The organism is Rubripirellula amarantea, from assembly GCF_007859865.1.
Classification (GTDB): Bacteria; Planctomycetota; Planctomycetia; order Pirellulales; family Pirellulaceae; genus Rubripirellula; species Rubripirellula amarantea.
Genome location: NZ_SJPI01000002.1, coordinates 1,554,807 through 1,785,492, shown reverse-complemented (window position 1 = coordinate 1,785,492; position 230,686 = coordinate 1,554,807). Strand labels below are relative to the sequence as shown.

The 230,686-nt window shown below is 54.0% G+C and carries 175 protein-coding genes and 1 tRNA gene (2 of these 176 only partly in view); 106 read left to right on the top strand and 70 right to left on the bottom strand.

Features of this window, described 5'->3' with window-relative positions:
• From Pla22_RS20110 to Pla22_RS25760, 3 genes are all read left to right on the top strand, one after another.
• Positions 1 to 547 carry the 3' portion of a hypothetical protein gene (locus Pla22_RS20110; RefSeq protein WP_146516498.1) on the top strand. The gene continues 38 nt to the left of window position 1, outside the view, so only the last 547 of its 585 coding nucleotides appear in the window; the start codon falls outside the window, past its left edge; it ends in the stop codon at positions 545 to 547.
• Between the two features lie 2,426 nt (positions 548 to 2,973).
• Complete coding sequence (locus Pla22_RS20100) at positions 2,974 to 4,158, top strand: hypothetical protein (RefSeq protein WP_146516497.1); 1,185 nt, start codon at positions 2,974 to 2,976, stop codon at positions 4,156 to 4,158.
• Between the two features lie 450 nt (positions 4,159 to 4,608).
• Positions 4,609 to 4,803 carry a hypothetical protein gene (locus Pla22_RS25760; protein ID WP_242632185.1) on the top strand — a complete coding sequence of 65 codons (195 nt, stop codon included), beginning with the start codon at positions 4,609 to 4,611 and terminating at the stop codon, positions 4,801 to 4,803.
• Between the two features lie 1,636 nt (positions 4,804 to 6,439).
• Here Pla22_RS25760 and Pla22_RS20090 read toward each other — a convergent pair.
• Positions 6,440 to 6,646: a hypothetical protein gene (locus Pla22_RS20090; RefSeq protein ID WP_146516496.1), complete on the bottom strand. Its 207-nt coding sequence runs from the start codon at positions 6,644 to 6,646 to the stop codon at positions 6,440 to 6,442.
• A gap of 270 nt (positions 6,647 to 6,916) precedes the next feature.
• Here Pla22_RS20090 and Pla22_RS20085 point away from each other — a divergent pair, with 270 nt between their 5' ends.
• The 13 genes from Pla22_RS20085 to Pla22_RS25385 all read left to right on the top strand — a co-directional run bounded on the left by Pla22_RS20085 (position 6,917) and on the right by Pla22_RS25385 (position 23,080).
• Positions 6,917 to 7,159: a hypothetical protein gene (locus Pla22_RS20085; RefSeq protein ID WP_146516495.1), complete on the top strand. Its 243-nt coding sequence runs from the start codon at positions 6,917 to 6,919 to the stop codon at positions 7,157 to 7,159.
• A gap of 215 nt (positions 7,160 to 7,374) precedes the next feature.
• On the top strand, positions 7,375 to 8,277 hold the full coding sequence (locus Pla22_RS20080) for an anti-sigma factor family protein (RefSeq protein WP_146516494.1): 903 nt from the start codon (positions 7,375 to 7,377) through the stop codon (positions 8,275 to 8,277).
• Between the two features lie 9 nt (positions 8,278 to 8,286).
• Complete coding sequence (locus Pla22_RS20075) at positions 8,287 to 10,614, top strand: efflux RND transporter periplasmic adaptor subunit (RefSeq protein WP_146516493.1); 2,328 nt, start codon at positions 8,287 to 8,289, stop codon at positions 10,612 to 10,614.
• Positions 10,615 to 10,629: 15 nt separating this feature from the next.
• Positions 10,630 to 14,607: an efflux RND transporter permease subunit gene (locus Pla22_RS20070; protein WP_146516492.1), complete on the top strand. Its 3,978-nt coding sequence runs from the start codon at positions 10,630 to 10,632 to the stop codon at positions 14,605 to 14,607.
• A gap of 9 nt (positions 14,608 to 14,616) precedes the next feature.
• A complete protein-coding gene (locus tag Pla22_RS20065) occupies positions 14,617 to 15,204 on the top strand; it encodes a class I SAM-dependent methyltransferase (protein ID WP_207310423.1) in 588 nt (195 codons plus the stop codon).
• Positions 15,205 to 15,303: 99 nt separating this feature from the next.
• A complete protein-coding gene (locus tag Pla22_RS20060) occupies positions 15,304 to 15,756 on the top strand; it encodes a hypothetical protein (protein ID WP_146516491.1) in 453 nt (150 codons plus the stop codon).
• Between the two features lie 165 nt (positions 15,757 to 15,921).
• The gene (locus Pla22_RS20055; RefSeq protein ID WP_242632184.1) at positions 15,922 to 17,115 is read left to right on the top strand and encodes an efflux RND transporter periplasmic adaptor subunit; all 1,194 of its coding nucleotides are present in this window, start codon (positions 15,922 to 15,924) and stop codon (positions 17,113 to 17,115) included.
• A gap of 6 nt (positions 17,116 to 17,121) precedes the next feature.
• The gene (locus Pla22_RS25755; RefSeq protein ID WP_242632183.1) at positions 17,122 to 17,346 is read left to right on the top strand and encodes a hypothetical protein; all 225 of its coding nucleotides are present in this window, start codon (positions 17,122 to 17,124) and stop codon (positions 17,344 to 17,346) included.
• A gap of 12 nt (positions 17,347 to 17,358) precedes the next feature.
• Positions 17,359 to 20,829: an efflux RND transporter permease subunit gene (locus tag Pla22_RS20050; protein ID WP_146516490.1), complete on the top strand. Its 3,471-nt coding sequence runs from the start codon at positions 17,359 to 17,361 to the stop codon at positions 20,827 to 20,829.
• A gap of 97 nt (positions 20,830 to 20,926) precedes the next feature.
• Complete coding sequence (locus tag Pla22_RS20045; RefSeq protein ID WP_146516489.1) at positions 20,927 to 21,442, top strand: hypothetical protein; 516 nt, start codon at positions 20,927 to 20,929, stop codon at positions 21,440 to 21,442.
• Positions 21,443 to 21,541: 99 nt separating this feature from the next.
• Positions 21,542 to 21,868 carry a DUF3147 family protein gene (locus Pla22_RS20040; RefSeq protein ID WP_146516488.1) on the top strand — a complete coding sequence of 109 codons (327 nt, stop codon included), beginning with the start codon at positions 21,542 to 21,544 and terminating at the stop codon, positions 21,866 to 21,868.
• Between the two features lie 219 nt (positions 21,869 to 22,087).
• Positions 22,088 to 22,753, top strand: coding sequence for a sterol desaturase family protein (locus tag Pla22_RS20035; RefSeq protein WP_242632182.1), 666 nt, complete (start codon positions 22,088 to 22,090; stop codon positions 22,751 to 22,753).
• Between the two features lie 144 nt (positions 22,754 to 22,897).
• A complete protein-coding gene (locus Pla22_RS25385; RefSeq protein ID WP_165440660.1) occupies positions 22,898 to 23,080 on the top strand; it encodes a hypothetical protein in 183 nt (60 codons plus the stop codon).
• Between the two features lie 63 nt (positions 23,081 to 23,143).
• Here the strand turns inward: Pla22_RS25385 and Pla22_RS20030 are convergent, their stop codons facing one another.
• The 3 genes from Pla22_RS20030 to Pla22_RS20020 all read right to left on the bottom strand — a co-directional run bounded on the left by Pla22_RS20030 (position 23,144) and on the right by Pla22_RS20020 (position 29,669).
• Complete coding sequence (locus Pla22_RS20030; RefSeq protein ID WP_146516486.1) at positions 23,144 to 26,551, bottom strand: caspase family protein; 3,408 nt, start codon at positions 26,549 to 26,551, stop codon at positions 23,144 to 23,146.
• A 60-nt stretch (positions 26,552 to 26,611) separates the two neighbouring features.
• Positions 26,612 to 28,810 (bottom strand): caspase family protein, encoded by a 2,199-nt coding sequence (locus Pla22_RS20025; RefSeq protein WP_146516485.1) that lies wholly within the window; start codon positions 28,808 to 28,810, stop codon positions 26,612 to 26,614.
• A gap of 142 nt (positions 28,811 to 28,952) precedes the next feature.
• On the bottom strand, positions 28,953 to 29,669 hold the full coding sequence (locus Pla22_RS20020; RefSeq protein WP_146516484.1) for a hypothetical protein: 717 nt from the start codon (positions 29,667 to 29,669) through the stop codon (positions 28,953 to 28,955).
• Positions 29,670 to 29,963: 294 nt separating this feature from the next.
• On the opposite strand from Pla22_RS20020, the gene Pla22_RS20015 reads away from it, so the two are divergent.
• Both Pla22_RS20015 and Pla22_RS20010 read left to right on the top strand, forming a co-directional pair.
• Entirely contained in the window at positions 29,964 to 30,596 is a 633-nt protein-coding gene (locus Pla22_RS20015) for an RNA polymerase sigma factor (RefSeq protein WP_146516483.1), read from the top strand.
• Positions 30,593 to 32,440, top strand: a complete 1,848-nt coding sequence (locus Pla22_RS20010; RefSeq protein ID WP_146516482.1) for a serine/threonine protein kinase — start codon at positions 30,593 to 30,595, stop codon at positions 32,438 to 32,440. The genes Pla22_RS20015 and Pla22_RS20010 overlap by 4 nt, the downstream gene beginning before the upstream one ends.
• A 115-nt stretch (positions 32,441 to 32,555) precedes the next feature.
• Here Pla22_RS20010 and Pla22_RS25570 read toward each other — a convergent pair whose 3' ends face one another.
• Positions 32,556 to 32,696 (bottom strand): hypothetical protein, encoded by a 141-nt coding sequence (locus Pla22_RS25570; RefSeq protein WP_207310422.1) that lies wholly within the window; start codon positions 32,694 to 32,696, stop codon positions 32,556 to 32,558.
• Here Pla22_RS25570 and Pla22_RS25565 point away from each other — a divergent pair.
• The 4 genes from Pla22_RS25565 to Pla22_RS19990 all read left to right on the top strand — a co-directional run bounded on the left by Pla22_RS25565 (position 32,695) and on the right by Pla22_RS19990 (position 34,330).
• The gene (locus Pla22_RS25565; RefSeq protein ID WP_207310421.1) at positions 32,695 to 32,916 is read left to right on the top strand and encodes a hypothetical protein; all 222 of its coding nucleotides are present in this window, start codon (positions 32,695 to 32,697) and stop codon (positions 32,914 to 32,916) included. The genes Pla22_RS25570 and Pla22_RS25565 overlap by 2 nt on opposite strands.
• A 167-nt stretch (positions 32,917 to 33,083) precedes the next feature.
• Positions 33,084 to 33,449: a hypothetical protein gene (locus Pla22_RS20000; protein WP_146516480.1), complete on the top strand. Its 366-nt coding sequence runs from the start codon at positions 33,084 to 33,086 to the stop codon at positions 33,447 to 33,449.
• Complete coding sequence (locus Pla22_RS19995; protein WP_146516479.1) at positions 33,446 to 33,838, top strand: hypothetical protein; 393 nt, start codon at positions 33,446 to 33,448, stop codon at positions 33,836 to 33,838. Before Pla22_RS20000 ends, Pla22_RS19995 begins: the two co-directional genes overlap by 4 nt.
• A 6-nt stretch (positions 33,839 to 33,844) precedes the next feature.
• A complete protein-coding gene (locus Pla22_RS19990; RefSeq protein ID WP_146516478.1) occupies positions 33,845 to 34,330 on the top strand; it encodes a hypothetical protein in 486 nt (161 codons plus the stop codon).
• 21 nt (positions 34,331 to 34,351) lie between these two features.
• On the opposite strand, the gene Pla22_RS19985 is transcribed toward Pla22_RS19990, so the two are convergent.
• Complete coding sequence (locus Pla22_RS19985; protein ID WP_146516477.1) at positions 34,352 to 35,071, bottom strand: hypothetical protein; 720 nt, start codon at positions 35,069 to 35,071, stop codon at positions 34,352 to 34,354.
• Between the two features lie 119 nt (positions 35,072 to 35,190).
• Complete coding sequence (locus Pla22_RS19980; RefSeq protein WP_146516476.1) at positions 35,191 to 35,556, bottom strand: hypothetical protein; 366 nt, start codon at positions 35,554 to 35,556, stop codon at positions 35,191 to 35,193.
• 297 nt (positions 35,557 to 35,853) lie between these two features.
• On the opposite strand from Pla22_RS19980, the gene Pla22_RS19975 reads away from it, so the two are divergent.
• The 14 genes from Pla22_RS19975 (at position 35,854) to Pla22_RS19910 (ending at position 54,037) form a co-directional block, all read left to right on the top strand.
• Positions 35,854 to 36,405: a hypothetical protein gene (locus tag Pla22_RS19975; protein ID WP_146516475.1), complete on the top strand. Its 552-nt coding sequence runs from the start codon at positions 35,854 to 35,856 to the stop codon at positions 36,403 to 36,405.
• Positions 36,406 to 36,652: 247 nt separating this feature from the next.
• Positions 36,653 to 38,284: a TolC family protein gene (locus Pla22_RS19970; RefSeq protein ID WP_146516474.1), complete on the top strand. Its 1,632-nt coding sequence runs from the start codon at positions 36,653 to 36,655 to the stop codon at positions 38,282 to 38,284.
• A gap of 254 nt (positions 38,285 to 38,538) precedes the next feature.
• Positions 38,539 to 39,081, top strand: a complete 543-nt coding sequence (locus tag Pla22_RS19965) for a hypothetical protein (protein ID WP_146516473.1) — start codon at positions 38,539 to 38,541, stop codon at positions 39,079 to 39,081.
• Positions 39,082 to 39,340: 259 nt separating this feature from the next.
• Positions 39,341 to 40,816 carry an efflux RND transporter periplasmic adaptor subunit gene (locus Pla22_RS19960; RefSeq protein ID WP_242632181.1) on the top strand — a complete coding sequence of 492 codons (1,476 nt, stop codon included), beginning with the start codon at positions 39,341 to 39,343 and terminating at the stop codon, positions 40,814 to 40,816.
• A gap of 11 nt (positions 40,817 to 40,827) precedes the next feature.
• Positions 40,828 to 44,079: an efflux RND transporter permease subunit gene (locus tag Pla22_RS19955; protein ID WP_146516472.1), complete on the top strand. Its 3,252-nt coding sequence runs from the start codon at positions 40,828 to 40,830 to the stop codon at positions 44,077 to 44,079.
• Between the two features lie 41 nt (positions 44,080 to 44,120).
• The gene (locus tag Pla22_RS19950; RefSeq protein ID WP_146516471.1) at positions 44,121 to 44,780 is read left to right on the top strand and encodes a hypothetical protein; all 660 of its coding nucleotides are present in this window, start codon (positions 44,121 to 44,123) and stop codon (positions 44,778 to 44,780) included.
• A gap of 105 nt (positions 44,781 to 44,885) precedes the next feature.
• Positions 44,886 to 45,416 carry a hypothetical protein gene (locus tag Pla22_RS19945; protein WP_146516470.1) on the top strand — a complete coding sequence of 177 codons (531 nt, stop codon included), beginning with the start codon at positions 44,886 to 44,888 and terminating at the stop codon, positions 45,414 to 45,416.
• A 110-nt stretch (positions 45,417 to 45,526) separates the two neighbouring features.
• Positions 45,527 to 46,309 (top strand): hypothetical protein, encoded by a 783-nt coding sequence (locus Pla22_RS19940; protein WP_146516469.1) that lies wholly within the window; start codon positions 45,527 to 45,529, stop codon positions 46,307 to 46,309.
• Positions 46,310 to 46,432: 123 nt separating this feature from the next.
• The gene (locus tag Pla22_RS19935; RefSeq protein WP_146516468.1) at positions 46,433 to 47,662 is read left to right on the top strand and encodes an ABC transporter permease; all 1,230 of its coding nucleotides are present in this window, start codon (positions 46,433 to 46,435) and stop codon (positions 47,660 to 47,662) included.
• A 68-nt stretch (positions 47,663 to 47,730) separates the two neighbouring features.
• On the top strand, positions 47,731 to 48,414 hold the full coding sequence (locus tag Pla22_RS19930; protein WP_146516467.1) for an ABC transporter ATP-binding protein: 684 nt from the start codon (positions 47,731 to 47,733) through the stop codon (positions 48,412 to 48,414).
• A 213-nt stretch (positions 48,415 to 48,627) separates the two neighbouring features.
• Positions 48,628 to 49,389, top strand: coding sequence for a methyltransferase family protein (locus Pla22_RS19925; protein ID WP_146516466.1), 762 nt, complete (start codon positions 48,628 to 48,630; stop codon positions 49,387 to 49,389).
• Positions 49,390 to 49,454: 65 nt separating this feature from the next.
• Positions 49,455 to 50,951, top strand: coding sequence for a trypsin-like peptidase domain-containing protein (locus Pla22_RS19920; RefSeq protein WP_242632180.1), 1,497 nt, complete (start codon positions 49,455 to 49,457; stop codon positions 50,949 to 50,951).
• Positions 50,932 to 53,406: a heavy metal translocating P-type ATPase gene (locus Pla22_RS19915; RefSeq protein ID WP_146516465.1), complete on the top strand. Its 2,475-nt coding sequence runs from the start codon at positions 50,932 to 50,934 to the stop codon at positions 53,404 to 53,406. Before Pla22_RS19920 ends, Pla22_RS19915 begins: the two co-directional genes overlap by 20 nt.
• Before the next feature lie 76 nt (positions 53,407 to 53,482).
• Positions 53,483 to 54,037, top strand: coding sequence for an RNA polymerase sigma factor (locus Pla22_RS19910; RefSeq protein WP_146516464.1), 555 nt, complete (start codon positions 53,483 to 53,485; stop codon positions 54,035 to 54,037).
• Between the two features lie 23 nt (positions 54,038 to 54,060).
• On the opposite strand, the gene Pla22_RS19905 is transcribed toward Pla22_RS19910, so the two are convergent.
• Positions 54,061 to 55,773, bottom strand: a complete 1,713-nt coding sequence (locus Pla22_RS19905; RefSeq protein WP_146516463.1) for a TolC family protein — start codon at positions 55,771 to 55,773, stop codon at positions 54,061 to 54,063.
• Between the two features lie 133 nt (positions 55,774 to 55,906).
• Between Pla22_RS19905 and Pla22_RS25560 the strand changes: the two genes are divergently transcribed.
• The 7 genes from Pla22_RS25560 to Pla22_RS19870 all read left to right on the top strand — a co-directional run bounded on the left by Pla22_RS25560 (position 55,907) and on the right by Pla22_RS19870 (position 70,364).
• Positions 55,907 to 56,461 (top strand): hypothetical protein, encoded by a 555-nt coding sequence (locus Pla22_RS25560; RefSeq protein ID WP_242632179.1) that lies wholly within the window; start codon positions 55,907 to 55,909, stop codon positions 56,459 to 56,461.
• 278 nt (positions 56,462 to 56,739) lie between these two features.
• Entirely contained in the window at positions 56,740 to 58,863 is a 2,124-nt protein-coding gene (locus Pla22_RS19890; RefSeq protein ID WP_146516462.1) for an efflux RND transporter periplasmic adaptor subunit, read from the top strand.
• An 11-nt stretch (positions 58,864 to 58,874) separates the two neighbouring features.
• Positions 58,875 to 62,390, top strand: coding sequence for an efflux RND transporter permease subunit (locus Pla22_RS19885; RefSeq protein WP_146516461.1), 3,516 nt, complete (start codon positions 58,875 to 58,877; stop codon positions 62,388 to 62,390).
• Positions 62,391 to 62,503: 113 nt separating this feature from the next.
• Entirely contained in the window at positions 62,504 to 63,892 is a 1,389-nt protein-coding gene (locus Pla22_RS25750; RefSeq protein WP_242632178.1) for a hypothetical protein, read from the top strand.
• A gap of 255 nt (positions 63,893 to 64,147) precedes the next feature.
• Entirely contained in the window at positions 64,148 to 64,312 is a 165-nt protein-coding gene (locus Pla22_RS25380) for a hypothetical protein (protein ID WP_165440762.1), read from the top strand.
• Between the two features lie 18 nt (positions 64,313 to 64,330).
• Positions 64,331 to 64,987 carry a GNAT family N-acetyltransferase gene (locus tag Pla22_RS19875; RefSeq protein WP_146516460.1) on the top strand — a complete coding sequence of 219 codons (657 nt, stop codon included), beginning with the start codon at positions 64,331 to 64,333 and terminating at the stop codon, positions 64,985 to 64,987.
• Between the two features lie 175 nt (positions 64,988 to 65,162).
• Positions 65,163 to 70,364: an ATP-binding protein gene (locus tag Pla22_RS19870; RefSeq protein WP_146516459.1), complete on the top strand. Its 5,202-nt coding sequence runs from the start codon at positions 65,163 to 65,165 to the stop codon at positions 70,362 to 70,364.
• Positions 70,365 to 70,642: 278 nt separating this feature from the next.
• On the opposite strand, the gene Pla22_RS19865 is transcribed toward Pla22_RS19870, so the two are convergent.
• The 9 genes from Pla22_RS19865 to Pla22_RS25555 form a co-directional block, all read right to left on the bottom strand.
• Positions 70,643 to 72,091, bottom strand: coding sequence for a PP2C family protein-serine/threonine phosphatase (locus Pla22_RS19865; RefSeq protein ID WP_146516458.1), 1,449 nt, complete (start codon positions 72,089 to 72,091; stop codon positions 70,643 to 70,645).
• A 79-nt stretch (positions 72,092 to 72,170) separates the two neighbouring features.
• Positions 72,171 to 72,581, bottom strand: coding sequence for a hypothetical protein (locus Pla22_RS25375; protein WP_165440761.1), 411 nt, complete (start codon positions 72,579 to 72,581; stop codon positions 72,171 to 72,173).
• 116 nt (positions 72,582 to 72,697) lie between these two features.
• Entirely contained in the window at positions 72,698 to 73,078 is a 381-nt protein-coding gene (locus tag Pla22_RS19855; protein WP_242632177.1) for a hypothetical protein, read from the bottom strand.
• Positions 73,079 to 73,186: 108 nt separating this feature from the next.
• Positions 73,187 to 74,155, bottom strand: coding sequence for a potassium channel family protein (locus Pla22_RS19850; protein ID WP_146516639.1), 969 nt, complete (start codon positions 74,153 to 74,155; stop codon positions 73,187 to 73,189).
• 75 nt (positions 74,156 to 74,230) lie between these two features.
• Complete coding sequence (locus tag Pla22_RS19845) at positions 74,231 to 74,509, bottom strand: metal-sensitive transcriptional regulator (RefSeq protein WP_145283216.1); 279 nt, start codon at positions 74,507 to 74,509, stop codon at positions 74,231 to 74,233.
• A gap of 77 nt (positions 74,510 to 74,586) precedes the next feature.
• Positions 74,587 to 76,101 carry a multicopper oxidase domain-containing protein gene (locus tag Pla22_RS19840; protein ID WP_146516457.1) on the bottom strand — a complete coding sequence of 505 codons (1,515 nt, stop codon included), beginning with the start codon at positions 76,099 to 76,101 and terminating at the stop codon, positions 74,587 to 74,589.
• A gap of 54 nt (positions 76,102 to 76,155) precedes the next feature.
• Complete coding sequence (locus Pla22_RS19835; protein WP_242632175.1) at positions 76,156 to 77,679, bottom strand: TolC family protein; 1,524 nt, start codon at positions 77,677 to 77,679, stop codon at positions 76,156 to 76,158.
• A 169-nt stretch (positions 77,680 to 77,848) separates the two neighbouring features.
• Positions 77,849 to 80,296 (bottom strand): heavy metal translocating P-type ATPase, encoded by a 2,448-nt coding sequence (locus tag Pla22_RS19830; protein WP_146516456.1) that lies wholly within the window; start codon positions 80,294 to 80,296, stop codon positions 77,849 to 77,851.
• A gap of 207 nt (positions 80,297 to 80,503) precedes the next feature.
• On the bottom strand, positions 80,504 to 80,719 hold the full coding sequence (locus Pla22_RS25555; protein WP_207310420.1) for a hypothetical protein: 216 nt from the start codon (positions 80,717 to 80,719) through the stop codon (positions 80,504 to 80,506).
• A 428-nt stretch (positions 80,720 to 81,147) separates the two neighbouring features.
• On the opposite strand from Pla22_RS25555, the gene Pla22_RS25890 reads away from it, so the two are divergent.
• The 5 genes from Pla22_RS25890 (at position 81,148) to Pla22_RS19805 (ending at position 85,851) form a co-directional block, all read left to right on the top strand.
• Positions 81,148 to 81,273 carry a hypothetical protein gene (locus tag Pla22_RS25890; RefSeq protein ID WP_261343153.1) on the top strand — a complete coding sequence of 42 codons (126 nt, stop codon included), beginning with the start codon at positions 81,148 to 81,150 and terminating at the stop codon, positions 81,271 to 81,273.
• A gap of 988 nt (positions 81,274 to 82,261) precedes the next feature.
• Positions 82,262 to 82,735 (top strand): hypothetical protein, encoded by a 474-nt coding sequence (locus Pla22_RS19820; protein WP_146516454.1) that lies wholly within the window; start codon positions 82,262 to 82,264, stop codon positions 82,733 to 82,735.
• A 645-nt stretch (positions 82,736 to 83,380) separates the two neighbouring features.
• Positions 83,381 to 84,052 (top strand): hypothetical protein, encoded by a 672-nt coding sequence (locus Pla22_RS19815; RefSeq protein ID WP_146516453.1) that lies wholly within the window; start codon positions 83,381 to 83,383, stop codon positions 84,050 to 84,052.
• A 59-nt stretch (positions 84,053 to 84,111) separates the two neighbouring features.
• Positions 84,112 to 84,999: a hypothetical protein gene (locus tag Pla22_RS19810; RefSeq protein WP_146516452.1), complete on the top strand. Its 888-nt coding sequence runs from the start codon at positions 84,112 to 84,114 to the stop codon at positions 84,997 to 84,999.
• A 36-nt stretch (positions 85,000 to 85,035) separates the two neighbouring features.
• Positions 85,036 to 85,851 carry a hypothetical protein gene (locus tag Pla22_RS19805; RefSeq protein ID WP_146516451.1) on the top strand — a complete coding sequence of 272 codons (816 nt, stop codon included), beginning with the start codon at positions 85,036 to 85,038 and terminating at the stop codon, positions 85,849 to 85,851.
• 257 nt (positions 85,852 to 86,108) lie between these two features.
• On the opposite strand, the gene Pla22_RS19800 is transcribed toward Pla22_RS19805, so the two are convergent.
• Complete coding sequence (locus Pla22_RS19800) at positions 86,109 to 87,803, bottom strand: serine/threonine-protein kinase (protein WP_146516450.1); 1,695 nt, start codon at positions 87,801 to 87,803, stop codon at positions 86,109 to 86,111.
• Positions 87,800 to 88,549: an RNA polymerase sigma factor gene (locus Pla22_RS19795; protein WP_146516449.1), complete on the bottom strand. Its 750-nt coding sequence runs from the start codon at positions 88,547 to 88,549 to the stop codon at positions 87,800 to 87,802. The genes Pla22_RS19800 and Pla22_RS19795 overlap by 4 nt, the downstream gene beginning before the upstream one ends.
• 224 nt (positions 88,550 to 88,773) lie before the next feature.
• Between Pla22_RS19795 and Pla22_RS19790 the strand changes: the two genes are divergently transcribed.
• Positions 88,774 to 90,222 carry a trypsin-like serine protease gene (locus Pla22_RS19790; protein WP_146516448.1) on the top strand — a complete coding sequence of 483 codons (1,449 nt, stop codon included), beginning with the start codon at positions 88,774 to 88,776 and terminating at the stop codon, positions 90,220 to 90,222.
• A gap of 180 nt (positions 90,223 to 90,402) precedes the next feature.
• On the opposite strand, the gene Pla22_RS19785 is transcribed toward Pla22_RS19790, so the two are convergent.
• Positions 90,403 to 90,714, bottom strand: a complete 312-nt coding sequence (locus tag Pla22_RS19785; protein WP_207310419.1) for a VOC family protein — start codon at positions 90,712 to 90,714, stop codon at positions 90,403 to 90,405.
• A 48-nt stretch (positions 90,715 to 90,762) separates the two neighbouring features.
• Positions 90,763 to 91,173 (bottom strand): hypothetical protein, encoded by a 411-nt coding sequence (locus tag Pla22_RS25370; protein ID WP_165440760.1) that lies wholly within the window; start codon positions 91,171 to 91,173, stop codon positions 90,763 to 90,765.
• A 194-nt stretch (positions 91,174 to 91,367) separates the two neighbouring features.
• Between Pla22_RS25370 and Pla22_RS19775 the strand changes: the two genes are divergently transcribed.
• The 9 genes from Pla22_RS19775 (at position 91,368) to Pla22_RS26005 (ending at position 98,305) form a co-directional block, all read left to right on the top strand.
• Complete coding sequence (locus Pla22_RS19775) at positions 91,368 to 91,676, top strand: hypothetical protein (protein WP_146516446.1); 309 nt, start codon at positions 91,368 to 91,370, stop codon at positions 91,674 to 91,676.
• Between the two features lie 648 nt (positions 91,677 to 92,324).
• Positions 92,325 to 92,693 (top strand): hypothetical protein, encoded by a 369-nt coding sequence (locus Pla22_RS19770; protein WP_146516445.1) that lies wholly within the window; start codon positions 92,325 to 92,327, stop codon positions 92,691 to 92,693.
• The gene (locus Pla22_RS19765) at positions 92,690 to 92,884 is read left to right on the top strand and encodes a DUF2997 domain-containing protein (protein WP_146516444.1); all 195 of its coding nucleotides are present in this window, start codon (positions 92,690 to 92,692) and stop codon (positions 92,882 to 92,884) included. The genes Pla22_RS19770 and Pla22_RS19765 overlap by 4 nt, the downstream gene beginning before the upstream one ends.
• Before the next feature lie 58 nt (positions 92,885 to 92,942).
• Positions 92,943 to 94,427 carry an AAA family ATPase gene (locus Pla22_RS19760; protein WP_146516443.1) on the top strand — a complete coding sequence of 495 codons (1,485 nt, stop codon included), beginning with the start codon at positions 92,943 to 92,945 and terminating at the stop codon, positions 94,425 to 94,427.
• A 79-nt stretch (positions 94,428 to 94,506) separates the two neighbouring features.
• Positions 94,507 to 94,683: a hypothetical protein gene (locus Pla22_RS25365; protein ID WP_165440759.1), complete on the top strand. Its 177-nt coding sequence runs from the start codon at positions 94,507 to 94,509 to the stop codon at positions 94,681 to 94,683.
• A gap of 182 nt (positions 94,684 to 94,865) precedes the next feature.
• A complete protein-coding gene (locus tag Pla22_RS19755) occupies positions 94,866 to 95,849 on the top strand; it encodes a hypothetical protein (protein WP_242632174.1) in 984 nt (327 codons plus the stop codon).
• A 5-nt stretch (positions 95,850 to 95,854) separates the two neighbouring features.
• Entirely contained in the window at positions 95,855 to 96,100 is a 246-nt protein-coding gene (locus Pla22_RS19750; protein ID WP_146516637.1) for a hypothetical protein, read from the top strand.
• Between the two features lie 77 nt (positions 96,101 to 96,177).
• Positions 96,178 to 96,618 carry a hypothetical protein gene (locus Pla22_RS19745; RefSeq protein WP_146516442.1) on the top strand — a complete coding sequence of 147 codons (441 nt, stop codon included), beginning with the start codon at positions 96,178 to 96,180 and terminating at the stop codon, positions 96,616 to 96,618.
• A gap of 394 nt (positions 96,619 to 97,012) precedes the next feature.
• On the top strand, positions 97,013 to 98,305 hold the full coding sequence (locus tag Pla22_RS26005; RefSeq protein ID WP_146516635.1) for a tyrosine-type recombinase/integrase: 1,293 nt from the start codon (positions 97,013 to 97,015) through the stop codon (positions 98,303 to 98,305).
• On the opposite strand, the gene Pla22_RS19735 is transcribed toward Pla22_RS26005, so the two are convergent.
• Positions 98,268 to 98,340 (bottom strand) — tRNA-Glu (locus Pla22_RS19735). The two genes, Pla22_RS26005 and Pla22_RS19735, sit on opposite strands and share 38 nt — an antisense overlap.
• Positions 98,341 to 98,689: 349 nt before the next feature.
• On the bottom strand, positions 98,690 to 98,884 hold the full coding sequence (gene csrA, locus Pla22_RS19730; RefSeq protein WP_146516441.1) for a carbon storage regulator CsrA: 195 nt from the start codon (positions 98,882 to 98,884) through the stop codon (positions 98,690 to 98,692).
• 485 nt (positions 98,885 to 99,369) lie between these two features.
• On the opposite strand from csrA, the gene Pla22_RS19725 reads away from it, so the two are divergent.
• From Pla22_RS19725 to polA, 3 genes are all read left to right on the top strand, one after another.
• Positions 99,370 to 99,840 carry a DUF2203 domain-containing protein gene (locus Pla22_RS19725; protein WP_146516440.1) on the top strand — a complete coding sequence of 157 codons (471 nt, stop codon included), beginning with the start codon at positions 99,370 to 99,372 and terminating at the stop codon, positions 99,838 to 99,840.
• 37 nt (positions 99,841 to 99,877) lie between these two features.
• Complete coding sequence (locus Pla22_RS19720) at positions 99,878 to 100,876, top strand: leucine-rich repeat domain-containing protein (RefSeq protein ID WP_146516439.1); 999 nt, start codon at positions 99,878 to 99,880, stop codon at positions 100,874 to 100,876.
• A 104-nt stretch (positions 100,877 to 100,980) separates the two neighbouring features.
• Complete coding sequence (polA, locus tag Pla22_RS19715) at positions 100,981 to 103,800, top strand: DNA polymerase I (RefSeq protein WP_146516438.1); 2,820 nt, start codon at positions 100,981 to 100,983, stop codon at positions 103,798 to 103,800.
• Positions 103,801 to 103,904: 104 nt separating this feature from the next.
• Here the strand turns inward: polA and cmk are convergent, their stop codons facing one another.
• The 4 genes from cmk to Pla22_RS19695 all read right to left on the bottom strand — a co-directional run bounded on the left by cmk (position 103,905) and on the right by Pla22_RS19695 (position 109,915).
• Entirely contained in the window at positions 103,905 to 104,633 is a 729-nt protein-coding gene (gene cmk, locus Pla22_RS19710) for a (d)CMP kinase (RefSeq protein WP_390620286.1), read from the bottom strand.
• Complete coding sequence (locus tag Pla22_RS19705; RefSeq protein ID WP_146516437.1) at positions 104,614 to 107,319, bottom strand: transglutaminase TgpA family protein; 2,706 nt, start codon at positions 107,317 to 107,319, stop codon at positions 104,614 to 104,616. The genes cmk and Pla22_RS19705 overlap by 20 nt, the downstream gene beginning before the upstream one ends.
• Entirely contained in the window at positions 107,316 to 108,605 is a 1,290-nt protein-coding gene (locus Pla22_RS19700) for a DUF58 domain-containing protein (protein ID WP_146516436.1), read from the bottom strand. Before Pla22_RS19700 ends, Pla22_RS19705 begins: the two co-directional genes overlap by 4 nt.
• A 200-nt stretch (positions 108,606 to 108,805) precedes the next feature.
• Entirely contained in the window at positions 108,806 to 109,915 is a 1,110-nt protein-coding gene (locus Pla22_RS19695; RefSeq protein WP_146516435.1) for an HD domain-containing protein, read from the bottom strand.
• 335 nt (positions 109,916 to 110,250) lie between these two features.
• On the opposite strand from Pla22_RS19695, the gene Pla22_RS19690 reads away from it, so the two are divergent.
• From Pla22_RS19690 to Pla22_RS19680, 3 genes are all read left to right on the top strand, one after another.
• Entirely contained in the window at positions 110,251 to 113,985 is a 3,735-nt protein-coding gene (locus tag Pla22_RS19690; RefSeq protein WP_207310418.1) for a DUF4347 domain-containing protein, read from the top strand.
• A gap of 40 nt (positions 113,986 to 114,025) precedes the next feature.
• Positions 114,026 to 114,853, top strand: coding sequence for a heme-dependent oxidative N-demethylase family protein (locus Pla22_RS19685; protein WP_146516434.1), 828 nt, complete (start codon positions 114,026 to 114,028; stop codon positions 114,851 to 114,853).
• Positions 114,854 to 115,030: 177 nt separating this feature from the next.
• On the top strand, positions 115,031 to 116,377 hold the full coding sequence (locus tag Pla22_RS19680) for an EF-hand domain-containing protein (protein WP_146516433.1): 1,347 nt from the start codon (positions 115,031 to 115,033) through the stop codon (positions 116,375 to 116,377).
• A 3-nt stretch (positions 116,378 to 116,380) separates the two neighbouring features.
• On the opposite strand, the gene Pla22_RS19675 is transcribed toward Pla22_RS19680, so the two are convergent.
• The 6 genes from Pla22_RS19675 to Pla22_RS19650 form a co-directional block, all read right to left on the bottom strand.
• Entirely contained in the window at positions 116,381 to 117,463 is a 1,083-nt protein-coding gene (locus Pla22_RS19675) for a mannose-1-phosphate guanylyltransferase (RefSeq protein WP_146516432.1), read from the bottom strand.
• Between the two features lie 109 nt (positions 117,464 to 117,572).
• Positions 117,573 to 119,051: an RNA polymerase factor sigma-54 gene (gene rpoN / locus Pla22_RS19670; protein WP_456239040.1), complete on the bottom strand. Its 1,479-nt coding sequence runs from the start codon at positions 119,049 to 119,051 to the stop codon at positions 117,573 to 117,575.
• A 151-nt stretch (positions 119,052 to 119,202) separates the two neighbouring features.
• Positions 119,203 to 119,802 carry a recombination mediator RecR gene (recR, locus tag Pla22_RS19665; protein WP_146516430.1) on the bottom strand — a complete coding sequence of 200 codons (600 nt, stop codon included), beginning with the start codon at positions 119,800 to 119,802 and terminating at the stop codon, positions 119,203 to 119,205.
• An 87-nt stretch (positions 119,803 to 119,889) separates the two neighbouring features.
• A complete protein-coding gene (locus tag Pla22_RS19660; RefSeq protein ID WP_146516429.1) occupies positions 119,890 to 120,246 on the bottom strand; it encodes a YbaB/EbfC family nucleoid-associated protein in 357 nt (118 codons plus the stop codon).
• A 70-nt stretch (positions 120,247 to 120,316) separates the two neighbouring features.
• Complete coding sequence (locus Pla22_RS19655) at positions 120,317 to 121,015, bottom strand: class I SAM-dependent methyltransferase (protein WP_242632172.1); 699 nt, start codon at positions 121,013 to 121,015, stop codon at positions 120,317 to 120,319.
• Positions 121,016 to 121,384: 369 nt separating this feature from the next.
• A complete protein-coding gene (locus Pla22_RS19650; RefSeq protein ID WP_146516427.1) occupies positions 121,385 to 122,371 on the bottom strand; it encodes a CDP-alcohol phosphatidyltransferase family protein in 987 nt (328 codons plus the stop codon).
• Positions 122,372 to 122,690: 319 nt separating this feature from the next.
• On the opposite strand from Pla22_RS19650, the gene nadB reads away from it, so the two are divergent.
• Positions 122,691 to 124,364: an L-aspartate oxidase gene (gene nadB / locus Pla22_RS19645; protein WP_146516426.1), complete on the top strand. Its 1,674-nt coding sequence runs from the start codon at positions 122,691 to 122,693 to the stop codon at positions 124,362 to 124,364.
• Positions 124,365 to 124,508: 144 nt separating this feature from the next.
• Here nadB and Pla22_RS19640 read toward each other — a convergent pair whose 3' ends face one another.
• On the bottom strand, positions 124,509 to 125,294 hold the full coding sequence (locus Pla22_RS19640) for a 7-carboxy-7-deazaguanine synthase QueE (protein ID WP_146516425.1): 786 nt from the start codon (positions 125,292 to 125,294) through the stop codon (positions 124,509 to 124,511).
• Between the two features lie 36 nt (positions 125,295 to 125,330).
• Here Pla22_RS19640 and queF point away from each other — a divergent pair, with 36 nt between their 5' ends.
• The 3 genes from queF (at position 125,331) to Pla22_RS19625 (ending at position 127,095) form a co-directional block, all read left to right on the top strand.
• Entirely contained in the window at positions 125,331 to 125,693 is a 363-nt protein-coding gene (queF, locus tag Pla22_RS19635) for a preQ(1) synthase (RefSeq protein WP_146516424.1), read from the top strand.
• 185 nt (positions 125,694 to 125,878) lie between these two features.
• Complete coding sequence (locus Pla22_RS19630) at positions 125,879 to 126,877, top strand: TIM barrel protein (RefSeq protein ID WP_146516423.1); 999 nt, start codon at positions 125,879 to 125,881, stop codon at positions 126,875 to 126,877.
• Between the two features lie 5 nt (positions 126,878 to 126,882).
• A complete protein-coding gene (locus Pla22_RS19625) occupies positions 126,883 to 127,095 on the top strand; it encodes a SlyX family protein (RefSeq protein ID WP_146516632.1) in 213 nt (70 codons plus the stop codon).
• A gap of 63 nt (positions 127,096 to 127,158) precedes the next feature.
• On the opposite strand, the gene Pla22_RS19620 is transcribed toward Pla22_RS19625, so the two are convergent.
• Positions 127,159 to 128,178: an NAD-dependent epimerase/dehydratase family protein gene (locus Pla22_RS19620; RefSeq protein ID WP_146516422.1), complete on the bottom strand. Its 1,020-nt coding sequence runs from the start codon at positions 128,176 to 128,178 to the stop codon at positions 127,159 to 127,161.
• Positions 128,179 to 128,585: 407 nt separating this feature from the next.
• Here Pla22_RS19620 and Pla22_RS19615 point away from each other — a divergent pair, with 407 nt between their 5' ends.
• Together Pla22_RS19615 and Pla22_RS19610 are read left to right on the top strand one after the other, a co-directional pair.
• Positions 128,586 to 130,319 carry an exopolysaccharide biosynthesis polyprenyl glycosylphosphotransferase gene (locus tag Pla22_RS19615; protein ID WP_146516421.1) on the top strand — a complete coding sequence of 578 codons (1,734 nt, stop codon included), beginning with the start codon at positions 128,586 to 128,588 and terminating at the stop codon, positions 130,317 to 130,319.
• 102 nt (positions 130,320 to 130,421) lie between these two features.
• Positions 130,422 to 131,030: a hypothetical protein gene (locus Pla22_RS19610; protein ID WP_146516420.1), complete on the top strand. Its 609-nt coding sequence runs from the start codon at positions 130,422 to 130,424 to the stop codon at positions 131,028 to 131,030.
• 85 nt (positions 131,031 to 131,115) lie between these two features.
• Here the strand turns inward: Pla22_RS19610 and serS are convergent, their stop codons facing one another.
• Positions 131,116 to 132,423 (bottom strand): serine--tRNA ligase, encoded by a 1,308-nt coding sequence (serS, locus tag Pla22_RS19605; RefSeq protein ID WP_146516419.1) that lies wholly within the window; start codon positions 132,421 to 132,423, stop codon positions 131,116 to 131,118.
• A 117-nt stretch (positions 132,424 to 132,540) separates the two neighbouring features.
• Complete coding sequence (locus Pla22_RS19600) at positions 132,541 to 133,962, bottom strand: dipeptidase (protein WP_146516418.1); 1,422 nt, start codon at positions 133,960 to 133,962, stop codon at positions 132,541 to 132,543.
• A 241-nt stretch (positions 133,963 to 134,203) separates the two neighbouring features.
• Between Pla22_RS19600 and Pla22_RS19595 the strand changes: the two genes are divergently transcribed.
• Positions 134,204 to 134,566 carry an ATP-dependent Clp protease adaptor ClpS gene (locus Pla22_RS19595; RefSeq protein WP_146516417.1) on the top strand — a complete coding sequence of 121 codons (363 nt, stop codon included), beginning with the start codon at positions 134,204 to 134,206 and terminating at the stop codon, positions 134,564 to 134,566.
• A gap of 302 nt (positions 134,567 to 134,868) precedes the next feature.
• Here the strand turns inward: Pla22_RS19595 and Pla22_RS19590 are convergent, their stop codons facing one another.
• Positions 134,869 to 135,468, bottom strand: a complete 600-nt coding sequence (locus Pla22_RS19590; protein ID WP_146516416.1) for a sigma-70 family RNA polymerase sigma factor — start codon at positions 135,466 to 135,468, stop codon at positions 134,869 to 134,871.
• A gap of 505 nt (positions 135,469 to 135,973) precedes the next feature.
• Between Pla22_RS19590 and Pla22_RS19585 the strand changes: the two genes are divergently transcribed.
• Positions 135,974 to 138,295, top strand: coding sequence for a sensor domain-containing diguanylate cyclase/phosphohydrolase (locus tag Pla22_RS19585; RefSeq protein ID WP_146516415.1), 2,322 nt, complete (start codon positions 135,974 to 135,976; stop codon positions 138,293 to 138,295).
• A gap of 18 nt (positions 138,296 to 138,313) precedes the next feature.
• Here Pla22_RS19585 and Pla22_RS19580 read toward each other — a convergent pair whose 3' ends face one another.
• Positions 138,314 to 140,704 carry a M1 family metallopeptidase gene (locus Pla22_RS19580; protein WP_165440758.1) on the bottom strand — a complete coding sequence of 797 codons (2,391 nt, stop codon included), beginning with the start codon at positions 140,702 to 140,704 and terminating at the stop codon, positions 138,314 to 138,316.
• A 172-nt stretch (positions 140,705 to 140,876) separates the two neighbouring features.
• Here Pla22_RS19580 and Pla22_RS19575 point away from each other — a divergent pair, with 172 nt between their 5' ends.
• From Pla22_RS19575 to Pla22_RS19560, 4 genes are all read left to right on the top strand, one after another.
• Positions 140,877 to 141,275: a GntR family transcriptional regulator gene (locus Pla22_RS19575; protein WP_146516414.1), complete on the top strand. Its 399-nt coding sequence runs from the start codon at positions 140,877 to 140,879 to the stop codon at positions 141,273 to 141,275.
• Positions 141,272 to 142,225, top strand: a complete 954-nt coding sequence (locus Pla22_RS19570) for an ABC transporter ATP-binding protein (protein WP_242632170.1) — start codon at positions 141,272 to 141,274, stop codon at positions 142,223 to 142,225. Before Pla22_RS19575 ends, Pla22_RS19570 begins: the two co-directional genes overlap by 4 nt.
• A complete protein-coding gene (locus Pla22_RS19565) occupies positions 142,222 to 144,693 on the top strand; it encodes an ABC transporter permease (RefSeq protein WP_146516413.1) in 2,472 nt (823 codons plus the stop codon). The genes Pla22_RS19570 and Pla22_RS19565 overlap by 4 nt, the downstream gene beginning before the upstream one ends.
• 131 nt (positions 144,694 to 144,824) lie before the next feature.
• Positions 144,825 to 146,141: an outer membrane protein assembly factor BamB family protein gene (locus Pla22_RS19560; protein ID WP_165440757.1), complete on the top strand. Its 1,317-nt coding sequence runs from the start codon at positions 144,825 to 144,827 to the stop codon at positions 146,139 to 146,141.
• 102 nt (positions 146,142 to 146,243) lie between these two features.
• On the opposite strand, the gene Pla22_RS19555 is transcribed toward Pla22_RS19560, so the two are convergent.
• On the bottom strand, positions 146,244 to 147,092 hold the full coding sequence (locus tag Pla22_RS19555; protein WP_207310440.1) for a DUF4159 domain-containing protein: 849 nt from the start codon (positions 147,090 to 147,092) through the stop codon (positions 146,244 to 146,246).
• Positions 147,092 to 149,629, bottom strand: coding sequence for a tetratricopeptide repeat protein (locus tag Pla22_RS19550; RefSeq protein WP_242632169.1), 2,538 nt, complete (start codon positions 149,627 to 149,629; stop codon positions 147,092 to 147,094). Before Pla22_RS19550 ends, Pla22_RS19555 begins: the two co-directional genes overlap by 1 nt.
• 128 nt (positions 149,630 to 149,757) lie before the next feature.
• Here Pla22_RS19550 and Pla22_RS19545 point away from each other — a divergent pair, with 128 nt between their 5' ends.
• Positions 149,758 to 150,303: a dual specificity protein phosphatase family protein gene (locus Pla22_RS19545; protein WP_146516410.1), complete on the top strand. Its 546-nt coding sequence runs from the start codon at positions 149,758 to 149,760 to the stop codon at positions 150,301 to 150,303.
• On the opposite strand, the gene Pla22_RS19540 is transcribed toward Pla22_RS19545, so the two are convergent.
• The 4 genes from Pla22_RS19540 to Pla22_RS19525 form a co-directional block, all read right to left on the bottom strand.
• On the bottom strand, positions 150,285 to 151,025 hold the full coding sequence (locus Pla22_RS19540) for a hypothetical protein (RefSeq protein ID WP_242632168.1): 741 nt from the start codon (positions 151,023 to 151,025) through the stop codon (positions 150,285 to 150,287). The two genes, Pla22_RS19545 and Pla22_RS19540, sit on opposite strands and share 19 nt — an antisense overlap.
• Complete coding sequence (locus Pla22_RS19535; protein WP_146516409.1) at positions 151,022 to 151,411, bottom strand: DUF2244 domain-containing protein; 390 nt, start codon at positions 151,409 to 151,411, stop codon at positions 151,022 to 151,024. The genes Pla22_RS19540 and Pla22_RS19535 overlap by 4 nt, the downstream gene beginning before the upstream one ends.
• Positions 151,412 to 151,475: 64 nt before the next feature.
• Complete coding sequence (locus tag Pla22_RS19530; protein ID WP_207310417.1) at positions 151,476 to 152,618, bottom strand: M28 family peptidase; 1,143 nt, start codon at positions 152,616 to 152,618, stop codon at positions 151,476 to 151,478.
• Between the two features lie 21 nt (positions 152,619 to 152,639).
• On the bottom strand, positions 152,640 to 155,504 hold the full coding sequence (locus tag Pla22_RS19525; RefSeq protein ID WP_146516407.1) for a serine/threonine-protein kinase: 2,865 nt from the start codon (positions 155,502 to 155,504) through the stop codon (positions 152,640 to 152,642).
• A 218-nt stretch (positions 155,505 to 155,722) separates the two neighbouring features.
• Here Pla22_RS19525 and Pla22_RS19520 point away from each other — a divergent pair, with 218 nt between their 5' ends.
• From Pla22_RS19520 to Pla22_RS19500, 5 genes are all read left to right on the top strand, one after another.
• The gene (locus tag Pla22_RS19520) at positions 155,723 to 158,008 is read left to right on the top strand and encodes an NfeD family protein (RefSeq protein ID WP_146516406.1); all 2,286 of its coding nucleotides are present in this window, start codon (positions 155,723 to 155,725) and stop codon (positions 158,006 to 158,008) included.
• Positions 158,008 to 158,607 (top strand): NfeD family protein, encoded by a 600-nt coding sequence (locus tag Pla22_RS19515; protein ID WP_146516405.1) that lies wholly within the window; start codon positions 158,008 to 158,010, stop codon positions 158,605 to 158,607. The genes Pla22_RS19520 and Pla22_RS19515 overlap by 1 nt, the downstream gene beginning before the upstream one ends.
• Positions 158,608 to 158,741: 134 nt before the next feature.
• Complete coding sequence (locus Pla22_RS19510; RefSeq protein ID WP_146516404.1) at positions 158,742 to 159,221, top strand: hypothetical protein; 480 nt, start codon at positions 158,742 to 158,744, stop codon at positions 159,219 to 159,221.
• Between the two features lie 314 nt (positions 159,222 to 159,535).
• The gene (locus Pla22_RS19505) at positions 159,536 to 162,001 is read left to right on the top strand and encodes a DUF1588 domain-containing protein (RefSeq protein WP_165440756.1); all 2,466 of its coding nucleotides are present in this window, start codon (positions 159,536 to 159,538) and stop codon (positions 161,999 to 162,001) included.
• Between the two features lie 56 nt (positions 162,002 to 162,057).
• Complete coding sequence (locus tag Pla22_RS19500; RefSeq protein ID WP_146516402.1) at positions 162,058 to 163,392, top strand: DUF1552 domain-containing protein; 1,335 nt, start codon at positions 162,058 to 162,060, stop codon at positions 163,390 to 163,392.
• A gap of 83 nt (positions 163,393 to 163,475) precedes the next feature.
• On the opposite strand, the gene Pla22_RS19495 is transcribed toward Pla22_RS19500, so the two are convergent.
• Positions 163,476 to 163,949 carry an FxsA family protein gene (locus Pla22_RS19495; RefSeq protein WP_146516401.1) on the bottom strand — a complete coding sequence of 158 codons (474 nt, stop codon included), beginning with the start codon at positions 163,947 to 163,949 and terminating at the stop codon, positions 163,476 to 163,478.
• Positions 163,950 to 164,138: 189 nt separating this feature from the next.
• Between Pla22_RS19495 and Pla22_RS19490 the strand changes: the two genes are divergently transcribed.
• The gene (locus Pla22_RS19490) at positions 164,139 to 164,927 is read left to right on the top strand and encodes a ThuA domain-containing protein (protein WP_146516400.1); all 789 of its coding nucleotides are present in this window, start codon (positions 164,139 to 164,141) and stop codon (positions 164,925 to 164,927) included.
• A gap of 6 nt (positions 164,928 to 164,933) precedes the next feature.
• The gene (locus Pla22_RS19485; protein ID WP_165440755.1) at positions 164,934 to 165,821 is read left to right on the top strand and encodes an alpha/beta fold hydrolase; all 888 of its coding nucleotides are present in this window, start codon (positions 164,934 to 164,936) and stop codon (positions 165,819 to 165,821) included.
• Here Pla22_RS19485 and Pla22_RS19480 read toward each other — a convergent pair.
• Both Pla22_RS19480 and Pla22_RS19475 read right to left on the bottom strand, forming a co-directional pair.
• On the bottom strand, positions 165,783 to 166,829 hold the full coding sequence (locus tag Pla22_RS19480) for a DUF6807 family protein (RefSeq protein WP_146516398.1): 1,047 nt from the start codon (positions 166,827 to 166,829) through the stop codon (positions 165,783 to 165,785). The genes Pla22_RS19485 and Pla22_RS19480 overlap by 39 nt on opposite strands.
• Positions 166,804 to 168,189 (bottom strand): asparagine synthase-related protein, encoded by a 1,386-nt coding sequence (locus tag Pla22_RS19475; protein ID WP_146516397.1) that lies wholly within the window; start codon positions 168,187 to 168,189, stop codon positions 166,804 to 166,806. Before Pla22_RS19475 ends, Pla22_RS19480 begins: the two co-directional genes overlap by 26 nt.
• A 735-nt stretch (positions 168,190 to 168,924) precedes the next feature.
• Between Pla22_RS19475 and Pla22_RS19470 the strand changes: the two genes are divergently transcribed.
• On the top strand, positions 168,925 to 170,373 hold the full coding sequence (locus tag Pla22_RS19470) for an RNA polymerase sigma factor RpoD/SigA (protein WP_146516396.1): 1,449 nt from the start codon (positions 168,925 to 168,927) through the stop codon (positions 170,371 to 170,373).
• A 12-nt stretch (positions 170,374 to 170,385) separates the two neighbouring features.
• Here Pla22_RS19470 and Pla22_RS19465 read toward each other — a convergent pair whose 3' ends face one another.
• The 6 genes from Pla22_RS19465 to Pla22_RS19440 form a co-directional block, all read right to left on the bottom strand.
• A complete protein-coding gene (locus tag Pla22_RS19465) occupies positions 170,386 to 172,050 on the bottom strand; it encodes a CehA/McbA family metallohydrolase domain-containing protein (RefSeq protein ID WP_146516395.1) in 1,665 nt (554 codons plus the stop codon).
• Positions 172,051 to 172,060: 10 nt separating this feature from the next.
• Positions 172,061 to 172,846 carry an SDR family NAD(P)-dependent oxidoreductase gene (locus tag Pla22_RS19460; protein WP_146516394.1) on the bottom strand — a complete coding sequence of 262 codons (786 nt, stop codon included), beginning with the start codon at positions 172,844 to 172,846 and terminating at the stop codon, positions 172,061 to 172,063.
• Positions 172,847 to 172,895: 49 nt separating this feature from the next.
• Complete coding sequence (pheS, locus tag Pla22_RS19455; protein ID WP_146516393.1) at positions 172,896 to 173,942, bottom strand: phenylalanine--tRNA ligase subunit alpha; 1,047 nt, start codon at positions 173,940 to 173,942, stop codon at positions 172,896 to 172,898.
• A gap of 6 nt (positions 173,943 to 173,948) precedes the next feature.
• A complete protein-coding gene (rplT, locus tag Pla22_RS19450; RefSeq protein WP_146516392.1) occupies positions 173,949 to 174,314 on the bottom strand; it encodes a 50S ribosomal protein L20 in 366 nt (121 codons plus the stop codon).
• Between the two features lie 196 nt (positions 174,315 to 174,510).
• Positions 174,511 to 174,732 (bottom strand): large ribosomal subunit protein bL35, encoded by a 222-nt coding sequence (locus Pla22_RS19445; RefSeq protein WP_146516391.1) that lies wholly within the window; start codon positions 174,730 to 174,732, stop codon positions 174,511 to 174,513.
• Positions 174,733 to 174,998: 266 nt separating this feature from the next.
• The gene (locus Pla22_RS19440; protein ID WP_146516390.1) at positions 174,999 to 177,425 is read right to left on the bottom strand and encodes an ATP-dependent helicase; all 2,427 of its coding nucleotides are present in this window, start codon (positions 177,423 to 177,425) and stop codon (positions 174,999 to 175,001) included.
• A gap of 381 nt (positions 177,426 to 177,806) precedes the next feature.
• On the opposite strand from Pla22_RS19440, the gene Pla22_RS19435 reads away from it, so the two are divergent.
• From Pla22_RS19435 to Pla22_RS19425, 3 genes are all read left to right on the top strand, one after another.
• Positions 177,807 to 178,169 carry a DUF2237 family protein gene (locus Pla22_RS19435; protein WP_146516389.1) on the top strand — a complete coding sequence of 121 codons (363 nt, stop codon included), beginning with the start codon at positions 177,807 to 177,809 and terminating at the stop codon, positions 178,167 to 178,169.
• 290 nt (positions 178,170 to 178,459) lie between these two features.
• Positions 178,460 to 179,338: a YfgM family protein gene (locus tag Pla22_RS19430; protein ID WP_146516388.1), complete on the top strand. Its 879-nt coding sequence runs from the start codon at positions 178,460 to 178,462 to the stop codon at positions 179,336 to 179,338.
• Positions 179,331 to 180,365: an RluA family pseudouridine synthase gene (locus Pla22_RS19425; RefSeq protein ID WP_242632167.1), complete on the top strand. Its 1,035-nt coding sequence runs from the start codon at positions 179,331 to 179,333 to the stop codon at positions 180,363 to 180,365. The genes Pla22_RS19430 and Pla22_RS19425 overlap by 8 nt, the downstream gene beginning before the upstream one ends.
• On the opposite strand, the gene Pla22_RS19420 is transcribed toward Pla22_RS19425, so the two are convergent.
• From Pla22_RS19420 to Pla22_RS19410, 3 genes are all read right to left on the bottom strand, one after another.
• The gene (locus tag Pla22_RS19420; RefSeq protein WP_146516387.1) at positions 180,334 to 182,949 is read right to left on the bottom strand and encodes a hypothetical protein; all 2,616 of its coding nucleotides are present in this window, start codon (positions 182,947 to 182,949) and stop codon (positions 180,334 to 180,336) included. The two genes, Pla22_RS19425 and Pla22_RS19420, sit on opposite strands and share 32 nt — an antisense overlap.
• Positions 182,950 to 182,986: 37 nt before the next feature.
• Positions 182,987 to 183,424: a PEGA domain-containing protein gene (locus tag Pla22_RS19415; protein ID WP_242632166.1), complete on the bottom strand. Its 438-nt coding sequence runs from the start codon at positions 183,422 to 183,424 to the stop codon at positions 182,987 to 182,989.
• Between the two features lie 266 nt (positions 183,425 to 183,690).
• Positions 183,691 to 185,304, bottom strand: coding sequence for a transglutaminase-like domain-containing protein (locus Pla22_RS19410; protein WP_165440754.1), 1,614 nt, complete (start codon positions 185,302 to 185,304; stop codon positions 183,691 to 183,693).
• A 360-nt stretch (positions 185,305 to 185,664) separates the two neighbouring features.
• Here Pla22_RS19410 and Pla22_RS19405 point away from each other — a divergent pair, with 360 nt between their 5' ends.
• Positions 185,665 to 187,779 carry a right-handed parallel beta-helix repeat-containing protein gene (locus Pla22_RS19405; protein WP_146516385.1) on the top strand — a complete coding sequence of 705 codons (2,115 nt, stop codon included), beginning with the start codon at positions 185,665 to 185,667 and terminating at the stop codon, positions 187,777 to 187,779.
• Between the two features lie 379 nt (positions 187,780 to 188,158).
• Positions 188,159 to 190,318 (top strand): TonB-dependent receptor, encoded by a 2,160-nt coding sequence (locus tag Pla22_RS19400; RefSeq protein ID WP_242632165.1) that lies wholly within the window; start codon positions 188,159 to 188,161, stop codon positions 190,316 to 190,318.
• Positions 190,319 to 190,385: 67 nt separating this feature from the next.
• Here the strand turns inward: Pla22_RS19400 and Pla22_RS19395 are convergent, their stop codons facing one another.
• Both Pla22_RS19395 and Pla22_RS19390 read right to left on the bottom strand, forming a co-directional pair.
• On the bottom strand, positions 190,386 to 191,354 hold the full coding sequence (locus Pla22_RS19395) for a GGDEF domain-containing protein (RefSeq protein WP_146516383.1): 969 nt from the start codon (positions 191,352 to 191,354) through the stop codon (positions 190,386 to 190,388).
• 137 nt (positions 191,355 to 191,491) lie between these two features.
• Positions 191,492 to 194,557 carry a serine/threonine-protein kinase gene (locus Pla22_RS19390; RefSeq protein WP_165440753.1) on the bottom strand — a complete coding sequence of 1,022 codons (3,066 nt, stop codon included), beginning with the start codon at positions 194,555 to 194,557 and terminating at the stop codon, positions 191,492 to 191,494.
• Positions 194,558 to 195,180: 623 nt separating this feature from the next.
• On the opposite strand from Pla22_RS19390, the gene Pla22_RS19385 reads away from it, so the two are divergent.
• The 3 genes from Pla22_RS19385 to Pla22_RS19375 all read left to right on the top strand — a co-directional run bounded on the left by Pla22_RS19385 (position 195,181) and on the right by Pla22_RS19375 (position 199,279).
• The gene (locus tag Pla22_RS19385; RefSeq protein WP_146516381.1) at positions 195,181 to 197,799 is read left to right on the top strand and encodes an alpha/beta hydrolase-fold protein; all 2,619 of its coding nucleotides are present in this window, start codon (positions 195,181 to 195,183) and stop codon (positions 197,797 to 197,799) included.
• A gap of 494 nt (positions 197,800 to 198,293) precedes the next feature.
• Positions 198,294 to 198,689 carry a hypothetical protein gene (locus Pla22_RS19380; protein WP_146516380.1) on the top strand — a complete coding sequence of 132 codons (396 nt, stop codon included), beginning with the start codon at positions 198,294 to 198,296 and terminating at the stop codon, positions 198,687 to 198,689.
• Positions 198,690 to 198,814: 125 nt separating this feature from the next.
• Complete coding sequence (locus Pla22_RS19375) at positions 198,815 to 199,279, top strand: hypothetical protein (RefSeq protein WP_146516379.1); 465 nt, start codon at positions 198,815 to 198,817, stop codon at positions 199,277 to 199,279.
• A 389-nt stretch (positions 199,280 to 199,668) separates the two neighbouring features.
• Here the strand turns inward: Pla22_RS19375 and Pla22_RS19370 are convergent, their stop codons facing one another.
• On the bottom strand, positions 199,669 to 200,364 hold the full coding sequence (locus tag Pla22_RS19370; RefSeq protein ID WP_165440752.1) for a PEP-CTERM sorting domain-containing protein: 696 nt from the start codon (positions 200,362 to 200,364) through the stop codon (positions 199,669 to 199,671).
• Positions 200,365 to 200,983: 619 nt separating this feature from the next.
• Between Pla22_RS19370 and Pla22_RS19365 the strand changes: the two genes are divergently transcribed.
• A complete protein-coding gene (locus tag Pla22_RS19365; RefSeq protein ID WP_146516377.1) occupies positions 200,984 to 201,628 on the top strand; it encodes an SGNH/GDSL hydrolase family protein in 645 nt (214 codons plus the stop codon).
• Here the strand turns inward: Pla22_RS19365 and Pla22_RS19360 are convergent.
• The 4 genes from Pla22_RS19360 to Pla22_RS19345 all read right to left on the bottom strand — a co-directional run bounded on the left by Pla22_RS19360 (position 201,603) and on the right by Pla22_RS19345 (position 207,733).
• Positions 201,603 to 204,605: an exo-alpha-sialidase gene (locus tag Pla22_RS19360; protein ID WP_146516376.1), complete on the bottom strand. Its 3,003-nt coding sequence runs from the start codon at positions 204,603 to 204,605 to the stop codon at positions 201,603 to 201,605. The two genes, Pla22_RS19365 and Pla22_RS19360, sit on opposite strands and share 26 nt — an antisense overlap.
• A gap of 45 nt (positions 204,606 to 204,650) precedes the next feature.
• Complete coding sequence (locus tag Pla22_RS19355) at positions 204,651 to 204,980, bottom strand: hypothetical protein (RefSeq protein ID WP_146516375.1); 330 nt, start codon at positions 204,978 to 204,980, stop codon at positions 204,651 to 204,653.
• 286 nt (positions 204,981 to 205,266) lie between these two features.
• The gene (locus tag Pla22_RS19350; protein WP_146516374.1) at positions 205,267 to 207,069 is read right to left on the bottom strand and encodes a sulfatase-like hydrolase/transferase; all 1,803 of its coding nucleotides are present in this window, start codon (positions 207,067 to 207,069) and stop codon (positions 205,267 to 205,269) included.
• Positions 207,047 to 207,733 carry a DUF2461 domain-containing protein gene (locus tag Pla22_RS19345; protein WP_146516373.1) on the bottom strand — a complete coding sequence of 229 codons (687 nt, stop codon included), beginning with the start codon at positions 207,731 to 207,733 and terminating at the stop codon, positions 207,047 to 207,049. The genes Pla22_RS19350 and Pla22_RS19345 overlap by 23 nt, the downstream gene beginning before the upstream one ends.
• Positions 207,734 to 207,896: 163 nt before the next feature.
• Here Pla22_RS19345 and Pla22_RS19340 point away from each other — a divergent pair, with 163 nt between their 5' ends.
• The 5 genes from Pla22_RS19340 to Pla22_RS19320 all read left to right on the top strand — a co-directional run bounded on the left by Pla22_RS19340 (position 207,897) and on the right by Pla22_RS19320 (position 214,442).
• A complete protein-coding gene (locus Pla22_RS19340) occupies positions 207,897 to 208,853 on the top strand; it encodes a hydroxypyruvate isomerase family protein (RefSeq protein WP_146516372.1) in 957 nt (318 codons plus the stop codon).
• Positions 208,850 to 210,853 (top strand): NAD(+) synthase, encoded by a 2,004-nt coding sequence (locus Pla22_RS19335; RefSeq protein ID WP_146516371.1) that lies wholly within the window; start codon positions 208,850 to 208,852, stop codon positions 210,851 to 210,853. Before Pla22_RS19340 ends, Pla22_RS19335 begins: the two co-directional genes overlap by 4 nt.
• A 249-nt stretch (positions 210,854 to 211,102) precedes the next feature.
• Positions 211,103 to 211,882, top strand: coding sequence for an ABC transporter ATP-binding protein (locus tag Pla22_RS19330; RefSeq protein ID WP_207310416.1), 780 nt, complete (start codon positions 211,103 to 211,105; stop codon positions 211,880 to 211,882).
• Positions 211,883 to 211,945: 63 nt separating this feature from the next.
• Positions 211,946 to 213,271: an ABC transporter permease gene (locus Pla22_RS19325; RefSeq protein ID WP_146516370.1), complete on the top strand. Its 1,326-nt coding sequence runs from the start codon at positions 211,946 to 211,948 to the stop codon at positions 213,269 to 213,271.
• Between the two features lie 190 nt (positions 213,272 to 213,461).
• A complete protein-coding gene (locus tag Pla22_RS19320) occupies positions 213,462 to 214,442 on the top strand; it encodes a CPBP family intramembrane glutamic endopeptidase (protein ID WP_165440751.1) in 981 nt (326 codons plus the stop codon).
• An 81-nt stretch (positions 214,443 to 214,523) separates the two neighbouring features.
• Here the strand turns inward: Pla22_RS19320 and Pla22_RS19315 are convergent, their stop codons facing one another.
• Positions 214,524 to 216,731 (bottom strand): protein kinase domain-containing protein, encoded by a 2,208-nt coding sequence (locus tag Pla22_RS19315; RefSeq protein WP_146516368.1) that lies wholly within the window; start codon positions 216,729 to 216,731, stop codon positions 214,524 to 214,526.
• 385 nt (positions 216,732 to 217,116) lie between these two features.
• Positions 217,117 to 217,956, bottom strand: coding sequence for a DUF547 domain-containing protein (locus Pla22_RS19310; RefSeq protein WP_146516367.1), 840 nt, complete (start codon positions 217,954 to 217,956; stop codon positions 217,117 to 217,119).
• Positions 217,957 to 218,205: 249 nt separating this feature from the next.
• Between Pla22_RS19310 and Pla22_RS19305 the strand changes: the two genes are divergently transcribed.
• The 5 genes from Pla22_RS19305 to Pla22_RS19285 all read left to right on the top strand — a co-directional run bounded on the left by Pla22_RS19305 (position 218,206) and on the right by Pla22_RS19285 (position 223,167).
• Complete coding sequence (locus Pla22_RS19305; protein ID WP_146516366.1) at positions 218,206 to 219,024, top strand: TVP38/TMEM64 family protein; 819 nt, start codon at positions 218,206 to 218,208, stop codon at positions 219,022 to 219,024.
• Between the two features lie 70 nt (positions 219,025 to 219,094).
• Positions 219,095 to 220,654, top strand: a complete 1,560-nt coding sequence (locus Pla22_RS19300; RefSeq protein WP_146516365.1) for a mercuric reductase — start codon at positions 219,095 to 219,097, stop codon at positions 220,652 to 220,654.
• A gap of 179 nt (positions 220,655 to 220,833) precedes the next feature.
• Entirely contained in the window at positions 220,834 to 221,067 is a 234-nt protein-coding gene (locus tag Pla22_RS19295; protein ID WP_242632164.1) for a hypothetical protein, read from the top strand.
• 79 nt (positions 221,068 to 221,146) lie between these two features.
• Positions 221,147 to 221,884 (top strand): TIGR00266 family protein, encoded by a 738-nt coding sequence (locus Pla22_RS19290; RefSeq protein ID WP_146516363.1) that lies wholly within the window; start codon positions 221,147 to 221,149, stop codon positions 221,882 to 221,884.
• The gene (locus tag Pla22_RS19285; RefSeq protein WP_146516362.1) at positions 221,884 to 223,167 is read left to right on the top strand and encodes a M48 family metallopeptidase; all 1,284 of its coding nucleotides are present in this window, start codon (positions 221,884 to 221,886) and stop codon (positions 223,165 to 223,167) included. The genes Pla22_RS19290 and Pla22_RS19285 overlap by 1 nt, the downstream gene beginning before the upstream one ends.
• Positions 223,168 to 224,174: 1,007 nt before the next feature.
• Here Pla22_RS19285 and Pla22_RS19275 read toward each other — a convergent pair.
• Both Pla22_RS19275 and Pla22_RS19270 read right to left on the bottom strand, forming a co-directional pair.
• Positions 224,175 to 225,350 (bottom strand): hypothetical protein, encoded by a 1,176-nt coding sequence (locus Pla22_RS19275; RefSeq protein WP_146516361.1) that lies wholly within the window; start codon positions 225,348 to 225,350, stop codon positions 224,175 to 224,177.
• A gap of 258 nt (positions 225,351 to 225,608) precedes the next feature.
• Positions 225,609 to 227,150, bottom strand: coding sequence for a sialate O-acetylesterase (locus Pla22_RS19270; protein WP_242632163.1), 1,542 nt, complete (start codon positions 227,148 to 227,150; stop codon positions 225,609 to 225,611).
• A gap of 200 nt (positions 227,151 to 227,350) precedes the next feature.
• Here Pla22_RS19270 and Pla22_RS19265 point away from each other — a divergent pair, with 200 nt between their 5' ends.
• Positions 227,351 to 228,325, top strand: coding sequence for a PEP-CTERM sorting domain-containing protein (locus tag Pla22_RS19265; protein ID WP_146516359.1), 975 nt, complete (start codon positions 227,351 to 227,353; stop codon positions 228,323 to 228,325).
• A gap of 29 nt (positions 228,326 to 228,354) precedes the next feature.
• On the opposite strand, the gene Pla22_RS19260 is transcribed toward Pla22_RS19265, so the two are convergent.
• A complete protein-coding gene (locus Pla22_RS19260; protein WP_146516358.1) occupies positions 228,355 to 229,311 on the bottom strand; it encodes an acetyltransferase in 957 nt (318 codons plus the stop codon).
• 165 nt (positions 229,312 to 229,476) lie between these two features.
• On the bottom strand, positions 229,477 to 230,229 hold the full coding sequence (locus tag Pla22_RS19255; RefSeq protein ID WP_146516357.1) for a helix-turn-helix domain-containing protein: 753 nt from the start codon (positions 230,227 to 230,229) through the stop codon (positions 229,477 to 229,479).
• 141 nt (positions 230,230 to 230,370) lie between these two features.
• Here Pla22_RS19255 and Pla22_RS19250 point away from each other — a divergent pair, with 141 nt between their 5' ends.
• Positions 230,371 to 230,686: the 5' end (the start) of a DUF1501 domain-containing protein gene (locus Pla22_RS19250; protein ID WP_146516356.1), read on the top strand. Its footprint extends 1,061 nt past the window's final position; the window shows 316 of its 1,377 coding nt (coding positions 1–316); it begins with the start codon at positions 230,371 to 230,373; its stop codon lies off the right edge, out of view.

Here is a 230,686-nt window from a genome sequence, read left to right as displayed (position 1 = left end):
GCGAGCGGCGTTCTTAGATTGCCACGATTTGGGAATGAAAGAAATTAAACAGCTCGATACGCTGCTAAAGGCGGCGGTGGACTTTGGCTACGATAAGTGTTCGCAGCAGTCGACAGTGGGCCGGGTTAGCGATCGCGGAAGTGAACCGGATTTGTCACGCCAGATCAGTAAAATGGTTCCTAGGAAGTTTAGGAAGTCCTGCGAGATGACTGAGGCATTTCGTATCGTCCTTCGCTGTTATGGAGGTATACGACGCGCAAAGTTTCTGCAAGCAGATGTCAAACCATTGCTGAGTAACGAACATGTTAACTTTGCCTCTGCTAGTCAGTCTGTGCTGGCGAAACTTGAGCGTCGCGGCGAAGTGCTACGAGTAGATCGTGGCTACTATTTACCCACCGGAGAACTCAATGAGGTGAGCGGCTTCGCCCCGCAGCGAATCTCCATGAGTTCGGAGACTCGCAAAAGCCTTAAAATCGCTGTGGAAAATTGTGGAAGAATTCCGCGTGCCGAGGTTGAATCGTTTTTGAAATCACTACCACTGAAGTAACCTTTTATCTAATCAGGTCGCCAAGCAGCTAGGGAAAGACTTACCGCAGACAACGGTAATAGCTTTATAAATGGGCTGGCTTTCCATAAGGTCCCGACCATACGCCGTTCTGAACGATTACAGATGCGAACGGATATTCCGATGGAAACTTCCGATCGCGAAACGAAATTTTGGTAGTGACCTGATTTCTGCGGGGATAGTTCAGCGAGTTCGCGCCGGTACCGTATGGGGCATTCGCATTGAGCAACCACCGCGTATGTATTGCACGCGGCCAATTCTCCTAGGCCAACTCTGCGTCATTCCTGCCAGGCATGGCGATTTAGGCTTCAACCTTCTGTCTCTACACTCCGAGCATCGCCTAGGTGCCCTTAAACAGGATTGACGTTCTGCGGCTCCAGATCCGGTCAATCTCGTATTGGCTAATTACCAAGTGCGAAATTGGCGACTCATGACTGCGCTTTCGCGTGTGCTGGAGTGTCTTCGCATCTACTGTGGTGCTCTGGTAACTGATGCGAGTCGCCATTCACGACCGTATATCCGTGAGAACGATCGTCGCGAGTTTTTGCGAAAGGAAGTTCCGGAAAAGTTCCATAGCCAGTTAGGGATGACGGACACGTACCGCTGCGTGCTTAAGCGTATTAGGCAGTACACGAAAGCGTGCGTGATTAGAGTCAGACTTGGGGAGTCAAAAATGAGCAGTCGAGATGAATTTGGCAAGTGTATGAGGAGGTTGATTCGCAGGGGAATCCATAGGGAAGTTTGAAAGACGGGTGTTCAGAATTGGAAGCAGATCCGAAGTTTCTAGGCGTGTGTTTGGAGCGTGGAGTTATCGGATGAGATGAATCTTGTCCGGTCAAGCTCATGGCCGGGGCGGCGTATCGAGCATGCCGGGTTTTAAAACCCGGCACGCATTGGGTGGTCGCGAAACTTAGCGAGGTATTCACGACGGCGTATGCATCGCTTTGCCATCGTTGAAGTCAGGTTGCTCGTTGCCGTGGAAGCGTTTTTGGAGGTAGGCGTCAATCGATGAATTGCCCTGCAGCCATTGTCGCCGAAATCCTTGTAAATGCTTCGGACCCTCGCCCAACGCAACGATGCCTTGCTCGAAGCAATTCTATTCACGCTCACTCTGGCAGTTCGTGGACCAAATAGTCGGTCGAATACCGAGACGTTCGCACAATGGAAAGACTAAGTGGCTGTCCCAATGCTTCGAATTGGACAAGTGCTCGCCTAGTGACGGCCCTTCCAAGCGGTGGGCAGTCGTTTCAGTACTGGTCGATACCTCACTGCAATACACCGGCGGGGCGATTGGTTTTCCCCGTTCGCTTTGAGGTGGAGGCGTCGCCATCGACGAAAGGGTTATTGGTGGATCGTTTGATCGTTTCGCTGGCCAATGCCGGTTGCGTGCGTTGCCCACGGTCCCGAAATAGGATTGTTCGCTCGGCAATCATCTGCCGATGGGAAAGGAAGCGTGATTCTTACTGTCCCAACGCTTCTTGAACCAATGAAGACCGGAGGTGCGGTGTCATGAATTCTCCAGCGCACTGCAAATAGAATTGCCAAGGCTCACGGTTGTCCTCAAGTCACGAGGAGCCGAAGTTCCGTTGATTACGTAGGACAGCAGGGAGTGGAGGAGATGGGGAGCAAAGTGGTTCTCCCAACTTTCCAACTCCCAATCCCGCATACGCGGGGGCGGTGTCGCGTCTGATTCAAACAAGTGATGACGTCACTACGCCGTCCCTGCCTTTTTCGTTCTTGGCCTACGACAAGGACGTCGTCATGGAGTCTCAATCGAAATTCTCCGCCACCGCTACGTTCGAATTGCCAGACGACCTGTGCTGACATGCTGACCAGCCACTGCCTATCCACAGGCGGCGATCATGTCGAGCAAACCCACGAGAGCAAGTATGATCAGGTAAGCGTTGAAGATGTGTTGAAAGAAGCTCCTAGGAGTGGGATTGAGTAAGGGGATTGGATAGAGGGAATAGTTGTGGAAGAAGGTTGTTGTGTAGTGAGCATTGGGTATTGGATTTATGGGTAGGGAGGGAGTGTTTTTGGATTAGTGGGGAAAGTGGAAGTGTTGGTTTTTACGGTGTTTTGAGAGGTGAAAGTTTTTAGAGGGGTTTTTTGCATGGTTGAGGAGCATTTGGCCGCGGAAAACGCTGGGTTTATGGTTGGTTTGGTGAAGTGTTAGTGTGGTTATCTATCGGACGTACAACAACATACGTTCAACTAGTTTTTTGGAGGTTGGGATCGAGAGTTGGTTCCCGGCATGCGTTAATTGTGCTGCCGGGTTTTAAAACCCGGCACGAGAAGTGACGCTCAGAAGAGGTTGGAACCTCAAGTCGTTGGAATCGCAATCGCGTTTTGGATAGAACCCGAACTGAAGTTCGTTAGGAGATTCAGGTTCAACAAGCGGAGCGATAATGCTCGAGAGCAAATACGAGTACGAGTACGAGGAAGATTACGCAGAGGAGTATGGGGTAGAGGGCGATTCGTTGACGGAGTGTTTGGAGCTTGCGGTCACCAAAGCGGGTTGCGACCTTCAAAAGCAATGGGACAAACATTGTCGGCGGTGTAGGCAGAACTCCGAGTTGGCGGAGTTGATGATGAAAGATCGTGACCTTGGTAGGAAGTTCAAAGGTCTTCCCGATCAGTTGTTCCGTTGTCAGATGCTCTTCGCCGGGGACAGCGAACTTGATTCGAAGATGATACCAGTGTGGCGTTGTCGCAATCGAAAGCTGTGCCGCCACTGTGCGGAGACAACTACCAGCTTACGATCGCATCAGGTCATGGAAGCGAGTGCGAAGTTCCAAATGGAGTTGGATACCAAGTTGCTGTTGTTTCATAAGATGCTGATCACTCCGCCCGAGCGACTTTTCAATTGTCGTGGTGGAGTCCGGACAGCATTCGAGTTGTTAAGAGGAACGTGGGCGGAGTTGGCGAGGCGTGCTGCGACATACCCGTGGCACCCTACCCAGCGGAGTAAGGCACTGGGACCAATTGTCTACGGGATACATGTTGTCCCGCACTACAGCACAGGACAGGTTTCGTCAGACCTGATTCATATGCACATGGGTGTGGTGACAACGAGTCGATTGGGAGCCGATGAACTGGATCGGAGGTTGAAAGATTGTTACGCCTCGGTCGCGAGACGACTGAAAGTTGAAGTGAATCCAGATCGAGATGTTGACAACAAGTACAAGGCCAAACTTCCACGGTTGTCGGAGCGGAAGAAGATCAGTTCGAACGATGAGTTTGCTAAGCAGTGTTTGCTTAGAAAAGAGTTCCGGCCGCTTGAGAAGGGATCGCCTCAAAACGTCCAAGCGATCCGATATGCCAATTACATGGCACGACCAATGAAGAGAGGTTGTACGCCGGAAACATTGTGGGACTCAGTTCGACTCTGCCATGAGAACGGAATAAAGCTCGAGCATTTGTATGGGGTTCGTTCCAAGAAGCAGATCACGATGCCTGAACTGTACTGTGCTATTAACCCCGTAAAGATGGGTAAGAAGTTGCTTGTGCGGATCGACAAGACGAGCTTTTCTGCCGTGGTTTTTTATCCTGAAGCTCCATCAATGAAAAAGGGCAAGCCGGTGTTGTATTGAGAACGTCATTCCGCAATTTGAAGACGTCGCGATCTCTTAGCGATGTCTGTAGCTCCAGGAAGTCTCATTGCCTGCTCCGCCGGACTTGATTCTCATGCACTTGGGTGTGGTGATGATAAATCGGCTGGGAGTTGACGAGCTGGGTCGAAGTCGAAGCAAAGCTGCGAGTCGAATGCCAGTCGATTCAGTGGGGAAGTGCACCCTGCTCTGGATATCGTAACAAACTATCTGACCAAGCTTCCGCGACTGTCGGAGTGGAAGAAGGTCAGCGTGGTTGATGAGTTTACTAAGCAGTGTTTCTGCCAGCTGGATATTCTCTCGAAGCCTACGGTAGTTTCCGAAACCTGATCCAAGCGAACCCGCGTTTGATACGGATCATCTCCCTGGTCGTCTGCATCAACTTGCTGCTGATTCACATGGATCTCCAGAACGGTTCCAATCTCGTTTGCCGTGATCACAGGCATCCCGGTCGCATTTGCCAGCGGCACGATCACCGTCGTGACGATGGGCGTGGATCTCAACGCAGCGGTGTGGGTAGGCTTCACTGCGTTGTGCGGCCTGGCCGTCGACGACGACGTCGTGATGGCGGCCTGCATTCATCAGTTGCTGAAGAAACGCAAAGTGGGATCGACTGAGTACATCTGAAGGACGGATCATGAAGCCGCCCTCAAACATACCCGTCCTTGCATCGTGACGACGCTCGCGCGGCTTGTCCCATTATTGATTGCAACTGGCCGCTGTGCTGACGTGGGTCGTCTTCAAATTTTGCGTGTTGCTTCGGTGGCTGATGTGAGTCCTCATCCACGGCAAACTTCCAGAGAACGATCTTTGGGCATTAGTGCGAAAAAAGGTTCCGGAAGAGTTCCACGGTCGGTTAGCGATGACGGATACGTAGAGCGTGCGTAATCAGGGAAGCGTCGAAGATGTTGTTGAAAGAGGTTCACGACAACTTCGCAGCGGCAGGCTTTGTAGCGTTCGACAAGCTCCTGGCGAGGGAAGAGGCCGCTTAGGTAGCCCAAGGCTTCTACGCCGCGTCCGTGGGCCCCTGGGGAGGCCAGGGCGAGTGGAAAGGTAAGGCGGAATCTGCATGGATCCGGCAAGTGTGTGGAGAGGTTGAATTGGAGGGAAGTTAGGAGGAAGAGTTTGAGGGGTGTTCTGATGGGGAGGTTGTTGTCTGTCGAGCAACAGCGGGAGGAGATGTTGTGCGTTTGTCGGAAGTAGATGGGAAGTTCGTGGCAATTGTGGAGGATAGTTGGTGGGGAGTTTGGAGACTGTTTTTAGCAAGTGTGTGGAGTGGCGAATTGGAAGTTGGTGGATCGGTTGAGCTAATGGTTGGGATGGTGTGAGGGGCTGCCGAGTTTAAAAACACTGCAAGGAGTGTCCGTCGCCGAAAAGTAGTGAAGCGACTACCGGAACATGGGAGAGGAATGTTAGTAGAAGGAGGAAATCATTGAGGAGAGAGTTGTTGTTGCGGTTGATCATGTAGGGAGGAATGTTGTTGAGCAAGCGGATCGGATAGGTGGAGTTGTTGTGATGAAGCAGCAAAGGAGAGAGTGTTGTTTAAGGAGCATTGGGTATTGGATGGATGAGCGTATAAGAGGTGTTTTCGGTTAAGCGGGGAAAGTGGAAGTGTCGGTATTCACGGTGTTTTGAGAGGTGAAAGTTTCTAGACAGGTTTTTTGCATGGTTGAGGAGCATTTCACCGCGGAAAACGCTGGGTTTATGGTTGGTTTGGTGAAGTGTTAGTTGGTATTAACTATTTGACGTATAACAACATACGTACAACTAGTTTTTTGGAGGTTGAGATCGAGAGTTGGTTCCCGGCACGCGTTCACCTTGCTGCCGGGTTTTAAAACCCGGCACGAGAAGAGACATTCAAAAGGGGTTGGAACCTCAAGTCGTTGGAATCGCAATCGCGTTTTGGATAGAACCCGAACTGGAGTTCGTTGGGAGATTCAAGTTCATCACGCTGTGCGAAAATGCTGGAGAGCAAATACGAGTACGAGTACGAGGATGATTACGCAGAGGAGTTGAGAAGGCGATGTTTGAGGCCGATGTATTTGTAAGAACTGCAATGTCGTAGAGCGACCTGAATCCGTAGAACTAGTCGGTCATGGAATGTACTTGCAAGGTGCTTTTGTTCCGCGTCTACATTTCGATAGGTTTGTTGCTTATTCAATTTCGTATCTCTGAAGAGCAGCTAGTCATGCAAACTGACAAAACCGAATCGAGTAAACGACGAAGGCAACGCCCCAGACGCCAGCGGGGTGATCGCCGTTTGCTAATGGGATCTGCGGAGCGTTTGATCGAGTTCTTGGAACGATGTGTTAGTCGTGGCGTTGGTTCCGGCAATGAATCCCTGCCAACGCTGCGTGAACTTTCCAAGTTGTGTGAATGCGAGGCGTCGACGCTGAGCAGGATACGTTCTGGCGATACAACGAGCACGGATCGACGGTGAATTGTTGATGAATGCACTGAAGATTGGCATCAATGTGTTTGGGAGGGCGGAGGTTCGTTGGAGGCGATTGCAAGTCGATGCGACCGCCTGTGGCGATCTGCTGGATCACCTCCCGGTCAATGAATAAGATCGCATAAACGGTCTTAATCACTGGACAAGTTCAGGCGTGATCTATCTAGACACCGTCCCCTTGGCAGACCTCGCCAAACGCCCACGAAACGCAAGCTGAATTCAGTAGGCTCACCGCCGAGCAACCGTCCAGCCTGTACACAGATCGTTTCGTTGCAGGAGGCATCGACGATGCACGCACGATTGGAGCGAACGGTTCCCTGGAATTCGGCAATGGTACGGCGTTTCGGACTCGAAATCAGTGATGCATTAAAGCGTCAATGCTCCGGAAGTCACGCTGGCGAGCTGGTCCATGCTCCGAATGTGGTTATCGACGAGAGCCATTTTCCGACGTTGCAACCATTTCTTTACGACCGACTTCCGTTGGCCGGCTCACGAAGCGGAGGTGTGCGATGCAGCGGCAAGAGCAGCTAGTCGCGTTTCTATTTATCGCTGTCGTAGCCTGCTATCCTCTTTTTCTTTCCGCTCCCAACTCCAGCTCTCTGATGCCTCTTCTCGATGCATGGGGCGTGGTTTTCTTTAAATGGGCCCAAAAAGAACTGATATTTCGGTTAATAGCCTGAAGATTCAAGCCGTTCGGGCATCCAAAGGCACATCAACAGCAGTGTAGGTCAGAGGATGAGTGCGTAATGTCAACCAATGATTGCAAAACGGTGCGGCCACATCTGTCGGCTTATTACGACGGAGAGCTTTCGGCTGGACAAGCGGCAACCGTGGCACAACACGTCGAGTCATGCGATTCGTGCGCGGCTGAGTTGCGTGTGTTTGAGTCACTTGGATCGGCTTTTGTACAGGCTCCTATCCCCGCCAAACCGGCGGATCTTTGGCAGCGGATTGAGCGTGAGCTTCCGACAGCCCCTGAGCCGGTGACACTGTCGCGACAGTTCAGCGTCTGGGTTCGCGAGTCGCCGTATGGTGCGGGACTGGTGCCGATGGCCGCGTCGATTTTGTTGTTGCTTGGCTTTGGGCTTTGGTACGGCGGTGGTCAGGATGGCATGAAAAACAATGCCGGCGGCATGGCGATGCATTCGCACGATGGTGAAGAAGGCATGTCGGCTGAACACATGGTCGAGTTCGCTGGTGTGATGGATGACTATTTGCAGAAACTGCCCAGCGATCCGGATGGAGCGGAACAGATGCTGCTGGCGAAGTACGACGGTGAGAAGGTCGACGCGGACGGAGCAGTCAAGTTGGTCGGCTATCGACCGATCGTCTCGGGCGGATTGCCGGAAGGCTATTCGTTGGCGTCGACCAGCGTGTTGAAGATGCCTTGCTGTACTTGCGTGAAAGCGGTTTGTAAACGGAGTGACGGATCGACGCTGGTTCTGTTTGAACACGACGACGAAGAAACAGCTTGGTTTGGCGATCGCCGCCAGAGCATGGCGATGTGTGGCGACAAAGATTGTTGCCTCGTTGATCTCGATTCAAGTATCGCGGCCACATGGAAGCAGGGTTCACGAAGCGTCACGGCCGTGGGCGTTCGAGACCAAGACGAAGTGACGAAGCTGGTGACCTGGTTGGACAAATCCTAAAGCAAACTCATGAACGAATTCTTCAAACAACACCGCGGAAAACTCTGGATTGCACAAGCGGTGGCGTTTGTGCTGCTGGGTGTCTTCGTTGCATCTTGGTTTAGCGGCAGTTCGGATGAGCCGAAAGTCTCCACGACTTCTGCTACGGCGAACTCGGAAGCAATGCGAAGCAAGCCTTCGATTTGGACTTGTTCGATGCACCCACAGATACGTCGCGATGGTCCCGGCAAGTGTCCGATCTGCGGAATGGACTTGGTGCCGGTCAGGGAGTCGGCCGACGGAGTTCGCACCGTTTCGATCAGTTCAGAAATCAAAAGTCTGATGAACGTGCAAGTGAGTCCCGTGCGTCGGCAATACGTGACGGCCGAAGTTCGCATGGTCGGCAAAGTTGACTACGACGAAACTCGCCTCGCCCACATCACCGCGTGGGTTCCCGGTCGCTTGGAACGCATGTTCGTTGACTTCACCGGCGTCGAAGTCAAAAAAGGCGATCACATGGTGCAAATCTACAGCGAGTCACTCTACACCGCACAAGAAGAACTGTTGGCGGTTACCAAGCGTGATCGACCGCAGAGTTCTTCTCGTTTCATCGAACCGCTCGATCTTGCCGAGTCCGCACGCGAGAAGCTGCGTTTGCTCGGTTTGACAACGGAGCAGATTCAAACCATCGAACAACGCGGCAAGTCTTCCGAAACGGTCACGATCTATTCGCCCGTCGGCGGTGTCGTGGTTGCGAAGAACAAGCAAGAAGGCGACCGCGTTCAAACGGGCGACCGCATCTACACCGTCGCTGACTTAAAGGTCCTATGGGTTCAGATGGATGCTTACGAATCCGACTTGGCTTGGTTGCGGTACGGGCAGGACGTAGAGTTCACAACAGAAGCTTATCCCGGCGAATTGTTCCGCGGCCGAATCGCGTTCATTGACCCGGTGCTAAACGAAGACACTCGGACGGTGAAGGTGCGAGTCAACGTACCGAACGATGATGGTCGCTTGAAACCGGAAATGTTCGTGCGAGCAATCGTGCAGAGTGACATCGCGGCGGGCGGTCGAGTTCTCAACGCTTCGCTGGCAGGAAAGTGGATCAGCCCGATGCACCCGGAAATCATAAAAGACCAACCGGGTGATTGTGACATTTGCGGCATGCCGTTGGTGCGAGCGGAATCGCTTGGCTACGTCACAGCGGAGCCAACGAGTGCCGCAAAACCATTGATCGTGCCGGTGAAGGCTGTGTTGCTGACGGGAACGCGAGCGATTGCGTACGTCCAGATTCCCGACGCGGACAAGCCGACTTACGAAGGTCGCGAGATTGTGATCGGTCCGCGTGCCGGCGACTTCTACCTAGTGAAGTCGGGGCTCGAAGAAGGCGACTTGGTCGTGACCAATGGCAACTTCAAACTCGATAGTGCGCTCCAGATTTCTGCGAAGCCCTCGATGATGAAACCGCAAGGTGGCGGCGGAGGAGGCCACAACCACGGCGGCATGGAAATGCCAAAAGCAGACCAAGGGGTGACGATGGACGCGAGTCCGATGAACTTGGTGCCAGCGGTACGTGATGCGATGCAGGGTATTGTTGAGCAATACAAAACGATTCAAGAAAAAGTTGAAGCTGCGAACCTCGCAGAGATTCGCGAAGGCTATGACCAACTCGGTAAAGCTGTCGAGGCAGTGCCGGCGTACTTGATCGGCCCACAAATGCGACCGCAGTGGTCCGAGGTCGCGATGCTATTGCGTAACGATGTCACTGAAGGCCGCGAGGTCAATTCAATGCGTGAAGCCGATCGGGTCTTCGCGTTAACTCGGCAGCACATTGATCAGATGAAGGCTCAGTTCCCGTTGCCGATGTCACACGACGAAATGCAGATGCCGGCGATGGCGAACATGGATGCTCCGCCTGAAGTCGCTGAGCAACTCAGTGGTTTTGTCGCTCCCTATTTGCAACTTAGTGAAGCACTCGCGACAGACGATCTGGAAGCCGCGAAGCGAGCGGTTGAGCCGTTGCATCAGCGATTGGCGGGCTTGCTGCCGATCGTCTCCGAAGCCAAAGCGGTCGAAGTGTGGATCAAAGAGAAACGCGACTTGTCTGAGATCGTTGCAAGATTGCAGAAGGCGAACGATCTCGCCGCTTTGCGTAGCGGGTTCGCTTTACTGTCCGAGCAGATGTTGAGTCTCGAGCGAATGTTCGGACTGCCGACCGACGAAACACTTTATGAGCTTCATTGTCCGATGGCCTTTGAGGGTCGCGGTGCGTCGTGGCTTCAATCCGACGACGCGGTTCGCAATCCGTACTACGGCGCGTCGATGCTGAAGTGTGCCGACAAAGTCGAAAAGCTGTAGGCCAAGCAACGCAACATGATTAACAACGATGATTCAATTGAAACTGCTAAACGCTCCATCCTTGGTCGGCTGATTTGGTTCTGCCTAACCAACAAGCTGGTTGTGTTGCTGTTGGTCCTCGCGACGCTGACTTGGGGCGTCATGGTCGCTCCGTTCGATTGGAGCGTTGGCGATCTTCCCCGCGATCCCGTTCCCGTCGATGCGATCCCCGACATCGGCGAGAACCAGCAGATTGTGTTCACGCAGTGGATGGGTCGCAGCCCGCAAGACGTGGAGGATCAGATCGGCTATCCGTTGACGGTCGCGCTGCTGGGCATTCCCGAAGTCAAAACGATTCGCAGCTATTCGATGTTTGGCTTCTCGTCGATCTACATCATCTTTGGCGAAGACGCTGACTTCTATTGGTCGCGAACGCGTGTGCTTGAAAAGCTGAACAGTCTGCCAGCCGGTACGCTGCCTGACAGTGTGCAACCCACGCTGGGACCGGACGCGACGGCGCTTGGACAGATCTATCTCTACACGCTCGAAGGCCGTGACCCCGATGGCAACGCGACGGGTGGTTGGGATTTGCGTGAGTTGCGAACGATCCAGGATTACTACGTTCGCTATTCGTTGACGTCGGCTGAAGGCATCAGCGAAGTGGCGTCGATTGGCGGCTTCGTTCAGGAGTACCAAATCGACGTCGATCCCGACGCGATGCGGGCCGCCGGCGTGACGTTGGCAGGCGTGTTCGAGTCGATTCGCATGACGAATGTGGACGTGGGTGCTCGAACGATCGAGCTAAACAAGGCTGAATACGTGATCCGTGGTCTTGGCTTCATCGAGAATATCGAAGACATCGAAAAGACGGTCGTGAAGGTAACGGACAACGTTCCGATCACGGTCGCCGACGTGGCCAACGTATCGCTCGGGCCGGCACTTCGGCGTGGTGCGTTGGACAAGGCCGGCGCGGAAGCCGTCGGCGGTGTCGCGGTTGTGCGTTACGGATACAACCCGCTGGCGGCAATTAAGAACATCAAACAACGAATCCAAGAGGTATCGCCCGGCCTGCCGACGAAGGTGTTGGTCGACTACCAGAAAACGACCGCTGACGAAGTTGACCTGTACGCGGATCGCAACGGTCTTGAATCCATCACCGGAGCAACGACCAGCAGCGACGCTTGGGTGAAGCATCTTCGCGGCATGTCGCAGGACAAATGGCCCGCGTGGCTCACAACCAGCCAAGTTGCTGTCGTGCCGTTCTACGATCGCACCGGATTGATCTACGAAACGCTTGGAACGCTGAACACGGCACTCGTCGAAGAAATCTTGGTCACCATCATCGTAATCTTGGTGATGGTTGTTCACTTACGTAGTTCGTTTCTGATCAGTGCGCTGCTGCCGCTCGCCGTGCTGATGTGCTTCATCGCGATGAAAACTTTTGGGGTCGATGCCAACATCGTTGCACTGTCGGGTATCGCGATCGCGATCGGCACGATGGTCGACATGGGGATCATCCTCACGGAGAACATTCTCAAATACTTGGATGAGGCTGCGCCAGAAGATGACAAGCTGACGGTGATTTTCAAAGCGGCTCACGAAGTCGCCGGTGCGGTACTGACAGCCGTGACGACGACCGTTGTCAGCTTCCTGCCCGTTTTCACGATGATTGGTGCGGAAGGGAAACTGTTTCGGCCGTTGGCGTTCACCAAGACATTCGCTTTGGCAGCGTCAGTGATTGTCGCGTTGACCATCATTCCGCCGGCGGCTCATATCTTGATGGGCGGCCGAATCGAATCGAAAAGCCTGCGCCGGGGAGCTTGGTTTGCCTTGCTGATCCTGGGCATCGCCGCGTCGATGATGCTGACATGGTGGGTCGGAGCGATCTTGATCGGATTGTCCGCATACAAGTTGTGGGAAGAACGCATCCCCGAACGGTTCCAGCGATATGGACCTTACGGGGCCAGTGCCGTTGCCGCGTTGGTCGTGGGTGTGCTGCTGACGCAGGAGTGGTTGCCACTTGGTCCGCAGAAAGGATTGTTACTGAACCTGCTTTTTGTGGGCGGCTTGATTGGCGGCATTCTCGGATTCTTCACGCTGTTCCAACGGCTTCTGTACGAACCGATCCTACGCTGGTGTTTGAATCACAAGCTCGCGTTCTTGACGCTGCCAACAGCGATCTTGCTTTTCGGTGGATCCGCGTGGCTCGGGTTCGACAAAGTGTTCGGCGTCGTACCCAAGACGCTATCGCTGATTGGCATTTCCGAAACATCCGTCAGAAATTCGCGACCATGGCAAGCGGCAACGAACATCCTGCCGGGACTAGGCAAAGAGTTCATGCCGCCGCTCGATGAAGGCTCGTTCCTCTACATGCCAACAACGATGCCGCACGCTTCGATCGGCGAAGCGATGGATGTGTTGCAGTTGCAGAATCAATTGCTTGTTTCGATCCCCGAGGTCGAATCGGTGGTGGGCAAGATCGGCCGCGCCGACACGCCGCTCGATCCCGCTCCGGTGTCGATGATCGAGACCTACATCACCTACAAGTCCGAATATAAATCGGACGAAGACGGCCATCGGCTGAACTTCCGCTATGACGAGGAAGCCGGCGAGTTTGTCCGTGATGAATCGGGAAAGCTGATTCCCGATTCCAACGGCCGTCCGTTCCGACAATGGCGCGACGAAATCCAATCGCCCGACGACATCTGGCAGGAGATCACGGCGGCGGCCGATATCCCTGGCACCACTTCCGCCCCGAAACTGCAACCGATCGCGGCTCGGATCGTGATGCTGCAAAGCGGGATGCGGGCACCGATGGGGATGAAGGTCAAAGGACCAGACTTGGAAACGATTGAGCGGGTCGCATTGGAATTGGAATCGCTGCTGAAACAGGTACCAACCGTCCAAGCATCCGCAGTGATCGCCGATCGCATCGTTGGAAAGCCGTACTTAGAAATCGACATCGACCGTGATGCGATCAAACGATACGGGCTGCACATTCGCAGCGTTCAGGACGTGATCGAAGTCGCTATCGGCGGCCGACAAATCACGACGACCGTTGAAGGCCGCGAACGATTCCCCGTTCGAGTGCGATACGCTCGCGAGTTGCGAGACGACCTGGAATCGCTCGACCGTATTCTGGTCCCAACGCCGATGGGACCACAGATTCCGCTCGGGCAACTAGCCGACATCCGTTACACCCGCGGACCACAGGTCATCAAGAGTGAGGACACATTCCTGCTGGGTTACGTGCTGTTCGACAAGCTACCCGGAGAGGCCGAAGTTGATGTCGTCGAAGACGCCCAAGCGTTCCTGCAATCCAAGATCGACTCGGGCGAGTTCACGCTCCCCGCCGGCGTAACGTACACGTTCGCGGGCAACTACGAAAACCAAATCCGATCGCAAAAGACATTGTCGATCGTGTTGCCGCTAGCCCTCGGGATCATCTTTCTGATTCTGTACCTGCAATTCAAATCGGCCATCACGACCTCGTTGGTTTTTAGCGGCATCCTGATCGCATGGGCCGGTGGCTTCATCATGCTGTGGTTGTACGGCACCGACTGGTTCCTCGACTTCAGTTTGCTCGGCACCAACATGCGAGAACTGTTTCAGGTCAAGACAATCAACCTCAGCGTCGCGGTCTGGGTCGGGTTCCTTGCTCTGTTCGGCATCGCCAGCGACGACGGCGTGATGATCGCATCGTACTTGGACGAGAGCTTTCGCAAGGACCACATCGAGAACGCCAAGCACGCACGCGAAGCCACGAGCACCGCCGGCATGAGACGCGTTCGTCCGTGCTTGATGACAACGGCAACCACGCTGCTCGCATTGATCCCGATCCTCACCTCCACGGGTCGTGGCAGCGACATCATGGTTCCGATGGCGATCCCCAGCTTTGGCGGCATGACGATCGAGATCATGACCATGCTGGTCGTGCCAGTGCTGTATTGCAGTGCGATGGAATGGAAGCTGCGACTCGGAATCAAAGACGAGCGGTTCGTGAAAGACGCTTAGATAAACACCATGCCATTCATTACTAAAACCAAGTCCGTCGTCTCCGCGATCAAATTCAACTGGCAAGTTCAGTCGCTGCCCGATCGTGTTTACCTTCGCCAAGTGATGTTACCGGCAATGGCGAGAATGAAACCTGCCAACGTATTGTTGGCCGGCACACGACGCTACACTCGCCGATATCACGAAATCTTCGACCGAGAGATGACAGCGGTTTGGACAATTGACTTTGATCCAGCGGCAGCACGCTTCGGCAACGGACAACTGCACCGCACGGAAAATATGTGCCAGGTCGATCAAGTCTTTCGCGGAGTGCGTTTCGACATGATTCACATCAACGGTCTGTTGGGGTTTGGCGTCGACACACCCAAAAGCGTCCGCGAAATGGTCGCCGCATGCCACCGATCGCTACAACCCAGCGGCTATCTGATGCTTGGCTGGGACGCCGATGTGACAGCCGATCCGTTGGAGAATAATGGCATCCGCAAACGGTTTCGACACGCGGGCCTCGGGAGCTTACCGGCGCGACACTCCGTAGTCGGAATGGAGGGGCATGATCATGTTTTCGATTGGTTCTCCGCACTACAGCAGAACACATAGGAGTGTCATGGCATCGCAATGTGCGGAGCGTGTGAACTTGACAGGCGATACCCTGCATCCGTATCATTCGCCACGGGTTCAACCTTCTATGAGAACACTTTGCTAGCTCGCATTCTTTCCCTCCTGCTGATACCGCTGTTTGTGTTGGGGCAATCTCTGCCTCATTCGCACTTGGGCAGCGGCATAGGTACACCGAGCGACCATGCAAATCGGCCTCATGTGCATCTCGGCGGTGGGCATTCTCATCACGACGATGGTGACCATCATCATGACCATGATGAAACAGGAGTCGATGATCTTGCTTGCTCGGCAACTGGTTTTGCTTTGTCGCTTCCCCATCAGCATGATTCGGATGCGGTCTATCTAGCATCTGCGAGCATCGCCGTTGGGCGAAGTGCCGCTGCTCCGAGCACCGATGCTGTTAGCGTTGATGCTTGCCTCTCGATTGAATCCGCTCGTCCCCATGTGCCGATGAGTTCCCCCAGGAACGTTTCTGCGCGGCGTTATGGCGGCTTGCCAATCTACCTTCTGACGGCCTCTCTACGGCTGTAGCGGAAACGCGTCACCGATTCTCGGCGTTCTAGACGCTGTGTTTCTGCATCGGTGATCTTCTCAATGTGAATTTCAATTTGAGGCTCCTCCATTGCTTGCGCCTGCGCGCTTGTTTCGGTGCTGCGCCCAAGTCGTTGCGTGGTTTTCTCTATAGGGAATGTTTAGATGAATCGTTTGGTTTCGATTGCCAAATCGCTGGTGGGTCCAGCGATTGTGGTCGCCGTATTGTTTGCGGGGTGGACGTTCCGCAAGCAGTTGTTTCCGCAGCAGGAAACGACCGCCGCGTCGAAAGAAGATGCGGCGGGAGAGTCCGCCGAAAAGCAAACCATCCTCGAAATCAGCGAACAGGCTCGAAAGAATCTGTCGCTGGTAGCCAAGGCCGCGCGGCCCCAATCGTACTGGCGGACCGTCGTGATTCCTGGAGAAGTCGACGACCGTCCGGGGCTGTCCGATCGTGGCGTCACGTCGCCCGCTGTCGGCGTGGTGACTGCGATTCACGCGTTCCCCGGCGACACGATGCGACCAGGCGAGCCTCTGTTCTCGCTGCGTCTGTTCAGCGAGTACTTGCAAGCCACACAGACTCAGTTGTTTAAGGCTCGGCAGGAAACCGCAATCGTTCAAGCCGAGATCGACCGGTTGTCTGGAGCGGTCAACACAGGTGCGGTTTCGCGTTCCAAGATGATCGAGTTGCAGAGCGAAATTAGTCGCCAAAACACGTTGATCCAAGCCTCTCGCCAGGAGTTGTTGACACGAGGTTTGACGCCTGGGCAAGTGCAACAGATTGAATCCGGGACGTTCGTTTCAACCGTCGAGGTCGTCGCTCCGCCCGTGCGAGATTTCGACGCGTTCGCAAGTCGTCCGGCACCTCAGGCGATTCAGCAGGTCAATTTTGTCAACGAATTGGCACAGGACCAACCGATCGCGTACGAGGTTCAAGAGTTGGCTGTTGAACTTGGGCAACAGGTTCAAGCGGGCCAGTTGCTTGCGAATTTATCGAACCACCAGATGCTGTACGTCGTCGGTCACGCCTTCAAGCGAGAGGCGACGTTTTTGGAACAAGCCGCCCAAGAAAAACGTCCCATCGAAATTGAATTCGCCGAGGATGCAACAGGCAGTTGGCCTGAACTAAAGCAGACGTTTAACGTTCGTCATCTATCGAACTCGATTGACAAGAACAGCCGGACGTTTGACTTCTTTGTTCCGCTGACAAACCAATCGCGATCCTACGGCGACAAAGGCCAGGTATTCCTTGTTTGGCGTTTTCGCCCGGGTCAACGTGCTCGTATCCATGTCCCGGTGGAAAAGTTTGACGACGTGTTCGTGCTGCCCGCCGAGGCGGTCGTGCGAGAGGGACCTTAGGCATACGTGTTCCGGCAAAACGGCGATCTATTCAAGCAGATTCCCGTTCATGTTGTGCACGAGGATCGACGCTCGGTTGTGATCGCCAACGATGGCAATATCACAGCCGGAGCCTACCTAGCGCAAAACTCAGCCGCCTCGCTCAATCGAGTGCTGAAGTCACAGTCGGCCAGCGGACAAGAACCCGGTGTGCATGTTCACGCCGACGGCACCACTCACGCGGCCCACTAAGGAAACACGTTCATGCTCGATGCAATCATCAAATTTTCGCTCCGTTACCGCATGCTGGTCGTCATCGTCAGCCTGTTTGTGCTGGTCTACGGATCGTACTTGGCGACTCAGATGTCGATCGACGTCTTCCCCGACCTCGACCGCCCTCGCGTCGTCATCATTACGGAAGCTCCCGGACTCGCGACCGAAGAAGTCGAGACGCTGGTGACGCAGCCGATCGAGATTGCGCTGATGGGTGCCAATGGCGTCCAGGCGGTTCGCAGTCAATCGACGGCGGGCTTGAACGTGATCTATATCGAGTTCGATTGGTCGACCGAAATTCGCGCTGCTCGCCAAACTGTCCAAGAAAGACTGTCCACGTTGGAGGGAATCTTGCCGGATGGAATTCGCCCGCAAATGACACCGCCGTCTTCGATCATGGGGCAGATCATTGTCGCGGGTATTTACCGGCAAAACGGTCCCAGCGGCGGACGTCTCGCACAGCTCGGCAACATCGACATGATGGCCGAAATGGTCATTGGCGAAAACGAAAAGTTTCAGATCATTGTTTGGACGCCGGTCGATCGGCATGACTTTTCGACTTGGAAGAAAGTTCAGCCACAGGCAATTAAGTGGGATGATGATCCCAATGCCGATCCGCAGACTTCCCAAGTCCCGGTCGGAACTGCCGAGATCAAAATCAATGGCAAGTCACACGACGCATATTTCTATAGCGAAGCCAAACAACAACTTGAACTGCGGACTGTCGCGGACTGGATCATTCGTCCACGATTGTTGAAAGTCACCGGTGTCGCGGAAGTGTTCATGCTCGGCGGAGATCGCAAGCAGTACCAAATCCTGATTGATCCGACCGCTCTTCTCGAATACGACGTCACGGTTCAAGAGGTTGAACAGGCGCTACGAGCCAGCAACATCAACACGAGCGGCGGCTTCGCTGTCACCGGCGAGACCGAGCGACCGATTCGTATTCTTGGTCGCTTGGGGCCAGAATCACGGGTCGTGATCGAAGACTTGAAGAAAGTCCCCGTCGGAAACCATCCCAAACGAGCTGTCTTGTTGGGGCAAGTCGCTCGTGTCACCGAAGGGCCGCAATTCAAGCGTGGTGATGGAAGCGTCGACGGTCGCCCAGGAATCGTGTTCACGACCGTCAAACAACCTCACGTTGATACACGCGACCTGAGTGATGCGGTGGCAGAGGCATTTGTCGAGGTCGAGGCATCATTGCCAGCGGACATCATCGTCAACTCGGAACTGTTTCGGCTGAGAAACTTTATCGACCGAGGCATCTTCAATGTTGCCGAGGCACTCGTCATCGGCGCGGTGCTCGTCATCATCGTGCTGTTTCTGTTCCTGCTGAACTTTCGCACGACGTTCATCACGCTCACCGCGATCCCGCTTTCGCTCGTTCTGACAACGCTTACATTCCGCATGATGGGTTGGATCAGTGGAACAGAGCTGTCCATCAACGTCATGACGCTCGGTGGCATCGCCGTTGCCATGGGCGAACTCGTCGACGACGCGATCGTTGATGTCGAAAACATCTTTCGTCGACTCAAGCTGAACAATCTGTTGCCGGTCAAAGAACAGAAGTCGTCAATCGTTGTTACTTTCGAGGCGAGCAAAGAGATTCGTAGCTCGATTGTGTTTGGAACCGCAGTCGTGATTCTTTCCTTCATGCCGCTGTTCGCACTGTCGGGTGTCGAAGGTCGGTTGTTCACGCCGCTGGGCTTCGCCTACATCGTGTCCATCTTGTCGTCCTTCGTCGTGTCGATGACCGTCACACCGGTACTTTCCTACTATCTTCTGCCAAATTCGCGTGCAACCCAACACGAGGGCGACGGGTTCTTGTTGCATGGACTGAAAGCGATGATGACTCATCTGATCCGTCTCAGCATGGCGTTGCCGCGAACGCTGCTTATTTTGACCTGGCTGGCCGTTGCCTTAGCGGCATGGCAAATGTCGATGCTGGGTCGAAACTTTTTGCCGCCCTTCGATGAAGGCAGCATTCAAGTCAACGTGACCTTGCCACCCGGATCGTCGCTGGATGCTTCCAACAAAGTTTCAGGGGCGATTGATTCCGTCTTTCAGTCGATGCAAAAGACGGAGGAGAATCCGGATGGCGAGATTCTGCACTTCGTTCGCCGAACCGGTCGAGCGGAGATGGACGAGCATGCGTCGCCGGTTAACTTCGGCGAATACATCCTCAGCATGAATCCCGAATCACCGACGGAGCGAGAAGAAATCCTCGCGAGACTCCGGGAGAAAATCAGCGACGAAGCACCCGGAGTGGACATTGAGGTCGAACAGCCTCTGGCCCACTTGATTAGTCATATGATCTCGGGCGTTTACGCTCAGATTGCGATCAAGATTCACGGCGACGACTTGGATGTTCTGCAGCGAGTTGCCGAACAGGTCAAAGGAACAATCCAAGACGTAGAAGGAATCACGCCGCCGGTCGTTGAGCCGATTCAAGAGACAGCCGAACTGCACATTGATCTTCGCGCCGACGACCTAGCGTTGCATGGACTGACTCGCGAATACGTCGCGGACGTTTTGCAAACAGCGTTGCAGGGTGAAGTCGTCTCGCAAGTCCTCGAAGGACAGCGCCGATTCGATTTACTGGTGCGACTGGAGGAGGAGTATCGCACCGATTACGCGAATCTGGATCGGCTACGCATCGACCTGCCTGACCGTGAGGGGCAACCCGATCGGGGCCAGATCGAACTGCGCGAGGTCGCGGATGTGGGCATCGGCACCGGTCCAAACTCGATCAATCGCGAGAACGCACGCCGCCGGATTGTCATTCGCTGCAATACCGAAGGCCGCGACTTGGCCGGTGCGGTGAACGAGATCAAGAGCCGTATTGGCAACCAAGTTGAAATGCCGGCCGGCTATTTCATCGAATATGGAGGGCAGTTCGAGAGCCAACAGCGTGCGACGCAACTGATCATCGTGCTCGCCGGTGTTTCGGTGATCGGCATGTTCATTGTGCTCTTGGTTCTGTTTCCGTCGATTCGGATCGTGCTGCAAATCCTGAACGCGCTCCCAACCGCGTTCATCGGTGGCGTGATGGCACTTGTCATCACGCAGCAAAGTCTCACCGTTGCAAGTCTCGTCGGCTTCATCTCACTTGGCGGCATCGCGGTTCGCAATGGCATTTTGTTGGTCACTCACTACTTCCACCTAATGAAGGAGGAAGGCGAAGAGTTTACGCAGGAGATGGTGATGCGAGGCAGTCTGGAGCGACTCGCACCGGTTTTGATGACGGCGTTGACCGCTGGCATCGGACTGATACCGCTCGTGCTGGGTGGTCAAGAACCGGGCCGTGAAATTCTGTATCCAGTTGCCACTGTCATCCTCGGCGGACTGACGACATCGACCTTCTGTGAATTCCTCATTCACCCTGGGCTCTTCTGGACGTTTTCAGGCAAGGACGCTGCTCGACTTGCAAAGCTCGAAACAGAGGAGGACGAATTGATATGAACTAAACGCAATTGATATGCGATTGTCATTTTGCAGTCGCATCGCCGAACCCCTTAACTACTTAAACATCAAATCCACTCTCACGAAAGTTTACAAAATGAAACTCCTTTCAATCACCAGTATCCTCCTGGTTTGCCTCTTCAGCTTTGTCGGTTGCAAACAGCAAGCTGCTTCGACCACAGTCCCGACGGACGACCATGGGCACGAACATGCCGACGGCGAAGAACACGATGACCACGGCGTTGCTGGCCATGGACATGGTGCCGGACCTCACGACGGTGTCGTCGCCGATTGGGGCGGTGGCAAGTTTCACGTCGAATTCACTGTAGACCACGACAAGCAAGAGGGAACGGTTTACATCTTCGGCGCGGATGAGAAGACACCGACGCCAATTGACGCAACGGAAATTGAAATGAGCATCACCGATCCGGTGATGCAAGTTACACTCAAAGCGGCACCCCAAGAAAATGATCCTGCTGGCAAGGCATCTCGCTTCATTGGCAACCACGAAAAGCTTGGAGTCGTCCAAGAATACGCTGGTACCATCTCGGGCGTTATCGACGGAACTCCCTACTCGGGTGACTTCCAAGAAGAAGCACACGGACATGAGTGATTGTCGCACGATGCTTCACGACCACTGTTTGACGGCATTCGTAGTGACGTCAACGGGTTCGCAAGTTATTCGTTTTCATTTGTCAGTTGGAAGTTTTCAATGCTAATTGTCAAAGCGTTGATCTCGGCAGCCGTGATCGTAGCGGTCGCCGAGATCGCTGGACGAATGCCGAGAGTCGGCGCGTTGCTGTTGACACTACCAATCATCAGCATGCTGGCGTTCATTATGACGTGGAACAAGGAACACGACATGAACTCGATAGCGGCTCTGGCTCGCTCGACGCTCGTGCTTGTTCCACTCGGTCTACCGTTCTTCGCTCCGTTTGCCTTGTCAGCAAAAACAGGACTTTCGTTTTGGCCCAGCTTTGCAATCGGCGTCCTACTGGCGTCGGTAACCATAGGGGCCTGGTTCCGATTCGGCCCATAATCAGTGGCATTGGGATTCGCATATGACGCGGACCAGTGCCAAGAATCCGAGATATTTTAGGGAGTCTCAAGTCTGAAAGATCAATCCGAAATTTTCGTTCGCCTAACCTGCTTTTTCCTTGTGCTGTTTACGATGGCGGCTTGGGAGTGGCTTGCGCCGCGTCGCAAACTGTCACTAAAACGACCTTGGCGGTGGAGTAGCAACATCGGCCTGGTCGTCTTGAATGGACTTCTGGTTCGGCTCTTGGTGCCGATGACGGCCGTTGGTGCTGCAGTTTATGCACAGACACAGGGCTGGGGATTGTTGAACATCGTGGATTGGCCAATGTGGCTTGAGGTTGCGATCGGTATTCTTGTCTTCGACCTCGCGATTTATGGGCAACATGTGTTGTTCCATGCGGTCCCGTGGCTTTGGCGATTGCACATGGTCCATCATGCTGACATGGATTTTGATGTGACCTCAGGACTTCGGTTTCACACCTTTGAGATTTTTCTTTCTACCTTGATCAAGTTGGGAGTCGTCATTGTGCTCGGACCAGCGGCCATCGTGGTCGTTGCCTTTGAAGTGATGCTCAATGCGACGTCGATGTTCAATCACAGCAATGTCTCGATTCCGCTGTGGCTCGATCGTGTTTTGCGTTTCTTGGTTGTCACACCGGACATGCACCGCGTGCATCATTCGATCATCCAACGCGAAACGAACAGCAACTTCGGTTTCAATCTTCCCTGGTGGGACTATCTATTCCGGACCTATGTGGCGCAGCCTAAAGAGGGCCACGAACACATGTCGATTGGAGTCAAGGAACTTCGCGACGAACACCAGACCGAACGCCTACCAGGAATGTTGCAATTGCCGTTTCGGTCAAACAGCAAACGGAAACAGTAGTCCAAATTGTCAGCCAACTTTACCGGATGAACTAAAGAGAGTTATTAGGCTTGGTGGTGGTCCGTCCATTCGGATGGGGCCATCGTTCGTTGGTGCGTTGCTTGATGGTGCTTGGCACTCGTCGCGAATTCCATCTGTTTGAAGATGATCTCCAAACACAAAGGGGGCAACGTCAACTTTCGAGCCTCGTACATCTTTTCGGCGAACGATGTCATCGCAAACATCGGTGTCATCATCTCACGAGTGATCGTCTTGTGGACGGGATCACAGGGCCCGACTTGGTCATCGGCATCATCATCGCAGCAGTTGTCCTCAGGGGCGGCGTGACGATTCTTGGCGAGGCAAAAAGGGCGTGAACGAGAAGGTTGACATCACCTGAAAACCATTCACTCAATCGTCCCGGTGTTCTCTGGTGCCTCGTTCCTCCATATCAGTCTGATCGCCACGCCATTGAGCGGGAATCACAAACGGGAACTCGCCGATGGCCCTTAGTTGGGTGGTGGTTGGCCTACTTGGTTTTCGAGGTTTTCCGTCGCTATCAAAACTCGCGGACGTCTCGGTGACGGTCACGTAGTCATAACCTAGCATTGAAACGGGATCGCGGTGGTGAAGTGAAATGCCACAACGAGTCGGCACGGTTGCGAAGTACGTCTCAAGTTTTCTAGCCACTTCCGATGGCAGACGCATCGTGACGGCCGGATCAAGCCCACAAGCATCGACGAGTTCATCAGGCGTGCAGATGTCGTCCAGAACGATGCAGGAGCCTTTGCTCCTGGGACAATCGCAAACCAAATAGGCTGCATTCTCCATCCGATAGATTGCCAAGACCGGCTGCGGCACGCTCTTGGGTGCCGAGTCCATTGCCATGCTGATATTTGCCTTGCCATAGCGACTACCAGTCGTGGCTTCATACTGAATCTCCAGCAATCGTTTTGCATCGTTAGGAGTTGTTGCAAGCGAAGCCGCGAACGCGATGTCGTAGTATTGACGAAGAAATGACTGTGAACCGAGATGAACCGTACCTTCATCGCTATCGTTGCCGCGGTTGAGGGCCAACCGATTGAGGCTCAGCATAAGCTCGACGTCTTCGCTTTGCCGCATTCGGCTGGTCTCATCACCAAACTCAATTAGGTTTCGAGCCGCGAACATCATCAATTCAAGCTGGTCGCGATGTGCCGAAGGACCTGCCAAGTCGCGAAGCGTGAGAATCGCTAATCGCATCTTCTCGGAGGCGCTATCGTTTTGAGCAGCCTTCGCTTTATCTAATTCACTCGTTATTGTTTGCCATGTTTGAGTTTGGCCTGTCGCCTGGGCAAGCATTTCAACCATCGGAGTTGTCAGCGTTCGCAAGGCGAGTAGCAACCCCGTCGATGTCTTGTCTTCCGCAGTGAGAATCTCATCGGCGTGGTGGCACATTTCCATCGCTAGCTCGCAGTCCTGAACCGGTGAGGGTAACGCGAACGCGAGAGCCTGTTTGTAGAACAATTGAGCTTTCAAGTTCGTGCGGCGAGTTGTTGGAAGTCGATGGACTCGGCTCATCGCTCGTCGATAGTCATCGGCGGCTTCCGCGAGATCGCGGCTTGTGGGATCACCAAGCAGGTTGCAGTCGCCAAGTCGTTCCTGTGAATTGATGAAGCGTCCCAGCAAACTTAGTTCGATCTCAGTTCTGGTTGATGACTCATCCGTGACGCTTCGTAGTTGAAACAGAGCATCTTCGATCATTGCGATCACGCGGCGGTACTGCTGTGCGGCCAATTGAGGTTTCCCGCGATACCGAATGGCCATTGCAAGTCCGTGCAAGTTGTGGAAATACGCTACTTTGGCTCCTAGATCGGATGATTGGCGGAACGCAATCGAACGCTCACCAAGTCCCGCGTCTTGCTCCGCCTTGCGAGCTTCCGGGCTAGCGTTCTCCACGATCAGCGGCAACAACACTGCATTCGATTCACGGAATGAACTCTCTGCTTCCTGGATTTCCCACTGAATCATCTTGGACCACGCATCACTGCGATGAACAAAGGCAGCGAGGTAGCTTTCAGAATCGAAGTCGGTAACGACATCCTTGGCGGTGGAAAGATGATTTCGAGCATCCTCCCAGCGGTTGTCTTGCAGATATGTCGACGACAGGCGACAGAGACAATAGACATGGAACGCATCGGGTGGCGTTTGGTCGAGCGTGCTAATCGCAAGTTTGAATTGTTCAATTGTATCGTTGGGTTCCGTACCTAACCCGGACAAGCAATCACCAAAGTCTGCGTGGCAAAGTGCTTCGAGGGCTTTGTTCAGCTTGCCACTCGTGTTGTCGCCCTGAGTTGGAACTTGATACCGGTTAATCGCCGTTTCATAACTATCGAACGCTTCTGTGCGACCAGTCGAATGCCGCACAACGGCGAGCAGATGCAAGTCCGTCGCTTCCAGAATGTCTTGATTTTCTGGTGCGACCAAGTCTGCCTCGATCGACTCCAGCGTCTTTAAGCGGGCCGCCGGATCGGTTTCTTTTAGGAGCCGGGTAAGATGGTCGGATCGCAACTTGAGCAACCGGACTGCTGGCGATTCCGTTTCTGCCTTCGGATCAGCAACTTCCAATGCACGTTTTTGAAGTCGCTCGACATCCCCGCGCATTCGATCCCGAACTTTTCCTGCGATACGCCGCAGGCTCGATGGACGGATGCTGGCCAACAGATCACTGGAGCGTGATTGGGCCTGGTTTTCCATCAAGATGCGTCCACGAATGCTGGGCATGAACCAGGGCATTTCATCAAACCACCAGTTCCCTTTCACGCCCGGTGACGTAGCCCGCAACATCGCTACGGACAGCAACTGTCCATGCGACTGATCGCCAAACTTTGCATTGTCGAAATCGGGAAAGAATGTGAACTCACCTTGTCCACCCGCGAGGCTTCGGTACGAGGGGCGTTGGCTGCTGTCCAATGCTCGGAACTCTTCGTCAAGCGTTTTCATGAGCCGCCCCGTCCAAATGCGTGGCGGCTGTTTTGCGTTGGACGGAATCTCTTCCAACCCTCGCAGCAGCGCCAGTGCGAAAGGCGAGTTCACACCCGAGCCATCGGATGCTTCCTGGTAACCGCGACAAGATGCAATGACTTGAAAACCAGGTTGTGAAAACAGCGACTTATCTTTGCCGTCGTCGGTGGATGACGGTGCAGCCAATTCGAGCTTCTGACTAAAGATTTCACCTGAATAGCAACTGTCCAGAATCAACAGCTTGTGTAAGGCTTTTGATTTATTGATTTTCGTAATCAAATCATCACGAACGTAGAGCATCCCCGACGTTGTCCGTCCATCGGCGAGTTCAACGTCGTGGGGGTAGACAACAACATTGCCATCGACATTGGTTTGCTTGGCTCCGTGACCGGCGAAGAACACCAGCACACTGTCCTGGTCGCCGACTTGGTTGCCATGCAGCTTTTGCAATTCTCGATTGATCCTTTCCCCCGTTGCTTCGCCTTCGAGCAGCAACACAACATCCTCATGATTGTATCCATACTTATTGATCAGCTTTTCTTTCAAAGCCGCAGCATCACGGCGGGCATTGGCAAGCTTCGGAATTTCACGTCGTTTGGGATTGCTATACGCATCTCCCTCGGCGTAGTCGATCCCGACGATCAGTGCCCATTGCTTCCGATATTTCAGCGTGGGTTTGCTGGGCGTGTCGTCGCCGATCTTTTCACGACTGGTGATAAAATCGCTGTAGTCGCCTTGTGCAACACAAATCTCGGTCGGCAAAAACCACGTCAATAAGCAGGCCAATAGCGTGACCTGGTAGTGTCTTGCGGGCATGTTTGTACCTTTGTCTACAACAACTGTGTTTGGTAATTCGGCTGCCGCTTGCAGAGGGCATTATTCCCTTGGTGCTTCCTGCTGAGTGACACTCCAGGAGCGAACTGCGATCTGGGAACCGTCTTGCCTGATAGCGAGCTTGTTCTCGGTGGACCGGGTTGTCATGGAGAACAACCCCCCGAGTGTAGTCGATGAGGCGGCGTTTTCCTCGCCATCGGACGAGCGAGTTGCTGAGTTTTCGCCAACTCGATGGACGCCGATAGGAAGTTGCGCCAAGTAGGAGAAGTCTGCGGGCTTGCGTTGATCCAATACAGGGACAGTCACGGCGACGTAGGCAGCGTTTCCACGAGTGGGTCGCAGCCGTATTTTCTCAATTTCGAGAACGGTTGGCCGGGACGAGTACGCGGCGGCAGGAATCGAACCCGAATGAATAGGAGCGATCAGTCCATTGCTCTGTACGAGCAAGACTGTGTACCAGAGCGTTTTTGATTTCTTGTTAGACAGCTTAACCGCAATTTCCTGGCCCGCCTGAAGATCGCCACGATTGAGCGGCTTGAGGTTACGCGGAGATTCGTCGGGAGCCAATGGAACGAACTCGACGGCTACGCCACGAGAGCTAAGCATCGGACCGCTATCGCCGTACAACCCGGCGAGTTGAAACAGCCGCTGCATCCGAAACAGTCGCTCGAAGTCGGTGGTTAAATCTCGCTGGATCTTTTCAAGATCGCTGGCAGGATAAATCACCGAGACTTCGTTTCCGCTGGGCGGTGCCGTTGGATCATACTGGACAGCGATACTGTTGAGCAGCAGGATCGACGTGTCCTTGATCTCGATGCCAAAACGCCGCCGCGCTGTTTCAGGCGTTGCGACGCATACACTCCATTTTCGAGCAGAGGAATCTGTGCCCGCGATGATCGAGGACGAATCCAGTTCTTGTTGCGTTGCAATCCAAGTCTTCAACTGATTTGATACGGGTGTTGCGGCATCAGACACCGACAACCATTGCACGGCAACTTTCCAGGGCATGACGGGTTGCTTCGTGATCTCACAAGTTAGCTCATTGAGCGATGTTAAGTTTGACGCTACGTCTTCTGGCGGGGGTTCGATCCAGCGAACGACCGAACGACTTATGCCGACCTCTGTGGCTTCGACCGTTCCGATCAATTCATCATTCGATGTAACATCAAGAATCGTGCCCACTGTGACACCATCCATCACTCCGCCAAGCAGTTCGTACTGATCCTTCTTGCGTGACAATCCTAGCGATTTGTTTCGTTCAATCGTTTCCAAGCCAAACAAGGTCCGATCCAGATCACCCTCTGCGTAGGGATTGGGGCCGCTCATGCCGCGTTCGGCGTAGTAGCGACCGGCCAATGCGTTTTCGAGATCGCGATAGGTAGTTTTGCCAGCGACATTGTTCAGCAAGTATTCCAGGTGATAGCTGAGCAGACCGCGACGATTTTCTGACGAAGCGACGGCACCAACCGGACGAGTCATCTCTGGCGTGGTTTCGTAGTTCTGAGCCGCGAACAGGGCAACCAAACTGCCCTGCGTCGGATCGTCTTTGCCTTGTTCGTTTTCGTTTAGAACAAGATCAACGATGCCAGTATCATGTGAATCATTTCGCGGACTGTTTTGGTTCGCTTGACGAGCTTCTTCACTGAGCAATCCTCGCGGCTCCTCGTCGCCATCGCCACGTGTTAACGAGCCTGAATGGCAACAATCAAACACGATCCAAACATGCGCGCCTTTGCTTTTGAGTTGATCCAGCCAACTGCCGATGGTGTCGTCTCGAATGACTCGTTCATCTGGGCCGTAGTCGGCGGCGATGAAGGCTTCGTCCATACCGTCCGGTTCTTCGCTTAGGCCAAGCGTGCCTTCGACGTTCGGTAGAGCGTCTACCTGAATGCCGTGACCGCTAAGTAGGATGAAAACTTGATCGTCGCGGCCAGACTTTGAGATCAGTTGCTTGAACGCTGACTCGATATTGTCCGCCGTCGGATTGCGGTCGCTTCCTTCGACCCAACCTGCCAACGTATCAACGTCGCGAAAATTGTATTTTGGACTGCCCAGTAATTCCGCGAAACGAGCAACATCGTTGCGTGCTCCCGGCAGTGGCTTGACCCAAGGCGCGTTGGGAAAATCCGAACATGCAATCAGCAATGCTCTTCGATGAGGCTGAGAATCCGAAGCGAGGATGTCTGACGACCACAGGGTAAGAAGCAGTGTGGTGACGACAACTGCCAGCAACTTTTTCATGGTTCTTCAACCTTATGTGCGAGGCGATTCGCAGAATGATAGGCTCCGAAAGCCACGAGCTGATGCCCAGTGGCTTGGACTTGCGAGGATCGTTGCAGCGAACTGGTCGCTGCGAAACAGAAGCCTCGGAACACGACGACTATCAGTGGTGATGCGGATCGTGAGGATCACGCAGCACCCAGTCGTAGTGGTGTCGGTGACCATGAATGTCCTCATGCCAGTAGTGACCGTATTGGCCTCGACCGACGAGGTGGTGAGCGTCGTGCAGATGAACCTCGCCTGATTGGTGCGGACCAATCCGTCCCAAGTAGCGTCCATCGACGTAAATCCTAACCCAATCATGCGAGCGGTTAATGACATGGAGATCACCGTCCAATTCTCGACTGGTCTCTCCGGCCTCGTCGGCCTTCGCTGCTGCCTGTTCGCCAGTTTTTGCCGATTCGCTGCGTTCCATCAGATCAGCAGCTTTTTCGCCCGACGTCATCTTCGCCAACGCCGCAAGCTCTGTCGACGACTTCCGCATCTCGGCCAACAGGATCGCTTCGTCCCACAATTGCTCGCTCGTTAAGGACGCTTTCTTGCCATCGGACAACGATTCGGCGACTGCGAGAATGTTTGCAGCAGATGCGATGCAGATCGGATCGGCTTCTTCTTGGGCGTCTTCGATTGAACGTCCCAAGTGGGAAAGTGCTTGCAACGAAACACCAAGCTCGCGACCGAAGTCGATCGAACTGGGTGGTGTTTGGGTTTCAGCATCCGTTTCGAGCTTGGTTTTCTGAGTTGTAGCGTCGTCGGCGCTGGCGATCGACGCCATCGCGAACAAGACCGCGACCATTGAAAGGGAAAGTAGTTTTTGCATCGTCTGTACCTCATGCCGTGTAGGCAAAGTGGGAGTGGTCAATCCGTCGATAAATGGAACATCCTGGTGTGAAGTTCGACCGTTGGTCTCGGCACCAACATCCGTACCAAGGCAACCCGCCGCCTGGAGATTGTACGACCCCCTCGGCTGGGATACAATCAATCGGTGGGTGGCATGAGAACAACTCTCATAAACTTCACACTCACAACCAATGCAGTTCGATGACCAATGCGGAAAGGAATCCGGGAGTTTTCACGATGGAGTTTTTGTCAAAACGTGGGATAGGCTTCCTAAATGGTCCGGCAACGTGATGACGTTTTGACGTTTGTTGGGAAAACCACGACGAACGCAAGTCTTTCTGACCTGTTGGCCGCGTTGTCGCAGAGCGATTCAGGTGCTTTGAATCGTGTTATGGAGATGTACGGCGAAGAGATACATCGGTTTATTCGCTTCCGAATGCGAGATTCCGTTCTTCGGCGGCTCCACGATTCCATTGATGTAGAGCAGTCCGTCTTTCGACGTTTCTTTCAACGTGCTTCGACCGGCAAGCTCGCCCTCGCAAATGAGGATGAGTTGCGTGGCTATTTGTTTACGCTCGCCAAGAACCGCGTACGGGAGTTGAAACGAAGCCATTCGGCGGCAAAACGCAGTGCCACATTCGTCGAGGAGGACTCGCGTTTTGAACTTGGACAGATCGACGACGATCAACGCGATCCCGCCGACGACATCGCAGAGAACGAATTGATGAATGAAGTGCGATCCATCGTTGGAACTGATGACTGGAAGGCTGTTATGCAACGGCTTGACGGTCGCACGTGGAAGGAGGTAGCTGCGGAACAAGACCTTTTGCCAGACACTCTACGCAAACGTTTGCAAACGGCACTCAATGGAATCAAGAACCGACTGCTTGGCGACGACAAAACATGAATGACGATCAATTTGAGCGACTGCTATGCGAGACAGAGGGGATCGCAGCGACCGAGGTTCAATCGCGAGTCGGCGAGGAAATTGCCAAGCATGGAGACCAACTCAGCGACCGGCAGCGAGTGGACTTGCTGTATCTCGAATACTTGACTCGATCATCGGATGGCGACACGAATGTGCTCGACGATCTGTGTCAACGTTACCCGGAAACCGCCACGAAACTAAAACGGCAGGCCGAAGTTGATACCGAGTTATCGCGGCTCGATGACGACGCTGACTTGGATTCGCCAAGCATCGACCAACCAGCAACGCCGGATAAGATCGGTGAGTACACGGTCGTTGAGAAGATCGGCGAGGGTTCGCAGGCAGAGGTTTATCGTGTAATCCATCCCATGCTTCGTTGCGAGCTGGCCATGAAGGTTGGCAAGTGTCCGACCGAAGCGGCTGACCGCATTCTCGATGAAGGACGGTTGCTGGTCACGGTCAACGATTCAGGGATCGCACGAGTCATCGACGCCGGGTTGTGGCAAGATCGACCGTTCATCGTTTCGGAACTGATTCGCGGCGTCACGCTTAAACAACGAGTGGATAACCGGGCACTCAGCCATCGGGAGTCTGCAGAGATCGTGATGCGACTGGCACGCACTGTCGAAAGCCTTCATTCGGCTGGAATCGTGCATTGCGATATCAAGTCAACCAATGTGCTGGTCGATACGGCGGGCAATCCGAAGTTGGTGGACTTTGGTTTGGCTATCAATCGCAGCGTCGATGCTTGGGATCAAAATGCCGTCAATCGAGGCGATCATTCAGGTGGCACGCTTGTTTACATGGCACCGGAGTTGTTCAGTTCAACAACTGGTACGGGGCGTCATCATTCGCGACAACCAGTATCGGACGTGTTCTCATTGGGCAGTCTGCTTTATTTCGCTCTTGTCGGCGATCATCCCTATGCTTCCGCGTCGTCGCGGGACATTGTCGAACGAGTCGCGACTGGCAAATGGAATCGAGAAGCACTTCATGCCTCCGGTGCGCCAAAGAAGCTGATCGAGCTTTGCGAAGCGGCGATGGTTGTCACGCCAAACGAACGAACTGAATCGGCTGGTCTGTTCGCTACGGAGTTGCAACATTGGCTCCAGCGGCAGGACAGTCAGCCGCTGCGTACAAAAACCATCATTGCTGTCGCAATTGTCTCATTGGGACTCATCGGCTGGATTGCTTGGCGACCGGGCACAACCGGATCGACAGCTCCATTGCCTCTGGTCACTCTGCCCGTAGCAACAGCTTCGGTAGATCAGCTCGGGTCATTGGATGTCAAGATTTGGTCCGAAGACCGCGCGTTTGAATTAGTCCATCGAGTTCCCGTGCGTTCTGGCGAAGGCGTGCAAATCAACGCACCGCTTCGCGGCGGGCGACGCGGCGAGTTGTGGCTTGTTTCAAGCGAAGGGAATGCGGAACGTCTTGCGAGCTTCCCCGTCGAGGACGAATCTCGGTGGGTACACTACCCGGCCGAACTTGACCGAGCCGTTCCTTTGACTGGTCCCGCTGGAACTGAAGCAGTTGTTTGGCTTGAGTTCCCCAACCATCATCAGACTCGCGGGGACGAATCACTGCGCCAACTATCGAAAACTCTGCGGCCAAGCGAGAAATGGCCGTCAATCGACGACGCGATGGTGTTTCGGCTGGTTGATGGCTCGTTGAGTGTCGAGCAAGACGGTCGGTCATTCGGATCGCCCCAGGAGATTGAAGCCCCCTCGGCAATTGTCCAAAAGCACCTTCGGCAGGCATCCGAAGAACTGACCGCACAAGGCGTTAGTGTGGAAATCATTGCTTTTTCGCATGCTGATTAAAACTTTTCGGATTTCTTTCCGCTGACGGATCGCTTTCGACTTGTCCTTGTTGTGCGGCTTACTGAAGCCGGATGAAACGCCTTTCACAACAGATCCAAGGAAAAAAGTCATGTCGTCAATCGCAAAGAAAATCGTCCCTGTCTTCGCCCTCGCGGCCCTGTTCACGTTCGCCCTTGGCGGCGAAGCCCAGGCCCAACACGGCTTCCATCATGGCAGCCATCACGGCGGTGTTCATCACGGTGGAGGCTTTCATCATGGCGGAATTCACAATGGTGGCGGGCACCACGTCTATCCCCAACCGCACGTCCCGAGCTACCCAAGCTATCCAACGCCGGGATTCGGACACCAGTACCACGACACGACACATTTGGATTATCACGCCCCATCGCTACAACGTCACGGAAACCATTTCCACTACCAACCGGGCCACTACGACGTTCACCAAACCGGCCACTGGCACTGAGTTTGTCGTTTAGAGGACGCGTTGCATTTGAAGACCGCCCGCCCAAACAGGCATGGCGGTCTTTTTTCGTCCCTTAAAAGCAGCGGCAACTTCTCGTGGAAAGCCGCTACTACGTGAATGCTTTGCTACAATAACGAATGGACGAAACAATCCTTCTTTATCTGAGTTCTGTTTTCGACGATGCCAAACGAACTGCAACTTCCCTATTACACAATTGGCGCGGCTGACTTGGCTCAGTGGTTGTCGCAGCAGCCGGATTGTTGGTGGAACGTCGATGGCGATCCGGTTCTCACATCGCTGGTTGACTTTCCGTGCCCCTCGGGCGAGATCGCGGAAGCAGTTGGCATGCTGGAACGAACTGCTCGTGTATTTGATCCGCGCGAGGACGCTCATCCAAATGGCGAGCCAATAGACCCAAAGCAACTGGACGAATTGGCGAACACCGAAAACAACTCCCATGCACGCACTTTTCTGTTGCGATGGGAAGGTGGCGAGGTTCAATGGCTGCTGGCCGAAGACCCCGAGGCAGCCGGTGACGCGGCGTGAGCACCGGAACAAGTACGCCTGGGCGTCCCCCGATCGACCTCGACCAGAAGGTTCGGGACTTACTCCAACATACCGAAGCCAATGCGACAGGTGAGGATGCGCCGATTCGCAATTTTGACCGTCGTGCTAACAGCAGTCTTGCTCTGATAAAATACATTGACGATCACGTTGCCAATCAGTCGGTGTATCAGGCTGTCTATGATCGACACATGGCGTTGCTGCACCGCATGGTGTTAGTGAGTTTGATCGAAGCATTTGAAAGGTTCATCAAAGAGCTTGCTGTCGTTTGCGTCGATGCAATTGCGCCGATCACGATTGACAATCGGTTCGACCAATTTACCGCGAGTCCCGGTTTGCTTGCCATTCAATTCGGCGCAGGATCGGTCTGAAAAGCAATGTGCGAATCCGATACTTGGCTCAGCAACCATTCGATTAACGAGCGTTTTCGTCAGCTCCTGAAATCACATTTCGCTGAGCAGCCCTGGGAGAACCTCTTTCCCAACGTCAAGCAGCAGCCCAACGCAGAACAAGAACGAGCGAAAACGCTTGCCATCCTGTGGCAGCTTCGCCACAATATCACACACAACACTGGGTTGTTGACTGACTCGGATGCGAGGCGACTGACCTTGATGGTCAAGGAACAAGTTGATGCAGGTGTGTCGATCAATCCCGACTTACGCGATCTTCGATATGTCAAACGCTTCCTGGTCGAAACAGCAGATCTGACGAACAGACGGGTCGGATTGCGGCTCGCCGCATTGCTGACCGAAAGGCATACCGAAGACTCGCAGTTGTTCACGCCACAGACGATTGCGGACGCAGTGTCCGCAAACTTTCAGATGTCGCTCTCCGTCGGCGGTGCGGCTGGAAACTTTTCATGAAGCTGATCGCCTCATCGTTAGTTATGAACGGGCGATACTTGGTTTACCAGCGCTAAAGGTCAAGCTTGGCGGTGGCGGCTCATTCATCCGAATTGAGCCATTGTTTGTTTCGGGAGTTCTGGGAACCGAACCTCGGATAGGTGGCTCGGACAGTCGGCCTCGGTTGGGAAGAGTGGGTGCGGTCATCGGTTGACGATCAGGTCCATCGAATGTTCCCGGTAAATTGCTCGGCGGCAAACTAGGGTTTTCGTGCTTGTGGCCGTCATGTGAATGATCGCTGTGGGCGTGTTCGCTATGATCGTGCCCCGCGTGATCGTTGGGGTTCATGTGGTCGTTTGGAATTGAACGCTGATTGGGGATGGCGGCGTAGGGTGTCCTTGGCTGATACATCGGTGCAAGCGGTGCAGGGTTTTGGTACTGCAACGGACAAGCGACCGCATTGGGACAGACGGTGTCAAAGTTGCTGTAGCCTTGGTCGAATGATGATCCCGCAATCGGCACGGAGTAAACATCAGGGACTGGTAAATCAACGTAGCGCAGTGAGTGAGGTGCGTGACCGTGTTGATAGTCGTTGTGTTCATGAAAACGATCTGTGCCGTGATGACTGCCGTAGTGGTATACGTGTTCGTGACCATGGTCGAGATGATGGTGGCCATGGTAAGCGTGGAAGTGTTGGGCGAATGTGGGCTGTGCAGAGCAGGCGGCGACGAGACAAGCTACGGCGATGATTGGCTTCGGCATGTTTTCAAATCCGTTGTAATGTTTGCATAGGGAAAAGTCGGGTAGTTTTCAGGGCTGCCAATGCGCAAATGAAAGGCTGGAAGCCGATCCAACTTCCAGCCCTTCGCGTCGCTTAATGTTTAGTGATGGCCGCCAACACCTAGAACGTGAAAGCGTCCGATATCAAGGTGCAAGCCACCTCGCTGGCGATAGGGTTGCGATCGGTAGCTGGGAGCGTACTGCTGCTGGTATCGCGGTTGATATCTCGGTTGGTAAGTCTGGCCGTATCCGTTACCGCCGTAGTTCGATGAATAGCCGTAATTGCCATACGTTTGAACGGGTGCTTGACCGTAGCCACCATGGTGACCGCCACCGTGATGGCCGACGGAGTAGGCGTGGTGTCCGCCGTGACCACCATGAAAGTAGTCGCTAGCGGTGGCACCAGTATTTCCGGCAAAGGCGAACAATCCTGCTGCGAGGGCGGCAATTGCGAAGGCACGATTCATAAGGTTCAGTCCTGACATTCGAGGGGAGGTTCACGGCAAGTACCGCTGGATAGCCTCCTAACGCATTGCATGTGCCAAACTGAAAAACCATTCATTAACTCAGTTTTGCAGTACGTCGAGTTGTCTTATTGATGACTAGGTGACGCGAATGAGATGACAGGCCGAGAATCATGGAAGATCGATTTTCTTTCCCTCCCCCTCGCCTGGTTTGTTAGACTGACGCTTGTTGGGCGATGCGAATGATCCGACGGATCGTGATTGTCCCACACGAAATCCCGCTAGTATGGAGTTGGTTTGATGAGACGTTTCCTCCCAGTCGCCGTTGCCGTCTTGGCCCTAATGACCACCGCTCAGGCCCAATGGGTCGTACCGCACACGACCACGCATCTACACAATGTGCCGCACACGACCACACACATCGACTATGTCCAGCATGGCAACCATGTCGATGCTGTGCCTCATACAACGACGCACATCGACAGCGTTCCTCACACCACCACGCATTTCGATCAGGTTACGCCCTACAACCGCTATCCGACTGTTACGCAGCCGTATCAGCAACAATACCGCTCGGGTCGTCCGGTGATTCAGGGTCAGGTGTATCCTCAACAAGGACGTGTCATTTACCGAAACGGCATTCGCCAGACTTACACCCAACCGTATCAGTCGTACCGACCGTCATATCAGCAACCGTATCTACATACGCAAACGCATACCGACTACGTACCTCACACTCAGACACACATTGATTACCAACGACATGGCAATCATCTGCACGCTGTCCCTCACACGACAACGCACATGGACGCCGTTCCTCATACGACCACGCACGTTCATGGTGGGCACTGAACGAAGTGCCATTAAACAAAGGTCCTCGCTGAGGCATTGAATTGTTGGAATGAATCATGCCGGAACGGACTCCGGCGTTATTTGGCCTCGTGTGCAGGCACTTCTGCGGGTTTCTTCCGCACAACCGTCACCACCGGACTCGAAAGAGTTGGGGAAGGTCCGACTACAACGATTCGACGTAATATCTCACTGATGCTGAACCGATCGAAAACTCCGGCTGGTCTTATTTTTCACGGAGGAAAACGCGGTGATCGCAACACAACCGACCAGCAATCGTTCTCGTCAATCGCGACGTCGGCGGTTGCGTGCGGCTTTGAGTATGACATTGATGCTGGGTTCAGCGATGAGTTTCACGGCCGGTTGCCAGAGTGTTGGCAATCACGTTGCGACATCAGCTCACAATCCCACAATGCTTCAATCGAGCGAAGCGAACGTCGCCTCAACACCGGCGACGGCCATCGTTGCGGCACCTGTGATCACGGTCGCGTACAACGACAAGTCGGATGACGACAAACCCGTTGCAACGGAAGAGGATGATTCCGATGAGGAGTCCGCCGGTTCCTTGCGAGACATCATGGCGTTGAATTCGTCCGAACAGTCGCTCAGCGAAGTCGCCGTTGTGCCATTTTCAACCGGCAATGAGTACTACCTCAGCGAACAACCCGCCGGATTGACGCTCGAAGCGATCGAGTCGATGGCTTTGGCGAACAATCCGACCATCGCTGAATTGGTCGCGACAACGCAAAAGGCCGCTGGTTTCAAATGCCAAGTCGGGCTGCGTGCCAACCCTGTACTCGGCTACAGCGCTGTCCAGCTCGCCGACCAAGGTACCGATCAGCACTCGGTGTTCATCTCACAAACGATCATTACCGGCGACAAACTTGCGCTCAATCGCGCCGTGCTCAACGAAGCCTTGCGTGCGCAACTGATGCAGCTGGAAGCCCAGAAATATCGCATCGCGACTGACATTCGTATCACGTTCTACGATGCCTTGGCGGCACAGCAACGAGTGAATTTAATCCGCGATTTCCAGTCGGTCGCTGACAAGGGTGTCGAGATCGCCGAGCAACTCAAAGAAGCGCAAGAAGGCTCGCAACTGGAAATCGTTCAAGCAAAAGTTCAAAAGAACGAGATTGACTTGGCCCTCCGACAAGCCCAGATTCGTTTCGACGCCGCGTGGCGAGAGATGGCCGCCTTGGCTGGCAATCCCGACATGATGCCCGTTCCACTACAAGGCACACTGCCGGGCGCGGAAACCGCTTTGGACTGGTCGATCGTTGCATCCACCATGATCGCATCCAGTCCCGAAGTGCAGTCGGCACAGGCACGAATCAATCAAGCCAGAGCCAATCTTTGCCGCCAACAGGCTCAACCGATTCCGAACTTAGATTTGCAGCTCGCATCCGGGTATGACAACGGAACGGACAACGGCATGATCAACTTTCAAGTTGGCGCACCGATCCCGGTCTTCAACAAAAACCAAGGCAACATCTCGGCAGCCCGTGCCGAGTACGTGCGTGCATCACGCGAACTCCAGCGGATCGAAAACTCGATCAAAGCACGCTTGGCTCAAGTTTCGCGAGACTACGATTCTTCATTGGTCGCTGTCGAGCAGTACGCCACTGACATCCTGCCCAATGCGGAAGACGGTTTGAATCTCGCTGAGCTTGCCTACAAAGCCGGCGAAACGAGCTTCGTTCAAGTCCTGGTGTCCCGCCGAACCTACTTCGATACGAACCTGCAATATATCGTGTCGCAGCAGCAACTGGCTCAAGCCCGCGCACGAGTTGATGGCTTCGTCCTAACTGGTGCTTTGGATGCCGTGATCGACAACAGCGGCGACGATAGTTTGCGAGGATTGACGCTCAGCCAGCATTAGGTTGAATGCCGATTCCGCTGGAAACTGTCTCAGGATGGGACGGTGTCGACGTCAGATTGACAACGTTTCAAAAATTTGTCAGACGTCGGTTTTGCGATATTTCCCAACGATTCGCAGTCAATCTTTGATTGGCACGACTCGTGCAATACCTGACCGCTGAAGATTTCGGTATAGCCCTCAATCGAGAAAGCCGATAGAAATACTGCGACGATTAGGCGCAATGCGCCGATTGTCCGTGTCCTAACAAAGCGACCATGTTTCACAAACTCCTCACCTATTCGACGATGACTGCCGTAGTGCTTCACGCACTGCTGGGTTGTTGTGTGCATCACGCTCATGCGGGTCACACGCACAGTCACGATGTTGACCAGGTGATGGTGGACGTCCCGCACGTGGTCGGTCTTTGCGACGGTGACTACGAACACGACGGACATTCCCACGAAGGTCACAAAGCTTCGTGCCAACATCAGCAAAATGCTGATGGCTCGATCGCTTGCGATTGCTTTGATGAGGAAACGGCTGAAGTTGGTTCCGAACAGCCTTGTTCAGAATCGCCTTGTTCGGGTTCCCATGGCCCGCATGAATCCTGTGACGAAGCCGACTGCAACATCGTTGCCGATCAACGAGACAACGATATTTCGTTGATCTTGACCTATGATTGGTCGCCCTTGCTGACGGACTCATTGTCACTGTCGTCGCAAGAACTCTCTGCACTGCGGACGGAGTACGGTTCGCCGCCCGATCCGCACTCGGTGCATCCGCCTCTCCGCGTCAAGACGCAAGTCTGGCGTCTGTAATGGTCCGCTCTCGTCCGTGATTGGATGAGAGTGACTGTGCCTCTATGCCGTAGCGGAAGTCGTCAAGACTTTCGATCCTCGTGCATCGGCTCCGACACTCTTGGCGAATTTCGTTTGCGCTGATTGATTCAGCCTGCATTCGCCGGTCATCTGCCACGGACGCTTCTTCGCGTTGACCTTTCTCTGATCCACACACATTGAATCGTGGGTTGGTTTCTCCGGCAGTTGTTCCGTTGGTTTCGTTACCATGAAAATCCGTATGCCCAAAATGCCCATGAAGTGGGTTTGGTTAGTCGCCACGCTGATCGTTGTGATCGTCGGTGGTTTCACTTGGCAGCATTGGTTCCCGGCCACGAAGGCGTGGGTCGATCGAACCGCTGTTTCGTTCCGAAGTGGCGGCAGCGAATCGCACGAAGGTGAGGCGGCTGGCGAAGCTGATCCTCATGCTGGACACGATCAGGCTGCCCACGCCGGGCATGACGCAGCGACTTCGTTAGAACTGTCAAAGCAAGCGATCCGCAACATTGGATTGTCCGACGAAACGATCCGCCCGATCAAGCTGGAAACCTTCCGCCGATCAATCACGGTGCCAGCTGTCGTCGTCGAGCGACCAGGACGATCGCGAGTTCAAGTCGCAACGCCGATGACGGGTGTCGTCACGCATGTTCATGCGGTGCAAGGCGAAGCGGTCGAGCCGGGAAGCCTTCTGTTTCAGATCCGCTTGACGCACGAAGACCTCGTGAATGCACAGACGGATTTCCTTCGCACGCTTGGGGAACTCGATGTTGAACAACGCGAGGTCGCTCGCTTGCAACAGGTCACCAGTAGCGGTGCGATCGCGGGCAAGGTCTTGCTGGAACGGCAATACGCCCGCGACAAACTGAACGCCAACTTGAGCGCAATGCGTGAATCGCTGCGGCTGCACGGATTGTCGGATAACCAGGTTGATCAAATCGAGCGTGAGCGACGGTTGCTCCGTGAGCTACAAGTGTTCGCACCGAGCGTCGACAGCCACGGCGAAGATGAATTGCGATTGACCCAGCATGTCATTCAAGCGGGTTACGTCAAAGATGACCAGCCCAAACACACTGGCCCGTTGATCCTACAAGACTTGGCCGTGCACAAAGGCCAATCCATCAATGCGGGCGAAACGCTTTGCATCCTAACCGACTACGAGGAACTGTTCATCGAAGGACTCGCGTTCGAGCAAGACATCAAGCAACTTCGCAAAGCATCTCAAAATGGCTGGGCGGTTGACGCGATCCTGGAAGAACCAGGCTCCAAATCCCGTGTGATCGAGGGCTTGGAAATGGCGTACCTCGCCAATCAAGTCGATGCCCAGTCGCGAACCTTGAATTTCTACGTTCGCCTTCCCAACGAAGTCGCCAAAGATCATCGCGCCGACGGCAATCGCTACGTCGAATGGCTTTACGTCCCCGGTCAACGGATGCAGTTGCGAGTACCGGTCGAAGAAATGCCGGAACAAATCGTGGTGCCTGTCGAGGCCGTGGCGAGCGAAGGAGCGGAAACGTTCGTGTTTCAGCAGAATGGCAGTCACTTTGATCGCGTGCCGGTACATGTGAAGTACCGCGATCAGTATTCCGCCGTGATCGACAACGACGGATCGTTGTTCCCCGGTGACGTCATCGCAATGCGTGGCGCTCATCAAATGCAAATGGCTCTCAAAAACAAGTCTGGCGGTGGAGTTGATCCACACGCGGGCCACAACCACTAAGGAGCCACATCATGCTTAATTCAATCATTCGATTTGCGCTCAAGCAGCGTTTGCTCGTCATCGCCGTTGCCTTGTTCCTGGTGGGATTCGGGACTTGGCAGGCGATGCTGGCCCCGATCGACGTCTTCCCCGACCTGAACCGGCCTCGCGTGGTCATCATGACCGAGGCACCGGGATTGGCACCGGAGGAAGTTGAAACACTGATTACGTTTCCGATTGAAACGGCGGTCAATGGCGCGAACGGCGTTCAAGCCGTCCGCAGTTCGTCGGGCGTTGGTATCTCGGTCATTTATGTCGAGTTCGATTGGAACACGGACATTTACAACGACCGACAAATCGTCAATGAACGACTGCAACTCGTTCAAGAACGGATGCCGAAGGGCGTGAAGCCAACGCTTGCACCGATCTCTTCCATCATGGGGCAAATCCTGATGTTGGGAATGTGGAGCGACGACGGAGCGACCGAACCGCTTGAACTGCGAACGCTCGGCGATTGGGTTGTGCGGCAGCGATTGCTGACGATCCCTGGCGTTTCGCAAGTCTTCACGATGGGCGGTGGACGCAAGCAGTTTCAAGTGTTGGTCGACCCCGATGCGATGTTGCGATTTGGAATTTCGTTGCATGAGGTCAAGCAAGCCGTTCAGAACAGCAATGACAACGCCACGGGCGGCTACTTGGATGAACAAGGCCCGAACGAATTGCTGGTTCGTGGCCTGGGCCGTGTCCAGAGCATTGAAGACCTGCAAAAGGTCGTCGTCACGATGAAGGACGGCCGCCCCATTGCGCTGGGCCAGATCGCACGCGTCGTCGAAGGAGCGCAGGTCAAACGCGGCGACAGTTCAGCCTGGGTACGCGATGAGGACAGAAATTACAGCGGTGGACCTGCGGTCATTCTTACGATCAATAAGCAACCGGGAGCCGACACGCGGCGAGTGACCGAAGATGTGATTGCGGCAATTGATGAGTTGCGACCTTCTTTGCCGGGTGACCTCCGCATCGAACCACTCTACACGCAAAAGTCATTCATCGACCGTGCCATTGAAAATGTTGCCGAGGCACTTCGTGACGGCGGCATCTTAGTCGTCATTATCTTGTTCCTGTTCCTGATGAACGTCCGCACGACATTCATCACGCTGACCGCGATTCCGTTGTCGCTAGTAATGACAGCGATCGTGTTTTCGATCTTCGATTTGTCGATCAACACGATGACGCTGGGTGGTTTGGCCGTTGCGATTGGCGAACTGGTCGATGACGCCATCGTGGATGTCGAGAACATCTATCGGCGACTCAAAGAGAACAGGGCCAGCGATAACCCCAAGCATCCGTTGCTGGTTGTATTCCGTGCCAGTATCGAGATTCGCAATTCGATCGTGTTCGGCACGATGATCGTGATCCTCGTATTTCTACCGCTGTTCGCACTCTCAGGCATGGAAGGACGTCTGTTCGCTCCGCTCGGTATCGCCTACATCGTTTCGATCCTGTCGTCGCTATTGGTTTCGCTGACTGTGACACCGGTGTTGTCGTACTGGTTGCTCGGCAGCGTGAAATCAGAGGGGCACGAGAAAGACGGCATTATCTTGCGAGCGATCAAATGGGTCGGCGACAAGGTTATTCGCTTCAGTCTGACGGTTCCGCGTTTTAACTTGGCCGTGACAGCGGTTCTGGTCGTCCTGTCCGGGATGTTCCTGATGAGTCTCGAACGCGACTTCCTGCCGCCATTTAATGAAGGTGCGGTTCAACTAAACGTCGTGTTGCCGCCGGGCACTTCACTGGCTACTTCCAACGACATTTCTAGCCGCGTCGAAACTCGATTGCGAGAGATTGAAGACATCGAAGGATTCATTCGACGTACCGGCCGCGCCGAGTTAGACGAACACGCCGAGGGCGTGAATATGAGCGAGTTCATCTTGGAACTCGATCCCGAATCGCCGCGATCCCGCGAAGAACAGCTCGAAGAAATTCGCGAGGCGATGGCCGACATTCCCGGCATCGTCACGGCGGTCGAGCAACCAATCGCTCACTTGATCTCGCACATGATCTCCGGTGTGAAGGCTCAAATTGGAATCAAAATCTATGGCGACGATCTCGATCTGTTGCGTCGCAAAGCGGGCGAGATGGAAGCGGTAATGAAGACGGTGTCCGGAACGAAGGATGTGCTGGTCGAACCCCAAGTCATCATTCCGCAATTACGGATCGAACTCGACCGCGACAAGCTGTTGCTTTACGGACTCAGTGCCGTCGAAGTCAACGAGTTCATCCAAACGGCTCTCAACGGACAGGTCGTTTCCGAAATCTTAATCGGCCAACGCACGTTCGATTTGATGCTGCGTCTCGATGAGGATTACCGTGAGAACTTGCAAACGCTCAAGCGGTTGACGATTGACCTCGCTGACGGTGGCAAGGTGCCTTTGGAATCAGTTGCGAATATTTATGAATCAGGCGGCCCGAACACAATCAATCGCGAAGACGTTCGTCGCCGAATCGTGTTGCAATGCAACGTATCCGAGCGTGGTGTGGTCGACGTGGTGCAGGATATTCAAAAGAAGTTCCAACCCATTGTCGAGTCGTTGCCGCCGGGATACTTCGTTCAGTACAGCGGACAATTTGAAAGCCAGCAATCGGCATCTCGAGTCATCGGCATCCTGTTCGCGGTCTCGCTAGTGGGCGTGTTCTTGGTTCTGTACACGATGTTCCGCAGCGTCAATCTCTCGCTGCAAGTGATGATGGCCCTGCCAATGGCGTTCATCGGTTCGGTGATCGCGTTGGTCGTCACTGGCCAAACGCTGACCGTTGCCGCAATGGTCGGCTTCATCTCGCTGGCCGGAATCGCATCGCGAAACGGAATCTTGCTGATCAACCACTATTTGCACTTGGTCCAGCACGAAGGCGAAGACTGGACAAAAGAAATGATCGTTCGGGCGGGTCTGGAACGACTCGCTCCCGTGTTGATGACCGCACTTACCTCCGGCATCGGCTTGGTCCCGTTGGTCATGGCGGCTGGCGAACCCGGCAAAGAAATCCTCTATCCAGTCGCGACCGTGATTCTCGGCGGACTGATTAGCTCGACGCTACTCGACTTCTTCGTTCACCCCGCGTTGTTCTGGCTGATCGGACTGAAATCGGCTGAGCGAGTTGTCAACGAATCGAAAACCGACATTCCTCTGTTTGAAGAGTCCGAAGACGAGGAATCTCACCAACCACTCAACCAATCTCGGTCAAGGACGACAGAGACCTCCCAACCCCTTTCCGAACCCGCAACCTAAGACAGGAAGCGAACGGATCATTTTCCAAAAAGGAAAGTTTTATGTTGAAACGAATTTCAAGACTACTGTGCTTCGTCGCACTCACATCGGTTGGCAGCGTTGCCAGTGCCGAAGAGTCGATCGCATTCTGCTTGCCCGAGTGGAAAGAGATGCACTTCGACGATTCAGCCAAGGCGCAACAGCACCTTGCTGCCGTACAGAAACTGGGCTGTGAAGCCAAGATCGACAACCACGGTGGGCACACCGATGTCGTTTATCGTTCACCAAAATGGAAGAGCATGGAAGTCGCCGACGACAAGCTAGCTCACCAATGGGAATCGTGGCTCAAGAAAGCAGGATTCGAGACCCTGCACGGTCACGCGGCGGACCACGGCGACGATCACGCTGGGCATGAAGGTCACGACCACGCGGCACACGATCACGCCGGGCACAGTCACGCGGCCGGCCAAGTCGAAGAGGTTAATTACCGCATCACCGAGTGGAAAACACTGCACCTTGAAAACCAAGAACAACTCGCAGAGCTGACAGCAATGCTAAAAGGACTCGGCTGCGAATTGAACAGCAAGCAACATTCCGGCCACGCCGACTTGAGTTTCCGTTGTCCGCAATGGAAGCACATCGAAGTGGGTTCCCATGAGGTCGCAACGACTTGGGAACAATGGCTCGCCAAGACCGGCTTCGAGGTCAAGCACAGTCACTAGCGAATTGTCGCCGAACCGCTCCGCCGGTTCGTATGTTCGAGACCGACCGGCGGAGCGGTCGGACGACTTTCAATTCCCAATCTTCACCCCCCACTGAGAAAACCAATGAAACTTTCAAGCAAATTCTTCACACTCGTTCTGGCATCGGCAACCTTCGGCTTCGTCGGCTGCAAGGAATCCGGTACGACCGTTGAAACAGCGGCACCTCCGGCAACCGTCGATACGCATGACGACCATGACGAACACGCACACCCCAGCGAAGGACCGCATCACGGCGGATTGATCGAATTAGGCAACGAGGAATACCACGCCGAACTCGTTCACGACGAAGACACTGGTTCGGTGACGATTTATGTACTCAACGCAGCCGCGACTGAGCAAATCCCGATCGAATCGACCGAGATCACGATCAATGTCAAACATGACGGCAAGCCGGAACAATTCAAGCTGGCCGCTTCGCCTGATGCAAATGACCCACAAGGCAAGTCGTCGCGTTTTGTTTCGACAGACGCGGAACTCGGCGAGCACCTAGATGAAGAAGGAGCCGACCCAAAACTCGTCCTAACGATCAACGGCAAATCGTTCCGAGGAACGATCGCACACGACCATGACCACGAAGGTCACGACCACGAATGATTTACGAATGATGATCGTAGATTGGAGATTGAAATCCAACTCTCCAATCTGCTTTCGTTGATCTGCGACCCCCAAATTTTCGATCTCCAATTACCAAGGGAATGACAACGATGAAACGGATTTTCAATCAAACGACAATCGCACTGACGATAACGCTGGTAACCGCTTGCTTCGCGATGGCCCAAACCGCTCACGCGGCAAGTCCTGCTGAGCAAGCGATTCAAGCGGCCGAAGCCAACCACCAGTTTGCCTTCGTGCTGTTCTATCGCGGCAACGACGCGGCGACAAAAACGATGCACGGCACGCTGCAGTCAACACTGGCCGACCGGCAAGACGCCGTGGTCGTGCCCGTGCAAATTGGTAACGTCGCCGAGCAAGCCTTGGTCAAAAAGTTCGACGCAACCCGAATGCCGATGCCAGCGGTCGCCACCCTCGCTCCCAACGGTGCGGTATGCAGCGTTTTCCCACGACGGGTGACGGAGCAACAACTTGCCGCTGCAATCGTTTCGCCTGGACAGACGCAAATTCTAAAGGCGCTGCAAGACCGCAAGCTCGTGTTGCTGTGTGCTCAACCCACCGCCGGTGCCACGGTCCCCGTTGGTGTTCAACAATTTCAAGCCGACAAGCTTTACAGCAATCGAACCGAAGTCGTCACCGTGTTGGCGAACGATCCTGCCGAGGCTGAGTTCTTGACCAAGATCGGAGTGAAACCAGGCCAATCGACACCCGTTGTTGCATTCATGGCACCTCCAGGCGTCATGGTCGGCACCTTCAACGCCAACGTCAGCTTCGATGTGTTGGCCGAGAAGTTAGCCGCCGCTGGCAAATGTTGCGACGACGAAAACTGCAAGCACCACAAGTCGGCACAGGCGGCAACGCCCGCAAGACGTTAGCAGTAATTCAAAGAGGGAGCTGAGAGTTGAGCGCCCGGATCGAAAGAGATCCGGGCTCGACACTCTCCGCTCTCCAATAACCCACACATCTCTCAACCAATAGAAGTCAAAGGAACGGATTCTATGAAACTTCGACACATGATTTGGAAAGAACTCTGGCAACGGCCGACGCCGATGCTCACCAGTTTGCTGGCCGTCACGCTTGGCGTCACAGCCCTTGTTGCGATTCAGAACATCACCGTGTTCTCAGAACGCAAGATCGCTGGTGACATGGAGTCCCTCGGTGCGAATGTCTTGGTGTTGCCACCCAGCGTAACACTGCAGGACTATTATGGTGCCGCCATGCACGGGCATACGATGCCCGAGGAATACGTCACGCGTCTCGCGCTCGCTCGATTGCCTGGCGTTGAAAATCTTGCTCCCAAGTTGTGCGTCGAAGCGGAAGTGGACACGATTCCTGTCACACTGGCCGGCATCCTGCCACGCAGTGAATTCCAAGCCAAGGCCGCTTGGCAGGGTCTCGGAATGTTGGGCAATGCGGTCGGCAGCGATCGCGGTTGTTGTGCCACCGCCGCTGACACCGGCGAAGGCGACAACGATCCGAACTCACTGGCAACCACACGCACCATCGCCGAATTAGGCGATCGCGATGTGATCCTCGGACGCGATCTCGCCAGCCAACTTGGTGCGAAAACTGGCGATACGTTGCCGCTACTCGGTGAAGATTTCACTGTTCTCACTGTGTTGCCTTCGACCGGCACGATCGACGACGGACGCATGTTCGCTCACTTGCACAGCGTCCAAGACTTGTCGGGTGCGGGGCCAGTGGTGAACGTCATCGAAATCATGGCCTGCTGTGAAGACGCCGCTGGCGGTTTAATCACGAACCTGTCCGCCGAACTTCCCGAAACGCGAATCGTGACGATCGCGCAAGTTGTTCAAACACAAATTGCCGTCAATGGATTGATGTCGCGTTTGTCTTGGGTCTTTCTGTCGATCCTGCTTTTGGTCGGTGGAGCGAGCATTGCCAGTGTGATGTATGCCAACGTGACCGAGCGACGCAAAGAAATCGGAACGCTGATGGCGATCGGGGCCAGTCGCAATTTTGTGACACAGATGTTTCTTGGTAAAGCCGCGATCTTGGGCCTCTCGGGTGGTGCGGCGGGCTTCGTCGTTGGCACGATCGTCGCGGCAGTACTGGGACCACAGTTGTTGGGGATTCATGTACGCCCGATGCCGATGCTGCTGGGCGTGGGGATGGCCACAGCAACCATCGTCGCGGTCCTCGCCAGCCTACTGCCCGCCCGCCGAGCCGCTGGCCTCGATCCGTGCCTTGTTTTCAACGACGCCTGATCGCTGCGTCGCGTGATCGACAAGTCGTGCTTCCAATATCAAAATCACATTCCAAATCGAACCAAAACATGTATCAACTCAGTTCCGTTACCCAGACCTACGAACGTCGAGGCCAGATTGTCACGGCACTCGACAACGCCGACCTCACGATTCCTGACAACGACTTCATCGCAATCGTTGGCCCCAGCGGCAGTGGTAAGACCACACTGCTGTCCGTCCTCGGTGGAATGCTCGCACCGTCAACCGGCGACGTGATGCTCGATGGCGAATCGTTGTATGACCTGTCAGTGGAAGAACGCACGGCGTTGCGAGGCCAAAAGATCGGATTCGTCTTTCAGTCGTTCAATTTAATCTCGTGGCTGACCGCTCGCGAAAACGTGCAAATCCCACTGATGTTGTCTGGCAAAACTGCCAAGCAACAAGAAGAACGTGCGATGGAGATGCTCGACCGCGTCGGCTTGTCCGATCGAACCGATCACCGTCCGTCGGAAATGAGCCAAGGACAGCAACAACGAGTCGCGTTGGCACGGACACTCGCCAACGACCCGCAAATCATCCTGGCCGACGAACCGACCGGAAACCTCGATTCAGAAACCCGCCAGCAGGTAATGAGTTATCTGAATGAATTTCACCAAGACGGACGCACGATCGTGATGGTCACCCACGACGCCGACACCGCCGCGTTCGCGCACCGCACGATACGGCTCGTCGCTGGAGTTACCCATGAGGTTTCAATGGCAAAAGCCGCTTAACGAAATGAAGATTGTCGATTGGAGATTGAAGATTGCGTGCACACTATCGAATTTAGAAATCTTTAATCGCCAATCTTCAGTCTGCAATCAAACACTGCCGGCTGCCATTCAGCCGTCAGCTAGGTTCCCGGACCGCGTCACTCACCAGCCGATGCACCGGGAACCGTTTTGTACACAGCACTGCCGACTACTAAAAACGCAAGGTTAAACTCAATGCCCCTCAGTGAAGAATTTGTCCGTTCGGGATCATGGCTGTTCCGCTGGCGGAGCTATTTGCCATTCGTTTTGCTGCCATTGATCCTGGTCGCGGCGATGCGCTATCCGGTCATTGAGTCGTATCCAAATCTGCATTTTGCGTGGAGTCTCTTTAGCCTCTGCGTGTCGTTGATCGGGTTATTCGTCCGTTGCCATGCGATCGGCCACGCCGCCGAAGGCACCTCCGGTCGAAACACGAAATCGCAAGTCGCCGAGTCACTCAACACAACCGGTTTCTACTCGGTCGTGAGGCATCCGCTGTACCTGGGCAATTTCCTGATTGCACTTGGGATCGTGATGCACTCGTTGGCACCGTGGCTGGTCGTGATCTACATCATGGCGTTCGCGTTGTACTACGAACGCATCATGTTTGCCGAGGAAGCGTTCCTGCGGCGTAAGTTTGGTCGTGACTTCATGGCTTGGTCAACTCAAACGCCAGCTTTTCTTCCGCGATTGCGTCAATGGAAGAAGGCTGAGGTTCCCATGGACTTCCCGAAAGTCATCCGTGCCGAGTCTGCGGCAGTCGCCGTGATCACGTTCGCATTTCCGGCATTGGAATTTGTCATGCACCATGCAACCGAAGGTAGCGTCGCGATTGAGAACTCGTGGTACGCCCTTTTGGCATCGGGTGCTGTGTTGTACGCGGTCGCCCGCGTGATGAAGCGTCAACTGCGACGCTGGTTGAAGTATGAACGAATTCTGTACGCGGCGGCAAGATGACCGATGGCAATAATCAAATGCGACTGAGTGCGGAAACCACATAAACATAACGGAGTTCCATCATCATGCGGAATCATTTCAGCAAGCTTGTGAGTCTTGCAGTGTTAGGATTGTCAGCATCACTGGCGATGTCAACACTGGTAGCAGTAGAAACTAAAACGCGCGACCGAACGACGGAGATCCTGTCGGCAAACAGCCTGTCGAGTGTGGTCCGCCAGGTTGCTGATGACGTTTCACCTTCGATTGTGACAGTCTACGCACTTCGCGGCCCACGCATGACGGCTCCGATGCGATGGCGTGAAGAAGCAAAGTTGCCGCAGCCATTTCACTCGCCGAACCACCAGCACGCGGCGTCGTCCAACAGCCATTCGGCTGACGACCAAGGATCAGGCGTCATCATCGACTGTCGCGGTTGTGTTCTGACATGCAGCCATGTGGTTGAAAATGCCGATGCCGTTTTCGTGCGAACCGCCGATGGTCGGAAACTCCACGCCGAAGCCGTGATCTGTGATCCGCAATCCGACATCGCAATCATCAAGCTCGAAAGTGCTGAAAACCTGCCGGAAGCTAAGCTGGCCGACTCAGATGATCTCTCGGTCGGCGATTGGGTCGTCTCACTTGCATCGCCCTACGACCTGCAACGCAGTGTCAGTGCCGGGATCATCAGTTCGACGCAGCGCTGGGTCGCAAGCTCGCCGCACCCGTTGATTCAGAATGACGCAGCGACAAACCCAGGCAGCTCGGGAGGCGCGTTGTTGAACCTGCGAGGCGAGGTGATCGGAATTATCGAAGGAGCATTCACGACTTCCGGCGAGTTTCAGGGCATCGGCTTTGCAACACCCATCAACATCGCCAGGGATATCGCCGAGCAACTGCAAACCAAGGGCTATGTCGAACGGGGATATTTCGGATTTGAAACCCAACCACTGACTCCCGAAATGGCATCTCTGATTGATTCCTCTGTGAACGCTGGTCTGTATGTCAAAGATGTCCAGAGAAACTCACCGGCCAATCATGCAGGTCTGCGTGAAGGTGACGTAGTGACCAAGTTCGATGGCGAACCGATCAACCAATCCTTCGATCCAGCCACTTTGACTGCCGATGCCGAACCGGGGAAGAGCCATGTCATGACGGTTCTTCGCGAACACAAAGTCGTCGAGATTGAAATGCGGATGCAACAACCACCTCGGGAAGTTGGACCGATTCAATCAGAGATATCACCCAACGGATCGTTCGAGTATTTGGATTCGTCGCTCGGCCTGGGGCTTTCACATCTAAACATGTCCATAATCAACGAATTGGAGCTTCCCGGCGACGCACACGGTGTCATGATCACGCAGGTGGCGCTCGATAGTGATGCGTATCGCGAGGGAGTTGCCGCTGGTATGGCAATTGCTTGTGTCAACGATACGACCATCCATGACGTTGACGAATATCGCGAAGTGACAAGCAAGTTGGCTCCAGAAAAACGGGTTCTCTTGCTCCTTCAATCAGACCAGGGAAAGCATCTTGTCATGCTTCATATGAGCCGGAAAGAGAATGATGGAAAAGGAAAAAATTGAACTGAAATTGCTTCTGCCAACGGTAACCGACTCAGGCGATTCCTGTGTCAATCGTTTGGCGGCCCTGCTCACTGCAAAGATGGGCATCGACTCGGCACATGCAATTCAGTCGGAGGACGATACGGCTGGGCAGATCTGCGTTCACTACGATCCGAATGTGGTTTCGACTGGCGAAGTGCGAGAATTGGCAAAACGTGCCGGTGTCGAATTAGATCAGCGATACGGTCATTGGCTCAGCAAGTCGCGTTCTACCCACGCCCGCCGTGCCTCGGCGATCGAGTCGCGACTGGGACGCATGGATGGAGTTCTCGAGGCAGTTGTGTCACCCGATGGCGCTGTTCGCGTCGAGTACGATAAACAGATCATCGACGATTCTGCGATCGCCGGCGCTCTGAGCGAATGGACCGGCGAAACAGCAGAGGTTGGCGACGACCACGCAGGGCATGACCACGACGATGAAGGTCACGAAGCCGAATACGACCACGCGGGACACGATCATGCTCACGGCGGCATCTTCGGTCCCAAGTCAGAACTGATCTTCGCAATTCTCTGCGGCGTGTTCTTGTTGGTCGGATGGCTGATCGAAACGTTTGCAGATCTTAACGAATGGATTTCGCTGGGTTGTTACGTTGCAGCCTATGTGTTTGGCGGTTACTACACGGTCACCGAAGCGATTGAAAAGATTCGAGCTGGAAAGTTCGAGATCGACTTCTTGATGATCGTCGCAGCGGCCGGTGCAGCGTCACTCGGTGCTTGGGCCGAAGGAGCATTGCTACTATTCCTATTCAGCATCGGCCACGCTCTGGAAGGCTACGCAATGGGCAAAGCCAAGCGTGCCATCGAAGCCCTGTCCGAACTCGCACCACGCACTGCACGCGTTCGACGCGATTCAGCGGAAACCGAAGTTCCGGTTGAAGAGCTGGTCGTTGGCGACGTCGTCGTCATCAAGCCTGATGAACGAGTTCCCGCCGATGGCTTCGTGATCGCTGGGGAATCCAGCGTCAACCAAGCACCAATTACGGGCGAAAGCGTTCCCGTCGATAAACGCCCAGTAGACGATGTCGAAGCCGCAGGGGCCGATCCCGAATCACTTTCCGCTGAATATCGTGCCTTCGCTGGCACCATCAATCAATCCGGCTCCATCGAGATCCAAGTAACGAAGACGGCGGCGGAAAACACGCTCGCCCGCGTTGTCACGATGGTCAGCGAAGCAGAAACGCGAGTTTCTCCGACACAAAAGTTCACGAAGAAGTTTGAACGCTACTTTGTTCCATCGGTCATCACTGGAGTAGTGCTTCTGATGTTCGCACCGTTGGTCATCGACGAAAGTTTCAGCGACTCATTTTATCGAGCGATGGCTGTCTTGGTCGCGGCAAGCCCCTGTGCCTTGGCGATCGCAACACCCAGTGCAGTTCTGAGCGGAGTCGCCCGAGCAGCTCGTGGCGGAATCCTTGTTAAAGGCGGCGGGCCACTGGAGAGTCTTGGCAGTATCGACGCGATCGCATTCGACAAAACGGGAACACTGACCGAAGGCGAACCCAAAGTCACCGACGTTCGCACGGCCGATGGCGTCGACGAGTCAGAACTCTTGCGATTCGCCATAGCCGTTGAAGACCTCAGCAAACACCCGCTCGCCAAAGCCGTCGTTCGCGACGGGAAGAAGAAGTTGGAAGAAGGTGAGAACGGGAGAGGGGGAAGTGTCCCAGAAGCGACCGATCTGAACAGCATCACCGGACGCGGGATTCAGGCGACCGTTGAAGGCGACTTGGTTCACATTGGCAAAGACGACCTATTCACAGAGGTCGATGGTCCACCGCTTCCCGATAGCGTGCGTTCAATCGTCGAGTCGCTCGAACAGAATGGACGCACCACGATGATCGTACGTCGCGGCGACCGTTACCTCGGCGTCATCGGACTGATGGACACACCACGCGAAGCATCCAAACGAACGATTGCTCGGCTGCGTGAACTTGGCATCCAACGAATGATTATGATTTCCGGCGACAACCAACAAGTCGCCGACGCGGTCGCCAAGGAAGTCGGACTTGATGAAGCACGTGGCGACCTGATGCCCGACGACAAGGTCGCCGAAATCAAGAAGCTGCAAAGCGAAGGCGGCGTTGCGATGGTAGGTGACGGAGTCAACGACGCCCCCGCTATGGCATCTGCGTCCGTCGGCATCGCCATGGGAGCCGCCGGAAGCGATGTCGCCCTCGAAACCGCCGACGTTGCACTGATGGCCGACAACCTCGACCACCTACCACTCGCCATCGGCCTGAGCCGAGCCACCCGCCGCATCATCCGTCAAAACCTATGGATGAGTCTCGGCATGGTCGCCTTCCTCGTCCCCGCGACATTGCTTGGCCTCAACATCGGCCCCGCAGTTGCGCTGCACGAAGGCAGCACCCTCGTCGTCGTCTTCAACGCCCTGCGACTACTCGCGTACAAGCAATAGTCCCAAGTATTCCTCGCAAAGTCAGATTGATGAGCCGCGCTGTTTACCCCCGGTGGGTATGTGTAGAATTGCGATAATGGAGCCTTCGCATGAATACACAGCTCAGAATTCGATTGACGAACCGACGGTGCAAGCCGCTTCGGTCGGTGATCGACGTGCGCTGCGCGACATCTACGAGGCGACCAGCGATCGGGTGTATCGGTTGATGGTGCGGATGGTCGGCATCCAAGATGCTGACGACCTGACCCAGCAGGTTTACGTGCGAGCGTTCTCGAAGCTCAGCCAGTTCAGCGGCGACTCGAAGTTTGAGACCTGGTTGTATCGGCTAGCAACTAACGAAGCGTTGCAGCATCTGCGACGCAAGAAGCGTCGCCGGACGAAGGAGTTGATCGTCGAGCCTGCGATGGAGGCAACCGACCAAGTCGAACAAGACGAACGCGTCGAAATGGTTCGCCACGCTCTCGATCAACTCGATCCAGAGCTACGGGCGATCTTCACGCTCAAAGAAGAAAGCGGTTTGTCGTACCAAGATATTGCGGCAACGCTCGGCATTCCCGAAGGCACCGTTGGGTCACGATTGAACCGGGCAAGGCGGGAGTTGCGGAGGCTGATCGAAGAGAGTGGGGAGTAGCGAGTGTCTTACCCCACGCTATTTCAATAGGGGCAGCCGACTGTCCGATCCAATTGAGCGATGGTGCCGGCCAGTGTGGCGTCGATGCGGGCGAGTTGGGTCTCGAACATCAATAGCTCGCGGTAGGTTTCGATCAGCGTGAAGAAGTCCGTGCGTTTGCCTCGGTAGTCGGCGATCGACAGCTTGAGTGTGTCTTCGGTGCGTGGGATGATTCGTTCTTCGTAGATGTTGCGTTGCTCGACCAGGGCGTCGGCCTGAACGATCAAGCGACGGATTTTCCCGTACAGTTCATCGCGTTCGGCTTCCAGGCGTCGAGTCGTGCTACTGCGACGGTGAGCAGCTTCGCGGACTCCGGCGTTGATCTTCTCTCGCCAGATCGGCAATGTCGTTCCGAAGCTGACGCTGAGTTGATCGTTCCCGTTTGCCACCGGGCTAAGAACGTCGTGGTTGTCGCTGACCAATCCCCAATTCAATCCGACACTGAAGTCTGGATACTGCTGCAAGCAAGCCAAGCGTTCTTTGTCGCGATCGCGTTGAATTTCCCATGCGAGGCCGCGTAGCTTCGGGTTGCACTGCTCGGCTAACGCGATCAGCTCTTCAATTTGCTGTGGAGTGTCTGTGATGCCAAGTGAATCGGTCGCTTCGGGAAGTATACCGACGGGTTGCTGTAGCAAAGTGGCGAGGTCGGCTTGGGCAACCAGCTTTTGTTTCGCAAGCGTGATGAGCTGTTCGTCGAGCCGATCGGTTTCGAGTTGTGCTCGCAACACGTCTTGTTGAGAACCGCCGCTGCGGTAGCGTGCCTCGGCGACATCCGTCAGGTCAGCGACGAGGCCTTTGGTTTCCTCGATGATGTCGATCGCTCGGGTCGCGAACCAGACTTCGTAGTAGGCGAGACGAACGGACTCGGTAATCTCGCGGGCAATCGCATCGACTTCCGTTTGAGCGATTTGCACTTCACGGCTGGCGATCACCGCTTTGGTTTTCAGCTTGTCAGGAAACGGCACCATCTGGTTGACCGACATCTGATTGGCGACTCGGCCGGCCGCAGTTTGAATGGCGTTGTCGTGCAAAGGCCAGAAGGTGTTGTTGAATGTCGGGTCAGGCAACGCTTTGGCTTGCGGGATCACGTTGGTCGCTGCAGCAACACGTTGCTTGGCGGCGAGGATTTTTAGGTGGCGTGCGAGTGCGGTGCCAACAAAATACTCGACGGGTTGGCCGTAGGAAGGTTGAGAGCCAGAGAGAGCGGGAGTCAGGGAGTTGTTTGTGTCGTCTTTGGACTCGTTCTTGTCTTTCTCTGAATCGTCGTTCTCGGTCTTCTTCTCTCTAGTGCCGTCGTCACCTTCATCTTTCACGTCCGGTTCATTTTCCTTCTCCCCATCTCCCTGACTACTTTTCTCCCCATCTTCCTTGGGCGGATCGAGTTGCAGAAAGTCTCCGAAACTTCGTTTGCCGTCTTCCTTGGGGGGCTGTGCGAAGACGGCGGGCGATGCGATCACCACCCCGTCGTTGTAGCCGGCGGGCTGAATGGCCCCAGGTTCCGGTTCGCTAAGGACTTGCTGCCAATCGACATCGCTGGTCGCGACCAAAGTCGGGTTCGACTCGGCGGACGCAGTGGTGACTTTTGCTACATGAACACCACGCTGGGAGGCACAACCGGACCCCGACGCGGCAACCAATGCTGCTAGCAGCAGGCGCTTCGCTTGGGTTCTTCCGGGTCTCGAAGAATGCCGATCCATGGCGTTCAGGTCCTAATGAGCTATAATTGATCTGTCAAAGTTTGCCTAACCGGCTAATTCCTATTGAACTCTTCGGCCAAATTTCCGATACAGTTCATATACCGTGTATGGGTATCCTTTTCGGAAGGTCACAGTGAGTAACTCCCCCCTAATTCGCGCCGCCGTTAATCTTTGTCTGATCGCTGCAATAGTGATTCAGCCGATGGCGATCGTTGCTGCGCAGGGAACATGTGCTCAAGGTCAGTGCTGCGAGGCCGAAACGGTCTGCCAAGCTTGCAAATGCTGTGAAGTGAAAACAGACGGTGATCTGTGCGGCTGCTGTAGTGGCAACGAAGAAGACGCCGGCAGTTGCTGCAAGAAGAAATCCGAACGGCCAAAGCACGATGAGTTGTTCGGAGAAATCTCCGATGTCGTGCCTGAGCCACCGAAACCCGACGACGAGAACTTGGTTCAAGACCGGGTTGCATTGTCATCGTGTATGTGTGGAATTCGCTCGGAACCGATTGCACCAGCACCTCATCGCGTTCCTGTTCCGCAAGTTCGTGAATTGGTCGTGATCGCGTACCTGGATCACGTCGCCTCAGACGCTGGGCTTTCGATTCGTCCAGATCAACTGGTTTCACGATTGCCGCATGGCGATCACTCACCGCATTTCTCTCAGCGGTTTCTTTGCATCTGGCGCATCTAGCGTCGTCTCGATAGGAGAGCTGCGCGCTCGTAGCTCTTCGGTTTCAAGTTGGCTTTCACGTGAATGGTGCTGCACGCTCATTCCCAGTGGAGTCTTTCCAGATGCAATCCCTACGCGATTTGATTCGCGTCACCCGAAACAATGAACCGGTCACAGCCTGGAGGCGATGACTGGTCGATGATACGATCCCCCCGTCGCTTCATCGGCCAGTCAACTCTTGAGCTGACGTTCGTGGATGGATCCACAATCGCGTGCCGGAAAACGCTGTGAGAACTGTCATGAATCAGGACGAACCAATCAAGCCCGATGAAGCCGACGTTGACGACCAAGTCAGCAACGTGGATGCGGATGCGCCGACCGATAGCGAGCCAGTCGAGACTGCGACGGAAGCAACAATACCGCCAGTTGAAGCTCAACCGAGCGTTCCACAAAGTGGTGGCGGAATGAAGTGGCTCATGCGCACAGGCGTGCAAGCCGCAACTATCGTCACCGTCGCCGGCCTCGTGTTTTTCCTACTCGGTATCGCACAGCGAACGAAGTGGTTGACCGCTGACGGATTTTCGGGCAGCAAAGGCGAAGCCGTGGCGGAAGCTGGCGGTGGCGAAGACAAGCGATACATCTGTCCGATGATGTGTACGCCGCCATCAACGGAACCGGGTCGTTGCCCGGTTTGTGCGATGGAATTGGTCGAAGCGACCGGCGGCGGAGGCGGCGACGGTATCTCGGTCACGATTGAGGCCTCGGCCCGTCGACTCGTTGGCATTCAAACCGCCATGTCCACGATGGGTGAAGTCAATCGAACCATCCGCACCATCGGCTCGATCGACTTCGATGAAAGCCAACTGTCGACCATCAGTGCGTACATCGACGGCCGTTTGGAAAAGATGTACGCCAACTACGCCGGCGTGAAGGTTAACGAAGGCGACGATCTGGCGTTGATCTACAGCCCCCAGCTCTATACCGCCCAAACCGAGTTCATCATGAGCATGAACAGCGACGGCAAAATCGGACGCTTTCAAATCTCTGGCGGCGATCTGAACAAGATGGCACGCGAGAATTTGGCTGAGCTTGGCATGACGCAGGGTCAGATCGACCAGCTGGGGCAGTCCGGAAAACCAATGTCGCGAATCCGCATCAAGTCACCGCAGAGTGGAACGGTAATCGAGAAGTCGGCGGTCGAAGGCGACTATGTCAAAACAGGACACAAGCTCTATCGAGTCGCCGACCTGAGCAGTGTTTGGTTGATGCTTGACCTGTTTCCCGACGACGCATCGGCGGTTCGATTCGGCCAACAAGTTGAAGCGGAAATTCAGTCGATGCCGGGCGAAGTATTCACGGGCCGCGTCGCTTTCATTGACCCCACCGTGAACCCGAGGACTCGAACGGTACGCGTCCGTGTCGAGATCATGAACTTCGACGGCAAGCTGCGACCAGGCGACTACGCGACCGCTCGCGTCACCGTTCCCGCGATACCCATGGACCAAGTTTACGATCCGGCACTTGCGAACAAGTTCATCAGCCCGATGCACCCGCAAGTCATCCGCGACCAGCCGGGCAAGTGCCCGCTTTGCGATATGGATTTGGTGCCGACATCGCAGCTTGGATTCGCGGCGGAGCCGTTGCCGATGCAGCAGGTCGTCACCGTTCCTCGCGACGCCGTGCTGTTGGCCGGCGAGAACAGTGTGATCTATGTCGAAACTGAACCGGGACGTTTTGAGATTCGCCGAGTCACGGTTGGCCCGATGAATCGCAAAGAAGCCGTGATCGTCGAAGGGCTTTCGGCTGGCGAGACGGTCGCCACTGGAGGCAACTTCTTGATCGACTCACAGATGCAGCTTGCCGGTAACCCCTCATTGATGGACCCGACGAAGGCACCGAGCTATTCGCCAGGACCGCTTGAGCTTCCCAATTCCATTCCGGTCATGTTGGCGACCGACGCTGGCAAAGCGCTTGATCGCACCTACGACGCCTACTTCGAGATTCAATGTGCGATGGCGGCCGACCAAACGCCTCCGCCCGTCGCATTGAACACGCTAATAGAAGGACTCCGCGAACTGGAAATGTCGGCCGGCGTCCCCGACGATGCCCAACGTAAGTTCGCAATCGCCCGCCGTGCGGCGTCTCGCATGGATGGATCGTTGGAAACCGCTCGCGAAGCTTACCGCGGCGTCAGTCACGCGATGTTGAAAGCGGCGACGGTTGCTCGTGGCCCGAAGACGGCCGTGAAGCTAACGCATTACTACTGTCCGATGGTTCCCGGTGGAGGTGGCGACTGGATGCAGCCCGGCGGCGATTTGCAGAACCCGTACTGGGGTAGCGAGATGCTGACCTGCGGCGAAGTCGTTCGTGACATGGCGATGCCGGTTGGCGAAGTTCCCTCGATCGCTCGCACCGTGCAGTAAGGAAACGAACCATGTTAAATCTAATCATTCGCTTTTGCGTCAAAGAACCTTGGCTGGTCGTACTGCTGACGATCGGCTTGAGCGTTGCCGGCTGGATCAGTTTCAAGTCGATTCCGATCGACGCGATTCCTAACATTGGCGAGAACCAAGTCATCGTGTTGACGCCTTGGCCGGGTCGCTCGCCGAAGGACATCGAAGACCAAGTGACGTATCCGCTCAGCGTTTCGTTACTGGCTGTGCCGGGTGCCGAATCGGTGCGCGGCAAGAGCATGTTCGGTTACAGCTTTGTGCAGGTCACGTTCAAAGACGAGATCGACTTCTATTGGGCACGAAGCCGAGTTTCCGAGCAACTCGGCAGTGCGGCGTCTCAGTTGCCCGACGGCGTTGTGCCACAACTTGGGCCAGACGCGACGGGCCTAGGGCAGGTCTACTACTACACATTGCAGCCACCTGATGAAGGCATGGGTCTAGCGGAACTTCGCAGCATGCAAGACTTCGTCGTGAAGTATGAGTTGCAAGCCGTCGAGGGCGTTAGCGAGGTTGCTTCGATCGGCGGTTACGTTCGCCAGTATCAGATCGAAGTGGATCCCGACAAGCTGCGATTCCATAACGTGTCGCTGGACAAATTGGCGATGGCGATCAAGGGATCGAACGTTGACGTCGGAGCGAAAACCGTCGAAACGACTGGCATGGAGTTTATCGTCCGTAGTACGGGCTTCCTCGGCTCGGGTGGTGACAAGGACAAGGCGGTCGAGGACATCGAGGACACCGTCATCATGCAGCGTGACGGCGTTCCCGTTCGCGTCCGTGACATTGCCGCTGTGCAGATTGGTCCTGACTTTCGGCGCGGTGCGCTGGACTACAACGGAGCCGAAGCGGTCGGCGGCGTGGTCGTGATGCGATATGGCGAAAATCCGCGAGTCGTCATTGACCGCGTGAAAGAGAAGATCGCCGCGATCACACCATCGCTGCAAGGCGTAACCATCCATGGCGTCTATGATCGCAGCGGACTGATTGACGAGACGATGGCGACGCTGACGCATGCGTTACGTGACGAGATCATCATCACGGCGATCATCATCCTGTTGTTCTTACTGCACATTCGCAGCAGTTTTGTCGTCGCAATTTGTTTGCCTGCCGCCGTACTGATGTCGTTCATCGCGATGCGGGTGGTCGGCGTCGGTGCGAACATCATGTCGCTCGCCGGCATCGCGATCGCGATCGGCACGATGGTCGACATGGCAATCATCGTTTCGGAGAACATTTACCAACACCTTTCTGATTGGGAATCAGGAAGCGCAGAGGCGAGAATCAAGCAACCTCGTGCGGAAGTTGTCTACGAAGCAACGGTCGAAGTCGCACCAGCCGTCGTAACTGCCGTGGCGACAACCATCGTCAGCTTTCTGCCGGTCTTCTTTTTGACCGGTCGCGATTACAAGCTATTTTCGCCGCTGGCTTATACCAAGACATTTGCGATTGCTGCAGCAATGATCGCTGCCGTCACGATCGTGCCGGCTTTATGTCGATTGATGCTGCGAAGCAATGTACGTCGCAAATCAACCGCGTTGGTTTCTGCGTTGTCGCTCTCCGGTTTGCTAGGTGCCGTATCACATTTCCTTTGGGGATCGCGACTGGCAGAACGCTTTGGCCTGGATACTTGGATTGTGACCGCAGTCGCAGCCATGATCGGCTTCATTGGCGGTTGGCAGTTGATGCGAGAACGAATTCGACCCATCGAAGAAATTCCGTCGAGCCGCTTCGTTCGCTGGATTTACGCGGCGCGACTGCGACATGCGCTCAATCACAAAGCATTCGCACTCTCGTTTCCGCTAGTGCTGCTGTTCATCGGTGTAGGAGCCTACATCGGAATGCCGACAGTGATGCGTCCGATCGAGAAGTTCGCGAACCTATTTGGTGCCGAGCTGAATGATTTCCCCGGCTACGTCGACGCCAAGCACGTCTTCACGGGTTTGCAAAGTGACGACTGGATCGCCTTGGACGAGGGAAGTTGGTTCTACATGCCGACGCTGTACCCGGCGGCGAGCTTCTCGCAAGCGATGCAGGTCTTACAAACCCAGGACGTGCTGATCGGCCAGATTCCCGAAGTCAAAGATGTGCTCGGCAAGATAGGCCGCGTGGAATCGGCGCTCGATCCCGCGCCCGCAGCGATGGTCGAAACCTACGTGATGCTCAAACCCGAAAACGAGTGGCGAGAAGGCGTCACTGCTCGCGACGTGTGGGACGAAATCAACCGAGTCGCTACGTTGCCAGGTGTCACGCCCGCCTCGGCGCTACAACCGATCGAGGGCCGCGTGGTGATGTTGCAGTCTGGCATCAAGGCACCGATGGCCATTCGAGTTTACGGCAACCAGCTTGACGAATTGGCTGACGCGGCAATGAATGTTTCGGCTGAATTGAAAAAGTCGCCACTGATCAACGCCGGCACCGTCAATCCCGATATTGTGCTTGGCAAACCCTACGTCGAGTTCACCGTCGATCGTGAGGCGGCATCGCGGTACGGGATGAGTTCGTCGATGGTGAACCAAGTCATCGAAACAGCCCTCGGCGGAATGAACCTGATTAAAACGGTCGAGGGGAGAGAACGTTATCCCGTGCGGCTTCGGTACAACCGCGACCTCCGCGAACAGATCGACGGTCTGAAACGATTGCCCGTCGTCACGCACTCGGGGGCCGTTGTGCCATTAGAAGAACTCGCAACGCTGGAAACGACTTGGGGGCCAGGTGCAATCAACAGCGAAAACGGTCGACTCGTCGCACACGTTTCTTTCATGACCAATGGCAGCAAGGGCGATTTGGAATCGGTCTCCGCGATCGAAGAACAGCTTCGCGTGGCACAGTCGCTGCCTTCGTCCGACCCGAATCGGTTGTCATTGCCAGCCGGTTATTCCCTCGAAGCCGTGGGCAGCTTCCGTAATCAAATCGAAGCCAATCGACGCTTGATGTGGATCATTCCGATGGTGATCTGCATCAATCTGATGTTGCTTTACATGGAGTTCCGAAATCTCTCGATTTCGTTAGCCGTGTTCTCCGGTATCCCAGTCGCCTTCGCTGGTGGCATGATCGCAGTTGCAACGATGGGCGTGGAACTCAACACGGCAGTTTGGGTTGGTTTCATCGCGTTGTTCGGTCTCGCGGTCGACGATGGCGTCGTGATGGCGACCTACATCCATCAACTTCTCAAGAAACGCAAGATCGAATCGGTCGAAGACATTCGCATCGTGGTTTACGAAGCGGGACTCAAACGCATTCGGCCTTGCATGATGACCACGGTGACGACGCTGGCCGCATTGATTCCGGTGTTGATCGCGACAGGTCGTGGGGCTGACGTTGCCCGAGCGATGGCGATTCCAGTGTTCGGAGGAATGCTAGCCGAACCATTCACTTCATTCATCGTGCCGACGCTCTATTGCGGCTATCTGGAATTGAAAATGCGATTTGGATTTCAAGACGAGCTTTGGGAAGGAACCGAAGCGATGCCGGAGGAGGAACTCATGAAAGCGGCATAAATTTCTTCATTTGCCCGTGAAGGAATTCACGACTCGGGCATCCAATCAATCAACCTCACCAAGATCGACGGACCCAACGGATGGCGTCCTAACTTTCACAACGGAGTTCTCCCATGAAACGAACACTCATTATCACTGCTTTCTCGCTCGCGATGTTCACATCGTCTGTGTTTGGGCAAACGATTCAATCGCAGCACGACCACGCTGGACGCAACCACGCGATGCCCGGCATGACCCAGGCTCGAGAAGCAACTCAAGTGGGGCCGCATGGCGGCAGTCTGAAACAAACCGGCAACCTGAAAATCGAAACAATTGTTTCCCAAGGCGGGCTGCAAATGTTCGTCTACGATCGCACGGGCCAGCCAGTCTCGGTCGACCAGGGACGCGGTGCTGTCTCAGTGCGCGTTGAAGGCAACGCGAAACGCTATCGCTACGACTTGCTTCCCGACGGCAAAGGAGCGCTAACGGCTCCAGTGAATCTTTCGCAGCTTGCTGGTCGGCAAATCGACGTCGATATTCAGTTGGTCGGCATGACGGCTTCGGGCGGAAATGTCGTCAGTTTCAACGAGGTCGCAACGGTTCCCGCCAGCGAGCAACAACTGGCCGCCGCCGCAATTGGCCGTCAAAAGATATGTCCCGTCAGCGGAAAGCCGCTCGGCAGTATGGGCGATCCCGTGGCAGTCGATGTGAACGGACAGAAACTCTACGTTTGTTGTGCCGGCTGTGTGAACGCGGTCAAGTCAGACCCGGCTAAATATGCTGCCGGTCGCCCGCAAATAACGGTCACCACAGCGACACAAGCCGACGCTGCCGCGATTGCCGCCCAAAAGGTCTGTCCCGTGATGGATGAGCCTCTCGGTGGCATGGGCACACCGATCAAGGTGATGGTTGGTGACAAGCCGATTTATCTGTGCTGCAAAGGTTGCATCAAAAAGATTCAAGCTGAACCAGCGAAGTACCTCGCCATGGTTTATGGCAACGGTCCGCAAAACAGTGGCCAGCCCGCTGTCACGACGGCGGCAAAGATTACTGTCTCAACATCAACGCAAGCCGACGCAGCGGCCATTGCGGCTCAAAAGGTTTGCCCAGTGATGGATGAGCCTCTCGGTGGCATGGGCACACCGATCAAGGTGATGGTTGGCGACAAACCGATCTATCTTTGCTGCAAAGGCTGCATCAAGAAGATTCAAGCTGAACCAGCGAAGTACCTCGCCATGGTTTATGGGAACGGCGATCAAGCGTCCGTCCCCGCCGGAACCGAGCAAGTACGCGACGGCATTTTCAAAGTAGTTTCTGCCGATGTTCCATTTATCGCTGCCCAGAATAAATGCCCCGTGATGGACGAACCGCTCGATGCGATGGGGGGACCGTACAAGGTCAACGCGGCCGGGAAAGCAATCTACATCTGTTGCCCTGGATGCGCGAAGAAGATCGCAGCCGAGCCGCACAAGTGGTTAGCTGTCCTGAAATCACAAGGAGTCGAAGCTCCAACAATTCGTTAATCAACTCGGGAGCGAGTTTGCAAATTGGCTCCTCGCTTCCCCTCTGACTCACGCGGGGGCGGTGTCGCGTCTGATTCACGCAAGTGATGACGTCACCACGCCGTCCCTGCCTTTTTTGTTTCGACTCACGACAAGGAAGTCGTCATGAAATCGCTATGGAAATCCTGCGCTACCGCTGCGTTCATCTGCACCCTCTCGCTGTCTGCCGGATGCCAATCGCTGCCCTGGATTGGCAATCGAAAGGACGAGCCGTCTATGACTGCTCAGCAATATTCCGAACAGGCCGCTGCCAACATTCAATACGACACGGCGGTTGACCACGAAACTGACTATCAACCGCCAGTAGCAACCTCGTTCTCCGCTGCTTCCACTTCAGCATCGCCCCGCCCTTCGTCGGGCGGCGGAAGCTGCTGCCACTAACGCTGGCGGATTCCCACTGTGAAAATTACATCTTCACGCTCGCTACGGTGGTTGCCGTACCGAGCGATGCGGCGAATAGCGATTGCGAATATCTGTCAATTTTATCAATCGCCCATTGACCAGATGCCGCGAACACCCATCCCCGATGGATACACGATCGACTCGTGTTCCTCCGATCGCCTTCGCTCGCACGCGCACGAACTGGAATATCAAATTCCAGAACGTGACTTTGAGATGCTAGATGCTGGGCATGCCCGGTGCTTCACAGCGTTCCAAGCCAATTCGCTCGCCGGATTCGCTTGGGTCGCCTTCGGAGACATTCCCGGCCAGATGAACCACGACGGCAAGCCCGAAACGGGTCTGCCAATCCAGCTCTCCGACGATGCCGCGCTCGTATTCCAAGTGCTGGTCTTGCCCGCCTACCGAGGCCGTCGCCTTTACGCAGCAATCATGAGCCAAATGGCCGATCAGTTGCAAACCGATGGAATCCAAACGCTGGTGCTAACCACCGAAGGCTCCAACCAACGAGCATTGAAAGCAGTCGACCGCATGGGTTTCCAAAACGTCGCCCAAGCATCACTTCTTCGGCTTGGCCCGTTATGCCGAGCAACGTACCCAACACTCTCAGAAACAAGCGGCTTCAAACTTGGCCGATATGTTGGCGATAAACATTGACAACCGCGGCCGGTACGACACCTTGCACGAACCACTTTGCTCTCAATCGGTCCAACACGGAGAGTGACATCTAAACCAACGGGCCGGATTCTTGTTTTGCACATCGCCAGAGCTAACGCCAACCAAACGAGGTTGTCTCGTTTTCGGATACTTAGCGGCCTGATAAACTGTGTAAATGAGTCAAGCCAAACTAGCATCTGATGTCTCTCCTACCAGTTTAACGGCTGGCAAAGGTACATTCTTTGAAGTCGACGTCGTCGCTGCATGTCTAGTCGAACTTCTAGCGGAGCAAGCGTTTCAGAACCAGCAAGGTACGCGGCTGGTGCAGGTTAGCGTTCAGAAGCAAGATGACCGATGGAAGCTCGACGACCTCTTGTTGCAATATGAGTCGGATGGGGCCGAAGAGTGGTTGATTCCGGTGAGCGTGAAGAGTTTTCCGCTGTTTTCAAGAACTGCGGAACGACGCGAGTTCGTTCATCATGCGTGGTCAGACCTCATTGCGACAGAACGAAGGCCTCGAACATTCGATCTTCGGCGCGACCGCCTTGGACTGTTCGCCAAGTTCGATGGTTCTCCACGGCTAACCCAAATTGAAACCTTGGTCGAGAAAGCACGCGAGCAGAACGACAGCTTTCCAACGCGTATTGTAGAACCAGGAAATCTGCAGGATGCAGAAAAGTGGCTGCAATGGCTTGAACTACCAGCCTCGCTCGCAGATGTTGCTCCGGACGGCAAGGATTCGCTGCAGAACTTCGTAGCGTCCTTGCACGTCCGAAACTTTGACTTCGGATCCACAACATCTCTCTCGTTGCAGACTGTGCAAGAACATTGCCGCCTAATGTGCGAGCGAGAAGAAGCTGCCTCGGGAATACAGCTGTGGCGAGACATCTGGGATATTGCGAAGACGCTTCGATTGTCCGGCGGCGACATGGATCGAGGCAAATTGATCCATTGTTTGAAAACTACCATCCAATTGAAGGCATCACCAAGATTCAACGCTGCGTTTCGGATTTTACGTTCAAAATCTAATGACGACCTACAGCTACAACCAAGAAGACTTGGTGGGGATGTCGAAGTCGCCCGCACCGAGGTTGACACTTTAATCGACGACTACTTGGGGTCTCAGGATCCAATCAACGCATTTGTCCTCGGTGATTCAGGAGTTGGCAAGTCCACGGCGGTTGCAAACGCAATCGACAAAAGTTTTTCACTCACTGAGTCATTCTTTTTCCGACTCGAAACCGCGTGCGAGATTGCAGACAATGAATCAACATTGTTCGCGCCTTATACGATTCGCGAGATATTTTCGGGAACGTCCGAGCGATCCAAGGTCATTGTGATCGACGGCATCGAACAAGCGGCAAATCGCAGTCAGATCAGAAACTTGGCGAAATTTGTTCTAGCAGCACAGCATCTTTCAACTTTGCGTGTTGTCTTGGTTTGCCAGCGAGAGCAATACCAACGCGTGTTGCGATTTCTTGATGACAACAACGTTGATGCGAAGACTTGGAAACGCATTATCGTCGATAGCTTTTCGACCACGGAGGCTCTCGCAGCGATCAAGTCACGGCCATCATTGATACGTCTTTATCTCTCACCAAACCTTCCGTCACTTTATCGACGCCCCATCATTCTTGACGCATTCTTGCGGATAGCGAGCGATCAAGATGTCAGTCATCTGAACGCAATTGGTGAATCCCACCTGATTCATTGGGTTTGGGAGCACCGCATTTCGGCCGAACATGGAACGGATGTCAGTAACTTGCTACTGGAGCTTGGTCGACGACAGGGAGACGAGTCGGAGTTGGAAACAACTCAATCTCTCCTCCCAGCGTTTGCCAGTCCGATTGACGCGGCAGTGAACGGATCGCTTTTGGTGCGGAACCAAATGAAGCTTCGGTTTGCTCACGACATCTACGCAGATTGGGCTCGGATGCTGTGGCTTCTCGACCAGGGGCGAACGATGTCGGACGCCCTGGAAGCAAAAAGCTCGCGGCCGAAATGGTATCGAGCCATCCGAATGGCTGGCATTCACTTCCTGGAACAGGATACATCGACAGAAACGTGGCTCCGGTATGTAGGGAAAGGAACCGCTGTGTCAGACCTGTTCCTCGATGCCGTTGTTTTCTCTGCAAATCCGGACGAGCTTCTGGAAAACCTGTCCGAACCATTGTTTGATTCAGATGCGCTGCTCGCAAAACGTCTTGTACGGCGCGCCATGGTGATTTGCTCGGTCCCCGGATTGCTCGCAGCCCGTAAAGAGGCAGCTGGCGAAGAGCTGACCTCAGTACTCCGAACGATACAGCGTGATCCTAAGCCATATTTAGCCGCGTTCGGTTCACTACTGCAGTTTTTGGAGCGGCATGTTGGGGCCGTCGTCGAACACATGTCACATGATGCCGCGAAAATATCGCAGATGTGGCTTGAAATGACCCCTACACACTGGGACTTCCGCGCTGAAGCAAGCAAGATCGCTATCGCTGTGTGTGAAAGCCAGATTGCGAGTGAAAGACGATGGTTTAGATCAGATGATGAGGAACGCGAAGACATCTTCAAGTCTGTCTTTTTTGCATTTGAAGAGGATCCACAGAGAGTGACTCCACTTCTGCTCGATGCTGCCGGTTTGAACCCAGATCACCATCAAGCGAGACGTGCGCGAGAGAGAGCATTGGAGTGGGAGAAAGAACGTAGTGAGATTCTTAACGAACCTGTTCGCGATCTAACCCCATGGCCCAATGGTCCGGCATATCCTCCTCACGCTGCGTTCCGAAAAGCTTGCCTGGATGGCGACGCGATGTGGCCAATTTTCAAGGACGCCCCTGATCTGGCGACACGCCTTATTCTCGCCGTTTCGATTAAGGTCCGATCGGAAGATGTCGACGAGGGGTATCACGCTGGTGGCGTAGGCTACAACGAAAATGGCATCGAGAGACTTTTCTTCTCGACGACTGGAAAGCACTATCGCCAAGGGCCGTACCTATCGTTCTTAGCAGTCAACCCAAAAGCTGCCATCAAGCTGATCTGCGAGTTTGCAAATTTCGCTGCTTCCCGTCAATTGGCAAGCATTGATAGTAGCGGATCAGACGCGGTACTGTCGCGTGTGCGATCTCCGCTGAAACACGGCGTCGATTGGCAAGGAGACGAACACAGCTTTCACTGGAATCGAGGGCTCATGTCGGCGTGCGAGTCCATGGTGCCAGCGTTATCTGCCTTGGAAAAGTATCTTGGCGATCAGATGGAGTCGGGCAAAAACGTCGATCAGCTGATAACACAGCTGTTGCAACAATGCGAGTGTGTCGCGATAGCTGGCGTCCTGTTTGACCTTGGGCGGCGTCACCCATTGCTTTTTCAAGGCCCCCTGAAACCGCTGCTCACTTCGCCTGTTCTTTTGTTGTGGGCGGAAACCATTTCGGCCAACCCAAAACAGCCAGGTTTTTGCAATGTGTCGCTGGACTATGGCGAATGGTTCTTTGACGAGCATAAAGCGTGGCTTCTCGCAGGATTTCGGTCAAAGAGCATTGTCGAAATCGCGGAATCGGTTCTTGATATTGGTGAATTGGACTGGAGTGATCCGGCAACTGAAAATCTGAAGCGCCTGGTGAATTCGACCGATCGCATGAGCGATGTTTTCAATGCGATATCCGCCCTAGCGGCAAGACGAGGAGTCGGACAACCTATCGTCCTTGACGAAACGGTCGATCCGAAACTTGTCGAAACCGAAAGCGAGCCGCCGGCTATTGAGCGGAAACTATTGCAGGATGCAATTGCTGAGGCTCAGGCGATTGAACATTGGTTTTACCTGAACAACCAGTTTCCGGAATCCGAACTATCTAGTCTTGCCAAAGAACTTCTGGCTCAACGCGTGGAATCGGATGACCCGGTCGTTGCCGCGGTCCAAAGCAACAACCGATTCGGATTGCTTTTGCTTCTTCTGTTACGGCATGAGCAGTGGCTCGTTGAGAATGGACTCGAGGATGAGACTGTCTCGGCGATTCTGACGTTGGTACAAAAGCCAATGATCGAGCTGCCAGATGAATTGATCGAAGCCGGAGCAATTCCTCAGTTCTTAGATCAACTGGCCGAATTTTCTGTCTACTTGCTCGCGAGAGATGCTGGCAACATAGATTACAGAAAGTGGGTATTTCAGTGCATCGTGAGTCATCGCGGTCACTTGCATGGTGCGATCACTCGCGCGGCATGGGGGCGTTGGACGCGACTTGGCCCGTGGGGGCCGCGGATCATCCGACTGATGTTCGACACCGCATCCGCTTTCTGGTATTCGCCACCCGGCTATCCGACGCTGCCGCGGGACTCGGCCGGATTTGATAGGGATGCTTGGCTGACGAGCCGCGAAGAACAGTTTTTGGCTGGTACATACGAGGCCAGCATTCCCGTTTTGGACGAATTGTCACTCACGCCGCCGAAGTTTTTTTGGGCCAACTGGAGAACTTCGCGTCGGTTTGATGATGATGAACAGTGCTACAAGCAGCTGCCCGTCGAGGAGACGATTCTTGAGACTATTGTCAGGAACACACCTCTATGTGTCCGCGCAGAAAGTGAGGACCAGCGGTCAGCCAGAATGGCAACGGTCCAAGTTCTGCTCGACTACGAACTCGAGATTCTGAGAGCATATTCGACGGAAGGCGAGCTCATTGTCCGACAGGATGACGATTATCCAACGATGTATGGTCAACGCGCGATACTGGAACGCATCGGAGCGGAGCTCAAATACACCGTCGATCCAGAACACGCTGCGTTGCTATGGCGGCAAGTTTTTGATCTCGGCGTTAGATCTCCGAAATGGATTGAGCAACTCATTCATTCCTGGATGGGACCGATTATTGCTGAGCCGGTCGATGCCGCAAAGTTCGCTCAGACCTGGCTGTTAATGCTCCGGTACGTTGAAAACCACGACGGTTGGAAAGATCCAAAGGTCGGTGAAGGTTGGAAACCTGCTCGTGCCGAATTGCTAGCATCGCTGCTGTGCGTGGACCAGTCGTACGAGAGCTTTTGGAGTGATTTTCATGCTGAACTGATCAATTCAATGAGAGAATCGATCGAGCCATTTCTCCGAGAGGTGGTTGAGGATCCAACCACCGCAGCGTCTGCTCTTCGATGGATCAGCCGCAAAGTCGGATCTTGTTTTCTTCCGCAAGCCACCTGCTGGTGCCAAGAAATTGGGAAACGGTGCGAGTCATCAGATGCGAACACCTGGCAGGTTCAGTCGCTTGTGATGTTCTTGGATGTGGCCTATCGCGAGCATACGAACGCCATGACTGGAGAATACCAAAAAGAGTTCTTTGACCTCGTCTCAAAGGTTGCGAGATCAGAAGACGCGATGGCAATCGAGCTACAGCAGCGGATTGCTGACCTTTGATCGCTGGTGCAAGCCAACCCCTCGGTGACTATTTTCCAAGAATAGTGGACTCAATTTGCATCTGCGGACAAATAACATTCACGATTTTCGGCGACCACATCATCCTGCGAAACGAAGACATGTTCAACTCTCATTTGCGAATTGTCCGAGACAAACGCGTTTGCCTTCCTCGCGTTGATCTAACCTATCGCGAACGCCGATGTTCGCGACCTAGATCGCCCGCGTTGACTCCACAATCGACCGCACCGTAGGCTATCCGCAAACCTTGGCGACTCGCACTACGTTAGTTGCGCGACCAAGAGCGTCGTGTCATCGAACGCTTTGCGACCTTCGCGAAATGTTTCGAGCGATGCCTCGAACTCTTGGATCAGTTCGCGCGCGTTCGTGGTCAGAACGTTGCTCATCAGTTGTTCGATGCGTTCGGTGCCGTATTGCTCATCACTTGGATCAAACGCTTCAGTCACTCCGTCGCTAACAAGGACTAAACGGGCCGTATCGCCGAGCTGGATTGTTTCTTCGCTGTAGTGGGTATCGTCCTCCACGCCCAAGATCAGGTCGCCCACATTCAATCGCACCGGTGCTTCGCGTCCAATCTGCAAGAACGGAAATTCATGGCCTGCATTTGCGTAGGTCAGTTGTCGCCTTTTTGGGTCAACGACCAGTAGCGTCATGGTCGCAAAGTGTCCCATCATCACGTACTCACAGTAGCGTTCGTTGACATCTGTCAGAATTTGGGCAGGGCTGGATGACTTCTTTGCCGCTTCCGACACAAACGCCTTCAACAACGTCGCCGCCATCGCGGCTGGCACGCCGTGTCCCGATACATCCGCGACACAGAGTAGATATTGCCCATCGGACAATGGAATCACATCGTAGTAGTCACCGCCAACATCGTCGGCCGGCTCGAACAGTTCAGCGACGTCGATTCCAACCAATCCATTCACCGTCGGTCGTAAGTTCTGTTGAATCTGGCGTGCCTTTTCCATGTGAACGCGATGGTCGCGCTGAGCGTGGTCCAGTGCCTCGGTCATCGAATTGATTTGATCGGCGAGATAACTCAGTTCTCGACAGCTTCGAGTACGTGCAATCACGCTTAGGTCTCCGGCGGCAACACTCCGCAGCGCCGAAACAAAGCCTTGGATCGGTTGGGCGATCAATTGCCGCAATACCGCGCTGACCACGAAGGCGGTAATCCCTCCCAGCAATAGGACTCCGAACATCTGGATCAACAACGAGCGGCGTGTTGCGCCCACAACTGCTGAACGTTTCTCGGATATGTAAACAGTGCCCGCTGGTCCAGTGAAAGACCCGACAACGAGCGCGCCGGTGGCGTTTGATCTGGCGACGGTTGAATCAGCTGCCGACCGCATTGCCAGGAGCATTTCGTCGGAAGCATGCCCGTGTGAGACGGCCTGGTACGGAAGCCCACGCCAATCCGCAGCAATATGGTGACCCGGCGAATCGTCGGTATTCATTCGAGCGCAGACGTTGTCGACCAGATTTTGAATCGCCTCGCCGCCGTGGGGTTCAGCGACCAGTAGCGACTCGTACATAGTTTTAGCTTCTTCGGTCAACGCGATCTGCTTCTCGTTCAAATGCCGATCCATCCTCACGCGGTAGTCAACGACAAGAAACAGAACGACAAACCCAAAGAGAATCGCATTGACGAGGACAAGCAGTTGCCGGCTAATCGGCAACTGATGCCATCGGTGTTTGAATGTGTCCATGATGGCACCTTAAACAGAGAAGCCGGGCGAGTGTTCAGGCTCGCCCGGCTGATGTGGGATCGAACGCAATCAGAAGCGATTAGCTGAGTTCAGCAGGCTCGACTTCTGTTGCATTTGCCGATCCATTTCCGCAGCAGGCAGCACCAACGCTGCAGCAGTACGCTCGCTTTGCACAACAGGTCGGTTGACCGGCCGCGCTGACGACGTCGCTGGTTGCAGTGTTCGTTCCAGCGTGCTTCGCACAGCATCGTGCGTTCACCGAGCAGCAATAGGCACGCTTGGCACAGCACGTGGGTTGGGAAGTCGCGTTCGCCACTTCGTCAGTGGTTGCTGTCGTTTCAGCTTGCTTGCCGCAGCACGCCGCTTGGACGGTGCAGCAGTATGCGTGCTTCGCACAACACGTCGGCCCAGCCGAGGCGGCAGTGTCAACATTGCCAGCGGGGACGAAGGAAACGGCGAACAGAACAGCAGAGAATACAGTCGCTAACATTTTGGAAACTCCAGGATTGATGGCGCAGCCGACATCGACATGCACCGATTGGGAAACAGAAACATCTTCGTTTTTTGAATTGGGTCTGGCTTCGCAGGTCGAAGCAGAGCCAACCGCTAAATCTGAAGACGAACGTGCCAATCAATCAGAGAGTTGGGACGGACAAAAGAATCCGGTCGACCAAAGGCGACCGATTCGGTCTTCCAACTGATCCGCAAGAAGTCGCTGCGTTCCAAGCCGCGAGGCGACGGATCGTCGCCAGAAGTTCGCGGCGGCAACCAGACTTTGGTCTCACACGAAGCCATCGCAGGGCATTCGTTCGACGTTTCGCCGTCACAGCAACTGTGCCCGACCGGCTGCGATTGGCAGCACGCATGAGGGCAAGGCTTCGCGTCGTGTGATCCTGCCCGAGCGGCCGGCGAGGACGCCAACAGCACCGCGATTACTGCAAAAGCAGCAAACAATCGAGTGGCAGGGTTGGTGTGACGACGGTTCATGGCGGACAGTTCCAAGAGCTTTTAAAGGACTCGCACTGAGGGAATCTCTTCTTTGATGCTCTTTGGATGCACGGCCCCGACGTTTCTTCACGACTTCGCGAAAAGATTTCAGGATTCTTTTAGGGGTTCGCTTCTGGTGCAAACGGCAAGCGCGTTCAGGTCGTGAAGCCACTCGGATTGCTGATCGACAAAGGCGGCTTTTAGCTTGTCCAATAAGTCGTCAGAGTCGCCGATTGACCGCGAAATCTCGATCGCCAACCGTGGGTCGGGAACGTCATGCGTCGAGTGACAGATCACGAAATGCCGTTTGGTCTCCTCCAGCATCTGCATGCTAGCGTGCCAAAGCCGATCGACAGCCTCGGCACTGGCGGCGGGCTTGGCAGTATCGACCTGCCGCGCAGCTCGCATCATTGAAGAAACCTCCAAACAGAATCGCAGCATTCGGCTCATCGCATACCGCGGTTCGCTGAATCGAAAGTAATGCAGGACCGGATAGAAATGATGCGACTCCAACAAGTCCGCCATGTTCGACGACATCGTGTATAGGTCTTGGTTGACCAACGAAGGATCGCTCTCGGTCAGATACGCTCGCAAATAGCCAAGGCTGTCGCCCGTTCGTCCGGTGCGATACTCAATTTCGTTGGCAAACTGGTTGCGACGGGCCAGGGTTGAATAGACCGAAATGACATAGGCGAGAACGAGCGTAAAGAAGCTGAACCCCAAGCCAGCAGCAGTGATTGTCAAGAACTGCATCGCTGGCGTTCGCGGCACCAAGTCGCCCACACCCAATGTGGTGATCGTGAAGCCAGCGTAGTACACCGCGCTCGCAAAACCAGTATCCGTCGGTGTCGATCCGGTAGCCGTAATGCCCGTGCCGAGTTGAGGCCACACGACCAGGCTGATGCCAATCAACAGCAACGTCGCCCAACACAACACTTGCGTCACGATCAACGCCGGTCCGCAGTAAACCAAAACTCGCGGATGAGCGAACATTCGCGTTCGGACTAAAAAGTGAAAGCCACGATTGATGCCTTTCGTGATTGGGCCAACCGTTGCACGAGGATGCAGAACTGCCATGAAGGTTTCCCAGACGCCAAGGCAGGTCATCAGAAACCCGCCAGTAGTCAAGAACCAATTCATCACGCTAATTTTTCACTCGCCGTACTTCCGAAAGACCGTCATCAGCTCTTCGATCTTCTCGTCACGGTCTTTGGCACTGCCGCTCTTGATCGCCTCGCTGACGCAGGTGCGGATGTGCTGCTCCAAGACAATTTGGCCGACTTTGTTGAGTGCTCCCGTCGCGGCGGACAATTGCATCAAGATATCGACGCAGTATTCCTCATCCTCGATCATACGACCAACCGCTTCGACTTGTCCGATGACACGTCGAAGTCGGTTGTTGAGCTTCTTTTTCTCGTCGTCTGAGAGCATTCGTGGAGACTTTTAGTCAGGTTGGTTTCGCGGAGTACCCGATTTTACCCTCTAAACGGCTCCGCGGTTAGTCCGCTTCACATCATCATCTTGGGCGCAGCTTCGTATTTACCAGGGTCACCGAAACGACGAACGATTTCAGCAAATACCGCACCTTTTTCAACTGGCCGGTCGCTGTTCATTACCAACTCATACAGGTCGTCTGGCAGAACTCGCAGCACGGTCATCAATCCCTTGACCGACATCGCGTAATTCGCTCGCATTCCGCGGACTTCTTTTCGACTCCAAATCGCTTTCATAAATTCCTCGGACATCTCCATGCCCTGCATCTTCTGTGGGTAGCCAGGCGTCGCGAATTTGTCGCTTCGTGAAGCGTCGACCTGCGGACGGCTACTGAGATTCGCGAGGTACTGATCGACCGAAGCGTCATCGCGCATTCGCGGTCCCACTTGTTTGACCATATGGTTCATCATGTGATGAATCATGTGACAATGGAAAATCCAATCGCCGGGGTTGTTGGCGATGAACTCGAAGCTTGAAGCCTGAGCGACACCGACCAATTCGTTGTTGCGTGGAACCCAGGCACTCTTGGGTATGCGAGCCCCTTCGTGACCGGTCACCCAAAACGTGTGCCCATGCAGGTGAATCGGATGGTGTTGCATTGGGGCAAAGTTCAACAGTCGCACACGAACGCGCTCGCCATGTTTGCATACCAGCGGAGTCGTGTAGGGGCCACTCTTGCCGTTGATCGTGTGCCAATTCCAGTCCATCGACCACGAATCGCTGATCGTGTGCGTCGGCGGAATATGAAAGTTCTGAAACAGCAATCCGAAATCGCGATCCACTGGTGGGTCGAAGACTTTCTTGGGATGGACGATAAACCATCCGACTTGTCCAAACGCTTCTTGCATCGCAACATGCGAGTGATAGAAGAACGTGCCTTCTTCATGGATGTCGAACTCAAATACTTTCGTCTTTCCAGGCTTGATGGGGTTCTGTGTCAGCGTCGCGGCTCCGTCATACTGAACGGGCAGCTCAAAACCGTGCCAATGCACGAACGTATCTTCCGGCAATTCATTGGTCACGATGATGCGAACACGATCGCCTTGCGTGACTTCGATCGTCGGGCCAGGCATGCTGCCGTTGTAGCCGTAGACGTTCATTTTCACGCCAGGATGAAACTCTTGCTGAACCGCCATCGGCACAAGTTCAAACACCTTCACGCCGCCATCAATTTTGTAAGGCAGCTTCGGAATGTCGGGAGCCTCGAACGGTGCCGGGCCATCCTCGGCGTTGCGAAACCCTGGAACCAGCTTGCCGATGTAATAGTCCGAGTCTGGATCAAGCCCGCGACTGGGCTTGAACCGCGAGAAACCGTCGTACTCGGTTTGCACGTTCGATGAGTCCGGGATGTTTGGTTCAGCCGATGCGTTGCCGATTGGAGCGGGCATCGCCGAACCGTGATTCATTTCCTGATGGTTCATGGGCTGTTGAGCTGACGCATTTCGGCCAAGCAAGTTTCCGACGAAACCGGTGGCCGCGGCGATGGAGCCTGCTTTGAGAAACTTCCGGCGATCTTCTGGACTGGTCATGGTGATGTAGTTGCAATTGAGTGTGTGATGGATGTTGAATGGCGATGACTTGGGCTAACGAGGTTTGGCAACCGCGTCGATGTGACCCGGCGGCGTCGGGCCGGGTGCTGCCATCAATCCGCCGTGCAGTAGGTATCCTCGCACGAGCACTTCGTTGGTGCGAACTTGTTCGAGTTGTTGCACACGTGTCAGGCGTGAGTCGAAGTAATCCATCTGTGCGTCCAGAACCGTCGGCCAATCAACTCGGTTGGCTTTGTAGCTTTCGAGCAATTCTTGGTATGCCAATTCGGCTTCGGGAATGATCACCCGATCGTATTCCGTTGCGATTTGCAGTGCCGTCAGATATTGCTGATAGACGTTCGCCATCTGCTGCCCGAGCATCAACTCGGTACGGCGAATCTCTTCTTGTTGACGCCGGTAATCCAGTTGAGCTTGGCGAATCGTTCCCTGATTGCGATCGAACACGGGTAACTCGATCGACACGCCTGCCGCAGCGGTTGTTTCCTTGGCCTCAAAGTTGTATCCGGCTCCGCCTTCGGCAACGATGTCCGGCACCCACTCAACTTGTTCGCGTCGGACGGTGACACGGTCCGCTGCCAGTTTCGCTCGGGCGGCGGCAAGTTCTGGACTTTCCGTCAACACCAACGACATCGCTTCTTGATAGGAAAGCGGATCACCTTGCGGCATCAAGTCGCCCGAAACAATACCGTCAGTCAGATCGACACCAACGATCGCCACCAACCGCCGGAAAGATTCGCGGTAATGGTTCTCGGCCGTCAGCACGTCTAGCCTCGCTCGTTGCAGTGCAATGCTTGACTTGCGAACTTGTGGCCGTGTTGCTTGGCCTTGGTTGTAAAGCTCGCGAGCAGTGACGGCTCCGTCCTCGGCTGTCTTCAACAATTCCTTTCGCAGTTCGACGATTTCGCGAGCTGCTAGCGCTCGGAAGAAATGGATGCGAACGTCATTGCACACGCGGAACTGTTGAGCCATCGCGAGGTGCTCGGAAATGTGAGCGCGACGCATGTATTTCTCACGACTCAGTTTCAACTTGCCGGCGGTTACAAAACGCTGACTCACCGTCATGCCTTGAAACTCGCCCGGCGAATCCTTGTCGCCTTCGACATCAACTCCGATCTGTTCGCCGATGTAGTTCAGGGTCGGGTTGGGATATAGACCGGCCTGCAATGCCTTGGCGGTCTGTGCTGAAATCTGCAGTTGAGCTTGACGGATCGTGGGATTGTTCTGAGCCGCCAACGTCAGGAAATCATCTAGCTGGTACCCTTGGACCACTGTTTCCATGGGGAACGCTTCCGAGATCATTTCGCCGTCGACGTAAACGGGAGCTGGCGTGCTACCGAAGTCGCTGCCGTCGATACGAACACCGGGGAACAGTGGCCCGGTCGGATCGAGTTGATCAAGTCCGTACGGTGCCGATGGCACTGGCGGTGGTGGTGTATATGTGCGACCGATCGGCGAAGCCGTGCTGCCCATCGAAGGCATTTGGGCAGTGGCGGTGGAACAAAACATTCCGGCAGTCGCAATGACTAACAGTCCGGACTTAAACAAAAACGATCGCACTGAAATCACTCCTTTGATCTGAGCAGCGGCATGTCGGCTTGTTTCAGATCGGCAAGATACCTGCGAGGGGTATCTTTGCAGTGAACTTTCTGGAGGTCATTTGCGGAAAAGGGGTCCAGTCGTACGGTCTACCGAGCTTATGCGCTGGTCGCAAATCGACCAATCGGAACTATGTGAGCTTGGCTGCCCGCAATCTCAACGCATTCGCAATCACCGACACACTGCTAAAACTCATCGCTGCCGCTGCAATCATAGGGCTGAGCAATATGCCGAAGATCGGATACAGCAACCCAGCAGCGACCGGGATTCCCAGTGCGTTGTAAATGAAAGCGAAGAACAGATTCTGACGAATGTTGCTCATCGTTTTGCGACTCAAGTTCGCCGCAGCAGCGACACCACGCAGATCGCCGCCGACGAGCGTGACACCCGCCGACTCAATCGCAACGCCTGTCCCGGTGCCCATGGCGATGCCAACGTTCGCTTCGGCGAGTGCCGGAGCGTCGTTGATCCCATCGCCACACATCGCAACCGTCTTGCCTTCCTTCTTCAACTTACGAACGAAGTCATGCTTTTCCTCGGGAGAAACGCCTGCATGAAACTCGTCGATCCCCAGTTTCGATGCGACGGCTTTGGCAGTCGGTTCGGCATCACCGGTCAACATCACGACTTTCAATCCCAGTTCATGCAATGTCTTTAGCGCTGCTGGAGTGCTCTCCTTGATTGGGTCAGTGATCGCGAGAATGGCCGCCAACTTCCTGTCGATCGCCACGAATACAACCGTCGCACCCTCGGCCTGATGCGATCCCGCTTTGTCTCGCCCTGCATCGACGCCCTCGATGCCTTGTTCGTCCAACAAGTCAGCTTTGCCGATCAAGACATCATGATCATCGACGCGAGCGCGAACGCCACCACCAGTGATACTGTCAAATTCTTTTGCCTCCACAAGCTGCAACTCATCCGCCTTCGCTCGGCGAACGACCGCCTGAGCCAACGGGTGCTCGCTCTGCGCTTCGACCGCCGCAGCCAACGTCAACACATCGTTCTCATTCCAGTCACCAAATGTCTCGACGCCCGTCACTTCCGGTCGTCCCTGGGTCAGTGTGCCAGTCTTGTCGACGACGATCGTGTCGACCTTCTCCATGACCTCAAGGACTTCTGCGTTCTTGATCAGCACGCCTTCCTTTGCACCGCGGCCAACACCCACCATCACCGACATGGGTGTTGCCAACCCTAACGCACACGGGCAAGCGATGATCAAGACCGCAACGGCCGCTACGAACGCATGAGCCAGTTGCGGTTCCGGACCAAACACCGCCCATCCGATGAACGCCGCAATCGAACAAACGATCACCGCCGGCACAAAGTATCGAGCCACCACGTCGACCAGTTTCTGAATCGGAGCGCGACTTCGCTGAGCGTCGGCAACCATTTGCACGATGCGGTTCAGAACCGTGTCGCCGCCAACACCGACGGCTTCCATCACCAACGCACCGGTCTGGTTCAATGTCCCGCCCGTGATTTCGTCACCTTCCACCTTCTTCACCGGCATCGGCTCGCCCGTCAACATCGACTCGTCAACGCTGCTTGACCCGCTAATAACTTTCCCATCGACCGGAACTTTCTCACCAGGACGAACTCGCAGCCGATCGCCCTTGTGTACTGCATCGAGCGAGACATTTTCCTCGCCATCGTCAGTGATTCGGTGAGCCGTATCGGGAGCAAGCTTCATGAGTTCGCGAATCGCTCCGCCCGTCTGCTGGCGTGCTCGCAATTCCAACACTTGCCCAAGCAACACCAACGTGATGATCACTGCTGCCGCTTCAAAGTACAGAGGTGGAACACCGTTCTCGAAGAACGCCTCTGGGATCACACCGGGAAGCAACACGACGACCAAGCTGAACAGATAGGCCGCTAACGTTCCCACCGCGATCAACGAGAACATGTTCAAGTTCATCGTGCGAAACGACTTGGCTCCGCGAACCAACAAGGGCCATCCACACCAGAACACAACCGGCGTCGCAAGAGCCAACTGCAACCAGCCAAAGACGTTTTGACTCATCCAATCCGCGACCCGCAAACCCACCATCGGCCCCATCGCGATCACGAGCAATGGCACCGACAACGCAACGCCCACCCAAAAGCGAAGTTTCATGTCGGCGTACTGTTTATCTTCACCCTCGTCATCCAATGCGACGAACTTCGGCTCCAAGTCCATCCCACAAATCGGGCAATCGCCCGGCCCAACCTGCTCGATCTCCGGATGCATTGGACAGGTGTAGATCGCCTCGGGGTCTGCGGGAGAATCGCTCGCCTTGGTCGATGAGTGACCACCGCAGCACGAAGACGCGGTCGGGGGTTCTCTGATCTGAATCGCCGTTTCTCCACCGCAAAAAGACGAACCGCTCGATGCCTCCTTTTGCGATCGCTTCGCCAGCACGCCCGCCGGATAATCTTGAAACTTTTTCAGGCAACCATCGCTACAAAAAACATAGTGTTTGCCCTCGAAATCCGCCGAACGGGGACTGTCTGCAGGCACCTTCATGCCGCAAACCGGATCGATTTGCACTGACGGATCGGCGACCGGCAATGAAGTCTCGTGTTTGTTGGCGTGGTCCATGATTTCTCCAGGCTGTCAAAAAGTCATTCTCCAATATACCCCGTAGTGGTATGCAAGTTGCATACCGCTTAGGCAGCGGCAACGGGGCCGCATCGACAATTTTCAAAGGAGAAACGAATGAGTACTGCAACCGCATCCATGAAAGAGTGCATTGAAAACTGCCAAGAATGCCAAACGACCTGCGCTGACATGCTTACCAGCCACTGTCTATCCGAAGGCGGCGACCACGTCGGCCAAGATCACGTCAAGCTGATGCTCGACTGCATCGCCGCCTGTGCAGCCTGCGTCGACTTCATGAGCCGCAACAGCGATCACCACGCCCACTACTGCAAAGCCTGCGCAGAAATCTGCAAAGCATGCGCGGACAGTTGCGAGAAAGTCGGCAACATGGACAAGTGTGTCAAGTGCTGCCGTAAATGCCACGAAAGCTGCTCGTCGATGGCATCGTAGAAACGAACCGTTACGCCTGAATTGCACAAACGTCGACGCCCCGATTAGGGACGCCGGCGTTTTTTGTCTTCCAACGAGTATTGGCTGGCAATAGTCGGTGGCGAGAGCAGTTAACCGGCGATGTACCTTGCGACGTTGTCCATATATTCGTTGGCAACGGGATGTTTGAAGTATGTGCTTCGGTAGGTCGCATTTGTTTCCGCAGAGCTGACACGCATAGCTTGGCTAATACGAGTCTCCATTCACGACCGTGTCTTCCTGAGAACGACCTTCGGGAGTTAATGCAAAAGGAGGTTCCGAAAGAGTTCCACGGTCAGTTAGCGATGACGGATGCCTACCGTTGTGCGCTTGTATGCATTCGGCAACCGACGAGAGAGTGCGTAATCAGAAAACCGTCGAAAATGTTGTTGCAAGAAGTTCCCGACAACTTCTCTGCGGCAGGCTCTGCAACGCTCGATAAGCTCTTGGCCAGAAAAGAGGTGATTGCGGTAGCCGAACGCTATGTCGTTGCGTCTGCGCCTCTGTGAGAAGGCCAGGGCGAAGGGGGAAGGTACGACGGTAAGCCGGTGGATTCGGCAAGTGTGTGGAGAGGTTGAGTTGGAGGGAAGTTTTTCACCAGGTTTGTGGAGTGGCGAGTTGGAAGTTAGTGGATCGCCTTTGCGGCAGCCGGGTTTTAAAACCCGGAACGGCGTTGCATGCCCTAAAGTAGTTAACCAACTACCGGAACAAATGGGAGAGGAACACTGCAAGTAGAAAGAGGAAGTCATAAGGGAGAGAGTCGCTGTTGCGGTTGTTCGTGTAGCGAGCAAAGTTGTTGAGCAAGCGGATTGGGTAGGGGGAGTTGTTGTGATGAAGTAATGGATGGTGTGTGTGCAGTGAGCATTGATAGCGAGCATTGATAGGTGGATAGGAGGTGGTTTCGGTTAAGTGGGGAAAGTGGAAGTAGTGTGTTTTATGGTGTTTGATAGGCAAAAGTTTTCAGACAGGTTTTTTGCATGGTTGAGGAGCATTTCGCCTCGTAAATCGCTGGGTTATTGGTTGGTTTGGTGAAGTGTTAGTTGGTATTAACTAAATGACATCAAACAACATACGTACAACTAGTTTTTTGGAGGTTGAGATCGAGAGTTAGTTCCCGGCACGCGTTCGTTGTGCGGCCGGGTTTTAAAACCCGGCCCGAGAAGTGACGCTCAAAGGAGGTGAACCTCGAGTCGTTGGAATCGCAATCGCGTTTTGGATAGAACCCGAACTGGAGTTCGTTAGGAGATTCAGGTTCAACAGGCGGTGCGAAAATGCTGGAGAGCAAATACGAGTACGAGTACGAGGATGATTACGCAGAGGAGTTGAGAAGGCGATTTTTGAGGCCGATGTATGTAGAAAACTGCAACGTCGTAGAGCGACCAGAAGCCGTAGATCCAGTCGATCATGGAATGCACATGCGAAGTGCTTTTGTTCCGCGTCTACATTTCGATAGGTTTGTTGCTTATTCAATTTCGTATCTCTGAAGAGCAGCTAGTCATGCAAACTGACAAAACCGAATCGAGTAGACGACGAAGGCAACACCTCAATCGCCAGCGGGTTGATCGCCGTTTGCTGATGGGATCTGCGGAGCGTTTGATCGAGTTCTTGGAACGATGTGTTAGTCGTGGCGTTGGTTCCGGCAATGAAGCCCTGCCAACGCTGCGTGAACTTTCCAAGTTGTGTGAATGTGAGGCGTCGACGCTGAGCAGGATACGTTCTGGCGATACAACGAGCACGGATCGCTTCCTGCTCGAAAAGTTACATGCACTCGGCGGGATTCTCCCGTCACCTCCACCTAAGTTGATAGACGAAGAGATCGTTGAGCGACTGCACGATGCACGGATTTGGTACGATCAAGAACGGTTCGACGGTGAATTGTTGATGAATGCATTGAAGGTTGGCATCAGGGAAAGGAATCGGTTGAGGCGGAGTCGTGTACGTTCTCGCAAACAGACCGGCAGCCGCGTTTAGAACTCGCTTTGGCGGCTCTGTTGCGGGCGGAGCATCGCTTCCTGGAGATCGGAATAGGTACTCACTTGAGGATGTCGATGTGAGTTGGTTATGAGCTGCGATGTTGTCTCGACAAACCTTGCGTCTAGCACCAGGTCCGATTGCAGTTCACCAGTATTGACCAGCTGGGCGACTGTCTGTGGCAGCTTGAAGCGGATCTACGAACTCAACTCGTGCGGTCACTCAACCAGCGTATAAATCGCCATGAACTTAACGTAGCTGAAGCGTGAGCGATTGTTACTTCGTAGCGGTTCAGTTGACCGGCAGCCGCATGCTAGTCGGTCACGTTTTTCGAAGGTGTGTAGTAAGCAACTGGGTGTTTATCCTGCCATGCCCCCCTCGACGAAACGCTTTCGGATAGACAGGGCGTTACGCTAGACGGCTGGTCCATGACCGCGTGTGGCGTGTCTCGCTGACTAATTTCCCAATGCCTGGAATCGCCAGCTGCCAAGTCAGTTAGCGTTCTCTCACTTCCTTCAGGTGAGTCCGACAGACCTATGTCCAGAATTCGTCACTGCCCGAGTTCATGTGCATGTTTTTTGAGTTTTAGTAAATGCATGTAACAATGTGCAAAACTAAGGCTCACCCTCTTCCAGGACTAAAATTTTGCCAGCTTCACTGCTACCTACTCCGACTAGTTCCACGATCGTCGACGAAGCCTACACCTCAATTGCTGGTCTAAAGGACGGCATCAGCACTCTCGAACTCTTCAACACAGACCCCGATGAGTACGCTCGCTATCTCGATTGGTACAACGGCAGATTGGACTCGCGTCGACTGAGAAATCGCAGGCTAGCGATTGAAACTCGCTTGGCTGCTTATTTGCGACTCATTGGAAGACGAGGACAAACTTTTGCTTTGGGTGATGGTGCCATCCCCAGTGCAAAGTGGCTTCGCGACCGACTCGGCCTCCATCGCAACACGATGGGAAAATACATCAAAGAAGCGCAGGCTAACAAACCGCTTCAGCTAAGTCTGACCGTAGGGTGCCAACTCGCGTTCGCAGCTGCCATCTATCCTCCGCAAACGATGCTCGAGAAGAATGCTGCTGCCGAGACGCTCCAAAATCGCCTCGACTTGATCGACGACTATCACCTCGCTGGACGGGACAAAGCGACCATGGTTTGCTGTCTCACACGCATCACCCACACAGGCGAGAACAAGCTTTTTAAGAAACTCAAGAGTTATCCCTACAGTTACAGCCTAGATTCGAACATGTTGCCACTAAAGCTAAGCGAAGACCACATACCCCGTCGGTCCAGCGCCAAATTAAATTGAGTTAGTGAACGTTACCTAAGTGGTCAGCTCAAATTCAGTCTCCTTACAAAGAAAGATTCGTGGCCAAAACAATCACCGCACCCACGACCGAGAAAATCGCAGTGGCTTTTGGGTCTTGGTCTGCACCTGCTCGTCGCAAAACAATGTCTACCGATGATTTGCGAATGCATCATCGTTTTAAACTAGGGCCGGCGTGGAGATGGCTAATAGCGAAATCGGCGGCTGCACGCGGCGATGTGCAAACGTATGTCAGATACGGACCGGAGTTTTGGCAAGTTTTCGATCACCTGCGAGGAGCTCCGTTCGTTTCGAGAACGCAGGACCGGGTTGATCATCTACTCGATGTTCAGGCGACAGAGAGAATCTTCTGCGATCCGATGATGCGACTCCAGGTCGAGGCGAGGCTACTAGCGAGGCTCCCACCCGATGCGGTCGCTGCAGCCTGCGGTGTTGCCACTCAAATCGTCCTGGACTACTGCGATGTCTTCTTCGATATCCTCGACAACCTCGAAGCAAAGACCTGGCTGGCCGTTCATATCTTTGATCCGAAGGACAGACCAGTCAGCGATCTGCACGCTTTTGTGTGCCACGCATCTTACCGGGGTGGCCCCATGGTCTGCGAATACTGGTTGGCGGCAATTCCGCATCTCGATGAAGAGTGTGATCTTTCAACCGCCAGGGGCCGTGAGATCAAGCGTATGCAGCTCGCGCTGATGTTGCGCCGAATAGAGCGGGAGGCCCCAAAGCGACTATTTGAGGTTGGGAAACGGACCGGATACCTATCGCGGCGACAGGCTAGGCGATTCAGCAGCCTTAGCGACTTGATGGGGAAAAGGTCTGCACAAGTGCTCGGCAAGTTCCTTAGCGCCGAAAAAGTAGCACTTCCATTTGTGCAGTCTGAAAATGATTCGCACATCAACGTAGGCGGTAAACAACAATCCGCGTAGTTTTTGTTAAAACAACATATGTGTTACACAAAGTAAATGCAGATCGAAAAACGAAACGGCACGGCGAACAACTATGTTGTTCACTCTCAGCGTATTAGCGGCAAACTCGAGAAACGCTATATCGGCAAAGCTTCCGACCCCGTAGTGCAACTCTACCTAGAGGACGAACGTCTCGCACAAGCAAACGAGCGTGCCTACCACGAAGCTTGCGCTGCTGAAAAGGCAGACGACATCGAGGCCAGTAAGTCACTCGAATGGCTATGTCAGTGGTCATCGCAATGGAAAGTACTTCGGCAAATCTACGAGCAAGACATGCACAGCAAACAGGCAGCACCAACGACCACGTTCAGACTCGAGCTCCCAGGCCTGCACAAGTTCAAGGACACTTGCCGTCGCGCCCAGGATGGTGATGCTGACGCGCAGCAGCTGCTTGACGCCTGGATCGCCGAATCACCCGAGCTCCTCGCCGAGGCTACCGACATGATCGCGGTCACACGTGAGTACCTAGTTGGATTTGTCAGCTCCGCCTCCTCCGAGACTTCAATGCTCTGGCAGAAGCGTATCGACTCGGACACATCGGCCATCTTAGAAGATGCTGGCGATGATCGACTAAGCCGCATGTTCGCCGAGGTCGCCGTCCTTGCTTGGCTGGATGTCATGCGATGCTCGCTCATGCCAAGTTTGGCTGGCGATGACCTGAAAAGATCGTCGTATTGGGGCTCGGTTTTGAGACAATCCCAAAAGAGATGGTTGAAGGTTAGCACCGCTTTTCAGCAGCATGTCAAACAATCGAAAAAGTCACGACCTCGCAAGTCGTCAAAGAGTAACCGCGATAAAGCTTGCGCCGAGTAAAGATCACCTAGGTGAGCGAGCGGCTGTCACCGGGCGCTCAGACTCGCTGTCATTGCCGAACGAGAGACTTGAAGTGCGAGCACGCTTCCAGCAGCATTTCTTGCGCGCCGAGGCGATGGGCTGAGAAGAGGTAGTGCGGTTCCTACGACGGCGAGGTCGTAACAGTTTCTGCCGAACCTTGGTAACAGCCGAAGCTAAACAAACGTTCCGACATGCCAAAGCACACCGGACGGATCGTGGATGAAGTACACACCTGGTCAAAGTTTTGCGGTGACGAATGTCGCGATCAGTGTCCCGAACAGGCTAGCTGAGAAAGCGAAAGAAAATATGGCTCGGCTGGCTATGGCAGGCAATCGCAATCGAGCATCCAAACCGTTTTCGTTTGCTGTCCTCCACTCGTTGATCGCGAAAAGCACACTGATCCAGATCGCTGACAACAGCAACCCGACTTGCAGGGCTTTCCAACCGTACGGACCGTTAGTGCCGGGCGAGAATGACGTGCCAAACAGTTGCCAGTCGCGGACTGATGTCCAAAAAGGAATCGACGCCCATAGGACGGTGGCGATCAATGGCAACAGAAAAACCAAGCACAGCAATACCAAGCCAGTGATGTAGTGAACCGGAGCAAGCAGTTTTTCAGACAGGGAACTTGACCGCCAGTCTTTGACACCGGACAGAGCAACCTGCGTGAGCACGCCGCTGGAGAACCAGATCATCAGCCCGCACACGGTCCAATAGCCGGCTTGCAGGCGGGACGTTTTGGCATAGTTCGATTGCCCATGAAAATCTTCGTTGATGCTCTTCCAAACATGGTCGAAGGCGGTCGCGAAAACCGGGAGACCGAACAAGAAGACGCTTAGGGTAAAAACAGCCAACGTCCACTTCGCGACAACTGTCTTGTCGGGCCATCGAATGCTTGAAGGGAGAAGCGGCGATGGACGCTGGGTGAATGCTCTCAAGAAGTCCGACCGAAACTCGGCAGCCGACTGATACCGCCGCGATGGTTCGGCGGCCATTAGTTTGGAGACTTTGTCATCCAGCTCGATCGCGTCGCTAAAATGTGAGCACTGACTTGCCTGAATACTATCCATTTCCCGTCGTTCATTGATAATTGATGGAGGGTCGCTGCCGGCTTGCGGAATAACCCCGGTCAACATTTCGTAGAGGACCACACCCAAGGAATACAGGTCTGCACGAGAATCGACATCGCCCGATCCCTTGTATTGCTCCGGTGCCATGTATCGCGGCGTCCCGAAAACCTGGCTGGACTTTGTGAGGGCAGCATCAGCGTTTTCGAGAATCGCTTGGTCGGTCAGCTTCGACAATCCAAAGTCCGCAATTTTTGCTCGCCCTTGTTGGTCGATCAGAATGTTCTCTGGCTTCAAGTCTCGATGGACGATCCCGCGGTCATGGGCGTACTGCAACGCGTCGCAGATATCAGGAACGATTTTCAGCATTTCCTGACTGGTCAGCCGCGATTGGCCAATCAATTGCCGAAGATTGACGCCCTCAACGTACTCCATTGCGATGAAGGGATACCGGCCAGCGGTGCCAGCATCATGCACCATAACGATTCCGGGATGATTCAATCGGGCAAGCACGTCAATCTCTCGCTTGAACCGAGCGTCCCATTGCGAGTCATCCGAATCAGTTTGCTTCATGATCTTCAAGGCAACGACTCGATCCACGCGGACCTGTTTGGCGCGATAGACGACACTCATGCCTCCATCACCGATTAGGTCGAGCAACTCGTAGTCATCGAATAGAGGCTGCAGCGTTGCGACGGCGGGCAGCTCCGGCGGCGTCGATTCCACTGAGTGATGTTCATCGTCAACGGAAACGACTTGCCGCACAAAGCATCGCGGACAGCCTCCACCGATAGCCTCGTGGACATTGAATGCGAAGCTGCATTGATTGCAAGTTTGCCTTGCCTTTGTAGACGCGGTGGTCATATCGACTCCTCGGGATGGATAGGTGTTGATTCCCCGCCGCGCAGTGCAGCGAACAGCGATGCGACTTCATCGTCCACGCTCTCGTCGGGTGCGATCGTCTCTCGTAACACTTGCCGGATGGCAGTACGTAACTTTTCCCGAAAGCGACTCGCAGCCATCTTCAACGCATCGACCGTCATGTTCATCTCTTGCGATAGTTCGTCGTAGGTAACCGCATCCGAGTCGAGACGCAGTCGGGGCAACAGAGCGTCAAACAATTCGAGCTTGCGTTTCTCCTCCGCGTCGCTCCGAACCCGATTGGTCGCAACGTGAATGACTTCAAGAGCCCATTGGCGTTCGTAGACACGTTGGGGCGTCTGGTCCTGCCACTGGGCCGACTTCAATTCCGTTTCCGCCGTGCCAAAATCGAGGTTCATCACCCGAGCTTCGCCACCGCGTTTAGCGGAAATCTCTTTTCGCCATTGGTTGATCGTGAACCGATGCAACGATGTTAGTAGGTAGCTTCTGAACCTACCGCGACTGGCGTCGGCAGTGCTTAACAAGTCTCCCGCGAGCATGTGAACGATAAAACTTTGTGTCAGGTCCTGAGCCTCCTCAACACCGTGTCCTTTGCGACGCAGGTAGAAGTACAGCGGCTTCCAATACGTCTGGCACAATTTGTCGAGCGAGTTTGAGCCGCCTCGCCCGGCTTCATGGACGATCTGCCACTGCGTCGTCTTGAACTGTGCTTGGTTGTGATCGGACATGACTGAAATGTGAGGCTAAATCACCCGTTTTGTGGTAGGCGAGGAAAATTGATCGCATTGTGGCTAAGGATGAATACAGGATCCGTTTTGGCTCGTAACGAAGTATTCTTGGGAAAAAAACTTTTAGAGATGTGCGTTACAAAACGAACAATCCTCTGTATCTGTTCGCGAGGGGCTCGACTACCGAGTCTCAACTCACCCTTCGCAATAGAGCGAGATCTCAAATGACCCGGCCACTGACACTCATTTTTACCGCACTTCTAACGATCGCTTCGCCTGCCGCCGCGGGGACGTTTCGGCACGATCGCGACATCGACCAGTATCGCAAAGCAGCGGCCAACCCGCGACTGGCATGTGCCGGATGGGTCAAGTTCAATGGCGGCGAAAAGCAAGCGTCCGGAATCCTGATTGACCCCAGCCTGGTATTGACATGCGCCCACGTGGCAAACAGTGCCGAAGCGGAAGAGCACGCGTGGCACTTTGGCGATCAAGCTCGCAAGGGCGTCCGAGTGATTCATCTGAAGGGATATCAAGAATCGGCCCGCGATCGGTGGCACTTCAACGGAAACGATCTTGCTATTGTTCAACTGGATCGGCCGATCAATGAGATTGAGCCGGCCATTCGGTACCGAGTCAACGATGAGGTTGGAAAAACGGTTTGGTGCGTCGGGAATGGTCTAATCGGCGATGGCCAGGAAGGACTTCGCCGTCCTCTTATTCAGGAGCGTCTAGCCGGTACGAATGTCATCGACACGATTGGCGATCAATCCGCGTACAGTCTGTTTTCGGACAGGACGCTAATGTACGACTTCGATGGCCCCGCTGGCGGTGATCTCAACATGATGGGAGACGAGCACCCAACTGATTTGGAGTATTCAGCGACTGATGGCGACAGCGGCGGCGGTTTATTCATCGAGCAGGATGGAGAACTGTTGTTGGCTGGCATTTTCTTCGGCGGAGTCGATTCGGGCCGTTCCGACCGTAAGGGTTCCGCCTACTCATACGGTGAAATCGGAGTCGCAGTGCGAGTTTCATCGCACAACGACTGGATTGATGCCGTGATCGAAGATCCAAGGTCCTACGCGGACGAAAATCGCCAAGCGGAAACCATTCGCTTGAAAGTCATCGACGAAAAACGCCAGTCGGTCGAGAACTTTACAGTGCTCGGCCTAACACCAGAAGATGGAGAGACGCTGAAGCAATACGAATCGACGGACGAGTTTTCGCTAGGTCCAATTACTGAGCATCGAAAACGAACCATCGTCGTTCGCAACGTCGCGAATACCATCGGCAAAGTCGTGCGCCTCGATGATCGACTGCTGGCAGAACTCAATGGATCGGTGCAACTGCTGCCGCTGGCCACGATCAAGGCTCGTCTGTTCGACCTCTCAGGGCGTCCATTGAAATCGGATTCGATCTATTTGTCAGTGCGGCCCAACGAAAAGCATCTCCGCCGACTCAAAACGATCAAGACCGACGACGAAGGTCGAATTGAGGTGAAAGTTCCCTGTTGGTCAAAATATTTGATGTGGTACGAGGGCAACCACACCGCCTTTAAGAGCACGCTCTCGGTCTTTCCCGGCAAGGCGTATGACCTTGGAGACATTCGCGTCGCAACTGGGCCAATGGTGCCACCGAAAAAGGCAACTGTCGAGACCCACGCCGACCGTTAACGCTTTGCATTCGAACGCGTTGATAACACTCCGGCCCAGGCGTCGGGATCGCCAGCATTGAATCTCAGTTGGCAACGACAAGACAGCGACTGCGAAGACGCCGGCGATCCTCCGTCCAGCAGCGGTTCTTACGACGGCGAAGTGGTCACCGTCTTTGCGTCGCGATGTGTGAGGCCAGACCTACACAAACGTTCCGACATGCCAAAGCACACCGGACGGATCGTGAATGAAGTACTCACGCCCCCATTCTTCCGTTCGGATCCCGCTGACGCGAACGCCTTTGAACTGAGAAGGAAGGTTCAAGGCGACGGTTTCCGTGTGATGTTGGTCTAAGTCCTCGACTTCCAGGAACAACATCGTGTTGTCGACCCAGTCTTTCACATAAGCATCCTGCAAGTAGAAAGCCAACCTGCCAGGTAATCGGAACAACGACATGTCCGGCGATATGACAACTTCCTCAAAGCCCATCGCTGAATAAAAAGATTTTGACACAGCAAAGTCAGCGCAGCCAACGAAGGGCCTCAAAGATTTCATAGTCGGTCACCGTTGTGTGTTGCTCGTACAGATGTGAGTGTATCCGTTCTTCGGAATCCATGTTGTCATGATCCACTGCCCGCACCTCACGCCCGACAACCAGTGCGAAGTCGCCGCCGGCATGGCGGGCTGCAAAGTCCGCACGTCACCGGCCGCTTGCAAAGCTTGCCAAAACGAAACCAATCCGCGTGCAATCAACGTCGTCACGGCATGGTACTGGTCAACAAACGAAGACGCAAACGCGACGTGGGCAAACTGTCCGCAATGCTCGCCAACTACATGCCCGACCGCGACGAGTTGCCCGCGACGCTCAAGATTGCGGACTACCGGCCTGGCCCTGGAAACGAACTCAAGAAGATGCTCGCGTGGTTCGCCAAGCCGGGGGAAAAAGTGCAACTTCGAAACTCGCGTCGACACGATGAACGATTGGGGCGTCGAAGGGTGTCTTCGCAACGTCGACACAATCACGGAATGGTTACTCGAAGAAGCCCAATTAAGAGGCATGCCCCATGGAAGGTTCACCCGCGTCATCGCCATGTCTCTCGTCCACACAGCGATCCGAAAGTTCCAGAGAAAATTCTCAGACGGATCACCCGAGTCGGATGACGACGATGATCGCCACAGACAATAAGATCGTCGAACGATGCTTCCTGATGAATCTGGATCGTCGCGGCGATCGCTTGCGAGATCGGATGAAGCAACTGCCCATCCGTGGCCGTTTCCTCAACCCGAACGTTTCGCCGCCGTCGACGGTTGTCACATCGCAACGGGAAACGCTTCGCGAGGGTCAGGCTAGGTTTTCGGTTTTCAGTATGCATGAAATTACAGCAGCGACGACACGAAGTCGTCGCAATCTTCGGCACGATGCCGCCATCCTGGACGACCGCGTACGCTCCGAGCCGATAGGCGAGCCACGATGAGCGCTGCGAAGAGCCTTGCGAGCGCTAGCGAGGTGCGAACGAGCGCAGCGAAGTGAGAGTTACCTCGCACACTTCGAGCATGGACAAGCGATCGCAGCGCACGGCGGCCTGGAAGCCCCCTCATGAACCAGCCCGGTGGCACGATTCCGCCCGGCGGAGAACGTCGCGAAGGGGGGTAAGCCTGCGAGTCCCGGTGTCCTTCGCAGCCGGGTTGGAGCGACGCTAGCGAAGGGAAGGCACAGCAAGGTACGAGCCGAGACCACGTCGGAAATGGCGGGCGTTCACATCAAGACGTGGGTCGCTCAGCTACTTCAAGGCCTTTTACAACCGCCGGCTAGCCAGAGGCACGGTCGTGCGGCTAGTCACTGTTGACCTCCCAGATGGCTTCTGTATGGCGGGCACAACGTTCCCCGGCTACTAGCTTGCAATGACTGCCGCGCGGTTCCGTGCAGCACGCATGCACACCCTTAGGCGGCATCAAGTTATTCCATAAGTGACGGCATGGTTGAGTGATGGATGTTGAATATCAACAGTATCTAGGGTGGCCCTGCTCGCAACTAAATTTCTGGTCGTTCTGCGCTACATGTAGATGACGGTGGCTAGTTAGCTACCGCGATTCTCTTTTTCTCCACCAAGTGGGAGGTACCGATGTCGCACGTAGTGCAAATCAAAACCCAAGTCCGTGACGCTTCGGCAGTTCGGGCAGGGTGCGTTCGATTGGGGCTTGATGCTCCCGTTGAAGGCGAAGTGAAGCTGTTCGCCGAGACCGTGACCGGTCTCGGTGTGCAATTGTCAGGTTGGAGGTATCCGGTGGTGTTCAACATCACTACGGGTGACTCCAAGTTTGACAACTACCAAGGCCACTGGGGCAAGCAAGAACGACTCGATGAATTCTTGCAGGCCTACGCGGTCGAGAAGACCAAGATCGAAGCCCGTCGGAAGGGTTACTCGGTTTCCGAGCAGTCACTCGCGGACGGTTCGATCAAGGTTTCGCTCGTCGCCGGAGGTGTCTCGTGAAAACGATTGACGTGATCGTCTCACCCGAGGGTGCTTCGCGGATCGAGACCAACGGGTTTGCCGGTGAACAGTGCCGGCAGGCAAGCCAGTTTCTTGAGCAAGCCTTGGGGCTTCGCCAACAAGAAAAGCTCTCTGCGGAGTTCTTTCAAACCGAAGTCCGCGATTCACAACAAGCCCGGCAGTCGTCTTAGCACGCTGACCGGGCTTTTTCATTGAACACTTCATTTTGTCCGAGGAGGACATTCACTGATGAAATTATTAAATCGAATGAACGAGTTGGTTCGGGCCTGCTTCTCAGGCATTTGGATCGAGTCGTTCGAACACACCGACGCCATCGCTGAGCTTTCAGAGATGTGCAGGGAAGAAAATTGGCAACTAGCGACCTGGGATATCGACTGCGGACTCAGCCACGCCAGTGGTGCAGCGAGCGAAGTCGAAGCGCAGGATCCTTTGGCCGCCTTGCGGACACTCGGAGCAATGTCGTCGTCCGAGACGCCAACGCTGCTAGTGCTACAGAACTTTCACCGGTTCTTGGGTTCGGCTGAAATCGTGCAAGCGATCAGCCGCGCCGTCAACGAGGGAAAACAGCAACGCACGTTCGTTGTGATCCTGAGTCCGAAGGTTGACCTGCCGCCGGAGCTTGAGAAGCTGTTCATTGTGATCGAGCATGCCTTGCCCGACCGCAACCAGCTTTCAGAGATCGCCAGCGGCATTGCGACTGAAGCAGGTGAATTGCCCGAAGGTCGTGAACTCGACGCCGTTCTTGACGCGGCGGCGGGTCTGTCGCGATATGAAGCCGAGGGGGCGTTTAGCTTATCGCTGGTTCGCGACGGACGACTCACTCCCGACTCGATCTGGGAACTCAAGATTCAGGCAGTGAAGAAATCGGGATTGCTGCAACTGCATCGTGGTGGACAGACTTTTGATTCGCTAGGTGGTTTAGAGTCACTCAAAGCGTTCACTCGCCGGTCCATGGTGCGTCATGGTCGTGGCGAAGGTCAGCCGCGTGCTCGCGGAGTGATGCTGCTTTCGCCCCCGGGCTGTGGCAAGAGCGAGTTCTGCAAGTGCGTGGGCAATGAAGTCGGTCGCCCAGTGCTGACATTGGATGTCGGGAGCCTGATGGGGTCCCTCGTTGGCCAGTCTGAAGAGCGGACTCGCCAAGCACTAGCCATCGTCGATGCAATGGCGCCTTGTGTGCTGATGATCGACGAAGTCGAGAAAGCGTTCTCCGGTGCGGGCAGCGGTGGCAACGACAGTGGCGTGTCCTCCCGGATGTTTGGCACGTTCTTGTCTTGGCTCAACGATCACACTTCGGACGTGTTTGTTGTCTGCACAGCGAACGATGTTCGGCGATTGCCTCCGGAGTTCAGTCGGGCCGAGCGATTCGATGGAGTGTTCTTCGTCGACTTGCCCGGTCGCGAGCAGAAGGATGCGATTTGGACGTTGTACTTGGATCGTTTCGGGCTGGATCCTTCTGATCCCAAGCCCGCGGACGACCAGTGGACCGGTGCGGAGATCAAGTCGTGTTGCCGGTTGGCATCGCTGCTGGATGTCTCGCTGACGCAAGCGGCCGACAACATCGTACCGATTGCGGTGACGTCGGCCGAGTCGGTTGAACGTCTGCGTCAGTGGGCCGATGGACGGTGCTTGTCAGCAGACCACGCCGGAGTTTATCGCACCCAAGCGAACCCGAAGCGGCGTCGCTCGGTTTCAACGAAGCCTTCGGTCAACTGATCGAGGGTTCCTTTTCCTTTCTTCCCAAGCCCGGTTGTCATTGGCAGCCGGGCTCTTTTCGTTCAAGGAGATCCCCGTTTTGAATCTTCTCATGTTCGTTTGTTTGATCCTATCGTTTTCGCTCGCGGTCAGCGCCATGACGGTGCGGCAACTGCGTCGACAACGCGTGGGTCTGGAAGCGATTATCCAACGACTCGTCAATCAGGAGTTCTATCGTGCTGACGAAACCGATCGCTGCGATGATCGTGACACTTAGCCTGGTCCTGCAAGGCTAGCGAAACCGGTTGGTGAGCGAAAGCTTGTCGACCCCAGCCATGACTCCGGTTCGCCGTGAGTTTGATCCTCTCTGTTCTCTCAACGAAACGCCTCGCCGGTAAGTAATCCGGCGAGGCGTTTTTCGTTGATCCCTATTTAACTTCTACTTTAGGAAACTCAACCATGACTCTTGATACCCTTTCCCCTTCCCCTGCTACCGAAGCCTCCACTGCCACTGGCTTCACATCCGAAGATCACTCGACTTCAATCGGTGAGCGATTGCAAGCCGAGACGACGGCCGTTCGGCTGAAGATCCACTGGCCCGGTGTTCGCAAGACGCTGAGCCAAGATCAAACGCGGCAAGCGGCTGGTACCTTTGATGCCGACATCAAGTCGGTTTCGGCGTCTAAGAAGTTGCTTGACACGCGTCACCCTGCGTTTCGTGCCGCGACAGCGGTTCGTAAGCAGGCAGCCGATTACTGGAAGAACCACACGCTTCCGTATGTGGAACCCGGTATGCGGCTAATTCGAAGAAGCGACGTTGCCGCTTTCGATGTTCACATGACTTCGGTTCAACGAGAGCTTGCCGAAGCGGTCGAGCAGCTTGAACGTCACTACGATGAAATGATTGACCAAGCGCGAGAGCGTCTGGGAGATCTGTTCGACCCTAGCGACTATGCCGCTGAACTGCATGAACAGTTTGGCATTGAATGGGACTATCCCAGCAATGAACCACCGGAGTACCTGCTTCGAGTAAGTCCGCAGCTTTACTACAGCGAGTGTGCCCGCGTGCAGACTCGCTTCGATGAAGCGGTGCGGCTTGCCGAACAGGCCTTCGCGGATGAACTATCACAGATGGTCAGTCATTTGGCTGAACGTCTTAGCGGTGAGGCGGATGGATCGCCGAAGGTGTTTCGTGATTCGGCGCTGACGAATTTGCGGGAGTTCTTCGATCGGTTCCAGCACTTGAACATCCGCAGTGACGAAGGCCTTGATCGCTTGGTGGACGATGCTCGCCAAATCATCAGCGGTGTGGCTCCTCAGGACCTGCGGGATCGTACGGAGCTTCGTCAGAAGGTCGCTAGTCAATTGACGCGGGTCGAGGCGTCGCTGGATGGTTGGATGACCGATCGTCCACGTCGCAGCATCCTGCGGAGGTCACGGTGACGTCCATGGATGTCGTGATCACAACGGTGGGTGAAGTGCGAATGATCTACGACGAGTCGATCGACGTGCACTCACTCGGGACACCGTGCATCGTTCGCGGCTCTCATGTGGAGCCGACCGAGGACGGGTGCTGGACAGCAGACTTATCTCCCGTTGGAGGACCGGTTCTCGGTCCCTTTTCGATTCGATCCCTGGCTCTGGCCGCGGAGGTCGATTGGCTCACGCGACATTGGCTATCGCCAAGTCGCTGAGCTTCACATGCCCTGTCTTGCGTGCCGGGTTTTAAAACCCGGCACGCAATCTCTCCCATCTCAATCAAGGAATCTCGATGAAAATGCAATCCATCACAGTCGGACTGCAACAGAAGATCGGCCAACCCAATTTCGGCAGTATCGGCGCGAGCTGTGTCGTCGAGGTCACACTCGACGACCGCGAAATGGACGACGCAACGGTTATTGAACAGAGGATCCGCCAAGCGTTTGCTCGATGCCGACGCAGCATCGACGATCAACTGAGTTCGCAGGTGGCGGTGAAATCCAATAGAACAAATTCCCCGTCGCCAGTTCGCCCGTCCGGTTCAAAATCGAAAGCTTGTCGTCCAGCGACAGAGAAGCAGATTCGTGCCATCAAGACAATTGCGTTGAAGCACGGGATTGCATTGGCGAGCGAGTTGCGGTCACGGTTCCAAGTGGAGTCGCCTGAACGACTATCCATTGTCGAGGCAAGTTCTCTCATCGATACGCTAAAGAAAACCTCAATCGCGAACTAGCGGTTAAGGAAACAAGATCGCGATGCTTCACCAGCATCGCGATCTTTTTTAGCTCCCTGTATTCCTGTGTCACGGTGTTTAACAACGAAATGTGATTTGTAAGGCAATTTGAAATCGGTAAAGTGAAGGAACGGCGGTGTTGGTGTTGAGTGTTCTCACAGAGAGACGTGTGAAAGCGACCTGCGTAGATGAAGCGATGGTCGCCAACGAATTCGAAAGTTTCCGGTTAGATCGAGGGGACCCAAGTAGTCGGCTACGGGTTATTCCAGAGCCCACACCGGCATGGTCTTCCAATGTGATGGTTTTGGCTGCGCATTGCCATTTGCGAAAAGAAGCCCAACCTAGTTCTTCGCAAATTTAGCTAAGAAAATTCTTACCTGTACCCTACGGAGCGATGATGGCTTCCCTATACAAAGAGAAATACAACGACAAGAGTTGGAGCTGGCGGATTCGGTTTCAGCTTGCGGGAGAAGAAAAGACGATACGGATCTCTAAGCGATCGAAGCGAGATGCGGAGCTGTTTCGCCGGAATCTAGAGGATCTAGTTCAGGCTAAGCAGTTCGCAGTTTCTATTCGGCCTGAACTAGCACAGTGGCAACGTGAACTAGATCCCAAGATTCGGTTGAAGTTGCAATACGCGGGAGTCATCGATGGTGTGATAGGCGTAGACTTCAAAAAGATACGCACGATCGAAGCGTGGTGTGACCACTACATCAACGCTCGCGCGGATATCGCGGAGTCTACGAAGGAGAACTTCCGGCAGGTCAAACGGTTGCTGATCGAGAAGTTTGGTGTTGACAAGCTTGTCACAAAGCTCAAGCCGGCAGACGCTGTTGCTTGGCGACGTTGGTTGGTAGCTAGACCAATGGCGCCTTCAACTGTGTCAAAACATTCCAAGCGAGCTAAGCAGCTTTTCAAGGAAGCTGTCCAGATTGAATTGATCCATACGAACCCTTTCGAAGTGCTCAAAGGAGGGGACGAATCAAACGCGGATCGGCAGTGGTTCGTCACCGAGGAGGATTCTCAGGCAATACTAAAAAAATGTCCCACGCTTCAATGGAAGCTGATCTTTGTCTTGGCTAGATACGCCGGAATGCGGTGCCCAAGCGAAATAACCAGACTCTCGCTCGAAGACATACTGCTCGACAAGGGGCAGATGCGGATCAGATCACCCAAGACTGGGATCCGGTATTGTCCCATCTTCCCGGAAATCCGCCCAATTCTGCTTGCACAGATGGATCTGACCGAACGGATCATGGAGGTTAGCGATGGTCGCCTCGTGTATCCACACGGGGTGGATGTCAATCTCTCGACGACCATGGCCAAGATCATTGAAAGAGCTGGCGTAGCAAGATGGCCTCGGCTATTCAACAATCTCCGAAGCACTAGACGCACGGAATTGGAAGATGCTCATCCCGCTCACGTTGTGGATGCGTGGATGGGACACGATTCCAAAACTGCTAAGAAGCACTATCTACAAGTCACTGACAAGCATGTCGCTAAAGCAACAGGCCAGCATCTTCACAATTCGAAAGTTACTGACCCGAAATCTGACCCACGCGATGCTAAAAACTCAGCGAAACGATCTAAAACAAACTTAGAAATGTCCGCTCCAGACCGCTGTAGACTCCGCGTGACGGTTGAAAAATTGACCCCTACGGGACTCGAACCCGTGTCGCCGCCGTGAAAGGGCGGTGTCCTAGACCGCTAGACGAAGGGGCCGTCTAACTATTCAGTGCTCGGAAGCGCTGTTTTTCACACTGCTGAAAATGCCATCGGCATGGTTTCCGTCGCGTGAGTAGGGTTTTTACGAAGACGGGCAAACTTCGTCAAGGGTTCGCCCGATAGGAACCGCACACTTCCTCAAAACGGTTCGACTTCAACGCATAAAAAGCAGAAATGCGGTGTATCAAAGCAAAAGGCACTCACAAAATGGTGAGTGCCCTGGGATCAGCAGAGTTCAACGGCCAATAAAAACCGATTCATTTGCCAAAATTATTCACGCGATCGATGGTCGAACGCGGAAACGAGTGTCCGATGACGACGAAACGCACTGTCAAAAGAAGTCTGGTTAGGACTCGATGGGCGCATCATCAGATTGTGCTGCACGCTGAATCGCGTCATACACCTCGCGGCGATGCACCGGCACTTCACGGGGCGCTTCGACGCCCAGACGCACTTTGTCGCCGCGAATTTCGACCACAACGATCTTAATGTCGTTGTTGATCACGATGCTTTCGTTCTTTTTTCTTGATAGTACTAACATGTCCGTCCTCGTTAACCGGCCCTGAGTTTTCAAAATTGCGTGCCTACTATCCGATGCCTCGCAAGAGGACCAAGCTGTCAAGCTGGACCCAAAATTCCTTGCTCCATCGCTTCGTAGACCGGTTGCCGCGAACCATTTCCTTGCAGTTCGCCGTTCCTAACTCCTCAACTCTAGGTCAAAAAAACAAAGAGTCAAGGAAACTCGACTTGACAGATCGGGAATTCTGACCCTTCGATCCTATTATTGGCACGCGCGGCTAGAAAGAGTCCCCTCGACAGTGTGCCTTGAATTCCGTCTATTTGCGGTTTTCATGCACTCTCGACACGCATAGTATTCGGACGTGCACCTTATAAGATGCGTCGGAAATTGGCGTTGAACTTTGGGCGATTTATCGCGTCTTACCGTAGAACATGAAGCGGACGCTTTTCGGACGCGTCGGCTTTTGATCGTCTATTCGATTCATTCCTTAGGAAGCAAATTCGTTTATGGTTCGCGCAATTGACAATGATGAATCAGGTCCAGTGACCTCCAGTCATCCCATTTACACGCCTTCGGCTGCCACGCAGACGTTGCCATTTGTCCGCAGTGTGGTCAGGGATCTGTTGAAGTTGCGCGAGACAATTGATGCTCAGCGGAAGCAGTTGAAGGTCGTTGACAAGCTTCCCGAAACGATCAGCCAGCCCGAGTACGAGGACGAGTTGTCCGACATGCGTCGATCGTTGCGAGCCGATGAGGATCGGTTGAACGCGTGTCTGCAGGAACTTCGCTCGCTCGGAGTGGAAACAAAAGATCCGTTTGATGGGCACGTGGATTTTCCCGCCATGCTAAATCGACGCCCGATCCGATTGTGCTGGGAACCGGAGGACGAAACGGTATCTTATTGGCACGAAATCAACGAAAACTCTGATCAACGAAAGAAGATTGATCACGCCATGTTGACGGCACTGGCAACTTAGCAATCCTTACGGTTTCCCTAACCCCTGGAAACCGATCATGAATGCCAAACCGTTGCGTCGTTATGAATTGCTCGCTCTAGTCGTTTTCTTGTGCATTGCGGCGATCGGCTGTTCGTCTCAGTCAGAGGTCACAGAAACAGCCTCGCAAGTTGAGGCGCCGACCCAGGCCTCAACCGATGCGCCGACCGATTCAGAGTCGCCTGAGGGAGCGGAGCTTGAAACAATCGCGAGCAAGGTCAGGCGTGATGGTGGCGGCAAGGTCGTGGAAGTTGACTTCCGCGGTCGACCTGTCACTAACGACGATCTAACGTTGCTCGCCGATCACGCTACGACATTAAAGGCGGTCCGGTTGAGCGGTAAGGATGATCTTGCAACTGTGACAGACGACGGATTGGCACATCTGACATCGCTGTCAAATTTGAAAGTCTTGGCACTTGATCTGTTGCCGATTTCTGAGCAGGGCGTCGGGCACTTGCTGCCTATGAAAAAGTTAAGCGAGCTCTATCTCGCTAAGACAAAGATCAACGATGACGCAGCGAAAGCGATTTCCACGTTTGCTGAACTCAGGAAACTTCGCATCTCGGGGACTGAGGTCACTGATGTTGGAATCGCATCCCTGACAAGTCTTAGCAATCTTCAGTCGTTGGACGTCAGCGAATGTGAAGAGTTGTCGGATGCTTCGCTTGGTTCGATCGCGGAACTTTCTGGTCTTGATCATCTCAATTTGTACGGCGTGCCAGTGAATGACCGTGGAATTGAATCGTTGGCCAAGTTGTCGAAGCTGACGTGGCTCAATTTAGACAACACAAAGCTTTCCGATGCTGGTCTGCCGGCACTTTCGAAATTGACCAATTTGAAGTTTCTGCATCTTGGCTCGACGTCCATCACCGACGAAGGATTGGCTAGTTTGGAACCGTTGACACAATTGGACGATTTGATCGTGACTCGGACCCAAGTGACGGCCGAGGGTGTCGAGCGGTTGCAGGCGAAACTTCCCAACACGCAAATTCAGCTTGAGTACGTCGCCGGAAAGTAGCAAATTCCGGAATGCGAACTTGATGGCTTTCGAGTGAGCGGCCCTCGCTTTAAGCTCTGCGGTTTCGTCTTTCTTGTCCGTCTTCTCGCACTCTGCTCGCATTCATGGCAACGCAACCTGCTGAACTGTTCCCTGAAACGCAAAAGCTGTTCCTTCTTGATGGCATGGCTCTTTTCTATCGAGCACATTTTGCTCTGATCCGTAGCCACCGATACACCTCTGGCGGATTGTGCACTTCGGGCGTGTTCGGGATGGCGAACACCGTCATGGACATGATTGCTCGCGAACAGCCGACACATATCGCAGTTGCCTTTGATACACCCGAGCCAACTCAGCGGCACATCGACTATCCCGAATACAAAGCACAGCGGGACGCGATGCCCGAGGATATGTCGGCTCAGAAACCGTACATCGATCGCCTTTTCGAGGCCATGCAAATCACGGCAATCAAAATGCCCGGTTACGAAGCCGACGACATCATTGGCACGTTGGCTCATCAAGCCGCAAAGCTTGGTTACCGCGTGTTCATGGTTACTCCGGACAAGGACTACCATCAGCTTGTTGAAGAGAACGTCGTTATTTACAAGCCTGGACGAAAAGGTGGTGAGGTTGAAATCTTGGGCGTGCCGGAAGTGCTTGCGAACTGGGACATCGAGCGTGTTGATCAAGTGATTGATATTCTCGGATTGATGGGAGATTCGAGTGACAACATTCCAGGGATACCGGGGATCGGTCCGAAAACGGCTCAGAAGCTAATCGCACAATATGGAAGCGTAGAGAACCTGATAGCGCACAGCGGTGAACTGAAGGGCAAGCAACGCGAACGCGTGGAGGAAAACCGAGAACTCGCCGAGCTATCTAAGCGACTGGTGACCATTCAGTTGGACGTTCCGCATTCGCTTGATATCAGCACGTTTACTCGCAAGCCGCACGAGACGAAGGAGCTGAAAGAGTTGTTCATGGAGCTTGAATTCGACACGCTGGGTAAAAAGATTTTTGGCAAGTCGTTTTCGTCGGCCACCAATCGTGCTCAGGTCGTTCGCGAGAAACGGGAAACCGAGATTCAGGCGACTTTGTTCGACGAACCCGTTGATGAAAAGACAATACGCGATGTTAAGCATTCCTATCACACGATCGAGACGCCCGAACAGCGCAAGGAACTGCTTCAACGATTGATGAAACAAGGAAGTGTTTGCTTCGACACGGAAACGACTGGCTTGGATCCGCGCACGGCTTCGCTGTTGGGGTTGGCGTTTTCTTTTGCGCACCACGAAGCTTTCTATGTCGTTGTGAATGAAGGCGACGAAGATGGGAGCAAGTCAGAAGCAATAGCGATCCTGGATGAGTTCCGCCCGTTCTTTGAATCGCATTCCATCAAGAAGATCGGTCACAATTTGAAGTACGATTTGTCCGTCCTGAAATGGCACGGCGTTACGGTTCAGGGTGAGTTGTTTGACACCATGCTTGCTCATTCGATGAAAGAGCCAGAGATGCGGCATGGCTTGGATTACTTATCGGGACTTTATCTGGGATACAAGCCGATTGCGACAGAAGAGCTGATTGGGCCGAAGGGGCCTGAGCAAAAGAACATGCGGGACGTGCCGCTTGCCAAGCTCGCTGAGTACGCGTGCGAAGATGCTGATGTGACTTTGCAAGTTGCTGCTGCAATTGTGCCTGATATCGAAGAGCGAGGCGTCAGCAAAGTGTGCTACGAAGTGGAATGCCCGTTGACGCCAGTGTTAGTCGACATGGAATACGAAGGTATCCGTTTAGATACCGATGCCTTGGCCAAGTATTCCAAGCTGCTGGATAAAGAAATCGAAGATCTACAGGCAAGGATATTTGCTCAGGTAGGTCATCAATTCAATATCGACTCACCAAAGCAACTCGGCATCGTCTTGTACGAAGAGTTGCAACTCGAAGAGAACCCGAAGAAGACGGCAACCGGCCAGTATTCGACTCGCGAAGCTGAACTTGAGAGGCTTTCTAGCCGGCATGAAATCGTTGCTGATGTCTTGAATTATCGGAATGCAAGAAAGTTAAAATCGACCTACGTTGATCAACTGCCTTTGTCCGTTAATCCAGAAACGCTACGCGTCCACACGCACTACAGTCAATCGTGGACCGCGACTGGTCGGATGCAGTCCAATAATCCCAACCTGCAAACAATTCCGGTTCGAAAGGAACGTGGCCGCGAAATCCGAGCCGCGTTTGTTCCTCGCGACGAGGATCATGCGATCTTGAGTGCTGATTATTCTCAGATTGAACTTCGCGTCATGGCGGAGCTAAGTGGTGATGAGGGAATGATGTCCGCGTTTCAAAACAACGAAGACATTCACACGGTTACCGCGGCGAAGGTCTACAAGGTAGAACCAGAAGACGTAACTCGTGAAATGCGAGCGAAGGCTAAGACCGTGAACTTCGGGATTATCTATGGAATTTCGGCGTTTGGACTGCAGCAGCGTTTGAATATTCCACGGAACGAAGCAAGTGAGTTGATCAAAAACTACTTTGAAAAGTATCCAGGCGTTCAAGACTACATCGATCGAACGATCGCGTTTGCTAAGGAGCATGGGTACGTCGCGACGGTCACGGGCCGCCGCCGGTACTTGCGAGATATCAATTCACGCAGTCGTGGATCGGTCGCGGCAGCGGAACGCTTAGCGATGAACAGTCCGATTCAGGGTACTGCGGCTGACATGTTGAAGCTGGCGATGATTCGGGTACATGAAGCGCTTCAAGAAGGCGGCTTTCAAACCAAAATGGTGCTAACGGTGCACGATGAAATCGTCTTTGACATGCTCAATTCCGAGCAGAGTGAGGTGATGCCCGTGATTGAACGGGCGATGAAAAATACCTTAGAGATGAAAGTGCCAATCGAAGTGGAAATGGGCTTCGGCAAGAATTGGCTCGAGGCGCACTAACTAATGTTGAGTTCGCTTGCAGTGTGGTATGGCTAGCAGTGTGGGGCAGGTCGTGGTTTTACTTGGCTTGGGTCTACCTAAGACGCGCTAGTACAAGAGACGCCTCATTGTTGGGCTGCCGATTGTGACTGCATCACTTGCTGGATAATCTGCAGAACTTTTCGAAGCACTTCATCGGTGGTCATTCCATCACTGTCGACCACAATGGCGTCGTCGGCAGGACGCAGAGCGCCCATTGGTCGCGCTTTATCTTCGGCGTCTCGCTTGCGCTGAGCGGCAAGGATTTCGTCCAGCGGCATGAATCGCCCGATACGTTGTAATTGTGCTTGTCTGCGTCGAGCTCGTTCGTCCGGTGATGCCGTCAAGAAAATCTTGCAGGTTGCGTTCGGGAAAACTTCGGTACCTTGATCTCGCCCGTCGGTAACAAGATTGCGATTCTCGGCAAAGATGCGTTGCTGGTTACTCAGCTCTTCTCGTACTTCCGCAACGTCGGCGAGATAACGAATCGCGGAGGTGACCGTTGGCGAGCGAATTTCTTCCGTGACGTCCACATCGTTTAAGAAGACACGATCGCAGTCAAAGTTAATTCGCGACTTCTTAGTAAAAGCGATCAAACCGGCTAGGTCGTCCCATTCAATCTGTTCACGAATTGCGCCAAGCGTGACAGCCCGATACATTGCCCCGGTGTCCAGGAAATCAAAGCCGATGCTTTGGGCCACTTGGCGGGCAATACTGCTTTTGCCTGCGCCCGCTGGTCCATCAATGGTCACGATCAATGCAAATTCTCCGGTGCTGTTTTCATCGTTGTTGCTGTTAGCGTTTTTGCTGATCACTAATCGCCAATAAGTCAATGCTGCGAGACAAATCCTTGAGCGCCAAGGCGACGCTGGATTCAAGTTCAGCGTCCCTATCGTTCGTTCGTGACTGGGCATTCGTTGCAGAAGCATCGTCGACACGCGAGAGGTTATCAAGGTCCGTTCGCGCGGAGGATGCTGGGTTGGCATCAATCGGCTCGGAACCAAAGCGTATGCGGTAGAAAGCGTCCGTGAGTACTTGCAGGGGGGAATCGACCGATGGAACCATCGGATGCTGCAATTGGTCGGTAGCTTGTAAGCGTAATTCGCGGGGAGTTTGATTCGTTTTTCGCGTGACACCAACCCGTTTGAGCTGTTGAAGCGTTTGTTGATAGAAGGCGATTTGCGGCAGCGGGGCTTCTTGACCGGTGCGGTCGTTGCTACGCCGGCGAAGCCAATTCGGTGGACGCAATCGAATCAAGATTAGAGAGACGATCGCCAAAGCAATCCCGATCACGGCGGCTGGCCACGAGAAAAGGTTGCGAGTGGCCAGCGATCCGCCGCCAAGTTCGTCAGCACGGATCGAGTTAATGATCGAGCTCAGCCGGTCTACCAATCGCGAGTACGACTGCTGCATCGCAGTGCCAGTGGGACCAGCACCGATGGCTGACTCTTGCCGTTCGGCATCCATGTCAACTACGTAGTCGTCCCACATCGTTTGAGCCAAATCGAGCACCTGTCCCACGCTGCTGTCGTCATTGGACTCGCGCGTGGCCGGAGTTGGGTCTAACCGCACCCAGTACTCGGTCGTATCAGGTTGTCCGTAGACCGTTTGAGTCCTCTCGATTTGGTCAGCCGGAATCAACGCTTCCACCCACGCGTGAGCGTGCAGTTGGCGAGCGACGTAGCGTCCCGTCAATTCGTTGAACTCATCGGTGCGATAACCAACGACAAGTCGAGCGGGTACACCTTGGCTACGAAGCATCATTGCCAGAGCCGAAGCATAGTACTGGCAATGCCCGGATCGGTCGATTGAAACGAACTGCTCGATCGGATCCATTCCCGGCATCGACTTTGCGTCTAGATTTAGTGAATACTGGAAGTCACCGGACAACGCAAAATTGGCTTCCAAAGCCTTTGCTAACTGAAGTGAATTCCTTTGACGTCCCCGATCGTCGTACACGAACGAGTCCGCAATCCGTTCGACGGTTGGCATCGTGCCTTCTTTAAAATCGACCAGTTCTTTAACGTAGCTGTCGTGCTTCTGTTGACGGATCAGTTGTTTGCGTCGTTCGTTTTGAAGACGCTCACTCTCTCCTTCATACAATCCTTCGGGATAAACTTGTTCAATTTCGTTGGCGTGAATTTCGACTTCCGTGCGACCAATCAAACTGTTTTGCACGCCAGCACGAAACGCGTGGGTCCCGAATGTGTAGTTGGCCCGACCGTACCAAAACGCATTGGCGTCGTCGCGAGATAGAGTCCATTGATCAGGATAGTGGACGATGTCGCCCGTGCTTCGTTCTTCAAAGTAGGGTGCGATTGCAAATAACGCAGGACTCTTTGACGACTCACACGAAACTTGCACCGAGACATTGTCGTAGAAGTTCGAATCCGAAGGGCGGGCCGGAAAGTACTCTGAAGGTAACTTTTCGGGCAAGTCGATGGTGCTTCCACTGATCGAGGTCCAGGTGGCCGTGTTTCTAACAGGGTGAAATTGCGCTTGGTAGCGCTCTAACACGGCGCCGCGTAAGTAGAGTTCGCCGATGGCTTGATACGGCAGACCGGTCGCGCGATCTCGCAGTTGAATTTGAGCGGCGATCGCTGAGTTTTGCGACATCTGCCCGATTTGTTCGAGCTTCATCTCGGTATTGAATCCGACCAATGCGTTTCGTGGGCTATTCGCCCGTGTGGCTTCCGTGGTCCGTGGCAGGGCGTAGAAAAAGATCGTCGCAATCAATACCACCGCGGGACCAACAGCAAGCAAAACGATCTTGGGAAGTCGCAGACCTGACTTCGCGATCACTGCGGTCGCATCGGAAGCGTTAACGTGAATTGTGTCTTGATCCGCAGCCCGAAGAAAACTAGGCAACTTGCTGGGACTGCTATCGGTAGATTGAAAGAAGTCGGAGTCGCACATTCCTTCGACAGTCGACACGGATGCCAGCATCGTTAAAGCCCAGCCGCCAACGACGCATATCGGTAGCAGTAGCAAGCCGTAGTGAATGGCATTGTTAAAGACTGCCGCAACGACCAACTCTAAAAGACAGAACACCCCCAACTGTTCAAAGATCCTGCGAGTCTTGGTTTGCAGCATCATGATGGCTTGGACAAGCACTAACAATTGAGCGACTGCGATCATCTGATGATTGCCGGGAGCTTCACCGCCAAAAAAGTCACTAACACAGTACAACGCGGCCAAACCCATGGCCGCATAGGCAGCAATCGGTGGCAACGAAAAGAGTTTCAACCAATCAACAAACAGAAACCCAAATACCGCAAAGAAAACCGCGATCATGGGAACGAAATCGCCTTCGGTACCAGAAGCCAGAACGAGTCCTCCCAAGCAAGTCAGAATTGCAAAGGCAAGGTTAAGTCGGCCGGTGATCTTGGCGACGTCGCGATTGGGTAGGTCACGATTAAGCTGGGACCCCTCTATGTTTTGAGAGACGTGCAGTTCAGGGACACTGGCAACATCGCTACCAAAGAATGCTCGAATGCTCATGATTTCGAACTCGCGATCGAGCTTGCTGTCGAGTTTGTCGTTGGGGCTATTGTTGGGGCCGCGTTGGGTGAAGAAAGCTCACCGTCGAACCGATGAACTTCTGCGGCAGTTGGCATGTGGCCGTATAACGACGCATTTGGCTTTTCAGTCGAAACCCAGCGGTTGAGATCTTTGTCACTCGTGTCAATCCAGCGAAAGGATCCGCGTCGCACCCAAGGTGCAATTATCTCTTGAAGGTTCGAATTACTTTCGGTTGCCTCTTTTAAGGATCGGGGGCTGATCACAATCAAGTCCTGAGCCTTGCCAACCAAGTCGCTGGCCAATTCAATCGCTTTGCAAAGTTCAGGCGTCGGTGACGAACTCAGACAGGAAAGCGTCTCGAGCATGCGCCGCTTTCCCATATTGCTTCCTCCTCCAACAATCGCAGACGCTTCGGTGCCCGCAACCGCCAAGATCATTCGGTTGGATGGTGAACCGACGAGGCGAACCAGCAACGTTGCCGCAAGACTTATCGCACGTTCGACGGCTACCGAGTTTGGCGAGGTTTGATGTTTGACTTTGCGTTGCTGGTACGCATCCACCAAAATGCACATATCGAAACGTCGCTGCTGTTCGAATTGCCGCACGGCCGGTTGATCCAAGCGAGCGGTGGTGCGCCAGTGAATCCATTTGGGGCTATCGCCGGTTTGCCACTCCCTTAGACCAAAGAATTCGCCTTCGGATTGACCACTGCGTTTAGCAGTTGTTGTGGTTCCGCCCGATCGAGAAATCAATTGGCGTTGCCAGGAACCCTTGAGTGAAAGTAGAGCCGGGAAGACGCAAAACTGCTGTTCAAAGCTAACGACTTGACGAGAATGAAACAACGAAAAGGGAAACGTTGTCGAAATACTCATGGGGCCAAACGTGTACAACCCACGCGCCGTGATCGTTGCATCGTAGTGAGGCAGCGTGGTGGTGGAGGCAGAGATCACACCGACAGCGCATGTCGCGGTCGTAGTGTCCGTGCCGCCGACGTGAGAGATTTCATCGCTGACGCGAATCATCCAGGCTGGCATGAATCGGCTGTGGTTGCGAAGGCGATAACGCACTCGAAAAGGAACGCCGGCAAACGCTTCCGAGGGCAATCGCCGTCGAATCGAGATGGACTCAACGGATCGCCTTGACCACCGCCAATGCATGATCAAAGTTCCCGCGACAATACCGGCCAATATCAGCAGCAGGTTGAATCCTCGCAGCGCACCCCCAAGCATTGCAAAGGTACCCACAAACACAAAGTGTGAGCCCATTCGTGTGAGGCGGTTCGTTTGACGCGTCTGCGCCGATGGACTTTCGCTTGGCAAGCGGGGACCTAACCGATCATGAATGGAGGAAATGCTCTAGATCGCTCTCCCACTTCGGCAAAACGATAACGAAGCAAGCGACGATGACTTGCTCAGTTTACCCGATTATTCATGACCGCAGAACTGACCGGACGATCTGAGTCGATTCATCCAAACATTTGTTCGATGTTTTCGATATAGTCCAGCGATTCCTCGAGTTCACACGTCAATGCACCGGGCACTCGTCCAGCACGATCGCATTCGCCAAGCAAGATTAAGTCGTCAAACCAACGGTTTTCTGCGAGCCTGCGTCGACGCCTCGCTCCGATCGTGCGATCGGCGATGGCATGGCTTTCCATGTGGTGCTCGATCAGCCAAGCGGTACGCTCGGATATGAAACCGTCGAGAGCTTCTAGCCCGCTGGCTACATGGTCGCGAGGGTCAATCGCCTTGCCCACATCATGCAGCAACGCGGCGAGCAAAAATTCTTCGTCGTAAGGCATCGCATCGCGAGCATGCTCGAATACCTGAAGCGAATGAAAGAGCGCATCACCTTCGGGGTGGTACTTAAGATTCTGAATGACGTTTTCTAGCGGGACCAGCAGTGATTGAAATACTGCAAAACGATCTGGCATACTGCTGATATCGTCAATCGTCCTGGCCAGTGAATCAGAGTCCAGATGGTGTTCTATTTCAATCAGCTTCTTAAGCTGAGGCAACGACGCACGTTCGATAGGTTTGCCAGTGATGGAACTGCGAAAACGATGCCCCAACAACGATGGGTGATAGACCGTCAATTCAATTTTGAATTCATCCCGAATGTGAATATGAGTGAACACTCGTTGTTCGCCATTCTTAATAACCTGCTTGCGTTGAAGTTCATAAAACGCACCGAGGTGATCCAATCTGACAGTAATGGAATGAGGATTCGACGCAAAGACGTGGATGTCAACGTCAGAGCCTTCGCGTACATGGCCCGTCAAAACACTGCCGATCAATTTAGGATGAAACTCAGAGAGTTGCTCGAGCCACCAAAGTGCTCGGGTTCGCATCGTAAGTAAGCGTTCGGTGTGGAAAGATCCGTCGTGCATTCGCGAGAGTGATTGAACTTGCTCGCGAATCTCAGCATTCGTGGGAAGGTCGGAAGGCTTGAGCCAACCTTTGCAAAGTCGCTTAGCAGCTTTCTGCTTGGCGATGTAGTACTCGGCAACGTCTCGCGAGTGCATCAAACGTGCCGCCTCGAAGGCAATCTGGCGGCGAAGTTTCGAAGAAGACATGAGGAGGGCGCGGCGGTGCGAGCCCAGGTCTGGTCGAGGAACAATCGAAAAGTATTGAATGTTTGTCACCAGCATTGATCGTTTCGCAACGCTCGTGAACTCTTATTGAATCCCAATTTTGCGATCTCATCAATTGCAAATCGTGGAAGCACTGAATTTGTGTCGCATCCAGAAATGCGTATAAAACCAGCGAATTTGGCCTCAACGTCTACCCACTGGACGCCTCACATCGCTTAAGCTCATTGGTTATCCTAGTGTGGGGAGTGGACTACCCACCTGCACGAGCTGTCGCATGGAGGCACGTTGACCCGCCCTTCTTAGATTAGCTGCAAGAAATGTCGATTCTTCCTTCCCGCCTTCGGGCTAAACCTTCGTCTCAGACTCGACCGTCTCGTTATCCCAAGTCTTGGTCACTGTCACCGCTCGAAGCACGAGTGATGCTCGCGGCCGATGCCGGCCTTTGCGTGTGCGAGCAATCCACGGCTTCGGACCATGATCTCGAATCCCAGATTGTATTCGTCGATTCAGAAGTTACGGAAAGTGCAGAACTCATCGAGTTGGTCCAAGCGGGCGCCGAGGTTGTCTTAATCGACTCGGCGAACGATCCGATCCGCCAAATGACAAGCGTTCTGTCGCGTTACCATCGAGTGTCCGCTGTCCATGTAATTTCGCACGGACAGGCTGGCGAGCTTCAGCTTGGCGGCCAAGTCATTAACACGAAAACGTTGGATGCACGCGCGAACGAGTTGAAGCAGTGGCGAAGTGCTTTGACCGATGATGCAGATATCTTGCTCTATGGTTGCGATGTCGCGTCTGGTGACGTCGGTGGGCAGTTGATGTACACGTTGGCTCAACTGACCGGTGCCGATATTGCAGGATCCACGAATAGGACCGGTTCACGAGTTCACGGCGGTGACTGGAATCTGGAAAGGACCACTGGCGGCATTGAATCAACGCTGGTGGCATCGCTTGAATCGCTCACGCAAGTTGATGTTGTTTTGCCCATCACGATTCGCGCTGCGGGAAATGAGGGTGAAGAAGAAATGCAGTTGCAAATTGACGGAGTCACGGTCCAGACCTTTGGCAACATCGGTGGCGACCCTGATGCTCGTCAATTTAACACGTTCACGTACAACAGCGCGCCAGGCGTAACCGCCGATCAGGTTCGCATCGTGTTCAGCAACGATCTATATGATGAAGCAAACGGGATTGATCGCAACTTAGTTGTGGACTCGATATCGATTGACGGCCGAGTTTTTGAAACCGAGGCGCCCACGGTTTATTCCAATGCATCGTGGACCGGCGACACACTTATCCCGGGATTCGTCCAGAGTGAAACGCTACATTCCAATGGCTACTTCCAGTATGCCGAAAGCCCTACCAATTCGGGCAGCCAGATTTCAATTTACGCTGCTGGGAACGAGAATTCAGAGACGATGCAGTTGTGGATCGCTGGCACACAAGTAGCAGAGTTCAACAACATTGGTGGCAATGCATATGGCCGACAATTTGTGAAGTACGACTACACCGCTTCCGAAGTGGTTACCCCCGACCAAGTGCAAGTGCGTTTCACCAACGATCTCTACGAAAACAATGGCCTGGTGGACCGAAATCTACGAATCGATCGGATTGTGATCGACGGAACGACGTTCCAAACGGAAGCCGCAGACGTCTATTCAACGGGGACTTGGGACGGGGCCGGTATTACGCCAGGGTTCAAGCAAGACGAAATGCTGCACACCAACGGCTACTTCCAATATGCAGCGAATTCCGCGCCGGTAGAGCCAGGTGTGATTTCGATGGAAACCAGCAACGTTTCGATTGATGAAGCGGCTGGGACAGTTAGCATCGACGTGGTTCGAAACAACGGCAGCGATGGTCAGATCACCGTCGACTTTGCGACTGTCAATGGGACCGCAATTGCCGGACAGGATTATTCCGAGCGTAGCGGTACGATAACCTTTGCGGATGGTGAAATTCGCAAATCAATTGTCGTTCCCATCTTAAATGATTCAGCGGTTGAATCGACTGAGCAGTTCAACGTAACGATCGACAACGTGACCGGCGGAGCGACATTGTTAGTGCCACGCACGGCGACGGTAACGATCGTGGACGATGAAGTCTTGCTGCCCAACTACGCCAACTTTAATTCAGTGGTTGGATTGAACCTGAACGGTGATGCAGTGAGAAATGGTAACTCGCTGCAGCTAACCACGGACGAGCTGAACAAAGTAGGAAGTGCGTTTTTTAATCAGGCGTTGACGTTAGATTCAAACGCGTCGTTCCGATCCTCTTTTAGTTTCGAACTTAATGGTTCGTCTAGTGGCGCCGATGGGTTTGCATTTGTCGTGCAAAACGATCCATCCCGATTCGATGCGTTAGGGAGCAGCGGTGGATCGCTAGGTTACGATGGAATCACCAAGTCGGTGGCGGTGGAGTTTGACACTTACAAAAACGGTTCCTACGACGTTAATGCGAATCATGTTTCGATCTTGAATGGGACGACCGTCAATTCCATTCGCACTGCGATTCCCGAACTGGATCTGAACAACGGCAATCGGATCTATGCATGGGTCGACTACAACGGGGTGAGTGACAATTTGTCCGTGTACCTTTCGTCAAACGCGACCAAGCCGCGATCAGCGTTGATGAAAACCACGATTGACTTGGCCCAGGCCGTAGGTTCGAGCGGCTATTTTGGGTTTACCGGGGCTACGGGAGGACTCACTAACCAGCATCTCATTCGACATTGGACGCTTGATCAGACCGCACCTCCTTTGGATCCTCCGACGGAAATTGGCGACACCGTGGTCGCCGTGGACGTGCTCACGAATCTGCATCAACCAACGGCCGTTAGTTGGTTACCGACGGGAACCATGCTGGTTGCGCAGCAGAACGGAGTGGTCCGCACGGCAACAAACGGAAATTTGAATTCGTCACCGTTCATTGATATTTCCGCGATCGTCAATGGGACTCGAGATCGAGGGTTGCTGGACATTGCGGTTCATCCAGACTTTGATACTCATCCGTACGTTTACCTGCTGTTCACCTATGACCCACCAGAGGTCTTCAATCAGGCTGCTGGTTCACTAGCGGGACCCGATGGTAACGGCAACCGTGCGGGGCGATTGATTCGAGTGACCGCTGATTCGGCAACGGGTTACACGACTGCGGTGGCGGGCAGCGAAGTGATCCTACTGGGCAAGAACAGCACTTGGGACAACTTCAATGGTTTCGTGAACAGCACTTTTGACTTCACTCAGCCGCCCGCGGGAGAGAATCCGGACAGTACGTACATCGAAGATTTCATCAATAGCGATAGCGAATCTCACTCAATCGGCTCGCTTGCGTTTGCACCGGATGGTTCGCTGTACGTGTCGATCGGTGATGGAGCCTCGTACAACCGAGTCGACGTGCGTGCTGACCGTGTGCAGGATATCGACAGCTTGTCGGGCAAAGTGTTGCGAATCGACCCGATCACCGGCAAAGGACTCAGTGATAATCCGTTCTTTAACGGTGATGAAGACGCGAACCGCAGCAAGGTGTATCAGCTTGGACTTCGTAATCCTTTTCGGATTGCGGTCGACGAATCAAGCGGACAATTGTTCGTCGGCGACGTCGGTTGGACTCGTTGGGAGGAAATTAACGCAGCCGGACCTGGTGCGAATTTTGGATGGCCATTCTACGAAGGACGTAACGACGGAGTCTTGGAACCACAGCCGGGGTATCTCAATACACCGGAAGGTCAGGCGTGGCTTCTAAGAAACGAGACAGTCACGGCGGGTGTCTACGCGTTGTCGCATCAAGCCGACGGGATTAATGCGATCATCATGGGTGATGTTTACGACGGAGCGTTGTACGGATCGAAGTACCAAGGGGATGTCTTTTTCAACGACCTCGGTCAGGGGATTGTTCGGCATGCCAGTGTGAACCCGGACGGAAGTTTTGAGGACGTCAGCGTGTTTACCACAGGAGCAAACGTCGTGGTGGATATCACGCAAGGACCCGACGGTGCGTTGTACTACATCGACCTGAATGACAACAAAGTGGGTCGCTGGGAATTGGTTTAGTCGGTCTGGGTGTCGAATGCCAATCGTGTAGACTGAGCGTATGATTTTCCCGCTCAAGAAACCGGTTTTTGAACATCAATTCGGTATCCGCGCGATCGCTGACGACGAACCGTTGTTGGCTCACGATGAGTTCTTCGAAGACCATGTGATCCTAAAGCGGTTACTGATCAATGACGATCCTCAGAACTACGTCGCGTTGACGCCGGGGTGTCTTGAATCGGTGGTGGAAACGACCCGGTGGATTCGAAACCAGAGCGATAGCCTGCTCGACAGGGCCGACGAACCGATCACGGATTTCGTGACCGCAGCGATAGGCGTTCAAGAAGACATCGTGATTTGTCAAGGGGAAGACGATTTTGCGGTCATGGCGGGCGTCGTTTGTTTCCCTAGCGGTTGGTCCATTGCGGAAAAAATCGGCTTGCCCCTGAGCGAAGTCCACGGCCCGGTTCCTGGCTTCGCGTCTGCGATGGCCGAGAGCACTCGGACGTTAATGGATCGGTTGAAAGTCGGGCGGCCGGTGAGTCGCACCAACTGGGGTGTTCGGGCGAGTGCGCGTTGGGATCAGTCGCCCAAACACTCAGCCTCCTTCGCACGAGAGGCTGAAAAAATCACGTGCGACAATGCGGGGCATCGTTGCCATTTCCGAGTTGAGCGACAGACGCTCTCTCGCTTGGAAAGAACCGGGGACATTGTCTTTACGATTCATACCATGCAGTGCCCAGTGGTGGATCTGACCGCTGAGCAGCAGCGAATTTTGCTGGGAGTTTTGACGACTTGCCCCGCCGAGACACTCACCTACAAGGGGATTTCCGTGTTTGGTGACCGGTTGTGCGGGTGGTTGCGGGCAGAGCCGGGAAAATCAGCTTGATCAGCGAAGATCAGGATGGTCGCATTTGACGTTCGCACTAACCTGAGGACATATCTTTGCCCCCTAAGGTACCCGCGTTGGGAACCGCGTTTTGTTTATTCAGCGTCTGCTTGAACGTGCGTTAGGACTTGCGGGGCGTTGGCGAAACCTGTCGCCCGATCCGGGGTTCTACTACTTATGATCTCGACTAAATACACTCTGACATTCGTTCTTAGCACCGTCTTGTTGATGTGCTTCGCCAGTGGACCTGTTTCGGCCCAGCCCCCTTGGGGCGGCGGTGGCGGCGAACGTGGTGGCCGCGGTGGGTTTGGCGGCGGAGACCGAGGTGGGTTTGATCCCAGTTCGTTTTTGGATCGCCTCGACCGTAACGGGAACGGTGTGCTTGATCCCGACGAGCAGGAAGGGCCGGCTCAGTTTTTGATCCGACGGATGCAATCGAGCGATTCAAGCATCGAAGTGGGAAAGCCAATTCCGATCAGTAAGATCAAAGAAGGCTTTGATTCGATGCGGCGGGGACGAGAAGGTGGTGGCGATAGCGACAGTGATGGAGGTCGTGACCGAGGACGCGGTGATGACCGTGGACGCGATCGGGGCCGTCGTGGCGACGATTCGGCCGGCGATGAGGCTTTGATCGCTGAGCTGCTGGTTCCTGGTTTTGGGTCTACCGAATCTTTGGGGTCGCTGATGGGCTTTGGCGCAACCGCTGAACTCCTGACATCGGAAGTCTCGGAAGCCGATCGAGTTGAAGCGAAGAAGCGGATTGCCTATTTCGATAAGAACAAAGATGGCGTTTTGTCGAAGGACGAATTGACCAGTCAGTTCGCTGGCAATCCGCTGGACTTCGATCGCAATCGTGACGGACGATTGACCATGGATGAACTCGCGGTACGTTACGCTCGCCGACGCGAAGGGGCCGAGGAAGCTCGGCGTGAAAATAGTCGCGACCGAGAAAGCAAAGATACCGGGCGAAGAACCGAGACGGAGATTCCAGACATCTACAATGGCCGCAAGTCGTACCGTGCGATGAGTGAGCGTAGTCGGCCCGAGGGATTACCAGGATTCTTTGCCGAGAAGGATTCCAACGGCGATGGCCAAATCTCGATGGCGGAGTTCACCGACGAGTGGACTGATGAGTCAGTGAATCAGTTTCTCGATTCCGATTTTAATAGCGATGGCGTGATCACGGCCGATGAAGCGATGCGAGCCGTCGAGGAAGGCACCGTTTCGCAATTGATGGCGTCTTCCAACATCGGTGGCAGCCAAAGTTTTTCGGCATCGTCATCGATGGCGACCGAGTCGTCTGTGGCTTCGTCGCCTGCGTTATCGGGCGGTCCGATTGATCCGAAATATATCAGCGTCGCCGAACGTATCATCAAACGTCGTGATAAGAACAACGATGGCATGCTGACGCCATCGGAGTGGAAAACGATGTTGATGAGTCCGGCCGACGCCGACGCCAATCGAGATGGAAAGATTACCGTCGAAGAATATGCCCGTTGGACAATTTCACGCGAACGATCTTGATCGCTAAAGTTTGTCGGTCATACCGCGTTCTTCGAGAGCCTTTACGGCTTCGCGGACACGTTCTTCGGCTGCTTTGGGGGCGACTAAGGTTGCATCTTTTGTCTGCACCACAATCAAATCATCGACATCAATGGTGACGATCACGTGGTCAGGCTGGCCGACGATGATGCTGCCTTTTGTGTCAATTCCGATGTGTTGACCGACAACGGTATTGTTGTTTTCATCCGGATCTTGCAAGCGCGAAAGTGCTTGCCAGCTTCCGACGTCGTCCCAAGGGAACGGAGCTTCGATCACGACAACGTTGTCGTAGGATTCCATCACGGCATAGTCGATTGATGTGCCTTTGATGGCACTAAACTCTTTTTGCAGGACTGAATCGAAGTCAGTGCTGCCCATTGCGTCGGCGATCTTGGAAAGGTGGTCGCTCATTTCGGGAACGTTCTTCTTGAGCGCGTCGGTGATCGTCGAAGCTCGCCACAAAAAGATGCCGCTGTTCCAATAGAACGTGCCTCGATCAAGATACTCTTGGGCAGTGGTGGCGTCGGGCTTTTCACGAAACTGCTTCACGCGAAAAGCGCTGACGTCCCCAGCATCCAGAGTCGCAGCATCATTTCGCTCGATATAGCCGAACGATTCGGCTGGATAGGATGGCTTGATCCCAAAAGTTACGATCCGAGTTGGGTCTTCCTCGATCAGTTTTTCACCGGCTTTGATTGCCGCTTGGAACTTTTCGTGCGAGGCAATCACGTGATCCGAAGGCATCACAACCATGATCCCATCAGCGTCGATACGTTGGATCATGGCGGCAGCCAAGCCGACGCAGGGGGCGGTGTCGCGCTTGCACGGTTCACCCACAACGTTCTCGGACGGCAGTTCTGGTAATTGTTCACGGACTGCGTCGGCCAACAGTTGATTGGTGATAATCCACTGTTGCTCTTTGGGCACAAGATCGCCCAAGCGATCCACCGTCGATTGAATCATGGTTCGCTGACCCGAGAGTGCCAGCAGTTGTTTGGGCTTTAGTTTGCGAGAAGCGGGCCAAAATCGAGTGCCGCTACCGCCGGCCATGATGACAGCGTGGAGCATGTTGGTTCTTTCGTTGTGTTGGTACGTGCGTTCGCTCGAGGGAGCGTAACGGTAACCAACACAACGCTAACCGCACAAGAGACGTCGGGCAGCAGCCAATGTCCTAGTCTTAAGACTTTTTGGCCAAAGACCAATCTCGACGTTGGCGACTGCTAGGAATCCCCATCTTCTTGCGGTACTTGGTCACGGTTCGGCGAGCGACGGTCATTCCCGCGGCCTTTAGTTCGTCCACTAATTTTTCGTCGCTATGAGGATCGCTCTTGTCTTCCTTGTCGATCAGTTCTTGCAACTTGATTCGAATGGTGTCCCAAGCAACGTCTTCCCCGTCTTCGGTTTGAGTACCGCCGACGAAGAATCGCTTCAAGGGAAGGATTCCGCGAGGCGTTTGGATCCATTTGTCATCGACGGCACGGCTGACGGTGGTTACGTGGACGCCCACTTTGTCAGCGATTTGCTGCATCTTAAGTGGTTCGATGGCTTCAGGGCCTTCGTCGAGAAAACGTTTTTGGTGTTCGACGATTGCCTGCGATACTTTCGTCAACGTGCTGCGACGTTGCTCGATCGAATCGATCAACCATTGAGCACTGTTGATCTTATTCTTGATGAACTCACGCTCTTCGCTCGTCGCATTCGGGTCTTGCAAGCGACGGCGGTAATATTCGCTGATAAAGAGCGAAGGAATGCGATCGTCATCGAGTCGCACTTTGTATTCGCCGGATTCGTCTTGTTCCAAGATGATGTCCGGGGTCACATTCGGGACATAGGTCTCCATGAATGCGGCGCCTGGCTTCGGATTGAGACCGTGTAATTCATCGCGGACGGTTTGAATCAGGTCAATGGAATAGTTCGTCGCCTTGGCGATCTGGGGCAATCGATTTTCAGCCAAGTCGACGATGTGGTCACGAACCAAGGTTTTCATTTCTTCATAGTGAGAAAACGAAGGATTGATTTGCATCAGCAAACATTCGCTAAGGCTGCGAGCAGCAATCCCCGTTGGTTCAAGCGACTGAACGATTTTGAGGGCACGTTCGGCCTTTTCGATGTCAGCTTCAGTGTGTCCGGACATCAAAAGATCAGCCAAGGGTGTCCGCAGGTAGCCACCGTCCCGGGCATCGAGAGTGGAAACAATACGTTCGGCCATCTGCTCAATGTCGTCGTCGATATCCATTTCCGCGAGTTGGTGAAGCAGAAAGTCGTTCAACGATTCAGGTCGAGAAACCGCATTGGCCATCAAGTCGTGGCGACGGTCGCCATCATCGGCAATCGCTCCGGCCGATCGGCGAAAGGAATCGTCGAAGGTGCTCGGCATTTCCGAGACCATGTTCTGCAAGCGTTCGAAGTCTTCCTGGTTGTCGTGATCGTTATCGACAACCAGCTCTTTCTCGTTTTCGCTGCGAGTATCCTTGTCGCGTTCCTCGTCGAGTTCGTCGGGGGCGAGCGGATCGTTTTCCTGTTGTTCGAGCAACGGATTTTCATTCATCTCTTGCTCAACGCGTTCCTGCAATGCCATCGTTGGCAATTGAAGGATCTCCATGGACTGAATCATCCTTGGAGCGAGCTTTTGCGTTTGCAACTGTCGGGCTTGCATGCCCATTGACATTCGCATGAGTGATCTCACAAACGGTTTTGAAGGAGCGTCGAAAAGGGATTAGGAATAACAAGACGCCGCAACACTTGCTTCGATTCACCTTGCCAGTCACTGTGCACGTGAGTCACTGGTGCGAATCTTGTTCCCGTCATTATAGTTTTTGTCGGCCGGTTAGGGCATCGGCAATCATCTCACGATTTGCATATTCCAGAACACTTCCTGCGGTGATGCCGCGAGCAAGCCGAGTAATCTCGACGGGAAACTCGCTCAGCAGATTGCTGATGTATAACGAGGTGCCATCACCCTCAACCGTGGGGTTGGTGGCCATGATGATTTCGGTGAAATTGCCCGTTCGGACGCGATCCACCAACGCTTCGATGGTCAACTGATCAGGGCCGATGCCTTCTAGGGGAGCAACGCGACCCAGCAGCACATGATACAGGCCTTTGAAGACCCCCGATTGTTCCAAGCTCATCAAGTCGCGAGGCTGCTCGACGACGCATAGCTTGGTGGTGTCACGAGAAGTGTCCGAGCATAGGGCGCAGGTGTCCGCCTCGGACAGGTTAAAACAGGTTTCGCAGTAGCGAACGTCCTGACGCACTCGGCGAATCGCTTCAGCTAAAGCGAGCGCTTCCGATTCACTGACTCGCAAGAGATGAAAAGCGAGTCTTTCGGCGCTTTTTCGCCCAATTCCTGGCAGGCGACCGAGTTGTTCGACAAGCTCAGCAACCGCTCCTGTTTGATCACTCACGTTCGTTTTGCCAAAGATTCAGAGGTTGGGGAATGCGGACAAAGAGAGTCAACGCAAACTGAATTGGCAAGTCGGTCATCAACGATTTCAGCCGCCACCGGTCAGCGAGGACAAGATATTATCCATGCCGGGAAGGTTCAGGTCCATTTCCTGGGTCATATGCGACATGGCTGACGCAAACAATTGCTTGGCTGCGGCGCCGGCCGCATTCGTCGCGTCGACGATGGCTTCTTCCATCTCGGCACCCTGCAATTCGGGATCGACCTTTAGCGATTGGACATGGCCGACGCCGTTCATGGAAACCGTCACGCGACCGCAACCACTGCTCGCGGTCACCGTTTCAGATTTCATTCGTTCGTTGAGCTCTTCGAGTTTCTGAGGCAGGCTTTGTAGCGAGCCCATCATCGACGCGATATTGCCGAGGTTGCCAAGTCCTTTGAACATTCGGAGAGTCCTTAGATAAATACGTGAAGAAAGAGGATGCAGCGTCGTCGCTCAGGTCGCTAAGCGTCGACTAGGCGGTAGCCAATTCTGGTTTGCAGGTGGCTTTCATCACCGTGAAGAGCGACAACTTGCTGGTCTTGTAGCAATCGTCCAAACGGAGTGGCAGGTCGCTGATCACTTCATCGATGTTCAAGTCCGTTCGCCATCCCAATCGCTTGGTGATGTTGCCGGCTGAATCGACGACGCGGGCGATCAACGGGTTTTCGCTTCGGAAATGGTTGATCAACAGGATTCGTCCGCCTGGCTTACAAACGCGAACGATTTCGCTCATCATCTTTCGGGGGTCCGAGACAACGCTGATGGTATGAAAGGACATGACCATGTCGAACGATGAATCAGGGAACTCTAAGTTCTCTGCATTCATGGGCAACACGTTGATATGTTGGTAGCCCTTTTCGTTAATTAGGTTTTGCGCTTCGGCCAGCATGGCCTCGGACAAATCAACGCCGGTCAACGAAATGTTGTGCGGGTAGCTGTCGAGCGACATGCCAGTTCCCACACCGACTTCAAGAACCTTCGAATCCGGAGGAATGCTTAACGATTCGATCGTTGCAATGATGCGGCGCCGAGCGACCGCCGGCCAAAATGCTTGGTAGGTCGGTACAAGGCGGTTATAGAAGGGACTGCTGTGAGGTTCAGGAATTTTCTTGGTCGAGTTTTTGACACCGCTTGAATCGGTATCCTTTTCGGCAAGCGAAGCACCACTCATGGACATTGCACCTAGAGACAACAAATGAAACTGTGTTTAAAGGATCACGAATACGGCGGACAAGTCAACCACGCGAGCCGATCGAACCATAACTGTTAACCTGTTGTCAGTAAACACGTTAGATCGCTGCCAGCCTTTAGGAGTTGCTCGAAAGGTTTGTTTTATTACACGCCCGATACAAATCGGCCGTTAAGGATTCGCTAACCGCACTGGTCGGTGGTCGCTGCAGGCTTCAAACGCGACCAATTTCATAAGGCGAACAGGTGTGGTTTCATGCAAAGGACCGCCACCGACGTCAAAAGTCATTAACGGTAAGCAACATCAGCAGTAACCGACCTGGACAGTAAGTAACGCAAATGGAGGCGACCTTTAGGAACCCTCGGGGGCGGGACGCGATCGCTCGCGAACTCGTTTAATCAGTCCTTCCATGGGTGATCGAAAGGCGTAGTAGCAGAACGCTAACGGTAGGACCAACCCGTGAATCAGGAACGCTCCGATCAAGATGAAAAGAGCTTGCCCAATTTGGTGTGGTGAACGACGCCCACGAATAAGTTGTTGAAAGATATGAGGATATTGGAATCGTGACACCATCAAGAACGCAAGTACTAGTGCCAAACAAGGGATAACGTAATGGAATGCGTGCAGGGCCATTTCCGCAAGCCAGATGACTGTGTCCGCCGGTTGTGTGGCCACTGTGTCGTCGGTTGCCTCGGTGCTGGGAATGTACGAAGCAAGTTCATGAACCGCGATCGCGAACGCAGCAATCGTGCCTGCTGCAGCAGGACTGGGTAGTCCTTCGAAGCCCTCGTGAGTGTCGTCTTCGCCCGTTTCGACATTAAATCGAGCAAGTCGAATCAGCACGCATAACGCGAAAAGCACACCGATCCCCCAGGTCAATTTTAGCGGCAGCAATTCCATCGAATTATATCGCCAAACCAACACAGCCGGAGCCGTCCCGAAAGTGATCGCGTCGCAGAGACTGTCTAACTGAGCGCCAAATTCACTCTCTTGGCCCGTCATTCGTGCCGCCGATCCGTCGAGTGCGTCAAATAACATGCCACCGAAGATCAACACGCCGGCGACCATCAACTTGGTCTCCAAGTCCCACTGCAAATTAACGCTCATTGCGACCGCGATGGCGGCCAGTCCGCAGACCCCGTTGCCAAGCGTGAGCAGGGTGGGCAGGACCGAAAGCGTCGCCTCTCGCCGCCGTTTTCGCTTTTGTTGGCGTTTGATTCGACGTTCGTGGGCTTGTTGTTGGCGAGTCGAGAATTTCTCGTCGTGCTCGCCATCGCCAGGCAACTGCGAATCCGTGTCGGCACTGGCCGAGCGAATGCTGCCTTTCAACTCGCTCATTCGTTGGATGCTTTCGGATGGAGTGACAGAGGAACTGACGGTCGGACGCGTTGCTGAATGCTCTGAATGATAGTCCACGGGCGCAAAAGTGGCATAGGAGTCCCGGTTGGGAATGAATTTAATTGCGGTTCGGATAGCTTGACTAGCACCTAAGAGCCCTATGGCGGACGAGCGAGACGCGACGATTTTTCATCCGCGGCTCAAAAAATCTCGGTCTTTAAGCTATAACAGAACGCTGCGACATCATGACGAATCAAGCCCCTGCCGGCGCTTCGGTGATCGCTTCCCCCAAAACGGTCAAGTTTTCGAAGGTCGATTGATGTTCACGCCGCGCTATCTGTTGCCGTTTGACTCGCAAAGAGCGTACCACCGCTATACCGATATGCTGGTTATCGGTGGTGGTTTGGCTGGACTGCGTGCAGCCAATGCGGCGGGAATTAACCAAAACGTGTTGGTCGTCACGAAAGATGTACTCCGCGAATCCAACAGCAACTACGCCCAGGGCGGGATTGCTGGCGTGCTTGATCCTGATGACTGCTTTGAATCGCATGTTTCAGACACCCTTGCCGCGGGCGGCAACCTGTGTGACCACGATGTCGTCGACATGGTTATCCGAGAGGGGCCGCGTCGAATCGAGGAACTTGTCCGTTGGGGCACTCAGTTCGATTCATCAGACGGTGAGTTTTTGCTTGGTCGCGAAGGCGGTCACTCGCGTGAGCGAATCGTTCATGCTCGAGGTGACGCCACCGGCGCCGAGATCATGCGAGCAGTGATCGAGAAAACTCGCAAAGCCAAGAATATCGAAATCTGGGAAAACTCCTTTACCGTCGATTTGTTGACGTACGAAGGCCGTTGCCACGGCGCAATTATCGTTGACCATCATGGGCAACCAGTAATGGTCTGGGCCAAAGAAACAGTGCTTTGCACCGGTGGTGCAGGACAGGTTTATCGCGAGTCCACCAATCCATCCGTCGCTACGGGCGACGGAACGTCGCTGGCCTACCGTGCTGGTGTGGAACTGCGTGACATGGAGTTCGTTCAATTTCATCCGACGGTGCTGTACATCGCTGGTTCGTCTCGATCGTTGATCACCGAAGCCGTTCGCGGTGAAGGTGCTCATTTGGTAGACGCGGCAGGCCACCGGTTCATGCCTGAGTATGACGATCGCGCCGAACTGGCGCCTCGCGATGTGGTCAGTCAGGCAATCATTCGACAAATGGACAAGACCAAACACTCCAACGTCTATCTTGATTTATCGCACTTAGATGCGGATATGGTACGAGGACGTTTTCCCGGTATCGCAGAAGCGTGTGGCAAGTTTGGGCTCGACATCACAAGTGATCGTATTCCCGTGCGCCCCGGTGCGCACTACATCATTGGTGGCGTTGCTGTTGATCGACAAGGACGCACCAGCATGCCGGGCCTATGGGCGGCGGGCGAAGTTACCAGCAGCGGACTGCACGGAGCCAATCGGCTCGCCAGCAATAGTTTGCTCGAGGGATTAGTTTACGGGGCTCATGCTGGTGAAGCAGCGTCTCGATCGGCGGCTGAGAAACCGCACTTACTCACCGCGTTGCCGATATCCCAACCCGTTCACAAAAGTGGCGAAGCGTTCGACGTCGCCGACGTTCGTGTGTCGCTGAAGAGCTTGATGGGCCGGTTGGCTAGCGTCGAAAGAAACGCGGAAGGCCTGCGAGAGGCTTCGGATTCCATTCGATCGTTCGCCGCCTATGTCATGCAGCATCAATTTACCGATGTCGAAGGTTGGGAGCTGCAGAATCTATTGTTGACGGCATCGTGCATTGTCGAAGCAGCACTGGTGCGAACGGAATCACGCGGAGTTCACTTCCGGTCTGACTTTCCCAAACCAGACGATGAGAATTGGCGACGTCATTTGAAGATTCGCGTCGACGTCGAAGGCGGTCATCCGCGAGTTGGTGAGAAGCTCGAGCCGACCGAACGCACTGAAGCGACCTTCAGCGTCAAAGATTGAGTCGTTGCCTGCTGGTGCGACGCGACGACGCGCGGTTGATTCCCCATTGGCAAACTGCCACCGAAAAACCGCGACCGCCAGCCACCAAGACCCAGCCACCAAGACCTAGCAACCATGACCTAGCGGCAACCAAGCAAAGTAGAGTTAAGTTCCTCTGCGGTTGCCATACCAACGAATTTGCATTCGGTCGCAGTACTGATAGCCGCGAGCTTCACACAACGGATTCAGCCAGGCGGTCGCCTTGTCCATTGCCTCGTTGGTCACGCCTTCGGGCATGATCCAAACATCGTTGGGTTGCGTTTGCAGGGCTGAAACAACTTCCTCGATCTCGTTGAAGTCGTCCGCCGAGGTGACGACAAACTTAAGTTGGAATTCGTCTGAACGATCGATGAGACGACGCATGGCATCGATCGGCATCCGTCGCTGGGAATGCAAAGCATTCCACCGAGGGTGTTTGTCGGCGCTGGGGGTACTTGAAGCCAACTTGGGGCTGATCGACATCAGGTCGCATTCCACGTCGCGATCGATCGTTCCCGCGGTCTCGATCGTGATATGCAAACCCACTTCTCGGAGTTTTTGGGTTAATCCAACGATCTCTTTCGGCAGCATGGGTTCACCGCCTGTTAACACCACGTGCGTCAAGCCCGTCTTCAGCGCCGCGAGAACCAAGTCGTCTACCTTGGTCAGGTCGCCCTGCGGATTCCAGGAAGCGTAGGGTGTGTCGCAGAAGTGGCAACGCAAATTACAGCCGCTCGTACGAATGAAAAAGCTCTCGACTCCCGTAAGCCGGCCTTCACCTTGCCGACTAACGAAGCGCTCAGAAACCTTCAATTGCGCTATCCCCGACGGGCTTTCGCGATCTTCTAGATCAGTCCCCCTGGTCGGTCCAGCGCTGGCCTGCGAGAATTGAGATTCTTGTGAGTTGTCCATCAAACGCAAACTGATTTCGAGCGAAGGTGATATCCATTGAGTGACCAAGACGATTTTCGATCCGTATTGGAAACATTCCCCAATCCCAACCCGGGTCGGAATTTTACGATCGAGCACCATTGCCCCGAGTTTACTTCGGTATGCCCCAAAACGGGACAGCCCGACTACGGGACCATCGTGTTCACATATGTGCCAGACGAAGTATGTGTCGAATTGAAGAGTTTGAAAATGTACCTGCAGCGGTTTCGCAATGAAGGAATCTTCTACGAAGCCGTGACGAACCGGATCATGGACGACTTTTTGGCCGTGGTGAATCCTCGCAGTGCATCCGTAGAAAGCCGTTGGACCCCTCGCGGTGGCTTGCACAGCAACATTGTGATTCGGTATCCCGATACTTGAGATCGCTTTCACGCAAGATCGTTTCGTTTTTGACGGTTCGCCGCTCAGATAGAAATTTGCTGCCCGATTGTTAGGATTGGTAACCCCAGCCCTCTAGATCAGAAAAGAACTGATGTTCTGCTGGGCCTAAGAATTTCCATCGATTGCTATACTTCCCGCCCTTTTCCCACCTTCGATTGCCTTTCATGACTTTCCCGATTCTTATCAGCGGCTTTGCCGACGAAGCTGCCAACGAAAAACTAGCCGTCCAACAGTATTCTGCCTTCGCGGCTGTCGGACTTAGGTACTACTCCATTCGCTTTATCGATGCTGGCGATGGCATCAAGAATGTGATGGGATTGTCCGATGCTGAAATTCAGCACCTAGTGAAGATGCAGGCTGATTACGGACTTAGCGTTAGCAGCATTGGTTCGCCGATTGGAAAGGTTAAGCTTCTCGACATCGATGATGGCACATCCAATAAGTACGTTCCCTTCGATAAATACCTAGCCGAGGACGTATCGATTGCCTGTGATCGTGCGGAAGCATTTGGATCGAAACTGATTCGCGGCTTTGCGTTCTATCATCCCAAAGGTACGAATCCGGAAGATCATGTTGATCAAGTGAGTGATCAGCTCAGTGCGATCGCCGATGCTTGCGATAAGCGAGGCCTGACGTTCGGACTTGAAGTGGAGGCCAACCTAGTCGGCCAGACTGGTCAACTGCTTGAACAGATCGCGGCGAAGGTAAATCACCCCGCGATGCTCACCATTTTCGACGGTGCCAACATTGTCACTCAAGGCTTCACCGCTGACGAAACGTACGGCCAGTACTTAGCTATGAAGCCATCGTTGGGATGGGTTCATATCAAGGATTACCACGATCCTTCGCCAACCGGGCGAATCAGTCATGTTGACGAGGCCAGCCTGAGCAATTTTGTTCCTGCGGATGTTGGCGATAGCGGCCATGAAGCAATTCTGCGTGACATGAAAGACTTCCTTCCTGAATTGCACGCTCGTATGACGGCGCGTGGAGCCGACGGTGTGTTCTTGGATCTTGAACCGCATGTGAAGGGCGGCGGACAGTTTGGTGGCTTTAGTGGTCCCGACGGCTTCGGTGTTGCGTTACGTGGGCTCTGCAATGTCCTTGATTATGTCGGGATTGATTATTCGCTTCGATCATTCGCGGACATCAAGTCATCGTGAGCGACATGGACGAAGACCGGATCACGAAGCTTGAAGTCAGCGTCGGTCATCTGCAGCGTTTGTTCGATCAGTTGAACGAGGTGGTGACGGAGCAAGCGATGCGTGCTGATCGTATGTACCGAAAGATCAGCGAACTGGAACGTCAGCTCAAGGAGTCGAAGGATAAGACTCCTGATTCGCCACCCAGCTTAGAAGATGAAAAGCCGCCGCACTATTGAGCGGCCTGTCTTCAGCAAGCTTTGTGGCGTGTCGGCAAAGTTTTAGGATGGCAAATTGACTGGCTAGCGCGCCAGGTAGCCGTGTTCACTTAGCCATTGGATGCTCGCTTCGATGGATTCATGGGGATCTCGGATACGATAACCCAACTCGTCATGCGCACGCTTGCTCGAATGCCAATGGAATTGGCTGCTCATCTTGACCGCAGCACTGTTGATATCGTTTTCGGTTCCGGAAAACTTCGACGCCATATCACCGTACATCTGGGCGATCCATCGTTGAGCGGGCCCAGCGGGCATGATCGGCCCACGCTGGGAATTGCGTTTGGCAAAATTTCGCCAAAGTTCGAAGTAGGTCCAATTCTCGCCGGCCAAGATGTATTGCCGTCCATTGGGGATGGAGCCATTCATCAAGTGTTGCATCGCACTGATCGTTCCGGCGGCGACGTCACGACTATCGCACACTGACGCGCCACCCGATGGTGCGATTGGACGCCACGCTTTACTCACTTCGACGATCATTCGTCCGCTGCTGGGCTTCCAATCCCATGGGCCGAGCATGAATCCGGGGTGAACAATCACGCATTGCAATGTTCGTTCAACACCGTTGAGCACTTCTTGGACGCCCGCACGCTTGCTGGTCACATAGGTGCATTCGATTTGTCCACCTGCATGATCCAGTGGGGTTTCTTCATCAGCAACTTGCTTGCGACTTCCGACTGCTAATGTGTCGACTGTTCCGATGTGAACCAAAGGTACCTTGTGCTTGATGCACGCATCGACGATTACGCGTGTGACATCGCGATTAACGGACATCGCTTCGTCGAGCTTGGTCCAACCCAGATGGATCATGCCGGCCGAATGGATCACCGCGTCACACTGGCTGATCGCTTGATCCACGAAAGCCGCGTCACCCAAATCGCCGTGGGCGAATGAGGTCTCGATACCTTCAAAGACCGCTTTGATGGATTCGTTGTCGTGGGGATGACTTCGGACGAACGACACCAATTCATGTGACGATTCGGTCAGCAGTCTTAGGATATTGTTGCCCAGAAGACCTGTGCCGCCTGTGACGAATATTCGCATTGGTTTAGTCATAAGGAAACGAGGTGACCAAGTAACGACACAACGTAGTCGATGCAACCTTGCAGCGGCATTGTCAAATCGATGGGTCCAGAAAGATTCATGAAGGTGATGTCCCTTGTGTGCGTCGCGCCGCTTGGCCGTAACACGCAAGCAGTGCGGCGCATCAGGGTGGCGCGGGTTAACCCTACTCTTGCGAAAGCCCGGTGTGGTCACCACGCCTTCAGATGGTTTCGCACCATTTTGGTGGGGAATGATTCAAGTGGTGTCCGACGATTGGTGATGGGCATGCCCCCTCATTCGCCGATGGACTCAGTTTTCCTGCATTGAAGCCTTAACTTTTGTTGAGGCACAAGGGGAGGGCGACTCCATCAGCAGCGAACTTTACTCAAGCCAACCAGTCCAGCGCCGTGGAAACACATCTTCCGCCTACTTTGCCGATCGCTTCAGGTAGTCTCCCGCTACATGCTGACGGAGCGGCTTCGATTGTTGCGCCAGTTGTTGGGCCAGTCGCTACGCCCGTTGCGAATCCAGGTATTGGACCGGGTATTGAGCCAAGCATCGCACCAGCATATCAGCCTGGAATATCCGGACGTTTGCCGTCGAACGGGCATTCCGAGTTTGCTCCGGCGGCGATTCCCGCTGCCAACGATTCGTTTCCTGGCATGGACGCGATGGCGGGCGAACCCTCGGAATTTCACAGTGTTGAAGCGGTTGTCGAGCATTGCACCGCGCCGCGGCCAAGTCATCGACTGAATTGGGACTACACACTGCAGTCATTGCGGACGGGGTTGCCATTGCTCGCCATTGACATGGCAATGACCACACTTTCATTGCTGGTTGCGGGCTTCTTGGTTAACTATTCGCAAGGATACGGACTCCACAGCCGTCTGTATCCTCAGATTCCTGCATGGTTAATTTTCCAGTGGGGATTGATGTCGCTGCATCAGCTCTATCCTGGCGCCGGTGTGGCCGCGGTCAGCGAACTACGTGGGATTGCAAGATCTGCGGCAATGACCTGCCTGTGCTTGTCGTCCATGAATATGATCTTTGGCCAATTACCTCGGATCGAGTTTGCAATCTTCGTGGTGAGTGCAGGTTTCGTCGTGATGTTGTTGCCGGTGTCGCGACACATCGCGCGGGTGTTGCTTGCGAAAACGTCCTGGTGGGGCATTCGCACGTTGCTGATTGGGACTCGCAGTCAGTGCCAAAAGCTATGTGAAATGATTCAGTCGCGACGCGAGTCGGGATTGGTGATCGCCGGTTACGTTTGCAACCACCAAGAGTACCTTGAAGCGAGCGACGACGATCCCAATATGTTGGGTGCAGGATTTGATGCTCAGCGAGTTGCTTGCGACCACCACGCACCGGTGGCAGCCCTAGCGTCTCAGGAAGCCGAACACTTGGCTCCGCGTTTGGTCTTTCAGTTTCCTTCGCTGATTTGGCTCGATCAATCGGCAGTGATGCAGGAAACATCTGATCCCATTGGCGCGTTCAACCGCCGACTCAATGTTCCGTTCTTGCGCTTCACACCAAGATTGCTCAAGCGAGCGTTGGACTTGGCGATTGTGATTCCAGGACTAATCGTGTTGGCCATTCCGATGGCTGTGATCGCTTTGTTGATCAAGTTCTATTCACCCGGACCAATCATCTACGGCAGCTCGCGAGTGGGACAGCACGGTCGACGCTTCAAAATGTGGAAGTTCCGCTCGATGGTTCCCAACGCGGACGAAGTGCTTCAGAAGCGATTGGATTCGGATCCCGCCGCGCGAGCTGAATGGGATAAGGATCAAAAACTTAAGAACGACCCTCGCATTATTCCTGGCGTTGGTCGGATCATGCGGTCATGCAGCCTCGACGAACTGCCCCAGCTTTGGAACGTGCTGATGGGTCAAATGAGTCTGGTAGGCCCACGTCCGGTGCCACCGGGTGAGATCGTCAAATACCAGAATCACTATTATCAGTACAGCCAAATGTGGCCGGGGATTACAGGGCTGTGGCAAGTATCAGGGCGAAATGACACGTCATTCGAGACACGCGTGTTCCTCGTTCACCACTACGCAGCCAATTGGTCGCTGTGGCTTGATGCTTGGATTCTGGTGAAGACCCCAATGACCGTCATAACCCGCAAGGGCGCTTACTAATCGAACCAAATTCGGCGCTCACATGACAATTAGCTGGAAAAACTTATCGGCGCTTTCAGAGTCATGTGTACCGAACAACCTTTTTCTCTTAAGAGACTCAATATGAAGATCCTTCGACCTGCCGTAGTCATGTTCGCCATGACTGTGTCGTTCGCAGTTTCTGCCTCCAGCAATGCAGCTGAACCGGCAGTACTTCACGCTGCACCTGCCGCCGTTCAAGCTCCAAACAGCCTGACCGCTACCTACGATCAACTTCGCACGGACTTGGCCAAGGCCGAGTTCACTGGCGATACCATGCTCAATCGAATTGACAGCTTCGTTGCTGACGTCGATGTCGCTTTGGAAACCAGCCCTCAGGATGCTGACGTCTTGGGTCAACTACGATCAAACGCATTGAAGATGCGTGCTGAGGTTGTTCGCTTCATGCAAGACAACGGCACTCAACTTGTTCAAGTGAACTTCGCTGACGTTGGCTTTCCTTCCTCGGGCGACATTGTCGGCGGACCTGGAATGAGCGGCTCACCAATCGTTGGTGGCGGAAGCACATCGTCAGGCGGAATGCTCGGCGGCGGTGGTGGCGGCGGCGCTGGTTTAGGCGGTAGCGGCTTGGGACGTCTTGGTCTGCTTGGTGCAGCCGTCGGAATTCCTGTCGGAATCGCAACCTCCGATGACGATGATTCGCCTGGCGTAATTGCCTCGCCTTCTTTCTAAGCTCGTCTTAGTTACTGATCAAACAATAAACGGCTCGCCAAGCTAATTGGCGAGCCGTTTTTTTGTTGTTGGAACTAGAGCTATATCAACGGCCGATCACATCGGTGCCGACCCAAGGTTGAAGCACATTAGGAACTTGAATGGTTCCGTCGGCCTGCTGGTGGTTTTCGAGGATCGCGATCATTGCCCGACCGGTTGCGACCGCAGTTCCGTTAAGCGTGTGAACAAACTGCGTTCCTTTTTCGCCCGATTTCTTCATCCGAACGTTGAGTCGACGAGCTTGGTAATCCGTGCAATTGCTAGTGCTGGTGACTTCGCCCCAGGCACCGACTTCGCCTGTGGTAGGCTGGCCCTCAGCGATCTCGGCACGTCCGGGCATCCATGCTTCGAGGTCAAACTTGCGATAGGCGGGGCCGCCCAGGTCGCCCGATGCGGTATCAATCACTCGGTAAGGGACTTCAAGGGCATCAAAGATCTCGCATTCGAGTTCTCGAAGTTTTTCGTGAGTGGCGTCGCTTTGCTCGGGGGTGGTAAACGCAAACATTTCCACCTTGCTGAACTGATGCACTCGATAGAGTCCCTTGGATGCTCGGCCAGCAGCTCCAGCTTCGGTGCGGAAGCAATGGCTTAGCCCACACAAGAGTAGGGGCAACTTTTCGGCATCGATCGTTTGGCCAGCCATCATGCCGCCGAGCGTAATTTCCGCCGTGCCAACTAAGTTAAGCTCTGTGTCTTCGATGCTATAGATTTGAGTTTCAGGACCACGCGGATTGAATCCAATGCCTTGCAAGATATGAGTCAATGCGAGGTCGGGCGTTGATACGGGCGTGAATCCGCGATCCGCCAGCAAGCTGATCGTGTATTGCTGCAACGCAAGGTCCAGACGCACGGCCTCGTTCTTCAGGAAATAGAATCCCGCACCACTGACCCGAGCGCCAGCTTCGAAGTCGAACAAATCGTGCTTCTCGCCAAGTGCGACATGATCCAGTGGTGTGAAATCAAAGTTACGTTTGGCTGTCTTGCCGAAAGACAATTCCTTGCAGTCGTCTTCGCCGCCGACGGGAACATCAGGGTGAGTCATGTTGGGAAGTTCAGACTGCAACGCCAAAATCTGCGCATCCAATTCGTCATGAGCGGTTTGAGCGGCGTCTTTGGCTTCACGAAGTTCGCGTCCCTTGGTGATCAAGGTTTGGCGTGCATCGTTGTCCGCAGCCTTGGGGATCAGCTTGCTCGTTTCGTTGGCTTGGCGATTGAGGTCTTCGGTAAGCTGCAGCTTTTCGAGTCTTTGTTGTTCGAGCTTGATGATCGCGTCGACTTCGCATGACGTTCCCCGCGCAGCGCAGTTGTCAGCGACTAGTTTGGGGTTTTGAATGATGAACTTACGATCAAGCATGGCGAGAATCTGTACGGGGATAAGGTTGAGAATGCGACAGCAGGCAGTGCCTGCTGTCGCAAATGATACGGGACGGTTGACGCTTGCTGAACCACCGGCAAAGCAAAGTCGAATGCTCTACCACAACTTGCTTGGTAGTTCAGCACCTTCGGCGAACGGGTCGACGGGCTGAAGTGTTCCCATCGCTTCCCAGAGAACCGCTGACGCGGCGATACCTCGGTAGTAATCGTCGATACGAAACTTTTCATCGGGGCTATGAGCGTTGTCATCGGACAAGCCCCAACCCAATAGCAGACAGTCGCACTTCAGCGTTTCCTGGAACTTTGTCACGATCGGTATCGAACCACCTTCGCGAATTAGAACCGGAGGTTTTCCGAACGCAGATTCAATCGCAGCTTTAGCGGCATCCATGTAAACGCTTTCGGTGTCGGCCAGCATCCCAGGCGCACCGTGGTCGGGTTTCAGATCCATCGTGACACCCTTCGGCAAATTCGCTTCGAGATGTGATCGGAGAGCTGACGTAATCGTTTGGGGATCCTGGTCTGGCACCAATCGGAAGCTAAACTTCGCCGAGGCATGAGCGGGTAGCACTGTCTTCACGCCCTCCCCTTGATGCCCACTGGTCAGACCGTTGATGTCAAAGGTTGGCCGAGCCCAACGACGCTCGTCGGCCGTGTATCCTTTCTCCCCAAAGAGTTCCTTCGCACCGGCCGATCGAGCGAATTCATCGTCGTTGGGTGAAAGCTGCTTCCAAGCGGCTCGTTCTTCAGCGGACAACTCTCGCACATCGTCATAGAAACCGCGGATTTGAATCCGTCCTTGGTCATCAACCATTGACGACATCAGGTGACAAAGTGCGATGGCGGGGTTCATCACGGCCCCACCGAATGAACCACTATGCAAGTCTTTACTGGGACCCTGAACCTTCAGTTCGTAGGTCGCAATTCCTCGCAGGCCATACGTAATCGCGGGTTGTCCATCGGCATACTGACTGCTGTCGCTGATCACGACGCAGTCGCAAGCCAGTTTGTCGGCGAGCTCAGGAAGCATGCGTTCTAAATTGGCGCTGCCCACCTCTTCTTCACCTTCAATCAAGAACTTGATCTGAAGCGGCAACGGTTTACCACTGGCCAGCCATTCGCAAACGCTTTGAACGTGAGTTAGCACTTGGCCCTTATCGTCGGTTGCACCACGTGCGTAAAGATTGCCGTCTCGGATAGTAGGTTCGAAGGCACCGCTGGTCCATAGTTCGAGCGGTTCCGCAGGCTGGACATCGTAGTGGCCATAGACCAAGACGGTGGGGCCGTTAGCGACTTCGGGAGTTTCGGCATAGACCAACGCATGCCCCTGAGTGGGGATCGTTTCGACGGACAAACCAGCATCTTTGAGCTTGTCGGCGATCCACTTCGCGGCCTGCTTGACCTCCCCAATTTTGGAAGTGTCGCTGCTGACGCTAGGAATTTTTAGCCATTCAATAAGATCCTCCAAATGCCGTGTTTGAGATTGCTGCAGGGCTTCTGAAAGGAAAAACGATGTCATCAGTGGGGCTCGGCTTTCTTATTTTCGTAACTTTTGGGACTGCCGATCGAGTGTCGGCGGCGCTAGAATATAGGCGAGGTTGCGGCTGGCCTGAATCGGGCTAGCTGTAGGCGGAAGGCGAGCGAAGATGCTCTGGCCCACCATTCTTGCGACCTCGATTAGTTTAAATTTAGAGATGAAGGTGGCGGAACATGGCTTGACATTAAGCCGTTTTCGCCAAGAGCAAGGAGCCAAGTGAGCTATGTCTGATCAACAATCTATGGTCGCAGAACCCGAAGTGGTGGTTCACACCCAAGATGAGAAAAAGCTAGAGAAGCAAAACAAGCGAAAGAAACAGCCCCGGTACAACGTGGTGCTCTGGGATGATACCGATCACAGCTACGACTATGTCGTTCTGATGATGAAACAGCTTTTCCATCACCCGATCGAAACGGGGTTTCAAATTGCCAAGCAAGTTGACAAAGGCGGAAAAGCAATTTGCTTGACGACAACGATGGAACACGCGGAACTCAAGCGTGATCAAATTCACGCGTTCGGTAAAGACGACCTGATCGCTCGATGCACCGGCAGTATGTCCGCCACCATCGAACCAGTCCCCGAGTGAGATCCGGTTCATTGTTGGCGGTATCAGAGTCAACTCCCGGCAACTCGAGTCAACTCGAGTCGAATCACGCTTTCAATGTGATGGTCGACGCAGCAGAAAGTCAGCCTCGCAACACGTACCAATCAAGACTGCGATTGAAGACATCGCAGTCTGATTGCAGTCTGCAAGAGTGCCAACTACGAAACCGCTATCAGCGAATCAATGGCACCGGTGTTTGGCGAAGCAAGTCGAACACACTGGCGATTGTCTGCTTTCGGGTCAAATCTTTTGACTTTGCGTTCGGACCCAACGATTGCGACTTTCTAGCCGCGACCGTTTCGCATCTTGTCGCGAGCTCGCGAAAGCACTGGACCGATGCTGTTTTCGCTCAACCCCAGCAGACTACTGATTTCGCTGTAAGATTTGCCTTCTAAATGAAACATTCGCACGATGCTGGCTTCCTGCGGATCAAGTCGAAGCATCAGTTGTTCGACCTCTTCGCGATCAGCAATTCGATCCGGGACGGAATCGGTAACGCCGTCCGACACATCACTGACGCGATTGTGATGTACTGAAGGTGGTGGTGTCGCGCCGTTGCGGGATTGCGATCCGGGACCACGAGCCGATTCCATCAATCGTCTCACAATCACTCGTCGCGAAATGACCGTCAAATAAGTGGCTAGCGAACAACTGCGACGAAAGCGGCGCAAGACGCCGAAGTCGTCGGCCACCAATGCCAAGAACACTTCCGCCACTAGGTCGTCGCGAGTCGCTTGGTCAATCATCAATCCGCGCGATCGAGCGGTGTGATTGGCCACGTGCACCACCAGTCCGAGAAAGCGATCGATAAAGTCCTGCCACGCGCGCGGACCACGGTCCAAGCATCGTTGTAAGAGTTGACGATCAACCTCAGAAAGACTCACTCGAAGACTACCAATCGTGGTGAAAAGTGGCGTTGCGCAGGAAGACTACGAAACGAGCTGTGTTTTCCCTTCCCGAGTAGTTTCGTGATAACCATGGCCCCGAAATGAAAGCGACAAGGTTGATACGAACGCGGTGTCGAAATGGTGCGTTATCGTTTGCACGCCACTGAACTCTGAATTCGCACGACCGAGCTGACTCAACAAGCAATCAAAGTCGCCGTGATGAGTTCCAAGGCCGCGATTTCAAGTGAGCTGCGTTCGAACATAACGCCTGAAAACCAGGCATCCTACCAATCGCATCCTAGGTAGGGAGTTCGAGATTCGCAAGCATTCTTGCGACAAACAAAGGCAAAGAAGCTTCTTTGAGGGGCTCCCGTCCGTCGCAAACCTCATTTCGCACAGATGTAGCCAATTTGATGACTCTTCTTTTGACCAGGTCGGTTTTGTGACCTAGGTTTTTCCATTAGGCAACTTATCTACTTTCGCCCGGACATAAGAGTCCAGTATGACCAGTACCAACCTTCCAAACGCTACTGCATTCCCCTCGTCAGAGGGTATTCAGACGTCGTCGGATGCCGTCGTGATCACGACCGCCGACATGCGTGGTGACAAAAATCCCAGCGTGGGTCTCGATGAAACGATGGATCCGATTTTGGCGATTGAGGAAGGCCGTCAGCGGGTAGGCAAGTTGCTCGCCGGACTGCAAGAATCCGCACCTCGGACCGAGTCGTTCTCTTACTCGCCAGATGATGTTCGTTTCGAGAATCATTTAGCTGTGGTGCGACTGGGCATCGCGACTTCGCTCTTTTATGCGCTTCGAACCAAGCACGCCGCGACCGCTGCGCACTGTTTGCGGGTCGCGTTGTCGTGTTCGGCTTGGGCCGAAAGGATGAAGCTCGATGACGAGACACGCGACCGTATTGAGGTCGCCGCGTTACTACATGACCTTGGCAAGATTGGCATCCCTGATCGAATCTTGCGTAAACCCGGCAAGTTGTCCGTCGATGAACAAATGTCGATGGAGCTCAATCCGCCTCTCGGCGTAGAAATTTTAAGAGGATGCACCAGCGACAACGAATTGTTGGATATCGTCTTGCACGCCAATGCATGGTACGAGAGTCGGCGTCATGGCGAAGGTCCTCGCGGCGACGCGATCCCATTTGGATCACGAATGCTCGCGATCGTCGACGCGTTTGACTCGATGACGACGGACACCGTCTATCGACCCGCGCTCAGCCGTGAACGTGCGATCGAAGAATTGATCAACAGTAGCAGGACGCAGTTCGATCCTGAATTGGTGCTCGACTTCAGTCGAATGCTCGAAGAACGCCCCGAGATCCTGCAGGGTTGCGTAGTCAATCGATGGCTCAAGGGTCTCGATCAATCAAACAAAGACACCCTTTGGACAGGACCACCCAAGGCAGCCACACCGTCGAAACAAGTCGTTCGACGCGAATCGCTGTACTACCAACAACTGCTCGGCAACATGAGCGATGGCGTCGTGTTCACCGATGCCGAGGGAGTCATCACGGAATGGAATCATGGCATGGAAGCGATGACCGGCATCCCATCATCCGCCATCGTCGGAAAACGCTGGGCCCATGAATCACTGCGACTACGACAGCCCGGTGATAACAAGGACGATGAAGCCTGCCTCGTTGAAGCTTGTTTGCGAAGCAACTCGGTGGTCAAGCAAGCGATGCTGATCGAGCAACCCGGAAACGACCCGACTCCGGTGCATTTGACGGTGGCTCCCGTCATGGGACTGCAGCCAGGCGTTTACGGGACGGTCACGATCGTTCGTGATATGTCGGACCAGAAAACATTGCAACGACAGTTGGAAACGCTGCATAAGAAGTCAACGATGGATCCGCTAACTCAAGTGGCCAATCGTTCGCATTTCGACGATAGACTTGAAGCCGCGACTCGCAAAGCCACGCTCGGCAAGTCTAGCTTTAGCCTTATTATTTGCGACATTGATCACTTCAAGAGTGTCAACGATGTTCACGGTCACCCGGCAGGCGACGAAGCTCTCAAAAGCTTCGCGGCCGTTCTGAAGATGCACAGCCGTGATGGCGATTTAGTCGCTCGCTATGGCGGCGAAGAGTTCTTATTGCTGACCCCGAACTGCGACAACGCGACAGCGTCCCAGCGAGCCGAAGCAATTCGGGCTGCTCTTGAAAAGACTCCTTTAGCGAGCCTCAACGATGAATCCGTTACTGCCAGTTTCGGGGTCACGGAGTTTCAACCGGGTGATACACCCGAGTCTGTGTTGGCACGTGCTGACCGAGCTCTTTTGAAGGCAAAAGACAACGGACGCAACCGCGTGATTCAGTTGGGTGCTGGCAATAAAGTCGAACGAGTCGCGCAAGATGATGCTGGCAAGTTCGGGTGGCTGCAATGGTTGGGAGCCTCCACTCCGGCCCAGCATGGGGAGTTTGACATCATCACGCCGGTTCCGGTTGATTTGGCAATCGAGAAGCTTCGCGGCTTCATCGCTGACCATGGTGCCGAAATCATCAGCGTCAAAGAAAACCAACTCGCGATGAAGGTGAACGCGTACTACACCAAGGGTGGGCGTCGCCGAGCGGACCAGCAAATCGCGATTCAGGTTCAATTGACCTTGTCCGATGCCAATGTCGAACGCGCCAGCAGTGACACTCGATCCGTGAAGAAAGCAGTGGTTAGTCACACCAATGTGCACGTGCATTTGACTCCGATTCGCAACCGTGATCGTCGCAACCGTGAGGTCTCAACCTGCTTCAACCAGGTTATCAATAGCCTTAAGTGCTACCTAATGGGCGACGTCAAACGCTGCGAAGGTTAACTCGTCACTTGTTTCTTTCTACCGGTTGGCTGGGCGATCCTTTTGTGATTGGTTGCCCGTGGGGCCGGTATCAGAACTTCGACTGTCTGCTTTCTGGTCTGACGCCTTTTGCATCGGATTCTTCTTCAGTTCGGTCTTGTACAACTTGAAGCGACTCGATTCGATCTTCGGTGGCCATTGGTTGTTCGATGTCTCGGTATCAGCGGTTTCCAAATCAGGGTCCAGCTCTAGCCGCGTGATCTGCTTGTCGGTGATGATTAGCTTCTTGACCTTCTTGCTATTTCGCCGCCAAATTTGAGCAGGAATTCGCATCGTTTCGTGAGTGTTGTCGTTGTAGTGAATCCGCAACAAGATTGGCATGACGAGTCCACCTACGTTCTCGAAGGAAGCGACGTAGAAATTAGTGGTTCGTCGTAGTGTTGCCCGTTCGCGTGAATCAAGTCCGTCAAGGAACTCTTGAAACGACTTGCGGTCCTTTTCCTCGATCGCATACTCATCGTACTCGGCGCTATTGTAGAAGTCCTTGAGGCCCGGATACCAATCGGATCGTTTAGGCAGATCAGCGTTGCGTTTGCTGCTAATGGATTCCGGTTCTTCGCTGCGTTCTTTGCGATCCCGTTCCGCCTGTTTCTCGGGGTCACCATCATCAATTTGGAAAAGTTCGACGTCTTTGATGGCGATATCGACATGATCGGTGCTGTAGAACCAACCCCGCCAAAACCAGTCCAAGTCAGTGCCCGAAGCGTCTTCCATCGTGCGGAAAAAATCACTGGGGGTCGGTCGCTTAAATTTCCAACGCCTGGCGTATTCGCGAAAGGCGAAGTCGAACAGTTCACGGCCCAGAATCGTTTCGCGAAGGATGTTCAACGCGGTGGCAGGTTTGCCGTAAGCGTTGTTTCCAAACTGCAGTATTTCTTCGCTCCCGGTCATGATCGGGCGTTGGCCACCGCCTCGCATGAAAGGCACAATTTTCGCTGGCTCTCCGCGATTCGAGGGATAGTCTTCTTCCCATTCTTGCTCGGCTAGGTACTGCAGAAACGTATTGAGACCTTCATCCATCCATGTCCATTGACGTTCGTCGCTATTGACGATCATCGGAAAAAAGTTGTGGCCAACTTCGTGAATGATTACCGAGATCAGTCCGTACTTTGTTGACTTGCTATACGTACCGTCGTCCTCGGGCCGTGGACTGTTGAAACAAATCATCGGGTACTCCATGCCGTACACCGGTCCATTGACGCTGATCGCGGTAGGGTAAGGATAGTCAAACGAGAACTTTCCATAGACTTCCAAAGTGTGAGCAATCGCATGCGTGGAATATTTGCTCCACAACGGTTCGGCTTCGTTGGGGAAATACGACATCGCCATCACCGTTTGATCGCCCACGTTGACGCCCATTGCGTCCCACGCAAATTTTCGACTCGCAGCGAACGCGAAATCACGAACGTTTCGCGCCGAAAAAATCCATGTCTTGGTTCGGCGAGAGTGGTTGCTCTCGTTCTCCTTCGCTTCTTCCGGCGTAATGATGAACATCGGTTCGTCGGATACACGAGCTTCGGCTAAACGGTTAAGCCATGTTTGTTCAAGCACGTCACTGCTGTTCTGGAGCACTCCCGTCGCCGCGACCACCATGTCCTTGGGGGCGGTGATGCGAACGAGGTAGTCGCCAAGTTCCAATGTGAATTCGCCACGACCCAAGAATTGTTTGTGCTGCCAACCGGTGTAGTCGGTGTAGGCAACAACGCGTGGATACCACTGGGCGATTTCGTAGATGTAGTTCTTGTCCTTCTCGAAATACTCGTAACCCGCCCTCGCCCACATGACTTTGGCGTCCACAATGTTGTACGAGTAATCAATTTGCATCGCATACGACTGACCTGGATTGATGGGCGATGGCAAGTCAATACGCATCATGGTCTGGTTGACGATGTGCGGTAATTCCTGGCCTTGATCATCGACGACCTTACTGACTTTGAATCCGCCTTCGAAGACTTCCTGAGCCAGGATGTTGCCGATGTCGCGAAAGAGAATCTTGGGACTCAGTTTCGGAGCCGGCGTTGATAGAACTGAATCAGAACCAGAACGGAAGCGGTTTTGGTCAAGTTGAATCCAAAGGTAGCTAAGTGCATGCGGCGAGTGGTTGTGATAAAGAATCTTCGCAGAGCCGCGGATCGCTTGGTCCTGGTCATCAAGGGTGACGTCAATCTCGTAGTCGGCACGCTGTTGCCAATAGTCCGGCCCGGGCGCACCCGAAGCGGTTCGAGTATTGCTTGGCGTCGGCAACCAAGATTCGATTTGGAAAAACTTGTCCTGTGAATCGCCGTGCTTTTCATTGGGCAGGACTTGCGCGACGCAGGCCGACGTCGAAGCCATCAACAACAATCCAAGAAACAAGAAGCGAAGCTGCATAGTGCACCGGCGAATGGTGGGGAGGAAGAAACAAACGGAACCGGTTGGAAGGAGATCAAGTCACCATCCTAACCAAGAAAACATTCTTCGCTGAGGCCTGGTCTTTTTACTTGACTCGCTGACGAACTGCTGTACCATTACGGCAGTACACCAGCCGTGAGGAGGCCGACGGATGTTTTTTTCAATCGACCCGTCTGACGAAGTCCCGATTTACGAACAGCTTGTCCGCCAAGTTAAGTTGGCGGTCGCCGACGGAACGCTAGTCGGTGGCCAAATGGTTCCAAGCGTCCGGCAATTGGCGGCGGATTTAGCGATCAACCCCAACACGATTGCTCGGGCTTACACTCAGTTGCAGGCGGATCTTGTGCTGGAGCCATTGCGGGGACGCGGGCTGACGGTTCGCCGTGATGCGGTCTCTCGTTGCACCAAAGCCCGTAACACGATTGTCGGTGATGCCCTGTGCAGGGTGCTCGATGACGCGATCGCAGGTGGAATGTCAGCCGATGACATTCGCGAACAGTTTGAATCGGAATTGGCCAAACGAGTTTCCAACAATGGAGCGAGTTCATGAATGCTGACACCTCAATGACCGTCATCAAGCTCGATCAGATCTCGAAGCGTTATGGTTCCAAGGAAGCCCTGAGTCACGCGACGTTGGAGGTGCCCGCCGGGACTGTGTTCGCTGTGCTTGGCGAGAACGGAGCGGGTAAGACGACGATGATACGCATCTTGACGGGATATCTTAAACCCGATTCCGGGACGGCAACGGTTCTGGGGATGAACTGCGAGCAACAATCTCTAGAGATTCGTCGCAGAATCGGATACGTCTCGGACTCGCCGGCGTTGTACGAATGGATGAAACCAGAAGAGATTGGATGGTTTACGTCCGCATTCTATGGACCCGGATTTCCCGAAGCGTATTTGTCTCTGCTGGCCGAGTTTGATGTTCCCACAGGAATCAAAATCAAATCACTCAGCAAAGGGCAGCGAGCGAAGGTGGCACTTGCGCTAGCCACGGCTCACGATCCCGAACTATTGATCCTGGATGAACCCACCAGTGGGCTCGATCCGATGGTGCGCCGACATTTTTTAGAGTCGATGGTGAAGCGGGCTGCCTCAGGACGGACTGTTTTGTTGTCGAGCCACCAAATCAGCGAAGTGGAGCGGGTTGCGGATTGGGTCGCCATCGTTCACGCCGGCAAAGTAAAAATCGTTCAACGTTTAGAAGACTTGAAATCGTCAACTTGCATCGTCACCGCGACGCTTGACCATTCGGATGCGGCGTATCCCTTGCCACCGGGCAATGTGCTGACCGAGGCTTCCAACGCGAGGCAGATTCGATGGGTGGTCATGAACCTCGATGACCAGGCAATGGACGGATTCCGAAACCAGCCCTGTTTTGCTCATGTGGTGGTCACTTCACCGACACTCGAAGATATCTTTGTCGCAGTTTGTGATCATCGCGCCACGCGGCCTCGTTCCTATCACGATGAATCTCGTACTCAGGAGGTTGCATCATGAGTAGCCAGAGTTTCGATTCGCGACGCGCTCAATACATGTCGCTGGCATGGAAGGACGAGCGGCTAATTCGATCATTAGGAATCGCGATACTTGCAGGCGTGTTTCTGTTCAACTTGATCGCCTATCCCCTTTCAATCGCGACCAGCGAAGCACCGGCGGCGAACTTGTTTGCCAGTTTTGCGATCTGGTTCATGTTGCCATTCGTCTTCGCGATCGGAGCGGCGGCGATGTTGGTGGGAACGGAAGAGGAAAACGGAACGCTGGCGTGGATGCGAGGTTTGCCGGTCAAGTGGCACTACGTTATCACGAGCAAGCTCGTTGTGTCGGCGGTTTGGTTGTTGATCACGTGGATCGCTGCAACGTTGATGCTGGGGCTGCAATACGTCTTGGCGGATCGGATACCACAACAGGTCGAATTGGATAGTTCGTTCGGTCTGCTGCTAAAGGTTGGTGTCGCCTACACGTATGTCAGCTTCGTTGTGCTGATGCTGGGATTTATCACTTCGTTTCTATTTCGTTCGCCAATTTCAGGCATCGTGGCACTTTTTGCCACGTTCCCGTTTGCGATTTGGTTCTTAGCTGTGGTTAGCAACATGACCATGAACCAAGGCGTTGGATCGACGCTATTGCTAGTCGTCAGTAACGTCATGATCTCGGTAGCACTTTTGGCACTGATTTTTTGGCTTGGACGTCGACGTCTTTGCGTTGCCGAATCTAGATCGCGAGTCGTCGACGCATTCGCATCGCCCGAGAATGCATATCGACCTCCGTCGCAGGCTTTGCTGAGCAGACCATCGGTAAATGCTGCTTTGCTGTGGCAACAAATACGACAGACGTTTCCGATTGGGATCACCAGTGTCATTGTCATCTGGATTGCCGCTCTTGCCGTCATGGTTTTTGAGATTGACGATTGGAGCCATCGAAGTGCGGCGGCCACACCTTTTGCAGTAATCGCGATGGCGTTGTCGTACACGTCCCTTGGTGCGATGACGTTCTACGGCGATTCAGTCAAACGGCAATGTGCGTTTTTCGCTGACCGAGGGATCTCACCGACAAAGGTGTGGTGGACACGGGTGGTGGTATCCGCGGGGTTTCTGTTCGCGGCAGTGATTCCCACATGGGCGTGTGTTCACGTCACGCAAAGGCCCGGCATTCAGGCTTACGATCAAGCGATGGCTGTCGTTTGCTTGGTCGCGGGATGGTCGATCGCGGTTTTTATTTCGATGTTGATGAAGAGACCGGTGCTTAGCTTCTTTGCTTCATTGGTTGTCCTGTCGATCTTGCCCGGTATCGTGGCTTGGTTCTTTGAGATCTATCCCGACTACATTGTGACCGTGGGTGCCATCGTGCCCGTGATGATGTTTGCGTCTTGGCGACTATGTCGACGCTGGCTGGACGGAACGATGGACCAAGGATTCTATGGTCGCAGCCTCGGCTACCTTGCGATTGCCATTGGGTTGCCGTTTCTGTTTACCTTTTCGCATCGCTATCTAACCCTGCCAGCGATGGACATCCAGTGGCGCGAATCCATGTTTGCAAAGGTTCCCCCGAATGTCGACCAGGTAACGAGTCTTCGACTTGATAGAAGTTGGTCGAGCGAACTTTCCCCGATGGCGTTGCTGACCAGTCGCGACACGACGTATTCACTAGCGACAGGGTTTTCGTCTCGCGATTGGGTCAAGTTTTCGGCAAACCTAAAAAGAGAGTTGTCTGGTTACGATCCGATGGGAACATACGTTTCGCTTTCTGAAGTGCTTGAGTATCTCAACTCGACTTCTCGTTTGAACAAGAGGGACGCTAATGGCACTCTTGAATTGGATAAACTCAGCGGCGTTGAGGAAACGACCAACGTGGCTGTTGAGGTGCTGTTGGATTGGTCCAAGCGTTCAAGGCAGCTTATCGTTGAAGGCCGTGAAGGCATCGCGACCCTGTTGCGATTTTCTGAACCGGCTGAACATGCTGCCCTAGAACAGCTAGTCCGGATGCGACGCAAGACGATGACTTCGCAAAACAGCGATACGTTCGAGCGGCTCGTCAGGCTGATTCCGTCGGAAGAGCTGCGTCAAAATTCGCGTCGCACCGCGATCATCCGCGAGTGGGCATTGTTCCAGAAGCGGCCGTGGTCCGAGCGGTTCAATCACGGTAAGACATTCGCCGGAACAGAGATGTTGAATCATCGAACGGCGTGGCTTTCAGTCGAGCAATCGCGTAGTGAACGACTAGTGGATAAGTTCACGAAGTCCGCTCTGTCGGAAATTGCCAGCGATCAGTTCTCAAAATTCGACGTTGACCGTGCCAGTATGTTGAACACTTGGCTGGAAGCTCAATTCGGACCGGAATTCAGATCCGAGCGTGGACGACCCGCAAGTGCGCGACCCGTCAAATTGTTGCCCTACTCGTTACCGGAATGGTTAGATGGGCTCGATGAACATCAAGAGTTGCTGGATGAGTTGAAAGCCGAAGTGTGAACGATGGGCTGCGGTTGGCTATTAGGCGACGAGGGTTCTGCGGAAATCCGATTGAGTGATGGTCGCGAGTATGGCGCGGTATAGTGATGGCGAAACCGATGACCGTTTGCAAACGATCGCAAAGCCAAACTATGAAAACTGCACGTGTATCTGTGTCGCCGCTTGTTCGGACGATTTGCCTTGTCGTAATAGGAATGCTGTTTACGAAGGTGAAGGCTGACGATTGGCCGCATTGGCGAGGTCTTTTTCGTAATGATGTCTCCGCTGAATCGTCTGGTTGGGATGGCAAGAGCTGGATCAAAGGCGAACTGTGGCGAGCAACGGTTGGCTTAGGAAGTTCATCGCCGCTTGTCGTGGGGCCTCACGTGTACTTCGTAGGCTGGTCCGACAATCAAGATTCGATCTACTGTTTTGACGTCTCCACTGGTGAAGAGATCTGGCGGCAAAGTTATCCATCGCCACTCTATGGACGTTTCGCCGTTGGCGATCAGGCACTCTATTCGGGAGCGTGTTCGACACCCGAATGTGATACGGCGTCTGGCCTGCTCTTTACGCTTGGTGTGGATGGGGACGTCAATGCATGGGATACCAACGAGGATGGCAAGCATGTCTGGGCGCTAAATCTGCATGATCGCTATCAAGTATCGCAGCGGCCAGAGGTTGCAAAGCGAAAGCGAACGCAGCGTGACTATGGCTACACGAGCTCACCTTTGGTTGTGGGCGAGCAATTGATCATTGAAGTCGGGGCAAAGGAAGGCAACTTGATCTCGTTGAACAAGCATGATGGGACGGAATTGTGGCGAAGTGAGAATCGCGATGAGGCCGGACACACTGGTGGACCCGTGCCGATCACGGTCGAAGGTGAATCCTGTGCCGCTGTGCTCACGTTAAGGAACTTGGTGGTCACCGAGATCTTAGGACCCAACGCGGGGAAGACCGTGGCTACTTATCCATGGACAACTGATTACGGGAACAACATCGCAACCGCAGCAGTAGCCGAGCAATCCGTGATTGTGACTTCAGCTTACAATCACTCTGCGATGTGTCGGATCGGTATCTCGCTTGATGGTGCATCGAAGATGTGGGAGACCGACGGTGTCGCGTCGGGAGTCTGCAGCCCGCTCGTGCACAAAGGGTACGTTTACTGGGCTTGGCGAGGCGTGCATTGTGTTGACCTGGAAACTGGCGTTGAAGTCTGGGTTGGTGGCAAAGTCGGATCGCAGGGCTCCTGCATTGTGACAAGCGATGATCGGTTAATTGTTTACGCGAACAATGGAGACCTGACGCTTGTGGAGACTGCAGGCCGATCGCCTCATCAATACACCGAGTTGGCCTCATACACCGCCTTGTCAAAGACCGATGCATGGCCACATGTGGTGCTTTCAGACGGGCGTCTGCTGTGTCGAGACCGAGATGGAAACGTCTGCTGTCTCGCAGTGAAACAGTAAAGGAAGCGGACTTCGAACGAGGTGGACTGCGAGCTCACTACCGAATGCCAGAAAGACGCAATGCACCGCTCGCATCGTCTGCTTTAGGCGTATAACTCAACTCTAGTGCGTCATCGCGTAGGTGACGATGTTGATGCCCATTGGGTAAGCACGCTTGACCGAAAATTCGTCGAAGTACCATTTCTGTTCACCTTCGCGTTCCCAGCCATCACCGAGATCGGTGTTATGACATATGAAAACCATGATCCGGTCTTCGTCGTCAGTGATCGCGCGGTAGTGCGGCGTCCGCGTGTCGCTGCCGTCCCATGCATTTTCCCAAGTACCGACTTGACCATCGGCAGTGCGAAACGCTGAATTGATCGCGGGTACTTGCGGTTTTTCTTTCATGTCGTAGACGCAGTGAAAAATCTCGTGCTCGAGCGGGACTTCAAAAGGTTCGCGATCAGGAAAGACTCGTTTGAGTTGCTCGGCCAAGTTTTCGTACTGGGCATCACCCCAAAAATCATCCACCATCAAGAAGCCGCCACGCAAGCAATACTGCCGAAGTGCTTCAACTTCAGGTTCGCTGAAATACAACGCTCCCGGTTCAATCATGTAGAGAAATGGATAGTCGAATAATTTTTCGTCCGTCAAATCAAGAATGATCGGGTTCGGATTTACCTTCAGGGACGTTAACTGATGCAGCCGAAGAGAAAAGTTGAGATCCGAGTCAGGGTAGTCGGTCCGCCAACCACCGCCGCCGCGCCCTCGACCACCATAAGAGTCGTATCGAACCCGAGCGAATGTAAATAGGTCGTGTTTGAACCTCGGATCCACTTCCCACGTTGGTACACCCCGGCGATCAACGCTGATGTCGTCGTTTCGGTACCAGCGACGTTGGGCCATCGCTGCGGTAGCAAACACGACTCCCAACGTGACGACCAACCATGAGATCAGTTTGCGGCGATTCATCATGGTTCGGATCCTTGGCGGGAGGCCGTTGAAGACTTGTGAATTTGCAGCAGAAGCGAGTGCGCATCACGGTAACGAGGAGCCTCGTCGAGAGCACGCAGTACGTGATGCATGGCTTCGTCGTGAGCGTTGGTGGCATGATAGGCACTCGCGAGGCGAAAGTGCCAACCGGCAGGGTCAACCTGTTCAAACTCGCCGAGTGACTTTAGGGCTGCCGCGGCTATCGCATGCTTGTCTGATCGTTCGGCTGCTTCCGCAAGGAACTGATGTCCATCGGGTCGCATCGGATGGATGGCCAGAATTTCTTTGGCATCGGTAATCATCTGGTCCCATCTTTGCTTTTCACGATCGATCTCTATCAATCGCAACAAAGCATCCAGGGGATTGCTGGCCAATTCAACGCGTTGACGCAGGACGGCTTCTTCCAGTTCCTTTTCATTCAATCCACGATAGACCTGGGCAAGCAAGTCCAGCGGGCCGTCGCTCTTACCCGTCAAAGCACCAAGACGCTGCATGTTTTCTAGCAGAGGTCGGACACTGGCAAAGTCACCGTCGGCGATTTGTCGGCGAGCGACACTGATCACCAAGTCGTAATGGTTGGGGTGAGACTTCGCATAAGCTAGTGATTCGTCAGCGTTCATCTTCGGCAGTTCGCTCATGGGCGACCAATCTACCGCCGCACCGAATTGATCAGCGCTTGCTTTGATGTATTCCTTACACTGAGTTTCCAGTCGTTCGAGCGATCCGACGTGTCGAGCGATTGCATCGTTGATCATGATTCCCGCCGCGCAATCGTCCAGAATCCCAATCAACGCCTCCATGCCGTACTCGTCCACGATGTACTCAACGACAAGCGAGGACTGAAAGTAGGCAAACATCAAATGTTGAGGCGACGGCGGGTTTAGGAATGCTCCGCTAAGCTTTTGAACCGGTGTAATTTGCCCATCAAGGATCATCTTCCGATACTGGGGCGACATGGCCTCGCCCCACGAAGAGTCCTTGATTCGCTCTTCGTAGACGGAAATGCCTTCGCTTAGCCAACGCGGCATGCGATTCTTAGTTTTCTCGAGCGTCACAACGTGACAAAATTCATGCCACAAAACGCTCTGCCAATTGGCCGGTAGCTCGCCTTGCGATGATGGACTGTTGGCGGTGATCACTCGTCCAAAGCAAACACCGAGATATCCAGCCCCACCGGGCAATCCGAACGTTCGAATTGCAAAATCATTCTGGTTGGCAAAGATCTCGACCACGATTGGTCGGTCAATCTCGGCCTCATACCGCGGCGCGAGTGATTTCTTGGCGTCACTGAGAAGAGCTAACACTGCGTCGCCGTAAATTTTCGCTTCTCTCGCATCCATTCGCACAATGATGCCGTCACTGTGGATCGTTTCCATTGTTTCCATACGGTCCTTTAACGTCATCAGATTATGAATGACTACGTTATACGGATCTCGTTCGCCGGCCTCTTCCGCCATCATCCAGCCTTCGGCATCTTCACCAAGTCGAAGCAGATCTTGAGAGAGTTCGAATTTAGCGGCGGCAAAGTTATTGTCCTTTTCCAAAGCCAAACGCTGGTAACGAGCGGCTTCGGCAAAACGGTACTTCTCGGCCAGCTTGCGACCGATCAAGTGATCGACTTTTGCGTTCTGAGAGTAAGGCGTTGTCGCGGCCGCATACTTTAGCTTTTCAATCTCGTAGTGACCTTCGACGTGATCGATCACTGCGGACAAAGCCCAAGCGAAAGGTTCATGAACGTTGATTGCGAGTACTTGGCGAATGGTTTGCTTGGCGTCGTCGTAACTTTCAGCGTCAATCTCTTTCTCGGCGCGAAGGAGCAGACTTGGAACGTGACGCGGATTAAGCCGCAGTGCTTTGTTGAGGAAGTTCTCCGCTTCCTTGGGATCCGAGGTCTGCCACGCGAGGGCGGAGAGGTACGCAATGCGAGGATCGGTGTCGTCAAGTTCGCTTGCCTCTTCCAAAGTCTCTGCAGCGACGGCGTAATCGTGTTTATCGATTGCCAGTTCGGCCGTGGCAATGAAGACATCAGTGTAGGTTGGGTCTGCGTCTCGAACACGATCGTAGAACCGTTTGAGAATCTCTCTAGCGTCTTCGCCTCGCATTGCTAAGTAGCGACCGATGGCCAGCAAGTTGTCACGAGTGACATAGCGTGTGGGTGAGCTGAGCAAGCGTTTTTCGAACTCGATCATTTCCGCCATCGCTTTCTCATCCATGCCCGCTTGCTGATAGCTTTCGATGCCGAGCAAACGCAGAGCCATACTGGTGGAGTAGCGAGAAACAGCGGCTTCGTAAGTCTTGATCGCCGAAGCGTGATCGCCGCGAGTGAGTTCACATTCGATCAATAAACGAGACCAGCGTTCATTCCAAACGCCCCCTTCGACTTGTTCGCGGGCTGCCGATTCGGCTGCTTCGTATTCACCTGAACGAAAAGTTTGCAGGGTGTCGCCAAAGTTGGCTGCCATCGCACTCGGAACGATCCAAAGTAAAGCAATGACGGCAAGGGAACGATAAAGCATAAGAGCGTCTGGTTGCGTCGGACGGTTTAGAATTCGATGATGGATCTCATTCGCTGTCGTATTCTACGTGATCGGCGACCGGTTGTGCCTCGTTTCTCCATCGTCATTTTCACTGCAGATCGAAATTTATGAGATCATCGCTTCGTCGACTTTACGCACGCAGTGTTTTCTTTCCCACTTTGGCGTGGAATTACTCCCTGGCGCGGATCTTGAGGGTTCGTCGATGGTGGGACGCGATCGACGAGCACGTTATCGTTGGAGCTTACCCCTTCGCTGCGGACGTCAAAGCGATGAGCGAGGCTGGCGTAAAGGCGGTGGTGAACACATGCGAAGAATACGCCGGACCGCAGTTGCGATATGACCAGTTTGGGATAGAGCAATTGAGAATCCCGACGACCGACTTCACGCACCCTCGATTAGACGACGTTGTTACCGCGGTGGAGTTTGTGCAGCGGCATGTTGCCTTGGGGAATACGGTCTACATTCACTGCAAGGCAGGGCGCGCTCGAAGCGCAACCGTGGCGATATGTTGGTTGATGAAATACAGGGGCTTATCGGCCGCGGACGCACAAGCTGAACTGCTGCGCTGCCGTCCTCACATTAATCCCAGGTTGACTGAACGAGCGGTGGTCAAGGAGTTCGCCGCAACGCTTGCTCAGGAATCAAAAGAATAGATTTTCAAGTCGTCGATCACCGCTTCGTTCGGGACCAAGAACCGCAGCATAGTCTTGGTGGGATGTGCAATGCCGATTGCGGAAAACGATCCGACCGATTGGCCGTCGATCGAAACATCGACGGTGTCACCGCGAACATTGATGATCGCGCTGTGCCAAGTCTCTGAATCCAGCTGTAAAGGAAATTTCTTTCGTTTGGACCAAATCAAATTCTTCAAATCTAACTTCGCACGATCCGCTTTCGATGCGTCGCGGTACGCGAGGTTCATCACTCCGGTCTTCAAGTCCTCGATTGCAACATAATTGGTTGCCATTGACACGTTGAACAGATGGCCGGCATGGACGGTTTTGCATTTCAGGTCGACAAAATTAAGCGTCAAAACATCAACTGCGTTTTCTAGCTTGAATCGAAGTTCAACCGAACCGTCTCGGAAATCTATTTCGTGACGCACCGACACCGCATGATCAGCCGACTCGTGAATGTAGATATGCAACGTGTTGTCGCGGAGATCGACTTGCTTGTTGCCGTTTGCACGAGTCGCACTGCTTGTCGTCCAAGTTCCACCAAGCTCTTCCTGGCTTTCGTCCGATTCTTCGCGGTTAAAATCGTCCGAGAAAAGTAGCGTACGCGTCGGCTGGTTCGAAGTTTGATCATCGGACCAAACCGCGACTGATGACAACGACACCAAAATGAAGCAAGCCAGCCAGCGTTGAACGCTCAAGAATCTTCTCCGAGGACGTGGTCACGAACCTGTGGCAATTTGTTCTTGTGGTAGCGGTGCGTGCGAAACGCATCTAACAGAGCCAGCAGCACGACGCAGACCAGCGCGAACATCACGCACATCCAAGCACCCACCCAAATCACTCCGTGGCCTGCGATCGCCGCAATCAAAATCAACACTCCACAGATGCCGATGATCCAATGAATACGGGCCCGCGATGAACTTCTGCGTCGGTAGTAGTCTCGATCAAGATCGCTACCAATGAGTGGATGCATGGCACGATTGAGGTCAGCTTGTTCCTGAGGCCAGCCGAGTTTCTCGTTCCACTGCAACCAAAACGCAAACGCGATCAGCGTGAACGATAAGACAAGGCTACCAGCAAACATGAATGAAAGAGTGACAGTAAGAAGTGGATGGTGACGGGCGACAGTTATAGATTGTTTTCGTTAATCAATTTGCGAGGGTAAGCATCCATTGGTGAACAACCCAAACGACCGCGGCTAGTGATTCACCGCTGCAATTTGCGGGGATGTCTTGCTCGGTGTGCCAATAAGATGGTTGTCCAATCCCTGGACGCGGATAATCAAAGTCGATCAGATCAACGGTCGGAATCCGAGCGATTCGATTAAGCGGTAGATGGTCATCTTGGATCTCATGTCGAATCCGAGGTACGAACGCGTCGACACCCAAGCGGTCGGCCACTCGCCAAATGTCTTTCGCAAGCGGGCGAGCGTACTTCATGCTGTTCTGTTCAAAGTATATCTTCAGTTCTCGGTCACCGATCATGTCAAGTAAAACGCCGCTGGTGAACCGTGATTGAGGCGGATTGGCTTTGTATTGTTCGGCGTAGAAGCTGGATCCGAGGAAGTAGTCATCGCGTCCCTGTTTGAGCACAAATTCCTCACCATCGAAGAGGACAATGTCGACTCCGATTTGCGGAGGTAACGCGTCGAACTGATGCGAGATTTCCATCAAAGCCGCCGTGCCACTCGCTCCATCGTTGGCACCCACGAACACTCCGCGAGGATTCTTACGATCGCGATCGGGATAAGGTCGGGTATCGTAGTGAGCGCAAAGTAGTGCTCGTTTGGGCCGATCAGGACCCCACGATGCGATCAAGTTGGATATGGGCACCGCAGATCCGTTCTCGGGATGTCGGATCTCGAACGATTGGAAACCTACTTGGGCACCACGTTTCTCGAAAAAATCCTGCAGGAAATCCTGTTGTCGTTTCATTGCGTCACTGCCCGATGGCCGCGGGCCAAATTGGCAAAGTCGTTCGAGGTAGTTCATCGCCCGGTCCGCGTCGTAGGTCGCGGGAATGGGATTTGATGTGGGCGATTGGTTTCGAACAGAATCCGCCCCCGGACCCGCGCCCATCCGTGCTGCGATCCAGGCGATCGCGGCAACCGCAACAATTGCGACCAGGACGGCGGCCAGCCGATGATTGGGTTGCCGATGATGGAACTGCGAGGACGATGTGGAATCGCGGTTTGGATTATCGGTGGCGTTGATCTCGTTTGCTCGCGACTGAGAGGTCGGGGATGTCGATCGGCTCGATTTGGAAGGGCGGGGCGATACCGTTGACGTCATTTTAGAATCCATTCAAAGGGGTCAATCTACGTACACGGCATTGGGCAGCAAGGCCGCTCGTCGACCATTCTCGGCCATTCGGGTGCGCAATTCATTGTCGAGCCGAATTGTCACCTCACCTTGGGCAAACAGGCAATAGTCAAAGTCACCTTCGAAATCGACCGACGAGTCACAAAGAAGATTAACCTTGGCATTCTCATGCATAGTCGTCTTCGCAAAAATTCCGAAAGTGGTTTCAAAACTTTTGATCAAAACATTTTGAAGGTCGAGTTCGCCATAGCTGAGTCGAACGATTTGGCCTTTGGATTGCAGCGTACAGTTGCGAATTAAACCACTCACGTCATGGCTTTGCTCGTCTTCAGAAGTGAACAAGATCGCGGTGGTGGTGCAATGAGTCACTGAACCACCATCGATCAATAGCTTTCCCGAAGCCTGATCAATCCCAACTTTACCCCCGTCGATTTCGCAATTTGTTAACGTAATGTCCGAGGTCGCATCTAAGCCGCCGACGCCAACGGCAACGGTGGCGTTCTGCATGGTGCACTTCGAAGCGACAACAGTCGCATCGGAAACACGAATCGCTGTTTCGCAATCCAGGAAGGTGGAATCAGACAGTTGAAGGGTTGCGCCCGCACGAGCCTGGGTGCTATCGGATCGAGTTTTGGTGAAATGACACTGTTCAACCGAAACAAGGCTCTCCTGATCGCTGCACCACACGCCCTTCTCGCCATAGAAACGGCACTTCAAGACTCGACCCTTTCCGCTCACCAGTTCGACGCCAGAATTTCGAAAGTCGCAATTGACCAGTTGAATATCTTCATGCTGCTTTCCCGAGACGGCAAAGGTTCGCGAATCAAAGAACTTGCATCCTTGGGCACCAAAGGTGGATCCTTTCCGCACCTTCACGCCGTTGTAGCTGCTGGTGGTGACCTCGCAGTCAACCATGACGAAGGTGCCTTGGGATATTTCAATGGCATTGAACTCGTTGGTCATCTGAGTTCCCTTGCCTTCGATACGAACGTCTTTGAACGTGATTTTTCCCGTTGGGCTCTCGGCGAAAATGACGGATTCAAGCTGATTGCCGATCCGGCACTGGATCTCACCTCGAACTCGAGTCGGTCCTAGAATCGTGATCGGTTTTGTTACCCTCAGTGATTCTTCGTAGTCCCCGGGGCCGACGCGGATGAACCCGTTGACGGGTGCGTCGTTGATGGCGGATTCGATCGTAGAATGAGAGCCATTTCCAGTCGTGGAAACCAGCATGGGATCATCTTCGGTCCCACTTGGCATTGGGATCGGTTCGGGTTCTGGCGTTGGTTCAGGTTCGTTGTCGGGTTCTACAATCGCCTCGACCATGGGCAATGTCGCTGCGAGGACGGGATCCGTGGCGATGGATGCGGTGGCATCATCCGAACCGTCCGTTGCGGTGGATTTGGTCGACTCAGTCACGTTGAACTTTTGATAGGCAAGGTTGGCCGCTAACGATAGACCGATGATGAACACGAGCCCGAGCAGCTTCTGAAGCAGTCCAATCCCTCGGCCAATCCTTGTGCTCGTTGATGTTGACTCGATGCTTGATCGAGTTGAATGAGACGATAGGGAGACGCCGGTGGATTGGTGCGTCGAAAGCGATCGCCGAGTGTTGAAGTCGATCGAACTTTGGCCGAGCAGCCCAGGCATACTTTCGCCGCGAATGTTCTGTTCACTCAGCCCGTTAGCGATAAGTGACTCCAAAGCAGTAGCCAAGTCGGCCGTAGTGGCGTATCGATCCGATGGTTGTTTAGCACAGGCTTTGAGAAAAACGTTGTTGATCTCTTCGGTCAGCAAACCTGGTGCATGCTGCTGGAGGGGTTTAGGGTCACGTTCGCAAATTTGCTCGGTGATGGTTTGGCGAGTCTTGCCCTGGAAGGGAAGCTTGCCAGTTAGACATTCGTAATAGATCACGCCGAGCGCCCAGATGTCTGAACGTTGGTCAAGGAAGTCGGTGCGACCTTTGATCTGCTCGGGCGACATGTAGGGCGGTGTGCCAGCAAGTTCGCGACGGCTGCTGGAAAGTTCGCTCTCTGAGATTGCCAATCCAAAGTCGGCAATCCAAGGACGCCCCTCTTCGTCTATCAACACGTTGTCTGGTTTGAGGTCGCGGTGCAGGACATCTTGACGATGGGCGGGAACGAGTGCGATTGCCAGCGAGTGCACCAGTGCAGTGGCTCGTATCGGCGAAAGCGGGCTTTGCCTTAATGCATCTCGTAGCGAGTAACCTGGAATGTATTTCTGCACAAAGTAAACGGAACCGTCTTCGGTTGTGCCAATGTGATAGACCGGCACGATACCTGGGCTTTCGACCTGTGCTGCTTTGGCTGCCTCAGTCTTAAGTCTCTCTTGGCGATCACGATCCGAAACGATCGAAACTTTGATCGCGACATTGCGATTGAGTTCGTCATCAAAGCCCAGGTACACCACTCCAAAGGCACCTCTTCCCAACTCGGCCTTGATCTTGAACTTGCCAACTCTCTTTGGCAGTGCTTTGGCTCGCTGTTTCGACTTCTTGGAAACTCTGACTTTGGGAGGATGCTTGGTGCTCGTTTCGCCGAGATCGAATGGCCCCTCGGTCATGCCCATATCGCTGGAGAGCTCAATGGACATTGTTCCCTTCAACGTTGACATCCCAGTATCGTCAATCTGTTCGCCATCCATGGTCAGATCTAGCGAGACAAGCTGATCGATCGTGCCGTCGACGGATGTGTCGGTGCGTTCACCACTTTCGGGATCGCTTTGCCCTTCGACTTTGCTATTCTGACCGAGATCGTCCGCGGGATCCAAGTTTGGCGACGAAGACGCGCGAGGCGTATCTCCGTTGCCAGGCGGTTGCGATGCGGGGGCAGTCATGGAACATTTTCCGAACAGGTCACTGTGGACCTCTTTTTTAGCCTGCAAGGGGGGCTCAAGTAAGTCTGGATGTGTACTTAATAGCGGTTTTCGATTCTTCTGGCGACCTATAATGCTGGTGGATGGCGTTACGTTAAGGCTAACTACACATGATTGAGCTGGAACTGTACGCAGACGCACCGGTTAGAAATCAGTTGCTCTAAGGAGGAGAAGTGCAAATGTTGATGGATTCCCCGCCGCGTTCTGCGCCCCGTTTTCGTTACGTGCGAAGGGGTGTTCCGACGCAAGCGGCGAGGACTGCGTACTCAACCATTTTGATGCTGGCGGCCGTGTTCTTCGCCGCCATGCAATTGCGTTTGCAAGCGCAGGACCAAGAGGTCAAGAATGGATTCCTGGTCGACGTTCCCGTACCGCTTACGACGCAACAGGCGTCCGATTTGGTGAGCCGACTCGAGAGGCTAAACGACGACGCGGGCGAAGATCAGCGCCGAACCGTTGTGTTTCGCTATGGATCCGAGGACGTCGAGGGATCACGGATTTCGGACGCTTCGTCTGTCGACGAAACTGCCTTTGAAGATGCGCTTCGCCTAGCCCGAGCGATCACGGGGCCAAAGCTACGGCGATTGAAGATCGTTTCGTGGGTCACTTCCGAAGTATCGGGGCATTCGACCCTGCCCATCATTGCGTCCGACATGTTGCTAATGGGGGAGCGTGGAGTCATCGCGAGTGCGAACTCTCTGGACGCATCGGGTGAAGAGACGATCATGCTGAGCTATTTGTCGATCGGCAATCGTCGAGAATTATTTCCCGACGCGATGATCAAATCGCTGTTGGATCCCGACCTCGAACTTGCTTGGGCTACCAAAGTCGGTGGCGAGAAGTTGTTTGTGTCGGGTGAGAGTCTCGAACAACTTCGCCAAGAAGGCAGCCTGCTCGACGAAGAGGTCTGGAGTCAACGAGGTGAATCATTGCGTCTCGATGCTTCGAAGCTTCGCAAGGCTCGCATTGCCGCTTCAGTCACAGACTCAGAAGACGAAGTTGCGCAATTGCTCGATCTCGCCACGCTCCGGAAACAGAATGAATCCGTGTTTGAAGGCGAATCGAAAGCCGTCTTATTAGAGATCACGGGGTCGATCGCCAGCAATCGTAGTCAGCGTTGGCGAAGCAACCTGGCCCATTCTTTAAAAACCCCTGGTGTCAACACTTGGCTGATAAGCATTGATTCAATCGGCGGTTCGCTGGATATCAGCGCGACGATGGCGTCGTTATTCAGTGATCCGAAACCACCGCTGCGCACGGTCGCCGGGTTTGTCCGCGGTGAAGCCCGCGGTGACTCGGCATTGATCGCTCTGTCTTGCAAACCACTCTACCTGAAGCCTGATTCGCGACTTGGCGGCCCCGGCGCGGAAACGATGTCGATGGATCGGGCAAATGTTTACGACGAGTTGATTGAACAAGTCGCCGATTCGGTAAATCGGCCTGCGGCGTTGATTCGCGGGTTGCTCGATCCGACGTTGGATGTTTACCGGTACACCAATCAAAAAACGGGAAGAATCCGCTTTGCGACCGAAGCTGATATTGCCGATGAATTGGCGGACGGTCGAGTCGGTGACGGAAATGACAACCCGCGGGGTCCAGCGGATTCGGTTTGGCAGCGTGGTGAAAAGATTGAACTGGGCGAAGGCATTTCCGCGAGTGAAGCGGTTACTTTGGGATTAGCTGAGGGAGAAGCAGAGTCGTTAGCGGCGGCATCCGACAAGCTCGGCTTGAGTGAAATTCCTCAACCAGTTGCTGACCGCGGCTTGGTTCGGTTGGTTGAACGACTAGGGCGAAGCACTGGCCTTTCCATATTGCTTTTGTTCATTGGGTTTTCGGCGCTATCGACTGAAATGAATTCGCCCGGGCTGAGTTTCCCTGGCTTCATCGCACTGATCTGTTTCGCCATGTTTTTCTGGATGAAGTTTTTGGCGGGGACAGCAGAGTGGTTTGAGTTGCTTGCTTTATCGCTCGGATTGATCTGCATTGGGATAGAGATCTTTGTTCTGCCCGGGTTTGGCGTTTTTGGAGTCGGTGGACTCGCATTGACGGTACTGGGAATTGTCTTGATGAGCCAAACGTTTGTGGTGCCAACCAACACGTATCAGATCACGCTGCTGAGCAAAGGCATCTGGTCGGCTCTGGCGGGCGCCGCTGGGATGGTTGGTGGATTCTTGGTGATGCGCATGTTGTTCCCTCATATTCCATTGTTCAAGCACTTGGTCATGGAGGCCCCCGATGGAGATCGACTGGATGCATCGGAGCGGTTAGCGGACTACAGCTATCTTGTCGGACGGCAAGGTTTCACAACGACCCCTTTGCGTCCATCGGGGAAGGCTCAGTTCGATGACGAAATTGTGCAGGTGATGAGCGATGGAGGATTGATCGAAGCGGGAGCGCTCGTGCGAGTGAGCGACGTGCATGCGAACCGCGTGGTTGTGGAATTGGTCGAACGGACGGATCCGTAATGACGTTGATTGTGATTCTTATCTGTGCGTACCACGTGATGCTTGTGGGAGAGTTCTTTCTTCCAACGGGCGGGACGATGGGAATCGCTGCCGTTGTATGCTTTGCGAGTGCCATCGCGTTCGCGTTTTCGTATGGTTTAACCACTGGCGTGGTGGTGACCGCACTTCTATTCACATCGACGCCGCTGGTGTTGTCTGCGATGGTAAAGGTATGGCCGCACACTCCCATCGGTCGACGAATCTTGAATCGTCGTCCTGGTCAGCTAACCGACGTGAAGACTCCGCGTCACACTCGTGATGGCAAGGATATTGCTGAGTTAGTGGGGCAGGCGGGGATTGCGAAAACCGATTTGTTGCCCAGTGGACTTGTCGTCGTGAATGGCCAGAAATTTGACGCGCTCACTTCTGGCCCCCCCATCGACGCAGGATCGACGATCGTGGTAACAGAAGTGGTTGCCGGCAGAATCCACGTCCGATTGGGGACGGAGAGCACCGCTATGCCGGTCGGTTCTAAGGTAAACGAGAACGAGCCATCATCCAATGTCGCGCTTTCGCCGCCTGCTCTTGAACAATCGCTCGAATCTTTGGAAGACGAATAGCCCGTGGCGTGAGTGCTGGTTTGCCACCTAAATCGCGAAAAATCAGGCGAAAAGGGTGATGCGCACTTCGGACCCCGTAATTAGACTGGCGTATGCGGAGGGTAAATTCGTCCAATCGATACCGAGGTTTCCCAGTGAAGTTTCAGACCGCTCTCTCCGCGCTTTGTGCATTTGTTTTTGTCGTCGCATTGTCACCCGGCGCCACGTCTGCCCAAGACAGACTCCGCTACCCCGATGAGTTTGTCGACGGTTTGTCCAAACAGGACGATATACCTCGGATCGTGCTCTCCACCGAGCGGGGCCGAGAGCTTGTCGATCAACTCAAGCAACTGCGATTTGCTGAATCCACATTCGGGCCTCGGCACCCGTCCGCAAAGTTTGTCTTGAACGACATTGCAACTACGAAGACAAAGTTGATGGCCTTGGCGAAGGAAAAGTCCGCCGAGGAATCGGGATCGGCGATGGCGCTTAGCAACTTGAATACGTCGAATATCGCGGCCTCGGTATCGGAAATGTCCGAGTCCGAACTCCGCGTACTGGTCGTGCGTTTGATGGACCGAATTGATCAATTGCAGGCCCAAATTGAAAAGCTGCAAGCTGACGTCATTAACTGACGCATGTTCAAGCGGTGGACGCAAGGTCACTGCGTAGCCTTAGCGGCTCGTTCCGGCACGCTGGGAGGGGTTTAAGGTGCGGGGCGATCCGTTGGTGGCTAATTGTAGGGTTGTTCTCGGCAAACTTGCCAATTCTCCTACAATAAACGACTCCGATACTTTGCCAGAAAGCGTGCTTTGATGCTTAAATGGTGAGGTTAGCAAATCCATTTGCTTCCATTCGGCCCCGCCCCCTTCACTGCGCCCTCTCCATGCTAAGCATCTGCTGCCCTCGGGCTGTTGCGTGTTGCCTCTCCTTCCTGATCTTGGCCTCGGTGCCAAGTACCTTTGCCGCAATCGGTGCTGAGCCAGCGGTAGCAGATCAGTCGGACGACGGTCACGGCAGCCTAACCTTCGATATCGAACAACTGCGTAATCAGTTCGAAGATCATTGCTTTGGATGCCATGGCGATGATGCCGAGGAAGGCGGGTTTGCTTTTGAGAAACTCGCGTCGGGCGAATACGGCAATCAAACGATTGATCGTTGGGAAGCCGTTTGGAAAAACATCCGTGCGCAGACGATGCCGCCGTCCGAGGAAGAGCAGCCTGAATTGCAGCAGCGGAACCAGTGGATTGATTTCATCAATCGCGAAGTGTTTCGCCTTGATCCCGAAAACATCGATCCGGGAAAAGTTGTTTTGCGTCGGCTCAATCGAGCCGAGTACAAGGCCACGGTCCACCAGCTGACGTCTATGTCGTTTGACACCAGCGAAGAGTTTCCTGCTGATGATACGGGGTACGGTTTCGATACGATCGGCGAGGTGCTTCATATCTCGCCCGTGCTGTTAGAAAAGTACTTGTCGGCAGCCGAGCAAATCGTTCAAAAGTCCATTCCTTTGGATGGCCGTACGCCCCTTGAGTCTCGCTTTTGGGCGGACCACTTTCATTCCGATAAGCCCGATGGTCCCAAGAAGAGTCAGCGAAGACTCGATGGTGACACGACGTTCCACATGGTGGAAACGCTTAAGCATCCCGGACGCTATCGGTTAGAAGTCGAATGGGAACTTGATAATTCGTGGACCACTACGAAGCAGGAAGCCAATGTCACGCTGCGATGGCACACCGACGATGGCGAGCCAACGAAGCTGGACGAAGCGCGATTGGGCTTCGCGTACGAGCGTGGTGGCAAATTGGTAGGTGATGTGGAAGTGGGTGATAAGCCGGTTCACATCAGCATCGAATTGGTCACGGTTTGCGACGACGCCAAATCGACTTTGCCAGAGCAGAATCAAGACGTTCCCTACTCGTTTCGTTTGGAGTACGCGGACTTCATTGGCCCGTTGGATTCTGACTTGAGCGCGTATCGCACTGGGACTCGCATACTTTTCAACGGTCCGCCCCCAGGGGATGCCGATGAGGAAAAGCTGGACGCAATGACGAGGGAGGTCGTTGAACGTTTCGCGCTTCGTGCCTACCGACGACCTGCGGGCGAAAAGACAATCGATCGACTCGTTGGGATAGCTCGAAAGACCCGCAGTGAGCCAGGATCCTCTTATGAGCGTGGGATCGCGATGGCGGTGAAGTTGATCTTGGCGTCCCCTCGATTCATCTTTCGTATCGAAGAGCCCCTTGGCGACGATTTGGTTGCGTCAGTGCCTGATTTCTTCCAAAAGTCATCGTTGGGAGTGCCGATCGACGAGTACGCGTTGGCGACGCGATTGAGTTACTTTCTGGGTTCATGTCCGCCCAACGAGAACCTGCTGAACGTTGCCCGTGAAGGCAAATTGCGCGAAAATATCGATCAAGAGCTGACTCGTTTTTTTGAAGCGGATGAGTGGCAGCTTTCGCAAGGTATCGAAAACTTTGTTGGCCAATGGTTGCTTACCCGCGACGTGATGGACAAGCCGATCGAAGCGAAAATCGTTTTGGCCTTCCGCGATAATGACTTTGAACTCGATTGGCGTGTTCGAAGTGCGATGAAGAAAGAAACTGAAATGATGTTTCAGCACTTAATCGAGGAAGATCGGCCTGTCCACGAGCTACTCAATGCTCGCTACACATTCCTGAACGGACCGCTCGCAAAGTTCTATGGGATTGATGGCGTCGAAGGCAACGACATGCGTAAAGTCGACTTGCCTGAGGATTCCAATCGCCGTGGTCTGTTGACTCACGGTTCGATTCTTATGGTCACTAGCAACCCAACGCGTACCAGTCCCGTCAAGCGTGGATTGTTCATACTTGAAAACTTACTTGGAACGCCATCGCCGCCGGCGCCGCCAAACGTTCCTGAGCTTGAAGCATCAAAGAAAGGCGAACTGAGTGAAGCATCGCTGCGTGCAGTGCTCGAACTGCACCGTTCTGACGCGGCATGCGCATCATGCCATAGCCGCATGGATCCACTGGGTTTAGCCCTCGAGCACTACAATGCGATGGGGCAATACCGAGAGGTCGAACTAGGGATGCCTGGATGGCGCGGTCGTCCAGCATCGCCGGATCAACCGATTGACCCTCGTGGTGAATTGATGACCGGAGAAAAGTTTTCATCGGCATTGGAACTTGCCGATATATTGGCTAACCAGCGACGTGATGACTTCTATCGTTGTTTGGCCGAAAAAATGTTGGTCTACGCGATCGGCCGCGGACTGACGCACCAAGATACGTTAGCGGTGGATCAGATCGTGCGAGACATGCACGAAAATGACGGCAGCATGCGTTCTTTGATTCGAGCGATTGTGACAAGCGTGCCGTTCAACTACATGCCCAAACCTGACGCCGAAAGAGTTGACTTGGCTGGCCGATAAGCTTCGCCGTAGTCTCGCTTCCTTCATCTTCAACCTACGTTTTTAGAATCAATTTAATGAGCTCATCGCGACGAACTTTTTTGAAGGCCTCTGGTCTTTCGGTAGCATTGCCGTTCTTGCCGAGTTTGAATCACCGGGCCTTCGCCACCGCGGCCTCTGCTTCGGCGGAACCCATGCGGATGTGTTACGTGTACGTTCCTAACGGCGTCAACATGCAACATTGGCGTCCAACGGGTGAGGGAGCTGATTTTGGATTCAACCGATCGACTCAGGCGCTCGAACCGTTTCGCGACAAGTTGCGTTTCATTACGGGGCTGGAACACCGTGAAGCGTACATTCACCGAGATGGTGGCGGCGACCACGCGCGAGCGAGCGCGACGTTCCTGACGGGAGCACGGCCTCACAAGACTGCGGGAGCAGACATTCACCTCGGCGTATCGGCAGATCAATTCGTTGCCCAAAGCATCGGTGGCGATACACGTTTGCCGTCACTGGAACTATCGTGCGACGGCGTGCGCAAAAGCGGGGCCTGCGACTCGGGATACTCTTGTGCCTATCAGTTCAACATTGCATGGGCCGACGAGCGGACGCCGGTTTCGCCGGAATCAAATCCACGGTTGGTATTCGAACGATTGTTCGGTGACGGCGATCACGGAAAGCGATCAAAAAACTACGCCAAGCGTCAACAGCGGCAAGAGTCCGTTTTGGACTTCTTGAAAGAGGAAGCTGACTTCGTTGCCCGTCAACTAGGCGTCGAGGATCGTCGAAAGGTTGACGAGTACCTGACTGGAATCCGAGAAATTGAAAATCGCATCGAGAACGCCGAGCGTTTCGGGTTGCCAGAGGATCCGAACTATCCGACACCTGCGGGGATTCCGGAAAAGTACAGCGAGCACATGCGATTGATGATGGATGTGATGTCGTTAGCTCTCGCGACCGACACGACTCGGGTTGCGACTTTGATGCTTGCCCATGACGGCAGCAATCGATCGTTTAGCGAGCTTGAAATCGGTGACGGTCACCACGACCTTTCGCACCACAAGAAGGACGAAGAACGACTGGAAAAGATCGCTCGGATTGATGAATTTTATGCACGTCAGTTCGCTCACCTCCTTGGCAAGATGTCTGAAACCAAGCTCAGCGACGAAAGCACGTTGCTTGATAAGACGTTGCTTGTTTACGGCAGCGGGATTAGCGACGGAGATCGACACAATCACGATGACTTGCCGGTGATCTTTGCAGGCGGTGCGTCGCAGGGGATCAAGGGCGGGATTCACCAGAAGCTTGCTGAAAAGACGCCGATGACGAACCTGCACTTGGAAATGATCAATCGCATGGGCGTTTCTGCGGACACCTTTGGCGACAGCACAGCGAAGTTGGATCTGGCCTAAACAGCAACTTCTTGGCTTCGAAATCGTCGTCTACCATTCGAGTTCAGTGTCCGAACTTCGCACGCTGAACTCGCAGTCTTGCACTAGGCTTTGCGCTCGAAGGCAGCGGCGTCGATGGTATCGCTGCGGCGCGTACGCGGCGGATTGGGTGATCGACTGGTTTGAACTTGCACGCGAAAGCTGCGGAACAATCGCGGCAGAATGTGTTTCCGCATGAATTCGCGGCCACGAGGAAAAAGCAGCGTGAAGCCTACGGTGTCGGTGACCAACCCGGGGGTCAGCAGCAGGGCTGCGGCAAAGGCAATCATTAATCCGTCCTGGATTTCTCGACCCGGAAATCTAGCTTGGCTTAAGTCACCGCCCAGTCCAATTGATTCACGAAACCGCTGCCATGCGATCGCGCCTTCGCGTTTCGCCAGCACGGAACCTAGAATTCCTGTGGATATCACGGTAGCGATGGTCACCCAAATGCTGGTGGCTTCCGCCAATTGCAGTAGCAAATACAGCTCAACAAGCGGAATGAGGGTGAATGCGAGGATTAACTTGATCAGAAGCATGGCAGTGGTCAAATTGGCAGTGGTTGGGACCTTAGTTTAAGTTAGCAGTTGCCGTGCCATGTTTGTTTCTGCGTAATTTTGTTGGTGGATTTGTGACGCGGCGCAATTGTCTCTAAGCTCTTGTCTAACCAGAGCCCCCGAGGCCGCGAATGGTCTCTTCCCCGCCCCTTTTTCTTCTGAGGTCCTTCCTTGTTCAAACTTCCTAGTTTCGCTGGCATGCTGATTCCCGTCTTTGCCATGGCAGCTTTGCTTGTTCTTGATCCGAGTTTGACTCGAGCGGATGAATCCGGAAAGCCAGAGATCCGTGCTCTGTTAGTGACAGGCGGATGTTGCCATGATTACGAGAATCAAAAGGTCATCATTTCAAAAGGGCTGTCCGAGCGAGTGGGGTCCATCAAGTGGACGATCCTGGACTACGCTGACACGCGAGAGACCAAGGCTGAAATTTACAGCAAACCCGATTGGATCAAAGACTTTGACATCGTCATTCACAACGAATGCTTCGGTGCGGTTGAGGAGGCTGAGTTTGTTCAGTCGATCGTAGATGCGCACGTCGAAAATGGCGTGCCTGCTTTGATGGTGCACTGCTCGATGCATTCCTACCGCACCGCGCCGACTGCGGATTCATGGCGTGAGTTGATCGGTGTGACCAGCCGGCGACACGAGAAAAGCAAACGATCGTTGACGGTTGTGCCAACCGAAGCTGGAAAGTCAAATCCGATCACCCGAGCGCTTGGTGAGTCTTGGGATACGCCCAACGGTGAACTCTACATCATCGAAAACCTTTGGCCGGGAACAACTGTCTTAGCGACATCGCACAGCACCGAAACCGGCAACGAAGAACCGATCATCTGGACCAACACGTTCAAAGACGTGCGCGTGTTTGGTACCACCTTGGGACATCACAATGTCACGATGGAGTCCGAGCAATGGCAATCGATCATCGCTGAAGGATTCAAATGGGCTCTCGCTAAGTAGATGCAATTGAGTATTTGCGAAGACTCGATCAAAGTAGGTGCGCATGGCAATCTGCATGGCCGACTTTGGTATCGGGCGAGCGATCGTGATAGCGATTCGAATCAGCCTGACGCTGTCTTAATCACGGTTCACGGGCTGGGTGATCACTCCGCCCGGTTTGCCGAGATGGCCCATCAGGTGATTTCAAGTTCCAACGCTAAGATTGCCGTCGTTGGATTTGATTTGCCGTCTCACGGTCAATCGCCCGGCAAACCAGGATCACTTGCCAAGTTTGACCGCCTGTTGGCCGACATCGCTGCAGTGCGTCAATCGGTGGTCGAACGTTTCGGCGATGTCCCGCAAGCTTTGTTGGGACATAGCATGGGCGGAAATTTGGCGGTCAACTACGTCCTGCGACAATCGTCGGTCGATTCGTCGATGCCTCCGCTGTTGGGATTGGTGTTGGCGGCACCGATGTTGTTGCCACCCAACCCGATGCCTCGTCCCATCATCTTTGCGGCCTGGTTGACGGGACATCTATTTCCGTTCGTCAAGTTTGGCAAAGCTATTGATGTCCACGCGTTGACTAGCGATCCGCAAGAGATTGAAAAGATCAGGCAAGACGACGCGATGCATTCACGAATCACGTTGTACTTGGCGACACAGCTAGTGTCGCAAGGGCGTTGGGCTCTCGACCATGCTCGCGAAGTTCAGATCCCTACGCTGGTGCTTTACGGTGGCGAGGATTCTTTGATTGACCGGAACGCGTGCAAAAATCTTGCCATCCGAATCGGAAAGCCGGCGACGTTGGTGTCGTGGCCTGAAACCAAACACAGTCTCTTTCACGATCTGCGACGCGATGACATCGTGGCAAGGCTAGTTCAGTGGCTTGATTTGCAGTTGGTCGAACGGTAATTCAGCGAACTGCGTGGCAAGTGCTTGAAGTGCTTCGTGGTCTGGTGGGCCATCGAATGCTGCAAACCGAAACGCCGATGTATAGGTTGATCCGGCTTCAATTTCAAAATCGCCCAAGACCATTGGCGCGAAACAGAAGTACGGATCATTGGGATGAACTCGCACGGGCTGAGGCGATCGGAAGTTGCCGGAGTGGCTTATCGCGGCAAGTCCGCAAGGCTTACCGTCAATCTCGCCGTACATCACGACATACTTGGGACGCGAATGGTTGCCTTGTTCTCGGTCCTGGTGGCGATCGTCAGTGATGGTTGATTTACCATCCATCCACGCATTGGGACCTCGAACACACATGGCACCATAATGGTATTCCTTGATTGTCAGCGGGACGTTCATGACGTTGTGCTGCTCGGACACAAGGTCCATTACATTCATCGTAGGGTGGTCGACGCGTTTGATCTGCCACGTCTCGTCAAGTGCCAGCTTTTCCTCGCCGTTTGAATCGTCCGGCAATTCGATGTGTCGTAACTTTGCTCGAATGACGCTAGGTTCGGCAATCAACAACTCTGCGTGTTCCACTCTTGCTTCAAGCTCAGCGGCGTTCCAGAAATCGACCGGGCGGCCGTTAATATGGGAGCTAGTCCAGGCGAACATGAGCCCGTGTTGATGCTCGTGTTCGATCGGGAAATCGCAAGTCACAGCGATTCCACTGGGCGTGCAAAACGGGTGAATGAAACCGCTACGATTGAACCAAGGCTCGTCCGGATTCGGTGCGACCTGAGTTTCCGCATGGTAGGTTGCAATGACGCGGTCGCCATCACGAAGCGAAACTGATGAGGGTTCCGCAGCACCAGACGAAGCGATACCTAAGGTTGCCAACGCGACTATGACTAAGCACTTCAAGCTGTTCGAGGTCAAGCTGGCGATCATCAAGTCATTGCGAGAATGATTGGCTGGCATCGGCGTCATGTCGGCTGGCATCGGCCTAGCGGTAAAGTTGAGCAAACGCATCACGGTACTCCTGGGGATCGGCGGGGAACAAACTCTGAAAGCCCACGTCGTCGATAGCGCCGTGTTGAAATCTGCGTTTGGGGAAGATTGGCATCTCGACACCGGTGATCGCTTGAATCCCCGCTGCAACGACTTGCCCTTTAAGTGCGTAAAGTTTTTCGTGGTCCCAGTCCGTGAGGTCCACAAAGGGAATGCCTTCGGCCACTTCGATCACCTGAGGCATTGCGTAGGGCGAGAATCCACGAAATCCAAACTTGGCTGCTGGCGCGCTGGTGCGCACATGGCCGCGACTTTGACCGCCGCTGTAGACGAGCGAGTGCTTTACCGCATTCACGCCCCAGCCCTCTTGGTACAGCATTCGATTGCCCAGCACGCTTTTGATCGTGAGCTCCGGATTGTCTTCGATAGGATAGTCCTTCAGGTTCTCGTCACCGCCGTCGCCGTCGACCATGTGAATCCAATCGGGATAGCGTGAGCGTACCTCTTGAAGCAACGCACACGCCATCGTGGCGGATTCTATGTCCAGCGGCTTGTAATCCTCGACGATCTCGATCGCCTTTCGCCACGACACTGTTTCTAGAGGCACTTCGACCGTTTCCAAATACATCGGCGATCCGATGGCATCGAGAAATTTTTGAGCCTGCTGAACATCTTCGGGATTCAGTGATTTTTTGTCGCGAGTGATCGAAAGCGTGAAGGCCTTCAATCGGGCCGGGGATTGGCCTCGTCGTCGCAGCAGGAAGTCGAGCACGACCAACACGCTACCGCTATCGATACCGCCGCTAAACAACACACCAATAGGTTCATCTTTTGGAAGCGTTTCGAGCCACGCATCGCAGACTTCCGCCAAACGCCCGATATAGGCCTGTCCCACCGATGCAATGTTGGCTGGCAAGCGGTTTCGCGGAGGAGCGAAAAAGCGGGTGAGTGTGGGGTTTGGATCGGGGCAACCAACTAATTGCAACTCAAGCAGATGATGCGCCGGAACCATGCGGGTGTAAGCGGGGTTGAACTGATCACCCAGACCTTCGGATTCTAGCTGTGCCGCAATTTCGTCGATTCGCTCTGCAATGATCAAGGCGGGGCCTTCGACTCGCTTGGCCAAGAAGTACCGCATCGGACGTCCGATCGAACGTGCCATGCGAATCGTCTTGCCCGATTGTTCGCAAATCGCGAACTGCCCCATGATGGACCGAATTCCCTCGACGTTTCCAGTGCGTACCGCTTCGCGAGCTTGATCAATGGTCGTGTTGAGCAAAATATCGCCAGCAGGATCAAGCAGGTTCACCACTCGATCAATCAATGCCGCGGGTTGGCCTTGGAATTGATTTGGTGGGTTAGCAGAAGACGCAGAGGACATTGGGAACTCGGCAAGTGCGAAGGAGAGGAAGAGAAGAAGACCAGGCGATCATCAGTCGAAGGACGGCTTGCGAAAGCGAAGTAGTTTAACGGGCTCGATCGCATCGATGTAGCGGAATGAGACTCCCGCGACGCGCTAGTTTGTATTTTTGCGAAAGCAGATACACGAAAGGGTTTTCGCGTTCGCGTCAGTGTTGCGCACGCATCGTGGTTCGTCCTAATGTCTAGGAGCCTTTTAAAGTTATTGGTAGTCAGCGATCTCGGTTTAAAGCATGGATAGTCGCAACTTCGCTGGCGGTATTTTCACCTCGATGTGCATTTCGCCTTAGTACGCACTGTCCGAATCGTTTGAAGAAAATACAAGTCATTGTTTCACTGATCGAGACACCGGTAGCCCATGGGGCAAATCGCTACACCGTCGCGAGATGCGTCGCAGAGTTCGACTGCTGATCGCTCTTAAACCGCTCAAAACGACCTCGAAACTGACCCTATCGCAATCCAAACGATCACGTTTAAAGCAGATGCAGGCCAATAACAAAGAGCTACTCTCGAATTACCCGATAAGCACCTATCCGGCGCGAGATTTGCATCATTGTTGTGTTCTCCTCTGTAGCCTGCCAGGGCGAAATCGGAGCTGGAAACAAGCACTTGTGATTTGATTCACAGGTGAACTTTTCTGCCTCGTTGATCGTCTGACTCATCGTTGACAACCTCCCCGCCGAAAGACGCAAAGACAATGGTTTCTCTATACAACCCCGACTTCGACCCCATCGCTCTTGACGTCACAGCCAGCGTCGTTGGCGGCGATGTCACGGCTTCGCGTGTGTCTAATCCTGGACGCACCAAGTACGCGGACGATCAAGCCGATACGCTTGGCTTGTACCTGGAAGAGATCGCGCGAACGAGTTTGTTGACCAGTGGCGACGAATACGCATTGGCGGTCGCCATGGATGCTGCGAGGGCGCAGTTCCGTCGCGAGATGCTTCGCATTGGTTTCGTCGCCGACGCGGTCATGGAAGAACTGCAGGCAGTCGTTGACGGGGACTCGCGGATTGATCGCGCACTCGATCACAGCGTCGCTGACGCAAATTCGAAGAAGGCGGTCATTGCGTGCTTGCCACAGAACTTGAAAACGGCGCGAGGCCTACGCCTTTCGCTTCGAGAAGAGTTCAAGGCTGCTGCTTCGCCCAAGACATCACCACGCCGACGCAAACAAGCATTCAAACAGTTCCTGAAGCTTCGCGAACACTCGATCGAGTTGATCGACGAATTTGAGCTTCGTTTGACCTTCCTTGAAGAACACTATCAAGATCTGCGACCTGTTGCCGTTAACATCGGCAACAAGCGGCGATCGCAACCGTTGACGCCTGATGAGTCGCTTGTGCTTCGTCGAAGCATGCATTCACGCCGTGGATTTTCGCGTCGCATTCTGCGTATCGAGAAAGCGTACAACGAGTATTTGGATCTGAAGAGCAAGCTCGTCGAAGCCAACTTGCGGTTGGTCGTTTCGGTTGCCAAGAAGTATCGAAACCGAGGATTGTCATTCCTGGATTTGATCCAAGAGGGTAACGCTGGTCTGATGCGAGCCGTTGAAAAGTTCGAACACCGCCGCGGTTTCAAATTGTCGACTTACGCGACTTGGTGGATCCGTCAAGCGATTGGCCGTGCTGTGGCTGAACAGGGACGAGCCGTCCGGGTTCCGGCGCAAGTGATCAGCGAGATGAACCAGATCGGACGCGAGAAAACAAAGTTCGTTCAACAGACGGGACGACAACCTTCAAAGATCGAACTCGCGAAGATCACCAACACCAGCACCGAGCGACTTGCCATCCTCGAGCGTATCGCTGAGACACCGGTCAGCCTGAACCAACGGTCGGCAGTAGGTTCGCAGCAAGAGTTTGGTAACCTGTTACCCGATCGCAGTAAAGCTACGCCGTCGGAAACCGCTGACGCGGTTGAACTTCGTCGTCGTTGCTCTGAATTACTAAGCAAGCTAAACGAACGTGAACAAAAGATCTTGAGAATGCGTTACGGGTTTGGGACTTACTTCCCGCACACGCTTGCCGAGGTCGCAGCGGAGTTCCAACTTTCGCGCGAACGCGTTCGTCAAATTGAACGTGCTGCGATTCGCAAGCTTAAGAATGAGGGAGCATCTCGCTTCCTCGGCCAATTCTTGAGTGCCTAGTCGAGCGATCATCTACGGCCGGGCGTATGTCGCGCGGCTGTTCCAGAACTTTCGGGCTCTTTGAACATGCGGAACATGCCTGGCGATTTCATCGTCAGGCATTTTTCGTAGACGTGCTTCGTATTCTTTGAGCCAGAGTTGGAAGAAATCGACGCTCTGCTGGTTCACACGAGGTTGGCCATCGAATACGACGTACCAGGGAGCACTCATTGCAGCCCGAAAGTGACCTTCGTAACCGGTGACGACGCGGATCATAACCCAGCCGCTTTCCTTGATGTTCATCAACGGAATCACGCCACCTGCTTTGGCAAACTCGTCTAGCTTCGCCGAATAGAAGATCTTGCCGTTGTGGATCACATCTAAGTATTCCACCGGGTCACGAACCGCTAATCGTAGTTCGGGACGCAGTTGCAGTACCTCGCCGGTAGATGCGTGAAACGTGTGTCCGGGAAGCTTGTCGCCGAGCGATACTCGCAAGCATGGCCCGTTCGTTGCAACGCTGTGACCGCTCCAAACCGTCCGCCACCATTCTTCGGACGATGTTGGGGCCCTTGGCGATTCGACGGCTTGGTCACCGTAGGCGTCGGACATGGGCACGGTCGCGTAAATGCGGTTGTATCCAATCGGGGACTTACCTGAATCGTCCCCACTTCCAGCTAATGGCGGGATCGTCAGGCCGCATTCGAGCATGTGGTGATATATCGTTTCCGCCCACCGACCGACCGCGAACGCATCGCCTTTGATTAAAGCCTGAGTTGGGCGACCATCGCGAACACGCATCACGTCTTTATCGAGTCTTATCCAATCACCCAACACAAAATGTCCGTCGACGCTTTCGGTAGCCAGCCAAACTGGCAAAGGCCATGCGAACGGATTTTCGATCGCGACTTTTACACCCGGCGTTTCTTTAGCCTTTAAGATCCGTTCGACGGGAAGCAATCCAGGTTCTAGCTCTGGTTTTCCGTAGACGACAAGGCCATCGCCAATTGACGCATCGAATTGTGTCCAAGCCGGTTCGAAGTCAACGGATTCTTTGGGATCACGCCCCGGTATCGCTCGAGCGGGAATGTCTTGGTCAGTGGCAATGAGGTGCAGGTCTTCCGACGCCATCCGCAGTGGCCAACTGTAGTCGCTCGCCGGAACATACGCATCGCCGCTGACCCAGCCTTCGCTGAACATGTCCACCATCCGAGGCAGCCCCACATGATGGTCGTCGAGGCTGGTTTTCTCGAGCGTGAAGCTTCCGCTGATGATTCGGTACTCAGGCCCTCGAATCAAGCGGAATTGATAGTTGCCATCGGGCAGAGCCAGTTCGCTGGATCGGTCGATGACGAAGCCCAAGCCCGCAGGAACCGTTTTGCGAACGGGCATCAATGTCTTACGAGAACCCGGCTCGTCATTGCCACGTTGCCGATCGGGACGCCACAGTTCGCAGCGACTGATCAGCGGGGCGTCGGATACTTCGTCACTGATCGAAAAGTTCAAGATTCCGCCGTTCGCCAAGCATGGCGAAGCGGTGAACAAGAGCAAGGCCATCACGACCCAAAATCCGCACGAGCCAAACACCGGTGTTATCGATGATGCCGCCGACAATGGGTCAAGCAAACCTGAACGTGGATCATTGCGATGCAACGCAGCACGTGCGTTTTGTTCCGCTAGATCCGTCGTGGCGTCCATGCGATGGGCCTCATGCCTGGGGGTTTTGTTCCAATCGATACATTTCTCGAAAGGGTAACTGTATTCCGCCGTCGATGGTTAGCGTCGAGCCGGTGATGTACTCGCTAGCTGGATCGCAAAGGAAGGCAACCCCGCGTGCAATGTCCGAGGGCTGGCCAAGTCGGCCCATGGCGATTTTCTTGCCCTCTTCCATCAGTGTTTCTTCTTCGAAGAATTTGCGTTCGCCCGGGGTGTCAATCCATCCTGGGTGAATCAGGTTGACGCGGATGTTGTGTTGGGCCAATTCACATGCCGCCGTTTTTGCCATCTGGTCATTGGCGGCTTTGGACATGTTGTAGGCCATCGCACCTGGGATCGGCATATGAGCATGCGGGCTGCTGATGACGACGATGTTGCCACCGTTTCCGGCAGCAACCAGTTTCTCGGAACCGAAACGCGTCATGTAGAACGCGCCCCACATGCTGATGTCGATTGTCTTGCGGAACTCATCGAGGTCCGATTCCAACATCAAATGACGATCGCTGTAGGCCGCATTGCTGACCACGATATCGAGGCCGCCCATTTTAGCGACGCATTGATTCATCAAGTCGCGGACATCGGATTCGCTTGAAACATCTCCGCGAACTTGGTGAGCTTTGCCGCCCACTTTTTCGCAGGCTTTCACCGCATCGCTTGCGTCGCCTATATCGAAGATCACAACCTCGGCACCGAGACGACACAGTTCGACGGCGATTCCGAGGCCAATGCCGCGGGCAGCACCGGAGATAACGGCTCGTTTTCCGCTCAAGTTACTCATCAGCAATCAATCGGTGGGGAGGGAAGCGAAGTCGGGCCGCGGTCGCGCGCTAGAACTGGCGCAAGAACCGCAGGTCGCCGCTGTATAGATCGCGAATGTCGGTGATTCCATGACGCCGCATGCACAATCGTTCGACACCGAGGCCAAAAGCGAAGCCTGAAACCTTATCGGGGTCATAACCGACCGCCTTGAACACATCCGGATCGACCATGCCAGCCCCGCCAAACTCGATCCATGAACCATTCCAAAAGAAGTCGACTTCGACGCTTGGTTCGGTAAACGGAAAGAAGGAAGGGCGAAAACGAATCTCGACGTCGTCACCAAGATAGTTATTGGCGAACACTCGCAACACTGTCTTCAGGTTAGCCATGGTGACATTCGTGTCGACCAACAGACCTTCCATTTGATGGAACATCGGGAAGTGTGTCGCGTCAGGTTGGTCCGGCCGATAAACGCGGCCCAGCGAGATAATTCGAATGGGCGGCTGAGTATTTTCCATCACGCGAATTTGCACGGTGCTGGTTTGACTGCGAAGCAAACGCGTGCCCTCAACGTTCTCTCGTTTGACACCCTTGTCACCCGCCATCGACGCTGCCGATGCAAGGTAGAAGTTATCAAGCGGATCGCGAGCGGGATGATCTTCGGGGATATTCAGCGCCACGAAGTTGTGCCACGGGTCTTCAACCTCGGGACCCTCAGCAGCCTCAAAGCCCATGCGGCCCATGATCTCCATCAAGTGATTGATGGTTTGCGTGATTGGGTGAACGTGGCCGATGTTGGGCCGAACACCAGGCAGGGTTGGATCGAAGGTGGGGTCGATGCCGTCGGGACCATCATTGCCAAGACGCTCTTGCGACTGGGCGAATGCGGATTCGACGTTGGACTTACAAGCGTTGAGCTTTTGCCCGGCAGTGGGCCGATCGGATTTATCGATCGTGCCCATTTGCTTGGCTACATCCTTGAGCACACCGCTTTTGGCACCCAGGTATTTGACGCGTGCCTCTTCAAGTGAATCGATGTCCGTGGCTTGCTCGAATGCGGCCCGGGCTTCGTCTTCTAACTTGCTGAGGGTCGCGACGAAAGAATCGAGCGACATGGATGGTTAAGCAGCTTTCGAGGCGAGAGCTTCTTTGACCTTATCGCAGACATCTTTGAAGCCAGCTTCGTCGTGAATAGCCATCTCGGACAGAGTCTTACGGTCCATCTCGATGTTGGCCAGTTTCAGGCCGTAGATGAATTCGCTGTAACGCAGGTCGTGTTGGCGAACGGCAGCGTTGATACGAATGATCCAAAGCTTGCGGAAATCACGTTTGCGAACGCGACGATCGCGGAAGGCGTACGCACCACTGCGAAGCAACGTTTCTTTGACGCTGCGGATCAGCTTACCGCGGCCGCCGTTGTAGCCCTTGGCTCGCTTGAAAAGACGCTTCTTTGCCTTATGCCGAGTTGATCCGGTAGTAGTCCGCATGACAGTGGTTCCTTAGAGATTGCTTTGGTTTTTGCGTTTGACCGATTCAGGCCCCGGCCACCACGGATGAAGAATTACTTCAAGGGTGCCGAAGTTTTGCCCAATCGCTTCGAATTCAAAAATCGTTGTTGGAAAAATAGTGAAAGTGTGAGTCGCCTGTTTCAGCGACATCGACGGTCAATGGCGACCGTTGAAATTAGTAGCTGTGGCCGTTAAGCGAAGCATGAACGGTTGGTTCCATGCAGGTAGCCATCGCGGTGGTACCACGAAGGTTTCGCCGACGCTTAGCTGAGACTGCTTGAGCCAAGTGACTGGTTCCGCTGCTGCGGTGCATGGCCTTGCCAGTTGCACTCAGACGGATCCGCTTCTTGGTTCCCTTGTGAGTCTTGATCTTTGTTTTCTTGGCTTTGCTTGCCATGATTATCTACGCTTTCTGTCCGTAGGGTGACTATGAGGTGCGTCCGGCAGATCACTCGCCGAAGTCTTCGACAGGCCTTTCGACACCGCTTTAGCGTGGAAAAGTTGTCGGATCTGGATTTGTCGAGTCGCAGAGGATACAGCAACGTCCTGGCAATGGGAAGTGGGAACGGACCCGCTTCCGCGGTACTTTCTGCATCGTAATTTCCCGCTTGAGGCCGGATTCGACGGGAATTCAAGCTGTATCGGCGTGCCACCGGCACAGCGTTAGGGCGAATCGACCAATTCAAGCTTGGCGTAAGCCAAACGAAAGCTGTGTTCCCCATCATCAAATTGGACCTTGGCAGTTCGCTTGGGGCCGCGGCCGGTGACCGCGATTATCGTGCCTTCGCCATGTTCGCCGTGCCGCACCTGGACTCCCTCGCGATAGGCCGTCAACGGCGTTGCACCACCGGAAAGCATATCCGCCCCTGTCTTCAGGCCGCTCAGAATCATCTTCTTCTTGGGCTTGGATGATACCGAGGACGCTGAGGTCGGCGGAGCAGGAACTTGTGCGGCTTCATCGACGACGTTCATCAGGGTCGGCATCTCGCTGACAAAATCAGTGTCGTCGCCGATCGATCCGGAACCCTTACGGTGAGCGGCTGAACCAGCCTGGTCGATATCGCCGAGATCGGAATCCGCGCCATCGCTATCGCTCAAGTCAGGCAGGTCCCACGAATCAGGGTAGCTTTGGTCGAATTCCTCATCGAACCAATTGCGTTCGACTGCGCTTTCGATCCGCTTGATGTCCTCGAGCGGAAGTTCGTTAAGAAAGGGGCTCGGAATTACCGGCCGAATATCGCCTCGCACCGCCCGTCGCTTACATAGGCTCAACTGCAATCGTTGTTCAGCCCGCGTGATGCCGACGAACAATAAGCGACGCTCCTCTTCGAATTCTTGTTCGGTGCTCTTGGATCTTGAATGCGGTATCAGGTCGTCTTCAACGCCGATGATGTACACGCATGGAAATTCCAGGCCCTTGGCGGCGTGAAGCGTCATCAGGGTCACGCGGTCGGTCGATCCATCCAACGCGTCGGTATCGGCCACCAGTGCTACTTGTTCCAAGAACGCATCAAGCGATCCGTCTTCGGGATGTCGGCGGTCAAACTCCACCGCTGCGGTAACGAATTCGTCAACGTTCGCCATCGGGTTGCTGTCCTGCTGTTCCACCATCGACTTTTCGAGATAGGCTTCGTAGCCAATTTCTTCAATCAAGTAGCGGATCAGATCTTCCAAGGTCGCGGTCGCTTTAATGCACAAGCGATCGTATATCGAAACGAATTTCGTAACTGCAGATGCCGATCGTTTGGCCAACCCTTCGATCGACGACGCATGTCGGGCTGCTTCGAGCATGGGGATGCGATGATAATCGGCATGAGCACGAATCTTCTCGATCGTCTTCGCACCTACTCCACGCGTAGGAACGTTAACGACTCGTTGGAACGCGACATCGTGATTCGGGTTGTTGACCAAGTGCAGATAGGCCAACAAATCCTTGATTTCGCGACGTTGATAAAACTCGACGCCGTTGACGATTTGGTACGGCAGCGCGCGAGCACGGAAGGCGTGTTCAAGCGAACGGGTCAACGCGTTCATGCGGCAAAAGACGGCGAAATCGCTTGGCTTAAGACCTTCGGTTGAGATCGCGGCGGCGATCTCGTCAGCAATTCCATCGGCCTCTTTATAGCCGTCCTCGAAAATTCGAAGCACGACGGGGTCGCCTTCGGGGTTATCGGTGAACAGGTCTTTTTGTTTGCGTTTTTGATTGTGACGAATCAGTTGATCGGCTACTCGCAACACATTGGGTGTGCTGCGATAGTTCTTTTCCAATCGAACTGTTTTGACGCTCGGATAGTCCTTTTCAAAGTCAAGGATGTTGTTCAGGTCGGCACCACGCCATCCGTAAATGGATTGATCGGGGTCGCCGGTAACCGCAAGATTGGGATTGTCGATCGAAAGGGCGCGTACGATCGCGTATTGGGCCAGGTTGGTGTCCTGGTATTCGTCAACCAGGATGTATTTGAACTTGGCGTCGAGTTCTGCTCGTACTTCGGGGTTTTCGCGAATCAGTCGCGCGATGTGAAGCAATAAGTCGTCGAAGTCGACGGCGTTGGCGGTCAATAGTTGTTGCTGATAAACCGGGTAGACCTTCGCCGCGATGGTATCGCCCGGTGTTAACGAATGGCCTTCCATCATCTCGGGCGTGATCAAACGATTCTTGGATCGGCTGATTGCCGCCGCGATTTGCTCGGGTGACGCATGAGTCGTCGATACGTCCGCCGCCGCGATGGCTCGTTTCATCGCTTGCTTGGCATCGGACATGTCATAGATCGAGTAGTTCTCGCTCAGTCCGACCATGCCACCGTAGCGTCGCAGCAATTGAGCGCAAAACCGGTGAAAGGTTCCCATCCAAACCGGTTGCCCAGGAGCGAGCGCGTCGACTCGCGACCGCATTTCTTCAGCGGCTTTGTTGGTGAACGTCAAGGCTGCGATTTGCCAGGGACGAACTCCGTTGGCCAGCATGTGAGCGATTCGATGTGTCACCACCCGAGTCTTTCCCGACCCAGGGCCAGCCAAGATCAGCAGCGGCCCGTCCACGTGCGTCACGGCTTCTCGCTGGGCATCCGTCAAGTCTTGGAAGATCGCATCCATGTCGGGTTGGTCCGAATTCTCGAGGCTTAGGGGGAATTGAACGAAGTATAGCGTGTCACCTCAATGTTCATCATCGCCCCCAGCGGCACTTCTCGATCCCCGCTTTGCCGGTATCTCGCGTCCCCGCTTCCCCGTTTTCGCCTTTGTCTACCTTTGCTTGGCGGAATCCTGGTCGTGCTAGCTTGGCTCTGCTGGCTTGGTCCTACTAGCTTGGCCCTACTGGCTTAAACAAGACTCAGGCTTACCGCTTGATGGCTGCGCATTCGATTTTTGTTCGCTAGCTCTCCTAGGCCTCCCACCCTTGCCCTGGGATGTCTGATCGATCAGCTTGATTGCAATGAATTTGGATTTCTTGATCTGACTTGGCGGAAGGCATAGGCGATGGCAAAAAATGTGCTTGGAAGTGATCTGCAATCTTGCAGCACCAACCCCATGACGGGCTTCTTTCGCGATGGATGTTGTAATACAGGCGGCGAAGACGCAGGTTTGCACGTTATTTGCTGCCAGGTGACGGCAGAGTTTTTGGACTTCAGCAAGGCTCGGGGCAACGACTTGACGACTCCCATGCCGATGTACCGGTTTCCGGGGCTCGTTCCCGGTGATCGTTGGTGTTTATGTGCGGCGAGGTGGAAAGAAGCTTACGATGCGGGAATGGCTCCACCCGTCATTCTTGAGTCTTGCCACATCTCTTCGCTTGAATTTGCGTCGCTCGAGGAATTACAGGAACACGCGGTCGAGCTATAGCCTGAGTGCATCCAAAAGTGAGTGCGTCGCATCCAGGTTCCGCAATCCGCGATCCTGCAATCCGCGATCCTTGGGACTGCTTCGCGATGAAAGCGGGTTCCTGATGCGGCCAGCTCAAGACAACTGCTTAAGTTAGCCGCTTAAGACAGCAGGCCGACGCCAGCAGGTGATTGAAGGTTCCCTTGAAGCGATAGACTGTCTTGACGCTAAACTCAGGTGGCTTCTATATTTCCGAACCTCTGCCGGTCATTGCTGGCTTTGTTTTCCCCTCTCCAGCGTCACCGACTCCCATGAACGATCGTCGTCACGAACTGCAAGAAAACGAATTGGCCGTCCATATTGGCCGGATTAACCAATCGATCGAGCCCTATTCAAAGCTGATCGCGGTTGTCGTGGGTGCCTTGTTCATTGCGGGCATTGCTTGGTTGTTCTACAGCACCCAGCAAACCGAGCAGCGTAGCGATGCAACGCTTGAACTGATTCAAGCCGCCGACTCGGGTGACCCCGAAGTGTTGGCGACCGTTAGTGACACCTACCCCGGAACCATCGCTGGCAATTGGGCTCGCGTGTATCAGGGGAACGAATATTTGGCACAAGGCATTGATGCGCTTTACAAAGATCGCGAGAACGCTGCTCAGTTGCTCGGCGATGCTCGCAACGCATTTTCAAACTCACTCGTTAACGCCAGTGACCCGTTGCTGCTTTCGCGTGCTCACTTTGGCCTAGCCCGTACCGCCGAATCGCTCGGCGAATTGGACGAAGCGGTTGAACAGTACAAGAAAACGATTGCGATCGGCGAATCTGAAGCGATGATCGAAAAGGCTCAAAGTCGAATCGATAGTCTCGCGAAAGCCGATACTAAGCAATTCTTGGCTTGGTTTGCGGATCAGGATTTCTCACCTGCGGAACCTTCTTTGCCTCCATCGTTGCCGGACGCCAACGAGCTTCCTGACCTGCCCGATCTTAGTCTCGACCTTCCTGAACTGGACCTGCCCGGCGGCGAAGACTCGGACGTGATGGACAAGGAATCCGAAATGGACTTGCCGAGTGATGAGTCTGGCGAGCCAACGACTCCGGAAGTAACGGCCGAGCCAGAAATGGAAGCCGAAGCCGAACCAGCAACTGAGACCAAACCAGAGACAGCCGCCGCTGAATCAGCGAGTGAGTAACGACAACGCGCCCGAATCGGATGCCGGTGACTCGTCGGGCGATCCGGACGAAGGCGAAGTGATTCGTGACTTCGTCGTGCCGGAAGAATCTCGCGGGATGCGTCTCGACTTTTTCTTATGTCAGTTGTGCGATGGCTATTCGCGGACTCAGATACGCGCCGCGGTGCAGGAAGGCGCCGCGGAGGTTGACGGCAAGGTCGTTCGCCCCAGCTTAAAGTTAAAGGCGGGCCAGAAGGTTCGTTTTGAGCTTCCTGAATTGCCGCCCGACGATACGGTTCCTGAGAACATCGTGATCGATGTGTTGCACGAAGATGATTCAATCGTCGTCGTGAACAAGTCCGCGGGAATGGTAGTGCACCCGGCTCGAGGTAACTGGAGCGGTACGTTGACCAGCGCGCTGGCCTACCGCTTTCAGAATCTTTCCGATGTCGGCGGACCATCTCGGCCGGGAATCGTGCATCGTCTCGATCGTGACACCAGCGGTGTGATTGTGATCGCCAAGACCAACGCGGCTCACACGCACCTGTCCCAACAATTTCATGATCGCTTGGTCGAAAAAGAATACTTTGCGATCACCGGTGCCCCCATCGATCGCGATCGTGACCTGATCGAAGCACCCATCGGCCGACATCCGTATCAGCGGGACAAACAAGCAATTCGTGAGGACCACGAAACGAGTCGTCCGGCGTCAACGTTCTATGAAGTGATATCGAGGCACGGCCGGTTTACTCAGGTTCGTTTGAAGCCAAAGACCGGTCGCACTCATCAATTGCGTGTCCACTTGGCGCACATCGGATCGCCGATCATCTGCGATCGTTTGTACGCCGGTCATGCGGAAGTGACCGAATCGATGTTGCGCGGATTGCCTCGGAAGCCCGGTGAGCCCATCGTCTTGGATCGTCAGGCACTGCACGCCCGACGGTTGACGATCACGCATCCGCAATCGGGTGAACGGATGACGTTCGAAGCACCAATTGCCCAAGACATCGCCCGTGTTATCGCGATCCTGCAAACGCCGGCTTCCTAAAGATCAGTCCCACCGCGACGCAAATGCCCATCAAACTGATGGCGATGGTCGGTGCTAACCACCAAGGTCGATACTCAAAACGGACGTTCCATCTTCCGGGTGGAACAGCGACGGATTGCTTTAAGAAGTCAGTGGGCTCGATGGCCAAACGTTCTGGTTCGGCTTCGGGTAGATCGAGGTCTCGGATGGAGGCGACCCAATGACCGTCTTGGTAAACCGGTCGAATCAAGCGTGACGTTGCACTAGCTTCCACCTCAAGTTCAAGTCGCTGCTCATTCGACGATATGATTCGAAACTGCGGTCGTTCCAACCGGTTGTTGGGGGCTGCTTGGTGGGCGGGGGAAACCGAACTAGCTGGCTTGTCACTAACATCGCTGTAGACGAGCGGTCCAGCATGATTGCCAGCGATCACCTCACGAATTCTTGTTGCAATTTCCTCTGCGGTCGGTTCGCGATCTTCTAGGGTGCGCCAGTGAGTCACCACTTCGATCGGTTGCTGAATCGGATCAACGTTTGTGGTCGCGATTCCTCGATCAGATTGCTCAATCACTCCGTCAATCGCCAACCAACGACGGATGTATCGCCAGGATTCATCCGGTAGTGTGCCGCCGTATTGAAGCTCAAGTTCGCGAATCGCTTTCCAGAACTCGCTTTGACGTTCGCTGCCAATCGACACAAAATTGTTGAACACCGCATCGTTATCGACCATGTGCCAGCGTCCAAAGCGACTCATCCGTTCCGCCGAGCTGACTTCGTCTAGACGATACGTCGACGAGCTCGTCGCCCAAGTTTTTGGCCACCCGCCGTTAAGCTGAACCCGCATCCAACGAAACGGACTCTCATTGGTGTGTGATGCCGCCCAATTTGATACTTGGCTGTTTGGTTTTTGGTTGTTTGATTGGGGACTTGTTGATATCGGCGTATCCCCGGTTGGCTGACTTGGGGTCAAAGCAAGCGATTGATCAGCGGACAAAGGTGGCAGTGCAATCGGATGCCTAAACGCGACATAGGTGATTTGGCTCGCCGACCAAGCCAACTGAACCGCTGTGATGCCGATCAGAATGCCAGGGGCCCATGTCATGCTGCGACGTGTTGGCTTGAACCACGCTGCAACAGAAAAGCCTACTGCGGCAACGATGGACAGTGCGATCGACAAACGGATCTCGCCCAGGCCAACGGCCACATGCAGCGGTCCCCAGTATGGGTCGCTGATGGTTCCAGCATTGTTAACTAACGATTGATCGAAGAAATAGGTTGCCGACCAGAGTGCGGCTAGGGTTATCGCGATCACAAGCATTCGCGCGGCCGATCGGCGATATGCTCGGCGATCGACCCATATTGCGGTCGCCATCGTCAAGCCAAGTGCGAACATGGGGAGCCACTTTGCTGGATATCGAAATGCCTCATAGCCAGGCAAGCCGTGGTACAGCAGCCAGTAGGGACCTAGCGCGGCGGAATCGAGTGAATCGAATTGTCCGGTTAGCGATTGCAGCCACCAAACCAATCCGAAATGGCCCATCGCAGCGAAGCCAGAAACTGCCGCGATGGCGATCCAGCGATTCGAACGTGCCAGCCTGCGAGTGATCGGTGTTGATCGGCGACGAAGGCAAAGCCAAGTTCGATCGAGGATCATCCAGACCACTGTCATTCCCATGAACAAGGTGGGAGTCCACATTCGACCGTCACCGGGAATCAACGCACTGATCCGTTGGTTCACTGGGATGAGCGAACCCCAAGCCGATGGAGTGAGTAGTTCAGCAAAGTGCCACGGCGCAACCGAGTACTCCATCGCGGCCTGCTTGTTGCCACCAGTAATCGGCGGCGAAAACCAAGTCGGCTCTTCGTGAACGATGTGAACTCGGTCACTCTGGCCACTCCATGAAAGCGAGGCCGCTATTTGCGGTGCCGCGATCAATCCCGATAGCAGCGCCGCACACCCGATCGTGGCAAGTTCGACGCGGCTATCTTGTGATCGAAAAAGAGCAACAGGGATGACTAGTACGACAGCAGAGACCAGTACGCAGTGCAGCGCTGTTTGTGGGTCGCCACCGAGCACCATCATGGCCAGCGATATGGCGGCCAGGGCAATCCGCCTTGGCCAAGTCAGCTTCGTTGTTCCGATCAAACTAACCATCGCCAACGGAAGCCATGATGCGCTGACCAAGAAGGGTGGATTGGTGTGCAGGAAATAAACGCTGCCTGAAAGCGGATAGATCAGTGAGGCAATGGTTTGGCCTCGCCACGAGCAACCGATCCATCGAGTCGCCAACGCCGCGGTGATCGAGGCCCAAATCAAATGCAGTGTCACGTACCACGCGATGGAGGAAACCGCGTATCGAATGGGATAGAGAACTGCGGTCGTCGTTTCGCCAATCAACGGCATCCCGGTCTGGCAAAGCGGATTCCAAAGCGGAATGATCTCGCCGGAATTGCGATCGGCAAGATACTGATACAGGGGTGTGTAAAAATGAAAGACGTCGCGAAAGGCGAGCTGTTCGCGGTGTCCCGCATCGCCGTCGAATAACGTGCCGCCGAGCAGCACGACAACAAAAGTCGGCCCCAGTACAAACGGCAGCAGCGTCAATAAGCTGCGGTTGCTGACCGAAGGGTTGCAAGCAGATTTACGGCGACGGGGCCGTGACGACGCCGAGTCGGGATTGGGTTCGCAACGCGTCGGCTCGTCCAACTAAATTCTCTGGCGATTCAAGGGTCTTGGGCACCAGTTCCACGTCAATGATGCGTTCGTCGCGAATTTCGCCAGGCCACAACGATTCGGCAATGAAATCTAGGCCCGGAGCTTCATACCAGGGCGGATTGATTTTTCGACGGATCGTTTCGGTGCGATAGCCGTCTTTCTCGATGCGAAATTCACGAGTGCCATAATAGACGAACGACGACGCAGCGGGAGACGTTCCAATCACTTGGTTGTCGACCGAGACCGTGGCCCCCGGAGGATTGGTGCGTACCGTCATTCGACGACGCACACATCCCGAGCAAGCGAGCATGATCAGCGCGATCGCGATGGTGAAACCAGCGGTATGTGAAACTCGGACGGGCACCCGGCGAAAATCCTCAAGCGTTCAAGCCAAACTTTGTGTGCGGTTGGGAATAACACTTTGCTTTGGCTTCAAGCTAGAGAGATTTCAAGCGAATTTGACGATCTCTGGCGTCCAAACTTCGTACTCATGAGCTTGCGACGCACTATTCGCCGGTTCAATCGCTGCTTACATGCGACTGGCAAGGACTCGTTGGTGCCAGGCAGCGCTGCCTCTATCACCTATTGGCCCGATTAATGGCCCGATCAATGGCCCAAATGATGGCTCGATTATTGGCTCGACGAATTTAGGATGGCGAGTGGGATTTCGAAGCGATGAACGCTCATGCCCGTGCCTTGGTAGTTCGAGGTGGTATTGAACCCGCCGGCTTGCGCCAATGGGTAGCGATGCCCGTTGATCTCGTAGTGCCACTTTCCGCCATCCGTTGGGATTTTGAGATCGAGGTCGCCATCGGGGCCAAGAATGATGGCGGACACTACTTTGGTAACTCCGTCAAGGTCAGACAGGTAAAACTGTTTTCGAATCGCGTTACCAATTCCAGCGTGAATCTTCGTGGGGTTATTCCATTGACCGTAGTGGCTGTCTCGCCACGGAGTCAGAAACACAACGTTTTGATCATCGCTTCGTCGTCGGCAAACGTACGGCAAGTCCGAGCGTCGTGGGCTATAAAGCGCCGCCAACTCGTAGACGCTGCCTAAACGCTCGCCCATGAAGATGCTTCGCTTGTGAATGTAGTCTCCCTCGGAATCGCCGTAGCCGGTGTAGAGATTGAACACCCAATCGTGCAGCACTTGAGGACGCGCGACTAAGTCCGCACCCGTGTCGCTTCCGTCGGGCCGATAAGTAGCCGGGCACGACCAGTTGTAAAACCATCCCAGCTTCGGATCATCAAACAGCTTGTACCGTTGCGGGTCAGCGATGACGTCGATGATTCCACCTTCAAACACCGCATCGAACTGCTGGTTTAGCGCCCACTGTTGAGCGAGTTGTTGATGCGTGGCTGGGTCGTAAGGATTGGGCGAAGCAAGTTGCATGTTCATGAACGTGCCCGGCTGGTTCTCGACAAACAACCAACGTCCTTCATCGTCTTGAAATTCAACGAACGCGTGATCCATTGTTCCGTAGTAGCGAGCCGGAATTTGCAGGATGCTGCACATCGCAACGAGTGTGTTGGCCGCGCCGCCGCAATAACATCGTCCGTCGTCCAAGAAGTCGACCGGATGCAGAGTGTCTTCGACGGCGATTCGTGATAACCGAACGTCTTTGATCCAGTTGGCAAGAGCACTGACCAATTCACGCCGCGAGTGGTTTGTCCAGGGAGCCGAGAGGCCTTGTTGATTCAGGATCTCGGTTGTCTTCGAGGCAACAAAGTCAAAGTCTTCGGCGTGCCAATCCGTTTCGGGATAATTTGTCGCGCCGCGGTCGGGATCAAACTTACGCGACAGCATGCAACCTTTCTCGTCGCGGGTCGCGAAGTGAACTGGCATCGTCAATCCGGGCGGAACATGCTTTCCAACCAGGACCGCGTAGTCGTTGCCTGAAACCGCAGAATGCTTCCAATGCCCGAGCCGATCAATTGCGGCATCATCATAGTGAACCTCAATTGACCATCCGCCAACATAGGTCGTTTGCAATTGATCGGGTCTGCCTTCCCATCCGGGTTCTTCGCCTCGCCATTGACCGTCGACAAGTTGAAACTGTTCGGATGGTTCGATCGTGGTGTGAATTTTCTGTACATTCACATAGGTGCCGTCGCTCTGTTGGCAGGCGAGCTTGATGGTGTTGTTCGGTACGTAGTGAGCGATCACATTGGGCGAGTCTTCAGCGAACGATTGGACCGCTGCCCCCGTCCAAAGAACGAGCAGCCAGCGCAAGGCCGACATCGTACTTCCTAATCTCGACTGTGTTTTCAACATGGCTTACACCGCAAAGTAGACCACTATCCTAGACGCTAATTGATTAGCCGACACGATCTTGCGATCAGAGCCAACTTGTCGATCATTGGCTGTCGTAGCATTGCCAAAGCTGCCGCAACTGCATGTTGCCAATCTAGACGATGAGGCAACGATCATCTTGTTTTAGGTACAAACGTGCACGCTTCTCGTAATATAAAGCACCAGAATTGAGTCTTTTTTCAGCTTTCATTGATTCAATCGCCAAATTCGCCGATACGGGAAATGGTTGTACTATTTAGAGGGGTCGCGGACGCCTCGTTTTGACCGTGAACGCAAGCGAGGAGACCCATGCAGAACTGGCAACTGCAAGTTTCAGCGCGCGTGAAGGTCGCCTGCTGCGTAATGGTCGCGTTTTGCGCGATCTCGTCGGTGCAGGCTCAGTCGTTGGAATCGCACGTCTTCGACGGTCGACCGCTCAATCCGGCCATCGAAAGTGATCCCTACCGACCTTACGCTGCATTGACGGGGCGCGGCGATGATGTCAGCCGCGTGCACACGGATTTGTTTGTACCGCTCGCGTCGACGCACGATGATCTCTTGTTCGCCGATATCCGCGGTCAGTTTGCCTATGGCGGTGGAGCCGAGGGCAACTGGGGTCTCGCTTACCGTCACCTATTTGCCGGTGACTACATCGCCGGCGTCTACGGCTTCTACGACTTGAAGCACTCTGCGAACGAGAACACCTTTCATCAAGCTACGTTTGGCATGGAAATGCTGAGCGATAAGTACGATGTCCGATGGAACGGGTATCTTCCCGAAGGCGGCTCGGCGCAAGCGGTGGGTGCCACAGCTATCGTATCCAACGGCAACCTTGTCGTTCAGAACAACGAAGAGCGTGCCTACTATGGAACTGACGCCGAGGTCGGGTCGTTGCTATGGCGGTGCCCGAACTACTTCGACAGCGAATTGCGAGTGTTCGCGGGAATCTATCACTTCGATACGGATTCGCCGACAGCCGAATCAATTACCGGACCGCGAATTCGAGCCGAACTGCGATCGTTCGACTTACCGTTCTTATCGCTGGATTCTCGAGTCACATTTGGCGTTCAGTACCAGCACGACGACGTGCGTGATTCTCAAACCGCTGGCACGCTTTCCATTCGAATGCCATTCGGCCCGGATCGTCGCCGCCACCGACGGATGACACGAATCGAACGACGCATGACGGACGTGGTGGTCCGCGATGTCGATGTGGTGACCCAGGCTAACCCGACACCAGGCGGACAAGAGGTCGCTCTGCACGCGACTTATGATTTCGAAATCGGCTCGGTTACTGTACTCGACGCCAACACGCCAGATCTGCCAACGGCGGTGGCCACCGCCACGACCGACTCGGTGATTATCGATGGTCGAGCGGGCGTTATTCGAGTCACCGATGCCATCGAAGTTCAGGACGGACAGCAACTATTTGGCGGTGGATTGGCCGTAAAGGGAGCTGACACTGGCGTTCACGCTGTTTTCGGCTCGAAAGTGAAGCTTCACGGAATAGATATCACCGAGTCGGTAATCCTGACGGCGGACAACAGTGTGATCTCGGGCTTCAATATCTTCGGCGGTATGCACGGCATTTCGAGTGAATTGTCCGGTGGTCTGGCTGACTTAGAAGACGTCTTGATCATCGGTAACAACGTCACCGGCGCTGACGATAGCGGGTTCCGGTTCGGTACTTTGGATTCGGACAGCGTGATTGCTCATAACCGCGCTACCGACAATGGATCGCACGGTTTCGACATCGAGCAAAACGAAGGACTGTTTGTTCAAAACAACGCTCTCGGGAACGAGGGAAATGGGTTCGACTTGTTTGACAATGACGGTGAGGTATCGTTCAACCGAGCATTGCGTAACGAGGGATACGGTTTCTACGCAGACGATAACTCTGGCAACTTTGACGAGAACGAATCGTACGAAAACGGCGAGAGCGGATTCGATTTCCTCGACAACACGGGGTCGATCGCTGGGAACTTGTCGGCGGATAACGATGGAGAAGGATTTACGTTCGCAGCCAACAATGGCGTCGTCGAAGAGAACCTCGCCTTCGACAATGCATCGTATGGTTTTGACTTCGCCGACAACAACGGGACCGTTCAAGAGAACTACGCATATGACAACGGCGATGTTGGTTTCGATTTCGAAGACAACTTCGGACTCTTTCAAGAAAACTATTCGATTGGAAATGAAGGCGGAGGTTTCGACTTTGTTACCAACCAGGGGCAGTTTCTGGCAAACGTAGCAAACGAGAATGATGGGTCCGGATTTGACTTTACGGACAACACGGGGGCAGGTGAGTTTTCAAACAATGTGGCCGAGGACAATGGTGACTTTGGCTACGACGGTGCCAACAGTGCAACCGCCAACAACAATACCGGATCGGGTAACGAAGACGGTAACGACACGTTTCCTTAGGATCACTGAACGAAAAAGCTGGAAGTTCAACTCGGCCTAACACAGTCGATACTAATTACGGACGGGAGTCGCGAGCAGGATGCCGCAACCACATTCAACCACTGAACGCAATTTGTTGCGATGGGCGGCCAGCTTTACGGCTGGGCTGCTCGTCGTATCGAATTCGGTTGCGCTCCAAGCACAACAGTTTGCTCCTGCATTGCAGGGGCCTGCAATGCTAGGTCCTGAAGCACAAGGCCCTGTAGTACAAGGCCCTGAAGCACAAGGCCCTGCAGTACAAGGCCCCGCAGTCAAAGGCCCTGCAGTGCAAGCGCCCATCAACCAGGGACCTGTTGTCCAGGGACCCGTGATGCAACCGCCGGTCCTACAACCACCCGCAATGCAACCACCTGTGCAGCGAGGCGATGTCGCTGCCAACGACAAGGACAACGCAGCACTTGCAGCCGATCATCGAATCGCCAGCTTGTTTGGTGAGGTCAACCAGATTGACGACTTGCCCACCGATCGCGAAACGCTTTCGCTCTCACCCGCCGCAGACGCGGTCTTTCGCGAAGAAGCATTGGGCAGACGAACCGCAGACGTGGGTGACTTGCTGCGAAGATCGAAGGCGGCGCACGGTGTTTCCATTCAAAATCGCACGCCCATCGTCAGCGACACTCGAATTCGAGGCCAACGCGTAGGCCAAGTCCTCGCATCCGGGTCCTACTGGGCACCCGCTCGAATGGACTTGGACACGATGATGAGCAAGATCGACTCGCGTTTAATTCAAGACTCGATTCTGATCAAAGGTCCCTACGCCAGTCGGTACGGGCCGGGGTTCCGGTTTGTCGACATGGAATTCCTGCAATCGCCTCGTTACGAGAATGGCTACGAAGGTCACGGGGCAACCAGTGGGACCTATCATTCCAACGGGGATCAGTTCTACGGACGACAATCGTTTTGGGGCGGCAGTGACGACTACGGTTTTCATATCAGCTATGGCCACCGAACTGGCAGCGACTACGAAACCGGACAGGATGACTACTTTATTCCATCAAGTTACAAGTCTCGTGACCTGTTTGTCGCGTACGGATTTGACATCGACGATCACCAGAAGATCGAAATCAATGCATTGCGTTTGGACCAAACCGACATAGAGTTCCCGGGTTTGGTGACGGACCTGAATTTTCTGATCACTGACGGTTACGAGATCACGTACACCAACGACGCGCCTAGCTTCGCTGATCGTTTCACGTCCGAGGTGTGGTACAACCGAACTCGCTTCGAAGGCGATACTAAACGTCCAGGCAAGGCTCGACAGATTCCTTCGCTCGTTGACGCTTTCCAGCCGTCATTTCTCGGTGCTGCGGACGGTTCCACGACGACGGACGGCGATGCACTTTCGGCGGGCTATCGACTCGAATCATCCTTCATCACGGCGTGCTCGCAGTTCTCGGTCGGTACGGACATGATTTATTTGAATCAAGAACTCAACGAGTATGATTTCTATGATCCCGACCCCAACGACAACAACTTCCCGATCCCTCGCAGTGATGCGTTGGACTTTGGGGTCTACGCCGAGCGGATTCTGCAGTGGAACGATGATGTGGTTGTTACCGCCGGTACTCGGATCGATGGAGTGTTCACGGACTCTCGCGACATTGTGCAAGGTGTAGCTGAGCCGCTTAGCGTCCTGGAAGAATCCTCGCTGGACCGACAATTCTTGTTGGGGTCGGCGTACCTAACCGCCAATCGTGATCTTGGTGGGGGATGGAGCACCAATGCGGGGACGGGCTTTGCGATGCGACAACCCACGCTCACGGAAATGTACGCTGAATACACTTTCATTGGGTCTTTGCAGCGTGGTTTGACATTCCTCGATGGTGACCCGCAACTCGATTCCGAGAAGTTATATCAGTGCGATGTGGGAATCGAATACGACTCGGATGACATGACGCTAGGATTACACGGTCACCATGCCTGGATTCAGGACTACATCACCTATGACCTGTTCGATCCTGCGGGAACGATTGATGGGTTTCAACAGGGAGCGTCGTTCGTCAACACGGACCTTGCTACCTTGATGGGGTTTGAAACCTACGCTCAAGCGGACCTGACATCGATGGTGTCAACGTTCGGAATTCTGACTTACGTCGAAGGGCGAGATCGTTCAAGGCTTGACCCATCACGACACACCGGATCGCCGTACCGAAGCGACAATGGAAGCGTCGATTCCGAACCTCTTCCAGGGATCGCACCCATGGAAGCACGCGTTGGACTTCTGATCCAGGACCCCACTCACGAACACTGGGGAATCGAGTTTGAAGCTCGGATCGTTGACAATCAAGATCGAGTCGCCAGCACCTTGCAGGAAATCGAAACGCCGGGGTTCACCGTCTACAACATTCGAAGCTATCGACGGTGGGATCACTTGCTGGTCACCAGCGGAATTGAAAACGTGACCGATAAGTTCTATCGAGAACACATCGATTACCGATCTGGGCTCGGAGTGTACCGTCCTGGTTTTGGGTTCTATGTCGGAGCGGAATTGACGTACTAGCTGCCGACTGCAATCGCTAGGTCGGGTCCCGTTTCGCTTTTGGTGATCTTACAATCGTTCGCTTGGCTTAACCGCACACGCGATTGCGACCGCCTCGTTTGGCTTCGTAGAGATGTTGGTCAGCGAGTTCAAGCAAGCCCTTCGTTGTCGCTGGCTCGTTGGGGTTCAGCACTGCGAATCCAAAGCTCGCCGTGATTTCTAGGGGACCGGCGGCGGTTTCAAATGGAGCGCTGGCAACAGCGCGGCGGCAGCGGTCAGCCATTTCCGCGGCTTCTTCGCGACCGGTCGCAGCAAGCAACAAGCAGAACTCTTCGCCGCCGTAACGAGCCAACAAGTCATCGGTGCGGCAAATGTCACCCACTCGCTTGCCAAACGTTCGCAACACCTCGTCGCCCACTAAGTGACCGTGAGTGTCGTTGACCGACTTGAAGTGATCAATGTCCAGCATGACCACTGCCATGTCGGTCTTCGCTCGGGTTGATCGAGAGATCTCGCGTTCCATCGCATCCAGCAAGTATCGCTTGTTCATGGTGCCCGTTAGCGCATCACGAGTCAACGCGCTGTAGACCGTTTCGTGGTACTGCGATTCCACCGAACCGGCGGACAAGAATCGAAACAAGAAGCTACCGATACGAACCGTGTCGCCGCTGCGTAGCACGCAATCCGATTCAATGATTTGTTCGTTAACTAAGGTTCCGTTAGTGCTTCCCAGGTCGCGAACTAGGTAACCTTCGCTGCCGCGGATCAGCATGGCGTGCTGACGCGAAACGCTGCTGTCTGACAATGGCAAATCAGTGTCGGGCGAACGTCCGATGGAAAACTCATCTTCCTCAAGCAACAACATCCCTGTGATTACGTCGGCCGGATAGATTTGAACTAAACAGCATTCGTTGACTTCGACGGTTGGTTCGGGAGTCGGTTGCCGTCGCAGTGTCGCCTCGGCAACCGGAGTGTTCTTGGTGGTTGCTGATACGACGGGCGAATGGTCGGATCCGGGCGGGAATGAATCGATAGTCGTTGGCGCTGAATTCGTCATGATGATGAGATAGTTCTAGAGTAGGTTTGGTTCGTCGATGCGCTTGTTGCGAAAGTAGGTTGCGGCACAAATGGTATCGGACTGCTTTGCAAACATGGGTTACCCCTCGGATTGGTGAGCGATGTCGGGGTTGCTAATTAATCGACCAAGTCAGTTTCGATGTCGGTTGGCTCGTCTGTGTCAGTCGTGCTGATCAAATCAGTTGCCCCGATGGACTCTTCGAACACCTCGATCGCATCGGTCACCCTTCGTAGTGTTTGGCTTTGCACGGCGTTCAAGGCGGTTTGCCCAAGTTGCTGCTCGCGTTGCCGAAGGTGTTCCAGCATGCTTGCCACGGGTTTCATTCTTCCGTGCTGGGCATGATGCGATGCGATCGTGACTTGGCAATGCATCCAACCGAGCGTGTCGTCCACCGAAAGGGAAACGTAATCGCTAAGAATTTCAAACGCGGATGCGGATTTCTGAGCGTGCTCAACGGCTTGTTCGGTGACCACATCCACCGCGGAATTCGACGGTGAACTGAGTACCGCTAAGGCATGATGAGTTTGGGCGTAGCGGCGCAGGCGATCCGCGGTGACGCCTTCGCGTAGCAATGCTTCGTACGTTTTGAGCGACTGTCGAAGCAACTTGGTCGCCATCGCCGGGTTGCGGTTCTTTCCGGTGGCCAGTAACTGTCCAAGATTGTTTTCGGCGGTTGCCAAGTTGATTCGATAGAACCCGTCGTCGTCCGTTAATCGCCATGCCTTCTCGATCATGCGGATAGAACGATCAAAGTCAGCGGTCGCGTTCTCGTGATTACCCAACTGAACTTGGCAGTTACCTCGTTGCAGCAGCGCGTGTCCTAAGGATTGCAAAAGGTCAATGCGGTCGGGGTCGCTGTCGGACCATCGTTGAACGTCGTCGATCAGCACGCTCCAGCGCTGCCACGCATCGTGGTGCTGGCCCGTATCGGCCAGTTGTCGGCAATTCTGCGTCTGGATCGTTTCGGATAGGCGGCGGTCACGCGGCGATTGAGTTCGATCCGCCAACCATCGGGCCAACGTCACCGCATCTTCGAACGACGAACCATTGCCCATCGCGTCGACGCGATCGTGTGCGTGCGGTTTAGCATTTTGCAATGCCATTTCCATCCGCACGAAGGCCGAGATCAAACGAGCTGAATAGCTGTCTAACGCTGATCTGTTAGTCTCGCTTTGGAGTGTATCTCGGTGAATCGGTTCGGTCACGCTGCGCAGCCAACGGCGGGCAACGGTAATCTCTTGGCTTGATGGTAGATCGGTTTCGGTGTCTTCAGCCAACAAGAGCAGCCCGATGATCGCGTTGACGCGTTCGAGTGTGTACGCATCCTGGATTGCCGAACCGGTGTGATTGTCGATTTTCCCGGTATCACTCAACGAGACCGGTGTCACGTTCAAAGCAGGTGGGGCAGGGTCTTGATCGTGTTTTCGCAGGATCGTAGCGGCGGCTTGGTAGTGCGTCCTGGCTTGGTTTGGCTTGCCTGTTAAACGATAGAGGTCGCCCAGACGCAAGGCTCCCTTGGCTCGCTCTAATTTTGCTAGTTGATCGGTATGCTCGCGATACGTTACTGATGAGTCGACGTTCGGACTCGATGCCGTCCCTGAAGCACTATCAGCGGTCTGCGTTTGCGACGACGCTAAATTTTGGGTCTCGAGTCGATCGAATTGATGGATGGCGCGTTCTAGCAGTTCGCCACGTAGTTTTTCCATTCCCGGATAGAACTGGAGGGAGCCGCTCAGCTCGATCAACCACGCATCGGTTGCTTCGCGCGCCTCACCCAAGCTAAGGATGGCTTCCCGATGCGATTGTTCAGCTTCGATACGGGCGATCTGCTCGGCGCGATGCGATTGCTTAATCACAATTCCGAAGACAATCGCACCGACCAGCAATACCGAAGCACAGCCGGCCACCGCTGCAGCAATTCCTTGGTGATGTCGGCACCACCGAACACTCTTTTCGATGAAGCTTTCTTGGTGCACCGACACCGAATCACCAGCAATGAATCGTCGAACGTCGCTGGCTAAGAGTTCTGCGCTCTCATAGCGATCCCCGGGCGACCGTGACATGGCCTTGGCGACGATCGAGACCAAAGCCGATGGTGCTAAAGGCTGCAGCGATCGCAAGCTTGGGTAACTCGACGATTGAACTTGCTTCAGGATTTGTTCGACCGGTTGCCCTTGGTAAGGGTGACGCCCGGCGACGATCGCGTACAGGATCATTCCAAGCGAATAGATGTCCGATGGCTGGCTGATCGCTGAGATTTCGCCGGACGCCTGTTCCGGGGACATGTAGGCTGGCGTTCCGACCACGGTTCCGTCGGGCTCGATCAACGGGGTCGAATCAGCGTGAACATTCTTTCGTCGCGCAGGCAGCGGGGTGGTGGCCAAACCGGGCGTTGCATCAAGCGAGTGTGCCAAGCCCCAATCCAAGACTACCGTTTCGCCAAATTCGCCAATCATCACGTTAGATGGCTTCAAATCGCGATGGACCACGCCGCGCTTGTGCGCGTACGCGACCGCATTGCAGACATCGACAAAGCGTTGCAACAGAGGTTCGAGCTTTTCGCCGAACTCGAACCGCGTTTGCTTCGTTCGAGACAACTTGTCGGAATGATGTTGCTGGATGAACTCTTGAAGCGTCACGCCATCGAGCAACTTCATCACATAGTAGGCGTCTTTTTGGTCGCCCATCTCGTGGACCGGGACAATACCCGGATGCTGAAGCTGGCTGGTGACTTTCGCTTCGTGTAAGAATCGCTGACGTTCTTGCTCGGTGACCTCGTACGTGTCGGTGAACCGCTTCACGGCGACTTCGCGATCGAGTTGGCGGTCAACTGCTTTTTCGACTACTCCCCACCCTCCGCGACCGACCTCACCTACGCTTTCGTAACGTGAAGGCACCGAATCGTTAACCGCAGGGCAAGGCGATGTTTCCGTCGAGGATTCCGCGGGCGGCTGGCTGGACTCTGTTTGCGATGGCTTGGGTCGTTCGGCGGCGTCCGATCCGAGAGTGGCATCATGAACAACGTCTTGGTCAATCGTCTTTCGTGAACGACCCTGCCGCCGTCGGGAACGAAGCTTTGATGCTGAATCATCGTCCGGCGACCGTTTCTCACGATCACTTCGGCTTGGCGTATCGCCGGGGCGATTCGTTTCGTCGAAGTTCGATGATTCAGGAATTGCCATGAGGATTGCCAATGGGAACCCGCACGATTGCTTTGCGATGCAAAGCATAGTGCAGGTGTTCAAGCGTTCGCGATCGATCGCAATCGGTTCAACGCGGGGTGAGCTACGAAATGGGGAACATGAGTCAATGAATCCGTCGCTGCCGAGCGATTTCGCCGGCCGGACACTGTTCAGCTGATTGCTTGGTGTTTGTTGGACAACATCGCAAAAGGCTGATATGACCCGGTTGAACCGTAGGTTGTCATCCTTACCAGCAGCGTTGATCGGCTCGGGGAATCAACGGCCAAACGGTTCGGTCCGTGTTCGAAGTCGTTTTGGACCGGTCCTAACGAAAGTAAGGGCCGGATCGGAAACCGCGAGTGACTATGCCAAAGTGATATTGCCCGAGTGATATTGACCGAGTGTTTTGCCCGAGTGTTCTCGCTTGGCCCCGTGTCGACTGGCAATCGACAAGTGAATAGGACCGAAGCGGCAAAAGGGAATGATTCCGTTGCCAGCCTTCCTGGTTAAACTAGCCGACTTGCCGCAACGTGTAGACGGCTCTTTGCTGTGGTACGATCTCTCGTCTCGGATCGAATTCCTTCCTGCCTCCCGCTCCCGCCTCCTTCCCACCGGAGTCCCTGATGACGTTCCCCAAGCTTTTCAAAAACGGGATCACCTTTTCGCTGTTGACGTTGTTGTCTCTGACGGCAATCCATCCCACTGTTTCGGTCGGGCAAGACAATTCTGTTGGTGAAGTTCAGCCTGACGTGCCGAGCGGCGAAGTCACTTCCGGCAAGTTCAGCGACAGCCACGTTTTCCCCGGAACGACCCGAGAGTACAGCGTTTATGTGCCGGCGCAGTATCAATCCGACAAACCTGCCTCGTTGATGGTTTTTATGGATGGTTCGTCCTACGCGAATCCAAACGGCGCCTTTCGAGTCCCTGTCGTGCTGGACAACTTAATCGCTCAACAAGCGATGCCGGTCACGATCGCCGTGTTTGTTAACCCAGGCATTATCACCCCCACGCTTGATGATGCCAAAGACCGTAGCAACCGGTCCTTCGAATACGATTCGCTCGGTGATCGCAACGCGACGTTCTTGGTGGATGAACTACTACCGGTGGCGTTAAAGGGACTCAACGTTTCCGACGATCCGGTCGACCGCGCGGTGTGCGGGATATCGTCGAGCGGTATCGCTGCGTTTACCGTCGCGTGGGAAAAGCCAGACCAGTTCGGTAAGGTCCTTAGCCACATTGGCAGCTTCACCAACATCCGCGGCGGCTGGGAGTATCCCGGATTAATTCGCAAGTCCCACAAGCAACCCAAGCCAATCAAGGTCTACCTGCAAGATGGACGAGACGATCTCGATAACCTGCACGGCAATTGGCCGCTGGGCAATCATGACATGGCGGCGGCGCTGCAGTTTGCTGGCTACCAACACAAACTGGTCATGACCGATGGCGGACACAGCGGCAAGTGGGCCGGCGAGGATTTGCCCAACGCGTTGAAATGGTTGTGGGATGACAATGCCAAGTCCTCGCACGTTCCCGATCCCAGCACCAAACCAAAGTGGGAACCACATCCCGACGCAGTTGCCAAAGAAAGTGTTCCTCGAGGCAAGGTCGAAACGATGCAGCCCTGGGAATCGAAGATCTTCCCCGGGACCACGCGAGACTGGGCGATCTATGTACCGGCTCAGTACTCTCCGGAAGAACCTGCTGCGTTGATGGTGTTTCAGGACGGTGAAGGAATGCGGAACACAGATCGTCGCTGGCGAGTGCCGATTGTTTTCGACAACCTGATCGCTCGTGGCGACATGCCACCTACGATTGCTGTGTTTTTGAATCCTGGTCACGAAACCGCTAAGCCTCGCAAAAAGAACAAACATTCCAATCGAAGCTTTGAATACGACAGCTTGGGCGATCGCTACGCTCGGTTCTTGCTTGACGAGATCATTCCCGAAGTCAAGAAACGCTACACCATCTCGGATGATCCCGAGATGCACGCTATAGGCGGTTCTAGTTCCGGCGCGATTTGCGCGTTCACTGCCGCCTGGGAACGAACGGACTACTTTCGCAAGGTTTACTCCAGTGTCGGTAGCTTCACTAACCTGCGAGGCGGCAACATCTATCCGGCACTCGTTCGCAAAACCGAACCCAAGCCTATTCGCGTCTACATGGCCGACACCAGTGGCGATGTTGATAACGCGTTTGGAAGTTGGCCTTGGGCAAACCAACGAATGGCCGCGGCGTTGAATTACATGGGCTACGACGTTCGTTTCGACTGGGCGGAGGGCTACGCACACAACGCGGACTTTGGGGGTTCGAAATTTCCTGAGGCGATGAAGTGGTTGTGGCGAAACGAAGAACACAAACCTGTCATCAACACTCAAGGTGATTTGGGAGGCGATTTAACTCTCTTGAATTTGCTGATCCCGGGTGAAGCCTGGGAACTCGTTGCTGATGATCTTGGCTTCGCCGATGCCCTGTGTGCCGACGCGCAAGGGAATCTGTACTTCTGCGACATGCGGGCGCCGTCGGTGATCCGGATCGACGCGACAACGGGCGGACAATCCGTGATCGCGAAGGAATCGGTCAGCGGATTGGAACTCAGCCCCGATGGGACGCTTTTGTACGCCTGTCAGGGATCCAAGGACCGAGTGATCTCGATTGATGTTCGTAGTGGAGAGGTCAAAACAATTGCCGAAGGAGTCAAGCCGAATGACTTGGCGGTCACTCGCGACGGATTCGTACTGATTACCGAAACCGGCGCAAAACAGGTCACTCGTATCAATCCCGAGTCGGGCGAAGTCACGCCTGTTGACACCGGGATCAATCGGCCCAATGGCATTGCTTTGTCCAACGACGGCGGGACGCTCGCGGTGTCGGATTACGGTGGAGCGATCACGTGGACGTTCCGAGTCAATCCAGGGGGCGTGCTTGATGCCAAGATGCCCACGATGCCAATGCGATTGGCGGTCGATCCAAAAGGTGAGTTCAATTTCAATGAGCCACCGCCGTACGTGGCTTCCTCTCGAGGCGATGGCATGGCAGTCGATAAAGCCGGGCGCTACTACGTGACCAGTGATCTTGGCGTGCAAATCTTCGACCCCACCGGCCGACCATGCGGAGTGCTACCGAAAGTAGATAAGGATCAACCTTTTACGACGTGCATGTTGGCGGGGCCCAACCACAGCACTCTGTACATCGCGCACGGCCAAAGGATCTACCGCCGCAAGCTAACTGTCGAAACGCCTTAGATCTGGGCCTGCCGTGCCCGGCGAGTAACGAGTTCGTACAATGACATTGCCAGGGTCTCCGCTTGGCAATGTCCCTGGACTATATTTCTACGCAAGCGCAGTCGCTGATCAAGCAGCTTGCGAATCGATAGCACGCAACCCATGTTCCACTGATCATTAGCGTTATCCACAAAGAGGCGGGAAAATGCATATGCTTGAGCCGCTCACGTACCGTGTACGCCGCATGCCTATGCGAGTTGAAGCCTCCGTCTAACAAGGCGTATCGGTTGTCGCTTACGATTGTCCAAGTGTCATCATCGCGCCTCCGTATTGAAGTTGGCTCTTCGCTTCCGATGTATGCTTTTGACTGTACGTGGGTTGTTGACGATGCGTTACTGAGCCGAAGGGACGGCGGTGCGATATAACCGAATGCAGACGGAACATCGGCAGTCGATGTTGCTGCAAGTGTTCTATTCGTGCATTATCGATGTACCTGATCGTAACCCAGGTTAATAATGTCTGCTACTTTGTTGCGATACGTTGCTGCCGACCCAGAGCGAGAATCGGATCGACCCGAGGGAGTTTTTGCTGCTGCATACGATATATTGCATCGCGATGTTTCGCCAGCTTACTTGCAGGCTGAGATTCGTAAAACGCTCGACTGGTTTGTCCGCGAATTACCAATACCCGACCGTTTTGTAAGTTCACGAAAAGCACATCGCGCTGATACAGGGCTATGCTGGTTCAAGTCAGATTCCGTGGACTGTATTCGCAATGTTCGCTATCTTGTTCATTTGGTGGTTGAATGTGGCATCCCGGTCCGCGAGATTCGCACCAATTCGCCTGGTTACGTGATCTACGAAGATGATCACCAAGTCGTAGCTAAACCAACTGCTGATACTCCACGTTAAATCCAAATGCGACCAATAGTCAGCGGATAGCCATCAACTACACCGGAGATCTTTCGTCGCATCCTCAATCGTTAGAGAGTGAGAATGCGAATTTGGCACTGCTAGCACTTGAGGAACCCACGCACATGCTCAGAACTTCCTACGCTCATCTAAACACGATTCAGAAAGGTTGCTTCGCTGAAGCTTACTCCAAGATGGCCTTCACGCTTGAGGGATTTGAGGTCTACGACTCTGAATACGACGATCGTGGTATTGACTTTGTTTGTCGGTCACCCGGTGGCGTTTTCTACTCGGTTCAGGTCAAGGCTACTGATACCACATCCAATCAAACCAATCCATTCATCTTCGAATCTAAGTTCCAGAAAACGTCCGACTTCTTGATGTGTGCAGTTCGGTTGGCTGAAGGTTTTCGTCCGTCGATCTACTTGGCTCGAGGCTCTGATTGGGGCGGCACCAGCGAGTGTTTAGGGTTCAATGCGAACGGCGGAAATTCAGGTGCCTACTACGAAATGCGATTTGCCAAACGATACGCAGACTCGATCGAGTTGCACACTTTCGCCGACTATATTCATCGGCTTCGTGCAGTTTAATGTATGCCGATGGTTGGCTTTAGAGTTAGCCCAGCGATTCATGACGTTTAGACGTTGAATTGCGACCACGTATCCATCAAGTGCCGTAACCGCGAGACAAGCGTATCGGATTTCCATTCAATTTCGTCTCTTCGAACTTCCCAGAGTGCCTCCTGACACCATTGTTTGAGTATTACATGGTCTGCAATGGTTGTCATAAGGCTTCACTTAAGCTTAGTTGAATTGACTAGGTCAGAAGTCATTGAAGTGCACCTGAGTAAGGATTGCGTTCGATCATTGACGGTTGATTGTCACCCCGTTCGACTAGTTAGAAGGCTGTTGCGTGTAAACGATGCTCTGGCCAATCGTTCTGCCGCTTAAGATCACGATCAGGATAAGCGTAGTGCGAACTACTTCACTGCATCCCCCGACGATGTGCGTCTGCGGCGATGCAACAACATCGCTACGATTCCCAGGCCCATTAACATGTTTGTGCTTGGTTCGGGAACTGCGGTGATGGAAGTCAATTGAAATGGGGTGTAGCCGATGGCACCGCCTGTGCCTGTGTTGGTCCACAAAAGGTTGATGGATCGGATCTCAAAGGTGGAAAAGTCAGGAGGAGTCAGTGCTAAGTCTTGCGTCGTGAAGGACTCGTTTTCGCGATCGAGTAGGTTGATTTGATATCCATAAGAGATATTAGTGCCTAAAGATCCTTCGAGTGTTATTCCGTTGAGCCGGCCGTCAACGACGTAGGCGTCTCGAATGCCCGAAGAGGTAACTTGGCCGTTGGAATCGAAGATGGTGTACGGTTGCGAGTCGATGATGTCGATGAACCCGTCATTGCCTGTACCGGTACCGATTCCTTCTAAGTTTAGCGAGAACGCTTCAATCGAGTTGTCGTAACGCGTTACGTACGCCGAACGTGGCGATGCTGCTGTGTTGGATTCAAAGGTAAACTTGCCCCGCAATTTTTGACCGGGATCCATGTCGTAAAAAGGTTGCAGGTCAGCCTCAAGTTCCGCTTCAAAAGCAAACGTCACCAAGGCTCCCTGCGAAACACCGCAGGGCAACAAGATACCCATGACCATCAGGGAAGCCCAAGCCACAAGAGAACTCGATCGAGGCCAGGCTAAATCCAAGCGGGGCATACTGCATACCATTTGCGAAGTTCAAAAAAATGGACGTCCATTTAAAAGTTTATTTTTCCAGACACCAATGGACGCGAAGGATGCACATGCCTCGTGAGACAGGCTTCTTGTTACGAACGCCACTTGGCCGTTGGAGATCAAATCGAGCGTAGCCGATTCACCAATCGCGTGCAATAAAATTTGTAAGAGCCTCAACTGGGTGAACAAAAATCCCCTGTCGTTTGTGCGTCCAGTGCTCTTCTCGCAGCCTGTACGACTTAGAGTACGCATTGGACGGAAGGAACCACCTAGAAGTACCAATCGCAATTGCTACTCAATCATTGCCGTCGACGGCAACCTGTTCGGAAAAGTGTCTATCCCTGTTAACGCGGAACTCGGCTGTCTAATCTTCGCGGTCCCGGGGCTAGTCCAATTGTTTCGTTGCTCACGTTCTTTCGCGAATCATTCGTCGGCGACCATGGCATCGAGATTTTGTTGCGATATTGCGATTGAACATTGCATGTGCGTCCGCAATGGTAAGCTTTATCTAACGTCCTGGCTAAGTTTTCCAAGACCGAAATGCCTTAAGGAATAGGGAATGAATCCAATCCTCGTTTACGCTGATTCTTTGAGCTGGGGCATCGTTCCTGGAACCCGCGAACGGCTTGCATTCGAAAAGCGTTGGCCGGGAATGATGGAGGCTGAGCTTCATCGCCAGTCGTTTAAGGTGCGAGTGATCGAAGATTGTCTGAACGGACGACGAACTTGCGTCGACGATCCGAGTAAACCGGGACGCAATGGCCTGATCGGGATTGAGCAACGAATCGAAGTCAATTCGCCTTTGTCGATCGTGATCGTGTTCCTAGGGACCAATGACTTTCAGTCCGTTCACCAAATCGACGCAAGGCAATCCGCGAAGGGATTGGCGTCAATCGTTTCGGCCATTCGACGTGCACCAATCGAACCCGGAATGCCAGTGCCCGAGATTTTACTTGTGGCACCGCCGAAAATTCAGTCCGTTGCGTGTGAGATCGCGAAGAAGTTTGAAGGAGCAGAACAGAAAGCAGTTGGCTTGGCAGACGCCGTCAAGGACATCGCAGACGAGATGAAGTGCGAGTTCTTTGACGCGGCCACCGTGACGAAGACTAGCAATGTCGATGGAGTGCACTTGGATGCCGAACAACACCGTACGTTGGGTCACGCCATTTCCGCTCGAGTCATTCGTCTGTTAGAGCGAACCTAGTGGGGTCAATGACAACGTGCTTGATTCTTGTTCGCTTGTGAGTGTAAGTGATGTGGACCTTACCGTCGGTGGATTGGATGATGGCCGGATAGCTGAACTCGGCATTCTCTTTACGTTCCAGGACAGCGATATCGCGCCACGTAAGACCGTCGGTGGATTGAGCGAGATTCAATAGGCCTCGTTTTCCCCAGCCTGTTTCACCTGAGGGTAGGTCGTTGTAGACCAGAAGATGCCGGCCGTCATTCAAGGTTACCGCGTCGATTCCGGAATTGGGGTTGGCGATATCGGTCGCTGTCATGGTGTTCCACGTTATACCGCTGTCGTGCGAACGGCTCGTCGCCAGCACGCCTTCTTTCGTTCGGCAAATCACTTGCAATTGTCCGTTTGAGTGCGTCAGGAATGTTGGTTGAATCGCATTGAATAGCTTTCCATCGTTGATAGGTCCGATGCGTTTCCAGGTATCGGTAAGCATTCCGTCAGCCAATTTCACAGATTCGAAATGGACACGCCAACCGTCGTACTCCGTCGACGATCCGCAAAGCAACGTGCTTCCATCGTCCAGCAGAATCGGTTTGCAACGCACCGGACCATCAATGCCTTCGGGCAGTCGCTTGCGATCGCGGAACGTACGGCCTCGGTCGTAGCTAATCATCACCTCGCCCCACCACTCGCTCGGGCTCGGGCCAACTTTGAAGAACAACAACGTCGGTGCGTCACCGGGTGGCTGAAACAAAACGGGATTCCAGCATGGATATCGCAGTCCATCGTGTTGGATTCCGTCCGCGACTCGATTGGGGCCATTCCATCGTTGACCATCGTGATAGCTAGTCCAAATGCTCACATCGTTTTGCCCTTCCCTCGTTCCGCCAAACCAAGCAGCAACGAGTCCACGCGAGGTTTGGCAAACGGTCGATGCGTGGCATTGTTGAAAAGGTGCCTGGTCAAAAATGAACTCCTGCTCAACCAGTCCGGGGATGGTCGGTTCCTCGTTGTCGATAGGCGGTCTTCCGGTGATTTGTTCGTCAGTGAAGGTGATGCAATCGTCGTGCTCGATGAAATATAGTCGACCATTTTCGCTGCCGACTAACAGGTCGGGTTTCCCATCGCGATTGAAGTCGCAGGCCGCGGGACTGGACGTATGACCGGCTACGTTTCGTCGGGCTAGGTTGCCCACTTTCTTCAACACAACGTTACCGCTGCGTGTTTCGCAATTGCGGTACCAAGCGGCGTTCTCGGAGTTCACCAGAATATCCAACCGAGAATCTGCGTCCCAATCGACCAACGCCAACTTCACTCGTCCCGAACCACCGCAACTGGTTGAATTCAAACGCAGCGGTTCATTGTTCTCATTGACAAATATTCGCTGAGCTTTGCCACCCGCCGAACGCAACGTTAGGTAGCCTTCCTGGTCGAGCATGATAAGGTCCAGCCGTCCGTCGTCATCGAAGTCGTAAACCAACGGTGTCGTACGCCATTGAGTCAACGTTTCACTCGATGGGGTTTGTTGCCAATTCCATGACGGTGGCAGTTCACGCACGCCGCTGTCAAACGGCTTCTCTATGAGCGTGTCCTGGTGACGAATCAGCAGGCCTATGCGGGCGAGAATCGAGTTGTAGATAATATCGGCATCACCGTCGGCGTCCCAATCGACGACGCTGAGCGTCGTGTATCCCCATTTTGATTCGCAGGGGCCTTGGATCGAACCGTTTGGACCCGCAGTCACTCGAAATGGTTCGGTGGTGCCATTGTCGGACTTCACGTTTAGCAAGACAGGCGAATTCCATTTCGGCATACCGTCATTGGCAACACCAAGGTTTTCAAACCAGCCGATGGATCCCGCTGTGTTACCGCAGAGGATGTCTTGATCACCGTCGTTGTCCCAGTCGTACGCAAAGGGCGTCGCCAAGGCTCCGAACTTGAGCGTGTCAGCCTGTTGACGAAAGTACTTCGGAGCTTCAAAGACAGGCATCTGGTCGAATAGTCGGCCGGTGTTCTCAATAAACGCAACTCGACCGTCTTCGTCGCCGACGATCAAGTCTTGATCACCGTCGTTATCCCAATCGACGGCCGAAGGAGTGATCATCTGCACGTGCATGCTAAGCAGATTCCCGGAGGAGTCGTCAAGCCTCCGTCCTGCAGCATAGTCCGGTGCGTTTCGCGATCCGACGTTCTGAAAGTAGGTAAAGCCGTCTAAGAACTCACCGCAAAGTAGATCGAGGTCACCATCGCCGTCGAAATCAGCGAAGTTGGGAGACGGCCAACCGTAGACGTCAAGTTCGCCACCTCCGGCATGAAGTTTCGTATGAGGCTGCTTGTAGATCGGTTTTTCATCGTTACCTTCGTTGATCAGGATAGAAACAGAACCGTGCAGCGGACCGTTTCGCCAATTCCCATGGTTGTCGTACGCATGGTCCCAACCTAGATCGGACCAATCACCGATGGCCACGGCGATGTCCCGATCGTTATCCCCGTCGAAATCGACGTAACGCCACATGTTGGCCCGCGTGCGACCTTGGACGTAGTGCTGGGGATCGGCAGGGGCGTCAATCTTGCGCGGCTTACTAAAATCAAACTGGCCTGTGTTCGAGTTTCGACGGAACTCTTGACCCGGCACCAGCACAATGGTTTCGCCGTTGACGACGCTTGGTGTCATGTAGTGGTAGCCGTCGCCGATCCGAACGCCTGGTTTGAAAACCGGCATCTTGTTTTGGGGGTCTTGGGTTGGGTTTTCGAAGTAATAGGTGCCTTGAGAAGGTTTATCAGGACAACCAACTATCAAATCCGTGTCCCCATCGTTGTCATAATCCACCGCAATCGGGTAAGCCCACAATCCCACGCCAAGGTCGACTTCCAACCCAGGATGGTTGTACGCCATCGGTTGCAACTTGAAAGCTGACTCATCGGCATACGTCGCCATCGCGATGACCAGTGACGACAGCAATGACAACAGTAATGACAACTGGATTGAGTGATTCATAGGGGCGAAGCTGTTTGAGTGGTGAGGTCGAGCAAAGCAGCGAGTCTATTCTGTATAAATCGCTCGCTCATTCGATGCAGCGACGAGTCGTCCGAGCACAATCATGGCCAACGGACCCATCACGATGACCAGGTACGGATGAAACGGACTCGCGAGGCTACTGCAGGACGATGGCCAATGATCGGTCGTCGAGATTACCATCCACGCGATGATCAGCATGCCGACGGACAAGACGATCAAGGCACATGTGCTGTTGAGGGTGGGAACCAATAAGCCTAACAAAAATAGTCCGACAATTCCGGCACCGAGAACACCTGACAACAGCCACCAGACATCGAGCAGGCTTTCGGTCCATTGCACTAGCGACAAGACCATCTTAGTTCCCATCAAACCCTAAGCGAAGGTCGCGATGCGAAGCTCGTGCATTTGTTGCCGCACGCAAGAATGAGGCCGCCATATAAGTTGATGGAAGTCACTCAATTCCAACGTTTTCGTTTATTTGAACGAAGTGCAAACGGTACTCGTGCGACAGCGAGATCGCTGTACCCAGCAAAGCTCAATCGCCTTTGGGCACTTGAGCCGCGGTGAAATGAGAAAACTAAATTGACCTCGTCGGCTTCGTATGTCTTACCTCTTGGCAACCGCCTATCAATCGAGTGTTTCATTTCGTTGGAACCTCACTGACCGAAATCGCCGCGGTATCACTGGTGAGGTAATCGCGAGTGACAAACGAGCGGTCTTCGTTGTGAACCGCTTCGTTGTCCAACAGACTGACACCGTCTATCGCTTCGATCCCTGAAACATCTAAGCCTATCAAATCAACCAGCGTAGGAAGTATGTCTGCGTGCATCGTCGGTGCTTCGATAGCAGATACCGGGATGCCTTGGCCGAAAAGAATGGCGGGTGTCATGTTCTGCTGACGAGATATTCGAGTGCCATGCCCTATCGTGCCATCTTCCAAGAAAGCTTCGCCGTGATCACCCAGGACAACAACAATACGATCGGAGTCGTCTTCGAAGAATAGCTTCAGCCAGCGATCGACGGTGTGCGCCGAATTGCGATACCGATTCCAGACAAGCAGTTGGTCCTCGGCTCCATAGGGAATCGGAAAATCCTCTTCGGCCGATGGATCAAAGATTTGATCTTCGGCATAGCTTCGGTAGGGAGAATGAGTCGCGTAGAGATACAGAATCGCAAGCCGCGGCGCGGGGTGGAAGTTTTCCGAATCAGTCATGTCTTCGACCTGCGACGAATCGTTGGTTTGAGGGGATGATTCGGGACCGATTTGCCGATCGAGGAAACGCAAGGTCTCCGCTGTCGCCCAGCGGTCACTTGCCAGTCCATCCTGACGTTGGAATTCAAACACGTCAAAGTGGTCTTCGCTAATGAAACTGTCCATATAGAATCGCTGCCAATCATCGTGGCCGGCGAAAAAGCCTAGGTGGTAACCTGCATCACGAAAAATCTCGAACATGGGTGGGCGATAGCGGAGCTTGGACGAAAACCAAGTTGCGTCCATCCCTGAAACGAGTGAGAACATTCCATGGCTGGTCGCATTGCCGCTGGAGTAATGGTTGCGACACCATAACCCTCGGTTTGCCGCGTCATGGAGGTGCGGCATCGTTTGGGCGTCAACCAATTCATGCCGAAACGACTCCACGACAACAATCACGACGTCTGGTTTACGAGCTGCTTCGATGGGTTGGGTTTGGATCAAACGAATGGCTCGCTCGCGCTGCGCCCGTTCGGCCGACACCATTTCCAGTTCGGTTCCTGTGGTGACCCCGATGTCCGCGGCGTGAGTGTCCGAAAACGTGATCGGAACCGGACGCCAAATCCCAGCAATGCTCAGGGGATGCTGGAACGGACTGCGGCCGATGTCGACTCGCGTATGAAACGCCGAGAACAGAGTGATCAATGTGGCTCCGCCAACGAATGCAACGATGCCATAAGCGATCTTCCAGGTGAATCGTTCGACCAAAATGTTTGTCAATGCGATGCAAGCAGCGTAGGTCGCAGTGAAACCAACAGCGATGGAAATCAACGTACGCCAAGCGGGCCAACCTGCGTGAGAGATCCACTGCGGCATGGTCGATACAGCTGCCAAGCCTCGGTCACTTATCACGTGAGTGCCGATCGTCCGATAGACCGCCGCGTCGATCATCACGATCAACAAGGGAATCGCCATAGCGAACCAGCCGAGCGCTCGGTAACGATACGTCAGTAGTAAGCCCGGCAGCGTCAGTAAACAGGATTGCACGAAGATCGACGCGATTACGAACATGGAAAACGGTTCGAAGCCACGATTGGAAAACGGATCCCAAGCGATGGTCATGGTCATCGCGTTGGCGATAAGTCCCGCCAATAGGATAGGTCGTGCCCAATCGTTGTTGGCTCGTTCTTTGGCCGCAGCAAGTTTGCGGTCTTGCACGCTTGCCAGATTAGTACGGGACGTCGATGGCATCGCACAAGAATCGCATGAGAGGTTTGGCCTTCTTGACGTGGTCAATCACCAAGTCAACAACTTCGTCGCTGGTGATTTGTTGCCGTTGGAGTGGAGCTACTGCGATGAAGTCGATTCGTTTCAAGTCATCGATCATCGGATGGTCCTTGTCGTAGTCTCGCGGCGACGTCTTTAAACTTTCGCCGGCAAACGAATACACCGCTCGGAAGGATTTGTTATCTCGCGCTCTTTTCCAGGCTTTGGGGTCTTCGGCAATTGCTGCTCGGATGGCGGCCAGTGTGGTGCGTTCTGGACGCCAGCAACCTGTTGCAATGAAACATTCATCGCTGGCAAGGTGGAGGTAAATGCCCGGTGCGTGGATATTCCCGTCGGCTTGATGCCGAATGGAGATGCCGACGTTTGTCTTGTAAGGCGTTTTGTCCTTTGAAAAACGAGTGTCACGATAGATTCGCATCACGCTTCCGCCATGTCCCTTGGGGACGACTCCCAGCATCGGGGCGGCTCGCGAGAGCGGTTTTTCTAGCCGCCGGACCAGTTCGACGGCGGGTTCACGAACGTCGCTTTCGTAGCGTGCTTTGTTTTCGGCGAACCAATCACGGTCGTTGTTCTTCTTTAACTCTCGCAGGAACTTGAATAGGCGAGGGGAAATGATGGGAGAGGTCATGTCGTCAATGTCAATCGGATTTGAATTTGCGCGTCAGTCGAGGCCGTTTTCGTTGGCGTCATGAGTGTAGCGTTTGGGGCATCTCTTCGTGACCAGGTTCAGTTATACTGCTTGCTCTACCGCTTTCTCTCGTACCAACGCCTCCCTTTGACGTTCTCCCACCATGCAACGACGCGAACTCATAAAAGCCTCATTCGCAACGGCCGCTCTTTCGGTTTCCTCAGGCGTATTTTCAAAGGCCACTCGGGCTGCTGATGCGACAACTCCCAAATTCAAACTTGGCTACGCCCCGCACCCGGGAATGTTCAAAGTTTCAGCGGGGGCCGATGTGCTTGACCAAATTCGTTTCGCCGCCGACCAAGGGTTCACCGCTTTTGAATACAACGGGTTGCCCGCAGAAACGCCTGAGACGCAAGAAAAGATTGGCAAGTTGCTCGATGAATTGAAGATGCAAATGGGAGTCTTCGTTGCGTATGGCAGTTTTGATCGCCCAACATTCGCGCGGCCTAGTGACGATACGACCGAGGAAATCCTGAAGGCGATGAACGACGCTGTTACGGTTGCCAAGCGGGTCAATGCGAAGTGGTGCACGGTCGTGCCGGGAAGTGTGGACCAGCAACACAGCGAAGGTGAATGGAATCGCTATGGCGGACCACGACTTGCCCAAGGGTACCAAACTGCCAACGTGATCGACATGCTCAGACGTTGTACTGAGATTCTCGAACCGCACGATTTGGTCATGGTGTTAGAACCTTTGAATTGGTACGCCAACCACGGTGGCACATTCCTTCAACGAAGCGATCAGGCTTACGCGATATGCCGGGCGGTAAATAGTCCGTCCTGCAAAATCTTGTTCGATATCTATCACCAGCAAATTACCGAAGGCAACCTAATCCCCAACATTGATGCTTGTTGGTCCGAGATTGCCTATTTCCAGTCGGGCGACAATCCGGGACGTAAGGAACCGTACACTGGCGAGATCAACTACCGCGAAGTCTTCAAGCACATTCACCAAAAGGGATTTGAGGGTGTGATTGGGATGGAACACGGCAATAGCGAACGCGGCGAAGAAGGGGAACAGAAAGTGATTGATGCATACCGTAAGGCGGACAACTTTTGAACGATCGGCCCTTCTTTCGCGTAACCGCTGCTGCTCCTGAACTATCCATCGGCGCGCCGAGTCGCAATGCCGAAGCGTCGATCGCGATGATCGATCAGTGCGATGCAAACTTGGTCGTCCTGCCCGAGCTCGGTTTGACCGGCTACACGTGCGGTGATTTGTTCGCATCCACGTCGCTTCTAAATGGAGCCACACAAGCGCTCGGAACGGTTGCCCGTCATAGCAAGTCGCACGACAAAATTGTGATTGTCGGTCTGCCAATGATCGTCAGCGATTCACTCATGAATGTCGCCGCCGTCATCCAGGGTGGAAAAGTCCACGCTGTGATTCCTAAGAGTTTCCTGCCGACTTATCGTGAGTTCTACGAGGGCCGCCATTTCCGAGCCGCTTCTTGTGTTGACGTTACGCACGTGAACATTTTGGGCGAACCGGTTCCGTTCGGGACCGACGTCATTGTCGCTTGGGAAGACGCGAAGATCGGAGTCGAGATTTGCGAGGACCTGTGGACACCGATTCCGCCCAGTTCACACGCGGCAATTGCGGGCGCGAATGTCTTGGTCAATTTGTCGGCCAGCAACGAAACGATCGGTAAGGCGGCTTGGCGTCGAGATCTGGTTCGCAGTCAATCGGGACGCTGCATCGCGGCCTACGTTTATTCGTCCGCCGGGCCAACGGAATCAACGTCGGACCTCGTTTTCGGTGGACACTGCCTGATTGCAGAGAACGGTTCGATATTGGGTGAGTCTCGCCGGGTGGGTGACGGGCTGACGCCGATTTTGTTCGGTCCCACCTCGATCACTTGTGATATCGACCTCGAGCGAATTTCGCATGACCGACGCGTGATTGGATCGTTCGATGACGCACGAACTCAACGCCATGCTGATTTCCGTGTCGTTCAACTCGAATCAAAACAAGCGAAGCGAGCTAGCGGGAAGGCAACTGCTGCACCAATGCGTCGAATCGACGCTCACCCGTTCGTGCCGGATGAAAGCCAAGAACTGGACGAACGTTGTGCCGAAATCTTCGACATCCAAACTGCGGGATTGTGCAAACGATTGAGTCGTTTGGGTAAGACCACCACGCTTTCCATCGGAGTATCAGGTGGACTCGACAGCACGCTGGCGTTGCTTGTCGCCATTCGCGCCTGCGACACACTAGGGAAGTCTCGCCGCGATATTGTCGGGATCACGATGCCAGGGTTTGGGACCACCGATCACACTAAGTCCAGTGCGGACACGCTGATCGACGAAACCAAGATTACTCGGGAAATGATCGACATTCGAGCGTTGTGTTTAGACACCTTTCGATCGCTTGGCCATCAACCACTTGGCATCAAAATCAACGAGCAAACGTCGGTCGATTCACTGCAAAAGCAATTGCTTGCCTCGCATGATGACGCCAGGGATTTGATGTTCGAGAATGTGCAGGCTCGGATCCGAACGATGCTGTTGATGAGCCGCGGCTTCGTGCTCGGTACCGGCGACATGAGCGAGCAGGCGCTCGGCTGGTCAACGTACAATGCCGATCATATGTCGATGTACAACGTGAACACTTCGATACCAAAAACGCTCGTGCGTTTTTTGGTTCGGTACGCGGCTGACCATTATTTTGACGGCGCTCTTTCGGAAGTCTTGCACCGGATTGCCGATACTCCGATTTCACCAGAGTTATTGCCACCGCGAGAAGATGGATCAATTCGTCAGGACACCGAAGCGACGATTGGAGCCTACGAACTACACGATTTTTTCCTGTTTCACTTTGTCAGGAACGGTTTCAGTCGTGATAAAATTTTGCAGCTTGCCGCTCATGCAGAGTTCAACGAAGCCTATTCGAGTGATGTGATTGCCGAGACGCTTAATACCTTTATCAAGCGGTTCTTTCACAACCAATTCAAACGCAACTGCGTTCCCGATGGCCCCAAAGTGGGTTCCGTGTCACTTTCGCCGCGAGGGGATTGGCGAATGCCCAGCGATGCCGACCCGGATGACTTTCGGCAATGAACAGGCTTGCCGGAGCAGGGCTTCGGATGACTCGCCACCACGCTTAAGAAAGGTGTTTGGGATCCGGCTTTTAGAACTTAGCTTTCGAACGAATCGTGAAAGCCACGTTCAGTTTTCACCAGTTTGCTTGTTTAGCGCGCCTTAACGTCGTCGGTGTCGAGCCTAGGGTGTTGGTCGGAGACTGCACCGTATGAGTCGCAGATTGACGTAGGCTCCCGATCGTCCCTCTCTTTTTGGATGGCGTAGATATTGTCTGAACCAGCTTCCCTCGACCGCGAACAATCATCCGTGGTGCTACAGATCACGGGGCTGTCCTATCGCTACGGTGATCATGTGGCGGTGAACTCGCTGGACCTCAAGATTGAAACCGGATCGTTTTTCGGATTCTTGGGGCCCAATGGTGCTGGGAAAACTACCACCATTGAATGTATCGCTGGACTCAAAGGCGACTGGGCCGGCGAGATGTTGATGTTTGATCAGCCATATGCCCCCGCGACCAACGTGGACGATCGCAGACGAATCGGGCTCGTTCCTCAGGACATTGCTTTGTACGACGATTTAACGGCAAAGGAGAATTTGTTTTTCTTTGGTCAGTTGGCAGGACTGGGGAAAGTGAAGCTCAGAGACCGAGTCAATCATGCGCTCGCACTGGCTGGACTGGAAGAACGGGCGAATGATCGTGCTGGCCAGTTCAGCGGAGGGATGAAGCGGCGTCTGAACTTGGCAATTGGACAATTGCACGAACCAGAGTTGTTGTTACTCGATGAGCCAACTGCGGGAGTCGATCCGCAAAGCCGATCGCACTTATTCGAAGCACTCAAGTCTCTCAATCGGGCCGGAACCACAATCATGTACACCACTCACTACATGGAAGAGGTCGAAAAGTTGTGTGACAGAATCGCGATCATGAATGCCGGTAACGCTGTGGCAGTGGGGACTGCCGCTGAACTTTCAGGCCTGATTGGGGACCCCAACGCAAACTTGGAAACGGTCTTTCTTGAACTGACCGGACATACGCTGCGTGACTGAGCGGTCGCAAAGTCGCTATCGAGATTTGTTCTAAGCCAATACTTTCGCCGAGTCGTAATATCTATGTCGCTACTCTCTTCAGCTTGGATCATTGCCAAGAAAGACTTGCGAGTCTATTTCCGCGATCGCATGTCGCTACTTCTGGGGTTTCTATTGCCCATCGTGCTTGTCACCACATTTGGTTTCATCATGGGACAAGCCGGGGGCGGCAATGGACAGATGCCCAAGGTTGCTCTTTGGGTTTCTGATCGCGATCAGACCGAAACAAGCGAAGCGTTTATTGACGCGCTACGCGGTTCAGAAATGCTGCGGATACTCCCTTCGACGGACGCGACCGAATCGGATCACGCGACGATTGAGCGTAAAGTTGCCGATGGAGACACGAGTCATGTGTTGGTGATCGAACAAGGATTTGCCACGGTGATCGAGCGATCCGAAGAAGGAGCTCTCCGCCTGATTCGTGATCCGGGACGGACGATGGAAGATCGTTTGATCAACTTGGGGATCATGCAAGCGATGTATAGCGTTCAAGGTGGTGAGTACTGGTCCACCATGATGGGAAAGCAATTTGCTAATGCTGGAATGCCGGAGATTGATCTTCAACAGTTCAACCAAACCGCTTCGGAATTGTCATCCGTGATCGAGCGATGGGCGTCGACCACGGACCAAGACATATTTGCCTCCGAAGACGCCGGATCCTTTGGTTTCTTTGGCACTTCAACCGCCGTGGCGAACGAGGATGTTGTTCCACCGGATCGTCCCAAGCAAGTAACTTACCGGCTCGCGCAAAGCGTATCGGGAGTGTCCGTGATGATGTTGATGTTTGGATTGGCAAGTTGTGGCGTGACGTTGCTAATCGAACGCGATCGAGGGACGATGGCACGATTGTTGGCTTCGCCCGTGTCTCGCAATAGCATCTTGCTAGGCAAAGTTCTGTTCACGTTGATCGTGGGAATGATCCAAATGATCATTCTGTTGCTTTACGGGGAGTTGTTGTTTGGGATCGGAGTGTTCCGCGATCCGGTAACCCTGGTCATGATTTCGTTGGTTTGGACTGTTGCAGCCACAAGTTTCGGAATGCTTATCGCCGCGTTTTCACGAACTCCCAAACAAGCCGATTCGATGACTCCGTTGGTTACTTTGACTTTTGCTGCGCTTGGCGGATGCTGGTTTCCGCTGCAGATGATCGAATTGCCAAGGGCAGTTGAATGGATGTGCAAGAGCACACCGACGTATTGGGCGATGTCGGCATTTCAGGGCTACTTTTGGGATGGACTCGGATTGGGGAGTTCTAAGGTCCTTTTCGCGGTTGCGGTGCAACTGGGTTTTGCGATCGTGATGATGGTCATCGCCAGTCGATTGTTTCAACGCAACTTCGTTCGGGGCTAATGGATTAACATGAAGTACGAGTGAGCGGAAATGAGAAAGACCAGACGTGACAGCGGTGAGCCCGCAACCGATCTGTCAGGTGCAACGGATGCCTCATCACTTAGTTGTTTGTCTGGACGACCTTGCTATCCAATTTTGTCGAGTATCAAGCGACCAATTCATCGCAATCGCACTACCGAAAGCATTCGTTATGACAAACCCATCGCCGTATGCTCCCGCGAATGAGGCTTTGGACTCATCGCCGATATCGAACGAGAATGGCCAAGCGAAGCCGAGGATATGGCCACTCTTTGTAATCGCCCTGATTGAACTAGTGGCGATGATCGGAGTTCAGATCGTGATGGCGGTCGTGGTGTTGTTGCAAAAGATGTCCACCGGTCAAAATTTGCAGGAAGCGGCGAACAATTTGCCGGCTGAGTTCATGCGACCGTCTATCTTTATTCTGATGATTGTGCTGTCGCAAGTCATTAGCGGGCTATTGATTTGGTTCTTTGCGGTGCTAAGTGCGCGTCGGGCGAATTGTTCACTCAGCGAGCGGTTGGGGCTTGGTTGGCCCGCCATTTCAGGATACTCGTTCGGTCTATTCATGATCGGGTCAGTCCCGGTCTTATTAGTTTCCGTCGCCGTTGTGATATTGATTGAAAAGGTTTGGCCAGGCGATCAATCCGTGTTGGAACTCTACAGGAATCTCACCACTCCCTGGGCGGTTGTTTTCATCATCGTGATCGGGGTGCTTCCAGGCTTCTTTGAAGAGTTATCGTTCCGTGGATTCATGCAGCGTCGATTGTTGCAGCGGTTTCGTCCCGCGGTCGCAATCGGGATCACGTCCGTGGTGTTTGGACTCTTCCACGTTTCACCGCATGGAATCGCATTGGCGACAATCGTCGGTGTTTGGCTGGGCGTGATCGCATGGCGAACCAACTCAATTTGGCCCGGTGTGTTTTGCCATGCGTTCATCAATAGCGGCTGGAATGTTTATCAGGTCGGGAAATTTCATTGGGGTTTTCCCGAAATACCATCAACGATGTTTTGCATCATTGGCGGGACTCTGACGTTGGCGGCGTTTGCGTTGTCCTTGAAAAAACTTTATTCGCTACGTTTGCACACCACTGCAACGCCCGGCACGATGGGAATGACCGAGCAAACGTTGAGTTCGGCGGGTCCAGCCTGACGAACGCTTCGTGATGCGATTCAGGCTCTGAGTATTACCAAGACTATAGGTATCACTAAAGCTTTAGGCATCACTATAGCTTTAGGTATCACGGGGCTTACTGCGTTGCGGTCGTTCCATGAACACGCCAAAGACCTCGACGGCCTTCCCGGACTCGTTAAGGATAGGTTGTCCACGCACCCTGACCCAAACGTATTCGCCGTCGCCGCCACGTTGACGTACCGAAAGCTCATAGGCAGCGCCCGTTTGGATCGCTAGCTCAAGTGCTTCTTGCAAACGAGCTCGATCGTCGGGGTGAACCATTTCGAACAATTCTTCGCGAGTGGGCGTTCCCTCATCAAGCGATCGTCCGGCTAACAGGAAGGCTTCGTTATTCCACTTCACCTTCTGCGACTCTACGTCGTAAGACCAAGTTGCGAGGCCCGCCATCCGTTGCAAGTCACGCAATCTTGATTGACTTGCCTTGAGTTCACGTTCGGCTTTTTTGCGAAGCGAAATGTCGCGCATTGTCGAAAGCAACATCGTCTCGCCGAGCACTTCGACGATTCGCGCATTGATCAAAACGTCGATGTGATGCCCATCGGTGTGCAGCAACTCGGCGCCAAAGTCATCCACACTGCCATCACGTTTGACCGCTTCGACTAATTTCTTTTGACATTCGGTGCTGACCCAAAGATTTAGGTCGCTAATACGTTGACCGACAACTTCGTCGCCGGAATAGCCAAACATTTCTGCGAAAGCTAGGTTTGCTTCGACGATCTTGGCTGACTTCATCTGCACCAGCAAACCTGGGTCGGGCGACTGAGTGAACAATACCGAGTAACGAGACACTTGTTGCTGGCTAGCATCGCGTCGCATGCGGTGGAACTGCACCATCTCGGCCTCATCCGATTCACCTTCACCGGCGGCTTCGTACAAGTTGGCGGCCAAGTCATAGTCGCCTCGTTCGGTTGCAATCGCAGCGAGTTTAAGTTGCAAACGTTTGCGGGTAACGTGGGCTTTTTCATTTTCAGGCCATTCTTCGATAGCTTCAGCCAGCAGTGCATCGGCGATGCCGAAGTCACGGTAGACGTCACCATTGTGATCGGAGTTATCCATGCCTTCGACGCGACGAACGGCACGTCGTACCAATCGTTGACTCTGTTCGTGCTTACGTTGATTCTTGATCGCGGCCACGAATTCGTCGACATCATGGAACCGATTCTTTGGATCGGTCGCCATCGCCTTCATCGCAATTTCCATCATCTCACCTTCGATCTCGGATGGTTCGATGACGTTATTGGATGCGGCCACGATGCATTCCAACAGACTCTCGCCACGATGTGGCGGATACCCCGTAAGTATTTGGTAAAGAATAGCGCCGAGCAGGTAGACGTCTGTTTGAAAAGTGATCGAGCCGGCCGCCGCGCTGGCAAGTTCGGGCGCCATGTACGCTGGTGTGCCGCCGATCGAACGACTTGCTTCAGCGTTCGAGCTCTGTTCGAGGTGATGAATCGCCAAACCCCAATCGGCCAACAGCACTTCACCGAAACGTCCGAGCATAACATTCTCGGGTTTGATATCGCGGTGAATCAAGCCACGCGAGTGAGCGTATCGAATCGCATCGGCCACCCGAAATAAGGTTTCGATATTCTGGTCGAGCGTATATTCGCCTATTTGCTTATCCCAACTCGTTCCGTCAATTCGCTTCATTGAATAGAACAGCGAACCGTCTTGATCGGCGTAAACCTCATGCAAGGCAATCACGTTAGGGTGATCCAGCCCACCAATCACGCGAGCCTCGGTGAGGAAGCGTTCTCGAGAAGTCGGCTTAAGGGCGAGTTCACTACGGAGCATCTTCACGGCGACTTCACGATCAACGGCTCGTTGGTGAGCCTGGAACACGACCGCGGTACCGCCGGCACCCAGTTTTCCCACCAAGCGATAGTCGGCATCGTCGCGACTTCCGCTACCTACGCTGGTGATCTGACGCAGCGGTACGAAACCCATATCGATGGGCAAGGTTGTGGGCACCGGTTCGTCGACGCTAAAGTCCACGGTTTCCGATAAATCACTCGGCGACATCACCGGGGTGGATGTGCTGAGGTCCAGATCCAAGTCCGGGTGCGAGAAATCATCTACCGAATCGGACGACCACGCGATGGTCTTCTCATCCGCAGGCATTTGACCAAGTCTTTTCTCAAGTCGAGGATTCCGTTGAATCGCACCCAACAAACTATCGCTAAGTTCGTGAGTGATCGTTTGTGAATCAAAGATCTTGGGCAACGGAAACGGTTCTTGCGACGACATGAGGTAGAAATCGCTCAAAGGAATGGGAGTCGATAGGCTCAATGAGTTTAGCGACAACCGGGCTCCTGGTGCGATCCTAAAACAATCAGACCATTACCTGTGAGCGCACTAGGGTTCTCCACGGGTTAGGGATGTGCCTGTCGCGATGACCGCCGTATCTCGGGGGGGCGTTGAGAGGCAGGCTGTTGATCCTTCACGTTCCTCACGCTCTTGCTAGTAGATGTCGAAATGGGGGGGGCCACTGCGTTTTCTGGGTTGGTCTGACCTGGTTGCGAAGGGCCGCAGTTCGAGTCACGGCGACTAGTTGTAGGCTTGGTTTGGGAAAGCTCTTCGTTGCGGACTGATCTTAAGACACAACAAGATCAGTCGATCAACTATCCATGGACTACTGTTCGTTTAGCCCCCAATTGTAGCTAAGGTGAACCACTGAAACCGCATTAGCCATCGCCGCATCGCGGGCGTCCTTCGACGGAAGAAAAGGAGCGATCGAACGAAGTTGAGAGGCTCGGTCGTTGCCGAAATCGTCTGCGAACCAATTCATGATGGCTGAGAGTTTGAAAGTTCCTGACGCGCGGTTGTACTGAAAGTTGGAAGAGTTGGCGAAGAAGTTTGTGGCGTTGTCCGACAACTGGGCATCCACGTCAGCGGGCGTGTAGGCTTCATTGCGAAGCCGTGGACAGCCGCGCGAAGCACACACGATCGCAAAGTGGATGCGTGGTTCGCCCATCTTGCGCAACACTTCATGCTCGATCTGATTCAACGAATAGGGTTCGCCACCGACGATGAGCAAAAGGTCGTCCCAAATGTTGTAGCCGAACAGCTTGGCCGTGTGATTCCGGATGCTGGTGGTTGGGTATTCGCGAAGGATTCCACGGACGGTCAATGAGTTATAAGCATTGATCCAAAACGCAAGTTTGGCGGCGCGGTCCTTTGATGCATTGGGGTTAGCGGTCGATAGCGTGGCTAAGTAGCTGTCGAGAGCCTGAAGGTCATCTGTCGATTGTTTCCATTTTGCGTAGTTCACGTTTCCGGCTTGATCGACATACTGTTCAAGGAGGTTATCCCATCGCTGATGGTCAATTTGTTCCACCGGAATTTGTTGGCTTGGTGCCACATTTGAACCGACGGTTACCGTAGTTCCGGCGATGCATCGGTGAGGTGCGATTGCGAAAGAACCAACGATCGCGATCACAACGGACAAACCAAGAGAGAAGACTTCTTTCATGCAACTGACTCCGTTCCAGACGTTTGCCTACTTCCAAGGCAAGTGTAGTACTTCAACACTGCCAGGATGGTGATCGGGTAGCATGGTCCGCCGAGGTGAAGCGTTTCGATCGCTCATTTAAGTTCGCCATACAAAAGCCTTGGAAACCGTTACCGCATTGGTGGGGCACGACTGACAAAAAGTTTCTCGGAAACGTCAACATTTGGCGGATCCCAGGAATGGCACGTCATCTGCGGTAAAAGGAAAGTTATGACGCCCAATCTAGAATCATCACGCGAAAACGATCAACCAGACAGCAAGCCGGCCGATGGTGTAGTCTCCAAGTCAAACACGCTAGTGAAGGTTGCCGTCTTCTTGGTGGTCGCTGCCGTTGTTTTGGTCGCGTACACGCAGTACGGCGATCTTCTGAGTTTGGAAAACCTTGCCAAGCAAGAGGGGCGATTGCGTGAATTCCAGGCTGAGAACCCTGTGCTAGTTTATGGTGCGGCGTTTTTGGTCTATGTGGTCGTCACCGGTTTGTCGTTGCCGGGGGCCGCCATTTTAACCTTAGTGTATGGCTGGTACTTTGGCCTGTTTCGCGGAGTGGTGTTGGTCAGTTTCGCTTCGACTGCGGGCGCGACGATGGCGTTCTTGCTTAGCCGTTTTCTGTTTCGAGACGCGATTCAAAAGCGATTTGGGGAAAGGCTGGAAAGCTTCAATGCTGCACTTGAACGGGAAGGGGCATTCTTCCTGTTCACGTTACGGCTAATCCCCGCTGTTCCCTTCTTTATCATCAATGCGGTGATGGGCCTAACGCCGATCCGAACAATCACCTTTTGGTGGGTCAGTCAATTAGGAATGCTGGCTGCGACGATTGTTTACGTCTATGCCGGTTCGAGTGTGCCCGATTTGCAGACGCTTGCCGAGAAAGGTGTCGGTGCAGCTTTCACGTCAAGTCAACTCACACAAATCGTTGTCGCTTTCGTGTTGCTAGGTGTCTTTCCGCTCGCGGTTCGATACATGATGAAGTTCTTTAATCGTGGAGGTTCATCGGCGATTCTTGACACTGACGGGACGCCTAAGGTCTGAGTCATCGGACGAAGACGTTTCACCCATCATCACCACTTCAGACAAGTCTCACACCGAAAGTCAACACATCATGTCCGCTTCTGTCCTAATTCAATTGCAACCTCACGACGAATACAACCGCGAACTCGAAGCGAACGTTCATCCACCCCAGTGGGTCAATCCCACGCCCAAAGCCCCGTATCATTTGGTGGTAATCGGCGCTGGCACCGCTGGCCTTGTCGCGGCCGCCGGAGCCGCGGGACTCGGAGCACGCGTCGCGTTGATCGAACGTGAGTTGATGGGTGGGGATTGCCTGAACGTCGGTTGCGTGCCTTCGAAAGGGATCATCCGCGCCTCTCGTGTTGCTGCGACCGTTCGCGATGCCTCGTCATTTGGTGTCCGCGTTCCCGATGGTGTTGAGCTAGATTTTGGTGCTGCGATGCAGCGAATGCGACGACTTCGCGCAAAGATCAGCCCCAATGATTCGGCGAAGCGATTTTCGGAACTTGGGATCGACGTGTTTTTCGGACGGGGATCGTTCGACAACGATGAAACGATCACAGTAAGTCGAAACGATGGTACGAAAAGTCAGGTCCAGTTCAAGAAAGCAGTGATCGCATCGGGTGCGCGAGCTTCGGCACCGATGATACCGGGGTTGGATTCAGTGTCGTACCTGACGAACGAGAATTTGTTTTCGTTGACGGAGCTCCCCAAGCGGTTTGGCATCGTCGGGGCGGGGCCGATCGGCAGCGAGATGGCTCAAGCGTTTGCTCGGTTGGGCAGCGATGTTTTCTTATATCAGCGCGGGAGTCAAATACTTCCGCGTGAAGATCCCGAGGCTGCCGCGATTGTTCAAAAGCATTTTCAACGCGACGGTATTCACATGATCTTGTACAGCGAAGATATGAAGGTCGGCCCGGCTGACCACGGTGCGATCCGCGTTTCGGTAAGTCAGAACGGCGTTCCCAACGAAACGATCGTCGACCAGTTGTTAATCGCCGTCGGAAGAGCTCCCAATGTCGAAGGCCTCAATTTAGAAGCCGTCAACGTGAAGTACGATGACAAAGGCATTGACGTGAACGACAACTTGCAAACATCGAACGCGCGAATCTTTGCTGCCGGTGATATTTGTTCGAAGTACAAGTTCACTCATGCCGCCGACTTCCAGGCTCGCATCGTGATCCAAAACGCCTTGTTCGCACTTGGCCCATTTGGGAAAAAGAAGTCGAGCGACTTGGTGATTCCCTGGGCCACCTACACGTCGCCCGAAGTCGCACACGTTGGTTACTACGAAGACGAAGCAAAGAAAGAGGGGCTTGAAATTGACACCTACGTGCAGCACTTTGCCGATGTCGATCGTGCAATCTTGGAGGGCCAAGACGATGGGTTCGTCAAGGTGCACACCAAGAAAGGCACGGACACCATTGTCGGCGCGACAATCGTGGCCGAGAACGCAGGTGACATGATTTCTGAGATCACGGTGGCGATGGTTAACGGATTGGGGCTAGGGAAGATTGGTGCCGCGATTCATCCTTATCCGACCCAGGCCGAAGCAATTCGCAAGTTGGGTGACCAGTTCAACCGAACACGTCTGACGCCGTTTAGCAAGAAGATGCTTGATTTGCTGAGGCGAATCAACGTGGGCGGTTGAGCATGCGGAGCGAATTTGTCCCTATTATCGGGATTTCGTGAGCTGTTTACGGGTAACCTGGGACGTGCCAGTGATGTGTTCCTATATCCAATGCGGTGGCGAATCGCTTATGCTCTGGCTTCTGTTTTTTAAAAGATGAATGGTTCTTTTGACGAAATTGTCCCTGAGGTGTGATGCACATGAACTCGATGAAGTTACTCGGTCGGCGCGGCGGTGGAATTGGCCGGATGGTCAGTTGGTTCATTCGAATTGTGATCTACGATATTTGCATCACGGGGATTTCGGATCTTCTAGGCGTATCTCGAATGGTCGCTCTGTTCATTTTCCTAGGCATTCTTGGTGTCATATCGCTGGTTGGATATTTGCTTCGAAACAAGTATGCAACAGGCACGGAAGTTGATTCGGACTTTTAACGAACGTCCGAGTCTCATCGCTTCCTCTGTTTGTTTGAGCTCCTGAAACGAGAGCGTTCAGCGCGCTGATCGAATTGTTATGGAATTTCGTGTTTGTCACGCACCTGCGTTTTCGACGCTGGAGTTCTCGCTCTCTGCGGGTGACTTCGTTGTTGCTCAGCCTAACAGCATGCTGTCGATGACCGCCAAGGTTGGGATCTCAGCGCATGCGGGTCGACAAGAGTCAGCCAATCAAACGTCTAACGGACAACGAAAGAATCGTCACTCGATCCTTGGCGGATTTAAGAGCTGGCTTGGAGGAGAAAGTTTTTTCACGGCTGAGTTCTCCGCCAAGGCTGACATGCAATCGTTGGTATTGGCTCCCGAGAGCTACGGCGACATCGTGGCTTTGGATGTTTCGGCTAGCTCAGGGTACTATCTCACGCACGGTTCCTATTTGGCCAATATTGGTCCTACCGATGTGCATGTGAAGTACGGTGGCGTCAAAGGACTGATGAGCCGCAAAGGCTTGTTCCTGATGCACGCGACCGGTCGAGGAGAGTCGGGCGACGGTTTCGTGTTTTGTCAAACCTTCGGAGCGATCGAGCATCGCCGACTCGAAGCTAATGAAGTTCTATTCGTTGACAACCGTTTCGTCGTCGCCTTCGCCGACACGGTGACCTATCAGCTCGTTAAAGCAACCGATTCGATTAAGGATTCATTGCTGTCGGGCGAAGGGTTGATTAATCGCTACACTGGCCCCGGCGATGTCTACTACCAAACTCGCGGTAAACCCTCTGGCGGGTTCTTAAGTACAGTATTGCAGGCGGCGTTCTAGTGAACCGCGATACTGCCGTCGACTTCAAAGGGGTACCGGATCGAGAGGACTTGCTCAATCAATTGCAGCAGGCCAATCAATACACGTGGTTGTGGATCGTCATCCGCTTGGCCGCGATTGCTGCACTGATTGCGTTAATCTCATGGCAACAAGTCGTGTTCGCGCCCATCGTTTCAGTGACCGCCTGTCTGGTCATCTTAGGGCCTTTCATGATGGAATTGGCGCAGATTTGGGGTAAGCACAAGAAGCGGCTTGAAGACGTCAAAGAGTCGACTCGTTTTGGCGATTTGGACAAACACAGTCTAAGGTCGTTGTATCAGAACGTTCTCAAACGGTTACAGTTGCCCGATGACCATTTGCCGGTCTACATCACCAACGACAAATCGCTTAATGCGGGAGCACTGCGTCTAGGGCGGCTCTTTGGCGGGCTCAACGGTATCTACCTCAATCGCCAAGTGCTGCACAAATTGCAGGGAGAAGAAGTGCAAGCGATCATGGGGCATGAACTCGGGCACTATTACAAGTTCAATGTCGCGGGCGATCGGTTTCGTTTATTGACCCTCGTGCTGGGCGCCTTGGTCGGCGTGTATGCGGTGCAAATCATCCAGCTCGATGGGTTCTTGGGATTCATCGTGATGTCGGGCGTCAGCGGATTCTTTTGGTACATCAGCAGCCTGGATCGTGTGCGTCACGGCCAAGCCATCGAGTATTTATGCGATGACTTCGGAGCTCAGGTCAATGGTATCGAAGCATCAATCAGTGGTTTGTTAAAGGTTGGTCTCGATTCCGAGACACGATTCCTAATCGAATTGGAATTGATGGCTGTCAACGCAGATAACGAGTTGCTGACACCGCAAGAGATTTCTCAGGCGATTGAAAAAGCGACACCGTACGGTCACACACCCGAACCTGAACTGTACGACTCAATACGACTTGAATTGCGGAGGAAGGCAAAGGCCAATCAGCAGGCGTCGATCTCGGGCTTCATCAAGTACATGTGGGAAAGTGACCGAGACGACGAGGACTTGAAGGAAGAACTGCAAGCAAGAGCAAAAGCAGTTAACCAAATTGACCGAATGGATTGGGAAACTGTTTGGCAGGATCACGAACACTCGCCACTGCATCTTGATCAAGTGGAACGTCTGGTTCAGATGATTGCCGAGTCACCGAAGAAGTCGCTGTTCCGAATACCCGAATCGCTAAGTAGCGATGGCATCCATCCGCCAATGAAGTTGCGGATCTTGTATCTGTGGAAAAACCGCAACAGTCCCACCAAGCTTTGATCGCATCGGGATCCAGCGTTACGTGAACTAAGTGACACCGTCGCTGGTGTGTTTGATTGCGAAGTTTATGGGCACGTTCGCCAACTTCGTGGGCATCTCGACAATGGTCGCGAGTCAGTTTGCAGTGAATAAGTCAAAGGCTTTGTTGGAGAAGTGACGCCAGAGGTTCACTATTTTCCGGCAGTGGAGTTTTCTCCGCCGTCCAAGTTCTCAAGATTCTCTAGTCGTTGTGATTGGCACTATCGTTGCAATGTCCGCGATTTGACATGGGGAGGTGGTCGATATTGCGAACCGTTGGCTCGCTGCCAAAGCTCCAATCAAAGACGTTGAGACGTACTCTGCATCACGACTGACAAAAGAAGGAAGACTGGGTATGAAGTTCATTCAAAGACTAACAATCGCCGGATTAGTATTCGGCGTGTTCTCAGGGGCAACGATCGAATCCGCGGACGCCGGTGGGTTCCTAAAGAAACTATTCTGCTGCAAGAAAGCGTGTTGCGAGCCAGAGCCGGAGTGCTGTGAGCCAGAGCCAGAACCGATCTGCTGTGAGCCCGAACCAGTATGTTGTGAGCCGGAACCAGTATGCTGCGAGCCCGAGCCGGTCTGCTGTGAGCCTGCTCCCGAGCCGGAACCCGTTTGTTGTGAACCGGAACCGATATGTGAACCTGAACCGGTTTGTTGTGAGCCCGAACCCGAACCAGTCTGCGAGCCGGAGCCAGCACCCTGTTGCGCCAGTTTGATTTCGCCACCCGCATTAGCCGAAGGTGAAGTTCTCGTTTGGGTGCAGCCAGTCTTTATCCATGCGGAAACGACCACCGCGGTCGCTACGAGCGTATCGTCTAGCAAAACCGTTCTTCTGACTTCAGCACACCCACAGAAGGAGATCTCCGCTGCGAGTATTTATTGAAACCGAAAACGCTCGTTATGGATTGGCTGAGCGTTAAACGACCTAACAAGCAAATGCGAACGGACGTGCATTTGCTTTTTCTATGGCTATACGATTGGGATCAGGCAGCCGCTTTGATCTGCGTCGACTCAGGTCTCTTGAGCCACTTTTCGATCTGCTTGATTTCTTTATCCCAGTCCTTGTTGATGCGACGAGCAAGGAAGGCGTGGTACATCATGTCGACGGTGTCACTCAACAAGCGAATCGCGTCGATGCGATCGTCATCACTGAATTCTTCTTCTTCGTCGAGATGAATTTTCGCAGCACTGATGGCAAACGTTTCTGCTTGAAGCACTAGGTCGAACGTTCGCCCGTCGCTGACGATCTGCATGCCAGTCTTGCGAGGCAACTTACCGCTTTGAAGGGCGCGCATAGCCTCGGGCAATTGTGTCGGGAATTCAGCCGAGATGGTTTCCTTGCCTGACTCGCCACCGGGGCATTCCAACGCCAATGTCTTGGTCAGAATCACTGCCACATCTGAATCGTCGGCGAGCGTGATCGTGTCGTGATCGTTTTCGGTCATCCACCAAAGCCAAAGCAGGAACTCGTTGCCCAAGAAGTCGGGCAATTGGGTATGCTCGTTCGCCCAAGGTAGTGAATGATGCTCGTGAGTAGCAACAAATCGTGCTGGCACGAGGTCATCGAGTTCGCCGAAGCACTCGTTTTCAATTGCCCATTCTTGAGCGATCAATCCCGCACCCACTCGTCGAAGTTCTACTTCGAACGTGCGTTCAAAAAGATCGATCCCAAAGGCACTTGCGGTACCGACGCTGCCGCCGAAATAGAGTTGTCCATTGGCAAAATCCCAAAGCATGGGGAACTGTTGCATTCGTCTGAATTTTCCCGAAGCGGCCTCGACTTCACAGCGTTGTTCAACAGCTTCTTTCGCTTCTTTGCGCTGGCTCTTGGTGGCAACGCCTGAAGGAGAGTCCTTTGCGTATCCAGCCAATTCCATCTGCAACCAAGCGGTGCGAATCGCTGCGGGGATTTGATTGGTGTCAATTCGCACCGAGAAGTGGGTTGCGTCATTGATCACATTTTTGTGCAAGTCGAATTCTTGATCGAATAAGTGATCACCGCCAAGAAAACCGACATGGACGTTTTCGGTTGAGGAGCTTTCGTTGCGACCGGCAGCGTTGCCGCGAAAGATCTCGATATGTTCGTCTGTGAAGATTTGCGAGTCAAAACCAGCGACACTGAATCGTTCAAAACCAAGGTTACCGCGCAAAAAGGGCATATAGCTTCCTGGGAGGTCAAGTGGAAAGGAGAGGACATCGGACCGGAGTCGTCCAATCGTTATCGACGACGCTAGGCAAGTAGTTTGCAAGAGAATCCGACGGTCGCGTGACGAGTCCACGTGCTACAAATTGCCCAATCGCACACTCCCCAGAATGACCAACCCCAAGTGACTCATGCGGCGTGAAACCGCATGGTCACTGCATTCAACAATCAGCTTGATTGCTTCGGCTATCGGCTATCGGCTATCGGCTATCGGCTACCGGTTATTAGCGGTCACGCCTTCCCAATCGTCAGTGCGAAAAGGTGTTACCGGTAACCCTTCTTTGCTTTGCACATTCGTGATCGGGTTGTCTGCCCAGCCGTAGCGAACCGATACTGGGTTCGTGACGGATTCCGCCCGAACCTGAACTTTGTCCTTGCCTAGAATTTTGGCATTCGCGTTGACAAAAGCTTTGTCGTCGCCGGCGATCGTGAAGCCACGAAGTTCGTTGACGTCGAATGTATCCAGACCGCCACCGACGTGGTCAAAGGTCACAACAATCTTGTCACCTTGCACTTCATGCGATGCGTAAGTGGGACTGTGGTATGCCAAGTCGGTGTAGCCGTAGTCTTTGGCGAGCGCCCACCTTGCCAGTCGCTTGGCAACATCTTGCTTGTTTTTGGGGTGAATGTCGGAAGCTTCGCCTAAGTTGATGATCACCGCTTCACCGGTGTTGGGCAACTTCGACATTGTCATCGTTTGCGCTTCACGCAGTTCAGCCCACGCGCTATCACTTGGTTCGGTTCGCTCATTCATGAAATCAGCAAGTTGCACCCAGTAGAACGAGAAGTCGCCCTGACGCCAATCTTTTCGCCATGTCTCAATCATCAAAGGAAACAGGTCGCGATACTGATAGGCGCGACCAGCGTTGGATTCGCCTTGGTACCAAATGGTCCCGCGGATGGTGTACCCGATGATGGGATGCAAAACGCCATTGTAAAGATTGCCAGGACGGTGATTCCCTTGCAGTTGATCGTTCGGCTTACGCGGTTTCGGTCCCTGCTTACCGTCTGCTTCCCACTTTGCAACGCGTTCGTTCCACTTAGCGACTTCTTCCTCGTAGTTGTAATTCTCGATTGTGCGTTGCCAACGCTTCAGTAGATCTTCGTACTTTCCATCGGCAGCGAGAACGTCCTGCGGTACCCATGCTTCCGCGGCTGAACCGCCCCAGGCGTTGTCGATCAATCCAACCGGGACATCAAGAGTCTCGTGCAGTTGCCGGCCGAACAGGTATCCGACACCGGAAAAGTCCTTAACGGTTTTCGGCGTGCATGCTTTCCACGAGCCGTTGAAATCGTTCTTAGGCGTTTGGGCTGCGATGGTAGGAACGGTGATCAAACGCAGGTTCGGATACTTCGCGGTCAATGCTTCAAGATCTGCGTCGTTAGATTGTCCAAGCGACCACTGCATATTGGATTGTCCTGAACAAACCCAGACTTCACCAACCAGGACGTCGGTAAAGGTCCGAGACTCATCAGCGGCAATCGTCATCTCATGAGGCCCGCCAGCAGGCAAGGCATCCAGCAGCACTTCAAAGCGGCCCTCTTCATCGGCGGTTGCGGTTGCTTCGTGTCCAGCAATTGCAACCGTCACTTCGTGCCCCGCCGTGGTCCAACCCCACACGCGAACGGGTTGATCACGCTGAAGAACCATGGAGTCACCGAAGACCGGTGACATCTTAAGTTCAGCCTGGGCGGAGGAGTCCATTCCTAGAGCAAACAGAGTCAATAGGACAGGGAAAGTCAGCTTTCGCAGCATTACGTAGGTTCCTAATTCAGGTGGGGTGGGGGAAGGCAGGTCGAGCGGTAACGGAAAACTAGACCCCCGAAAACCGCGTCGAAGGATGGCTATGATAGTCGACCGAAAGTCCAGAGTGTCATCGGAACCAGGATTGGCGCTACCGTGGATAGAGTAGAATGTGCGGGTTGGAACACTCTCTTCACATTTGAGCTGCATCTATGAACGCACTTTCGGTGGCTCGTTTTCGGATCACACACCGCTTGTTCACAATCCTTGCTGTTTGGGCTGTAAGTTGCTCTCTGGCCGGCAATAGTATTGCAGCCTTATTTGCCGATTTCGATCCGGTTCGTCATGAACGTTACCTCGCTAACGGTTCACCAAACGAGGATTTTATTTTGGACGAAGCGGCTATCACTGGACTCGGTGGCACGGCCGCCTTGATAACGCCTTTTCATTTTATTACTGCTGCTCATGACTTGCCGGTTTCCGATCCCACCTTTACTGGGCAGTTTCGAGGTTTAAACGGTACGATTCATAGCTTTACAACCAGCGACTTCGTTGACCTGACAACGACGTACTATGACTCGGATCTAATGATGGAGGTCACGGCGAAAAGTGACGTTCGGATTTACAGACTTCCAATGGCGATTCCGGAATCTTCCATGATCACACCCATGGCGATTCTTGATGCGGATGTGGATCTGCTAAAGAATCGAAACATTTTCGTGGTTGGAATTGATGATCAGGCAGGGCGAAACAAAGTCGATGGGGGAACAATCGTTACGCTCAATAGTGGACGAAAGCCGACCGAAGCCATTGTCTATGATCACGACACCGATATAAACGGTGGCACCAATCCCGTGCTTTTAGACGAAGCGTCCCTTCGTCCCGGCGATTCAGGCTATCAAGCATTGATTCGATCGGGAGATGATTTGGCACTCATTGGAGCACATTTTGGAATCGTTGTTCCCGAAGGAGAGTCAGCGAACAATAGTTCCAACTACCTCAGTTTTTCTTCGTTGTTGACCGGCTACCTTGATCAAATCGATACCGTTGTTGCGGCGGATGGTTACGCGATCAATCGAGTGACAATCACAGCGGTCCCCGAACCATCAGCAACGATTGTTTTGGCGGGTGCTGGTTTGGTCGGTTGGCTGTGGCGGCGAAAACGTAAGGTTCAACCGAGCTGTTAAGGCGAGATGCGTTGCGGCTGTCGCGACGTTTAGCTGAACTGCTTTTCCATTGCGGCCAAGAACTCATCGAACATTGACGCCGGAAGGGCGTTGACTCCTGCCGCCGCCTTGCGTCCTCCACCGGTCGGGAATTGACGACACAAATCGTCGGCTCCCGTCTTGGTTGAAAGAGGAGCTCGGACGCTAATCATGAAATCGCCCGAAGGCAAAAGGCTCGCCAGTGCGTGAGCTCGGTCGGGATAATTGCGAGCCAACTCGTTACTGTAAACTCCGCTGACACGGCGTGCGAAGGGATCATCAGGGAACGAGAACGCTGCGCAAGTTGATGTTTCAAGCACCGGAGCAATCGAACGCGCACGACTCATGTCGCTTTCGAATCCCTCGGCAAGGGTCGCAAAGGTGTCGTCCGAAGCAATGAACTCGAACGGGTCAGCGTACGGTTTTATCTTCAAATACAACTGGTCGGGTGCGAAGAACAAGTCTTCCAGTGAGCTGCCGTAGCCGTTGTAGTTCAGCAGTGTGCCGAGCGTTTCGAGCTGGTTTAGTTGACCGCTGTCCAGGTTCAGAGGACTGGCAACCGATTTAGCTTTCTCGTGCAGGTTATCGCCGAAGAGCGCTGTCACCGCCCAAGGCAGGAACGCGTCGTTGAGATGATCGTTCACCAACAATCCAGTGCAAACATCACCCGCGGTGTCGATGTGAGTAATCAGAGAATTTGAGTCGGGAACGTCGCCCGCAAAGTGATGATCGAAGTACTCGATCGAGGCGCCCGATTCGATCAGTTTCAATAAGGCATCGCGGTTCTTATCGAGGGAGACATCCAAGACAGTGACGGTTGTGTTTTCCTTTGCGGGAACCCGGCGTACGAGGTCGATGTCACGTTTCACTCCCGTGATCAATGTGCTGTCCATCGGATTCGCCAATCGCAACTGGTGAAGCGCACAGATGCCATCGGCATCTCCGTTGAATACATCAAAATGGGGCACGTCGTTGATCCTGTGTAAGCGCAAACTGCGATCGAGAAGAGTCTGAATTTAGCGTGAATTGCCTCTATGAGGAACCGATCACTCGACCGTATTCCAGCTCACCAAGACACCGCCTAGTACTCAGCGTACGCTTGGCGATGTCGGTACTTCAGTGTGCCATAGTAATTAAGATTCTTGCGACTCGATGCGAAACTCTCGTGGCGTCATTCCAAAGCGTTTCTTAAAGCTTCGACTCAGGTGCGCTTGGTCGTAGAAGCCGCAATCCAACGCCACTACGCCGATTGAAAGGTCTGAATCTGCCAATAAACGGCTCGCTTCGTGAATGCGGACACGCTGCAGATATTCCGACGGAGAGATCTGGTAAGAATCCCGGAAACGCCGGTTGAGTTGACTGACACTTAGGTTCACCTCAGCGGCAATTTGCTTGATTTCCAATGGACCGCGAAAACGAGCGGCAATGATATCCGTAGCGATCTCGGTCGGATTAGTGCTCGCGTTGTCCGTTGGCGAAGGATGGGACTGGTACATCACGCCCGCGATGCCGATCACATCTCGTTTTCGTCCGTGAATCGGGATCTTGCTGCTAACAAAGGTGCTGAGCTTGCCGTCGCCTGCTGGAACAAGCCATACCTGATTGGGCAATTCAATTGCGGACTCCATCACCCGGCGATCTTCTTCCTGATATTGGCGAGCCCAATAGAGCGGATGCAAATCAGCGTCTGTCTTACCAATGAGCTCGTCTTGCGATTGAGCTCCTCGCATTTCGACCCATTGGGCATTCATGCCTACAAAGCGTCCTTGCCTGTCTTTGACATACAGATAAACGCCAGGCAGAAAATCGAACAGACGCAGCAACTCGGTGGCGTCCCCGAGAGAATTGAAGAGCTGGCTTCGCAGGCATTGGAATTTTCGTTGCATGCGCGATTTATACAAAACATTGCGCGATCGTTCCAATCCCCTAGTACGGCGGTGAAGTAGAATAAGTGGTTCATTGGGGAAGACTCTGGACCCGAATGCCCTGCCTATCACTTCTTCCGCACCATTACATCTCGGTGATTCATGCTGAATTTGACTTCGCGCGGTAAGGCGCACACCTGCAACGGATCTACTCGCCGCGATTTTCTTCAGGTGGGAACGCTTGGCGGCATCGGGCTTGGTTTGCCGCAGTGGTTAGCCGCGGCCGAGCAAGGTGCGGTCGATCCAAAGCACGACAAGCGATCGTGCATCATGATTTTCAATCTCGGTGCACCGAGCCAGTTAGATACGTTCGACATGAAGCCCAACGCACCAGCGGAAGTGCGCGGTCCGTTCAAGCCGATCTCGTCAAAGGGCGACTTCCAAGTATCTGAAATTTTGCCGATGCACGCGGAAGTGG

What these genes read in the sequence shown, in the direction of transcription:
- Pla22_RS20100 (WP_146516497.1), top strand. Translation starts at nt 2,974, where the DNA reads ATGCTCGAGAGCAAATACGAGTACGAGTACGAGGAAGATTACGCAGAG.
- Pla22_RS20090 (WP_146516496.1), bottom strand. Translation starts at nt 6,646, where the DNA reads ATGCCAATCTTCAGTGCATTCATCAACAATTCACCGTCGATCCGTGCT.
- Pla22_RS20085 (WP_146516495.1), top strand. Translation starts at nt 6,917, where the DNA reads ATGCACGCACGATTGGAGCGAACGGTTCCCTGGAATTCGGCAATGGTA.
- Pla22_RS20080 (WP_146516494.1), top strand. Translation starts at nt 7,375, where the DNA reads ATGTCAACCAATGATTGCAAAACGGTGCGGCCACATCTGTCGGCTTAT.
- Pla22_RS20075 (WP_146516493.1), top strand. Translation starts at nt 8,287, where the DNA reads ATGAACGAATTCTTCAAACAACACCGCGGAAAACTCTGGATTGCACAA.
- Pla22_RS20070 (WP_146516492.1), top strand. Translation starts at nt 10,630, where the DNA reads ATGATTAACAACGATGATTCAATTGAAACTGCTAAACGCTCCATCCTT.
- Pla22_RS20065 (WP_207310423.1), top strand. Translation starts at nt 14,617, where the DNA reads ATGCCATTCATTACTAAAACCAAGTCCGTCGTCTCCGCGATCAAATTC.
- Pla22_RS20055 (WP_242632184.1), top strand. Translation starts at nt 15,922, where the DNA reads ATGAATCGTTTGGTTTCGATTGCCAAATCGCTGGTGGGTCCAGCGATT.
- Pla22_RS20050 (WP_146516490.1), top strand. Translation starts at nt 17,359, where the DNA reads ATGCTCGATGCAATCATCAAATTTTCGCTCCGTTACCGCATGCTGGTC.
- Pla22_RS20045 (WP_146516489.1), top strand. Translation starts at nt 20,927, where the DNA reads ATGAAACTCCTTTCAATCACCAGTATCCTCCTGGTTTGCCTCTTCAGC.
- Pla22_RS20040 (WP_146516488.1), top strand. Translation starts at nt 21,542, where the DNA reads ATGCTAATTGTCAAAGCGTTGATCTCGGCAGCCGTGATCGTAGCGGTC.
- Pla22_RS25385 (WP_165440660.1), top strand. Translation starts at nt 22,898, where the DNA reads ATGATCTCCAAACACAAAGGGGGCAACGTCAACTTTCGAGCCTCGTAC.
- Pla22_RS20030 (WP_146516486.1), bottom strand. Translation starts at nt 26,551, where the DNA reads ATGCCCGCAAGACACTACCAGGTCACGCTATTGGCCTGCTTATTGACG.
- Pla22_RS20025 (WP_146516485.1), bottom strand. Translation starts at nt 28,810, where the DNA reads ATGAAAAAGTTGCTGGCAGTTGTCGTCACCACACTGCTTCTTACCCTG.
- Pla22_RS20020 (WP_146516484.1), bottom strand. Translation starts at nt 29,669, where the DNA reads ATGCAAAAACTACTTTCCCTTTCAATGGTCGCGGTCTTGTTCGCGATG.
- Pla22_RS20015 (WP_146516483.1), top strand. Translation starts at nt 29,964, where the DNA reads ATGGTCCGGCAACGTGATGACGTTTTGACGTTTGTTGGGAAAACCACG.
- Pla22_RS20010 (WP_146516482.1), top strand. Translation starts at nt 30,593, where the DNA reads ATGAATGACGATCAATTTGAGCGACTGCTATGCGAGACAGAGGGGATC.
- Pla22_RS25565 (WP_207310421.1), top strand. Translation starts at nt 32,695, where the DNA reads ATGGCGGAATTCACAATGGTGGCGGGCACCACGTCTATCCCCAACCGC.
- Pla22_RS25570 (WP_207310422.1), bottom strand. Translation starts at nt 32,696, where the DNA reads ATGATGAAAGCCTCCACCGTGATGAACACCGCCGTGATGGCTGCCATG.
- Pla22_RS20000 (WP_146516480.1), top strand. Translation starts at nt 33,084, where the DNA reads ATGCCAAACGAACTGCAACTTCCCTATTACACAATTGGCGCGGCTGAC.
- Pla22_RS19990 (WP_146516478.1), top strand. Translation starts at nt 33,845, where the DNA reads ATGTGCGAATCCGATACTTGGCTCAGCAACCATTCGATTAACGAGCGT.
- Pla22_RS19985 (WP_146516477.1), bottom strand. Translation starts at nt 35,071, where the DNA reads ATGCCGAAGCCAATCATCGCCGTAGCTTGTCTCGTCGCCGCCTGCTCT.
- Pla22_RS19980 (WP_146516476.1), bottom strand. Translation starts at nt 35,556, where the DNA reads ATGAATCGTGCCTTCGCAATTGCCGCCCTCGCAGCAGGATTGTTCGCC.
- Pla22_RS19975 (WP_146516475.1), top strand. Translation starts at nt 35,854, where the DNA reads ATGAGACGTTTCCTCCCAGTCGCCGTTGCCGTCTTGGCCCTAATGACC.
- Pla22_RS19965 (WP_146516473.1), top strand. Translation starts at nt 38,539, where the DNA reads ATGTTTCACAAACTCCTCACCTATTCGACGATGACTGCCGTAGTGCTT.
- Pla22_RS19960 (WP_242632181.1), top strand. Translation starts at nt 39,341, where the DNA reads ATGCCCAAAATGCCCATGAAGTGGGTTTGGTTAGTCGCCACGCTGATC.
- Pla22_RS19955 (WP_146516472.1), top strand. Translation starts at nt 40,828, where the DNA reads ATGCTTAATTCAATCATTCGATTTGCGCTCAAGCAGCGTTTGCTCGTC.
- Pla22_RS19950 (WP_146516471.1), top strand. Translation starts at nt 44,121, where the DNA reads ATGTTGAAACGAATTTCAAGACTACTGTGCTTCGTCGCACTCACATCG.
- Pla22_RS19945 (WP_146516470.1), top strand. Translation starts at nt 44,886, where the DNA reads ATGAAACTTTCAAGCAAATTCTTCACACTCGTTCTGGCATCGGCAACC.
- Pla22_RS19940 (WP_146516469.1), top strand. Translation starts at nt 45,527, where the DNA reads ATGAAACGGATTTTCAATCAAACGACAATCGCACTGACGATAACGCTG.
- Pla22_RS19935 (WP_146516468.1), top strand. Translation starts at nt 46,433, where the DNA reads ATGAAACTTCGACACATGATTTGGAAAGAACTCTGGCAACGGCCGACG.
- Pla22_RS19930 (WP_146516467.1), top strand. Translation starts at nt 47,731, where the DNA reads ATGTATCAACTCAGTTCCGTTACCCAGACCTACGAACGTCGAGGCCAG.
- Pla22_RS19925 (WP_146516466.1), top strand. Translation starts at nt 48,628, where the DNA reads ATGCCCCTCAGTGAAGAATTTGTCCGTTCGGGATCATGGCTGTTCCGC.
- Pla22_RS19920 (WP_242632180.1), top strand. Translation starts at nt 49,455, where the DNA reads ATGCGGAATCATTTCAGCAAGCTTGTGAGTCTTGCAGTGTTAGGATTG.
- Pla22_RS19915 (WP_146516465.1), top strand. Translation starts at nt 50,932, where the DNA reads ATGGAAAAGGAAAAAATTGAACTGAAATTGCTTCTGCCAACGGTAACC.
- Pla22_RS19910 (WP_146516464.1), top strand. Translation starts at nt 53,483, where the DNA reads ATGGAGCCTTCGCATGAATACACAGCTCAGAATTCGATTGACGAACCG.
- Pla22_RS19905 (WP_146516463.1), bottom strand. Translation starts at nt 55,773, where the DNA reads ATGGATCGGCATTCTTCGAGACCCGGAAGAACCCAAGCGAAGCGCCTG.
- Pla22_RS19890 (WP_146516462.1), top strand. Translation starts at nt 56,740, where the DNA reads ATGAATCAGGACGAACCAATCAAGCCCGATGAAGCCGACGTTGACGAC.
- Pla22_RS19885 (WP_146516461.1), top strand. Translation starts at nt 58,875, where the DNA reads ATGTTAAATCTAATCATTCGCTTTTGCGTCAAAGAACCTTGGCTGGTC.
- Pla22_RS25750 (WP_242632178.1), top strand. Translation starts at nt 62,504, where the DNA reads ATGAAACGAACACTCATTATCACTGCTTTCTCGCTCGCGATGTTCACA.
- Pla22_RS25380 (WP_165440762.1), top strand. Translation starts at nt 64,148, where the DNA reads ATGACTGCTCAGCAATATTCCGAACAGGCCGCTGCCAACATTCAATAC.
- Pla22_RS19870 (WP_146516459.1), top strand. Translation starts at nt 65,163, where the DNA reads ATGAGTCAAGCCAAACTAGCATCTGATGTCTCTCCTACCAGTTTAACG.
- Pla22_RS19865 (WP_146516458.1), bottom strand. Translation starts at nt 72,091, where the DNA reads ATGGACACATTCAAACACCGATGGCATCAGTTGCCGATTAGCCGGCAA.
- Pla22_RS25375 (WP_165440761.1), bottom strand. Translation starts at nt 72,581, where the DNA reads ATGTTAGCGACTGTATTCTCTGCTGTTCTGTTCGCCGTTTCCTTCGTC.
- Pla22_RS19855 (WP_242632177.1), bottom strand. Translation starts at nt 73,078, where the DNA reads ATGAACCGTCGTCACACCAACCCTGCCACTCGATTGTTTGCTGCTTTT.
- Pla22_RS19850 (WP_146516639.1), bottom strand. Translation starts at nt 74,155, where the DNA reads ATGGCAGTTCTGCATCCTCGTGCAACGGTTGGCCCAATCACGAAAGGC.
- Pla22_RS19845 (WP_145283216.1), bottom strand. Translation starts at nt 74,509, where the DNA reads ATGCTCTCAGACGACGAGAAAAAGAAGCTCAACAACCGACTTCGACGT.
- Pla22_RS19840 (WP_146516457.1), bottom strand. Translation starts at nt 76,101, where the DNA reads ATGACCAGTCCAGAAGATCGCCGGAAGTTTCTCAAAGCAGGCTCCATC.
- Pla22_RS19830 (WP_146516456.1), bottom strand. Translation starts at nt 80,296, where the DNA reads ATGGACCACGCCAACAAACACGAGACTTCATTGCCGGTCGCCGATCCG.
- Pla22_RS25890 (WP_261343153.1), top strand. Translation starts at nt 81,148, where the DNA reads ATGTTGTTGCAAGAAGTTCCCGACAACTTCTCTGCGGCAGGCTCTGCA.
- Pla22_RS19820 (WP_146516454.1), top strand. Translation starts at nt 82,262, where the DNA reads ATGCAAACTGACAAAACCGAATCGAGTAGACGACGAAGGCAACACCTC.
- Pla22_RS19805 (WP_146516451.1), top strand. Translation starts at nt 85,036, where the DNA reads ATGCAGATCGAAAAACGAAACGGCACGGCGAACAACTATGTTGTTCAC.
- Pla22_RS19800 (WP_146516450.1), bottom strand. Translation starts at nt 87,803, where the DNA reads ATGACCACCGCGTCTACAAAGGCAAGGCAAACTTGCAATCAATGCAGC.
- Pla22_RS19795 (WP_146516449.1), bottom strand. Translation starts at nt 88,549, where the DNA reads ATGTCCGATCACAACCAAGCACAGTTCAAGACGACGCAGTGGCAGATC.
- Pla22_RS19790 (WP_146516448.1), top strand. Translation starts at nt 88,774, where the DNA reads ATGACCCGGCCACTGACACTCATTTTTACCGCACTTCTAACGATCGCT.
- Pla22_RS19775 (WP_146516446.1), top strand. Translation starts at nt 91,368, where the DNA reads ATGATCGCCACAGACAATAAGATCGTCGAACGATGCTTCCTGATGAAT.
- Pla22_RS19770 (WP_146516445.1), top strand. Translation starts at nt 92,325, where the DNA reads ATGTCGCACGTAGTGCAAATCAAAACCCAAGTCCGTGACGCTTCGGCA.
- Pla22_RS19760 (WP_146516443.1), top strand. Translation starts at nt 92,943, where the DNA reads ATGAAATTATTAAATCGAATGAACGAGTTGGTTCGGGCCTGCTTCTCA.
- Pla22_RS19755 (WP_242632174.1), top strand. Translation starts at nt 94,866, where the DNA reads ATGACTCTTGATACCCTTTCCCCTTCCCCTGCTACCGAAGCCTCCACT.
- Pla22_RS19750 (WP_146516637.1), top strand. Translation starts at nt 95,855, where the DNA reads ATGGATGTCGTGATCACAACGGTGGGTGAAGTGCGAATGATCTACGAC.
- Pla22_RS19745 (WP_146516442.1), top strand. Translation starts at nt 96,178, where the DNA reads ATGAAAATGCAATCCATCACAGTCGGACTGCAACAGAAGATCGGCCAA.
- Pla22_RS26005 (WP_146516635.1), top strand. Translation starts at nt 97,013, where the DNA reads ATGATGGCTTCCCTATACAAAGAGAAATACAACGACAAGAGTTGGAGC.
- csrA (WP_146516441.1), bottom strand. Translation starts at nt 98,884, where the DNA reads ATGTTAGTACTATCAAGAAAAAAGAACGAAAGCATCGTGATCAACAAC.
- Pla22_RS19725 (WP_146516440.1), top strand. Translation starts at nt 99,370, where the DNA reads ATGGTTCGCGCAATTGACAATGATGAATCAGGTCCAGTGACCTCCAGT.
- Pla22_RS19720 (WP_146516439.1), top strand. Translation starts at nt 99,878, where the DNA reads ATGAATGCCAAACCGTTGCGTCGTTATGAATTGCTCGCTCTAGTCGTT.
- polA (WP_146516438.1), top strand. Translation starts at nt 100,981, where the DNA reads ATGGCAACGCAACCTGCTGAACTGTTCCCTGAAACGCAAAAGCTGTTC.
- Pla22_RS19705 (WP_146516437.1), bottom strand. Translation starts at nt 107,319, where the DNA reads ATGAGCATTCGAGCATTCTTTGGTAGCGATGTTGCCAGTGTCCCTGAA.
- Pla22_RS19700 (WP_146516436.1), bottom strand. Translation starts at nt 108,605, where the DNA reads ATGGGCTCACACTTTGTGTTTGTGGGTACCTTTGCAATGCTTGGGGGT.
- Pla22_RS19695 (WP_146516435.1), bottom strand. Translation starts at nt 109,915, where the DNA reads ATGTCTTCTTCGAAACTTCGCCGCCAGATTGCCTTCGAGGCGGCACGT.
- Pla22_RS19690 (WP_207310418.1), top strand. Translation starts at nt 110,251, where the DNA reads ATGTCGATTCTTCCTTCCCGCCTTCGGGCTAAACCTTCGTCTCAGACT.
- Pla22_RS19685 (WP_146516434.1), top strand. Translation starts at nt 114,026, where the DNA reads ATGATTTTCCCGCTCAAGAAACCGGTTTTTGAACATCAATTCGGTATC.
- Pla22_RS19680 (WP_146516433.1), top strand. Translation starts at nt 115,031, where the DNA reads ATGATCTCGACTAAATACACTCTGACATTCGTTCTTAGCACCGTCTTG.
- Pla22_RS19675 (WP_146516432.1), bottom strand. Translation starts at nt 117,463, where the DNA reads ATGCTCCACGCTGTCATCATGGCCGGCGGTAGCGGCACTCGATTTTGG.
- rpoN (WP_456239040.1), bottom strand. Translation starts at nt 119,051, where the DNA reads ATGCAAGCCCGACAGTTGCAAACGCAAAAGCTCGCTCCAAGGATGATT.
- Pla22_RS19660 (WP_146516429.1), bottom strand. Translation starts at nt 120,246, where the DNA reads ATGTTCAAAGGACTTGGCAACCTCGGCAATATCGCGTCGATGATGGGC.
- Pla22_RS19655 (WP_242632172.1), bottom strand. Translation starts at nt 121,015, where the DNA reads ATGAGTGGTGCTTCGCTTGCCGAAAAGGATACCGATTCAAGCGGTGTC.
- Pla22_RS19650 (WP_146516427.1), bottom strand. Translation starts at nt 122,371, where the DNA reads ATGAGCGAGTTGAAAGGCAGCATTCGCTCGGCCAGTGCCGACACGGAT.
- nadB (WP_146516426.1), top strand. Translation starts at nt 122,691, where the DNA reads ATGTTCACGCCGCGCTATCTGTTGCCGTTTGACTCGCAAAGAGCGTAC.
- Pla22_RS19640 (WP_146516425.1), bottom strand. Translation starts at nt 125,294, where the DNA reads ATGGACAACTCACAAGAATCTCAATTCTCGCAGGCCAGCGCTGGACCG.
- Pla22_RS19630 (WP_146516423.1), top strand. Translation starts at nt 125,879, where the DNA reads ATGACTTTCCCGATTCTTATCAGCGGCTTTGCCGACGAAGCTGCCAAC.
- Pla22_RS19625 (WP_146516632.1), top strand. Translation starts at nt 126,883, where the DNA reads ATGGACGAAGACCGGATCACGAAGCTTGAAGTCAGCGTCGGTCATCTG.
- Pla22_RS19620 (WP_146516422.1), bottom strand. Translation starts at nt 128,178, where the DNA reads ATGCGAATATTCGTCACAGGCGGCACAGGTCTTCTGGGCAACAATATC.
- Pla22_RS19610 (WP_146516420.1), top strand. Translation starts at nt 130,422, where the DNA reads ATGAAGATCCTTCGACCTGCCGTAGTCATGTTCGCCATGACTGTGTCG.
- serS (WP_146516419.1), bottom strand. Translation starts at nt 132,423, where the DNA reads ATGCTTGATCGTAAGTTCATCATTCAAAACCCCAAACTAGTCGCTGAC.
- Pla22_RS19600 (WP_146516418.1), bottom strand. Translation starts at nt 133,962, where the DNA reads ATGACATCGTTTTTCCTTTCAGAAGCCCTGCAGCAATCTCAAACACGG.
- Pla22_RS19595 (WP_146516417.1), top strand. Translation starts at nt 134,204, where the DNA reads ATGTCTGATCAACAATCTATGGTCGCAGAACCCGAAGTGGTGGTTCAC.
- Pla22_RS19585 (WP_146516415.1), top strand. Translation starts at nt 135,974, where the DNA reads ATGACCAGTACCAACCTTCCAAACGCTACTGCATTCCCCTCGTCAGAG.
- Pla22_RS19580 (WP_165440758.1), bottom strand. Translation starts at nt 140,704, where the DNA reads ATGCAGCTTCGCTTCTTGTTTCTTGGATTGTTGTTGATGGCTTCGACG.
- Pla22_RS19575 (WP_146516414.1), top strand. Translation starts at nt 140,877, where the DNA reads ATGTTTTTTTCAATCGACCCGTCTGACGAAGTCCCGATTTACGAACAG.
- Pla22_RS19570 (WP_242632170.1), top strand. Translation starts at nt 141,272, where the DNA reads ATGAATGCTGACACCTCAATGACCGTCATCAAGCTCGATCAGATCTCG.
- Pla22_RS19565 (WP_146516413.1), top strand. Translation starts at nt 142,222, where the DNA reads ATGAGTAGCCAGAGTTTCGATTCGCGACGCGCTCAATACATGTCGCTG.
- Pla22_RS19560 (WP_165440757.1), top strand. Translation starts at nt 144,825, where the DNA reads ATGAAAACTGCACGTGTATCTGTGTCGCCGCTTGTTCGGACGATTTGC.
- Pla22_RS19555 (WP_207310440.1), bottom strand. Translation starts at nt 147,092, where the DNA reads ATGAATCGCCGCAAACTGATCTCATGGTTGGTCGTCACGTTGGGAGTC.
- Pla22_RS19550 (WP_242632169.1), bottom strand. Translation starts at nt 149,629, where the DNA reads ATGCTTTATCGTTCCCTTGCCGTCATTGCTTTACTTTGGATCGTTCCG.
- Pla22_RS19545 (WP_146516410.1), top strand. Translation starts at nt 149,758, where the DNA reads ATGAGATCATCGCTTCGTCGACTTTACGCACGCAGTGTTTTCTTTCCC.
- Pla22_RS19535 (WP_146516409.1), bottom strand. Translation starts at nt 151,411, where the DNA reads ATGTTTGCTGGTAGCCTTGTCTTATCGTTCACGCTGATCGCGTTTGCG.
- Pla22_RS19530 (WP_207310417.1), bottom strand. Translation starts at nt 152,618, where the DNA reads ATGACGTCAACGGTATCGCCCCGCCCTTCCAAATCGAGCCGATCGACA.
- Pla22_RS19525 (WP_146516407.1), bottom strand. Translation starts at nt 155,504, where the DNA reads ATGACTGCCCCCGCATCGCAACCGCCTGGCAACGGAGATACGCCTCGC.
- Pla22_RS19520 (WP_146516406.1), top strand. Translation starts at nt 155,723, where the DNA reads ATGTTGATGGATTCCCCGCCGCGTTCTGCGCCCCGTTTTCGTTACGTG.
- Pla22_RS19515 (WP_146516405.1), top strand. Translation starts at nt 158,008, where the DNA reads ATGACGTTGATTGTGATTCTTATCTGTGCGTACCACGTGATGCTTGTG.
- Pla22_RS19500 (WP_146516402.1), top strand. Translation starts at nt 162,058, where the DNA reads ATGAGCTCATCGCGACGAACTTTTTTGAAGGCCTCTGGTCTTTCGGTA.
- Pla22_RS19495 (WP_146516401.1), bottom strand. Translation starts at nt 163,949, where the DNA reads ATGCTTCTGATCAAGTTAATCCTCGCATTCACCCTCATTCCGCTTGTT.
- Pla22_RS19480 (WP_146516398.1), bottom strand. Translation starts at nt 166,829, where the DNA reads ATGCGTTTGCTCAACTTTACCGCTAGGCCGATGCCAGCCGACATGACG.
- Pla22_RS19475 (WP_146516397.1), bottom strand. Translation starts at nt 168,189, where the DNA reads ATGTCCTCTGCGTCTTCTGCTAACCCACCAAATCAATTCCAAGGCCAA.
- Pla22_RS19470 (WP_146516396.1), top strand. Translation starts at nt 168,925, where the DNA reads ATGGTTTCTCTATACAACCCCGACTTCGACCCCATCGCTCTTGACGTC.
- Pla22_RS19465 (WP_146516395.1), bottom strand. Translation starts at nt 172,050, where the DNA reads ATGGACGCCACGACGGATCTAGCGGAACAAAACGCACGTGCTGCGTTG.
- Pla22_RS19460 (WP_146516394.1), bottom strand. Translation starts at nt 172,846, where the DNA reads ATGAGTAACTTGAGCGGAAAACGAGCCGTTATCTCCGGTGCTGCCCGC.
- pheS (WP_146516393.1), bottom strand. Translation starts at nt 173,942, where the DNA reads ATGTCGCTCGATTCTTTCGTCGCGACCCTCAGCAAGTTAGAAGACGAA.
- rplT (WP_146516392.1), bottom strand. Translation starts at nt 174,314, where the DNA reads ATGCGGACTACTACCGGATCAACTCGGCATAAGGCAAAGAAGCGTCTT.
- Pla22_RS19445 (WP_146516391.1), bottom strand. Translation starts at nt 174,732, where the DNA reads ATGGCAAGCAAAGCCAAGAAAACAAAGATCAAGACTCACAAGGGAACC.
- Pla22_RS19440 (WP_146516390.1), bottom strand. Translation starts at nt 177,425, where the DNA reads ATGGATGCGATCTTCCAAGACTTGACGGATGCCCAGCGAGAAGCCGTG.
- Pla22_RS19435 (WP_146516389.1), top strand. Translation starts at nt 177,807, where the DNA reads ATGGCAAAAAATGTGCTTGGAAGTGATCTGCAATCTTGCAGCACCAAC.
- Pla22_RS19430 (WP_146516388.1), top strand. Translation starts at nt 178,460, where the DNA reads ATGAACGATCGTCGTCACGAACTGCAAGAAAACGAATTGGCCGTCCAT.
- Pla22_RS19410 (WP_165440754.1), bottom strand. Translation starts at nt 185,304, where the DNA reads ATGTCGGCCTTGCGCTGGCTGCTCGTTCTTTGGACGGGGGCAGCGGTC.
- Pla22_RS19405 (WP_146516385.1), top strand. Translation starts at nt 185,665, where the DNA reads ATGCAGAACTGGCAACTGCAAGTTTCAGCGCGCGTGAAGGTCGCCTGC.
- Pla22_RS19400 (WP_242632165.1), top strand. Translation starts at nt 188,159, where the DNA reads ATGCAACCACCTGTGCAGCGAGGCGATGTCGCTGCCAACGACAAGGAC.
- Pla22_RS19395 (WP_146516383.1), bottom strand. Translation starts at nt 191,354, where the DNA reads ATGACGAATTCAGCGCCAACGACTATCGATTCATTCCCGCCCGGATCC.
- Pla22_RS19390 (WP_165440753.1), bottom strand. Translation starts at nt 194,557, where the DNA reads ATGGCAATTCCTGAATCATCGAACTTCGACGAAACGAATCGCCCCGGC.
- Pla22_RS19385 (WP_146516381.1), top strand. Translation starts at nt 195,181, where the DNA reads ATGACGTTCCCCAAGCTTTTCAAAAACGGGATCACCTTTTCGCTGTTG.
- Pla22_RS19380 (WP_146516380.1), top strand. Translation starts at nt 198,294, where the DNA reads ATGTCTGCTACTTTGTTGCGATACGTTGCTGCCGACCCAGAGCGAGAA.
- Pla22_RS19375 (WP_146516379.1), top strand. Translation starts at nt 198,815, where the DNA reads ATGCTCAGAACTTCCTACGCTCATCTAAACACGATTCAGAAAGGTTGC.
- Pla22_RS19365 (WP_146516377.1), top strand. Translation starts at nt 200,984, where the DNA reads ATGAATCCAATCCTCGTTTACGCTGATTCTTTGAGCTGGGGCATCGTT.
- Pla22_RS19360 (WP_146516376.1), bottom strand. Translation starts at nt 204,605, where the DNA reads ATGAATCACTCAATCCAGTTGTCATTACTGTTGTCATTGCTGTCGTCA.
- Pla22_RS19355 (WP_146516375.1), bottom strand. Translation starts at nt 204,980, where the DNA reads ATGGTCTTGTCGCTAGTGCAATGGACCGAAAGCCTGCTCGATGTCTGG.
- Pla22_RS19350 (WP_146516374.1), bottom strand. Translation starts at nt 207,069, where the DNA reads ATGCCATCGACGTCCCGTACTAATCTGGCAAGCGTGCAAGACCGCAAA.
- Pla22_RS19345 (WP_146516373.1), bottom strand. Translation starts at nt 207,733, where the DNA reads ATGACCTCTCCCATCATTTCCCCTCGCCTATTCAAGTTCCTGCGAGAG.
- Pla22_RS19340 (WP_146516372.1), top strand. Translation starts at nt 207,897, where the DNA reads ATGCAACGACGCGAACTCATAAAAGCCTCATTCGCAACGGCCGCTCTT.
- Pla22_RS19325 (WP_146516370.1), top strand. Translation starts at nt 211,946, where the DNA reads ATGTCGCTACTCTCTTCAGCTTGGATCATTGCCAAGAAAGACTTGCGA.
- Pla22_RS19320 (WP_165440751.1), top strand. Translation starts at nt 213,462, where the DNA reads ATGACAAACCCATCGCCGTATGCTCCCGCGAATGAGGCTTTGGACTCA.
- Pla22_RS19315 (WP_146516368.1), bottom strand. Translation starts at nt 216,731, where the DNA reads ATGTCGTCGCAAGAACCGTTTCCGTTGCCCAAGATCTTTGATTCACAA.
- Pla22_RS19310 (WP_146516367.1), bottom strand. Translation starts at nt 217,956, where the DNA reads ATGAAAGAAGTCTTCTCTCTTGGTTTGTCCGTTGTGATCGCGATCGTT.
- Pla22_RS19305 (WP_146516366.1), top strand. Translation starts at nt 218,206, where the DNA reads ATGACGCCCAATCTAGAATCATCACGCGAAAACGATCAACCAGACAGC.
- Pla22_RS19300 (WP_146516365.1), top strand. Translation starts at nt 219,095, where the DNA reads ATGTCCGCTTCTGTCCTAATTCAATTGCAACCTCACGACGAATACAAC.
- Pla22_RS19295 (WP_242632164.1), top strand. Translation starts at nt 220,834, where the DNA reads ATGAACTCGATGAAGTTACTCGGTCGGCGCGGCGGTGGAATTGGCCGG.
- Pla22_RS19290 (WP_146516363.1), top strand. Translation starts at nt 221,147, where the DNA reads ATGGAATTTCGTGTTTGTCACGCACCTGCGTTTTCGACGCTGGAGTTC.
- Pla22_RS19275 (WP_146516361.1), bottom strand. Translation starts at nt 225,350, where the DNA reads ATGCCCTTTTTGCGCGGTAACCTTGGTTTTGAACGATTCAGTGTCGCT.
- Pla22_RS19270 (WP_242632163.1), bottom strand. Translation starts at nt 227,150, where the DNA reads ATGCTGCGAAAGCTGACTTTCCCTGTCCTATTGACTCTGTTTGCTCTA.
- Pla22_RS19265 (WP_146516359.1), top strand. Translation starts at nt 227,351, where the DNA reads ATGAACGCACTTTCGGTGGCTCGTTTTCGGATCACACACCGCTTGTTC.
- Pla22_RS19255 (WP_146516357.1), bottom strand. Translation starts at nt 230,229, where the DNA reads ATGCAACGAAAATTCCAATGCCTGCGAAGCCAGCTCTTCAATTCTCTC.